Origin of the sequence: Kitasatospora sp. NBC_01302, assembly GCF_035976515.1 — a bacterium.
Classification (GTDB): domain Bacteria; phylum Actinomycetota; class Actinomycetes; order Streptomycetales; family Streptomycetaceae; genus Kitasatospora.
This window is the reverse complement of sequence record NZ_CP108404.1, coordinates 6,565,334-6,793,498: the sequence shown is the minus strand read 5'-3', so window position 1 is coordinate 6,793,498 and position 228,165 is coordinate 6,565,334. Positions and strand designations below refer to the sequence as shown.

The following is a 228,165-nucleotide window of genomic DNA, read 5'->3' as shown; positions in this document are numbered from 1 at the left end:
GTCCACCGTCTCGTCCGGCTGATTGCGGTAGAGCACGTCGTGGTAGGCCCGGAAGTAGCCCGAGTCCTGGGCGCAGGCCAGCGCGTTGGCGCCGTTCTTGGAACCCTTGCCATTGTCGTGCCGGTCGATGAACGAGACGATGTGGTAGTTGCCGAAGAGCTTGCCCTGGTCCTGCAACTGGTCGACGGTGGGCGCGAATTCACGCTCGAAGGCGCCGCAGGCCGGACACCTCGGGTCCTCGTAGACGGTCAGCGTGGAGGGCGCGTTGGCCGGGCCGTCGGGGATCACCAGGTTCTTGTTGCCGATCGCGCCGGCCGGCGCGGCCTTCGGGGTCGAGGAACTGGACCGGCCGCTCTGCACCGCCACGCCGATGCCCGCCCCCAGCACCAGGACGGCGAGCACCGAGCCGAGCACGATCAGCTTCTTCCTGCGGGCGTCCTTGACCTCCTGGGCGGCCCGCTCATCGCGCATCCGCTCGCGGGCCGTGCGCTTGCCTTCTCGGTTCTTCTCACTCATGTTCTTTTGCTTCCAGGGGTTTTGGAGCCAGTCGGGATGCCGGTCGGGGGCGCGGGACCATCGGACACGGGGCCATCGGGCGCGGGACCATCGGGCGCAGCGCCGTCAGAGGGCGAGCCAGGAGTCCACCGACACCCTGGAGCGCGGCCTGACGACCAGCCAGAGCGCCACCAGCAGAAAGCCGATGTCGCGCAGGATCTCCTGCAGGTACTGCGTCTGCGAGGCGGCCACCGCTCCGCCGCCGCCGAAGCAGCCGCAGTCGATGGCGATGCCGCGGGCCCAGGTGGAGGCGATGGCGGCGATGAAGGTCAGCAGCAGGATCACCGAGATCACCGCGGCGATCCGCACCCCGAGGCCGATCACCAGCAGCAGCGCCAACCCGATCTCCAGGAACGGCAGTCCGTAGCCGACCGGCTTGACCAGCCCCTCGGGCAGGATCCGGTAGGCGCGCACCGCCTGGGCCGCCACCGCCGGATCGGAGATCTTCGCCAGCCCCGCCCAGGCCCAGACCACGGCGAGCCCCAACCGGGCCACCGTGCTGATCCACGGGGCCGCCACCGCGAACCGCCGCCCCACGACCTGCTCGCTCCCGGCCATCCGGCCCACCCCCTCATCAGACGTCCGCCACGGGGGCACCGCGCCCGCCGGAGTTCCTGATGAACCGTAGGGGATTTCTGCCGCTTACTCCAATCTCGCCCCATTCACCCGAATGGGTGAGGATAGGTCATCTGTCCCTTTTGGCGATCCCGCCGGGGCTCTGCGGCGCGCCGCTGGTGCCGTTCTGCCGGGCCGCCAGCTCGGCGCCGCGCTTGGCCAGTGCGTGGCCCACCGCGTGCTCCCCGCCGAACGCCGCGGCCAGCACCAGGGCGGCGGCAACGGCCCTGAGCAGGACGCCACGGTGCAGGGCGACCACGGCGGCACCTCCCTCTCGTCGATCCCGGATGGTGGAGAAGTACACGAAGGGCAGCGACCCGAACCATTCCCCACGGAGCACCCGGTGCAACGGCCCGACAAACCCGATGACACGTCAGGCCGTGTCGATTCACCCGTACGGGCCGAGGAAAGCCGACGGCCCGCCACCCACTTGGGGTGACGGGCCGTCAGGCAGCAAGGTTCAGCGCTTGCGCACGCCCTCGGCGAGGTCGGCCGCCAGCGCGCGGACGGCCGCCAGCGCGCCCGCCTCGTCCCCGTCGGCGTCCAGGATCCGCTGCACGAAGGCCGAGCCGACGATCACGCCGTCGGCGAAGCCGGCCACCTGGGCGGCCTGCGCCGCCGTGGAGACCCCCAGGCCCACGCAGACCGGCAGGTCGGTCGCGGCCCGGGTGCGGGCGACCAGGTCCTCGGCCAACTCGCCGACCTGCGCCCGGGAGCCGGTCACGCCCATCACGGCGGCGGCGTAGACGAAGCCGCTGCCGGCCGCGGTGACCTCGGCCAGCCGCTGGTCCCGGCTGCTCGGCGCGACCACGAAGACCGTGTCCAGCCCGTGCTCACCCGCCGCCGCGCGCCACTCGGCGGACTCCTCCACCGGCAGGTCGGGCAGGATCACGCCCGCGCCGCCGGCCGCGGCCAGGTCGGCGGCGAACCGGGCGACGCCGTAGCGGTCCACCGGGTTCCAGTAGGTCATCACCAGCACCGCCGCCTCGGGGTGGGCACCGGCCACCTCCTGGACGGTGCGCAGCACGTCCTTGATCCGCACGCCACCGCGCAGCGCGATGTCGTCGGCGGTCTGGATGGTCGGGCCGTCCAGCACCGGGTCGGAGTGCGGCAGGCCGACCTCGACGATGTCGCAGCCGCCCTCGACCAGCGCGTTGACGGCCTTGATCCCGCCCTCGACGGTGGGGAAGCCGGCCGGCAGGTAGCCGATCAGCGCGGCCCGGTCCGCGGCCTTGGCAGCGGCCAGAACCGTGCTCAGCTTGGAGGCGCCCATGGTCACTTGCCCTCGCTGTCGTAGAGGCCGAAGTACTGCGCGGCGGTGTGCATGTCCTTGTCGCCGCGCCCGGAGAGGTTGACCAGGATGGTGGCGTCCGGGCCCAGCTCGCGGCCCAGCACCAGCGCGCCGGCCAGCGCGTGGGCGCTCTCGATGGCCGGGATGATGCCCTCGGTGCGCGACAGCAGGCGCAGCGCCTGCATCGCCTCGTCGTCGGTGACCGGGCGGTACTCGGCCCGTCCGGTGTCCTTCAGGAAGGCGTGCTCGGGGCCGATGCCGGGGTAGTCCAGGCCCGCCGAGATGGAGTGGCTCTCGATGGTCTGGCCGTCCTCGTCCTGCAGCACGTAGCTGCGCGCGCCGTGCAGCACGCCCGGCTCGCCCTTGGTGAGGGTGGCCGCGTGGCGCGGGGTCTCCACGCCCTCGCCGGCCGCCTCGCAGCCGATCAGGCGCACCCCGGCGTCCGGGATGAACTCGTGGAAGATGCCGATCGCGTTGGATCCGCCGCCCACGCAGGCGACCACGGCGTCCGGCAGCCGTCCGGTGCGCTCCAGCACCTGGGCGCGGGCCTCCACGCCGATCACCCGGTGGAAGTCGCGGACCATGGCCGGGAACGGGTGCGGGCCGGCCACCGTGCCGAACAGGTAGTGGGTGGAGTCGACGTTGGCGACCCAGTCGCGGAAGGCCTCGTTGATGGCGTCCTTCAGCGTGCGGCTGCCGGACTTGACCGCCACCACCTCGGCGCCGAGCATCCGCATCCGGGCCACGTTGAGCGCCTGGCGCTCGGTGTCGACCTCGCCCATGTAGATCGTGCAGTCGAAGCCGAAGAGCGCGCAGGCGGTGGCGGTGGCCACGCCGTGCTGCCCCGCACCGGTCTCGGCGATGATCCTGGTCTTGCCCATCCGGCGGGTGAGCAGGGCCTGGCCGAGGACATTGTTGATCTTGTGCGAGCCGGTGTGGTTGAGGTCCTCGCGCTTGAGCAGCACCCGGGCCCCGCCGGCCTCGGCGGAGAACCGGTGCACGTCGGTGAGCGGGCTCGGCCGCCCGGTGTAGTCCTTGAGCAGCAGGTCGAGTTCGGCGGCGAAGGCCGGGTCCTGCTTGGCCTTGGCGTACTCCTCGGCGACCTGCTCGACGGCGGCGACCAGCGCCTCCGGGATGAAGCGGCCACCATAGGCGCCGAAGTATCCCCGGGCGTCGGGGACCTGAGGGTCGGTCAGATTTTCGGGCATGCGGAATCCTGGGGTGATCGGCCCGCCCGGCGCGAGGCGCGACAGACGGACAGGCGGACGGAACGAACTTAGGCCCGTGCCGTCCGGCGCCATCGGCGCCCGGGCACCTGCCCGGGCTCGCAGCCGATCACGTAGCGCACCCGGCGCCCCAGCACACGGCGTGCGGGCGCGCGGCAGCCGCGCGGGCGGCAGCCCTTCTGGAGACGGGTGGCGATGGCCATCGGGTGCCGGTCAGCCCCGCCCGTGGCGCAGCGCCGGGTGGGCGCCGGCGGCGACCAGGTCGGCGACGGCCGCCTTCGGGTCCCGGCCGGTCACCAGCGACTCGCCGACCAGCACCGCGTCCGCACCCTCGTTCGCGTAGGCGATCAGGTCGTGCGGGCCGCGGACCCCGGACTCGGCCACCTTGACGATGTGGGCCGGGATCGCGTGCGCCACGTTGGCGAAGGTGTTGCGGTCCACCTCGAGCGTCTTGAGGTTGCGCGCGTTGACGCCGATGATCTTCGCGCCGGCGTCCACCGCGCGGGCGATCTCCTCCTCGTCGTGCACCTCGACCAGCGGGGTCAGCCCGATCGACTCGGCCCGCTCGATCAGCGAGACCAGCGCCGGCTGGTCGAGGGCCGCCACGATCAGCAGCGCGAGGTCGGCGCCGTGCGCGCGGGCCTCCCAGAGCTGGTAGGCGGTGACGATGAAGTCCTTGCGCAGCAGCGGGGTGTCCACCGCCGCCCGGACCGCGTCCAGGTCGGCCAGCGAGCCGCCGAAGCGGCGCTGCTCGGTGAGCACGCTGATCGCCGCCGCACCGCCGGCGGCGTAGTCGACGGCCAGCGCGGCCGGGTCGGCGATCGCGGCCAGCGCGCCCTTGGACGGGCTGGAGCGCTTGACCTCGCAGATCACCCGCACGCCTTCGCCGCGCAGGGCGGCCACGCCGTCCTTGGCGTCCGGCGCCTTGGCGGCCAGCTCCTTGAGCTCGTCCAGGGAGACCCGGGCCTGCCGCTCCGCGAGGTCCGCACGGACCCCGTCGATGATCTCGTCGAGCACGCTCACGCGGGCGCCCCCATCAGTGTCTAGCCGGATGTTCCAAGCGGTGACGCGGGTTCCGTTCGGCTCCGCACGCCCCCGCCGGCACTTCGATGGTATCGGCACCGGGGGGCGCAGAGCGCATCCGCCCGGCGCGCGTCTCGCGGAACGGACCGGTTTCCGGGCAGGTGGGGCCGGTGGTGCCGGTGACCGGACAGGCGCGGTCGGGGGCAGCCGGGGCGGGTGTGGAACCGGTCACGGTGCCGCGCTGCAGCGGCCGCTCAGACCAGCGGGGGCGCCAGCCCGGCGCCCCCGGGCAGGTTGCGCACGACCGTGAAGGCGAGCACCAGCACGCCCAGGCCGATCAGCCGGGAGCGGCTCAACTCGATCCGGGGCGGGCGTCCACCGGTCAGCGCGGCCCAGAACCAGCCCGCCCAGAGCACGCCGAGCACGCCGAAGAGCGCGACGGCGAGCAGGTTGTCGTGGCAGGCGGTGGTCAGGTCGCCGCGGCTGAGCGCGTGCACGCAGCGCAGGCCGCCGCAGCCCGGGCACCACCAGCCGGTGGCCTGGAGGAACGGGCAGGTCGGGTAGTGGCCCGGAGCGTTCGGGTCCACCGCCGAGACGTAGAGGGCGGGCAGCGCGACGGCGCCGAGGGCCGCGAGCGGACGGGCCAGGCGGCGCAGCGCACGCGGGCCGGCCGGAGTGCTGGGGGCGGTCACGGTGCTGATTCTCCCCCTGTTCGGGTGGCCGACGCGCCACGCCGCGCAGCGGGCCGCACGACCGGGCGCACGACCGGGCCCGCGCGCCCCACCGGGGCCCGGCACGGACCGGAACGCACGCGGACCGGGGCGCCGGGCTGCTGGAGCTCCGGCGCCCCGGTCCGGGGCACGCGTAGGAGGGTGCTGCGCGATCAGTGCGCGGCGGCCGTGGCGGTCGCGGCGACCTCGGCGACCTCCGGCTTGGCCGTGACACCGCGGCGCGCGTCGGCCAGCACCTTGGCGACCGCCAGGTCCGGGGTCTTGCCCATGCCGGCCATCGACATCGCCTTGCCGACGACACCGCCGATGAGGATCACGGCGATCCCGGCCCAGAAGATCGGCACCGACGCCATGATCATCGCGGCGCCGCTGACGCAGAAACCGACGAAGACGATGGCCGAACCGGTCCAGGCCGCGGGGGTGTGTCCGTGGGCTTGCGACGACATCTGGGTACTCCTTGGTTCTGCGGCTCTACCGGGACCGGCGGCCGGGTCGGCGTACGGGACGCCCCCAACCGGCAACGGCCGATTGTCACCCTCCATTGTTGCGGACGCCCCCACGAGCCCCAAAGCCGGGTCCGGGTGAGGACGGTCACGGTTGACCCGCGGCGGTGCGGGTAGCCCCGTGGTCAGCCGAGGGTGGGGTCCTCGCCGCGGTCCAGCGCCTTCCACAGGTCGGCGGGCGTGTGCGCACCACCGGTGGGGGCCTTCGCCTTGGCGACCGGGGCGTCGTAGCGGGTGCCCATGCTCGGCCAGGCCCTGCCGCGCAGCACGGTCAGCCCGCCCGCCGCGGCCAGCAGCAGGCCGCCGAGCAGCGCCACCCAGGGCCAGGCGGTGTGGCTGACCTGCTCGGCGGTGGTGCCCAGCAGCCCCAGCTTCTTGGCCGCCTCGGAGTCCACCGCGCCGCTGTCCACCGAGCCCATCCCCGCCGCGACGGCCGCGCCCAGGCCCGCCAGCGTCACCAGCGCGCCCACCACGTACCGCCCGACCCCGCGCACCGCGAAGATCGCCACCGCCGAGGCCAGCCCGACCAGCGCCAGCGCCCCCGGCAGCCCCGAGACGTCACTGCCGGTCGCACTCACCGCCAGCCCCTTGACCTGCCCCTCGCTCCAGGTCCGCCCGACCGCCACCAGCACCAGGACCGCCCCGGCCAGCGTGAGCAGCAGCATCAGCAGCAGGCTGCGCCGGTCGGCGGTACTGCGGGCGGGGGCGGCGGAAACAGCGGGAGCGGGCGACGGTGTGGCGGTCATCCGTCCACTATCCCCCGACTCCGCTCCCACCCCCGCACCGGGTCACCCTCAGTCGCGCATCACACCACCGGCGCCCGCAGCGTGTTCGCGGTGGCGACGGCGCGCAGGACGGCGGCGGCCTTGTTGTGGCACTCGGTGTCCTCGCTCACCGGGTCGGAGTCGGCGACCACGCCCGCGCCCGCCTGGACGTAGGCGACGTGGTCGCGCAGCACGGCGGTGCGGATCGCGATCGCGGTGTCGGCGTCGCCGGCGAAGTCGAGGTAGCCGACGCAGCCGCCGTACAGGCCGCGGCGGGTGGGTTCGAGCTCCTCGATGATCCGCATGGCGCGCGGCTTGGGGGCGCCGGAGAGGGTGCCGGCCGGGAAGCAGGCGGTGAGCACGTCGAAGGCGGTGCGGCCGTCGGCGACCTCGCCGGTGACGGTGGAGACGATGTGCATCACGTGGCTGTAGCGCTCCACCGACATGAAGTCGACCACCTCGACGCTGCCCGGGGTGCAGACCCGGCCCAGGTCGTTGCGGCCCAGGTCGACCAGCATCAGGTGCTCGGCGCGCTCCTTGGGGTCGGCGAGCAGCTCGGCGGCCAGCTCGGCGTCCTCCTGCGGGGTGGCGCCGCGGTGCCGGGTGCCGGCGATCGGATGCACCATCGCCTGACCCTGCGTCACCTTGACCAGTGCCTCGGGGCTGGAGCCGACCACGTCGAAGGCGCCCTCGGCGCCGCCGTCGGGGCCGGGGAAGCGGAACAGGTACATGTACGGGCTGGGGTTGGTGGTGCGCAGCACCCGGTAGACGTCGAGCGCGGAGGCCGGGCAGGGCGCCTCGAAGCGCTGGGAGGGGACCACCTGGAACGCCTCGCCGGCCCGGATCCGCTCCTTGATCTGCTCCACCACGGCCTGGTAGGGCGCCCCGCCGAAGGCCGACACGGCGTCGGCGGCGGTGGGGGTGACGGTGGCCAGGCCCGGCTCGACCGGCTTGCCCAGCTCGGCCTCCATCGCGTCCAGCCGGGCCACCGCGTCCGCGTAGGCCTCGTCGACCCCGCTGGCCAGGTCGTTGTGGTTGACCGCGTTGGCGATCAGCAGCACGCTGCCGTCCACGTGGTCGAGCACGGCGAGGTCGGTGGCGAGCAGCATGGTCAGCTCGGGCAGCTGGAGGTCGTCCGGGTTGAGGTCGGGCAGCTTCTCCAGGCGGCGCACGATGTCGTAGCCGAGGTAGCCGACCAGGCCGCCGGTGAGCGGCGGCAGGCCGTCGTCGACCGGCCGCGGGGTGTGCAGCGCGCTCAGCGCGACGCGCAGCACCTCCAGCGGGTCGCCGTCGCGCGGGATGCCGACCGGCGGGGTGCCCAGCCAGCGGGCCTGGCCGTCCGGGCCGACCGTCAAGGTGGCGGCGCTGCGCACGCCGACGAACGAGTAGCGCGACCAACTGCGGCCCTGCTCGGCCGACTCCAGCAGGAAGGTGCCGGGCCGCTCGGCCGCCAGCGAGCGGTAGAGGCCGATCGGCGTGAGGCCGTCCGCCAGGAGCCGGCGGGTGACCGGGATGACCCGGGTGTCGGCGGCGAGCTTGCGGAAGGCTTCGAGGTCCATGGGTCGGGCACCGATCTTTCTGGGGTGGGCGGACGGGAGCGCGGCGGGCCGCTCAGCCGGGCAGCAGGACGTCCTCGTCGAAGCAGGTCCTGGCCCCGGTGTGGCACGCGGCACCGACCTGGTCGACCTGGACCAGCAGGGTGTCCCCGTCGCAGTCCAGCGCCACCGACTTGACGTGCTGCAGGTGGCCCGAGGTGTCGCCCTTGACCCAGTACTCGTTGCGGCTGCGGCTCCAGTAGGTGCAGCGCCCGGTGGTCAGGGTGCGGTGCAGCGCCTCGTCGTCCATCCAGCCGAGCATCAGCACCTCACCGGTGTCGAACTGCTGCGCGACGGCGGGCAGCAGCCCGTCCTCGGTGCGCTTGAGGCGGGCGGCGATGGCCGGGTCGAGGTCGGTGCTGCCGGGGGTGGCGGGGACGGACGGCGTTACGGAGGACATGCGGACATTGTGGCAGGCCCGGGCCGGGCACGGGGACCTCCCGCGATCTTCGGCAAAGGCCCACCGGGGCGGGCCGCGCTGCGGGATTCTGGTGTCCATGACCCAGTCCGCACGCCGCACCGGACCGTTGCTCGCACTCGCCGTCGTGCTGCTGCTCACCGCGGGTGCGGTGACGGCGGCGCTGCTCTGGCCCGCATCCGGGCACCGGGCGGCCGAGCCGCCGCCCAGCCCCTCGCCGTCGGCCTCCCCGTCCCCCTCGCCCTCGCCCTCCCCCAGCCCGAGCAAGGCGCTGCCGTATCCGTGGTTCGCGGTCGGCAGCTGCCTGGACCACCCGCAGTTGAGTCCGGTGATCACCACCGTCCAGCCGCGCCCCTGCGACCAGCCGCACGACGCGGAGGCGATCGCCAACCCGAAGCTGCCGGACGGGCTGACCAAGGAGAGCCAGATCGCCATGGCGATGCTGACGGCCTGCCGGCCCTCGGTGGACAGCTGGCAGGCCAAGCAGGGCGGCGGCACCTTCTACAGCTTCCCGCTGGGCCTCTCGCTGGCCTACTACGACCAGGGCTTCCGCGACGTGACCTGCCTGCTGACGGTCTCCCAGCACGAGGGCGGCCCGAAGCTGACGGGCCCGCTCAAGAGCTGACCCGTCAGCAGCAGGGCGCGCCTCAGCGCACCGGGTGGCCCGCCTCGCGCAGCGCGCTCTTCACGTCCCCGATCCGCAGGTCGCCGAAGTGGAAGACGGAGGCGGCCAGCACGGCGTCCGCCCCGGCCTCGACCGCCGGGGCGAAGTCGGCGAGCTTGCCGGCGCCGCCGGAGGCGATCACCGGGACGCCCACCCGCTCGCGCACCGCGCGGATCATCGCCAGGTCGTAGCCGTCCTTGGTGCCGTCCGCGTCCATCGAGTTGAGCAGGATCTCGCCGGCGCCCAGCTCCGCGGCGCGCTCGGCCCATTCGACGGCGTCCAGGCCGGTGCCGCGGCGCCCGCCGTGGGTGGTCACCTCGTAGCCGCTGGCCGTCCCGGTGCCGCCCTGGACCTTGCGGGCATCCACCGAGAGCACCAGGACCTGGCGGCCGAACCGCTCGGCGATCTCCCGGATCAGCTCCGGGCGGGCGATCGCCGCGGTGTTGACGCCGACCTTGTCGGCCCCGGCCCGCAGCAGCTTGTCCACGTCGTCGACGGCCCGGATGCCGCCGCCGACGGTGAGCGGGATGAAGACCTGCTCGGCGGTGCGGCGCACCACGTCGTAGGTGGTCTCCCGGTCACCGGACGAGGCGGTGATGTCCAGGAAGGTCAACTCGTCGGCGCCCTGGGCGTCGTAGGCACGGGCCAGCTCGACCGGGTCGCCCGCGTCGCGCAGGTTCTGGAAGTTGACGCCCTTGACCACCCGGCCCGCATCCACGTCCAGGCAGGGGATCACTCGTACGGCCAGGGTCACGGGGTACTACCTTCCAGAGTCTTGCCCAACCCGGCGCGGTAGGCGTCGAGTTCGACCTCGACCATCATCCGGGAGTCGATCAGTCCGGCCACCACCAGCATGGTGGCGGCCGGCCGGACGGCGTCGAACAGCTGCTTGTGCGCCCGCCCCACCTCGTCGGCGTCACGGACATGGGTGAGGAACACCCGGGTGCGGACCACGTCGTCCGCCGTCAGACCGTAGGGGGCCAGCGCGCCGAGCGCGGCGCCGAAGGCGGTGAGCGCCTGGTTGTACGGATCGTCGTGCTCGATCCGGCCGTTCACCAGCGCGGTGCAGCCGGACACGTGCACGTGGTCGCCGGCCGCCACCGCACGCGAGAAGCCGAACTGCTCCTCCCAGGGCGAGAACCCCGACACCCGGCCGCGAACGATCTGACGATCTGTCACGAGACAGCCTCCAAGGCCTCTTCGAGGGTGAACTTCTGCTCGTAGAGGGCCTTGCCCACAATCGAACCCTCGACACCCTCGGGCACCAGGGTGGCGATCGCGCGCAGGTCGTCCAGCGAGGAGACGCCGCCGGAGGCGACCACCGGACGGTCGGTGCGGGCGCAGACGTCGCGCAGCAGCTGCAGGTTGGGGCCGGTCAGGGTGCCGTCCCGGTTGACGTCGGTGACCACGTAGCGGGCGCAGCCCTCGGCGTCGAGGCGGGCCAGCACCTCGTAGAGGTCGCCGCCGTCCTTGGTCCAGCCGCGCCCGCGCAGCGTGGTGCCGACCACGTCCAGGCCCACCGCGACCTTGTCGCCGTGCTCGGCGATCACCTTGGCCACCCACTCGGGGGCCTCCAGCGCGGCGGTGCCGAGGTTGACCCGGGTGCAGCCGGTGGCGAGCGCCGCGGCCAGCGACTCGTCGTCCCGGATTCCGCCGGACAGCTCGACCTTGATGTCCAGCCGCCCGGTCACCTCGCGCAGCAGTTCGCGGTTGCTGCCGGTGCCGAAGGCGGCGTCCAGGTCGACCAGGTGCAGCCACTCGGCGCCGGCCTGCTGCCAGGCCAGCGCGGCGGCCAGCGGCTCGCCGAAGGAGGTCTCGGTGCCGGAGGCGCCCTTGACCAGGCGCACGGCCTGGCCGTCGCGGACATCGACGGCGGGGAGGAGTTCGAGGCGGCTCATCGTGTGCAACTTTCCTGGCTTCAAAGGGGCTTCAGAGGGTGTTGACCCAGTTGGTGAGCAACTCGGCGCCGGCGTCGCCGGACTTCTCGGGATGGAACTGGGTGGCCCAGAGCGGACCGTTCTCGACCGCCGCGACGAACGGCTGACCGTGGGTGGTCCAGCTGACCAGCGGAGCGTTGATCTTCTCGTTGGTGATCGTAAGCTCCCAGCGCCGCACCCCGTAGGAGTGCACGAAGTAGAACCGGGTCTCGGGGTCCATCCCGGCGAAGAGCCGGCTCTGCTCGGGCCAGTCGACGGTGTTCCAGCCCATGTGCGGGACGACCGGCGCCTCCAGCGGCTCGACGGTGCCGGGCCACTCGTCGCAGCCCGCCGTCTCGACCCCGTGCTCGACCCCGCGCTCGAAGAGGATCTGCATCCCCACGCAGATGCCCAGCACCGGGCGGCCGCCGGCCAGCCGGCGGCCGATGATCTGCTCGCCGCGCACCGCCCGCAGCCCGCGCATGCAGGCCTCGTAGGCGCCCACGCCCGGCACCAGCAGACCGTCCGCGTCCAGCGCCTGCTGGAAGTCGGAGGTCACCGTGACGGTGGCGCCGGTGCGCTCCACGGCCCGCTGCGCGGACCGCAGGTTTCCCGATCCGTAGTCGAAGACCACGACGTTCTTGCCCATGGTGAATTCTTTCCGTGGTCCGGGACTAGAGGCGCATGACGCCGGCAGCCAGGCAGAACGCCGAGCTGATGGCGAGCAGGAAGACGACGCCCTTGGGCAGCTTCTGCTTCCAGAACGAGTACACGCCGCCGCCCAGGAAGAGGCCGACGACGATCAGGATCGTGGCCTTGTTCACAGCGCGCCCTTCGTCGAGGGGAGGATGCCGGCCGCGCGCGGATCGAACTCCGCGGCGTAGCGCAGGGCCCGGGCCAGCGCCTTGAACTGGCACTCCACGATGTGGTGGGCGTTGCGGCCGTAGGGGACGTGCACGTGCAGGGCTATCTGGGCCTGGGCCACGAAGGACTCCAGGATGTGCCGGGTCATGGTGGTGTCGTAGCTGCCGATCATCGGCGCCATGTTCTCCGGCTCGGTGTGCACCAGGTAGGGGCGGCCCGAGAGGTCCACGGTCACCTGGGCCAGCGACTCGTCCAGCGGGACGGTGCAGTTGCCGAACCGGTAGATGCCCACCTTGTCGCCCAGTGCCTGCTTGAAGGCGGCACCCAGCGCGAGGGCGGTGTCCTCGATGGTGTGGTGGGTGTCGATCTGCAGGTCGCCCTCGGTCTTCACGGTGAGGTCGAACAGGCCGTGCCGGCCCAGCTGGTCGAGCATGTGGTCGTAGAACCCGACGCCCGTGGAGATGTCGGTCTGGCCGGTGCCGTCGAGATCGATCTCGACCAGGACCGTGGTCTCCTTGGTGGTGCGCTCCACGCGCCCGATGCGGGACATGTCCGGTTACAGCTCCTTGATCGCGGTGGCCACGGCGGCCAGGAAGGCGTCGTTCTCGGCGGGAGTGCCGGCGGTGACGCGAAGCCGCCCCGGTACGCCGTTGTTGCGCACCAGCACGCCCTGGTCGAGCACCGCACGCCAGACGGCCTGCGGGTCCTCGAAGGTCCCGAACTGGATGAAGTTCGAGTCCGAGTCGGTCACTTCCAGGCCCATCGCGCGCAGCGCCTCGACCACCCGGTCGCGCTCGGCCTTGAGCTTCTCGACGTAGCCGAGCAGCGTGTCGGTGTGCTCCAGGCAGGCCAGCGCGGTCGCCTGGGTGACGGCGGACAGGTGGTAGGGCAGCCGGACCAGCTGGACGGCGTCCACCACCGCCCGGTCCGCGGCCAGGTACCCCAGCCGCAGGCCCGCCGCGCCGAAGGCCTTGGACATGGTCCGGGTGATCACCAGCAGCGGCCGGCCGTCGAGCAGCGGCAGCAGCGAGGCGCGGTGCGAGAACTCGACGTACGCCTCGTCCACGATCACCAGGGTCGGCTTGACCGCCTGCGCGGCCTCGTACAGCGCGAGCACCGTCTCGCGCCCGACGGCGGTGCCGGTCGGGTTGTTCGGCGAGCAGATGAAGAGCACGTCGGGGCGGTGCTCGGCCAGCGCCGTGACCGCGTTCTCGACGTCGATGGTGAAGTCGGCCCGGCGCGGGCCGGCGATCCAGCGGGTGCCGGTGCCGCGCGAGATCAGCTCGTGCATCTGGTAGGACGGCTCGAAGCCGAGCGCGCTGCGGCCCGGGCCGCCGAAGGTCTGCAGCAGCTGCTGGATGATCTCGTTGGAGCCGTTGGCCGCCCAGACCTGCTCCAGGCCGCGCTCGAACCCGGTGGTGCGGGTCAGGTAGCGGGCCAGCTCGGTGCGCAGCTCGACGGCGTCGCGGTCCGGGTAGCGGTTGAGGGTGCGGGCCGCCTCGGCCACCCGCTCGGCGATCCGGGCCACCAGCGGCTCGGGCAGCGGGTAGGGGTTCTCGTTGGTGTTCAGCTGGACCGGGACGTCCAGCTGCGGGGCGCCGTAGGGCGACTGTCCGCGCAGCTCGTCACGGACCGGCAGGTCGTCGATGTTCAAGAGTTCGGCACCGTCCAGTCGAACCGAGCGCGAATGGCGTCGCCGTGCCCGGGCAGGTCCTCGGCGTTGGCGAGGTTGACCACGTGCTCGGCGATCTCCGCCAGCGCCTCGCGGCTGTAGTCGATCACGTGGATGCCGCGCAGGAACGACTGTACGGACAGGCCCGAGGAGTGGCAGGCGCAGCCGCCGGTGGGCAGCACGTGGTTGGAGCCGGCCGCGTAGTCGCCCAGCGAGACCGGTGCGAAGCGGCCGACGAAGATCGCGCCGGCGTTGCGCACCCGGGCGGCCACCGCGGCGGCGTCCCGGGTCTGGATCTCCAGGTGCTCGGCGGCGTAGGCGTTGACCACGGCCAGGCCCTGCTCCAGGCCGTCCACCAGCACGATGCCGGACTGCCGGCCGCTCAGCGCCTCGGTGACCCGCTCGCGGTGCTTGGTCCTGGCCACCTGCTCCCCGAGCTCGGCCTCCACCGCGTCGGCGAGCACGGTCGAGTCGGTGACCAGCACGGAGGCGGCCATCGGGTCGTGCTCGGCCTGGCTGATCAGGTCGGCGGCCACCTCGGCGGGCACCGCGCTGTCGTCGGCCAGGACGGCGATCTCGGTCGGGCCGGCCTCGGCGTCGATCCCGATCCGGCCCTTGAGCAGGCGCTTGGCGGCGGCCACGTAGATGTTGCCCGGCCCCGTGACGAGGTTCACCGGCGGGCACTCGGCGGTGCCGTAGGCGAACATCGCGATCGCCTGGGCGCCGCCGACCGCGTACACCTCAGTGACGCCCAGCAGCGCGCAGGCCGCCAGGATCGCGGGGTGCACCTTGCCGCCGAAGTCCTTCTGCGGCGGGGAGGTGACCGCGATGCCCGGGACGCCGGCCTCCTGGGCGGGGACCACATTCATCACAACGGAGGACGGGTAGACGGCCAGGCCGCCCGGCACGTAGAGGCCGACCCGGTCCACCGGCACCCAGCGCTCGCTGACCGTGCCGCCGGGCACCACCTGGGTGGTGTGGTCGGTGCGGCGCTGCTCGTGGTGGACCAGGCGGGCCCGGCGGATCGACTCCTCCAGGGCCGCGCGCACCTTCGGGTCCAGCGTCTCCAGCGCGGCGGTGATCTCCGCCTCGGGCACCCGGGTGCGCGTCAGTCGGACCCCGTCGAAGCGCTCGGTGAGCTCGACCAGCGCCTCGACCCCGCGATGGCGTACGTCCTCGCAGATCGGCCGCACCTTCGCAAGGGCGGCCTCCACGTCGAACTCGGCACGGGGCAGCAGGTCGCGCGGGTCGCCGGTGGCGCCGCGCAGGTCGATTCGAGAGATCACAGGCCCAAGTGTAAGGAGTGGCCGGAATAGGTGGTCCCGCATTTCAGTCCGTGATACGAACACTGAGATCGGACAGGCCGAGGGGGGAGCTGGGCATGAGCGAGGTGCCGGCGGACTGGAATCCGGTGGAGCAGCGGCTGTGGGAGGACTTCCGGCGCGGTGCGGTGTGCGACCTGTCCGTACACGACCAGGCCGCCGACGACCCGGGTTCGCCCGTCGACTGGGGCCCGGAGCGAACAGTACGAGCCACCGTGCTCGCGCTGCTGCTGCTCAGCGGCCCCACCGCCGTCCCCGGCACGGTGCGCGGCCTCAAGCTCACCGGCGCGCTGATCACCGGGCGCCTGGACCTGGCGGGCGGGCGGCTCGAGGACTTCGTCGAGCTGCGCGGCTGCCGCTTCGACACCGGCGTGCTGCTCTCCGAGGCGCAGGGCGGCACGATCCGCTTCGACGGCTGCTGGCTGCCCCGGCTCGACGCCTCCCGGCTGGTCACCAGCGGGGACCTGGTGCTGGCGCGCTGCGCGGTGGCCTCCGGCGTGCGGCTGACCGACGCCCAGATCGGCACCGACCTGATCGTCAACCACCTGGTGGTCGGCGGCGACCAGTACGGGCACGCGTTCTCCGCCGACGGCCTGGCCGTCCACCAGGACTTCGAGGCCGACCGGCTGGTCACCTACGGCGACCTGAGCCTGCGCACCGCCCGGATCGGCGGTCGGCTCTCGCTGCGCGGCGCGCAGCTGTACGCCCGGCCCGGGCAGGGCAACTGCCTCAACGCGGCCCGGATCAGCGTGGGCAGCACCTGCTACCTGTCCGGCTGGCTGCCCGCCCAGGCGGGCAGGTCGCGGACGGACCTGTCCTGGCAGGCGCCGGCACCGGTGGGCTACAGCCTGCGCAGCCGGGACCCGGGGCCGTACTACCGCGACCCGCAGAGCAGCGACCCGGGCGCCGCCAGGGCCGCACTGGACGCACCGGACGCACCGGCGGCGCCACAGACGCCACAGACGCCACAGGCCAGTGGCGTACCGGGCCCGCCGGGCCTGCCGGCACCGCGTTCCGCGGCCGGTGAGCCCGGGAACGGGCCCGCCGGCGCGGCCCAGGCGCCCCTCGCGCTGGGCAGCGACCCGGGCAGCATGTACGGCCAGGGCTTCGGCCAGGTGGAGCCGGCGGGCAGCCGGAGCATGCCGTTCCGCGCCTTCGGCGGGGTGCGGCTGGACGACGCCCGGTTCGAGAGCGCCTGCCTGATCTCCAACGCCGAGTTCCACCTCGGCCACGGCCAGGAGCTGTCGCTGCGCCGGATCCAGACCCCCGAACTGCGCTTCACCTGCCCGGCCCCGCCCACCGGCACCGTCGCCCTCTCCCGCGCCCGGGTCGGCAACCTGGTCGACACCCCGCAGGCCTGGCCGCGCAACGGCAGGGTCCGGCTGACCGGCTTCGCCTACGAGTCGCTGCGCCCGCCGGAGGACTCCTCCTTCACCGTCGAGCAGCGCATCGCCTGGCTGGACCACGCGCTGGACACCTACCACCCCGAGCCCTACGAGCAGCTGGCCGCCGCGCTGCGGCGCGACGGCCTGGACGAGGACGCCCGCGAGGTGCAGTACGCCAAGCAGCGCCGCCGTCGCCAGGGCCTGCCGCTGCCGGGCCGGGCCTGGTGCTGGTTCCAGGACATCACCGTCGGCTACGGCTACCGCCCGGGCCGGGCCGCGCTGTGGCTGGTGGCCGCCTGGGCCCTGGGCACCTTCTGGTTCGCCGGCCACCAGCCCGCACCGGTCAAACTCGACGAGCACCCGCACTGGAACCCGGCGCTCTACTCGGCCAGCCTGGTGCTGCCGATCGTCAACCTGGGCCAGGACGGCTGGGCCCCGGCCGGGTTCGACCAGTGGCTGAGCGCGGCCCTGGTGCTGACCGGCTGGCTGCTGGCGAGCACGGCCGTCACCGGCGCGACCAGGGTCCTGCAACGGGGCTAGTGCCGCGTCAGGCAACCTTCGCCCCGTCGCGACGCCCGGCACGCACTCTCGCCGCACCGGCCGAAAGCCCAAGTACGTCCAGTACGAGGACTTCCGGCCGGCACGCCGACAGCACGCCCCGGACGCCGCTCCTTGACGGGCAAAAGTTGCCTGACGCGGCACTAGGACATGTCCCAGAGCCTTGGCCCGTCCCGCACTTGGCCGCCGGTCCCACTTTGGACCACAGTCCGCTGATTCACCAACTCCCGTCACGCAAGCGGCAGATGGACCGACCGCGGGATCGTCTCATGTGGTGTGGACCGGTGACCTGGGGCTGTCGGGCGGACCGGCCCGGCGGCCGGCCGCGTGTCGCATGATGGGTGCCATGGTTGATGTCCTGTCACATCGACTGGTTCCTGATCGGCTGTGGAAACTGGTCGAACCGCTGCTGCCCGCCTTCCTGCCGCGCCCCCAGGGCGGCGGCAGCGCCCCGCTGGACGACCGGACCGTCTTCACGGCCGTCGTCTACGTCCTGACCAGCGGCTGTTCCTGGCACCACCTGCCGCCCGAGTTCGGCGTCTCGCCCGCCACCGCGCACCGCCGGTTCCGCACCTGGGACCGGGCCGGGCTGTGGCAGCGACTGCACCAGGCCGCCGCCGAGCAGTGCGGCCCCCGCTCCGAGGGCCACTGGCTCACGATGATCGTGCGCGCCGCGCTGGCCCGGCAGGACCGCTGACCGACCCACGGCCGGCCGCGGGGCACCCCCTTGCCGTCCCCTTGCCCGCAACCCCCGCGCCCCGGCCGCGAAACCGCCCCGACCCTTTGCCGCCACCCCTCCGCGGGAATGCGGTCACGCTCGGAATCAAAGATTCCCCCTCCCCTCCCCCAGCTGTTCGGAAAAAATCCCCGTGCGATCGAACAGACACGCCGGTCACCCTTATCCGCCAGCCCTTTCAGTGGGCCTCCCGATCACCCGTCCGAGGTCACCACATGAGACAGGTGAACGAAAAATGAGAAATTCCTGAACGCTCCGAGCGCCCCTTGCCTCACTTGCGCGGACCGGCATAGTGTCCGTTGCGTTAAATCACCGAAAGGTGATTGGGGGACGTCCGCCCCGCGGACGCAGTGCCATGTTGCCGGTCGCACACCGGCGGGGAATCCGCCGACTGTGCCAAGTACCGCGTGGGCACGGGGGATTGAGCAGATCGACGATGCCGCCACGTCGATCGCCGGGCTGTGCGCAGGTCACGCACGTCAACCGGGGCCGCTCCAGAGGTTTGCCACGGTTTTACCAGGGCGCGCCGAAAGCGCTTTCGCAGCTTTGCGCCGCCCACTGTCACAGTTATTCCGATCATCGCCCGAATGCCCGATGAAGGTGTCGAGCGTTAAATCAACGGCTGTTGCAACCACCGCTACTCTCCTGCGGACAGGAGGAATCATGCCGAGAGTTGAATCGCCCTCGCAGCACAGCGAACCGCGGGGCGGCCCGGACGTTTCGGAGCCCGCCAGTCACTGGATTCTGCCGTCGGTCCCGTGGCTGGCCCAGTACTTCGAGCGGACCTGCGACCGGGTGCCGGACAATACCGCCGTCAGCTGCGGCGCCGTCCACCTCAGCTATGCCGAACTCGACCGTCGGGCCAATCAGCTGGCCCGGCTGCTGCGCGAGCGGGGAGCCGGGCCCGGCGCGAGCGTGGGAATTCTGCTGGAACGCTCCCCGGAGTCCTACGTCACCCTGCTCGCGGTCCTGAAGTCCGGTGCGTCCTACGTGCCGCTGGACCCCTCGTTCCCCGCCGACCGGGTCGGCTTCATCGCGCGCGACGCCGGGCTGTGCGACCTGGTGACCACCTCCTCGATGCGCCACCGGACCCCCGAGCTGCCCTGCCGGGTTCTCGAACTGGACGGGCTGGCAGACCAGTTGAGCATGCAGTCGGCCGACCGGCCGAACGTCGCGATCGACCCGTCGTCGGTCTGCTACGTCATCTACACCTCCGGAACCACCGGACGCCCCAAGGGCGTGGCCGTCTCGCACGCCAACATCGTCAACTTCCTGCAGTCCGTCGCCCCGATCTACCAGGTCCGCGAGGAGGACCGGGTCTACCAGGGGCTCTCGCTCGCCTTCGACTTCTCGGTCGAGGAGATCTGGCCCGCCTGGGTGGTGGGCGCCACCCTGGTGGCCGGGCCCACCGACGACCGGCGGGTGGGCGAGGGACTGGCCGCCTTCCTGGTCGAGCAGGCGATCACCGTGCTCTGCTGCGTGCCGACCCTGCTGACCACCATCGAGGCCGAGGTCTCCTCGCTGCGCAGCCTGCTGGTCAGCGGCGAGGCCTGCCCGCCCGACCTGGTCAGACGCTGGTCCAAGCCGGGCCGGCGGTTCCTGAACGTCTACGGGCCCACCGAGTCGACGGTCAGCGCCACCTGCGGCGAACTGTCGCCGCGCCGCCCGGTCACCATCGGCACCCCGCTGCCCAGCTACCGGGTCTACCTGCTCGACGAGAAGCTGCGCCCGGTGCCGGAGGGCGAGAGCGGGGAGATCTGCATCGGCGGCCCCGGCGTGGCGATCGGCTACCTCAACCGGCCCGAGCTCACCGCGGAGAAGTTCGTCACCAACCCGGTGGCGCACGACCGCGCGCAGAGCCCGCGGATCTACCGCACCGGCGACCTGGGCAGGCGCACCGCCACCGGCGAGATCGAGTTCCTGGGCCGGATCGACACCCAGGTCAAGATCCGCGGCTACCGGATCGAACTGGCCGAGATCGAGGAGGTGCTCCGCGAGGACCCCGCCGTCGAGAACGCGGTGGTCGTGCCGCGCGAACTCGACGGCGTGGTGCAGGACCTGGTCGGCTACCTCACCCTGGCCGGCGGCCCCGCGGCGGACGGCGAGGAGCTGCGCGAGCGGCTGCACACCACGCTGCGCGGCCGGCTGCCGGAGTACATGATCCCCTCCTTCGTCGAAGTCCTGGCCGCCTTCCCGCTGCTGGCGGCGGACAAGGTCGACCGGTCCGCACTGCCCGCACCCACCTCGCCGCCGCTGGCCAAACGTTCCCGCCCGCACGCGCCCGCCGAAACCGCGACCGAACGCCGGCTGGCCGCCGCCTGGCAGGAGGTGCTCGGCCTCACCCAACTCTCCGTGGAGGACGACTTCTTCCTCGACCTGGGCGGCCACTCGATGGCCGCGGCCCGGCTCATGTCGCGGCTGCGCAGGCTGCCGGAGCTGTCCCACCTGGCGATGGCGGACCTCTACGGCCACCCCACGGTGCGCGCGCTGGCCGGCTTCGTCGACCGGGCCGCCGCCGAGGCCACCGCCCCGCAGCCCGAGCGGCCCCAGGGCCCGCCACCGCGCCGCCACACGACACTCCGGACGGCCCTCTGCGGCAGTGCCCAGCTGGTGCTGCTGTATGCCTGGTTGATGGCCTTCGGGCTGCCCGCCCTGGTGCTGCTCTACCGGCTGCTGGCCGCCTGGCACGAGCCGCTCGCACGGGTGGCCCCCGGCAGCCCGCTGGACCACCTCGCGCACCTGGGGATCGGCGCGTTCATCCCGCTGGAGATCGGCTGGACACTGCTGGACCTGCTGCTGCTCCCGGTGCTGGGCTGCCGGCTGCTGCTGGCCGGCGTGCGGCCGGGCTGGTACCCGCTGTGGGGCGTGACCTACCTGCGGTTCTGGCTCTTCACCAAGGTGATGGCGACCTCGCCGGTCGCGCTGCTGGCCGGCTCACCGCTGCTGCCGCCGTTCCTGCGGCTGCTCGGCGCCCGGATCGGGCGCGGCTGCCACATCTCGACGCCCTTCGGCCTGCCCCGGTTCGTCGAACTCGGCGACCACGTGAGCGTGGGCTACGGCGCCCGGGTGCAGTCCTACACGGTCGAGGACGGCTGGCTGCGGCTGGCACCCGTCAGGCTCGGTGACGGCAGCTGCCTGGGGACCAACAGCGTGGTGCTGCCCGGCGCCGTGCTCGGCGCGGGCGCCTCGGTCGGCGAGCAGTCGCTGGTCTGGGCCGACCGCGCGGTGCCGGCCGGCGAGCACTGGGCGGGTGCGCCCGCCAGCGCGCAGGAGGCCGCCCCGCCGGTGCTCCAGGCGATGGCCGAGCAGCCCGACGAGCGGCCCTGGCCGCTGCCGGTGCTGGCCGGCTTCGCCGGCGGCGCGCTGCTGCTCATCCTGCTCCCGCTGCTCATCGCGGCCGCCGGATCGGCGCTGATCGGCTGGGTGGCCTGGCAGGACGGCTTCGGCTCGGCGCTGCTCTCCACCCTGGCGGCCGGACCGGTCTTCGTGCTGACCACCTGCACCCTGGTGGTGCTGATCAAGCGCGCGGTGCTGCCCCGGGTGCGGGCCGGCATCCACACCGAGCGCAGCGGCTTCGGGGTGCGCAAGTGGATCGGCGACGGCCTGCTGGCCACCAGCCTGACGCTGACCCACTCGCTCTACTCCACGCTCTACCTGGTGCCGTTCCTGCGCCTGCTCGGTGCCCGCACCGGCCGCCGCTCCGAGGTGGCGACGATCAGCTTCGTCGACCCGGACATGCTCATCATCGGCGAGGAGAGCTTCGTCGCGGACGTCAGCGTGGTGGCCCCCGCGGTCTTCCACCGCGGCCGGATCGCGCTGGCGCCCGCCGAGGTCGGCAGGCGCAGCTTCGTCGGCAACGGCGCGCTGCTGCCGGGCTCCTGCCGGATGGGCGACAACAGCCTGCTGGGCGTGCACTCGGTGGCACCGGCCAGGCCGGTCGGCCCGGAGACCACCTGGCTCGGCTCGCCGGCGATCTTCCTGCCGCGCCGCGAGGAGAGCCGGCGCTTCCCGTCCAAGTACACCTACGACCCCAGCCCCGGGCTGATCGCCGCCCGCCTGGCCATCGAGTACCTGCGCGTCACGCTCCCCTCGACCATCGCCGCGCTCGTCGCGCTCGGCGCCCTGTACGCGGGCATCGCGCTGGCCAGGACCGGCTCACCGCTGCTCCTGCTGCTGCTGGGACCGGCCCTGCTGCTGGGCGCCGGTCTGGCCGCGACCCTGCTGGTCGTGCTGCTCAAGTGGCTGGTCATCGGCCGCTACCGGCCCCGGGTGGAACCGCTGTGGGGCATCTGGGTGCGCCGCACCGAGCTGATCACCGGCCTGTTCGAGAACCTGGTGGTGCCCGCCCTGCTGAACCTCCTCACCGGCAGCCCGCTGGCGCCCTGGGTGCTGCGGCTGTTCGGCGCCCGGATCGGGCGCCGGGTCTGGCTCAACACGACCTACCTCACCGAGTTCGACCTGGTCGAGGTCGGCGACGACGCGGCCGTCGGCGAGGTGACCTCGCTGCAGACCCACCTGTTCGAGGACCGGGTCATGAAGATGTCCGACGTCCGGGTCGGGCGGGCCGCTTCGGTGGGCCCGCGGTGCGTGGTGCTGTACGACGCCGAGGTCGGCGCCGGCACCTGCCTGGACGCGCTCTCGCTGGTGATGAAGGGCGAGCAGCTGCCGCCCGGCACCCGCTGGCGCGGCATCCCCGCCCGCCGCTGCTGAACCACCCCACCCGCCCCCACACCTTCCTACCGGAGACCTCCATGACCTCGTTCCACCAGCTCGACGCCCGCACCGCCCCCCACGTGACCGGCGACCTGCCGGGCCCCCGCTCCGCCGAGTACCTGGCCCGCCAGCAGGGCTACGAGTCCAACGCCCGCAGCTACCCCAGGCGCCTGCCGATCGCCATCGCGCAGGCCGCCGGCAGCCTGGTCCAGGACGTGGACGGCAACGTCTTCATCGACTTCCTGGCCGGCGCCGGCGTGCTCTCGCTCGGCCACAACCACCCCGAACTGGTGGCCGCCGTCACCGCGCAGCTCGGCGTGCTCACCCACGGACTGGACTTCCCCACCCCCGTGCGGGAGGCCTTCGTCGAAGCCCAACTGTCCCTGCTGCCGGAACCGATGCGCGATCGCATGAAGATCCACTTCTGCGGGCCCACCGGCGCCAACGCCGTGGACGCCGCGCTCAAGCTGTGCAAGACCGCGACCGGCCGCGGCGACGTCATCACCTTCCAGGGCGGCTTCCACGGCAGCAGCCACGCGGCGATGGCGCTCACCGGGCTGGTCTCGCAGAAGCGGCCGATCGCCAACGGCGTGCCCGGCGTGCACTTCTTCCCGTACTCCTACTGCGCCCGCTGCCCCCTCGGCCTGACCCCCGACAGCTGCGCCACCAACTGCGTCACCTACCTGGAGCGGGCGCTGACCGACGGCAACGGCGGCGTGCCGCTGCCCGCCGCCGTGGTGATGGAGATGATCCAGGGCGAGGGCGGCATCATCCCCGCCACCACCGACTTCGTCCGCCGGGTCCGCACGCTCACCCGTGAACTCGGCATCCCGCTGGTGGTCGACGAGGTGCAGACCGGCTGCGGCCGCACCGGGACCTGGTTCGCCTTCGAGGAGTACGGCATCGAGCCGGACGTCATCATCGCCTCCAAGGCGCTCAGCGGCATCGGCGCCCCGGTCGCGCTCATCCTGTACGACGCCGCGCTCGACACCTGGGCGCCCGGCGCCCACACCGGGACCTTCCGCGGCAACCAACTGGCCTTCGCCGCCGGGGTGGCGGCCGCACGCATCGTCCAGCGGGACGACGTCCTGGGCAACGTCCTGCGGCGCGGCGAGCAGATCGCCGACCTGCTCAAGCCGCTGCTGGACGACCCCTGGGTGCTCGACGTGCGCGGGCGCGGGCTGATCCGGGGCATCGAGTTCGCCGACCCCGCCACCGGACGTCCCGCGGGCGCGCTCGCCGCCGCCGTCCAACGCGCCGCGCTGCAGCGGGGGTTGATCGTGGAGGTCGGCGGGCGCGAGGACGCCGTGGTGCGGCTGATGCCGCCGCTCAACGTCACGGCGGCCACCGTGGAGACCGCCTGTTCGATCCTGCTCGACGCGATCCGCACCGCAAAAGCCACTCAATCGGAGGTCTGAGCCATGAGTCTGATCGTGCAGAAGTACGGCGGCTCCTCCGTGCACAGCACGGAACGGATCAAGCGGGTCGCCGAACACGTCGTGGCCACCCGGCGACAGGGGCACGACGTGGTCGTGGTGGTCTCCGCCATGGGCGACACCACGGACGAACTCCTCGACCTGGCAAGAGCCTTGACGCCAGCGGCGGCCCCACGCGAGCTGGACGTGCTGCTGACCACGGGCGAGCGCATCTCCAACGCGCTGATGGCCATCGCCATCGAGTCCCTGGGCACCGAGGCGCGCTCCTTCTCGGGCGCGCAGGCCGGCATCCGCACCACCGGCGCGGCCGGGCGGGCGCGGATCGTCGAGGTGGTCCCGGACCGGGTCCGCAGCGCCCTGGACCGGGGCGCGGTCGCCGTGGTCGCCGGATTCCAGGGGATCAGCCGCGACACCGGGGACGTCACCACCCTGGGCCGCGGCGGCTCGGACACCACCGCGGTCGCGCTGGCCGCCGCGCTCAAGGCCGACCTCTGCGAGATCTACACCGACGTGGACGGCGTCTACAGCGCGGACCCGCGCCTGGTGCCCGACGCGCGACTGCTGGAGAACGTCGGCTACGAGGTGATGCACGAACTGGCCATGAGCGGCGCCAAGGTGCTCGCGCCGCGCAGCGTCGCGTACGCCGCCCGGCACCAGGTCCCGATCCGCGTCCGGTCCTCGTTCAGCACCAACCCCGGCACCATGGTGGCCGGTTCGGCGGACCTCCCGCCCGCCGAACACTCCAGCGTCACCGGCGTGGCGCACGACTCCTCGAAGGCGAGGATCACCCTCGCCGGGGTTCCGGACGCGCCCGAGCTCACCAGCCGGATCCTGCACCTGGTGGCCGACGTCGAGGCCGAACTCCACTTCGCCGTCCGGGGCCGGACCGACATCTCCCTCGTCCTGCCCGCGGCCGACGGACCACCCGCCCTGCGCGCGCTGCGGCAGGAGTGCGCGGACCTCGGCGTCGAGGAGCTGCACTACGACGAGCAGATCGGCAAGGTCTCCCTCGTCGGCAACGGCCTGCTCTCCCACCCCGGCGTGCTGGCCACCTGCTGCGAGACCCTCACCGAGGCCGGCGTGCACCTGGAGACCATCACCACCTCCGACATCCGCATCACCGCCCTCTGCCCCGCCCCCCAACTCCCCCACGCCGTCCGCGCCTGGCACACCGCCTTCGCCCTGGCCGCCCCCGAACTGGCCACCGTCCATGCGGGCAGCGGTCGCTGACTAATCGTCAGATAAGGACAGGATGGTGGCCCCGGCGCCCCAACGCCGGGGCCGCCATCCCCTGCCGGTTCAGCGACCACGCACCCCGCGCCGCCGCCGGTAGTAGTCCACCGTGACGACCGCGAGCAGCGGCCCCCACAGCAGGAGCGGTGCGTAGCAGGCGTCCATCAGGACGAGGGCCGGCCCGGTCGGCGCTCCCTTGGCCCCGCCGAAGCCACGGGCGTTGGGGATCGTCAGCAGGAGCAGGACGGCCGCGCCGAGCGAGGCCGGGACCACCGCGGCCAGCGGCGCGACCCGCCTGCCCCCGATCAGCGGGATCCAGCCCGGCACCACCTCGCCCCAGGGCCGGACCAGGCCGAGCGTCAGGAACGTCAGCCCTTCGACGCCCAGGCTCATCGCGACACACACCACGGTGAACCAACCGGGAACGCTCAACTCCCTGGTGTCGAAGCCCACCGGAATGCCGAGTCCCATCACGGTCCGCCACACCCCGGACGGTGCGGCGGTGAGGGCCGCGACCTGCGCGGCCCGCACCGCCCAACGAGCGGGCGGCGCACTCGCGCGGACGGCGACGGCTGACGGTGTCCCACAGATGACCATGGCTCCATGCTGTCCGGCCGGCCACCCGAGCGGATCCTCCGCAGGGGCCGACCCGGCTCCCCCTCCCGGGGGAAGACGCCCCGTCGCCCTCCGCCGGAGGGCCGAGCCCCGCACCGGCTACCCCGCGAACTCCACGTCCGGGTAAGCCGCCGAAGGCCCGTCGAGCAGGTGGTCGTCCGTGCCCCGCAGCCAGCGGTCGAAGAACGAGGCCAGGTACGCCCGCTGTTCGGCGACGGCGCGGGTGGGCGCGATGGTGCCGAGGGCCTTGGTGACGGTGTCCGGCGGGAGGTTCAGCTGCCGGACGATCTGCGGCAGCATCGACTCCTTGTCGGTCATGGTCGTCTCGGTGGAGCCGCTCAGGGTCAGGTCGCGGTGCCAGCCGGTGCTGTGGTCCCACAGCGCACCCCAGGACGGATCGGTGCGGATGTCGTCGCCCTGGCTGCCCAGCAGCAGCACCGGGCGGTCCACGCCGTCGGTGGCGGCCGTCGAGGGGTTGGCGGGGTCGTTGTCGTCCCCGACGTAGCCGAGCAGGCCGTCCAGGTCGGCCGCAACCTTGATCCGCGGGTCGTCGTGCATCGCCTGGATCGCCGTGAAGCCGCCGCCGGACTGGCCGAACATGCCGATCCGGTCCGGGTCGAGCGCGCCGGCCAGCCCCTGGGGCAGCTGCTGGTGGTCGGCGTCCGGGTTCCGTCCGGCGGCCAGCGCGTCCAGCTGGTCGAGCACGAAGCGGGTGTCGGCCACCCGCACCCCGACCACCTTCTTCAGCAGCGCGGTGATCTTCGCCGGGTCGTTCCCGACCTGGCCGGCCTGGTCCCGCAGGACGCTGGTGACCACCCGGTGGCCGGGGAACTCCACCGCTGGCGCCTCGTAGGTGTGGTCGATGGTGACCACGACGTAGCCGCGCGAGGCCAGGTCGTCGGCCAGGGTGCTGTTCAGCGAGCGGGGATCGCCGGCACCCGGCGAGTAGAGCACCACCGGGAGCGGGCCGCCGCGCCGGTCCACCGGCGCGCCCTGGTGGGCGTGGGTGAGGGTGGCCGACCAGTCGACCCGGTCGAGCGGCACGTCGTCGGCGTTCAGGTACTGGCCGGGGAAGGCCGCCGCCTCGCCCGCCGTCAGCTGCGGCGCGAGCGGGTAGCGGTCGGCGTCCCGGGCCGGGTAGCGGATGCTGACCATCAGCTCGCGATCGGGCTGCGTGGCGACCCACGGGTCGGGCCGCGAGGTGTCCACCAGGTGCAGCGAGACCGTGCCGACCTGGTGCGGGCCGCTGGGCGCGGGCAGTGCCACCCGGGCCTGCCGCGTCGGGCCGGCCGCCACCGCGGCCGGCCCGCCCGTCCCGGGCTGTGCCGAGGCGGCACCGGCCGTGCCGACCGCGCCCATGGTGGCCAGCAGCGCCGCCGCGAGCGCCAGCCCGCTGCGCGGCCGACGACGCCGGGGGGTGCCGGTGACGGCCTCGATCATGGCGGACATGGCGCAACTCCCTTGTCTGGTGGGCGACGGAGCCGTTCCGCCGCCGGCTCAAGACTTTCGCAGCCGCGCGTCCGGCAACAGCGTGGCACCACCCCGGGCGGGGGTGGTGCCAGCACGAGTGGCGACCGGCGCAGCGGCCCGGCAGCCTCCGAGCGTCGGGCTGACACCGCGGGCGGCTACGCTGTGCGCCGTGACAGAACGGCTGCCGATCTTCCCGCTGAATGCCGTGCTCTACCCCGGGCTGGTGCTCCCCCTGCACGTGTTCGAGGAGCGCTACCGCCGCCTGGTCGCCGATCTGCTCGCCGGGCCGGAGGACCAGCCGCGGCGGTTCGGCGTGCTGGCGATCAAGGACGGCCGCGAGGTCGCCCCGGTCACCGAGAGCGACGAACCGGCGGGTCCCCTGGACGGCCTCGGCACGGCCACCGGCGATCCGCTGGAGGCGCTGCACCACATCGGCTGCGTGGCCGACGTCGCCTCGATCACCCCGCAGCAGGACGGCCGCTACGAGCTGCTGATCACCGGCACCACCCGGTTCCGGCTGCGCGAGGTGGAGACCGGCGGCCCGTATCTGACGGGCCGGTGCGAGCTGATCGAGGAGGAGCAGGGCACCGGGGCCGGTGCGCTGGCCGGCGGTGTGGAGCGGGCGTTCCGGGCGTACCAGAAGCGGCTGGCCGGTGCCCGGCAGGCCAGTCTGACCGGCGACCAGGAGCTGCCCGACGACCCGCAGGTGCTCTCCTACCTGGTGGCGGCGGCCTCGGTGCTGGAGGTGCCGGTCAAGCAGCAGCTGCTGGCCTGCCCCGACACGGCGACCCGGCTGAGCACCGAGCTGGAGCTGCTGCGCCGGGAGACCGCGCTGCTGGCCTGGCTGCCCTCGGTACCGGCGGTGGAGCTGACCCGGCAGGCCTTCAGCCCGAACTGAGGCCCGAACTGAGGCCCGAACTGAGGCCCGGACCCCGAGGTCTCGAACCGAGATTCCAGGAGCGCCCATGGCGAAGGCGAAGAAGAGCAAGGGCGGCACCCCCGCCACCGTGACCCTGGAGGCCGCGGGCGTGCCGTTCGCCCTGCACGCCTACGAGCACGACCAGGGGGCCGCCTCCTACGGCGGCGAGGCGGCCCAGGCGCTGGGCGTCGACCCGCTGCGGGTGTTCAAGACGCTGGTGGCCGAGGTCGACGGCGCCCTGACGGTCGGCGTGGTGCCGGTGGCCGGGCAGCTGGACCTGAAGGCGCTGGCCACCGCCGTGGGCGGCAAGCGCGCCGCGATGGCCGACCCGGCGGCGGCCGAGCGCAGCAGCGGGTACGTGCGCGGCGGGATCTCGCCGCTGGGGCAGCGCAAGGCGCTGCCCACGGTGCTGGACGCGAGCGCGCTGGCCCACGACACGATCTACGTGTCCGCGGGCCGGCGCGGTCTGGAGGTGGAGCTGGCGCCCGCCGACCTACTGCGGCTGACGGGTGCTGTCAGCGCCGAGATCGGCCGGGGCTGACGGACTGCCCACGGTCTGGCCGGCCGGGGTCCCCGTACCCTGGCCGCCCACCGCCTGGGCGCCGACCACCGGCCCCGCCCCCGGCGAGGCCTCCGGCTTCTCCGCGGCACCGGCGTCCGCAGCCGACGGGTCCGCAGCGCCCGAAGCGTCCGACGCGTCCGACACCCCCTCGCCCTCGGCGGCCGTCGGCACCGGGAGCTCGTCCACCGGGCCGCCCGCCGAGGGCAGCACCGGACCGGCCCAGTACGGCGGCGGGTCCTGCTCGCGCTTGCCGAAGGTGGCGGTGAGCGCCAGCAGCGCGAGCAGCGCGGCGAACGGCCAGGCCAGCAGCGCCCCGTAGGCACTCAGCTGGAGCGCCTCGTTGAAGGTGTGCCCGTCGCCGACCTGCTTGGCGTGGGCGATCAGGTTCGTGGTGGGGCCCAGTGCCATGCCCAGCCGCCAGGCGATCAGCGAGCCCGCCAGGCCGCCGAGCCCCAGTGCCAGCGCAACCACGACGCCGCCGCCGCGCTGCCGGGTGCGCAGGAACGCGGCCCCCGCGGTGACCAGGCCGAAGGCCAGGCCGAGCAGCACGAAGGTGCCGTCGGCACCGGCCCGCTGCTCGCCCTCCGGGTCCACGTACAGCACGCTCTGGCCGTGCACCACGAGCGGCACCTCGGGCGCCAGCCAGTACCAGAGCGCCCCGAGCAGCACACCGAGCAGCAGACAGGCGCCGAGGATCGGAGCGCCGACCCTGAGCTCGTCCATCAGCCGGTTCCCGTGGGCGGAGCGGGTCAGTCCGGTCCACCGGCCCGACGGCTGCGCGGCCGTCGTCTCCGGCGTCTCGGAGACCGGCTGCGCGGCCTCGCGGTCCGACGCCGCGGGAGTGTCCTGGGCCGCGGCCGGCTCCGCGGCGGTCGGCGCCTGCCCCCGGGCGCCGTCACCGGTGTCCTTCGGCAACCCCCCAGCGCCCTTCGGCAGGCCGCCGGAAGCGTCGCCCTGGTCGGCCCCCTGCGGCAGATCCTCGGAGATACCCAGCGGGTTGCCGCCCTGAGGGGCACCCGGAGGCGTGTTCGGTACGGTCACGTCACCCATCGTTTCACGCCGAGTGCCCAGATCCGGCTAGCGGGTCGTGGCGCGGCGGTAGGACCATGTCGCGATTGCCAGCGAGAGCACGCCGACGCCCGCGCAGACCGCCAGGTCGCCCAGCACCAGCGCCCAGTCGGGCCGGCGCGCGAAGGTGGCGGCGAAGGCGTCCACCCCGTAGGTGGACGGGAGCAGGTCGCGCAGCGCCCGCACCGCCGTCGGCAGGTGCGAGGCGGGCAGCACGCCGAGCAGCAGCGCAGCGGACATGCCGAGCTGCCCGGCCATGGTGGCCAGCTCCTGCTTGGGGGCGAGCAGGCCGAGCGCCGCGCCGATGCCGGAGAGCGCGGCGCCGGCCAGCGGGACCACCACCAGCAGCACCCACAGGTGCGCCGGCGAGAGCCCGAAGAGCACCGCGCCGAAGCCCGCCGTGACCAGCGCCCCCGGCAGCGTGAAGGAGGCGTAGGCCGCCGCCGCGCCGAGCACCACGGAGGCTGCCGGGACGGGCAGCGTCGCGTAGTGGTCCAGGCCGCCGGTGGCGCGCAGCCGGCCGAAGTACTGGGCGAGCAGGTTGAGTGCCACGAAGGCGACCACCAGCACGCTGGAGCCCGCCACCACCGCGCGCGCCGAGGGGTTGTCACCGCTGTCGACCACCCCGCGCATCATCACCAGGATGCCGATGGACTGGAAGCTGGCGACGAACATCAGCGGGATCCGGGCCACCTTGGCGCGGGCCAGCTGGGCCCGGTAGACCGCCGCGAGCGCGGGCAGCAGCCGGGCGGCCGGAGCCAGCGGGGCGGCGGCACGGGTGGCGGCCGGCGCGGGGGTGGGGGTGAGTACGGTCACTTCGCCAGTCCTTGGTGGCGGCCACCGAGCCGGAGGTAGACGTCCTCCAGGCTCGGCGTGGCCAGGGTGAAGTCGTCCAGGGCGGCGAAGGCCGGCCCGGTGGTGACGGCGGCGACCAGCTCCCTGGCCTCCTCCGGTGTGGTCCGCACCGTCCAGCGCCGGCCGGTGCGCTCCGCGCGCTCGGCCAGCCGGGCGACCGCGGGCACCTCCACCGGCGGCTCGGTGCGCCAGACCAGGTCGAGCCGGACGTCCCCGTCGACCATCGCCTTGAGACCGCCGGGGGTGTCGCAGGCGATCACCCGGCCCTCGTCCAGCACGGCGACCCGGTCGAGCACCGTCTCGGCCTCGATGACGTTGTGGGTGACGAGCAGCACGGTGGTGCCGCGCTCGGAGCGGCGGCGGTCCACCGCCGACCAGACGGCGCGCCGGGCCACCGGGTCCATGCCGGTGGTGGGCTCGTCCAGGACCAGCAGCGGGCGCTCGCCGACCAGGGTGGCGGCGAAGCAGGCCAGCCGGCGCTGCCCGCCGGAGAGCTTGGCCAGCGGGCGCGCGGCCAGCGGGGTCAGGCCCAGCTCGTCGAGCACCTCGGCGCTCGCGGCGCGGGCCGCGGCGCGGCTCAGGCCGCGCAGCCGGCCGGTGGTCTCGGCGGCCAGCGCCACCGTCAGCTCGTCCAGCGCGGTGGATTCCTGGCCGAGGTAGCCGAGCAGCCGGGCCGCCCGCTCGGGGTGGCGGACCACGTCGTGGCCGAGGATCTCGACGCTGCCGGCGTCCGGCCGCAGCAGGCCGGTGAGCTGGCGCACCAAGGTGGACTTGCCGGCGCCGTTGGGGCCGAGCAGGCCGAAGATCTCGCCCTGGCGGATCTCCAGGTCGACCCCGTCGTTGGCCCGGATCTCGCCGTGGCGCTTGGTGAGGCCCCGGACGGAGCAGCAGGGCAATGGGGCGTCACTCACGAGCGAAGACTCTACGCGCCGACCATGAGGAAACCGGACCAGGGGCCCGTTCGGCACCACTGTCGGCCGCCGACTCCCCCGATCAGTCGTCCACCACGATCAGCTCGCCGCCCGGCACCCGGGCCGCCAGCTCCTTCCAGAAGCCGGCCCGGATCGCGTACCGGTCGTGCTCGTCGATCTGGTCGTCCTTGTGGGCGAGCAGGCCGAACCGGGCCGCGTAGCGCAGCAACTCGCCGTCGACCCGGTGCGGGATGCGCGGGTAGTCGCCCCAGATCGGGGTGAGCCGTTCGCGGTCGCCCAGGCGCTCGGTCCAGCGGCGGGCGAAGACCTGGCCGACCTCGTGCGGGTCGCCGCCGATCGCGGTGATGTCCTCCTCGCGGTCGGCCCAGCGCTGCTCGGCGGTGGTGAGCTGGGCCAGGGTGGGCAGCGCGTCGGCGGCGGTGGGGGCCTCGGTGGGCGGGCGGTCCACCCAGCCGCGGTCGGAGGACCAGCGCAGCACTGGGCCGTTGCTCGCGGTGGCGGGCGGCTGCTGGTGCTGGTGCGCCTGGGCGGTGCGGCCGGCCAGGTCCTTGGGGGTGGGGACGACCTTGAGCGCGGCGGGCGGCATCGCGGCGGGCGTGGCCGGCGCTTCGGAGGCCTCGGCGGCGGCGGGGCGGGCGGCCGGCGGGGCGGCCAGGATCTTGGCGATCTCCGGGCGCGGCCCGGCGGGCGGGAAGGCCACCGCGGGTTCGCGCAGCCGCACCGAGCGGGTGATCCACTCCCGGTCCAGCACCCGGCGCTCGTCGGCCTCGCCGACCAGGTCCTCGGACTGGTTGAAGTCGCCGTCGGCGGCCTGCAGCGCCCACAGGTGGACGGCCACGCCGTGTTCCTTGGCCGACATCATGCCGGGCAGCAGGTCCCCGTCGCCGGTGACCAGCACCACGTCCGCGCAGGCCCGGTTGCGGGCCAGCTCGGAGAGTTCGGCGTGCATCGCGGCGTCCACGCCCTTCTGCACCCAGCGGCCCTCGGCCCGGGTGAGCGCGCCGAGCCGCACGGTGACCCGGGGCAGCACCCGCAGCCGGCGGTGCTCGGGCATCGGGCGGCGCTCAGGGGCCGCGTCGAACCAGTAGATCCGCAGCAACGGCAGGCCGGTCTCCTCCTCGGCCCGGTCGCGCAGCGAGGCGATCAGCGCGGTGTGGTCGACCGTCACCCGGGAACGGGCGGGCTCCCCGGCCAGCAGACTGGCGGCGGCCCCCAGCAGGTATCCCGCATCCACCAGGACGACACAGCGGTCCATGAGGTACCCCTCTTCCTGTGCTCTGCCGCTGAGCACGGGCAGTTCGTGCAGTCTGCCCGAGCGAGGCTCACCTGGGCACCCTGCCGGACCGTTGCGGTCTCCATTACCCCCCGAAGGCGTCGTGAATCACCCGGCTGCGCGGGCTTCGCGGTAGGCCGGCCGAGGGACACGGACGGCGCGGCGACTCCGTTCGGCCCAGTTGACGGGGCCGCGGTGGAAAAGCCGCGGGGGCTCCTGACACCTGGTCAGGAGCCCCCGCGGTCCGGCTTCGCCCGGTCGGCCCAGTCCCGGTCGGCCCAGTCCTGGTCGGCCCAGTCCTGGTCGGCCCAGTCCTGGTCGACGCAGTCCCGGTCAGCCGGTCCCGGTCAGCCCAGTCCCGGTCAGCCGGTCCCGGTCAGCCGAGCTCGGCGGCGACCAGCTCGGCGATCTGCACGGCGTTGAGCGCCGCGCCCTTGCGCAGGTTGTCGTTGGACAGGAAGAGCGAGATGCCGTTCTCCGCCGTCTCGTCCCGGCGGATGCGGCCCACGTAGCTCGGGTCCTGACCGGCCGCCTGCAGCGGGGTGGGGATGTCGGTCAGCACCACGCCCGGTGCCCCGGCCAGCAGCTCGGTGACCCGCTCGGGGCTGATCGGACCCGCGAAGCGGGCGTTGACCTGGAGCGAGTGGCCGGTGAAGACCGGCACCCGCACGCAGGTGCCGGAGACCTTGAGCTCGGGGATGCCGAGGATCTTGCGGCTCTCGTGGCGCAGCTTCTGCTCCTCGTCGGTCTCGTTCAGACCGTCGTCCACGATCGAGCCGGCCAGCGGGATCACGTTGAACGCGATCGGACGCCGGTAGACCTGCGGCTCGGGGAAGTCGGCGTTCGACCCGCCGTGGGTGAGCGCCGCGGCACCGTCCACGACCTTGTGGGCCTGCTCCTGCAGCTCGGCGACACCGGCCAGGCCGCTGCCGGAGACGGCCTGGTAGGTGGCCACCACCAGCGCGGTCAGCCCGGCCTCCTGGTGCAGCGGGCGCAGCACCGGCATGGCAGCCATCGTGGTGCAGTTCGGGTTGGCGATGATGCCCTTGGGACGCTCGGCGATCGCCTGCGGGTTGACCTCGGCCACCACCAGCGGGACCTCGGGGTCGCGCCGCCAGGCGGAGGAGTTGTCGATCACCACGGCGCCGGCCGCGGCCACCTTGGGTGCCAGCTCCTTGGAGGTGCCACCGCCGGCGGAGAAGATCACGATGTCCAGGCCCGTGTAGTCGGCGGTGGCCGCGTCCTCGACGGTGACCTCGCCGCCCTGCCACGGCAGCGTCTTGCCGGCCGAGCGCGCCGAGGCGAACAGGCGCAGCTGCTCGACCGGGAACGAACGCTCCGCCAGGATCTCCCGGACCACGCCGCCGACCTGGCCGGTGGCGCCCACAATGCCGATCTTCATCCGTACTTCCTCCTCCGATGTGCTGCTCAGCTTCATCTTGCCTGCTCGCCGACATATCCCCGCACGGTATTCACCACGTGGACACCGTTCACCGGATGGACACCGGCAGCCGCTCCAGCAGTTCCACCGCGGCGGCCACCGACGCCGGGCTCGCGGGCAGCAGCGGCAGACGCACCGCCGCGCTCGGGATCCGCCCCTGGGCGTGCAGCACCCCCTTGACCACCACCGGGTTGGGCTCGGCGAAGAGCGCCGCCGAGAGCCCGGCCAGCCGGTGGCCCGATTCCCGTGCCCGCGCCGCGTCCCCGGCCGCCCACGCCTCGGTCAGCTCGACGAAGTGCCGGGTGGCCAGATGCGCCGAGGCGAGGATCCCGCCGCTCGCGCCGAGCGCCAGCATCGGCGACAGGAAGGTGTCGTCGCCGGGCAGCACCGCGAAGCCGGGCGGCGGGTCGGCCAGCAGCGCCACGGCCGGCGCGTCCAGCGCGCCGGTGGCGTACTTCACACCCACGATGCCGGGCAGCCGGGCGATCGCGCCGAGCGTCCGGGCGTCCAGCTGCTGGCCGGTGCGATAGGGGATGTGATAGACGATCAGCGGCACCGGGCTGTGCGCCGCGAGGTGCTCGAAGTGCGCCAGCACGCCCGCCGGGCCGGGGCGCACGAAGGCCGGCACGGTGGTCAGCGCGGCGACCACCTCGCGGCGGCCGCCCAGCTCGGCCAGGGCCGCCAGGCACTGCCGGGTCCCGCCACCGCCCGCGCCGACCACCAGCGGCACCCGGCGCCGGTCGGCGACGCGGGCGCAGACGTCCAGGACGGCGGCCCGCTCGGCCGGGTCCAGCGCGGCGGGCTCGCCGGTGGTGCCGAGCGCGACCAGCCCGGCCGCCCCCTCGTCCAGCACCTCGTGCGCCAGTGCCTCCAGCGCGTCCAGCGCGACCGTGTCGTCGTCGGTGAACGGGGTGATCAGCGGGACGAAGATCCCGCGCAGTTCGTGATCCATGCCTTGAGCCTGCGGCCCGGCCACTGTGCGGGTCCAGTTCGCTTTTCCACCGCAAACCGTAAGCTGTGCTGATGCTCGACGTCCGCCGCCTGCGGCTGCTGCGGGAACTGGCCCACCGCGGCACCATCGCCGCCGTCGCCGAGGCGCTGGCCTTCAGCCCCTCGGCCGTCTCCCAGCAGCTCACCGCACTGGAGCGGGAGGCCGGGGTGGCGCTGCTGGAGCGCACCGGGCGGCGGGTCGCGCTGACCCCCGCCGCGCACGGCCTGGTCCGGCACGCCGAGACGGTGCTGGCGGTGCTGGAGGCGGCCTCGGCCGAGCTGGCCGGGGCCCGCCGCGGTCCGGCCGGTCCGCTGCGGATCGGCACCTTCCCCTCCGCCGCCCGGGTGGTGATCCCGCCGGCCCTGGTGCTGCTCGCCGAGCGCTGGCCGGAGCTGGAGCCGATGGTCGCCGAGGTCGACCCGGCGGGCGTGGCCGACCTGCTGCGCGCCGGCGAGTTGGACGTCGCCCTGGTGCACGACTACGACTTCGTCCCCGCGCCCGCCGAACCCGGCATCGCGAGCGAGCCGCTCTTCGCCGAGGCGATGTACCTGGCCACCGCAGAACCTGGCGCCGGACCGGCCGACGGCACCCCGGACGACGGCACGCTGGCCGCCCACGCCGAGGGCTCGTGGATCCTCGCCACCCACGGCACCCTCTGCCACGCGATGGCGATCCGGGCCTGCCAGGCGGCCGGCTTCACGCCACGGATCCGGCACCGCGTCGACGACTTCGACACCGTGCTCGCCCTGGTCGCCGCCGGCCAGGGGGTGGCGCTGGTCCCGGAGCTGGGCCTGCTGGCCCCGCCGCCGGCCGTGCGGCTGCACCGGCTGCCGATGTCGCGGCGCACCACCGTCGCCTTCCGCCACGGCGCGGGCGGCCACCCGGCCGTCGCGGCCTTCGGGGCGGCGGTCCGTGCGACGCTCCCGGTAATTCTCCGTAACAGTTGATCCCCAAGCCTTCCTAAAGGAATGTCAGGCCCGCTAGACATCTGGGGGTAAGCCACCACGAGACGAGCGGGCAGATGACCAACGAACCCCCCGGCTACGGCTATCCGTCGGACCAGAACCCGTACGGCCAGCCGCCGCAGCCCGGCCAGCAGAACCCCTACGGCCAGCAGCCCCCGGCACAGCCCGGCTACGGCGTCCCGCAGGGCCCGTACGACCCGCAGCCACAGCAGCCCGGCTACGGCACCCCGCCCCCCGGCGACTACGGCCAGCAGCCCGGCTACGGCTACCCGCCCCCGCCGCCCGGCGGCTACCAGCAGCCGGGCCAGCTGCCGCCGTGGCTCGGCCCGACGAACCCCTACGGCCCGCCGCCGCCCGGCACCCGCACCCTGGCCGGCCCCGGCGACCGCTTCCTGGCGCGCCTGATCGACGTCGGCGTGCTGCTGATCCCGTTCCTGCTGGTGGAGGCCGTGCTCGGCTTCGGCAGCATCGTGTCCGACATCGTCGTCGCCCTGCTCGTCTTCGTCTACGAGGGCGCGATGATGCTCAGCCAGCAGCAGCAGAGCGTCGGCAAGAAGGTCATGAAGCTGCGGGTCGTCTCCGCGGCCCACGGCGGGCGCCCCAGCGACAACGAGCTCTGGGCCCGCTCCGCCGTCTACGGCCTGCCCCAGGCCGTCATCTGCATCGGCACGCTGTTCGCCCTGGTCAACGTGCTCTCGCTGCTCTGGGACAAGCCGCTGCAGCAGTGCTTCCACGACAAGGCCGGGAAGACCGTGGTGGTCAAGGAGGGCTGAGTCAAGGCGAGTTGAAACTCCTCGGCCGGGCCCGGTAGGGTCCGGCCGAGGTGCTTTGCGGCCCCGCGGGCGACCGGCACCACAGCGACACCGGTCACCGCGAGTGGCGTCGGGGACCAGGGTGGCGGCGCGTTAGGGTGGAAGGCCCCCAGCCGCAGACCTCACGCTTAGGAGCCGTCCCTCGTGGCCGACAGCTTCGTTCACCTGCATGTCCATACCGAGTACTCCATGCTCGACGGGGCGGCCAAGAACGGCAAGCTGGTAGCCGAGGCCGCGCGACAGGGCATGCCGGCCATCGCCATGAGCGACCACGGCAACATGTTCGGCGCCTACGAGTTCTTCCACAAGGCGACCCCGGACAGCGGCGTCAAGCCGATCATCGGCATCGAGGCCTACGTCGCCCCCGGCTCGCGCTTCGAGAAGAAGCCGGTCTTCTGGTCGCCCGGCGGCCAGCGCCCGGCCAGCTCGGACGGTGAGGGCGGCAAGGACGTCTCCGGCGGTGGCCGTTACACCCACATGACCATGTGGGCACAGAACGCCACCGGTCTGCGCAACCTCTTCAAGCTCTCCTCGCTCGCGTCGATGGAGGGCTACTACATGAAGCCCCGCATGGACCGCGAGCTGATCGCCGCCAACGCCACGGGCATCATCGCCACCACCGGCTGCCCCTCCGGCGAGATCCAGACCCGGCTGCGCCTGGGCCAGTACGACGAGGCGGTCAAGGCTGCCGACGCCTACCAGCAGATCTTCGGCAAGGAGAACTACTTCCTGGAGCTGATGGACCACGGCCTGTCCATCGAGCAGGACGTCCGGGCGGACCTGCTGCGCCTGGCCAAGCAGCTGAACATCCCGCTGCTGGCCACCAACGACTCGCACTACGTCACCGCCGACCAGGCCGACGCCCACGACAGCCTGCTCTGCGTCGGCGTGGGCAAGAACAAGGACGACCCGAACCGGTTCAAGTTCCAGGGCACCGGCTACTACGTCAAGACCGCCGAGGAGATGCGCGCGCTCTTCAGCGAGCTGCCCGAGGCCTGCGACAACACCCTGGCGATCGCCGAGCGGGTGGAGTCGTACGCGGAGGTCTTCAACTACGTCGACCGGATGCCGCAGTTCGACGTCCCCGAGGGCGAGACCCAGGCCTCCTACCTGCGCAAGAAGATCAGCGCCGGCCTGCAGCACCGCTACGGCGACAACCCGAGCCAGGAGGTGCTGGACCGGATCGAGCTGGAGATGGGCGTCATCACCCCGATGGGGTTCGACGCCTACTTCCTCGTGGTCGCCGACATCTGCCAGTACGGGCGCGACAACGGCATCCCGGTCGGCCCGGGCCGTGGCTCGGCGGCAGGCTCGATGGTCGCCTACCTCACCGGCATCACCCAGCTGGACCCGCTGGAGCACGACCTCCTCTTCGAGCGCTTCCTGAACCCCGAGCGCATCAACCCCCCGGACGTCGACATCGACTTCGACGACCGCCAGCGCGACCAGATGGTGCGCTACGTCACCGACAAGTACGGCGAGGCGTACACCGCCCAGGTGAACACCTTCGGCACCATCAAGGCCAAGGCCGCCGTCAAGGACGCCAACCGGATCCTCGGCTACCCCTTCGCGATGGGCGACCGGATCACCAAGGCGATGCCGCCGGACGTGATGGGCAAGGGCGTCCCGCTCGCCGACCTGTTCAACGAGAAGCACCCGCGCTACAACGAGGGCACCGAGATCCGCTCGCTGTACGCCAACGAGCCGGACGTCAAGAAGATCATCGACACCGGTCTCGGCATCGAGGGCCTGATCCGCGGCACCGGCGTGCACGCCGCCGCCGTCATCCTCTCCTCGACCCCGCTGCTCGAACTGATCCCGCTGCACAAGCGGGACAAGGACGGCGTGATCATCACCGGCTTCGACTACCCGTCGTGCGAAGCCATGGGTCTGATCAAGATGGACTTCCTGGGTCTGCGGAACCTGGGCATCATCGACCACTGCATCAAGATCGTGAAGTCCAACCGCGGCATCGACGTCGACATCGAGAAGATCCCGATCGACGACCCGACCACCTACGAGCTGCTGGCCCGCGGCGACACGCTGGGCGTCTTCCAGCTCGATGGCGGCCCGATGCGCGCACTGCTCAAGCTGATGAAGCCCACCGAGTTCGCCGACATCTCCGCCGTCTCGGCGCTGTACCGCCCCGGCCCGATGGGCATGAACTCGCACACCAACTACGCGCTGCGCAAGAACGGCCAGCAGGAGATCATCCCGATCCACCCGGAGCTGGAGGAGCCGCTCAAGGAGGTCCTCGGCCCCACCTACGGCCTGATCGTCTACCAGGAGCAGGTGCAGCGAGCCGCGCAGGTGCTGGCCGGCTACAGCCTCGGACAGGCCGACCTGCTCCGCCGCGCGATGGGCAAGAAGAAGAAGGAGGTCCTCGAGAAGGAGTTCGTCCCGTTCCACGCCGGCTGCAAGGAGCGCGGCTACTCCGACGAGGCCATCCAGGCGGTCTGGGACGTGCTGGTCCCGTTCGCCGGCTACGCGTTCAACAAATCGCACTCGGCCGCCTACGGCCTGGTCTCGTACCAGACCGCCTACCTCAAGGCGAACTACCCCGCCGAGTACATGGCCGCCCTGCTCACCTCGGTGGCCGACGACAAGGACAAGATGGCCGTCTACCTGGCCGAGTGCCGGTCGATGGGCATCAAGATCCTCTCCCCCGACGTCAACGAGTCCGTGGTCGACTTCACCGCCGTCGGCTCCGACGTCCGCTTCGGCCTCAAGGCCGTGCGCAACGTCGGCGTCCCGGTCATCGAGTCGATGATCAAGACCCGCAAGGAGAAGGGCAAGTTCTCCTCCTTCGCCGACTTCCTGGACAAGGTCGAACTGGTCGCCTGCAACAAGCGCACCGTCGACTCGCTGATCAAGTCCGGCGCCTTCGACTCGCTGAACCACACCCGCCAGTCGCTCTGCGCGGTGCACGAGCAGGCCATCGACGCCGTCACCGGGGTCAAGAAGCAGCAGGCGATCGGCCAGGACGACCTGTTCGGCGCCCTCGACACCGGTTCCGACACGCCCACCATCGGCCTGGACTTCGAGCTCACCGACCGCGAGTGGCCGCGCCGCCAGCTGCTCAGCCTGGAGCGCGAGATGCTCGGCCTCTACGTCTCCAGCCACCCGCTGGACGGCGCCGAGCACATCCTGGCCCGCAACCGCGACGTCTCGATCGCCGAACTGATGGGGTCGGGCCGCACCGAGGGCGAGGTCCGGCTCTCCGGGCTGATCACCGGGGTCGACCGGCGGATCAACAAGGCGGGCAACGCCTGGGCGATCATCACCCTGGCCGACCGCGACGGCTCGGTCGAGGTCCTCTTCTTCCCGGCCACCTACAACCTGATGGCCGACCAGATGATCGAGGACAACGTCATCTCGGTGCGCGGCCGGCTCAACGAACGCGACGGCGCGCTGAGCATCTTCGGCCAGGAGATCATCAGCCTGGACATCTCCGCGGCCGAGCACGGCGGCAAGCCGCCGGTGCAGATCACCGTGCCCTACCCGAAGGTGACGGCCACCATGGTGCGCGAGCTCAAGCTCACGCTCCAGGCGCACCCCGGCGACGTGCCGGTCCGGCTGCTCACCACCAGCCGCCAGCGCGACGTCCTCTACGAGCTCGGCTTCCTGGTCAACCCCGACACCGCCTTCGCCAGCGAGGTCAAGACGCTGCTCGGCCCGGCCGCCTGGAGCGCCTAGCCCTCGGAGCCCAGGGCTCCCGGTGCACGCTAGTCTCAGCGCGCACCGGGAGCCGTGGAGACGCCATGGCCCCGCCGTCCGGAGGGGACACCATGAGTTACGCGCCGCCCGTCGGAGGCTTTCCGACCCCGCAGCGGGCACCGGCCGGAGCCCGCCCGGCGGCACTGCCCGGGCTGGCGGTCCTGATGATCGTCGACGTCCTGCTCGAACTCGCGCTGCTGGGCTTCGACCTCATCAAGCAGGGCGCGGCCTACCTGCCGACCGCGCTCGGCATCAACTACGACCACTTCGTGCGGGACTCCGCGGTCAACTTCGCCGCCACCGACACGGCGTTCGTGGTCGCGCTGGTGGTGCTGATCGTCGGCGCCTTCTCCGGCGCCGGCTGGGTGCGCGGCGCCGGGGTCGCGGTGCTCGGGGTGAGCGCCTACGGCTCGGCGATGGTGGAGATCGCGCAGCTGACCGGGAACCAGTACCTCTCGCACGCCTTCGGCTCGCCGGTCTCCAACCTGCTGCTCAACCTGGACCTCATCCTCCAGGTGATGATCGCCTTGGCCTTCGTCCTCGCGGTGGCGGTCACCCGGCGACCGGCCGGGGCACAGCCGGCCGCGGCGGCGGCACCGGTCGGCTACCCCGCCGCCGGCGGCTACCCGGCCCCGTTCCCCTCGCAGGGCGCCCCCGGCTACGGCGCGCCCGTCGCGCCCCAGCCGGTCGCCGGCTACCAGACGCCGGTGGCCCCGCCCGCCCAGCCGCCCGCGTACGGCTACCCGTCCCAGCCGCCGCAGGCTCCGCCGACGGCCTGACCGCCCGTCAGTCCTGCTACTCGGCGAGCTCGTCCAGCTCGGTCAGGAAGTCGAGCGCGGCGGCCCAGGCGGTCTCGGCCGCCTCGGCGTCGTAGTCGGGCAGCTCGGCGTCGGTGAACAGGTGCCCCGCGCCCCGGTAGCGGTGCACCTCCACCTCGGCGCCGGCCCGGCGCATGCCCAGGTACCAGGTGTTCAGCCAGTCCTCGGTCTCGAACGGGTCGGGCTCGGCCACGTGCAACTGCACCGGGATCCCGGTGGCGGCGTCCTCGCGCAGGTCCGAGGTGCCGTGCAGGAGCAGCAGGCCGAGCGCGTGCTCGTCGGCCAGCGCCAGGTTCTGGGCCAGCCCGCCGCCGAGCGAGAACCCGGCGTAGACCAGCCTGGTCCCGGCGGCGCCGAGCAGCGGGGCGGCGGCGCCGACCGCCCGGCGCAGCAGCTCGTCGTTGCCGAGCTCCTCGCGGTAGGCCATGCCCTCCTCGACGGTGTCGAAGACCTTGCCGTCGTACAGGTCCGGCACGTGCACCTGGTGTCCGGCCGCGCGCAGCCGCTCGGCGGCGGCGTGCACGGCGGGGCGCAGCCCGTAGGCGGAGTGGAGGAGCAGGATCTGGGCCACGGGGGGACTCCGTACATCGTTCGAGGCGGTACCCGCCCATCCTCCCCTACGAGACGATGTCCTTGCGCGCGAACCCCCGGAAGGCCAGCGCCAGCAGCACGGCCGCGTAGGAGAGCGAGAGCGAGACGCCCTGGAGCATCCCGCCCCACTCCAGCTGCGGCTGCAGCGCGTCCGCCCAGGCGTACTGCCAGTGCGCGGGCAGCCACTCGCGCAGCCCGCCGAGCGCGGTGATCGCGTCCAGCACCCCGGTGATGATGCTCAGGAAGACGGCGCCGCCGACCGCGCCGAGCGGGGCGTCGGAGGCGGTGGAGAGGAAGAAGGCGAGCGCGCCCACCACCACCTCGCTCAGGATCACGAACCCCACCGCGATGGCCAGGCGGGGCAGCGCCTCGGCGGCGGGCAGGCTGCCGCCGGCGGGCAGCTTGAGGTCGCCCCAGCCGTAGGCGGCGGTGCCGACGCCGAGGCCGACCAGCGGCAGCAGCACGATGGCGGCGGCCGAGAAGAGCAGCCCGACGGTGAGCTTGCGGGCCAGCAGCCGGGCCCGGGGCACCGGCGCGGCCAGCAGGTAGCGCAGCGAGGACCAGCCGGCCTCGGCGGCCACCGTGTCCCCGCAGAACAGCGCGACCGGGATCACCAGCACGAAGCCGGTGCCCATGAAGAGCAGGGTGGCCGCGAAGTTCGGCCCGGAGGCGGTGGCCAGCGAGACGAAGGTGACCTGGTCGGGCCGGCTCGGGGTGCCGCCGATCTGGAAGGCGGCCAGCACCACGAACGGCAGCGCGAAGAGCACCGCCGCGATCACCAGGGTGCGGCGACGGCGCAGCTGGCGCAGCGCCTCCACCCGCAGCGGCAGGGTGCGCTGGGGGCGGTAGCCGGGCGCCCGGTCCGCCAGGGTGCTGCTCATGCCGGGCCTCCGATCATCGACAGGAACGCGTCCTCCAGGCGGCGGTGCGGACCGGCCCGCTCCACCGGGACGTCGAGGCGGACCAGCTCGGCGACCAGCTGGTGCGCCGTCAGTCCGTCCAGCCGCACCAGCAGCCCGTGCCCGGCGACCTCCGCCGAGCCCACGCCGGGCAGCCCGGCGGCCTTCTCGGCCGCCGCCGCCAGCTCGGCGGCGCCGTACGAGGCGGGGGTGCCGACCAGCAGCAGCTCGCCGCCGCCGATGATCTCCGCCACCGCGCCCGCGCTGACCAGCCGGCCGCGGTCCATCACCACCAGGTGGGTGCAGCTCTGCTCGACCTCGGCGAGCAGGTGGCTGGAGACGATCACGGTGCGTCCGGTGGCCGCGTAACGGATCATCACCTCGCGCATCTCGCGGATCTGCGGCGGGTCGAGCCCGTTGGTCGGCTCGTCCAGGATCAGCAGGTCCGGCAGGCCGAGCATGGCCTGGGCGATCGCCAGGCGCTGGCGCATGCCCTGCGAGTAGGTGCGCACCGCGCGCTCCAGCGCCTCGCCGAGGTCGGCGATCGCCAGCGCCTCGGCCAGGTGCGCGTCCTCGGCGGGGCGCCCGGTGGCCCGCCAGTACAGCTCCAGGTTGGCCCGTCCGCTCAGGTGCGGCAGGAACCCGGCGCCCTCCACGAAGGCACCGACCCGGGAGAGCACCGGGGCGCCGGCGCGCACGGCGTGGCCGAAGATCCTGATCTCGCCCTCGTCCGGGCGGATCAGGCCCATCAGCATCCGCAGCGTGGTGGTCTTGCCGGCGCCGTTGGGCCCGAGCAGGCCCAGCACCTGGCCCGGCTCGACGGTGAAGCCCAGCTCGCGCACGGCGTAGCGGTCGGCGGCACCCTTGTAGCGCTTGCTCAGCCCGGTGATCTGCAGCGGGACCTGGGCCAGCGCCGGGTCCGGCGGCGGCACCGCGCGGCGCCGGCGCACCGTCAGCAGCAGGCCGGCGGCCACCACCAGCGCGAGCAGCGGCAGCTGCCAGACCCGGGCCGGCAGCGGGGCGGCCTCGGTGTGCAGGGCGCTGTCGGTGGGGACGGTCAGCGGACTCACGGCCGCCACCTGGTAGGTGGCGGGGGCGTTCGGCGAGGCGTAGGCCAGGTCGGTGCTGGCGAGCACCAGGCGCATCCGGTGGCCGGCGGCGAAGGAGTGGTCGACGGCGGGCAGGTCGACGGTCACCGTCCGGCCGCCGGGCGCATCCGCGCCGGTGACCCGCAGCGGGGCGGCCAGCTGCTGCGGCAGGGTCTGGCTGCCGTCCGGGGCGACGTCGTAGAGCTTGGCGAAGAGCACCGCGTCCGGCTGGTCGGCCTGCACGGTGACCTTGACGGTGGGGCTGCCGGTCAGCTGGATCCCGTCGGCCAGCGGGGCGGAGTCGAAGGTGGCGGACTGCCCCGGGAAGTCGAGCGAGAGTCCGACGCCGAGTTGGGAGGCCTGGGCGAGCGCCCCGAGGCCCGGCACGGTGGAGATCGCCGGCGGCGCGCCGCCGGGCGGGTTGGCGATGGTCTGCTGACCGCCGGTCAGCTGCACGGCGGTGCTCGCGGTGCCGCCGAGGCCCGGGTAGCGGTCGGCATCGGCGCCGCGCAGCACGGCCTGGAAGCCGGTGGAGTCCACGCCCCCGGTCCGGGTCACCCGGAAGGTCGGCCCGGTGTCGCTGCCCTGGTGCTTCAGGTACTTGTCGAACCAGGCGATCACCCGGTCGTCCACCCGGTCGCTGGTCTCGGTGCCGCCGTCGTGGCCGCCGGCGAACCAGTCGACCGAGACCGGCGCGCCGTTGGCGGCGATCGCCTTGGCCATCGCGTCGCCCTGGTCCAGCGGGAAGAGCGAGTCCTGCTCGCCCTGGACCACCAGGGTGGGCACCTTGATCTGGGAGGCGAACGTCGACGGGCTCGACTTCTCCAGCAGGGCGACGGCCTGGGCGTCGGGCCGGCCCGCGCTGGCCACCCGGTTGTACATCGCGCACAGGTCGGCGGTGAAGCGCCCGCAGCCCACCGGGCCCGGGCTGCTGACCGCGGGCGCGGGCTTGCCGGTGGTGGACGCCGTCAGGTCGCCGGCCGAACCGTCGGTGAAGAAGATGCCGGCCCAGAGCTTCTTGAACACCCCGTCGGCCGCACTGCCGCCCTGGACGTTCTGCGGGAAGAGCGCGTCGGCCAGGTTCCACCAGGTGATCCGGGGAGCGATGGCCTTGATCCGGGGGTCGGCCGCCGCCGCCAGCAACGCGATCGCGCCGCCGTAGGAGGCACCGGTGATGCCGACGACCGGGTCGCCGGGCCTGTCCTTGAGCACCTCGGGCCGCTGGGTCAGCCAGTCCACCAGGTGCTTGACGTCCTGCACCTCGCCGTCCGGCGAGTCCAGGCCGATCTGCCCGGTGGAGTGTCCGAAGCCGCGCGAGGACCAGGTGAGCACCGCGTAGCCGGAGCGGGCCAGCTTGCGCGCCTCGCCCGCCTCGTCGGCCTTGCTGCCGCCGAAGCCGTGGGCGAGCAGCACCGCGGGGCGCGGGCTGCTGCCGGTGGTGAAGAAGGAGGTGTCGATGGAGACCTGCTGGGAGCTGCCCGGCGCCTCGGGCATCGAGAGGAAACGGTCCTCCTGGTGCACCGCGGCCGGGGCGCCCGCCACCGCGGTCGCCGTGCCCAGGCCGGCCAGCACCACCAGCGCCAGCCCCCCGGCCAGCAGCCGACGGCGGGTCGGCTTGCCACGTGCGCGCCAACGCCGCCAGGGGCCAGGGAGGTTCATGGATAGCGATCCTATCCGCGCCGTGTGAAGACCGGTTAAGAACCGGTCGAGCTGCGGCGGTTTGCCCGACTTGTCCGCGTATCGTGTGTGCCGTGCTGCAGCCCCTGCTCACCCTGCTCGCCACCGTCGCCGTCACCCTGGTGGCCGGCTGGCTGGTCGACCAGGCGCTGCAGCGGGTCAGCGCCCGGCACCCCGGGCACCCCCTCTGGTTCCTGCTGCGGCGCTGCCGGATCCCGCTGCAACTGGTGGTGGCCCCCGCCCTGCTGCTGGCCGCCCGCCCCGTCGCCCAGCTGGCCGACCAGGGGGTTCGCCACGCGCTGCTGCTCGTGCTGCTCGCCGCGCTGGGCTGGCTGACCACCCGGGTCATGGCGGCGGTGCTGGCCGCGGTGCAGATCCGCTACGAGTCGGCGGCCGGCGATCCGTCCCGGCTGCCGCGGGTGCGCACCCAGCTCAACATGCTGCGCCGGGCGGTCAGCGCGGTGATCGTGGCCGTCACCGCGGCCGTGATGCTGCTGACCTTCGCCGAGATGCGCACCATCGGCGCCAGCCTGCTCGCCTCGGCCGGCATCATCGGCGTGGTGGCGGGCATCGCGGCGCAGAACACCCTGGGCAACTTCTTCGCCGGCCTGCAGATCGCCTTCGGCGACACCGTCCGGATCGGCGACACCGTGGTGGTGGAGAGCCAGCAGGGCACGGTGGAGGAGATCACCCTCACCTACCTGGTGGTGCGGCTCTGGGACTACCGGCGGCTGATCCTGCCGGTCTCCTACTTCGTCAGCAAGCCATTCGAGAACTGGACCCGCAAGGACCCCGGCCTGCTCGCGGTGGTCCTGCTGCACCTGGACCACACCACCCCGGTCCCGGCGCTGCGCGAGCGACTGCGCGAGACGCTGGCCCGCTCGCCGCTGTGGGACGGCGCCGAGTGGGCGCTGCGGGTCGTCGACACCACCCCGAGCACCATCGTGGTGCGGGCCACCATGACTGCCCGCACCCCGGAGGACACCTTCCTGCTGCGCTGCGAGGTCCGCGAGGACCTGCTCGGCTTCCTGCGCGACGAACATCCGCGGGCACTGCCCCGGGTGCGCACCGACTGACCTCAGAGGTTCGTGAGCTTCTCGCCCTTGAGGTCCTGCAGGGTGTGGTCCACGCAGACTGCCAGGACGATCAGCAGCACGGCGTCCTGCTGGCTCAGCACGTCCACGGCGTAGGCGTCGCGGATGCTGAACCAGCGCCGGGAGATGTGCGCCAGTGTGGTGCCCTCGTGCCGGATGTCGAACTCCCGGTCCCAGACGTTGCCCACTATCTTCAACTGCCGCCCGTCCCGCAGCCGGACCTTGAAGCGGTCGCCGAACAGCTTGAGGAACCGCTTGCTGATCTTGGCCACCACCTCACCCTCGTGCTTGATCAGGATGGTGTGGTGCCAGGTCAGGGCCTTGCGCACGATGGTGGCCACCACCGCGCCCTGGGTGTCCACGAAGTGGAAGGTGCTGCGCAGCCGCAAGAGCTTCTTGTTGACCCGGTAGAGCTTCTCGCGGTGCTCGGTCTCGATCCAGGCCTCCTCGTGGAAGGCGAACATCCGGTCACGGATCAGGTAGCGCATGGGGTCCCCCCGCAGCTGAGTGGTGTGCCGCCCCAGAGCGTAGTGCGAGAAAGGTCAGAAGGCCTTGACCATCGTGCGGTGCGGTATCCCCGCGTCGTCGTAGACCGGCCCCTCGGCGGTGTAGCCCAGGCGCTGGTAGAAGCCGAGCGCCTGGACCTGGGCGTGCAGCTCGCACTCGGTGGCGCCCAGCTCGATCCCGGCCCGCTCGACCGCGCCGACCAGCGCCGCCCCCAGGCCGGTCCCGCGCGCCCGCGCACTGACCGCGAGGCGGCCGAGCAGCACCCGGCCCGCGACGCCGGTCAGCTCCATGGCCGGCTCGCCGCTGATCAGCCGCGCGGTGCCGACCGGCGCGCCGGTCGGGTCGAGCGCGAGCAGGTGGGTCGAGCCGGCGTCCAGCTCGTCGTACTCCAGCTCGGGCGCGATGCCCTGCTCGACCACGAAGACCTCGTGCCGCACGGCCTTGGCGAGCTCGAACTCCCGCTCACTGCCGACCACCCGGATGTCCACCGTCCCGTCCCCCACCGGCTCAGCTCTCATCGGCGATGATCTCCAGCGCCTTGCGCAGGTCCTCGGGGTACTCGCTCTCGAACTGCACCCACTCGCCGTCGGCCGGGTGCTCGAAGCCGAGCGCGACGGCGTGCAGCCACTGGCGGGTCAGCCCCAGGCGCTTGGCGAGCGAGGGGTCGGCGCCGTAGGTCAGGTCGCCCACGCACGGGTGGCGCAGCGCCGACATGTGCACCCGGATCTGGTGGGTGCGGCCGGTCTCCAGCTTGACCGTCAGCAGGGAGGCGGCCCGGTAGGCCTCGATCAGGTCGTAGTGGGTGATCGAGGGCTTGCCCTCGCGGGTCACCGCCCACTTCCAGTCCGAGCTGGGGTGGCGCCCGATCGGAGCGTCGACGGTGCCGCTGAGCGGATCGGGGTGGCCCTGGACCAGGGTGTGGTAGGTCTTCGAGGTGATCCGGTCGTGGAACTGGCGCTTGAGATCGGTGTAGGCGCGCTCCGACTTGGCGACCACCATCAGCCCCGAGGTGCCGACGTCCAGGCGGTGCACGACGCCCTGGCGCTCGGCGGCCCCCGAGGTGGAGATCCGGTAGCCGGCGGCGGCCAGGTGGCCGATCACGGTCGGGCCGGTCCAGCCCGGGCTCGGGTGCGCGGCGACCCCGACCGGCTTGTCGACCAGCACGATGTCCTGGTCGTCATGGACGATCCGCATGCCTTCGACGTGCTGGGCGACGACCTGCACCGGGGCGGCGGGCGCCGGGATCTCGACCTCCAGCCAGCTGCCGGCCATCACCCGGTCGGACTTGCCGGCCGTGGCACCGTCGATCCGGACCTTGCCCTCGGCGGCCAGCTCGGCGGCCTTGGTCCGCGAGAGGCCGAACATGCGGGCGAGGGCGGCGTCGAGACGCTCGCCCTCAAGGCCGTCGGGTACGGGAAGCGTGCGGATCTGCGCTGCGGTGCTCACCCGTACGAGTATGCCGCAACCGGCCGCCCGCTCCCGCTGCCCGCGGCGGCCCTCACCGCCGCGGGGTCACTCCCCCTTGGCGGTGTTGTGGTTCGAACCGTCCGGGTTGCTGCCGCGGAAGGAGAGCAGCACCACCAGGATCCCGCCGCAGACGATGGCGGAGTCGGCCAGGTTGAAGACCGCGAAGTGCTGCACCGAGATGAAGTCGACCACGTGGCCGCGCAGCACCCCCGGGGCGCGGAAGAGCCGGTCGGTCAGGTTGCCCAGCGCCCCGCCGAGCAGCAGGCCCAGCGCGATCGCCCAGGGCAGGCTGTACAGCCGGCGCGAGATCCGCCAGATCACCACGATCACGGCCGCGGCGATCAGCGTGAAGACCACCGTCATGGTCTGGCCCATCCCGAACGCGGCACCGGCGTTGCGGATCACCTGGAAGGTCACCACGTCACCGATCACCTGGATCGGATCGTGGCCCTCCAGCTTGGCCACCACCAGCAGCTTGCTGCTCAGGTCGATCAGGTAGGCCAGCAGCGCCACCGAGAAGAGCAGGACGAGCCGGCGGCGGCGCACCGCGGCGCGCGCCTCGGCCAGCGGGCTCGCACCGGCCGGGCCGTCCGGCGTGCCGGTCGACGCTTCGGCGGTGTCGGCCGGCTCGGTGGGCTCGTCCTGGGTCTGGGGGGAACCTGGGGTAGTGATGATCCGCTCCGCTACCGAGAAAAAGGGGCCGACGTTACGGGGTCGAGCGTACGCCACGCGGTGCGCGCGACGGCTCGACCCCGTCCCGGTCGACCCCGGCGACGGACCGTCAGCGCCGCTCCTGCTTCGCCTTGCAGGCCACGCAGAGGGTCGCCCGCGGGAAGGCCTGCAGCCGCGCCTTGCCCACCGCCTGGCCGCAGGACTCGCAGTCGCCGAAACCCACGCCCTCCAGCCGGGTCAGCGCGCGCTCGGTCTGGTCGAGCATGTCGCGGGCGTTGTTGGCCAGCGCGAGTTCGCTCTCCCGGTTGATGTTCTTGGTGCCGGCGTCCACCTGGTCGTCGCCCGCTCCGTCGTTGGAGTCGCGCATCAGGCCGGTGATCGCCGCCTCGGCGCTCTCGATCTCGTCGCGCAGCCGTGCCAGCTCCCCGTTCAGCTCGGCGTGCACCTCGGCGACCTCGGCCGCCGTCCACGGGTCCTCACCCGGGCGGACCGGCAGCTCGGCCGGGTCGACGGACTCGGCTCCGGCCGGCGCCGGGACCGTGGCCCGGGCTCCGCTGGCGACGGGGGTGTGGTTACGGCTGGTGGCCGCGCCGCGCCCGGTGGTGGTGCTGGTCTTCCGCCGTGTCGTGGTCACGGAACCCTCCCCTTGGTCGCCTGCCACGGCCTTCCGAGTCCGCCTGGTGGCGGTGCCCGCGCCCGTTGCCTTCTCAGCCATGGCTCGACCCCATCTACGAATGACTCCGGCCGACGGTTCCCGTCGGCCTCTGGTGCCGGAACGATAATCCTGATCGAATCCGGTCACAACGGGACATACCGATGCCGCGAATCGATCCCACTCGGGCAGCCGCCGGGCCCGAAGCCCGATGGACGCCGTGCCTGGGCATTGACAAAGTTGTGCCCAGATCGTCACCGGCTAACCGTTTCCCCGCGCGCTGGCGAAACTGCCTTGCCCTCGCCCTATAGACTGGGCCGGCAAGGCGCAGATGGGACGAGTACCGACGTACGCAGCCATGAGCGACCCGGGGACGGTGTGAGCCCGGGGGTGTGCGCGACGGGAAGATCACCCCGGAGCCGCCGGAAGAACGGCCCCACCCGTGGGGCCCACTAGACCCGGCCGCAAGCCCAAGGAGTGGGCCGTCGAGAGTGTCCGACGGCCAAGGAGGGTGGTACCGCGGGGCGCTTTTGGCCTCGTCCCTCCGTCGGAATGCCCGTCCACGCATCCGCCGGAGGCGCAGTGAGTACGTACAACCCCGTCCCCGCCCAGGTCGACCTGCCCGTCCTCGAGCACGGCATCCTGAGCTTCTGGCGCGACCAGAAGATCTTCCAGCGCAGCCTGGAGCAGTCCGAGGGCCGTCCCGAGTGGGTCTTCTACGAGGGCCCGCCGACCGCCAACGGCATGCCGGGCGCGCACCACATCGAGGCCCGCGTCTTCAAGGACGTCTTCCCGCGCTACCGGACCATGAAGGGCTACCACGTGGCCCGCAAGGCCGGCTGGGACTGCCACGGCCTGCCGGTGGAGCTGGCCGTCGAGAAGGAGCTGGGCTTCTCCGGCAAGCCGGACATCGAGCGGTACGGCATCGCCGAGTTCAACGCCAAGTGCCGCGAGTCGGTCACCCGGCACACCGACGAGTTCACCAAGCTCACCGAGCGGATGGGCTACTGGGTCGACCTCGACGAGGCCTACCGGACGATGGACCCCTCCTACGTCCAGTCGGTCTGGTGGTCGCTCAAGCAGATCTTCGACAAGGGCCGGCTGGTCCAGGACCACCGCGTCGCCCCCTGGTGCCCGCGCTGCGGCACCGGCCTGTCGGACCACGAGCTGGCCCAGGGCTACGAGACCGTGGTCGACCCCTCGGTCTTCGTCCGCTTCCCGCTGACCAGCGGCCCGCTGGCCGGCCGGGCCGCGCTGCTGGTGTGGACCACCACCCCGTGGACGCTGGTCTCCAACACCGCCGCCGCGGTGCACCCGGAGGTCACCTACGTGGTGGCCACCGACGGCACCGAGCAGCTGGTGGTGGCCGAGCCGCTGGTCGCCAAGGCGCTCGGCGAGGGCTGGGAGGTCACCGGGGAGTCGTTCACCGGCGCCGAGATGGAGCGCTGGGCCTACCGGCGCCCGTTCGACCTGGTCGAGATCCCGGACGCGCACTACGTCCTGAACGCCGACTACGTGACCACCGAGGACGGCACCGGCATCGTCCACCAGTCCCCCGCGTTCGGCGCGGACGACCTGGCGACCTGCCGCAAGTACGGCCTGCCGGTGGTCAACCCGGTGGAGACCGACGGCACCTTCGCCCCGGAGGTCCCGCTGGTCAGCGGCGTCTTCTTCAAGAAGGCGGACGAGGCGCTGGTCGCCGACCTCAAGGAGCGCGGCCTGCTCTTCCGCCACCTGCCCTACGAGCACAGCTACCCGCACTGCTGGCGCTGCCACACCGCGCTGCTCTACTACGCGCAGCCGTCCTGGTACATCCGGACCACCGCCGTCAAGGACGCGATGATCCGCGAGAACGAGGCCACCAACTGGTTCCCGGAGACGGTCAAGCACGGCCGCTTCGGCGACTGGCTGAACAACAACATCGACTGGGCGCTGTCGCGCAACCGCTACTGGGGCACCCCGCTGCCGATCTGGCGCTGCGAGGAGGGCCACCTGACCTGCGTCGGGTCGCTGGCGGAGCTCACCGAGCTGACCGGCACCGACCAGAGCGGGCTCGACCCGCACCGCCCGTTCATCGACGCGGTCACCTTCGCCTGCCGCGACTGCGGCGGAGCAGCCACCCGGGTGCCCGAGGTGATCGACGCCTGGTACGACTCGGGCTCGATGCCGTTCGCGCAGTACGGCTACCCCTACCAGAACAAGGAACTGTTCGAGAGCCGCTACCCGGCGCAGTTCATCTCCGAGGCGATCGACCAGACCCGCGGCTGGTTCTACACGCTGATGGCCGTCGGCACCCTGGTCTTCGACAAGTCGGCCTACGAGAACGTGGTGTGCCTGGGCCACATCCTGGCCGAGGACGGCCGCAAGATGTCCAAGCACCTGGGCAACATCCTGCAGCCGATCCCGCTGATGGACCAGCACGGCGCCGACGCGGTGCGCTGGTTCATGGCGGCCGGCGGTTCGCCCTGGTCGGCCCGCCGGGTCGGCCACGGCACCATCCAGGAGGTGGTGCGCAAGACGCTGCTCACCTACTGGAACACCGTCGCCTTCCAGGCCCTGTACGCGCGCACCGCGAACTGGGCGCCCAGCGCGAGCGACCCCGCCCCGGCGGACCGCCCGCAGCTGGACCGCTGGGTGCTCTCCGAGCTGAACACCCTGGTCCGCGAGACCGACGCGGCGCTGGAGGCCTACGACACCCAGCGGGCCGGCAAGCTGCTCTCCGGCTTCGTCGACGACCTGTCCAACTGGTACGTGCGCCGTGGCCGCCGCCGCTTCTGGCAGGGCGACGCCGCCGCGCTCGCCACCCTGCACGAGGCACTGGAGACGGTGACCCGGCTGATGGCGCCGCTCACCCCGTTCATCACCGAGCGGGTCTGGCAGGACCTGGTGGTCCCGGTCGCCCCCGAGGCCCCGGCCTCGGTGCACCTGAGCAGCTGGCCGGTGGCCGACGAGTCGCTGATCGACCCCGACCTGTCCCGGCACATGGCGCTGGTGCGCCGACTGGTCGAGCTGGGCCGCGCCACCCGCGCGGAGTCCGGTGTGAAGACCCGTCAGCCGCTGTCCCGCGCACTGATCGCGGCCCAGGGCTGGGAGGAGCTGCCCGCCGATCTGCGCGCGCAGATCGCCGAGGAGCTCAACGTCGCCACCCTGGAGTCGCTCGCGGCCGTCGGCGGTTCGCTGGTCGACACCACCGCGAAGGCGAACTTCCGCGCGCTGGGCAAGCGCTTCGGCAAGGGCGTCCAGGAGGTGGCCAAGGCGGTCGCCGCCGCCGACGCCGCCAGGCTCGCCGCCGAGCTGCGCGCTTCCGGCACCACCTCGGTGCTGCTGGACGGCGAGCCGATCAGCCTCTCGCCCGATGAGGTGATCATCACCGAGACCCCGCGCGAGGGCTGGGCCGTCGCCAACGAGTCCGGCGCCACCGTCGCCCTCGACCTGGCGATCAGCCCCGAGCTCAAGCGCCTGGGCATCGCCCGCGACGCCATCCGCCAGATCCAGGAGGCCCGCAAGAACTCCGGTCTGGACGTCGCCGACCGGATCGTGCTGCGCTGGCAGTCGGCCGACGCCGAGACGGTGGCGGCCGTCACCGAGCACGGCGCCCTGGTCGCCGAGGAGGTGCTGGCCACCGACTTCGCCGCCGGCGAGGCCGACTGGCAGTCGCCGGACTTCACCGACGAGGGCCTCGGCCTGACCTTCCAGCTGCGCAAGGCGTAGCGGGAGCGGATCGGGGGCTCACCCGCCCGGCGGGTGGGCCCCCGTACGCACGCGCGAAGGCGCCCGACCACTTCGGTGGTCGGGCGCCTTCGCACACCGGTCAGGAGGAAACGGCCGAGGCGCGTGCACCGGGCTCAGCGCAGGAGCCCGGGGCACGCGCCTCGGTACGAACCGACCTAGTTGTCGCCGTCCTCGTCGATCAGGAAGCCACGCATCGGAGCGGGGGCCTGCTGCATCGGCTGCATGGGCTGCGGCGGCTGCGGACGGACCGCGGCCATCGGCTGGGTCATGCCGGCCGGAGCCATCTGCGGGGCACCGTTGGCCGAGGGCTGACCACCGAACGACGGGGCACCGGAGCCGCCGCCGAAGGACTGGTTGCCACCGAACGACGGGTTGCCGCCGAAGGAGGGCTGGCCGCCACCGAAGGAGGGGGCGCCCGCGGAGGCCATCGACGACGCGGCCGGCGGCAGCGAAGCGGTGGCCGGGATCCGCGGCGGGGCGAGCGAGTCGTCGGCCTGCGACTCCAGCTGGCGCAGCTGGGTCTCCAGGTAGGACTTCAGGCGGGTGCGGTACTCGCGCTCGAAGGCACGCAGGTCCTCGACCTTGCGCTCCAGCGTGGCGCGCGCCGACTCCAGCGAGCCCATCGCGACGCGGTGCTTCTCCTGCGCGTCCCGCTCCAGCGCGTCGGCCTTGGCACGGGCGTCGCGCTCCAGACCCTCGGCGCGGCTGCGAGCCTCACCGACGATCTTGTTGGCCTCGGACCGGGCCTCGGAGATCGCCTGGTCGGCGGTCTGCTGGGCGAGCGCGAGCACGCGGGCCGCGCTGTCGCCGCCGGGGCCCTGCTGCTGCATCGGCGCGCCGAGCGGACCGCCGAGCTGCTGGCCGAGCGGGCCGCCCATCGGGGCGAGCTGCTGCTGGCCGCCCATGGTGCCCATCGGCTGCTGGCCCATCTGCTGCTGCATCTGGCCGCCCATCGGCTGCAGCATCTGACCGCCCATCGGCTGCACCAGCTGCTGCTGGCCGCCCATGGTGCCCATCGGCTGCTGGCCCATCTGCTGCTGGGGCTGCATCTGCTGCGGCTGCATCTGCTGCTGGCCGGGGACCTGCTGCTGCATCGGGGCGCCCTGGCCGGGCGGCAGCTGCGGGGCGCCGGACGGCAGACCCAGCGGCTGCTGGCCCATCTGCTGCTGCGGCGGCTGCTGCTGGCCGGGACCCTGCTGGCCGGGGACCGGCGGGCCGGATATGGCGGCGGGCACCGGACCGCCCTGACGCGGAGCGTCCTGCGGCTGCTCCTTGCGCATGTTCGCCTGGTTCTGCGCGGCGGCCCGGGTCGCCGCGGCCAACTTGGCCCGCAGGTCCTCGTTCTCGCGCAGCAGGCGGGTCAGCTCGGCCTCGACCTCGTCGAGGAAGGCATCGACCTCGTCCTCGTCGTAGCCTTCGCGCAGCCGGACGGTCGTGAACTGCTTGTTCCGAACGTCCTCGGGGGTCAACGGCATCTCTTCACCTCAACGTGATCGTCGGCACACTGGCATCCTGCCGCATCGCTCACCACGGCAGACGCTGCACGAGCGAGATCAGGACATACACAATGATCATCAGTACGAAGAAGGACAGGTCGAGCGCCACGCCCCCGAGACGCAACGGCGGAATGAACCGCCGAAGAAGCTTGAGTGGCGGATCCGTGACAGTGTACGTGGCCTCCAGGACCACCACCATGGCCTTGCCCGGACGCCACGAGCGGGCGAACTGGAAGACCCAGTCCATGACCAGGCGGAAGAGCAGAATCACCAGGAAGACGGTCAGTGCGTAGTAGAGCACCGCCCCCACGATCCCCATCGGGTATCCCTCTCCCAGTTCTTCCGACTCTGCCTGTTCACGAAACTGCTAGGTCACTCACTGTCCATCAGGTCCACACATGACGTCGTGGCCGGGTCAGCTCTGGTTGAAGAACCCACCCTCGGCGATTCGTGCCTTGTCCTCCGCCGTGACATCGACGTTAGCAGGAGACAGCAGGAACACCTTCTGCGTCACGCGCTCGATACTGCCGTGCAGACCGAAGACGAGTCCAGCGGCGAAGTCTACGAGGCGCTTCGCGTCGGTGTCGTCCATCTCGGTCAGATTCATGATCACCGGGGTGCCGCCACGGAACTGTTCCCCGATGGTACGGGCCTCGTTGTAGGTCCTCGGGTGCAGCGTGGTGATGCGGTACGGCTCCCGCTCGTTCACGACCTTGGGCATGATCACCGGCGCACTCTTCTCCAGATTCTGACGACGTTCGGGTGTGATGGACGACACGGGTGCCATCCGCGGCGGCTCCTGCCGGATCGGCACCGCGGCCGGCACCGGCTGGGGCGCGATCGAGGCGACTTGCGCCGGTGGGGCGGAGGCGGGCCGCGGGATGTCCTCGGTCCGCCCGGTCCGGATGGGCTCGGGGTCCGTGTCGTAGTCGTCGTCCGGGTCGTAACCCTGACCGTCGTACGTCTCGTCCTCCACGAGGCCGAGGTAGACCGCCATCTTGCGCATTGCGCCGGCCATGCTCCTGTCCTCCGCTCTGTGGTGGATCGGCTTCGTCACCGGCCAGGCCCGCGAAATCCGTCACCGTGAAGTACGGTGGGTTTCCCGGGCCCGCGGTCCGCTCACGATCTGTCAGGCCACGGCTACGGAGAGCCGATGATCTGTCAGGGTGTGTGCGTGGCCGCGGACATACGATCCACGATTGATTGGCATCCTCAGGACGAATCGGTGCTTTGTCCTGATTTGTCCTGCAGTCTGATCTACTACCCGGTGACGTTACCCGAGCCGTGACCGCGCACCGAGCACCGCCGTACCGACGCGTACATGTGTCGCTCCGGCCGCGATCGCCTGCTCAAGGTCACCGCTCATCCCTGCCGAGACCATCGTGGCAGCAGGATGGGCCGCGCGTACGGCGGTTGAGATTTCCGCCAACTTCGCGAACGCCGCGGCCGGGTCGCCGGCCAGAGTTCCCGTCAGCGGAGCGACCGTCATCACACCGTCAAGGCGCAGCCCGGGCGTGTCGGCGATGCGGTCCGCCAGGGCCAGCACGTCCTCGGCGGCGACCCCGGCCCGGCCCTCACCCGACTCGCCGGCGCCGGCCTTCTCCTTCTCCAGCGCCACCTGCACCAGGCAGCCCAGCGGGGGCCGTTCGGCCTTCGACACCGCGTCAGCCAGTGCCGTGACCAGCCGCTCCCGGTCGACCGAGTGAACATGGTGTGCGTAGCGCACCACCGAGCGCACCTTGTTCGTCTGCAACTGTCCGACGAAGTGCCAGGTCAGCGCGAGATCGGCACACTCGGCCGCCTTGGGGGCGGCGTCCTGGTCGCGGTTCTCGGCCACCTCGCGGACACCGAGCGAAGCCAGCAGCCGGGTGTCCGAAGCCGGGTAGGTCTTGGTGACCACGATCAGGGAGACCTCGGAGCGCGCTCGTCCGGCTGCCGCACAGGCGGCCTCGATCCGGCGCTCCACGGCCGCAAGACCGCTCCTGAGCTGCTCGAGGCGGTCGGGCGCCGGGAACTCGGCGGACTGCTGGTTCGTCATATTCACTGCCTATCACACGCGACGATGCCCACCCCAGCCGTCCGGCCGGGGTGGGCATCGAGCCCTGCACGAATTACTTCAGGAAGTCCGGAACGTCCAGCTCCTCGGCCGGGCTCTCCACATAGGGCGAGCGGACCGGCTGGACCTGCGGCGGCACCGGCGGGGCCACCGTGGTCTCGGTCTTCGAGGCGGCGGTCGAGCCGTTGGCGCCCTCGTCCGACGAACGGCCCGTCACCGAACCCAGCCCCCCGCTGCCGTACGGCCGGCCGGCCGCGCTCATCGGACGCTCGGTCGGGGCGGGCGGAGTCGCCTTCACCACCGGGTCGCGCACGATGGCCGGCGGCTGGCCGCCGTCGAACCCGGCCGCGATCACGGTGACCCGCACCTCGTCGCCGAGCGCGTCGTCGATCACGGCACCGAAGATGATGTTCGCCTCGGGGTGCGCCGCCTCGCTGACCAGCTGGGCCGACTCGTTGATCTCGAAGAGACCGAGGTCGGAGCCGCCGGAGATGGAGAGCAGCACACCGCGGGCACCGTCGATCGAGGCCTCGAGCAGCGGGGAGGAGATGGCCATCACGGCCGCCGCCTTGGCCCGGTCCTCGCCGCGCGCCGAGCCGATCCCCATCAGCGCCGAACCGGCGTCCGACATGACCGACTTGACGTCGGCGAAGTCGAGGTTGATCAGGCCCGGGGTGGTGATCAGGTCGGTGATGCCCTGCACGCCGGAGAGCAGCACCTGGTCGGCCGAGCGGAACGCGTCCAGCACGCTGACCTGGCGGTCGGAGATCGACAGCAGCCGGTCGTTGGGGATCACGATGAGGGTGTCGACCTCCTCGCGCAGCCCGGCGATGCCGTCCTCGGCCTGGTTGGCGCGACGCCGGCCCTCGAAGGTGAACGGCCGGGTGACCACGCCGATGGTCAGCGCGCCCAGCGAGCGGGCGATGTTGGCCACCACGGGCGCGCCGCCGGTGCCGGTGCCGCCGCCCTCGCCGGCCGTGACGAAGACCATGTCGGCCCCCTTGAGGACCTCCTCGATCTCCTCGCGGTGGTCCTCGGCGGCCTTGCGGCCGACCTCGGGGTTGGCGCCGGCGCCCAGACCCCGGGTGAGCTCGCGGCCCACGTCGAGCTTGACGTCGGCGTCGCTCATCAGGAGGGCCTGTGCATCGGTGTTGATCGCGATGAACTCGACGCCCTTGAGACCGACCTCGATCATCCGGTTGATGGCGTTGACACCGCCGCCGCCGATACCGACGACCTTGATGACTGCGAGGTAGTTCTGCGGTGCTGCCACGTCGAAGGCCTCTCGCCTCGGATGTCCGGGTCGGCTCCTGGGTCGTGACAGTTGCACGAACCACGATGCCGACGGATGTCGATGGGTGGGGGAGCCCGATTCCTGACTGATTGTCCGAAAATGCGGACCGCCGACCCGAACCCTAAACTTGACGTTGAGGGTTCATGCTGTGCCTGCGTCAGATCCTGAAGACGCATCAGATCCCCGACCGCAGATCAGCGCTCCGTCAGATCGCCACTGCGTCAGATCACCGTAGTGAACAGCCTGGTGACACAGGACACTAAGTGCCGGGCGGGCCCGTGTTCAACGAACACGCCGAGCTTCCCTTTTTTCTTTTGAGCCTATGTGATCATCACCCGGCAGTCAGCACCGGGGTCGATCACCCAGGGTCGGGGAATCACCGATGGATCGTCAATAGTGACGAATCGACCGGTCAAGATCCCGACAACCCCGAGGAGTACAGAACCTACCGGATTTCCGTTCAGCCCGAGATCGCCGGGGCGTCCGGGGCGCTGACGTCGTAGGTCGCGGCCTTCTGCTTCAGCAGGGCGAGCAGCACCGTCGCCTTGCGCTGCCCCCGGTCAGGGCTCCCCCACCGCACGGTGGCACCCCCGGGCAGTCGCAACTCGATGTCGTCATACGAACGAACCAGTAGTGCCGGGCTCTGCTTGGCCACGTCGGGCGGCAGCGCGGTGGCCACCCTGACCGCGCCCTGGACCAGCCGGCTGGCCGGAAAGACCGCGGCGGCGTCCTGGGCCGGCTGGCTGAGCTGGAGTTCGACCACCGGAACACCGGGCGGCGGCGTTGGTTCGGTGGCGAAACTCACCCCAGATGCATCCATCTGAGTGAACTTTCCATCAGAAGTCTTGACAGCCGCAACAGGTTGACGCTCGATCACCTTCACCCGCAGGGTGTGCGGCCAGCCCCGCCAGACCTCCGCCCTGGCGACCCGCGGGATCGCCTGGACCCGGCGCTGCACCGCGTCCAGGTCGACGCGGGCCAGCGGGCCGTGCTGGACCGGCCCTATGGCGGCCCGGACCTCGTCGACCGTCAGCTGGTCGTTGCGCAGCCCCTGGATCGCCACCGACTGGACGTCCAGCACCGAGGAGAAGAAGACCAGCCAGGCCAGCAGGCCCAGGACCGCAGCCCCGAGCCCACCGAGCACCAGGACCCCGCGCCGCGACAGCCGCAGCGCGGGGGGCTCGTCCTCCTCGTCCTCCGCGGCCAACTCCTCGTCGCTCGGCGCGGCGGTGAGCCGGTCAGCCACGACGCCGGCCACCCCGGGCCGCGTCGATCGCCTCGTACACCATCCCGACCAGCAGGTCGTCGGCGTCCCGGCGGCCGAACTCGGCGGCTGCCCGGCTCATGTCCCACAGCCGCTGCGGGTCGGTGAGCACCGGCAGGACATTGCTCAGCACCCAGTCCGGGGTCAGCTCGGCGTCGTCCACCAGCAGGCCGCCGCCAGCCTTGACCATCGGCTGGGCGTTCAACCGCTGCTCGCCGTTGCCGATCGGCAGCGGCACGAAGCAGGCCGGCAGGCCGACGGCGGCGAGCTCGGCCACCGTCATCGCGCCGGCCCGGCAGAGCATCAGGTCGGCGGCGGCATAGGCGAGGTCCATCCGGTCCAGGTACGGCACCGCGCGGTAGGGCGGCATGCCGGGGATGTCGTCGATCCGCGGCAGCTCGTTCTTCGGGCCCACCGCGTGCAGCACCTGGACGCCGTACTGCTGCAGGCGCGGCGCGATCGCCTGGATGGTCTCGTTCAGCCGGCGCGCGCCCTGCGAGCCGCCGGAGACCAGCAGGGTGGGCAGCCGCTGGTCGAGGCCGAAGTAGTGCCGGGCCTCGGGGCGCACCGCGTTGCGGTCCAGGGTCGCGATGGTGCGGCGCAGCGGGATGCCGATGTAGCGCGAGTCGCGCAGCTTGCTGTCCGGGGTGGAGACCGCGACGAAGTCGCTGTACCGGGCACCGATCTTGTTGGCCAGGCCCGGTCGGGCGTTGGCCTCGTGCACCACGATCGGCACCCCGGCCCGCTTGGCCGCCAGGTAGGCGGGCATCGCGACGTAGCCGCCGAAGCCGACCACGGCGTCCGCCTTGACCCGCTCGATGATCTCCTGGGCGGCCCGGACGGTGCCCCGCAGCCGGCCCGGCACGGTGATCAGCTCGGGGGTGGGCTTGCGCGGCAGCGGGACGGCCGGGATCAGCTCCAGCTGGTAGCCGCGCTCGGGCACCAGGCGGGTCTCCAGGCCGCGCTCGGTACCGAGCGCGGTGATGCCGATGCTCGGGTCGTGCCTGCGCAGCGCGTCCGCGAGCGCCATGGCCGGCTCGATGTGTCCTGCGGTACCCCCGCCGGCGAGTACGACATGCACCGAAAATCACCGCTCCCTGCGCGGCGGCCGGGCGGCCGGGCGCGCTGTGGTTCGTCGTGGCAGCACCCGGCGCAGACCTGTCCTGAACCGGGACTTCGAGCTCCGGGCGGCCAGTGCCGCCTTCGCCCCCGGGACGCTGCGTGCGAAGCAGAGCAGCATCCCCAGGGCGCACATGGCCGACAGCATGGCGGACCCGCCGTAGGAGAACAGCGGGAGGGGCACGCCCGCGATGGGCAGCAGTCCCAGCGCCGACCCCAGGTTGATCATGGCCTGGGCCATGATCCACGTGGTGGCGGCTCCCGCGGCGTACCTGACGAAGGGGTCCTTCGTGCCGATGGCCACTCGGATACCCGCATACCCTAGTGCCGCGAAGAGACCGATCACCGACAGCGTCCCCACGAGACCGAGTTCCTCACCGGTCGCGGCGAAGATGAAGTCGGTGTGCGCCTCCGGGAGCTGGCCCCACTTCTCGTAGCCGGCCCCGAGGCCGGTGCCGAAGGTACCGCCCAGTCCGAAGGCGTACAGGCCGTGCAGCGCCTGGAAACAGTCGTGGTCGACCGACGGCTTGGTGGTGCCGATGCAGGCCAGCCGGTCCAGCCGGTGCGGCACGGTGATGATCAGCGCGGTGCAGGCCACCACGGCGACCCCGAGGGTCGCGACGAAGAGCCGCAGCGGAGCGCCGACCATCCACAGCAGCGCGAAGACCATCGCCACCAGGATCATCGAGGTGCCCATGTCGCCGCCGAGCATGATCAGCATCAGCAGCACCAGGGCGCCCGGCACCAGCGGGACCAGCAGGTGCTTCCACTGGGTGAGGGTGCCGGCCTTCTGCTTGCGGGCCAGCAGGTCGGCCCCCCAGAGCAGCAGCGCGAGCTTGGCGAACTCCGAGGGCTGGACCTGGAAGAAGCCGAAATTGAGCCAGTTCCGGTTGCCGTTGACCTTCATCCCGATGCCGGGGATGGCCACCAGCACCATGGCGCCGATCGAGCCGAGCAGCACCGGGTAGGCCAGCACCCGGTGCACGGCGACCGGCACCTTGGCGGCGGCCACCAGCAGCACCGATCCGAGCACCACCGCGACCAGCTGCTTGCGGAAGTAGAAGAGCCCGGGCAGGCCCTGGTGGATGGCCGTGATGTTGGAGGACGAGAAGACCATCACCAGGCCGAGCACCAGCAGCAGCGAGGCCGCGCCGAGGATCAGGTAGTAGGGCGTCAGCGGACGGCCCAGGGTCCAGCGCAGCCGGTCGCGCAGCGCACGCAGGCGTCCGGTCAGACCCTCGGTCTTGAAGATCGTGCTGGTCGCCGAGATCAGCGACGGGCCGGGGCCGCCGCCGGGCGGGGAGGCGGCGGCACGCTCCGGCGCCGCGGCCCCGCCGCGCTCCGGCCGGGTGGCCGCCTTGCCCTGACCCGCCACGGCGCCTGCCCCTCTCCCGGTTCCCGTCGTCAGTCCGTCAGCCCCCGCACCGCCTCGGCGAACAGGTCGCCCCGCTCGCCGTAGTGGGTGAACATGTCCATCGAGGCGCAGGCCGGGGCGAGGAGCACGGTATCGCCCGATCGGGCGAGGCCCTGGGCGGTGCGGACCACCTCCGCCATCGCCACCGCGCCAGTCTGGCCTTCGGCCGCCTCGATCACTGGTACATCCGGGGCGTGTCGCGCCAGCGCCGCGCGGATCAGCGCGCGGTCCTCGCCGATCAGCACCGCGGCGCGCAGCCGGGTGGCCGCGCCCTTGACCAGCTCGTCGAAGGTCGCGCCCTTGGCCAGGCCGCCGGCGATCCACACGATCGGCTCATAGGCCGCCAGCGAGGCGGCGGCGGCATGGGTGTTGGTGGCCTTGGAGTCGTCGATCCAGCGCACCCCGCCGACCTCGGCGACGAAGGCGATCCGGTGCGCGTCCGGCCGGAAGGCCCGCAGCCCCTCGCGCACCGCCTTGGCCTCCACGCCGTAGGCGCGGGCCAGCGCGGCGGCGGCCAGGGCGTTGGCGATGTTGTGCGGGGCCGGCGGCTCGACGTCGTCGACCGAGCCGATCTCGGCCGCGTTCTTGGCCCGGTCCGGGACGAAGGCCCGGTCCACCAGCAGGCCGTCCACCACGCCGAACTGGGAGAGCCCGGGGGCGCCGAGGCCGAAGCCGATGGCCCGGCAGCCCTCCTCGACGTCGGCCTCGCGGACCAGTTCCTCGGTGGCGGGGTCGGCCAGGTTGTACACGCAGGCGACCTGGTTGCCCTGGTAGATCCGGCCCTTGTCGGCGCCGTAGGCCGCCATCGAGCCGTGCCAGTCCAGGTGGTCGGGGGCCAGGTTGAGCACGGCCGCCGAGTGCGGGCGCAGCGAGGGCGCCCAGTGCAGCTGGTAGCTGGACAGCTCGACGGCGAGCACGTCGTACGGCTGCTGCTCGCTCCCGGCGGCGGCGTCGAAGCCCGCGAGGACGGCGTCCAGCACCGAGACCCCGACGTTGCCGACGGCGGCGGTGCGCCGGCCGGCCGCGGTCAGGATCGAGGCCAGCATCTGGACCGTGGTGGTCTTGCCGTTGGTGCCGGTGACGGCCAGCCAGGGGGCCGGCTCGCCGGTGGCGGGCAGCGGCCTGCGCAGCCGCCAGGCCAGCTCGACATCGCCCCAGACCGGCACGCCGGCCGCCTCGGCGGCCGCGAACAGCGGGCTGCTCGGCGGCCAGCCGGGCGAGGTGACGATCAGTTCGGTGCCCTCGGGCAGCGTGTCGCCGTCGCCGAACCGCACCCCGATCCCGTCCAGTTCGGCGGCGCGGGCGCGCAGCGCGGGGCTGTCGCCGCCGTCCACCACGGTGACCTCGGCGCCCAGGTCGCGCAGCACCCGGGCCGCGCTGATGCCGGAGACGCCCAGGCCCGCCACCACGACCGGCAGCCCCGGCCAGTTCGGGGTCGTGCTCAACTGCTCACCCATCCCGCGTAGAAGATGCCGAGGCCCACCGCCACACAGAGGCCCTGGATGATCCAGAACCGGACCACGATCAGCACTTCGCTCCAGCCCTTGAGCTCGAAGTGGTGCTGTAGTGGTGCCATTTTGAAGACGCGCTTGCCGGTCAGCCGGAACGAGCCGACCTGGATGATCACCGACAGGGTGATGATCACGAAGAGGCCGCCGAGCAGCGGCAGCAGCAGCTCGGTGCGCGAGCAGATCGCCAGACCGGCCAGTGCGCCACCGAGGGCCAGCGAGCCGGTGTCGCCCATGAAGATCTTGGCCGGTGAGGTGTTCCACCACAGGAAGCCGAAGCAGGAGCCCATCAGCGCCGAGGCCACCACCGCCAGGTCCAGCGGGTCGCGGACCTCGAAGCAGTTGGCGGTCGCGGTCACGAACCGGTCGCAGGACTGGCCGTACTGCCAGACGCCGATGAAGACGTAGGCACCGAAGACCATCACGGAGGCGCCGGTGGCCAGGCCGTCCAGACCGTCCGTCAGGTTCACGCCGTTCGACATGCCGGCGATCATGAAGTACGCCCACATGACGAACAGCACGGGGCCGATCGACCAGCTGAAGTCCTGGATGAAGGAGAGGCTGGTGGAGGCCGGGGTCAGCCCGCGCGGGTCGTGGAACTGCAGCGACAGGATCGCGAAGGCCAGACCCACGAAGGACTGCCCGAGCAGCTTCGCCTTGGCCCGCAGGCCCAGCGAGCGCTGCTTGACCACCTTGATGTAGTCGTCCAGGAACCCGACCAGGCCCAGACCCGACATCAGGAACAGCACCAGCAGGCCCGAGGCCCGCGGCTGGTCACCGGTGATCACCTTGGTCAGCGCGTAGGCGATCAGGGTGGCCAGGATGAACGCGATGCCGCCCATGGTCGGCGTACCGCGCTTGCTGTGGTGGGCCTTGGGGCCGTCGTCGCGGATCATCTGGCCGTAACCGTGCCGGGCCAGCAGCCGGATCAGTGCCGGGGTGCCGAACAGCGACAGCACCAGGCCGATCAGTCCGGAGTAGAGAATCTGCTTCACTGAGCGGCACCGTCCGCCAACAGCGCCTGGGCGACCCGCTCCAGGCCGACCGACCGGCTGGCCTTCACCAGCACCACGTCCCCTGGCCGCAGCTGACCGCGCAGCAGCTCGACCGCCGCGTCCGCGTCGGACACCAGCACCGACTCCTCACCCCACGAACCTTCGTTCCTCGCGCCCAGTTCCATGCAGGCCGCCTCCCGTCCGCCCACCGCCACCAGCTTGGTGACGTCGAGTCGGACCGCGAGCCGCCCGATGGCGTCGTGCTCGTCGAGGCTCTCCTCGCCGAGCTCCCGCATCTCTCCGAGCACCGCCCAGGTGCGGCGGCGCTCCGGGCCGCGGCCCCCCATCGTGGCGAGCGTGCGCAGCGCGGCCCGCATCGACTCCGGGTTCGCGTTGTACGCGTCGTTCACGACGGTGACCCCATCGGCCCGGTCGACGACCTCCATGCGCCAGCGGGACAGCGCACCCGCCTCGCCCAGGGCGGCGGCGGTGTCGTCGACGGACAGTCCGAGCTCCATCGCCACCGCGGCGGCGGCGAGGGCGTTCGAGACGTGGTGCTCACCGTACAGGCGCAGTTGTACGGGTGCGGAACCGGCCAGGGTGCTCAGCGTGAACGATGGCCGACCGGTGGCGTCCAGGCGAACGTTCTGTGCCCGGACGTCGGCGCCCGGGGTCTCGCCGAAGGTGACCACCCTGGCCCGGGTGCGCGAGGCCATCGCGCGCACCAGCGGGTCGTCCGCGTTCAGCACCGCGACGCCGTCCTCGGCCAGCGCCTCGACCAGCTCGCCCTTGGCCTCGGCGATGCCCTCCTTGGAGCCGAACTCCCCCAGGTGGGCGCTGCCGACGTTGAGGACCAGGCCGATCGAGGGGCGGGCCAGCGAGCACAGGTAGGCGATGTCGCCCTTGTGCCGGGCCCCCATCTCCAGCACCAGGTGCCGGGTGTCGGTCTCGACCCGGGTCGCGGTCATCGGGAAGCCGAGCTCGTTGTTGAGCGAGCCCTCGGTGAAGACGGTCGGGCCGATCCTGGTCAGCAGTTGGGCGATCAGGTCCTTGGTGCTGGTCTTGCCGGCCGAGCCGGTCAGTGCCACCACCGTGGCGCCGGCCCGGTCGGTCACCGCCTGGGCGAGCCGGCCCATGGCCACCTGCACATCGGCGACGACCACCGCGGGCACGCCCAGCGCACGCTCGGCGAGCACCGCCACCGCGCCGGCCGCGACGGCCCGGTCGGCGTAGTCGTGTCCGTCCACCCGCTCGCCGCGGAAGGCGGCGAAGAGGCCGCCGGGCGCCGCCTTGCGGGAGTCGACCGCCAGCGGGCCGGTCACCAGCGCCTGCGGGTCGGCCCCGTCGACCAGTTCGCCGCCGGTCACGGCGGCCACCTCGGCCAGGGTCAGTGCGATCACGGCTGCTCCACTCCTCGGGACTGGGGGTGGCTGCGGACAATGGCCTCGCGCAGCACCTCCCGGTCGTCGAACGGGCGGACCTCGCCCTTGACGTACTGGCCGAGCTCATGGCCCTTGCCGGCCACCAGGACGGTGTCCCCGGCGTGCGCGCGGGCCACCGCGGCGGCGATCGCCGCCGCCCGGTCCGGCACCACGAGGACCTCGCCGCGCTCGGCCTCGGGGACCTCCAGCGCGCCGCCCAGCATGCTGGCCAGGATCGCCAGCGCGTCCTCGGAGCGCGGGTTGTCACTGGTCAGCACGGCGGTGTCGGCCAGCCGGGCGGCGCTGCTGCCCATCGGGGCGCGCTTGAAGGGGTCGCGGTCGCCGCCGCAGCCCACCACCACGTGCAGCCGGCCCTTGGTGACCTCGCGCAGCGAGGCCAGCACCGCGTTGAGCGCGTCCGGCTTGTGCGCGTAGTCGACCACGGCGACGAAGTCCTGCCCGGCGTCCACCCGCTCCAGGCGGCCCGGCACGCCCGGCACGGCGGCCACCCCGGCCACCGCGTCGGCCAGCGGCAGCCCGGCGGTGGCCAGCGCGGCGATCGCGGCCAGCGCGTTGGCGACGTTGAAGGGCCCGGGCAGCGGCACCGCGGCGTCGGCCGCCTGGCCGCCGGGGCCCAGCACCCGGAAGGTCGAGCCGGTCGGGCCCAGCTGCACGTCCACCGCGCGCCAGTCGGCCTCGGCGGCACCGGTGGCGGAGAAGGTGCTGACCGGGATGGCGGCCTCGGCGGCCAGCCGGCGGCCGTAGGCGTCGTCCAGGTTGACCACCCCGGCCCGGCTGCGGCCGGCCTCGAAGAGCCGTGCCTTGGCCCGGTAGTAGTCCTCCATGTCCGGGTGGAAGTCGAGGTGCTCGGGGGTCAGGTTGTTGAAGACGGCCACGTCGTAGCTGACGCCGTCGGCCCGGCCGAAGACCAGCGCGTGGCTGGAGACCTCCATCACCACCGCGTCGGCCCCGCGCTCGCGCATCACGGCGAGGATCGCGTGCAGGTCGGTGGCCTCGGGGGTGGTGCGCTCGCTCTTGATCCGCTCGGCTCCGACCCGCATCTCCACCGTGCCGATCACCCCGGGGGTGCGGGCGGCGCCCTTGAGGCCGCCCTCGATCAGGTACGAGGTGGTGGTCTTGCCGTTGGTGCCGGTGATACCGATGGTCAGCAGCGCCTGCGAGGGGTCGCCGTAGATCCGGGCGGCCAGCGTGCCCATGAACGCGCGCGGGCTGGCCACCACCAGGACCGGCACGGACAGCCCGCCCGTCAGGGCGCTCGCCGCCTGCTCGGCGCCCGCCGGGTCGGTGAGGACCGCGACGGCTCCGGCCTGCGCGGCCTGGGCAGCGAAGGCTGCACCGTGGTGGTTGGCCCCGGCGAAGGCCACGTAGAGGTCGCCCGGTCGCACCGCGCGCGAGTCGTGGGTGATGCCGGTGGCCGGCTCGCCCTCGACCGCCGCGACGCCCAGCAGTTCGGCGATCTCGGCGAGCGGGACGGGCACCGCCGCACTCGGGCGGGGTGGGCTCACACGGGTTTGGTCTGATTTCGGCACGGCGGGCAGGCTATCGGCCCCAGGGCTCCGGAAGCCAAGTGAGCCTCGGTCAGCCCCTTGGGCGGGACCGGTGGATGTGAGGTGGTTCACAGGTGTGGCCATGTTCTCAGGGCTTCCAGTCGACGGGCAGGTTGGGTGCCGCGCTGCCGCTCGGCGGCACCTGGAGGGTCTTGAGGGTGAACTCCATCACCTGCTTGAAGACCGGACCGCAGAGCTGGCCACCGAAGTGGCCGTTGACCGGGTTCTGGATCACGCAGGAGACCGTGACCCGGGGCGCGTCGGCGGGCGCGAAGCCGATGAAGGAGGCGGTGTAGCCGTTGTACTTGCCGGTCTTGGGGTCCACCCGGTTGGCGGTGCCGGTCTTGCCGGCCACCCGGTAGCCCGGGATCTGGGCGGCATTGCCGGTGCCCTGCTCGTCGGTGACCACCGACTCCAGCATCTCGCTCACGGTCTTGGCCGTCTCCGGCTTGACCACCCGGGTCTGCGCGGGCGCGGCGGCGGGGGTGTAGCGGCCGTCCGGGCCGGTCACCCCGGCCACCAGGCTGGGCGCCACCCGGACGCCGCCGTTGGCGATGGTGGAGAAGACCGAGGTGGCCTGCAGCGCGTTGACGGACAGGCCCTGGCCGAACGGGATGGTGTACTGCTGCGAACCCTTCCAGTCGGCCGGGTTGGCCAGGATGCCGCGGGTCTCGCCGGGGAAGCCGAGGCCGCTGGGCTGCCCGATGCCGAACTTCTGCAGGTAGGAGCCGAGGATCTGGTTCGACTGCTGCTGGTCCTTGCCCAGGTGCTCGGCGGCCTCGATGGTGCCGATGTTGGAGGACTTGGCGAGCACCCCGGCCAGGGTCAGGTACCAGGTGTCGTGGTCGACGTCGTCGTGGAAGACCCGGTCGGCGCGCTGCAGGGTGCCGGGGACGGTCACGTGGCTGTCCCAGTCGGCGCTGCCGGTGTCCAGCACGGCGGACATGGTCATCAGCTTCGCGGTGCTGCCCGGCTCGTAGGCGTCCTGCAGGGCCGGGTTGCCGAGCTGGTCGGCGCTGGCGGTGCTCAGGTCGTTGGGGTTGAAGCCGGGCGAGGTGGCCATGGCCAGGACCTGACCGCTCTTCACGTCCTGGACGATCACGTAGCCGCTCGAAGCGCCGGCCGCGCTCACCTGGTCGGTGATCGCCCGCTGGGCGGCCCACTGGATGTCCTGGTCGATGGTCAGGCGCACGTCGCTGCCCGGCACCGCGTCCTGCTGGGTGGTGCCGCTGCCGGTGGGGATCGGCTGGCCGCCGGAGACCGCCGAGGTGCGGTGCCCGGCCTTGCCGGCCAGCAGGTTCTGGTACTGCAGCTCCAGGCCGCCGGCCCCGGTGCCCTCGCTGTTGACGAAGCCGACCAGGTTGGAGGCCAGCCCGTTGGCCGGGTAGACCCGGCTGGAGGTCTCCTTGGAGAAGATCCCCTCCAACGGGTTGGCGCAGGCGTCGTCGATGCTGGTGCGGCCGCCCTGGCCGGCCGGCTTGCCGGCCTGCTGCTTCTGGGCCCGGCAGGTCTTGGTGTCGACCTTCTTGGTGAGCGCGGTCTGCAGGTCCATGATCTGGTTGCGGGTCTGCGGGCTCTGCTGCGGGGCCACCGTGATGCCCTTGGTCCTGGGCGTGCGCAGCTTGGCGATCACCTTGTCCCGGGGCATGTTCAGGATCGGCGCCAGCAGGTCCGCGGCCTGCTCGGGGCCGTCGGGGATGTGCAGTGCCTCGGGGGTGAACATGGTCGGGTCCGCGGTGATGTCGTAGGCGTCCACCGTGGTGGCCAGCGCCACGCCGTCTGCGGTCGTTATCGAGCCGCGGGTCGCGGGGAGCGTGACCTCGACGTAGCGGTAGGTGCTGGCGTCGGCGGCCAGCGCGCTGGAGTCGACCAGCTGGATCTGCACCAGGCGCCCGGCGAAGATCGAGAAGACCACGGCCAGCGCGATGGTGACCACCCGCAGCCGGCGCCGGGGGTCGGCCAGCGTGAGCCGGCGCACCTGCGGGCGGGCGGCGGGCCGACGGGCGGGGGCCGGGCGCTTGGCGGGCGCCGGTCGCCGGGCGGGCGGGCGGGCGGCGGTCCGGGCCGCGCCCGACGGCTTGGCGGCGGCCTTCGGCGGCTGCTCGCCCGGCCGGCGCGGCCGTTCGCCCGTGCGGCGCTGCTGGGGGGCGGCGGGCCGCTCACGGCGCTCGCCTGGGTTGCTGGGGCGGCGTGGGGTGCTCATCGGGGGCTTCCGCTCGGGCTCGGACTGGGAGTTGCGCTGGCGCCGGGGCTCTGGCTCGGCTGCGGGCCGACCGGGTCGACCCGCAGCGATCCCTCGGCAGTGGCCGCCGGATCGGCTGCCCCGCCCGCCGCGGCCGAACCGGCGGGGGCCGGGGCGGCGGCCGGCGCGGGCGCCGAGGGCCCGGCGGCCGGCCACAGGTCGGCGCCGGAGCGCTTGACCGGCGGGCTGTCCTTGGCGGGCCCGGGGCTGCCGAGCACCTTGCCGTCGTCCTGCAGGAAGGCCGGGTCCCCACCGGGCACCATGCCGAGCTGGCGGGCACTGCGCTCCAGCGCGTCGGGGGCCGCGGCGTGGTCGATCTGCTGCTGCAGGCTCTGCTGCTGGTCGGTCAGGGTGTTGGTCTGCTTCTGCAGCTTGGTCAGCTCGAACGAGCCCTCGTTGAGCGCCGTGTTCAGCATCAGCAGTCCGAGCAGCCCGGAGGCCAGCAGCAGCACCATCAGCACCGCGAACGGCATCCGCCCGCGCCCGCCGCGCGGCAGGCGCCCGGGGCGCACGGTGATCCTGGCGCGTCCCGGCTGCCCGGGCAGCAGCCTGCCCCGCTGGTCGCTGCCGGCCGCCTGCACCCTGTTCTCCCGGTTCACCTTCACACCCTCGCCCGTCCTCGCCCCCCGTACGGCCTTGGGTCCGGTCAGGACCTAGCCCCGGGTCTTCGTACTCCGGATCCTCTCCGCCACCCGCAGCCGCACGGGCGCGGCGCGCCGGTTCTCCTCGATCTCCGCCTCGGTGGCCAGTTCGGCACCGCGGGTGATCAGCTTGAGCCAGGGCTGGTGCTCCTCGGGGATGAACGGCAGCCCGGGTGGTGCGGTGCTGGTGGCGCCGGCCGCGAAGTACTGCTTGACCAGCCGGTCCTCCAGGGACTGATAGGACATCACGGCGATCCGCCCGCCGAGCGCCAGCACCCCGAGCGCGTTCGGGATGGCCCGGTCGAGCACCTCCAGCTCGCCGTTGACCTCGATCCGCAGCGCCTGGAAGGTCCGCTTGGCCGGGTTGCCGCCGGTGCGCCGGGTCGCCGCCGGGATCGCGTTGCGTACCAACTCCACCAGACGCGCGCTGTTGCTGAACGGTTCCTTCTCGCGCTCCCGCACGATCACCGAGGCGATCTTGCCGGCGAACCGCTCCTCGCCGTAGACCTTGAGGATCCGGGCCAGCTGGCCGTGGGTGTAGGTGTTGAGCACCTCGGCCGCGCTCAGCCCGCGGCTCTGGTCCATCCGCATGTCCAGCGGGGCGTCCTGGGCGTAGGCGAAGCCGCGCTCGGCCTCGTCCAGCTGCATCGAGGAGACGCCGAGGTCGAAGAGCTGGCCCTGGACCTCGCCGATGCCGAGGTCGGCCAGCACCTCGGGGATCTCGTCGTAGACGGCGTGCACCAGGGTGGCCCGCTCGCCGAACGGCGCCAGCCGCTCGCCGGACAGTCGCAGCGCCACCGGGTCGCGGTCCACCGCGACCAGGCGGACCTCGGGGAACTGACGCAGCAGCGCCTCGCTGTGCCCGCCCAGACCCAGGGTGGCGTCCACCACCACGGCACCGGGGGCGCTGATCGCCGGGGCCAGCGCGTCCATGCAGCGTTGCAGCATGACCGGGACGTGCTTGGGTTCCGGTGTGCCAGTGGCCATGCGCGGGGGCGCCTTTCCTCGGTGCGGGTGCCGCCCGTCAGCCGCCTGCGGGCGCCGGGAGCCGTGATCCGCCCCATTCTCGCCCACAACACCGGCGCTCCCGGACGCCGCCCGGGGTCCCCGCCCGCTCGCTGGGGGGAAGGCGCTACCGCCCGGCGCCGGGGAAGGTGCGTCAGGTGGCACGGAGCGGGAGGAGGCCGCGGGCCGCGTACGGACCGTCAGACTACCGTCCGCGCCCCTGGCGTCGACTTGCGCCACGCGCACCCCTATGCGCTCCATCACACCGGCCGACGGATCGGACACCGGGCCCACCACGCCCACTCAATTCCTACTAACGTCACACCTATGACAGTGACCCCAGACGGTATCTCGCCCGCCGGCCCCACTGCCTCGGCCGTCGAGACGATCATCGATCGCTTCGTCACCGCCAACCGCGCCTACGCCGAAGGCTTCGAGGACGGCGGCATGGACGCCCGCCCGGTGCAGAAGGTCACCGTGGTGGCCTGCATGGACGCGCGTCTCGACCTGTTCGCCGCGCTCGGTCTCGAACTCGGCGACGCCCATGTGATCCGCAACGCCGGCGGCGTGGTGACCGACGACACCATCCGCTCGCTGACCATCAGCCAGCGTGCGCTCGGCACCCGGTCGGTCGCGCTGATCCACCACACCGGCTGCGGCCTGCTCGGCCTGACCGAGGACTTCCGCCACGAGCTGGAGCTGGAGGTGGGACAGCGCCCCCAGTGGGCGGTGGAGTCCTTCGTCGACCTGGACGGCGACGTGCGCCAGTCCATGCAGCGGGTGCGCACCTCACCGTTCCTGCCGTACACGGACGATGTGCGCGGCTTCGTCTTCGACGTGCACACCGGCCTGCTGCGCGAGGTGCACTGACCCCGGCTCCGACCCGCCCGCGTCCGCCCCGTCGCCCCATCGGGTGACTTCTGGCCGCCGCTCAGGGAAGAATGCGGCTGCGGACCGGCATCTCGACCACCGGAGACGGTCCGCCCGCGAGCCCAACCCCGAGCTTCGATCGGACCCTGATCCGAACCGGGCCCTGGCCGCGTCTGACCGGGTGGGGCCGGTTCCGGTTCAACGGACCGGTGTGAGCAGGGGCGAGGAGCGAACGGGTGACGACCTACAACGAGCAGGCCGGTCTCGACAGGCACGGGGACATCCCGCGGTCTGCGGCGGCGGTCCCGATGGGACCGGTGGGCCTGCCCGAGTTGAGCGCGGTCATCGAGCGGGTCCGGTCCTCGGTCGAGAGCGTGATCGAGGGCAAGCCGGAGGCGGTGCGCCTGGCACTGACCGTGATGCTGGCCGAGGGGCACCTGCTGCTGGAGGACGTGCCGGGCGTCGGCAAGACCATGCTGGCCAAGGCGCTGGCCCGGTCGGTGGACTGCACGGTGCGCCGCATCCAGTTCACCCCCGACCTGCTGCCCTCGGACGTCACCGGCACCAACGTCTTCGACCAGCAGCGGATGGACTTCGAGTTCCGGCCCGGCGCGATCTTCGCGCAGATCGTGGTCGGCGACGAGATCAACCGGGCCTCGCCCAAGACCCAGTCGGCGCTGCTGGAGTCGATGGCCGAGCGGCAGGTCACCATCGACGGCACCACCTACGAGCTGCCGCTGCCGTTCATGGTGGTGGCCACCCAGAACCCGGTGGAGATGGAGGGCACCTACCCGCTGCCCGAGGCCCAGCGGGACCGCTTCATGGCCCGGATCTCGATCGGCTACCCGAGCCCCGAGGCCGAGCTGGCGATGCTGGACTCGCACGGCGCCAGCTCCCCGCTGGAGGACCTGCAGCCGGTCGCGCACGCGGACGACATCCTCAAGCTGATCGACGTGGTGCGCACCGTGCACGTGGCCGAGAGCATCCGCCGCTACGCGGTCGACCTGGTCACCGCCACCCGCCAGTCGCCCGAGCTGCGCCTGGGCGCCTCCCCGCGGGCCACCCTGCACCTGATCCGGGCCGCCCGCGCGGCGGCGGCGCTGGCCGGACGCGAGTACGTGCTCCCCGACGACCTGCAGGCGCTGGCCGTGCCGATCCTGGCGCACCGCCTGCTGCCCACCGCCGAGGCGCAGCTGAGCCGGCGCAGCGCCGAGCAGATCGTCGCCGAGCTGGTCACCCGGGTGCCGATCCCGCACCCGCAGGGTCCGGGCGCCGGCGGCCTGGGTCGGCGGTCCTGAGGTGGCGCCAGCCGGTGAACCGTCCGGCTTCCGTGCCGGGATGCGCGGCCTGACCACCCGCGGCCGCTCCTTCCTCGCCGCCGGTGTGACCGCGGTGGTCTGCTCCTACCTGCTGGGCCAGAACGCGCTGCTGCGGGTCGGCATGCTGCTGGCCGCGCTGCCGCTGGCCGCCGTGCTGCTGATGCTGCGCACCCGCTACCGGGTGGCCAGCGGGCGCCGGCTCACCCCGCACCGGGCAACCGCCGGCCAGGAGGCGCGGGTGCACCTGCGGGTGGACAACATCTCGCGCACCCCCACCGGCCTGCTGATGCTGGAGGACAGGGTCCCCTACGTGCTCGGCCCGCGCCCGCGCTTCGTGCTCGACCGGGTCGAGCCGCGCGGCTTCCGCGAGGTCTCCTACCGGGTCCGCTCCGACCTGCGCGGCCGCTACCCGCTCGGCCCGCTCCAGCTGCGGCTGAGCGACCCGTTCGGGATGGTCGAGCTGACCCGGGCGTTCACCGCCTCGGACACCCTCACCGTGGTTCCCCAGGTGCAGGCGCTGCCGCCGGTGCGGCTGTCCGGCGAGTGGGCCGGCTACGGCGACAGCGTGTCCCGCGCGGTGGCGCTGGCCGGCGACGACGACACCGTGCCGCGCGAGTACCGGCACGGCGACGACCTGCGCCGGGTGCACTGGAAGTCCACCGCCAAGTACGGCGAGCTCATGGTGCGCCGGGAGGAGCAGCCGCTGCGCGCCCGCGCCACCGTGCTGCTCGACACCCGCGAGAGCGGGCACCGGGGCAGCGGCCCCGCCTCGTCCTTCGAATGGGCGGTCAGCTGCGCGGCCTCGGTCGGCAACCACCTGATGGAACGCGGCTACCAGACCCGGCTGCTGACCGACAGCGGCATCCAGGTCCCCGGGACCAGCGCCGGGGGCAGCGGCTCGGTGAGCGAGTCGGTCGGGCTGCTGCTCGACTCGCTGGCCGTACTGGAGCACTCCCAGGGCAGCGGGCTGGCCCGCGCCGAGGAGGTGCTGCGGCTGGGCGGCGAGGGGCTGGTGGTGGCGATCCTCGGCACGCTGGAGGACGGACAGGTGGCCGAGCTCGGCCGACTGCGGCGCCGCGCGGGGGCGGCGATCGCCTTCGTGCTGGACACCGCGACCTGGGCCGGCCTGCGCCAGCTCTTCCCGGACAGCGCGTCCGAGGAGTACGACCGGCAGCTGCGGCTGCTGCGCGAGGCCGGCTGGACCGTGCTGCCCGTCCGGGCCGGGGACTCGGTGCCCGAGCTGTGGCGACTGGCGGACCGGCACCAGGCCCAGGCCGGCAGCGGCCGGGGCGCGAAGGGGGTGGGCGCGTGACCACGCGCGCAAGACTGACCTTGTACGCGGCGCTGGCCACCGCGCTGGCGATGCTGGGCCTGACCCCGCTGCTGCGCCCGGCCGGCTGGGTGCAGCCCGCCGTCCTGCTGATCCTGGCGGTCGCCCTGATCGGCGCCGGGCTGCGCCGGCTGGCGGCGCCGCGCCCGTTGATCGTGCTGGCCCAGCTGGTCGTGGTCTGCTACCTGCTGCTGCTCGGCTCGGTGCACCCGAGCTTCACCGCCGGGGTGCTGCCCGGTCCGGGCACCGTGGCGGCCTTCAACGACCTGCTCACCTCCGCCGGCAACGACATCAGCGCCTACGCCATCCCGGCCCCGGCCAGCACGGGCCTGCGGTTCCTGCTGGTCGCCTCGGTGGCCCTGGTGGCGGTCGCGGTGGACGCGCTGGCGGTCACCTACCGCAAGGCGGCGCCGGCCGGCCTGCCGCTGCTGGCCCTCTACTCGGTGGGCACCGGCCTGGCCGGTTCCCAGGACGGCGCCACCTGGCTCTGGTTCCTGGCGGCCGGTGGCGGCTACCTGATGCTGCTCTTCGCCGAGGGCCGCGACCGGCTCTCCCGCTGGGGCCGGGTCTTCCGCGGCTCCGGCTCCCCGGAGAGCCGCGACGGGCTGCCCACCGGTGGCCACCGGATCGGGCTGATAGCGCTGGTCTGCGCGCTGGTGCTGCCGGTGCTGGCGCCCAACTGGGACCTCAGCCTGGTCAACGGCGGCTTCGGCGACAACGGCTCCGGCTCGGGCAACGGCAGCATCAACGCGCTCAACCCGGTGGTCTCGCTGACCGACGGGCTGCGCCGCCCGGACAACCAGGAGCTGATCGAGTACCACGGCGACGACCCGGCGCTGGCCACCACCTACCTGCGGATCACCGCGCTGGACGAGTTCAACGGCGTCGAGTGGAAGCCGGGCAACCAGCCGGCCGAGGTGGTCCCCAGCACCGTGCCGCGGCCCGACGGGCTCTCCAGCGACGTCACGGCCCCCCCGATGGAGACCCAGATCCAGGTGTCCAGCAGCCTGAGCACCGACTGGCTGCCGGCGCCCTACCCGATCAGCCGGGTCGACGCGCCGGGCAACTGGCGCTACGAGCCGGAGGTCGGCGCGGTGATCGGCGACCGGGGCCAGAAGGCCACCGGCCTGAACTACTCGGTGACCTCGCTGACCGTCATGCCGACCGCCGACCAGCTGCGCGCGGCACCGCCGGCGCCCAGCTCGATCACCAGTCGCTACACCCAGCTGCCCAGCAACCTGCCGCCGGTGGTCAAGCAACTGGCCCAGCAGGTCACCAACGGCAGGAGCTCGGACTACGACAAGGCGGTGGCGCTGCAGGACTGGTTCACCACCAGCGGCGGCTTCGTCTACAGCTCCTCGGTGGACCCGGGCACCGGGCCGAACGCGATCGCCACCTTCCTGCAGGACCGCAAGGGCTTCTGCGTGCACTTCGCGGCCACCATGGCCGCGATGGCCCGCACGCTGGGCATCCCGGCCCGGGTGGCGGTGGGCTTCGCGCCCGGCGCCGACCAGGGCAACGGGAACTACGTGGTGGGCAGCAAGGACTACCACGCCTGGCCCGAGCTCTACTTCTCCGGCGCCGGGTGGATGCGCTTCGAGCCGACCCCGAGCCGCGGGGTGGCGCCGGACTACAGCGGGCCGCAGGTCGCGCCGAGCCAGAGCGTCCCCACCGCGCAGCCCTCCGCCCGGGCCGACGCCCCGGCGCAGTCGGCGCCCTCGGCCGACTCCAGCTGTGCGGGGCCGACCCGCAAGCAGGGCGGTTGCGGCCAGCAGGAACCGCAGCAGCTGCCGACGGCGGCGGCGCCCGCCGCAAGCGGACCGTCCGGGCAGGTGCTGGCGCTGATCGGCGCCGTTGCGGCCGTGCTGCTCCTGCTGCTGTCGCCCATGCTCTGGCGGACCAGGCTGCGCCGGCGCCGGTTGGGCGGCGGCCGGCGCGGGCCCGGCGGCCCCGGCGGGCAGCTCACCGACGAGCAGGTGCTGGCGGCCTGGGCGGAGCTGATCGACACCGCCTGGGACCTGGGCATCCCGCCCGACCAGGCGCACAGCCCGCGGCACACCGGGGAGCGGATCAGCCAGGCGGCCGAGCTGGACGAGCCGGGCCGGGCCGCGGTGGGCCGGGTGGCGCTGGCCACCGAGCAGGTGCTGTACGCCCGGGCGGCCGGCCCGCAGCCCTCGCTGGGGTCCGACGTGCGCGCGGTGCACCAGCGCCTGCGGAACTCGGCCGGGCGGGGGAAGCGGCTGCGTGCGCTGCTGCTGCCGCCCTCGGCGGTACGGCTCGTCTGGCGGCTGGCGGACCGGCTGCTGTCGGCGCGGCTGCGCGGGCAGGCCGCCGGGCGGCGCCTGACCGGCGTGCTCGGACGTCCGTTGCGCCGGCTGCGGCGCTCCGGGCAGGACTAGGGCCAGAGCCGGTCCAGGGCCTGGGGCCCCGGACCGGCGGGGCACGACAGCAGGTGGGCGGGTGATCCTCTCGGATCACCCGCCCACCTGCTGCGTTCGGTTGACTTCGCGCGCCCGGTTCGTACCGCCCGGCTTGCCCCGGCCGACCTGCCTAGAGACCGTCGTGCTCGTCCCGGCGGCGCTGCCAGCGCTGTTCCATCCGGTCCATCACGCCGGCCTTGCGCCGGACCGGCGGGGCCGCCCGCAGACCGGGGCCCGGCCCGACCACGGGGTTCTTGCGCCAGCCCGCCACCGCGACCAGCGCGCAGCCGAGCATCACCAGGAAGCCGATCACGCTCAGCCAGATGAGCTGCGGCTGGATGATCATGCCTCCCATCAGGAGGGCCACTCCGACCACAAACCCCGCCGCGGCCAGGTACACCCGCCGGCGGGTGTGTGTGCGCAGCCCGGTTCCCTCAAGCGCCGTCGCGAACTTGGGATCTTCGGCGTACAGCGCTCGCTCCATCTGATCGAGCAGTCGCTGCTCGTGCTCCGAGAGCGGCACGGAGTCCTCCTACTCGTCGGTCGCGGGGCGACCGGTCCGCCACCTGGCCTTGTTGTGGTCCATATGCCCCATGCGTCAGGCCGTCATGCGTTCTGGCTTTACCCAGATCATACGGTCCGTCGACGGGTTACGGGGTGGGCGGCGGCCGGTCGTGTCCGCCACATCCGCCCCTCCCCACCACCAGGGAAACGCGCGTGGTGGCCGTCGAGTGCCCGCCCAGGTGAACCGGGGCCCCGGCGGGCTCAGCCGAGGTGGGCGAGCAGGTGCAGCTGGGTGGCGACGGCGTGGAAGGCGGGCTGCTGGGCAGCGGCCTCCTCCAGCTTGAGCAGTGCCTCCATGGCACCCGGCTCGGTGTCCACCAGGACGCCGGGCACCAGGTCGGCGAAGACCCGCACGCCGTGCACCGAGGCCACCTGCAGGCCGCTGTCGGCGGCCAGCTCGTGCAGCTCCGCGGCGGTGAAGCGGCGCGGCATCGGGTCACCGGCGCCCCAGCGGCCGTCGGGGGCGTCCAGCACGGTGCGGGCCTCGTCGAAGTGGCCGGCCAGCGCGCGGGCCAGCACGGCGCCGTTGCGGTTGGCGGCCAGCAGGCTGACCAGGCCGCCCTTGTGCAGGGTGGCGGTCAGGTGGCCGAGCGCCTCGGCGGGGTCGTCGACCACCTCGAGGACACCGTGGCAGAGCACCGCGTCCACCGAGGCGGGGGCGATCACCTCGGGCAGCGTCTGGGTGTCGCCCTGCACCGCGCGGACCAGGTCGGTCACCCCGGCCTCGGCCGCCCGGCGTTCGAGGGCGAAGAGCGCGTCGGGGCTGGGGTCCACCACCGTGACGCGGTGGCCGAGGCGCGCCACCGGCACGGCGAAGTTGCCCGTCCCGCCACCGGTGTCCAGCACGTCCAGCACCGGCTGGTCCAGCTCGCTGGCGCGGCGCTCCAGCGCCGCCCTGACCACCTCCCAGACCACGGCGGTGCGCAGGGCGCTGCGAGGACGCGTCGGGTACAAGGGTCGTCTCCTTCAGGAGGCCGGCGGCTCAGTCGCTCTCGATCCTATTGCCTCCCAGCTGCAGGACTCGCTCGACCAAGCGGACGAAGAGGGCGGCGTTGCGGATCAGGTCGTCGGCGTCGCGGGCCGAGGCCGCGCCGGGCACCCCGGCCTCCGCGGCCGAGCGCTTGGCGGCCCCGGCGGCGAAGTAGAGCGCCCACTCGGCGAGCTCGGGGGCCACCTCGGGCAGCACCTCCCAGGCACTGCGTATGGCCTTGCGCCGGCGCGGGTTCTTCTCGGGGCGGCCCCGCACCGCGAGCACCGCGGCGGTGGTGCGCAGCGCGGCCAGGTGCGCGGTGGCGTAGCGCTCCAGGGGGTCCTGGGCGGCGGCGGCCCGGAGCAGGGTGCGGTGGGCCTGGGCGAGCAGGTCGCGGGCGGCGGGCGGGGCACCGGCCTTGAGCAGCACCGGGTGCACGTCGACGGAGCGCAGCGGGAGCTGGCCCCCGGCCTGCGGCCGGGACGTGCCCCCATGGAGGTCGGCGACGGTCATGGTCTCTCCCCCGGTCCAGAGCGGGCGGTGCGGGCCGGTCGACCCGTCCACCGCCATGCTCGCGCCCGGCACTGACAATCCGGCCCGGCGCCCGACCGGCGCCGGTGGACCGGGCGCCGCTCGCTCCTGCTCGACCTGCTGGGCTTCGGCCTCAGCGACCGGCCCACCGACTTCTCGTACACGCTGGAGGCCCATGCCGACGCCGTCGCGGGCGCCCTGCGCGCGGCCGGGGTCGGCGGCGCGGAGCTGATCGGGCACAGCATGGGCGGAGCGGTGGCGATCGTGCTGGCGCACCGGCACCCCGAGCTGGTCGCGGCGCCGGTGCTGGTGGACGCCAACCTGGATCCGGTCCCGCCCCGGGCCGGGCACGGCGGCAGCCGCGGGATCGCCGCCCACTCGGAGGCGGAGTTCCTGGCGGGCGGCTGGCGCGAGGTGCGCGAGGCGGTCGGTCCGCACTGGTGGTCCACCATGCGGCTGGCCGGGCGCACCGCGCTGGACCGCAGCGCCGTGCAGCTGGCCCGGGGCACCAGCCCGACCATGCGCAAGCTGCTGCTGGAGCTGCCGATCCCGCGCGCCTTCATCCACCCCGCCGCGGACGGCACCGCGCACCTGCCGGGCCCGGGGGTGCGCCACTTCGCGATCCCCGACGCGGGGCACAACGTGATGCTGGACAACCCCGACGCCTTCGCCCGTGCCGTGACCGAGGCACCGGCACCAGCACCAGCACCAGCACCGGCGGATTAAGATCACGCGTCATGGCACGGATCGTCATCATCGGAGCGGGCATCAGCGGACTGGCAGCGGCGGCCCGGCTGGCCACCGTCGGGCACCGGGTGACGGTCTGCGAGGCGGCCGGGACCTACGGCGGGATGCTCGGGCACCACCAGTGCGACGGCTTCGCCTTCGACACCGGACCGACCCTGCTGACGCTGCCCGCCGTCTATCGCGACCTGGCCCTGAAGACCGGCCGGGAGCCGCTGGAGCAGCTGGTCGAGCTGGCCCCGGTGGACCCCGAGAGCCGGCACCTGTTCGCCGACGGCACCACGCTGACCCTGCCCAACGCCTCCCGCGGCGGCGTCGCGCAGGCGCTGGACGCGGCGCTCGGCACGGGGGCCGGCGAGCGCTGGGGCGCGGTGATGAACCGCGGCCGGGCCGTCTGGGAGGCCACCCGCCGCCCGCTGCTGGAGGAGCCGCTGCCCGCCGACCCCGGCGCGCTCGGCACCGACCCCTACCCCGCCGCCCCGCGCCGCGGCCTGGCCCGGCTGCGGCCCGGCGCCCCGGCGCCGACCCTGGACCAGATCGCCACCCGCGAGCTGGACGGGCACCCCGCGCTGACCGCGCTGCTCACCGAGTACGCGCTGCGGTTCGGCTTCGACCCGCGCACCGTGCCGGCCGGCGCCACCGTGATCCCCTACATGGAGCAGACCTTCGGCGTCTGGTCGGTGCGGGGCGGACTGCGGGCGCTGGCCGAGGCGGTGTACCGGCGGTGCGAGCAGCGCGGGGTGGAGTTCCGCTTCGACACCCGTATCGAGCAGGACCCGCCGGAGGCCGACCTGGTGCTGCGCCCGGCGCCCGCCGAGGCCACGCTGCCGGGGCGGGTCAGCGTGCTGCTCGCGCTGCGCGGCGCCCGCCCGCCCGGCACCGCGCAGCGCACCGTGGTGCACGCCGCCGACCGCGACGCGGAACTCACGGCGCTGTTCGCGAAGGTGCCGGGCCTGTGCGACCGTCCGACCGTGCAGGTGCTGCGTCCTGACGACCCGTCGACCCGCCCGGACGAGGAGCACGAGGCGGTCACCCTGACCGTGACCGTCCCCTCGCAGGCGCGGCTGGACTGGACCGCCCCGGGCGTCGCCGACCGCTTCGCCGACCAGGTGCTCGCCCACGTGGACGCGGCCGGGCCGGGCCTGGGCGAGCGGGTGCTCTGGCGGGTGGTGCGGACCCCGGCGGACACCGAGCGGGAAACCCTGGCCCCGGGCGGCGCCGTACCGCGCCCGGCCCTGGCCGGCGCCGGCAGAGCCTTCCTGCAGCCCGCCAACACCACCGGGCGGGCCGGGCACTACCTGCTCGGCGGGGCCGCGCACCCGGGTGGCGGGCTGGCGCGGGCCGGCATGTCGGCCTGCGTGGTGGCGGGGCTGATCGGGCCGGCCTGAGCGCGCTCCCGGGCCGGGGCGCCGGGCGGTGCTACTGCCAGGCCTCGGGCTGCGGCTGCTGGTAGTACTCGTACGACTGCTGCTGCGGGATGTGCTGCTGCGGCACGACGTAGTCCGGCTGGTACTGGCTCGGGTCGTAGGGCTGCTGCTGCCACTGCGGCTCGTACGGCACGTAGGGCTGCTGCTCCTGGTAGTACCCCGGGTACTCCTGCTGCTGGTAGCCGTACTGCGGGTCGAACTGCTGCTGCTCGGCGTACCCGTACCCGGGCTGCTGCTGACCGGGCGTCATCAGCTGCTCCTGCATCACCGGCCGGCCGTCCATCGACGGGCCGTTCATCGACTGGGCGCCCGCGAACTGGCCGCCGTCGAACTGCCCCCCTGCGAACTGGCCTTCCGCGAACTGACCGCCGGTGTACTGGCCATCCGGGAACTGACCGGCCGTGAACGAGCCGTCCGTCGACTCGTAGGCGGTCTCGTACACGCCGTAGTCGCCGTCCTCGGCCGCCGGCGGCACCGCCGGCTCCGGCAGCACCTGCTGCCCGGACTCCTCGATCGGCCCGACCTCGCCGACCTTCTCCGCCGCCACCGCCGCGGCCGCCACCGCCGCCGCGCCCCCGGTGGCCGCGCTGAGCAGCGGCACCTTGGCGAGCGGTCCGGGCAGTGAGCCGTCGGCCCCCCGCAGCGACCAGCCCTTGGCGTAGCCGCGCTTGACGGAGAGGGTCACCATCGCCTGTCCCCCGGCGAACGCCAGCGCCCCCACCGAGATCACCGGCACCGAGTGGATCGCCATCCCGGCCGCCACCAGCAGGAATCCGCCGAGCGCGAGACCCCGCCAGTGCAGCGGCGCGCGGTTCTGCAGCAGCAGCTCGGCCAGCAGCCAGAGCGCGACCACGGCGAGCGCCGCGTACAACGCCAGCATCCCGATGCCCATCAGCGTCCTCCAGCACAGCCCGGCGCGCGGCCGCGCGCGTGCGGCGACTGTACCTGTTCGACCGCCGCCGCCCCACATCCCCCGATGCCGCGGCCGTCAGCCCCGGTGCAGGCCGAGGTTCTGGTAGATCTGCAGGGTGGCCGTCGAGCCGTTGAGGGTGATGAAGTGCAGGCCCGGCGCACCCTCGGCGAGCAGTCGCTCGGACATCGCGGTGGCGTGCTCGATGCCCACCTCGCGCAGCGCCGCCGGGTCGTCGGCCACCGCGCGCAGCCGGGCGTCCAGCTCCGCCGGGAAGGCCGAGCCGCTCAGTTGCGGGAACCGCTCCAGCTGCTTGACGTTGGTCACCGGCATGATCTCCGGGATGATCGGCGCCTCGCAGCCGGCCGCCACGACCTTGTCGCGCAGCCGCAGGTAGTCCTCCACCTCGAAGAACATCTGGGTGATCGCGTAGTCGGCACCGGCCCGCATCTTGGCCACGAAGTGCCGGATGTCCTGGTCCCAGTCGCTGGAGCGCGGGTGCATCTGCGGGAAGGCGGCCACGCCCACGCAGAAGTCGCCGATCGACTTGATCAGTTCGACCAACTGGTAGGCGTAGCTGACGCCCTGCGGGTGGCGCACCCACTCGGCGCTCGGGTCGCCGGGCGGGTCGCCGCGCACCGCGAGGACGTTGCGCACGCCCTGGTCGGCGTACTGGCCGATGATGTTGCGCAGTTCGGCCACCGAGTGGTCGACGGCGGTCAGGTGGGCGACCGGCGTCAGCGTCGTCTCGGTGGCGATCCGGCCGACCATGTTGACGGTGCGTCCCCGCGAGGAGCCCCCGGCGCCGTACGTCATGCAGACGAAGTTCGGGTTGAGTCCCTCCAGGCGACGGATCGCGGCCCAGAGCTTGTGCTCGGCCGCCTCGCTGCGCGGCGGCATGAACTCGAATGAGTACGAACGCTTCCCAGCCGCCAGGAGTTCGCGGACCGTGAGCGCGCGGTCGGTTCTGGTGGACGGAGTGCCGAGTGCCATGCTCGCAGAGTAGCCGTCGCAGTGGCGGCGCGGACAAACAATGCCCAACTACTGAGACAATCTGTCCGCCCGCTGGGGCGGGTGCCCGGCTCCGGTGGCTGCTGGCCGGTGGTGCGCCGTGCCGGTCCGGCCGCCCGGCTAGTCTGATCTCCACCCACGTGACTCCGGAGTGCCTCGTGACCTCGCCCAGCCCCACACCCGCGCGACCGCTCGACCAGGCGGGTGCCCGCACCCAGGTGGACGCCGCGCTCACCCGGTTCATGGCCGAGCAGCACGCGCTGCTGAGCTCGATCTCCCCGGACCTGGTGGCAGCGGCCGACGCGCTGCGGGACTTCCTGCTGGACGGCGGCAAGCGGCTGCGCCCCGCCTTCTGCTACTGGGGCTGGCGCGGCGCCGGCGGCGAGGACGGCACCGACCCGGCGGGCGCGGGCAGCACCGGGATCGCCAACGCCGCCGCCGCGCTGGAGCTGCTGCAGGCCAGCGCCCTGGTGCACGACGACCTGATGGACCGCAGCGACACCCGGCGCGGCCTGCCCTCGATGCACCGCCGCTTCGAGGCGCTGCACCGCGAGCAGGGCTGGCGCGGCGACCGCGAGCAGTACGGGGCGGCGGCGGCGCTGCTGCTCGGCGACCTGCTGCTGATCTGGTGCGACCAGCTCTTCGTGCGCTGCGGGCTGGACGCGGCGGCGGTGCTGGCCGCCAAGCCGGTCTTCGACCTGATGCGCACCGAGGTGATGGCCGGTCAGTACCTGGACGTGCTGGAGCCGGTGGCCGGCGACTCGACCGACGACCTGGCGCTGACCCGGGCCACCACGGTGCTCCACTTCAAGTCGGCCAAGTACACCATCGAGCGCCCGCTCCAGGTGGGTGCCCGGCTGGCCGGGGCGAGCGAGGAACTGGTCGCCGCGTACGGGGACTTCGGGCTGCCACTGGGTGAGGCCTTCCAGCTGCGCGACGACCTGCTCGGCGTCTTCGGCGACCCCGCCGTCACCGGCAAGCCGGCCGGTGACGACCTGCGCGAGGGCAAGCGCACCCTGCTGGTCGCGCTCGCGCTGCGCGCGCTGCCGCGGGCCGAGGCGGCCCGGCTGGACGGGCGGCTGGGCGCGGCGGACCTGACGGCCGCCGAGATCGCCGAGCTGAGCGCACTGGTCGCCGCCAGCGGTGCGCCCGCGCAGGTGGAGCAGCGGATCGAGGCGCTGATGGAGCGCTCGCTGGCCGCGCTGGCCGCCGCGCCGCTGAAGGACGAAGCGGCCCGGGAGACGCTGCTCGCGCTCGCCCGGGCCGCCACGGTCCGTCGTTACTGACCGGCGCTGCCGGCTGTCGCTACCGGCCCGCCGAGCGGACCCGGCGGGCCAGCTCGGCCGCCGCGGCGCCCGGGTCGTCGGCGGCGGTGATCGCGCGGACCACCACCACCCGGCGGGCGCCCGCCGCGAGCACCTGGTCCAGGTTGCCCAGGTCGATCCCGCCGATCGCGAACCACGGCCGGTCGGTGGTCGCCCGGGCCGCGTACTCCACGAGGCCGAGGCCCGGTGCGTGGCGGCCCGGCTTGGTCGGGGTCGGCCAGACCGGTCCGGTGCAGAAGTAGTCCACCCCCGGCTCGGCGACCGCCCGGTCCACCTCGGCCTCGGCGTGGCAGGAGCGGCCGATCAGCACGTCCGGGCCGAGGATCGCCCGGGCCGCGGGCACCGGCAGGTCGTCCTGCCCCAGGTGCAGCACGTGCGGCCCGGCGGCGTGCGCCACGTCCGCCCGGTCGTTCACCGCGAAGAGCTTGCCGTGCCGCTCGGCCGCCGCGGCGAAGACCTCCAGCAGCTCCAGCTCCTGCCGGGCCTCCAGGCCCTTGTCCCGCAGCTGGACGATGTCCACGCCGTTCGCCAGCACGGTGTCCAGGAACTGCGCCAGGTCGCCCTGCTCGCGGCGGGCGTCGGTGCACAGGTAGAGCCGGGCGTCGGCCAGCCGCGCCCGCGCCGGGGTACCGGGCGTCACAGCGACATCGCCTGGGCGCGCCGCTTCACCTCGGTACCGCGGTTCTCCTGCAGCGCCTGGATCGGGCTGCCCGGCAGCGAGGGGTCCTCGGTGAAGAGCCACTCCAGGATCTCCTCGTCGGTGAACCGGCCGTCCCGCAGCACGGTCAGCGTCCCGGCCAGGTGCTTGACCAGGCCGTCGTCCGTGATGAAGGCCGCGGGGACCTGCAGCGACCGGTTGGGACCGCGGCGGACCGCGATCAGCTTGTGATCCTTGACCATCTGACGGACCTCGGTGACCAGCACCCCCCAGCGCTCGGAGATGTCGGGCAGGTACATCCAGTCGTTGACCAGGGATTCGATCTTGGCTTCCATGTCGCTCACGGCACCAGCCTGCCACCTTTGCCGGGCCCCGCGCACCCACCCGCCCGTCAGGGGGGCGTCAGCGGACGGCCGACTTGAGCGGCAGCGCGGGGTCGGCGGCCAGCGCCGGGTCCAGCACCGCACCCTGGTCGATCAGCCGCCGGGCCTGGGCCAGGTCGCGCGGGCGGTCCACGGCGAGCACCGCCACCGGCCGCTCCTCGCGCAGCCACAGCACGCTCCACTGCGCGTCCTCGGGTGAGCCACGCCACAGCAGCCGGTCGCCGGCGCAGTGCCGCCCGACGTACTGCACCATCCGCCCGAACTGCTCGGACCAGAAGTACGGCACCGGGTCGTAGGCGACCTCACCGCCCAGCAGCGCCGCCGCCACCGCCCGGCCCGAGTGCAGCGCGTGGTCCCAGTGCTGGACCCAGACCCGCTCGCCGTAGCGGGCCGAGGGGTAGCTGACGCAGTCGCCCGCCGCCCAGACCCCGGGCAGCGTGGTGCGCAGCGCCGCGTCCGCCAGCACGGCGCCCCCGGCGTCCAGCTCGACGCCGGAGCCGGCCAGCCAGCCGGTGTCCGGGCGGGCGCCGATCCCGACCACCACCTCGTCGGCCGGTACCAGTTCACCGGTGGTCAGGTGCACGGCGCCCGGCTCGATCCGGTCCACCCGGGCGCCCAGCCGCAGCTCGACACCGGCCTGCGCGTACCACTGCCGCATCGGCGCGGTCAGCTCGGCGGGCAGCGCGCCCGGCAGCGGGGCGTCGGCGGCCTCCAGCACGGTCACCCGGCAGTCGAGCCGGCGGGCCGCGGTGGCGGTCTCGGCGCCGATCCAGCCCGCGCCGACCAGGACCAGGTGTGCGCCCGGGCGCAGGACTGCACGCAGTGCGAGGGAATCGTCGATGGTCCGCAGCACCCGGGCCGAGGCGGCCCCGGGCAACCGGATCGGGGCGGCTCCGGTGGCCAGCACCAGGCGGTCCCAGGGCAGCTCGCCGGCGTCGGTGCCCAGGCTCCCCGGGGCCACCGAGGTGGCCCGGCGACCGGTCAGCAGCTGAACGCCGAGCGCCTCCCAGTCCAGGTCGAGGGCCGTCCGATCGGCCTTCGCGAGCAGGACGTCCTTGGAGAGCGGCGGCCGGTCGTAGGGGTTGTGCGGCTCCGCGCCGACCAGACTCAGCGACCCGTGCCAACCCCCCTCCCGCAGCGCCACCGCACACTGTGCGGCCGCCACCCCCGCGCCGACCACGACCACCCGATCCGTGCTCTTCAGCTCTGCCATCTGGCGAACTCTACTGAGCGCGTCCGCCGTCCACCCGGCGATCGGCGCCTTCAGTCCCCAAGGCGCCCGGCGTTATGGTGGGGGCATCCTCACGGGAGCCCGGTGCACCGGGCTGAGAGGCGGGCTGCGGCGGCCTGCGACCGTCCGAACCTGATCCGGGTCATTCCGGCGAAGGGAGAACCGGTTCTCTTGGCACGCGATCTTTCGACAGACTCCCGAACCGACACCGACGTGCTGGTGATCGGCGGCGGGATCATCGGTCTGGCGGTCGCCTGGCGCACCGCGCAGCGCGGCCTGCGGGTGGCGCTGGTCGACCCGGCCCCCGGCGGCGGCGCGGCGCAGGTGGCGGCCGGCATGCTGGCCCCGGTCACCGAGCTGCAGTACGGCGAGGAACCGCTGCTGCGGCTGGGCATGGCCTCCAACAGCCGGTACGCCGACTTCGCCGCCGAGTTGACGGCGGCCACCGGGCAGGACACCGGCTACCGCGCCACCGGAACGCTGGCCGTCGCGCTGGACGCGGACGACAAGGCCGAGCTGAGCGAGTTGCACGCCTTCCACCACCGGCTGGGCCTTGCGTCGAGCTGGCTGACCGGTCGCGAGGCCCGCCGGCTCGAACCGATGCTGGCCCCCGGCGTGCGGGCCGGCCTGCACGTGACCGGCGACCACCAGGTGGACGGGCGGCGGCTGGCCGCGGCCCTGGTGACGGCCTGCGAGCGGGCGGGGGTACGGCTGCACCGGGCGGAGGCGGGCGAGCTGCTGGTCGAGGCCGACCGTGCACGCGGGGTGCGGCTGGGCGGCGGCGGCGAACTGCGGGCCGACCAGCTGGTGCTGGCGGCCGGCCCGCGCAGCCACCAGCTGCCCGGCCTGCCGCCGGGGGTGCTGCCCGCGATCCGTCCGGTCAAGGGCCAGATCCTGCGGCTGCGGATCCCCGGGGCCTACGCCCCCTTCCTGTCGCGCAACGTGCGCGCGGTGGTGCGCGGCGGCCACCTCTACCTGGTGCCGCGGGCGAACGGCGAGCTGGTGATCGGGGCCACCACCGAGGAGCAGGGCTACGACACCACGGTCACCGCCGGCGGCGTCTACGAGCTGCTGCGCGACGCGCACGAGCTGGTCCCCGGCATCACCGAGCTGCCGCTGGTGGAGAGCAGCGCGGGCCTGCGCCCCGGCTCCCCGGACAACGCCCCGCTGCTCGGCCCCACCGCGCTGCCCGGCCTGCTGGCCGCCACCGGCCACTACCGCAACGGCGTGCTGCTCACCCCGGTCACCGGCGACCTGCTCGCCGAGTGCCTGGCCACCGGGACCGTGCCGGAGCTCGCCGTCCCCTTCTCCCCCGCCCGCTTCGCCGCTGTTCCGACCCTTGCCGGGAGTGCCCGATGAACCAGATCCCCCTCACCGTCAACGGCGAGCCGCGCGAGGTGGCCGGCTCCGCCACGCTGGCCGAGCTGGTGGCCCAGCTCTCCAAGGCGCCCTCGGGCGTGGCCGCGGCCCTCAACGAGACCGTGGTGCCGCGCGGCAGCTGGCCCGAGACCCGGCTCGCGGCGGGCGACCGGGTGGAGATCCTCACCGCGGTGCAGGGGGGCTGAGCGGCGATGGCTGACGACCTTCTGACGATCGGCGACACCACCTTCGCCTCCCGGCTGATCATGGGCACCGGCGGCGCACCGAGCCTGGAGGTGCTGGAGCAGGCGCTGCGGGTCTCCGGGACCGAGCTGACCACGGTGGCGATGCGCCGGGTCAAGGCGGACACCCAGGGCTCGGTACTGGAGGTGCTGGCGCGCAACGGCATCCGGGTGCTGCCCAACACGGCCGGCTGCTTCACCGCCGGCGAGGCGGTGCTGACCGCCCGGCTGGCCCGCGAGGCGCTGGGCACCGACTGGGTGAAGCTGGAGGTGATCGCCGACGAGCGGACCCTGCTGCCCGACCCGATCGAACTGCTGGACGCCGCCGAGACCTTGGTGGACGACGGTTTCACCGTGCTCCCCTACACCAACGACGACCCGGTGCTCGCCCGCAAGCTGGAGGACGTGGGCTGCGCGGCGATCATGCCGCTGGGCTCTCCGATCGGCTCCGGCCTCGGGATCCGCAACCCGCACAACTTCCAGCTGATCGTGGAGAGCGCGGGGGTGCCGGTGATCCTGGACGCCGGTGCGGGCACCGCCTCGGACGTGGCACTGGCCATGGAACTGGGCTGCTCGGCGGTGATGCTGGCCTCCGCCGTGACCCGGGCGCAGGACCCGGTGCTGATGGCGGACGCCATGCGCCGGGCCACCGAGGCCGGGCGCCTGGCCCACCGGGCGGGCCGGATCCCGCGCCGCTTCCACGCCGAGGCCTCCTCCGCGATGGCCGGCCGCGCCGATCTGGCACCGCACCCGGACCACCGCGAGCGGCCCGCCTTCTGACCTGCCGTCACCGGTACTGATGACGAACCAGGACACCAGGGTCACCCAACCGTGTTCTGACCGCCCCTAGACTCCTGGGGTGGACACGACGTTGAACGACCCCCTGGTAGGAGTCCTGCTGGACAACCGGTACCGGGTCGAGGAGCGGATCGCGGTGGGTGGCATGGCCACCGTCTACCGGGGCACCGACACCCGGCTCGACCGGGTGCTCGCGCTCAAGGTGATGCATCAGGCGCTGGCCGGCGACACCGGGTTCACCGACCGCTTCATCCGCGAGGCCAAGGCGGTCGCCCGGCTCTCGCACCCGAACGTGGTCAACGTCTTCGACCAGGGCGCCGACGGCAACGCGGTCTTCCTGGCCATGGAGTACGTGCCGGGGCGCACCCTGCGCGACGTGCTGCGCGACCGCGGCGCGCTCTCGGTGCGGGCCGCGCTCGACGTGCTGGAACCGGTGCTGGCCGCGCTCGGTGCCGCGCACCGGGCGGGGCTGGTGCACCGGGACGTCAAGCCGGAGAACGTGCTGATCACGGACGGCGGCCTGGTGAAGGTCGCGGACTTCGGTCTGGTGCGGCTGCTCTCCGGGGCGGACGCCGCGGTGACCAACACCACCACCCCCGGCGTGATCATGGGCACGGTCTCCTACCTGGCCCCCGAGCAGATCCAGCCGCAGGCCGCCACCGACCAGCGGGTGGACGTCTACGCGGCCGGGATCATGCTCTACGAGCTGCTGACCGGCAGCCGGCCCTACCTCGGCGACAACCCGATGCAGGTGATCTACCGTCACCTGCACGAGGACGTGCCGCCGCCCTCGCAGACCGTGCCCGGCCTGGCGCCCGGGCTGGACGCGATCGTGGCCGCCGCCACCGCGCGCGACCCGCAGGCCAGGCCGTGGGACGCGGTCGAGCTGCTGGGCGCGGTGCAGCGGGTGCGCCGGGCTCTGACCCCGGCCCAGCTGGACGCCGAACCGCCCGCCGCCACCCGGCCCGCGCCGCGCTTCGCCCCCGGCGAGGCGACCTCGGTGCTCAGCGGCATGACCCCCGTCACCGGCCCCGAGCACACCAGCGTGATGGCGGTCCCGCCGCCCGAGCTCTTCGTCCAGCCCCGCCCGTACGACGAGCCGCCCCCGCCGCGGCGCGCCAAGCGCACCCGATCGCGGCGCACCAAGCGCTCGCTGGTCTGGGGCTCGGTGCTCGGCGCGGTGCTGCTGGTGGTCGCGGCGATCAGCTACTTCCTGTCCGGCGCCGTCTACGCGACGGTGCCCAGTGTGCTCGGCCAGACCCAGGCGCAGGCCACCAGCACCCTGGACGGCTCGGGCCTGCGGGCCAGCTTCAGCCAGGCGTTCAGCGAGACGGTGCCGGCCGGCCAGGTGATCGGCAGTGATCCCGGGGTGGGCGGGCGGGCCCGCAAGAGCGACGCGGTGAAGGTCACCCTGTCCAAGGGGCCGGAGCGGATCGCGGTGCCCGACGTCACCGGCAAGCCGCTGGACCAGGCGCAGCAGCAGCTGACCGCCGCCCGGCTGACGCCCGGCACCACCACGCAGGACTACAGCCCGACCGTGCCGCAGGGCTCGGTGATCTCCACCTCCCCGGCCGCCGGGCAGCAGCTGGCGGTCAACGCGCCGGTGGCGCTGGTGGTCAGCCAGGGCGCGGCGCCGGTCGCGGTGCCCGACACCACCGGGCAGCCGGTGGCCGCCGCGCAGAGCACCCTGACCGGGGCGGGCTTCAAGGTGGCGCTGGCCACCGACCAGACCTGGTCGGACACCGTGCCCAGCGGGTCGGTGGCCGCCCAGGACGTCACCGGCACGGCCTCGCCGGGCAGCACGGTGACGCTGACGCTGTCCAAGGGCCCGCAGCCGGTGCCCGTGCCGTCGGTCACCGGGATGAGCCAGTCGGACGCCACCAAGGCGCTGACCGGTGCCGGGTTCAAGGTGAAGAGCACCGGGCTGAACTTCTTCGGGCTGAGCAGCGTCTCGGGGCAGAGCCCGTCGGCCGGCACCATGCTGCCCAAGGGCTCGACGGTGACGATCAACTTCTAGCGCCCGCCCGGGCCCGGGACGGCCCTGCCGCTGCTGCCGCGGCTCAGCGCAGCGGGCCGTCCCCGGGCTCCTCCTGGTAGGAGTAGCGCTGCTCGCGCCACGGGTCGGCGCGGTTGTGGTAGCCGCGCTCCTCCCAGAAGCCGCGGCGGTCGGCCCGCATGTACTCCACCGCGCGCACCCACTTGGGGCCCTTCCAGGCGTAGAGCCCGGGGACGATCAGGCGCACCGGGAAGCCGTGCTCGACGGTCAGCGGCTCGCCGTCGTGGTGGGTGGCGAAGAGGGTGCCCGGGTCGGCGAACCGCTCCAGCGGGAGGTTGGCGCTGTAGCCGTACTCGGCCCAGACCATCACATGGGTGACGTCCGGGGCCGGCGGTGCGAGGTCGAGGACGGTGGCGGCGGCCACCCCGCTCCACTCGCTGCCGAGCATGGAGAACCTGGTCACGCAGTGGAAGTCGGCGCGCACCGTGCTGCGCGGCAGGCGGTGGAAGCCCTCGTGGTCCCACCGGCTCTTCTCGGCCGAGGCGGTCGCCCCGAACACCTGGAAGTCCCAGCTCGACGGCTTGAACCGGGGCACCGGGCCGTAGTGCAGGACGGGCCAGCCGCGCTGCACGCGCTGACCGGGGGGAAGCCGGGGGTCGACCTGCGGCGATCGTTCGTGTGGAGAACGTTCGCTCGGAGACCGTTCCTGTTCCGGCTGACCCATGGCTCCATGGTGACAGACGGCGGACGCCCGAGAACGCGCGCCCCTCGGCGCAGCCGCACGCCCCTGCGAACAGGTCATTAGCGGGCAAATCGGAAAATCCGCCACAGACCCGAGTGAGTGTGAACTTACTGGAAATATCACCCACAGTGCTGCCAGGATGCGTCCACCCGGTTCCCGCAGCGCAACGCAGGAAGGCACCGCCATGAAGGGCGACCCCGAGGTCATCGAGTTCCTCAACGAGCAGCTCACCGCTGAGCTGACCGCCATCAACCAGTACTTCCTGCACGCCAAGATGCAGGAGAACTTCGGCTGGACGAAGCTCGCGAAGTACACCCGCCACGAGTCCTTCGACGAGATGAAGCACGCCGAGATCCTGACCGACCGGATCCTCTTCCTGGACGGCCTGCCCAACTACCAGCGGCTCTTCCACGTGCGGATCGGCCAGACGGTGAAGGAGATGTTCGAGGCGGACCGGCAGGTGGAGGTCGAGGCGATCGACCGGCTGCGCCGGGGCATCGTGGTGATGCGGGCCAAGAACGACGTCACCTCGGCCAACATCTTCGAGGACATCCTGGCCGACGAGGAACACCACATCGACTACCTGGACACCCAGCTCGAACTGGTGGAGAAGCTCGGCGAGGCGCTCTACATCGCGCAGCTGATCGAGCAGCCGGAGAGCTGACCCGGCAGCCCTCAGGCGGTGCGGCGAAGGGCGAGCGGCCGATCGAGCGGTCGGCCCAGCACCGTGTCCAGGGGCTGGTTGGCGGGCAGGTCGGCCTCGGGATCGGCCAGACCGAGCTTGGCGGCCAACCGGGCCGTCGGGCACGGACGGCCGCCGTGCTCACCGAGCATCGCCTGGATCCGGCGCACGCAGGAGCCGCAGTCCGTCCCGGCCTTGCAGCCCTGGGCTATCTGGCGCGGGGAGTTGGCACCGCCGTCGATGGCCTTCTTGACCTGGTCCTCGGTGACCGCATGGCACATGCACACGTACATCGCGGTCACTCCCGGGGTCGGTGGCCTGTGAGCCAAGGTCTGCGGCGCTCGAGGGCCGCGGCTTTTCAGCTAAGCCTTACCTTACCTGCCCCGTCGGGCACGCAGAAGGCCCTGCTCCTCCAAGAGGGGCAGGGCCTTCGTCACATTCCCGGGTCACCGGCGCCGGCGCCGGCGGCGGTCACTGCCCGCGGTACATCTCCGCGACCAGGAACGCCAGGTCCAGCGACTGGCTGCGGTTCAGCCGCGGGTCGCAGGCCGTCTCGTAGCGCTGGTGCAGGTCGTCCACCAGCACCTCGTCACCGCCGCCGACGCACTCGGTCACGTCGTCGCCGGTCAGCTCCACGTGGATGCCGCCCGGGTGGGTGCCGAGCCCGCGGTGCACCTCGAAGAAGCCCTTGACCTCGTCGAGCACGTCGTCGAAGCGGCGGGTCTTGTGCCCGGTCTCGGCCTCGAAGGTGTTGCCGTGCATCGGGTCGCAGATCCACACCGGCTGCGCGCCGGAGGCGGTGACCTTCTCCACCAGGGTGGGCAGGTGGTCGCGGATCTTGCCCGCGCCCATCCGGGTGATGAAGGTGAGCCGGCCCGGCTCGCGCTCCGGGTCGAGCCGCTCGATCAGCGTCAGCGCCTCGTCGACCGAGGTGGTCGGGCCGAGCTTGACGCCGATCGGGTTGCGGATCCTGGAGGCGAACTCGATGTGCGCCCCGTCCAGCTGGCGGGTGCGCTCGCCGATCCAGACCATGTGGCCCGAGACGTCGTACAGCTCGCCGGTACGCGAGTCGACCCGGGTCAGCGCCGTCTCGTAGTCGAGCACCAGCGCCTCGTGCGAGGAGAAGAACTCGACGGTCTTGAACTCCTCCGGCGCGACCCCGCAGGCCTGCATGAAGTTCAGCGCGTTGTCGATCTCCTTGGCCAGGCGCTCGTAGCGCTGGCCGGCCGGCGAGTTGCGCACGAAGTCCTGGTTCCAGGCATGCACCTGGCGCAGGTCGGCGTAGCCACCGGTGGTGAAGGCGCGCACCAGGTTGAGGGTGGCGGCCGAGGCGTTGTACATCCGCTTCAGGCGCTCGGGGTCCGGGCGGCGGGACTCGGGGGTGAACTCGAAGCCGTTCACCGAGTCGCCGCGGTAGACCGGCAGGGTCACGCCGTCGCGGGTCTCGGTCGGCTTGGAGCGCGGCTTGGAGTACTGGCCGGCGATCCGGCCCACCTTGACCACCGGGACGGAGGCGGCGTACGTCAGCACCGCCGCCATCTGCAGCAGGGTCTTCAGCTTGTTGCGGATGTGGTCCGCCGAGACGCCGTCGAAGGCCTCGGCGCAGTCGCCGCCCTGGAGCAGGAACGCCTCACCACGCGCGACGGCACCGAGCCGGGCGCGCAGCTGGTCGCACTCGCCTGCGAAGACGAGCGGCGGATACGAGGCGAGGTCCGCGAGAGCGGTGCGCAGCGCCTGCGGGTCCGGCCAGTCAGGCTGCTGCGCCGCGGGCAGGGATTGCCAAGAGTGGTGATTTGTCACGGTCACGGTGTCAAGGCTACGGGGTGTGACAACCGATTTGTGCCCGCCTTCCAGTGGATGAGACGCCCGGCGGACATTTCCCGGGAGTCCGGCTCACCCTCCGGGGAGTCCGGCTCACCCCGTCGGCCGATCCGCTACTGTCATCACCATGCACGCGCCACACACCTTTTCCTGGTGGTGGGCCAACCCCCGGGTCGGCCCACAGCTCGCGCGTCCCTGAGACGACACGACGGCCGCCCCACTCGGGGCGGCCGTCGTCGTATTCCCGGACGGCCTTCCCGGCAGAGCGGACCAGCCCCGCCCCTCCCTCCGGAAAGAAGCCGACCGTGATCCGTGCCACCACCGCCGCGCTGCTCGACCGTCTGGCCGCCCCGGACGCCCCCGCCTTCGCCCTGCTGCACCGCCGCACCCCGCGACTGGCCCCCGACACCGTCGAGCTGCTGCTCGGCGAGGTCGGCTCGTACGACACGCTCGCCCAGCTGCCGCTGCCCACCGGCGCCCCCGCCGACGGCCGGCCGCGGCACGACCTGCTCGCACTGGTCCCCTACCAGCAGATCCGCGAGCGCGGTTTCGAGGCGCACCAGGACGGCACCCCGCTGCAGGCGCTGCGGGTGGCCGAGCAGTACCAGCTGCCGCTCGGCCAGGTGCTGGCCGAGCTGCCGCAGCTGCCCGTGCGGCTCACCGGGGGCGGCTTCGACATCGACGACGAGCAGTACGCCGAGATCGTCCGGCAGGTGATCCGGGAGGAGATCGGCAGCGGCGAGGGCGCCAACTTCGTCATCCGCCGCGACTTCCACGGCACCCTGCCCGACTTCTCCACCGAGCTCGCGCTCAGCCTCTTCCACCGCCTGCTCGACCAGGAGCGCGGCGCCTACTGGACCTACCTGGTCCACACCGGGGACCGGGTGCTGGTCGGCGCCTCGCCCGAGGTCCACGTGCGGCAGAGCGGCGGCACCGTGGTGATGAACCCGATCTCCGGCACCTACCGCTACCCCGCCGAGGGGCCGAGCCTGCCCTCGCTGCTGGCCTTCCTGCACGACCCCAAGGAGCTGGAGGAGCTCACCATGGTGGTCGACGAGGAGCTCAAGATGATGTGCACGGTCGGCGACCTGGGCGGCCAGGTGCTCGGCCCGCGGCTCAAGGAGATGGCCCACCTCGCGCACACCGAGTACGAGCTGCGCGGGCGCACCTCGCTGGACGTGCGCGAGGTGCTCAGGGAGACGATGTTCGCGGCCACCGTCACCGGCAGCCCCGTGCAGAACGCCACCCGGGTGATCCGCCGCTACGAGCGCACCGGGCGCGGCTACTACGCCGGCGCGCTCGCCCTGATCGGGCGCTCGGCCAGTGGCGGGCAGCAGCTGGACTCGCCGATCTGCATCCGCACCGCCGACATCGACCCGGCCACCGGCCGCCTGGTGGTCCGGGTCGGCGCCACCCTGGTGCGCCACTCCGACCCCGCCTCGGAGGTGGCCGAGACCCACGCCAAGGCGGCCGGCGTGCTGGCCGCGATCGGTGCCCGCCCGGCGGCAGCCCGCCCGGCCGGGCGCGACTGGCCCCGGCTGGGCGAGAACCACCGGGTGCAGGCCGCGCTGAACGGCCGCCGCGCCGACCTGGCGCCGTTCTGGCTGCGGATGCAGCAGCAGGTGACGCCCGACCAGCCCGAGCCGACCCTGGTGGTGGACGGCGAGGACACCTTCACCGCGATGCTGGCCCACCTGCTGCGCGCGATCGGCCACCAGGTCTCGGTGCTGCGCTACGACACCCCCGGTCTGGCCGGGCTCGTCGCCGCGCACCGCGGACCGCTGGTGCTCGGTCCCGGGCCGGGCGACCCGGCCGACCCCGCCGACCCGAAGATGGCCGTGCTGCGTCCGATCGCCGCCGAGGCGCTGGCCGACGCCCGGAGCGGGCAGCGCACGGCGCCGCTGCTCGCGGTCTGCCTCAGCCACCAGCTGCTCAGCGCCGAGCTCGGCCTGCCGCTGCACCGCAAGGCCACCGTCTACCAGGGCGCGCAGGAGACCATCGACCTGTTCGGCAGCCCGCAGACGGTCGGCTTCTACAACACCTTCGTCGCGCGCTGCTCCCCGGCGGACGCGCAGCGCCTCGCGCAGGCGGGCGTCGAGGTGGCCCGCGACCCGCTCACCGGCGACGTCCACGCGCTGCGCGGCCCCGGCTTCGCGAGCCTGCAGTTCCACCCGGAGTCGGTGCTGACCATGGACGGCGTGACCGTGGTGGCGCAGCTGCTGCGCACGGCGGTGCCGGTGGTCGGCTGACGGCTGACGGCCGTGGACGGTCGGCGGGGCGCGGCCCCGGCGGCCGTCGTCGGCCGGTCGCCGTGCCGCCGTGCCTGCCGCCGGGTCGGGGTGACGCACGCCACAATGGCCGCATGCGCATCGGAATCCTCGGCACCGGCACCGTCGGGCAGACCCTCGCCGACAAGCTGCTCTCCCTCGGCCACGAGATCACCCTCGGCTCCCGGAGCCCGTCCAACCCCGCGGGCCTCGCCTGGGCGCAGGCGGTGGGGCCGCACGGGCACAGCGGGACCTTCGCCGAGGCCGCCGGGTTCGGCGAACTGGTGGTCAACGCGACTCCCGGCACGGTCTCGCTCGACGTGCTGGCAGCCGCCGGGGCGCAGGCGCTGGCCGGCAAGATCGTGGTGGACGTCTGCAACCCGCTGGTCTTCGCCGCCGACGGCACGGTCACCCTCGACCCGGTGAACAGCGACAGCATGGGCGAGCGGATCCAGCGGGCCTGCCCGGACTCCCGGGTGGTCAAGGCCCTCAACACGCTCGCCGCACCGGTGATGGTCAACCCGGGGCGGGTGCCGGGCCGGCACAACCTCTTCGTCGCGGGCGACGACGCCGGCGCCAAGCAGGAGGTCACCGCGCTGCTGGAGTCCTTCGGCTGGCCGGCGGCCGACATCGTCGACCTGGGCGGGATCCAGGCGGCGCGCGGGATGGAGATGCTGATGCCGTTCTGGCTGAACCTGATGCGCCACTACGGGCACACCGACTTCAACTACCGTCTCCAGGTGGCCGACTGACCGACGCGCTCAGCCGAGCTCCTCGTCCAGGCCCTGCTCGATCGCGTAGCGGACCAGCTCGACCCGGTTGTGCAGCTGGAGCTTGCCGAGGGTGTTCTGCACGTGGTTCTGCACGGTGCGGTGCGAGAGCGTGAGCCGCTCGGCGATCTGACGGTACGACAGCCCCTTGGCCACCATCCGCAGCACCTCGGTCTCCCGGGCCGTCAGGTGCGGTACCGGCGCCCGCCCCGCGCTCGCCGCGGCGGGCGGCTCGGCGGCCAGCCGCCGGAACTCGCCGAGCACCAGGCCGGCCAGCCCCGGGGTGAAGACCGCCTCACCGGCCGCCGTGCCGCGGACCGCGGCCAGCAGTTCCTCGCGACCCGCCGACTTCACCAGGTAGCCGGTCGCGCCGGACTTCACCGCCTCCAGCACATCGGCCTGCTCACCGCTGGCGGAGAGCACCAGCACCCGCACCGCCGGGTCGCGCGCCAGCACCTGGCGGCAGACCTCGACCCCGGGCAGCAGCGGCAGGTGGAGGTCCAGCAGCAGCACCTGCGGACGGGCGGCGGCGGCCCGGCGTACCGCCTGCGCGCCGTCCCCGGCGGTGGCGACCACCTCGAAACCCGCGTCGGCCAGGTCCCTGGCCACCGCCTCACGCCACATCGGATGGTCGTCGACCACCATCACCCGCAGCCGCTGCTCCATCAGCCCTCCCTCGGAACCCGCAACTCGACCTCGACGCCCGCCCCGGGCTCCGAACTGAACTCCGCCGTGCCACCGAGGTCGCGCAGCCGGCCCTCGATGGACTGGGCCACCCCGAGCCGCCCGTCGAGCCTGGCCCGGGCCAGCCGCCCGGCCGGGAACCCGGGGCCGTCGTCGCGGATCGACACGGTCACCACGGCCGGCTCGTCCTCCAGCAGGATCCAGGCCCGGGCCCGGTCCCCCGCGTGCCGGTGGACGTTGTCCACGGCGGCGCCCACCGCAGCCGCCAGCTGCTCGGCCCGCGGCCCGGGCAGCAGCACCGCGGTGCCGGGGACGGCCAGGGTGACCCGGTCGCTCTCGTACCGGGCGAGCAGCGCCCGCAGGTCCTGTTCGGCCCTCGCCCCTGCGGCCCCGGACGGCGGCCGCGCGGCGGCCGAAGCCCCCGTCATCAGGGCCCGCAGCGCCCGCTCCTGCTCCCCCGCCAGCCGGCCGAGCTCCACCGGGTCGAGGACACGGCCGGCATCCGCCGTCGCCGCCTCGCCCGCCTGACGCTGCACCAGGGCGAGCACCTGGAGCACCCCGTCGTGGATGTCGCGGGAGAGCCGCTCCCGCTCCCGGTTCGCCGCCTCCACCCGCAGCGCCTCGCCGAGGGTGGCCTCGCTCGCCCTGGCCAGCTCGATCACGTAGCCGATCGCGCAGCCGGTCAGCAGCAACAGCACGCAGTCGTGCACGTTTCCCAGGGTCAGGCCGCCGTGCCCGAGGACGTTCGCACCGCCGACCACCAGTCCCGCCACCGCCGCGAGCCGCCAGCCGCCCTTGGCGGCGAAGCCGAGCACCGTGCCGGCCGCCCAGATGGTCGGCACCGTGACCGCGCCGGCCGCGATCCGCGCCGGGGTGTCGATCGCCCCGCTCAGCACCACCCCGCTGACGGAGACCACCAGGTCGACGCCGAGCATCGGCCAGGGGCAGCGGGCCGGGTTGCCGAAGGCACGCGAGGTGGCCAGCGTCCAGAGCACCAGGGCGCCCAGGTAGATCCAGCCGGCCACCGGGTGCCGGTAGTGCAGGTAGGCGAGGTCGTAGCGGACCAGCGCGTAGACCATGGCGAGCACCCGGTACCAGCTGATCGCACGCCAGAGCGGCAGCTCCACGGACATGCCGCCGGCCGCCACCGCCCCGCTCGGGCCGTGCTGCGAAACCGCCATCGCTCCCCCTGGCGAACGCGGACCTAGGGACCGCCGGGCAGACCCTGGGAGCCGCCCGGCTCAGGAGTCGCCCGGCTCCTTCTCGCCCGACTCCTGCCGGGCGGCCTCACGCTCGGCCGCCTCGGCTGCCTCGGCCTTCTCGGCCGCCTGCTTCTCCTTCTCCGCCGCCCGCTCCGCGCGCTGCTCGGCCCGGCGCTCGGCGTCCGCGCGCTTCTTCTCCTCGGCGATCTGCCGCTTGGCGGCGGTCGCGTAGATGTCCACGTACTCCTGGCCGGAGAGCCGCATGATCTCGTACATCACCTCGTCGGTGACCGAGCGCAGGATGAAGCGGTCGTTCTCCATACCCTGGTAGCGGGAGAAGTCCAGCGGGCGGCCGATCCGGATGCCGGGGCGGATGCCGAAGCTGGGGATCACCTGGCCGGGCGGCTGCACCTTCTCGGTGTCGATCATCGCCACCGGGATGACCGGCGCGCCGGTCTGCAGCGCGACCCGGGCCAGGCCGCCGACCTTGCCCCGGTAGAGCTTGCCGTCGGGCGAGCGGGTGCCCTCGGGGTAGACGCCGAACAGCTCGCCGCGGTCGATCACCGCGATCGCGCTGCGGATCGCCGCCTCACCGGCCCCGCGCACCCCGGAGCGGTCCACCGGGAGCTGGCCGACGCCCTTGAAGAAGGCGGCCGTCAGCTTTCCCTTGAGGCCCGGGGTGTTGAAGTACTCCGCCTTGGCGATGAAGGTCACCCGACGCTTCATCAAGGCAGGCAGGAAGAAGGAGTCCGAGAACGAGAGGTGGTTGCTCGCGATGATCGCCGGGCCCTCGTCTGGGATGTTCTCCGCACCTTCCATCCACGGCCGGAAGAAGATCCGCAGCATCGGTGCGACGATCATCTTCATCAGTCGGTAGAACAACCCGGACCTCCTGTATTGCAGACCGGTCGATCCTAATGCCCCAAAGGGGTCCCCGACGCACGGCAGGGGTGACGGCGGGCGGCGGAGAGGGTCTGTACGCCCCGCCGACCCCGTGCAACGATGGCGGCGCCGTTGCCTCGTCTGCCCCGTCGAAGTCGAAGGAGTCCACGGATGCCGCCGCTGCCCGGTGCCGAGCCCTACCACCACCGCGGTGGCCCGATCGGTGTGCTGCTCTGCCACGGGTTCACGGGCTCCCCGCAGTCGCTGCGCCCCTGGGCGGAGTACCTGGCCGAGGCCGGCCTGACCGTCTCGCTCCCGCTGCTGCCCGGCCACGGCACCCGGTGGCAGGACCTCGCGGTGACCCGCTGGGAGGACTGGTACGCCGAGCTGAACCGGGCCTTCGAGCAGCTCGCCGAGGAGTGCGAGCGGGTCTTCGTCTTCGGCCTCTCGATGGGCGGCGGCCTGAGCCTGCACCTGGCCGCCGAGCACCAGGAGAAGGTCGCCGGACTGGTCCTGGTCAACCCTTCGGTGCGCGCGGACAACCCGGCCACCCCGCTGCTGCCGGTGCTGCGCCACCTGGTGCCGAGCCGGCCGGGGATCACCGGCGACATCGCGCTGCCGGGCGCCGTCGAGATCGGCTACGACCGCTTCCCGCTGCACGCCGCCTGGTCGCTGAGCCGGCTGTGGCACACCGTCCAGCAGGAGCTGGTGCGGGTCGGTCAACCCGTGCTGCTGCTGCGCAGCCCGCGGGACCACGTGGTCTCCCCGGCGAACTCCGCTCTGGTGCTGGCCCGGATATCCTCGGTCGATGTGACGGAGCGGCTGTGCGAACGCAGCTTCCACGTCGCGACCCTGGACTACGACGCCGAACTGATCTTCGAGGAGTCCCTCGGGTTCGTCCGCCGTCTGGCCGGGGTCCCGCAGGCCACCGACGCCACCGACCAGCGGGGCTGAGGGCCACCAGGACTGAAGGGCCGGCAGTGCACGAGCACGAGAACAACACGGCGGGCGACGACGAGGACCGCCCCCAGGAGAGCGAGCAGCGCCCCGCGCCCACCCCCACCCCCAGCAGCCAGGCCGAGCACGACGCGATCTTCGCCCAGCTGGTGGCGCAGTTCGACGACCCGGTGGACCTCACCCGGCCCGACTGGCCCGAGATCGAGAACCTGCGCGCCCGCAACGACCTGGCCACCCGCGGCGACACCGGCCTCGGCGCGCCCCAGCCCCGCCCCCGCGCTGCCGAACCCGCGCCGCTCGACCCCGCCCGGCTCGGCCCGCGCGACTGGGACGCCGCCGAGGACCCGGACGAGGGCCACTTCGTGCCGCCGGAGCCGCCGCCGCTGCCCACCGGCGACACCACCGCCAAGTTCGCCTGGATCGCGGTGCTCGGCGGCCCCGCGCTGCTGCTCTTCGACGCCCTGGTCTGGCGCGAGGTGGCCGGCTGGCCCGCCTGGGTGGGGCTGACGGCCTTCCTGGGCGGCTTCACCACGCTGATCGTCCGGATGAAGGACCGCGATCCGGACGAGCCGCACGACCCGCACGGCGGTGCGGTCGTCTGACCCGCGCGCAGGGCGCCCCCGGGACCGATGTCCCGGGGGCGCCTTCGGTGTTGACGCTGGATCAGAAACCGGTGGTCACCGTGACGCCGGCGAAGGCGCTGGTGCCGTAGAGGCTGATGTAGTTCCAACCGGCCTTCGGGGAGGCGATGGTGAGGGTGTGGGCGGTCCCCGGTCCGGTGGTGTGGGCGGTGGCGTCGGCCTGGGTGGCCCAGGTGCCGTCGTCGAAGTAGAGGTTGGCGTCGCCGGTGCCGCCGCTCGCGGTGATGGTGAGCTGCTGGGTGCCGGCCGGGACGTCGACGTAGAGGTAGCTGTAGTCGCCGGCGGCCGCGGTGAGGTTGCTCCGGCCGCAGTTCCGGCCGAGTTCACGGGGGTCGGGGGCGGCGCAGTCCGTCGACGCGGCCACCGTGACGGTCGCGGTGGTGGCGGCCGAGGCGCCCTGGCTGTCCAGCACGGTCAGGTGCACGGTGTAGGTGCCCGGCGCGGCGTAGGTCTTCGTCGGGTTGGCGTCGGTGGAGCCGGTGCCGTCGCCGAAGTCCCAGGTGCGGGCGGTGATGGTGGCGCCGGGTGCGGTGGAGGTGTCGGTGAAGGCCGCCGTGAGGCCGTCGGTGGTGCTGGTGAGGGCGGCGGTCGGCGGCTGCGGGATGTTGTCGCTGCAGGCTCCCGCGGCGCAGGCGGCCAGCCAACTGGACCAGTCGGCGTCGTAGCTGGTGCCGATGCCGGTGAGGAGGTTCAGCGCGCCCTGGTAGTCGCCGGACCGGTAGAAGCCGAGCAGGCTGTCGACGTCGGCGCGGTGGCGCTCCAGCATGTAGCGCACCGAGAGGTAGCCCCACGGGTAGATCCGGTCCTGACCGCTGTCGTAGGTGTTGGCGAAGATCGTGCTCAGCGGGTAGGCGGCGGTGGCCGCGTCGGTGACCGCGTCGGTGTCGGCCAGGCCGCGGTAGGTGTAGGAGTCGTACTCGGCCAGGCCCTCGATCCACCAGATGGTGTCGGGCGTCGAGGTGGCCGCGGTGAAGTCCCCGGCGGTGTCGAAGCGGCCGTCCAGGTAGTGGGTGAACTCGTGGTTGAGGTTCCAGATCTGGAAGGCCGGCCGCAGCCAGTCGGCCTCGTAGGCGACGAACCGGGGCACGTTGGCGGGGTTGGTGGGGTCGCCCTCCATGTACATCCCGCCGTTGTCGGTGCTCATGCCGAAGATCTCGCCGGCATAGGTCTGGTAGTCGGCGGTGGAGTGGAAGACGTCCAGCGTGAGCGTGGTGTTGAGGTCGCCGGGCAGCGGGCCCGGGTCCTTGACCAGGTTGTGGAAGAACGCGGTCTCACCGATCAGGCTGTTGCAGGTGGCGCTCAGCTCGTCGTCGGTCAGCGCCTGGGCCTCGATCTTGATGTACGGGCTGCAGGTGTACTGGATCGTCAGCACCGCGGCCTTGAGCCGGTCGGCCAGGTCGCAGGTGTTGTAGTCGGCGCAGTTGCCCTGGTCGTACTGGTCGGCCTGGGTGGCGACGCCGACCCACAGCGGGGCCGTGGCACCGGTCATCGCCGAGTCGGCGAGCAGGCCCTCGACCAGCGGGCGCACCGTCGGCAGCAGCGTGGCGTCCTGCAGGAAGCGGGCCAGCTCGGTGCCCGCGTTGGCGGCCAGGAAGCTCTGCGGGCCGCCGAGCAGCGCGAGGTTGCCGGTCGCGAAGGTGTCGAGGGTGGTGAGGATGCTCGGGTCGGCCTCGGTCGCGGCGACGAAGTCGGCGTTCTGGTGGCCGCGGAAGAGCACGGTATAGACGTTGTTGACGGCGTTCACCATGTTGTACGAGCTGTTGTACGCGGTGGTGTAGCCGGCCAGCAGGCGCTTCTCGACCGGCAGGTAGCGGGCGTTCTGGCCGGCGCTGTCGATCAGCGTGACGGCCTCCGCGAGCACCGCCCCGTTGGCGTCCGTGACGTCCTGGCTGTGCGGGGCGGCGTAGAAGGCGTCCAGCGCGGCCTGGATCGCGCTCTGCAGCGTGCTGCCGTAACTGCCCACGTCGGCGGCGTCGTTCCACTGCACGTAGTAGCCGGCCCGCAGGTAGAGCACCAGCTCCAGCAGGTGGCTGCTGTCGTCGCCCGGGTAGCTCGGCGCGGCGGCGGCCAGCGCGTTCGCGACGGTGGTCATCTGCGACTCCTGGAAGGCCTGGTGGGCCTGGGAGCCGGTGAGGTTGAAGAAGGTGTTGACGCAGTCGGAGCCGGCCGACTCCACGGCCTGGACCAGCGCGTCACCGGTGTCGGCGCTGATCGCGGCCGGGTCGCAGGCCGTTGCCGCCCTGGCCATCGGGCGCGTGGGCTTGTCGTAGTCCTGGTGCAGTGCGGAGTCGTCGGCGGGCAGCGGCGGGCGGTCCTTGGCGCTGACCCGCTGCGAGTCGTCGGGCCGGGCGGCGCCGGTGGCCGGCTGCGGGGCGAGGCCGGGGCGGGTGGCGGGACCGGCAGGCCCGGGGGTCGCGGGCCCGGGCGCCGGGGCCTTGGCGGCCGGAGCCTTGGCGAGGGGCGCGGCGTAGGCCTGGCCCTGGGTGCCGGCCAACCCGAGGCCGAGGGTCAGCGCCAGGGCGGATATCAGGAGTCGGGGCAGCTTCGTCCCGAGGAGTGGAGGTCTCACGTGAGGTTCTCCCGGTGTGGGGGGCCGCGCGCGGGGGCGCGGCGTACGGCGGGGACCGTGGCAGGCGCGGAGCATGACGATGCGTCAGCCCTGCTCGATGGGCGCCGGTGTCGTGGGGTGGGACAGGCGCCCGGGCAGGTTGGGGCCGCTTGAGCATGCACACGGCTAGACGTGTGACATGTACCATTGCATACATCACATGCTTCGTGAAGACATCCGGAGAACCTCCTGAGAACAGCCCTCGGCGCCCCGCCGGACCGGCGGGGCGCCGAGGTCGGCAGACGGTCAGGAGCCGTCAGGGCGCGGCGGGCACCCGCAGCACCGCCACCACCGGCAGGTGGTCGGTGGCCGCCAGCAGCTCGGCGACCGGCAGTGGCGGCACCCCGCAGGAGAGCACCTCGATCCCGGGCGAGGCGAAGACGGCGTCCAGCCGCTGCAGCGGGTCCCCGGGGCGCGAGGTGTACTCCCCGCCCCACGGACTGGTCGCCCAGCCGTCCTGGTACGCCTCGGCCAGCTTGCGCCAACCCGCGTCCTCGGGATGCTCGTTGAAGTCCCCGGCGATCACCGAGTACGGGCTGATCGACCCCTGCTCGTGCAGCAGCTCGAACTGCTGCACCCGCTCGGGGCCGATGAAGCTCAGGTGGCAGCTGGTCAGCGCGAACGGCACCGCGCGCCCGATCCGCAGCACCGCGCTCGCGAAGCCGCGCGCGTGCATCCCGCGGTGCTTGGGCAGCAGCCGGTCGTGCCGGCCGAGCACCTCGACCCTCAACCCTCCCAGCAGCAGCGGTCCGGCCGCCGTGCGCCCGCCGCCGGCCAGCACCACCGTCCCGGTGTTCCTGGCCAGCCAGGCCACCTGGCCCTCGGGGCGCCAGTAGCGCGGTGACTCCTGCACGCAGACCAGGTCGGGCTCGCAGGAGCGGATCACCCGGGCCAGCGCCCGGCGGTCGTCCCGCTGCGAGCGGATGTTGTAGCTCAGCACACGGACGAGTTCGGCTCCGTCCGGCTGGGGACCGGAGCGCGGCAGGTCGAGGGTCACCCCCGACACGCTACCGGCTCCGCCGGGGCGGAGCCGGTCGGACCTGACGACCACTCAGGGGTCGGGCCTGCCGCTGGAGCTACGCGGTGCGGGCCAGGTCGCCCGCGCCCACGATGCCCGCCGAGGAGCCCATCGAGGCCAGCACGACCTCGGCCCGCGGCCGGTGCACCCCGCCCGTCAGGTACTTCTCGAAGTCCTTGGCCACCGGGTCGAGCAGCAGCCGCCCGGAGTCCGAGACGCCGCCGCCGAGCACGAAGACGCCCGGGTCGAAGAGCGCGGCCAGGTCGGCCATCCCGCGGCCCAGCCAGTCGGCCAGCTCGGCGTAGCACTCCAGTGCCAGCGGGTCGCCGTACTCGGCGGCCTCGGTGATGTGGATGCCGCGGATGGTCTCCGCCACTCCGTCGTTGAGCTCCAGCATCCGCCGCCCGCGCACCGGGTCGGCCGCCGCCCGCTCCCGGCCGTAGCGGCGCAGCGCCCGCCCCGAGCCGTACTGCTCCCAGCAGCCCTTGCCGCCGCAGCCACAGAGCAGGCCGTCCGGCACCATGTTCAGGTGCCCGATCTCGCCGGCCACGCCGAACCGGCCGCGGTGCAGCCGCCCGTCCAGCACGATGCCGCCGCCGATGCCGGTGCCCACGGTGATCAGCACCATGTCGGTGTGCTCGGCCGCGGCACCGAAGCGGAACTCGGCCCAGGCCGCGCAGTTGGCGTCGTTCTCCACCACCGTGTCGAGGCCGGTGAGCTCCTCGATCCGGCCGCGCAGCGGCTCGTTCTCCCAGGCGATGTTGGGCGCGAAGATCACCGTGGAGCGGTCGCGGTCGACGAAGCCGGGGGCGCCCACGCCCACCGCGCTGACCTCGGTGTACTGCTCCTTGAGCTCGCGCACGGCCTGGGCGATGGCATCGACCGCCCACTGCGGGTCGGCCGGGGTGGGAACCCGGGTCCGGGCCAGGATCTCGCCGTTCTCGTCGACCACGCCGGCCGCGATCTTGGTGCCGCCGACATCGACGCCGATGGTCAGAGCCATGTGTCCCTCAGTCATTCGCTCGTGCCCGATGGGCGGAACGGTACCCGCCCGGCCGTGCTCCCGTACACACCTGGCCATACATTATCCGAAGACAAGGTTGCGAAAGCCCCGCCGCAAGGCTTCAAAAGTCGTACGATTCAAGCCCCTGCGTAGCCCCGGGATTCCCCTCGGTGATGAACACGGCGAGCGCTATTCGTCCAGGTCGATCCGCTCGGAGTCGGACGGCTCGGGGGCCGACCAGCGCCGCTCGTGCCCGGCCACGGCGGCCCGGTAGGCGGCCAGCAACTCGGCGCCGGCGGCGGCCAGGTGCTCGAAGACCTCGGGGTTCTCCGCCTTCACCCGCCCGTAGACGCGCTCCGCCTGCTCCCCCACGGTGGCGGCGAGCTTGCGCACCTCGTCGATCAGCGGACTGCCCTCGTCCTGGGGGTTCTCGTTGTCGACAGGATCTGAATTGTTCATGACGTGCGCCTTCCGGTGCCGGTGCCGCGGACGCACCAGGGAGCGCGCCCGCTCGGTCCCTTCAGACGCTACCGGTTACCGGCCACCGGTCGGCCAGAGGTCCGGGTCGGGCGCGAAGCGCAACGTCAACTCACCGCCGCGCAGCGCCGCCCCGGCCACCGTGCAGCGGCGCAGGGCGCCCGGCAGCGGCAGGATCCGCCGGTAGGAGCCGAGCCCGACCACCAGCTCGTCGCCGCGGCGCATCAGCTCCAGGTCGGCGCGCTCGGCGCCGGGCGCGGCCAGCCGCCAGAGCAGCACGCCGTCCTCCGCCAACCGGTCCTCGGCGGTCCACGGCCAGCGGGTGCTCGGCTCGGGGCCCGTCCCGGCGCCGTACAGCTGGTCGGCCACCGCCGGCAGGTCGGCGGCCAGCTGGTCGGCGACCAGCAGCGGCACGTCCAGGCCGATCGCGGCCAGCCGCTCCCGCTCGCGCCGGGCCTGACCGGCCAGCCACGGATCGGCGGACTCCAGCGCGGCGGCGGGCAGCGCGCGGTGCGCGGCCACGGCGTCCAGCCGGTGACCGAAGAGCGCCAGCCCGGCGGCGGCCCGGCGCAGCGCGGGCACCGAGCAGGAGCCGGCGTCCACCGCCAGGCGCACCGAGGTGCGGCTCGACTCGATCACCGCACGGGTGGCGGTCAGCTCGCCGCCCACCCAGGCCCGCGCGGAGTACAGCCAGTCGGCGGGCATCGGCACCCCGGCCACCGCGGCCAGCAGCGGGCGCAGCGCCCGGGCGGCCTGGCGCTGCTCGGGCAGCAGGCGGCTCAGGTAGCGGTCCAGCTGCTCGGGCAGCGCGAGCGCCATGGTCAGCTCGGCGGGCGGCGGGGCGGCGGCCACCACCAGGTCGTAGCTGTCGGCCGGCACCCGCAGCGCGCGCAGCAGGGCGAGCTGGCGGGTGCCCGGCAGCGCGGTCAGCTCGTCGGGCTCCAGCGGCTCGACGCCGAGCAGGTCGAAGCCGGTGCGCAGTTTGCCGTCCAGGGCGCCGAGCGCCCGGCGGAACGCCTGCTGCTCCTCGATCCGCACGGCCCACAGGTGGTGGTCGATCTCCGCCGGCTGGTCACCGAGGCGCGCTCCGAGCACCTCGTCGACCGCGCGGTGCGGATCGTCGGCGGCCAGCAGCAGGGTGCGCAGGCCGCGGCCCGCGGCGTGCAGCGCGGTGGCGGCGGCCACCGCGGGCACGGCGGCGGCGTCACCGGTGACCAGCACCGTGCGGGTCATCGCGGGGTCAGCTCGCGCCGGTGGCGGGGGCGGACCCGCCCTCGGGCCGGCTCTCCACCCGCTTCTTCAGGCCGGCCAGCGCCCGGTCGATGATCACCTTCTCGGCCTTGCGCTTGATCATGCCCAGCATCGGGATCTTGACGTCCACCGCGAGCTGGTAGGTGACCTCGGTGCCGCCGGGGGCCGGCGCGAGCGAGTAGGAGCCGTCCAGCGAGCGCAGCATCTGGCTCTTCACCAGGGTCCAGGAGACCTCGCGCTCCGCGTCCCAGGTGTAGGCGAGCACGTGCTCGTCACGGATCGCACCGGCGTCGAGCAGCAACCGGACCTGGGTCGCACGGCCCTCCTCGGTGCGGCCGAGCACCTCGATCTCCTTGACCTCACCGGTCCACAGCGGGTACGCCTCGAAATCGGCGATCACCGCCATCACCTCGGCCGCCGTCGCCTCGACGACGATGCTCGACCTGGTGTGTTCCGCCATCGGTGGGCCTCCGCGTTGTCCCGTGCCACTGGTCAGGTGCCACCGAAGGCTATCGCGGCCGTCGCCACCCCCGAGCCCGTGGGGCACCGGCGAGCGGCCCGTGGAGGGCTACCGGCGGGTCACCTGTGCGCTGCCGTAAGGTGCGAAGCACAACGATCAGTGCCTCCCCAAGGGGTGTGACACTTCGAACACCGCGGCTGACCCCCCTACCCGAATCTGGCTACCGGGCAGTAACGTCCTGCCGTCCCGCAGCGTCGCAGACGAGGAGCAGTAGTGCTCGACTTCAGCCTTCCGGCCCGATACCAGGTCCCGAGCGGTGGCAACCTCTCCGACCTGGTCCACCAGAACGCCGCGGACCACGCACAGGTCGCGGTGCTCAGCCGGAAGCTGGACGGCCGCTGGCAGGACGTCACCGCCGCCGCCTTCCTCGCCGAGGTGCACCGGACGGCCAAAGGGCTGATCGCCTCCGGCGTGCAGCCGGGCGACCGGGTCGGCGTGATGTCGCGCACCCGCTACGAGTGGACCCTGCTCGACTTCGCGATCTGGAGCGCCGGCGCGATCACCGTGCCGGTCTACGAGACCTCCTCCGCCGAGCAGGTGCAGTGGATCCTCGGCGACTCTGGCGCGGTCGTGGTGGTCACCGAGACCGACAGCCACGCCGCCGTGGTCGAGTCGGTCCGCGACCGGTTGCCCGAGCTGCGGCACACCTGGCAGATCGAGCGCGGCGGGATCGAGGAGCTGAACACGGCGGGCGCCGACGTGCCGGACGCCACCGTGGCCGAGCGCCGCTCGATCCCCGGCCCCGACACGATCGCCACCATCGTCTACACCTCGGGCACCACCGGCCGCCCCAAGGGCTGTCAGCTCACCCACGGCAACTTCATGGCCGAGCTGGGCAACGTGGTCGCCCGGATGCCGGACCTGTTCCGCACCGGTGAGAGCTCGGTGCTGCTCTTCCTGCCGCTGGCCCACGTGCTGGGCCGGATCGCCGAGATCGCCGCCGCGATCGCGCCGATCAAGCTGGGCCACGTCTCGGACATCAAGGACGTCACCGCCGAGCTCGCCTCCTTCCGCCCGACCCTGATCCTGGGCGTGCCGCGGGTCTTCGAGAAGGTCTACAACACCGCGCGGGCCAAGGCCCAGGCGGACGGCAAGGGCAAGATCTTCGACCAGGCCGCCGACGTGGCCATCGCCTACAGCCGCGCGCAGGAGCTGGGCGGCCCCGGCCTGCTGCTGCGGCTCAAGCACGCGGTCTTCGACAAGCTGGTCTACAGCAAGCTGCGCGCCGCCCTCGGCGGCCGGGCCACCCACGCGATCTCCGGCGGCGCGCCGCTGGGCGAGCGTCTGGGCCACTTCTACCGGGGCATCGGCTTCACCGTGCTGGAGGGCTACGGGCTGACCGAGACCTGCGCGGCCACCGCCTTCAACCCGCACGACAAGCCGAAGATCGGCACGGTCGGCCAGCCGCTGCCCGGCTCCGCGGTGCGGATCGCCGAGGACGGCGAGGTGCTGCTGAAGGGCCCGCAGATCTTCACCGGCTACTGGAACAACCCGGTGGCCACCGAGGAGGCGCTGCGGGACGGCTGGTTCGCCACCGGTGACCTCGGGTCGCTGGACGAGGACGGCTACCTGACCATCACCGGCCGCAAGAAGGAGATCATCGTCACGGCCGGCGGCAAGAACGTCGCCCCCGCCGTGATCGAGGACCGCATCCGGGCGCACCCGCTGATCGGCGAGGTGATGGTGGTCGGCGACCGCAAGCCGTTCATCGGCTGCCTGGTCACCATCGACCAGGAGTTCCTGCCGCGGTGGCTGGAGCTGAACGGCCGTCAGCCCGCGAGCGTGGCCGAGCTGCTCCAGGACCCGGCCCTGCTGGCCGCCGTCCAGGAGGCGGTGGACGAGGGCAACAAGGCGGTCTCGCACGCCGAGGCCGTGAAGAAGTTCCGGGTCCTGGACACCGAGTTCTCCGAGGCCAACGGCTACCTGACGCCCTCGCTCAAGCTCAAGCGCAACGTGGTGCTGAAGGACTACGCGGGCGAGATCGAGGCGCTCTACCAGCGCTAGGCCCGGCCCCCGGCCTAGAGCCAGGCCCTGGGCCTGGCTCTAGGCCTGACTTTGGCCCTGGCCCGCCAGCAGATCGCCCAGGCGCTGGGCCAGCAGGTCCCAGCGCCAGGCCTCCTCCACCCAGCGCCGCCCCGCCCGGCCCAGCCGCCGGCGCAGCGCCGGGTCGGCGAGCAGCCGCACGATCCGCTCGGCGACCTGCTCCAGCGAGCCGCCGGGGACCACGTAGCCCGTCTCGCCCTCCAGCACGGCGTCCGGGGCACCGCCGGAGTCGCCCGCCACCACCGGCAGCCCGGTGGCGGAAGCCTCCAGGTAGACGATCCCGAGCCCCTCCACGTCCAGTCCCCCGCGCCTGGTGCGGCACGGCATCGCGAAGACGTCGCCCGCACCGTAGTGGGCCGGCAGCTCGGCCCACGGCACCTCGCCGGTGAACCGGACCGAGGCGGCCACCCCGGTCGCCTCGGCCAGCTTGCGCAGGTCCGCCAGGTAGGGGCCGCCGCCGACGATCAGCAGCACGGTGTCCGGCTCGGCGGCCAGGATCAGCGGCAGCGCGCGGATCAGCGTGTCCTGCCCCTTGCGCGGCACCAGCCGGGAGACGCAGACCACCACCGGACGGTCCGTCAGCCCGAGCCGGGCCCGCACCTCGGCGCCGCCCGAGTCCGGGTGGAAGGTCTGCTCGTCCACCCCCGGCGGCAGCTGCGCCATCCGCGCGGCCGGCCCCGGACCCACCGCCCGGGCGATCCGCGAGCGGGTGTACTCGCCGAGGTAGGTGAGCGTGTCGGTGCCCTCGCCGATCCGCCGCAGCAGCTGGCGCGAGCCCGGGAGTTGGGCCCAGGCGGCCTCGTGGCCGTGCGTCATGCCGAGCAGCCGGGCCGCCCCGGCGCGGCGCAGCGCGGGCGCCATCAGGCCCAGCGGCGCAGCCGCCCCGAACCAGACCGTGTCGCAGCCCTCGGCCCGCAGCAGCTCGGCCGCCCGCCGGGTGACCCGGGGGGTCGGCAGCAGCATGGTGCTGCGGTCGCGGATCACCGGGAACGGCTGCTCGGCGTCGAAGCGCGCGACCTCCCGGCCGTCGCGCCACGATGAGGCGTACACCACAATGCTGCCCGCCGGCCGGCGCACCGCCATGTTGTGGACAAAGGCCTGAATTCCGCCTGGACGCGGGGGAAAGTCGTTGGTGACGACAAGGGTCTTCGGCATACTGTCCACGGCTCGCTCGGTCGGGGGGTGCTCGGTTCACCGCTCGGTGATCCGTACCATAGGTCACCATGCCGACTCGGCGGGAACGAACGGAGCGGGGGCGGGCGGACCGTCGGGAACGGAAGGCCGGGCCGGAACCGTTTCCCTCCTGAGTCTGTCCTAGTCGAAGCCGGCCCCGCCCGGTACGCACCGGCGCGCGTGGACAGGCGCCGGCTCGGGCGCGGGCAGCCGCGCGCGACGAACGCGGTCGCGCGCAGAGAACGAGGGAGCACAGTGGAGTTGGCCCAGGACGGCCCGGCGGACGAGGTCGCCAGCGGCGGCAGCGGTGGTCTCGCGCTCGCCGCACCCCCCGCACCGGGCGCCACTGCCGTCACCCCGGCCGCCCCCGCGCGTGGCGCGCTGTGGGGCATCGGCGCCACCTGGCTGGCCACCAGGGTCCTGCTGATCCTGATCGTCACCGGCGTCATCCGGTTCGGCCTGGACGTGACCACCGACGTCTCGGTGATCTACCACGCCTGGTACGGGGTGTTGCAGACCGGCACCTTCCCGATGGACGACGTGACCTGGCAGTACCCGCCGGGCGCGGCGCTGGTGATCCTGGCCCCCGGGCTCTTCCCCTGGTCGTACCTGATCTCCTTCTTCGTGCTGTGCGGGATCTTCGACACCGTGGCGATCGGCATGCTGGTGCGCTACGGGCTGCGCCGCGGGCGCAGCCTGGCCGGTGCCTGGGTCTGGGTGGCCGGGGTGCCGCTGCTGGGCCCGACCGTCTACTGCCGCTACGACATCCTGGTCACCGCGCTGGCGGTGGCCGGCCTGCTGGTGATCCTGCGACGCCCGGTGCTGGGCGGCATCCTGCTGGGCATCGGCGGGCTGATGAAGCTCTGGCCGCTGCTCGGACTGGCCGGCACCCCGCGCGGCCGGCGCACCCGGCGCTCCTGGACCTCGGCGGTCGCGGCGATGAGCACGCTGGCGTTCCTGCTGGCCGCGGGGATGAACGGGGCCTTCGAGTTCCTCACCTTCCAGGCCGACCGCGGCATCGAGGTGGAGTCGCTGGCGGCACTGCCGCTGCACTTCGCCAAGCTGTTCGGCGACTGGCAGGGCAAGACGATGATGCACTACGGCTCGGTGGAGTTCATCGGCACCGGCGTCGACGTGATCTCCAAGATCGCGCTCGGCGGCACCCTGGCCGGCTTCGCCTGGCTGCTCTACTGGCGGCTGCGGGCCCGGCGCTGGCAGCCGTCCACCACCTACGACGCTGCGCTCGCGGCCCTGCTGATCTTCACCGTTTCCAGCCGGGTGATCAGCCCGCAGTACATGGTGTGGCTGGTCGGCCTGGCGGCGGTCTGCCTGACCGTGCGGGGCAGCAGCCAGCGCCCGGTGGCCGTGATGATCCTGATCACGACGGTGCTGACCACCCTGGAGTTCCCGCTGAACTTCGGGCAGGTCGTCACCAGCTCCGGCATCGGCGTCACCATCATCAGCGCCCGCAACCTGCTGCTGCTGGCCGCCACGATCGTCTCCTGCCGCCGGCTGTGGCGCTCCACCCAGGCCCCGCAGGCCGCGGCGGCGCCCGCCGCGGCACCTCCCGCGCCCGCGGCCGAGCCGGAGCGCGGCTACCCGGTGCGCCCGGGGATCGCCTACGAGCAGAGCCTGCTGGACGACGTCCAGCGCGGCTGACCAGCACCGCCCGCGCGAGCGGCGGGGTCAGTTGTCCGGGCCGACCTGGCGCAACACCTCGGCGATCCACCGCTTGGTGAACTCGGCCAGCCCGTAGCCGAGGTGCTCGCCGAACACGCTGTCCAGCTGCTGCTCGCGCCCTGCCCCCGGCCCGGCCGCGCCGACCGCCCGGTAGACGTCGACCAGGGTCTGCGGGCCGTGCTCGGTGGCGATCAGGTTGCAGGCCAGCCAGGAGAGCTCGTAGGCCTGCGCGATTCCGGCGGAGCCGGCCGAGAAGTCGGCGTCGGCGGGCAGCGCGGTGGGCAGCTTGCCGGCCGCCACGTCCTCGGTGAGCTCGGGGGCGATCTGCCGGGCGGTGCGGCCGGTGTTGAGGTAGCCGGTGTAGTCGGCCACGCCCTCGGAGAGCCAGAGCGGGGTCCAGGGGTGGGTGTCGGCCCGGGTCGCCACGTGGGTGCTCTCGTGGGTGAGCACGGCCTGCCGGCCGAAGGCGCTCAGTTGGCGGAACCCGTCGGGGTTGACCAGCACCCGGTCCGCGGGCGTGTGCAGCGGAGCGCCGGCCGCCGCGACGGTGACCGCGGCCATGTCCGAGTAGGTACGCGGATCGGCACCCAGCAGCTGGGTGAACTGGGCTTCCGTGGTGGGCAGTTGCAGCACCAGTCGGCCCGCCCAGGCATCTCCCCAGACCGCGCTGACGGCGGCCACGGCCTGGTCGGCCAGCGTGGCCAGCAGGGTCAGCTCCTCCGGCGCCGCGGGCCCCAGCACCACGCAGTGGGCGCCCCGCACCGGCGTCGGATCGCCCAGGTCCCAGGGCGCGACGGCGCTGCCGGGCGCCGGCGTCTCGCCGCTCACCGCGCCGTCGGCCAGCGCGATCCGGCGCTGGAGCACCACCGGGTCGTCGTCGAAGCCGGTCAGCCGGTAGGAGAGTTCGGCACTGACCGTCTCCGCGTCCCAGGAAGTGGGCCGGTAGTCCAGCTGGGCCAGCCGCAGTGGCGCCAGCTCGCCGGTGCGCAGCGCCTGGGCGTGCGCGGCGAGCAGCGGCGCCAGCCGTCCGGCCGGCAGGACCGCGGGCGTCCCGGCCCGGGCGGGCGCGGGTCTGGGCACCGAGAGCTGCACCAGCGCGCCGCCCACCAGCAGCAGCGCGGCACGGCGCGACACCCCGCCGCCCGCGAGGGGCCGGGCGGGGCGGGGCTCGGCGGCGGACTCCGGGGCGGTCAGGGCCGCACCACCGCCGCGACCGGCATCGCGGCCACGCTCTCGTAACGCACCCGGGCGCCGGGGTAGGGCGCGTGGATCACCGTGCCGCCACCGGCGTACATGCCGACGTGGTGCATGTCGTGGAAGAAGATCACCAGGTCTCCCGGTCGCGCCTCGGACAGGCTCACCCGCTGCCCCCCGAACGCCTGCGCCTGCGAGGTGCGCGGCAGGGTCACTCCGGCCTGCCGCCAGCTCCAGTACATCAGACCCGAGCAGTCGAACGCACCGGGCCCGGTGGATCCGTACACGTAGGGCGAGCCGAGCTTGCTCAGTGCCGCCGCCAGCGCCGCCGCCGCCCGGTCCGAGGAGGGCGGCTGGGCGCCCAGGTCGACCCGTTCCGCGGCGCGGGCCGCCCGCTCGTGCGCCTCCCGGTCGTCCTGCGCCTGCAACTGCGCCCGCTCGGTGGCGGTGAGGCTGCTCAGCAGCGCCTGCGCACTCTTCAGCCGCTGCTGCACCTGCTGCTTGGCCTCGGCCAGCGAGGTGCGCACGGTCTCCAGCTCGGCCAGCTTGCCGGTCGCCTCCGCCCGGCGCTGGTCCAGCCGGCGCTGCTGCTCCTGCACCTCGTGCAGGGTGGCGGCGCGCTGCTCGCCCACCTGGGCCAGGGTGCGGGCCTTGGCCAGGTAGCCGGCCGGGTCGCTGGAGAGCATCAGCTGCACGGTGGGGTCCATGCCGCCGGCGCGGTACTCGGCACCCGCGACGGTGGCCAGGTCCAGGCGCATCCGGTTCAGGGTGTCCTGCCCCCGGGCCACCTCCTGCTGCAGGGTGCCGGCCTCGGCCTGCAGCCGCTTGGCGGCCTCCTCCGCGGCGTTGGACTTCTCCGAGGCCTGCTCGGCCTCCGCGTAGAGCTGGTCGACCTGCGCCTTGACGTCCTTCTTGTCCGGTCCACCTGGAGCACCGTGCGCACTGGCCGTCATCGCCAGCACCGTGGTCGCGGCAGCGGTGACCGCCACCACCCGGGCGAATCGCCGCGCGGTGCCCGACGGGGGTGTACTCGCCATCGCTGACGACTCCTATCGCCGAGTGAGCCCGAAGAAGCCGCCGACGAACCGAGGGCTTCGCCGGAGCTGAGGTCCGAGCGCAGACGTTAGCGAGTCCGGGCGAGCGAGTCCAAACCCCTACCGATACGAATATTTGATCCCAATTCGGACAGCGGAACGGCCGTCCGACGCCGAAGGCCCGGTCTCCAGGAGGAGACCGGGCCTTCGGGGACGACGGTGCGTCAGGGGCGGATGATCGCCGCGATCGGCATCACCGTGGCCGACTCGTAGCGGACCACGGCGCCGGTGTGCGGGGCGTGGATCATCTGGCCGCCACCGACGTACATGCCCACGTGGTGCATGTCGCTGTAGAAGACCAGCAGGTCGCCGGGCTGGGCGTTGGCGATGTTGGTGCCCTCGTTGGTACCGGCCGAGGCCTGGTCCTGCGAGGTGCGCGGCAGCGAGACGCCGGCCTGCGCGTAGGCCCACTGCATCAGGCCCGAGCAGTCGAAGGAGCTCGGCCCGGCGGCACCGTAGACGTACGGCGAACCCAGCTTGCTGACGGCGGCGGCGATCGCGGCCTGCGCGGCCGAGCTGCCGGCACTCGGCGTGCTGGGGGCGGCCGTGGTGGAGCCGGTGCTCCCCAGGTCGGTGCGGGAGGAGCCGCGCGAGGCGGTCTGCGCGTCGGTCTGGGCCTTGGCGGCGGCGGCGGCCTTGGCATGCGCGGCGGCCTGGTCGGCCGCCGCCTTGGCGTCGGCGGCAGCCTTGGCCTCGGCCGCGGCCATCGCCTGGCGCTGCTGCTCGGTCAGCGTGTTGAGCAGGTCCTGAGCCTGCTTCAGCTTGGCCTGGACGGCGTCCTTGGCGGTCTTCAGCTGCTGCGTGGTGGCATCCAGCTCGGCGAGCTTGCCCTGCGCCTCGGACTTGTCCTGGTCGAGCTTGCGCTGCTGCTCCTGGAGCTGCTTCAGCGTCTCGCTCTCGGTGCTGCTCATCTGGTTGAGCGAGCTGGCCTGGCTCAGGAAACCGTCCGGCTTGCTGGAGAGCATCAGCTGCACGGTCGGCGAGATGCCGTTGCTGGCGTACTGGTCGGCGGCCACCGAGGCCAGCCCGGACTGCAGGTTGGTCACCTGGTCCTGCTGCCGCGCCACCTCGTCCTGCAGGTCACTGACCTGCTTCTGCAGGGTCTGCTGCTTGGCCTGCGCGCCGTCGTACTGCTGGGAGGCCTGCTCCGCCTGGTTGTTGAGGTCGTCGACCTGGGACTTGACCTGGTCGAGCGAGGGCGCCGGGTCGGCGTGCGCCGCCCCCTGCGCGGAGAGCGCCACGGCGGTCGCGGCGGCAGCGGTCAGGATCGACGCGCGAGTACGGCCGACGGGCTTGGGACGACGATGGGACGCCACGAATCCTTCTTCCTCCGACCGCCTACCGGGTGAGCTGACGGGTTCGGGCTGGAAGAGATGCCCTACGACGCCTCACCGGCCTGACGGCCGACCTGGCGCCGATTCACCCCGAGGAACGTGGTTCCCCGGCTCCGGTCCGCAGCTCCCCGGTGAGGGGGTCCCCGTCGGGCAGTCAACTGCCCGTGCTGCTTTCCAGACTCGGCGGTAACCCCCGCTGCCACCCGGGTCGGGTGATCACCATCGCGGTGGTCTGATGAGCGACCCTAGTAACAACTCTGTGATCCGTTCAAATCCTTGTCAGAAAAAACGCCTAACTTTGACTCTGGGTGCTATGGAGATCACCCGCGCGTGATCATGCCGGATACGAACAGGTGGCCCCCGTCACACCGCACGGGTGACGGGGGCTCAGCGGCGGTCGGCGCGCGCCGGGGCGACGGCGGGTCAGACCCGGCGGATGATGAAGGACTCGCCCATCGTGGTCGGGTCGGCGATCCGCACCACGTCACCGGTGTGCGGCGCGTGCACCATCTTGCCGTTGCCGATGTACATGCCCACGTGGTGCCGGTCGCCGCCGAAGATGATCAGGTCGCCCGGCTGCGCCTGGGACAGGCTCGGCACCGCGGTGCCCACCGTGGCCTGCTCCTGCGAGGTGCGCGGCAGCGAGACGCCGGCCTGCGCGTAGGCCCACTGCATCAGGCCCGAGCAGTCGAAGGTGGTGGAGCCGGTGGCGCCCCAGACGTAGGAGTCACCGAGCCGGCTGAGCGCCGCCTGCACCGCCTGGCCGGCGTAGCCGCCGGCCGCCGGGAGGTCGAGCGAGCCGAGGTCGGTGCGGGCGCTGCTGCGCGAGGCGCGGTCGGCGGCCTGCAGCGTGGCGCGGTCCGAGGCGCTCAGCGAGTTGAGCAGCTTCTGCGCCGCGGCCAGCTTGCTCTGCACGTCCGCCTTGGCCTGGTTCAGCTGCTGGGTGGCGCTGTCCAGCTGGGCCAGCGTGTCGGCGGCTTCCTTCTTCTCCTGGTCCAGCTTGCGCTGCTCGCCCTGGAGCGACTTGAGCGCGTCCGCCTCGGTGCTGGTCGCCACCTGCATGCTGGACGCCTGGTCCAGGTAGTTCTGCGGGTTGGAGTTGAGCATCAGCTGGACGGTGGGGTCGATCCCGCCGGTGCGGTACTGCTCCCCCGCCACCGTCGCGAGCCCGGACTGCAGCTGGGTCAGCTGGTCCTGGGTGCGGGCCACCTCGTCCTGCAGCTGGGAGGCCTGCTGGCGCAGCTGGTCGCCGCGCTCCTTGGCGCCGTCGTACTTCTCGGCGGCCGCTTCCTGCTGGTTGTTCAGGTCGTCGATCTGCGCCTTGACGTCCTGGATGGACGGCTTGGGGTCTGCCCAGGCCCCGGTCTGCGAGGAGATCGCGACCGCGGTCGCCGCAGCGGCGGTGAGCACGGTGATCCGCGCGCGGCTCGACTGCTTGGGACGGCGATGGGACGCCAAGGGACCGCTCCTTCTTCTGCCGGCCTCACCCGATCGGATGAGTGACCGGAAAAATAGGTTTGACGCCAGACCCTAGTGAACATCACTTCCCCGCGCCACTCCCCTGCCGTCACGAACTACCCCTACGGGCAAGGATCTCACGCAACATTCACAGAACCGGTCTTGACCGGCTGAGGGGTGGTCAGCCGCGGGAGAGCCGGTTCAGCAGCAGCACCGACGCCACCGGGCGGGCACCGGCCTTGCGCACACCGTCCGCGACCTCACGGTCCGTCGAGACCACCACCACCGGCCGGCCCTGCGGCTCGGCCCGCACCAGCTGACGGATCAGCTCGTCCGCCGTCTGCCCGGTCCGGCTGAACCGCACCCGGACTCCGCGCGGCGGCGCCATGATCACCGGCACGTCCAGGTCCTGCCCGTCGAAGACGCAGGTCACCTCGGCCTGGGTGCGCTGGGCGAGCATCGCCAGGCCGCCCAGCAGGCGCAGCCGCTGCTTCTCCAGCGGCAGCGTCGGGTAGCCGGTCTTGGTCACGTTGTAGCCGTCCACCACCAGGTGGACCTGCGGGATGGCCAGCAACTGGTCCAGCAGCGCCGGGTCGTCCTCGGCCAGCCCGCGCCGGGCCACGTCGTGCGGCGAGGCCGAGCCCGGCACCACCGCGTCCACCAGGTCCGCCGGGTGCAGCGTGGTGATCGGCAGCGCCAGCTCGCGCTGCAGGCCCTGGGCCGATTGCAGCACCGTGTCGAGCAGCAGCCGCAGCCGCATGTCCTCCACGCTGCGCCCCTCGCGGGCCGAGCGGCGGCTGGCCTCCAGCGCGCTCTCCAGCTCGGCCACCCGGTGCCGCAGGCGCCGGCTCTCGCTCTCGGCCACCCCGCGCTCGGTGCCGGCCGCGGCCGCAGCGGCGGCCAGCTCGGCCTGCAGCTTGCGGGCCTCGGCCTGCGCCCGGCGGGTGTCGCTCTCCAGGCTGCGCACCTTCTTGCGCAGCGACTCCGCCTCCTTGCGGATGCCCTCGGAGTCCGCGCGCTGGCGCTCCAGATCGGCCCGGGCCGCGGCACGGGTGGCGGCCAGCTCCTCCTGGAGCTTCTCCACCAGGCGGGCCGCCTCCGCCGCCGCGTCCTGCGCGCCGGCCCGCTCGGCCTCCTCGCCGGCCTCGGCGACCAGCCTGGTCCAGCCGCTGGTGCGCAGCAGGTAGGCCGCAGCCGCCACGTCCAGCGGCTCGGCGGCGCCCGGCACCTGGCCGGTCTCCAGTGCCCTGACCAGGTCGGGCTGCCCCAGCCGCAGCCGGTCCGCTATCCGCAGCCGGAAGACCGGCTCGGCCTCCAGCGCGGCGGCCAGCGCGGTGCCGGCGTACTTGGCCCGCCGGGCGGGGGTGAACTTCGCGTACGGGCGCAGGGTCGGCGGCAGGTCGGCGGACGGCAGCCCGCCGAGCGCGTCCGCGGCCAGCCCGATCACCCGCCGGCGCACGCCCTCGGGCAGCGGGCGGTCCAGCTGCTCGGCCGCCGCGGGCTCGGCGCCGAGGTCGGCCGTCGGCTCCGCCGGTTCGCCGCCAGCGGGCACGGGCCCCTGCGACTCGGCGGCCTGGCTGGCTGCGTCCATCGCGTCCTCGGCTCCGATCCTGTCTGTGCGGCTGCCCCGGCCCTGTGCCGGCACACCCTGACTCACCGCCCGGTGACTCACCGCTCCATGCAATTGTCGCGTGCGCGGCGGTGATTTTTCAGCAGCCCCTGGTCGGGGCGGGCTCAGCCCGCGCTCTCGGCGCCCGGGCGGGCCACCAGCTCGACCTGGTCGACCGCGTTGCACCAGCGGCAGCGGATCGACTCCAGGCTCTCGCTGAGCACCTCGCGCTCCTCCACGCTCGCCTCGCCGGCCAGGTCCAGGTGCAGGTACTCGACCACCCGGGAGGACCGGGTGACGTCGAACCGGGTCAGGTTGCCACAGAGCGTGCAGCGCCAGCGGGTCTCGGCGGTGGGCGCGGGGACGGGCATGAGCTGGGTCCTCTCGGCTGCGGCCTGCTCCGGGCCAATGCCCGGCCGGGCCTCAAGCCTAGGGCCTGACCCCGTGGCGGTGGCCACCGGATACCCCTTCCGACCAGCACCGCCATCCCTCGAACACCCGCGCGGGCCGTCACCCGCTCGCCGTACAGCGCGGGTGTCGCCGACCGCCCGGCGCGGAATGCATCGCCGCATGCCGCTCCCCCGGCCCGCCTGGGCCCAGCCCCCCGACGGCGGTCCGGTCCCGGTCGTCACCTGCCTGCTCATCGCGCTGAACTGCCTGGTCTTCCTGGCCGGCCCCAGCGGCATCAACCCGCACTACGGCACCGGCGCCGCCGTGCGGGCCTGCGCGGCGCAGCACTACCAGCAGCGCTGGGGCGCGATCCCCGTCGAGCTGCTGAGCAACCGTCCGCTGACCCAGGGCCGGCTGGCCACGCTGACCGCGCCGGTGAGCGGCTGCCCGCTGCTGACCACCCCGCACAAGATCCCGGCGCTCTCCGCGCTCAGCTCGCTCTTCGTGCACGGCGGATGGCTGCACCTGCTGGGCAACATGCTCTTCCTCTATGTCTTCGGCGCCGACGTCGAGGAACGGCTGGGCCGAGTCCGCTTCCTCCTCTTCTACCTGACGGTCGGCGCGCTGGCCGCCTACGGCTACGCGGCCGCCTGCGGGCACGGCACCGAGTCGCTGCGCCCGCTGGTCGGTGCCTCGGGCGCGATCGCCGGGGTGCTCGGCGGCTACCTGCGCCTGTACCCGCGGGCCCGGGTGACCGCGCTGGTCCCGCTGCTCTTCTTCCTGCCGCTGCGCTTCCCGGCCTGGCTGGTGCTCGGCCTCTGGTTCGCCGTCCAGTGGTGGTCGGTGCACCAGGCCGGGCCCGGGGTCGCCTATCTGGCCCATGTGATCGGCTTCAGCGCGGGGTTCCTGGCCTTGTGGGTGCTGGGCAGGCGCGCCGGATACCCTGGCCCCACGCTCCCCCAGCCTTCCCCCGGGGGGACCCCCAGCCCAGGAGCCTCGCCGTGATCACCGCCATCGTGCTCATCAAGACCAGCGTCGACCGGATCCCCGAGATCGCCGAGGCGATCGCCGCGATCGACGGGGTCAGCGAGGTCTACTCGGTGACCGGCGGCTACGACCTGGTCGCGATGGTGCGGGTGCGCCGGCACGACGACCTGGCCGAGGTGATCCCCGGACGCCTCAACAAGGTGCCCGGGGTCGCGCACACCGAGACCCAGATCGCCTTCCGCACCTACTCGCAGCACGACCTGGAGGCCGCCTTCGCGCTCGGCCTGGACGGCTGACGGCACCTCTCAGCGCCGGGTGTCGGCGACGCAGCGGCCGCCCTCGTTGCGGTAGTTCCAGCGGGCGCCGTCGCTGACCAGCTCGCGCACGGCGGCCAGGAAGCGGTCGATGTGCTCCTCGGGCGTGCCGGCCCCGAAGCTGACCCGGATCGCGTTCAGGCTGCGCTCGCCGGGCAGCGAGGGCTCGGGCGCCCCGCACTCGGACGGGGCGGCCTGCTCACTGCCCAGCAGGGTGCGCACCAGGGGGTGGGCGCAGAAGAGCCCGTCGCGCACCCCGATGCCGTACTCGGCCGACAGCGCCGCCGAGAAGTGCGAGCTGTTCCAGCCCTGCACGACGAAGGAGAGCACGCCGACCCGCGCCGCCGCGGGGCCGAACAGGCTGAGCACCCGGACCTCGGGGATCTCGGCCAGGCCGGCCGTCAGCCGGTCGATCAGGTACTGCTCGCGCTCCTGCAGCGCCTCGAAACCGGCCTCGGTCAGCGCCCGGCAGGCCGCGGCGATGGCGTAGGCACCGATCACGTTGGGCGAACCGGCCTCGTGCCGGGCCGGGCCCTGGTGCCACTCGACGGCCACCGAGCCGTCCACCTCACGGGCCACCGTGCGGCTCGCGCCGCCGCCCGCCAGGTACGGCTCGGCCGCGTCCAGCCAGTCGCTGCGCCCGGCCAGCACACCCGCGCCGAACGGGGCGTAGAGCTTGTGGCCGGAGAAGGCGACCCAGTCGACGTCCAGCTCGCGCACCGAGACCCGGTGGTGCGGGGCCAGCTGCGCGGCGTCCAGCACCACGCGGGCGCCGTGCCGGTGCGCCACCCGGGTCAGCTCGGCCACCGGCCACAGCTCGCCGGTGACGTTGGAGGCACCGGTGACGCAGAACAGGCGGGGCTCGGCGGGGCTGCCGGCGGCCAGCGCCTCGGCCAGCGCGGCGACGGCCTGCTCGGGCGAGCTCGGGGCGCGCAGGTAGCTGACCGCCAGGCCGGCCTGGCGCCAGGGCAGCAGCGAGGCGTGGTGCTCGGTCTCGAAGGCGAAGACCCGGGTGCCGGCCGGCAGGGCGCCCGCCAGCAGGTTGAGCGAGTCGGTGGTGGCCCGGGTGAAGACCACCTGGTCGTCCTCGCGCAGGTCCAGGAAGTCCGCGACGGTGCGCCGGCTCTGCTCGAACAGGTCGGTGGAGAGCTGCGAGAGGTAGCCGGCGCCGCGGTGCACGCTGCCGTAGTACGGGGCGTAGGCGGCCACCTCGTCCCAGACCCGCTGCAGCGCGGGCGAGCTGGCGGCGTAGTCGAGCGCGGCGTAGCCCACCTTCTCGCCGGAGACCAGCGGGACCTGGACGTCGGCGCCGAGCACGGCGAGGGGGGCGCAGAGATCGAGGGAAGACGGCATGAGGATGCACTCCTTCGGAGTCAGGACCCCGGGAGTGCGAATATGCCGGTGGTCCGCGCTTGCCACACGGACCTGTCGCCGTCTGGCCTGGTCTTCACCCAGGGCACCCCGCCACGGACGGAGGGTTGCCGGACAGCAAGCTGGGGCTTGTCGCGCTGTCACTCATGACCTGGCGAAGACTTTAGATCAGCTCCCGAAGTGCGGTCAAACACCGTCCCGGCATCCGGACACACATGAGACCCGCAGGCCAGCGGCCCGCGGGTCTCGTGGAACTGACGCCGGGTCAGTGCGCGGTGGCCTCCGCCCAGCGCTTGAGGGTGTCCTGCGCGGCGCCCGAGTCGATGGCCGCGGTGGTGCGCCGCATCGCCGCGGCCAGCTGCTCGACCAGCGGCGCGTCGGTCAGCTCCAGGGCGACCAGCGCGGCTGCCGAATTGAGCACCACGGCGTCGCGCACCGGCCCCTGCTCCCCGGCCAGCACCCGGCGCGCCACCGCGGCGTTGTACTCGGCGTCCGCCCCGCGCAGCGCCTCGATGCCGACCAGCTCGATGCCCAGCTTGCGCGGGTCGAGGACGGTCTCGGTGACCCGGCCCCCGCGCACCACCCAGACCCGCGAGGTGGCGCAGACCGTCAGCTCGTCCAGCCCGTCGTCACCCCGGAACACCAGTGCGGAGGAGCCGCGCTCGGCGAGCACCCCGGCGATCAGGCCGGCCAGCCGGGTGTCGAAGCAGCCGACCGCGTGCGCGGTGACGCGGGCCGGGTTGGTCAGCGGACCCAGGATGTTGAAGGCGGTGGCCACCCCGAGGTCGCGGCGGGCCGGGGCGGCGTGCCGCATCGCCGGGTGGAAGGTGGCCGCGAAGCAGAAGGTGAGGCCGACCTCCTCGGCCACCTCGGCGACCCGCCGGGCGCTCAGGTCCAACCGGATCCCGAGCCGCTCCAGCACGTCGGAGGAGCCGCTGGCGGACGAGGCCGCCCGGTTCCCGTGCTTGACCACCTTGGCGCCGGCCGCCGCCGCGACGATGGCCGACATGGTGGAGATGTTGACGGTCTTGGCCCGGTCGCCGCCGGTGCCGACGATGTCCACCGCGGGGCCGGGGATGTGCAGCGGCTCGGCGTGCGCGTACATCGCCTCGACCAGGCCGCAGACCTCGGCCACCGTCTCGCCCTTGGCCCGCAGCGCCACCACAAAGCCGGCCACCTGGGCCGGGCTGGCCTCGCCGCTCATGATCCGGTCCATCGCCCAGGCGGCGTCCGCCTGGGTCAGGTCCTGGCCGGTCAGCAGCGCGTTCAGCAGGTCCGGCCAGGTGCGGACCACCTGCGCGGGGTCCTGACCGCCGTTCGCAGGGTTCACATTCACCATGGCCGACTCCAGCTCGCATCCGGTGCTCGTTACGGGGATGCAGCCAGCCTATCGACCGGCGAAGGGCCGCCGCGGCACCCGCGACGGCCCTTCTCTGCTCGTGAGACACCGGCCGGCGGCCGGCGGCGCCGGCCGTCCAGGAGGCGGAACGCTCAGCGCGCCAGGCTGCGCGCGCCCAGACGGGCGCGGAGCAGGGTGGCCACCGTCTCGGCCAGTGCCACCGGGTCGACCGGCTGCGAGATCGCCGCGTCCGCCCGGCTCCAGGCCGCCAGCCAGGTGTCCTGCGGGCGGCCGATCAGCACCAGCACCGGCGGGCAGCCGTAGATCTCGTCCTTCACCTGGCGGGCCAGCCCCAGTCCGCCGGCCGGCACTGCCTCGCCGTCGAAGAGGCAGAGGTCCACGCCGCCCTTCTCCAGCGCGCGCAGCACGGCGGGGACCGTGGCGCACTCCAGGTACGTAACCTCCGGCAGGTCGGCGGCCGGCCGCCGGCCGAGCGCCGAGGTGACCTGCGCGCGGGTGTTGCGGTCATCGCTGTAGACGAGAACGGTGAGCGTCTCGTCACTCGTGTGCGTCGCCATCGACCTGCTCCCATGTGATCCAGACCACGTCCAGTCACCACCGGATGCTACTCCCGATCACCCCCCGCGGGGCGCGACTGGCGCGATCTCTTCCGGATCCGGCCCGCCGGCGCCGCCCGCCGGGCCGGTCGGGCCGGCCCGGGCGGGCGGCCCGCCGGGCGGGTGGCAAGCTGTCACCCGCCCGGGCGAGACCGCGTCACCCTCGGCGGTACAGTCCACCCGGACGGCCCACAGCGGTACGCCACCGGTGCCCCGCTGGCCGTCAGGACACGCGTGGCACCCGGGTGGTCCGGCCCAACGCGCCGTCAGAAAATCACCATCCGCACGACGAAACCCCTCGTCAACCGGCGCGCACCGGATACGCACGGCCACCGGCGCAGCCATCCGGGCATACCGCACGCACCGGACACTCCGAGGGAGACCCCCCGGCGTGAAGACGGAATAAGGGACCGACATAATGTCGGTCGTGGCGACAGCAACAGCAACAGAAACCGGGCACGCTCATGGATCGGTCAACCGACCGAACATGACCAGTGTCGGAACCATCGTCTGGCTGAGTTCCGAGCTGATGTTCTTCGCGGCCCTCTTCGCGATGTACTTCACGGCTCGCTCCGTGAAGGGACCAGACTTCTGGGCCGAGAAGGCGCATGCCCTCAACGTCCCCTTCTCCTCCGTGAACACCACGATCCTGGTGCTCTCCTCGCTCACCTGCCAGCTCGGCGTGTTCGCTGCCGAGCGCGGTGACGTCAAGAAGCTCCGCACGTGGTTCTCGATCACCTTCATGATGGGGGCGATCTTCATCGGGGGTCAGATCTACGAGTACACCAACCTGGTGAAGAAGGACGGCATCTCGCTCTCCTCCGACCCGTACGGTTCGGTGTTCTACCTGACCACCGGCTTCCACGGGCTCCACGTGACGGGCGGTCTGATCGCCTTCCTGCTGGTGCTGGGGCGGACCTACGCTGCCAAGCGGTTCACGCATGAGCAGGCCACCGCGGCGATCGTCGTGTCGTACTACTGGCACTTCGTCGACGTGGTCTGGATCGGCCTCTTCGCGACCATCTACCTGATCAAGTAACCGATCAGGTCGCTGGCCGCCGGCCGGACCCCGTGCCCTCACCGGCTCCGGGTCCTTTGCCCGTGCCCGCCTTTGCCGATGCCTACCGGCACCGGGCCCCTCCACCAGTCGACCAGATCCTGACACCGGGGTTATCTCGTGAAAAAGCTCTCCGCACGACGGCGCCACCCACTGGCGGCGCTGGTCGTCCTACTCTTCGCCCTCGCGGCCATCGGGGGGCTGTACGCCGAGTTCGCGCCCGCCGAGAACGCGCAGGCCGACAGCTCCGCGCAGTCGCTCGCGATCGATGAGGGCAAGCGGCTCTTCGCCGTGGGCTGCTCCTCGTGCCACGGCCTCAACGGCGAGGGCAGCAGCACCGGCCCCAGCCTGGTGGGCGTGGGCTCCGCCGCCGTCGACTTCCAGGTCGGCACCGGCCGCATGCCCGCCCAGCAGCCGGGTGCGCAGATCCCGAAGAAGAAGAACATCTACAGCCAGAGCGACATCGACGCGATGGCCGCCTTCGTCGCCTCGCTGGGCCCCGGCCCGGTGACGCCGACCAAGGACCAGTACACCTCCACCGAGACGGACGCGATCTCCAAGGGTGGCGAGCTGTTCCGGACGAACTGCTCGCAGTGCCACAACTTCGCCGGTGCCGGCGGTGCCCTGACGCAGGGTAAGTTCGCGCCCTCGCTGGAGAACGTCGACCCGAAGCACATCTACGAGGCCATGCAGACCGGCCCGCAGAACATGCCCTCCTTCCCCGACACCACCATGCCGGAGAAGCAGAAGCAGGAGATCGTGGCCTTCGTCCGCTACCAGGCGAACGAGGCGCCCAACCCCGGTGGTCTCTCGCTCGGCAGCCTCGGTCCGGTGACCGAGGGTCTGTTCGGCTGGATCTTCGGTCTCGGTGTCCTGATCGCGATCGCGATCTGGGTCGCCGCTCACACCACCAAGGCCAAGAAGTCATGAGCCACGACATGTCAGACGACAAGCTGCCGCAGGCGCACGCCGCCGGCGAAGGGCACGGCGAAGCCGCCGTTGCCGACAACCCGTTCGCGGACCCGGGGCTGCCGCCCCACGAGCCGCGGCGGACCGACATCGACGAGCGGGCCGCCAAGCGGGCCGAGCGCCAGGTGTCGCTGCTCTTCATCGTCTCGATGCTGGCGACCGTCGGTTTCATCGCCAGCTACGTCAGCATCGACGCCGACCGGATCGTCTACATCTTCCCGCTGGGCCACATCAGCGCGCTGAACTTCGCGCTCGGTATGACCCTGGGTGTGGCGCTGTTCTGCATCGGCGCGGGCGCGGTCCACTGGGCCCGCACCCTGATGTCGGACGTCGAGCTGCCGGCCGAGCGCCACGCGATCGAGGCCGACGACGAGACCCGCGCGGACGTCATCGAGCAGTTCAAGACCGGCGCCGCCGAGTCCGGCTTCGGCCGCCGCAAGATGATCCGCAACACCCTGATCGGGTCCATGGCCCTGGTGCCGCTCTCCGGCGTGATGCTGCTGCGCGACCTCGGCCCGCTGCCCGAGAAGAAGCTCGACGTCACGGGTTGGAACGAGGCCACGCCGAACGCTCCGATCCGGCTGGTCAACATGAACACCAACGAGCCGATGAAGGCCGAGGACATCGCGGTCGGCTCGCTGACGTTCGCCAAGCCCGGCCCGTCCGCGCTGCGTCCGGCCGGTCTGCAGGAGTCCGACGAGGACTTCCAGGAGGCCATCGCCAAGGACGCGCTGATGCTGATCCGCATCCAGCCGAACGACATCAAGGACGCCGACTCGGCCGCCCTGGGCTTCGAGGGTGTGCTGGCGTACTCCAAGATCTGCACCCACGTCGGTTGCCCGATCTCGCTGTACGAGCAGCAGACCCACCACGCGCTCTGCCCCTGCCACCAGTCGACCTTCGACCTGTCGGACGGCGCGCGCGTTATCTTCGGCCCGGCCGGGCACCCCCTGCCGCAGCTGAAGATCGTCACCGATGCCTCCGGCTACCTGGTAGCCCCCGGCGGCTTCGAGCACCCCGTCGGTCCGAGCTTCTGGGAGCGCAGCGAATGAGTTCCGCGTCGACTAGCGCGAAGCAGGCCGCACCGGCCAGCACGCGCGACAAGCCCGCCAACAAGGCGGAGGCCGCAGCCGACTGGGTGGACGGCCGGCTGGGGATCTACTCCCTGGCCAAGGCCAACCTGCGGAAGATCTTCCCGGACCACTGGTCCTTCATGCTCGGTGAGATCTGCCTCTACAGCTTCATCATCATCATCCTGACGGGCGTCTACCTGACGCTCTTCTTCAAGCCCAGCATGGGCGAGGTCATCTACAACGGCTCGTACTCGCCGTTGGACGGCATCCGGGTCTCGGAGGCCTACGCCTCCACGCTGAACATCAGCTTCGAGGTCCGCGGCGGTCTGCTGATCCGGCAGATCCACCACTGGGCCGCGATCGTGTTCGTCGCCGCGATGTTCGTGCACATGATGCGCGTCTTCTTCACCGGCGCGTTCCGCAAGCCCCGCGAGATCAACTGGCTGTTCGGCTTCCTGCTGCTCTTCCTGGGCTTCTTCGACGGCTTCCTCGGGTACTCGCTCCCCGACGACCTGCTCTCCGGCACCGGTATCCGGTTCATGGAGGGCGCCATCCTGGCCGTCCCGCTGGTCGGTACCTACATCTCGTTCTTCCTGTTCGGCGGGGAGTTCCCGGGGACCGACATCGTGCCGCGGTTCTTCACGATCCACGTGCTGCTGATCCCGGGCATCATGCTCGGCCTGCTGGTGGCGCACCTGATCCTGGTCTTCTACCACAAGCACACCCAGTGGGCGGGCCCGGGCAAGACCGAGAAGAACGTGGTCGGCATGCCGCTCATGCCGGTCTACATGGCCAAGGCCGGCGGTTTCTTCTTCCTCGTCTTCGGCATCATCGCGGCGATGTCCGCGATCGCCTCGGTCAACCCGGTCTGGGCCTACGGCCCGTACCGTCCGGACCAGGTCTCCACCGACGCCCAGCCCGACTGGTACATGGGCTTCGCCGAGGGTCTGATCCGTGTCATGCCGGGCTGGGAGATCCGGGCCTGGGGCCACACCCTGAACCTGGGTGTCTTCATCCCGCTGATGCTCTTCCCGCTGGTGCTGGCCGCCATCGCCGTCTACCCCTTCATCGAGGGCTGGATCACCGGCGACAAGCGCGAGCACCACATCCTGGACCGCCCGCGCAACGCCCCGGTGCGTACCGCGCTGGGTGCCGCCTGGATCAGCCTCTACCTGGTGCTGCTCTCCGGCGGTGGCAACGACCTGATCGCCACGCACTTCCACCTGTCGCTGAACGACATCACGTACTTCGTGCGGATCGGTTCGTTCGTCGTCCCGGTGGTGGTCTTCTTCGTGACCAAGCGCTGGTGCCTGGGCCTGCAGCGCCGGGACAAGGAGAAGGTGCTGCACGGTCGCGAGACCGGCGTCATCAAGCGGCTGCCGCACGGTGAGTTCATCGAGGTGCACGCCCAGCTCCCGCAGGGCACGCTCCACACGCTCACCTCGCACGAGCAGTACGAGCCGGTCGAGCTGCCGGCCGAGGTCGACGAGAACGGTGTCGCCCGCAAGGTCGGCCTGGCGACCAAGACCCGCGCCAAGCTCTCCGAGGGCTACTTCGGCGAGGGCAACCAGATCCCCAAGCCGACTCCCGAGGAGCACAAGGAGATCACCAGCGGCCACGGCCACCACTGATCCCCTGCTCTGACAACGCGTCAGCCACCTGAGGGCCCCGACCGGCGCTGCCGGTCGGGGCCCTTGGCGTGGGGGCGGCACAATGGGTGACGCACCATCAGCCCAGGAGAACCGAGGAGACCCGCCCCGTGCAGGTGAGCATCGACCACGCCGTCGCCACACCGCCCTACGAGCAGCTGCGCGCGCAGATCGCCGAGCAGGCCAGGACCGGTGTGCTGGCGGCCGGGCTGCGGCTGCCCACCGTGCGCGCGCTGGCCGAGCAGCTGGGGCTGGCCGCCAACACGGTGGCGCGCGCGTACCGGGAGCTGGAGGCGGACGGCGTGGTGGAGACGCACGGCCGCCGCGGCACCCTGGTGGCCGCCACCGGGGACACCGCGCACCGGCTGGCCGCCGACGCCGCCACCGAGTACGCCGCCCGGGCCCACCGCCTGGGCGTCACGCGGGACGAGGCCCAGGCGGCCGTGTACGGCGCGCTGGACCTCGTCTACGGGGCATCGTCGTCCGGGTCGTCCTGACCCGCCCAGGGGGACGCCGGCGGCTCAGACCTGGGGGCGCAGGGTGGCCGCCGCCTTCGGCACCGGGGGCGTGGCCACGGTGTTCAGCGGCCGGCCCATCGCACTGCCCTTGAGCCAGTCGTCCCAGCTCAGGTTCCAGTCGCCGAAGCCGTTGCCGAACGGCTCCATGTCGTGGCCCCTGCTGTTGACCACCTCGACGATGTCGCCCACCCGGACCTGGTTGTAGAACCACCTGGCGTTGTCGGTACTCATGCCGGTGCAGCCGTGGCTGACGTTCTCCACGCCCTGCGAGGCCACCGACCAGGGCGCCGCGTGCACGTACTCCCCGCTCCAGGTCACCCGGGTGGCCCACTCGACCTTGAGGTCGTAGGCCTCGCTGCTGCCCTTGGCGATGCCGATGGTCTCGCTGCTCATCTGCACCTCCCGCTCCTGGCCGAGCACCACCTTGATGCCGTTGCGGGTGTCGAAGCCCGGCTTGCCGGTGGTCACCGGGATGGTGTTGACCACCTCGCCGTTGCGCTTGAAGGTGAGCTCGTCGCTGGCCGCGTCGACCACCGCCTCCACCCGGTCGCCGGTGCTGAACGAGACGCTGGCGGTGGGGCCGCCGTACAGCCCGCCGTCGATCTGCCGGCCGTCGGCGTCGTAGGTCAGCTTGACCTTGGTGTTGGCCGGCCAGTAGTCCTTCGGCCGGAAGTGCAGGTTCTTGCCGTCGACCCAGTACCAGCCGCCGGTCACCGCCGGTTCGGAGACCACGGTGAGCGCGCTCTCCACCTGCCGCCGGGCGGCCGGGTCCTTGACCTCCTCGGAGAGCTTCACCGTGAGCGGCTCGCCGACGCCGTAGACCTGCCGGCCGAGGTCGGGGCCCAGGGTCGCGTTGAGCAGCCGGTCGGCGGGCTTGGTGGTGAAGTCCTGGGTGGTCTCGCCCCGGCCGCCCTCCGCGTCCACGGCGGCGATCCGTGCCGTGTAGTGGGTGGCGGGCGCCAGCGGGGTGGCGCTGTGCCAGGTGCGCCCGTCGGGGTCCAGGCTCCCGGCCAGCACGCGCCCGTCCGGGCCGCTGAGCGTGACGTCGGTGACCCGGTCGCCGCTGTCCGCGCTGACCGTGAACGGCTTGCCGGGTTCGGCACCCGCCCCGGCCGAGCTGTGCACCAGGTGGGCGGCGTCGACCACCCGCGGCGGGCCGCCGCTGCTCGCCGAGCCGCCGGCCGAACAGGCCGTGAGCGGGCCGAGCACCAGGGGGGTGACGGCCAACAACCAGAGGGCTGCCCGGCCAGCGAACCTGACCTTCGGGCTCTGCCCCCCTACCGCGCATCTGCGGGCCACCGGAGCCTCCTGGGGTTCGGATGATGCATCAGATGGTAGGAACATCACCGCATCTGAACGGCCCGCCCGCACCCCACTGAGCCCGGGCGGGTGACGGCAGCACCCGCCCGGACCAACAGAAGAGGCGCCCGGTCGCCCCGGGCGCGAAACGAAACGGCGGGCCCCCTCCGAGGAGGGAGCCCGCCGTGTGCGTGCCGAGACCTGGAACCTACTGGTTCTGGTTCTCGCCGCGGTAGAACTCGAAGACCCAGCCGAACAGGCCGATCATGATCATCGGAGCGGCCCAGAACATCAGCCACCAGCCGAAGATGACACCGCAGAACGCGAGCGCGCCACCGATGGCCAGCGACAGCGGCTGCCAGCTGTGCGGGGCGAAGAAGCCCATCTCACCGGCGTCGTCCGAGACCTCGGCCTCGGGGTTGTCACCGGCGCCCAGGTCCACCCGGCGGGCGGTGAAGCCCAGGTAGAAGGCGATGAAGGCGCACAGGCCGAAGGCCAGGAAGAGCGCGGTGGTACCGGCCGCCTCCGTGCCGTGGGAGCTGTGCGTGGTCCACACGCCGTAGACCACTGCCATGATCAGAATGAAGGCGGCGAAGCCCGCGAAGATCTTGCCCTGCTCCTTCATCAGGCGTCGCCCTCCTTCTTGCCCTTGCTCAGCTGCGGGTTGTCGTACTCGGCCGGGACGACGCCCTCCAGGTGCTTGGCCAGGTGGCCGTGCAGCTCCAGGTAGTCGAGCGCGGCGATGTCCGGGTGGTGCAGGTCGAACGCCGGGGATTCGGAGCGGATCCGCGGCAGGGTGAGGAAGTTGTGCCGCGGCGGCGGGCACGAGGTGGCCCACTCCAGCGAGCGGCCGTAACCCCACGGGTCGTCGACCTCGACCTTCTCGCCGTACTTGGCGGTCTTCCAGACGTTGTAGAGGAACGGCAGGATCGACATGCCCAGCAGGAAGGAGCCGATGGACGAGACCACGTTCAGCGTGGTGAAGCCGTCCGACGCCAGGTAGGTGGCGTAGCGACGCGGCATGCCCTCGGCACCCAGCCAGTGCTGCACCAGGAAGGTGGTGTGGAAGCCGATGAACAGCGTCCAGAAGGTGATCTTGCCGAGGCGCTCGTCCAGCATCTTGCCGGTCATCTTCGGCCACCAGAAGTGGAAGCCGGCGAACATCGCGAAGACGACGGTGCCGAAGACCACGTAGTGGAAGTGGGCGACGACGAAGTACGAGTCCGAGACGTGGAAGTCGATCGGCGGGGAGGCGAGCAGCACACCGGTCAGACCGCCGAAGAGGAAGGTGACCAGGAAGCCGACCGTCCAGAGCATCGGGGTCTCGAAGCTCAGCGAGCCCTTCCACATGGTGCCGACCCAGTTGAAGAACTTCACACCGGTGGGGACCGCGATCAGGAAGGTCATGAAGGAGAAGAACGGCAGCAGGACCTGCCCGGTGACGTACATGTGGTGGGCCCACACCGTCACGGAGAGACCGGCGATGCCGATGGTGGCCGCGATCAGACCCGAGTAGCCGAACATCGGCTTGCGGGAGAAGACCGGGATGATCTCCGAGATGATGCCGAAGAACGGCAGCGCGATGATGTACACCTCTGGGTGGCCGAAGAACCAGAAGAGGTGTTGCCAGAGCAGTGCTCCACCGTTGTTCGGGTCGAAGATATGTGCCCCGAATTTACGGTCGACTTCCAGCGCGAAGAGCGCGGCGGCGAGCACCGGGAAGGCCAGCAGCACCAGCACCGAGGTGAGCAGGACGTTCCACACGAAGATGGACATCCGGAACATCGTCATGCCAGGGGCGCGCATGCAGATGACGGTGGTGATGAAGTTGACCGCGCCGAGGATGGTGCCGAAGCCGGAGAAGGCCAGACCCATGATCCACATGTCGGCGCCGACACCCGGCGAGCGGACCGCGTCCGACAGCGGCGAGTAGGCGAACCAACCGAAGTCGGCCGCGCCCTGCGGGGTGAGGAAGCCGCCGACCGCGATGGTCGAGCCGAACAGGTACAGCCAGTAGGCGAACATGTTCAGTCGCGGGAAGGCGACGTCCGGTGCGCCGATCTGCAGCGGCATGATCCAGTTGGTGAAACCGGCGAACAGCGGCGTCGCGAACATCAGCAGCATGATCGTGCCGTGCATCGTGAACGCCTGGTTGAACTGCTCGTTCGACAGGATCTTGCCGTCCGGCTGCGCCAGCTGGGCGCGCATGACGAGCGCCAGGATGCCACCGATCAGGAAGAACGCGAACGAGGTACCGAGGTACAGCGTCCCGATCGTCTTGTGGTCGGTGGTGGTCAGCCACTTGATGATGGTGGCGCCCGGCTTGCGGGTGCGCGGGGCCGCGCCGGCCCTGGCGGTGCCCCCAGGTGCCCCGCCGGCCGCGGCGGGTTCGTTGAGGATCGTCACTTCGTTTCACTTCCCATGCTCGTGATGCCCGAAGGCACCGCGCCGGCCTGGCCGCTGGCCCGCAGCTGCTGCAGGTGCTTCACGTAGTCGTCATGGCTGACGACCTTCACCTTGAAGAGCATCCGGGAGTGGTCCACACCGCAGAGTTCCGCACACTTGCCGTCGTACTCGCCGATGACGGTGGGCGTGACCTCGAACTTGTTCACCACGCCCGGCACGACGTCCATCTTCATCATGAAGTTGACGGGCCAGAAGTCGTGGATCACGTCACGGGAGGTCAACCGGAACTGGACCGACTCGTCGACCGGCAGCCACAGCGTCGGGATCTGGCTGGGGGTGCCCACGTCGTACGCGGCGGTCTGGCTGGTCGGGTCCGGGGTCTCGGTGTTCTCGTAGTTGAACGCCCAGCTCCACTGGAAGCCCACCACGTTGACGTAGTGCTGCGGCTTGGCGGAGACCTGGGTCAGCTTCGCCTCGTCGCGCGCGACGAAGTAGAAGAGGACCGAGACGATAACGATGGGGACCGCGGTGTAGAGCGCCTCGATGGGCACGTTGTACCGGGTCTGCGGAGGGATCTCGATGCCGGTGCGGCTGCGGCGGTGGAAGATCACACTCCAGATGATCAGACCCCACATCAGTACGCCGACCACCAGCGCCGCGATCCAGGACCCCTGCCACATCTGAAGGACGAGGTGTCCAGTCGTGGTCACAGGGCTGGGGAGGCCAAGCCTGGGCAGGTCATTGGCCGAGCAGCCGGTAGCGGTCGCGATGACGAGGCCCAGTGCCAGCGCCTGAGGCAGCTTCCGCCGCATCGTGCGCCGCGGCGAGCGGTCGGAGCCGTTGGGACTCACGTAGCGCCTTCCCGAAGTCTCGCCCGCGATCGCGCCGCCCCCGGGAGTACTGTGAGCCTCCCCGGCGACCCGTCCACGGGCACGGTTTGAATGCTTATGCGGGCCAAACCCTACTCCAGCCTTATGCGGACCTGACGAGCAGGTCCCGGTAACGCGCCGCCCCGCTACCCGATCAGCCCCGGCAGGCGTGGATTCGCAGGTCATGGTGGACTTTCGGGCTCCGTACACCCGATCGGGGGACGGCCATACGACGACCGGGTGACGGTCCGTCGGGCGCGGACGAAGCGGACAAAATGCCGCCCCGCGGGGTGATCGGCTGACGGGGCGTGAGGCCCCGGTACGGTGTCGGGCATGCCGTCGACCGAGCCCCTGTATTTCGATGTGGCCTCCACCGCCCCGCTGCACCCCGTGGCCCGGCAGGCGCTGACCGCCGCGCTGGACGAGGGCTGGGGCGATCCGGCCCGGCTCTACCGCTCGGGCCGGCAGGCCCGGCTGCTGCTGGACGCGGCCCGGGAGACGGTGGCCGAGCTGATCGGCGCCCGCCCCGACGAGGTCTCCTTCACCGGCAGCGGGACCCAGGCGGTGCAGCTGGGCATGCTCGGCGCGCTGCGCGGGCGGCGCCGGACAGGCCGTCACCTGGTGCACTCGGCCGTGGAGCACTCCAGCGTGCTGCACACCGCCGAGGGCCACGCGGCCGAGGGCGGCGAGGTCTCGGTGGTCCCGGTGGACCGCGGCGGGCGGGTGGCCGCCGATCGCTTCGCCGCCGCGGTGCGGCCGGACACCGCGCTGGCGGTGCTGCAGTCGGCCAACCACGAGGTCGGCACGGTGCAGCCGGTGGCCGAGGTGGCCGAACTGCTGCGCGCCTCGCCCGGCGAGGTGCCGCTGCTGGTGGACGCCGCGCAGAGCATCGGGCGGCTCCCGGCGCCCGCGGGCTGGTCGCTGCTGACGGCCAGCGCGCACAAGTGGGGCGGCCCGGCCGGGGTCGGGGTGCTCGCGGTGCGCAAGGGCGTCAGGTTCCGCTCCGCACTGCCCGCCGACGAGCGGGAGAGCGGACGGGTGCCGGGCTACGTCAACGTGCCGGCCATCGTGGCGGCCGCCGCCGCGCTGCGCGCGGTGCGGGCCGAGGCCGCGGCCGAGAACGACCGGCTGCACGCGCTGGTGGAGCGGATCAGGACCCGGGTGCCGCAGCTGGTGCCGGAGGTCGAGGTGGTCGGCGATCCGGTGCGCCGGCTGCCGCACCTGGTCACCTTCTCCTGCCTCTACGTGGACGGCGAGGTGCTGCTGACCGAGCTGGACCGGGCGGGCATCGCGGTCTCCTCGGGTTCCTCCTGCACCTCCAGCACCTTGACCCCCAGTCACGTGCTGGCCGCGATGGGCGTGCTGACCGAGGGCAACGTGCGACTCTCGCTGCCGACCGGGACGACCGGGGCCCAGGTGGACCGCTTCCTCGCGGTGCTGCCCGAGGTGGTCGCCGCCGTACGGGCGCCGCTGGGGCTGGACCTGGCGGTGCCGGCCGCCGATGCGCCCGCGGAGCTGGTCGTCGACGCACTGGGCAAGCGCTGCCCGCTGCCGGTGATCGAGCTGGCCAAGCGGATCGGCGAGGTGCCGCCCGGCGGCCTGGTGGTGGTGCTGGCCGACGACGAGGCCGCCCGGCTCGACATCCCGGCCTGGTGCGACATGCGCGAACAGACGTACGAAGGCGAAGCCCCGGCCAGCGCCTACGGGGCGGACCGGGGCTTCGCCTACCGGGTGCGGCGGGTCGGCTGACCCGCCGCCGGCCCGGCGGCCGGTGGAGCTCAGGCGAGCTTGGCGCGCACCTCGGCCGCGGCGGCCTCGCCGTAGGCGGCGGCGAAGCGCTCCAGGAAGTGGCCGGTGCGCAGCTCGTACTCCTGGGTGCCGACGGTCTCGATCACCAGGGTGGCCAGCGCGCAGCCGATCTGGGCGGCCCGCTCCAGGCCCAGGTCCCAGGACAGGCCCGCCAGGAAGCCGGCCCGGAAGCCGTCACCGACGCCGGTCGGGTCGGCCTTCTTCAGCTCGGGGACGCACCCGACGGTCAGCGACGGCTCGCCCTTGCGGTCGATCCGCACGCCCTTGCTGCCCAGCGTGGTGACCCGGATGCCGACCCGGTCCAGCACCTCGGCGGCCGACCAGCCGGTCTTCGACTCGATCAGCCCGGCCTCGTACTCGTTGGTGAACAGGTAGGCGGCGCCGTCCACGATCTCGCGGATGTCGTCGCCGTCCAGCCGGGCCAGCTGCTGCGAGGGGTCGGCGGCGAAGGCGTAGCCGCGGGTGCGGCACTCCTGGGTGTGGCGGATCATCGCCTGCGGGTCGTCCGCGCCGATCAGCACCAGGTCCAGGCCGCCGACCCGGTCGGCCACCGGCTTCAGCTCGATGTTGCGCGCCTCGGCCATCGCGCCGGTGTAGAACGAGGCGATCTGGTTGTGGTCCTCGTCCGTGGTGCACATGAAGCGGGCGGTGTGCCGCGTCTGCGAGATGTGCACCGACTCGGTGTCCACGTTGTGCCGCTCCAGCCAGGCCCGGTACTCCTCGAAGTCCGCGCCGGCCGCGCCCACCAGCACCGGGCGCAGCCCGAGCAGGCCCATGCCGAAGGTGATGTTCGGGGCGACCCCGCCGCGACGGATGTCCAGGGTGTCGACCAGGAAGGAGAGCGATACCGCGTGCAGACGGTCGGCGACCAGCTGGTCCGTGATACGACCCGGAAAGGTCATCAGATGGTCGGTGGCGATCGAACCGGCGACGGCGATGCGCACGACTGGGCTCCTCGGTTGGGGGCGGCAGGTGAACCCCCTTACGGTACCCGGCAGCACCACGGTCAAAGGTCGTAACGGCCGCGCTCCCGTCCGGGGGACTACCTGTGGGTAGGTATGGCCCGATTCGCGGCGGCGGCCTAGGGTCGCGAACGTGAGGCTCGTCATACGCCTCCCGCCCGCGCGCGACCGGGCCCAGGCCGCGTGTCCAAGCGCCCCCGTGGATCGGAAGTCACCGATGCTTGCCAGCCACTCCCCCGTCCAGGCCCGCCGAGTACGACAGGGCGAGGCCGATGGCCTCCTGGGCGAGGCGGACACCGACACCCTCGACGAGCTGGTGGACTCCTCGCGCCGGCTCGGCGCCTTCTGGCCGTTGCTGGCCGGGGGCGAGGAGCCCGGCGGCGCACCGGGCGGACCGATCACGGTGCCCGCCCGCACCCGCGCGCTGGTCGCGGGGATGGCCGAGTACGGGGTCTAGGACAGGCCCCAGCCGCCCCCTCCTCTCCTCCTGACCCGTCCGCGTCAGCCCAGCGGAACCGGATCCCGCCGTGCCACGTCACATCCGCGCAGCCAACGCTGCCGTAGGGATCCGCAGACCTCTGGAGGACGTCGCACCATGGACGAGAACACCACCGCCGAGCAGCTCCACCACCGCGCGGCGCCCCGCTCGAACGGGCCGCTCGGGCGCCGGCGGCGGAGTCTGGCAGCCGCCGCCCTGCTGCTCTCGCTCGCCGCGACGGTCAGTGCCTGCAACAGCGACGGGAGCGCCAAGAACACCGCTGCCGCGAGCAGCACCGGCGCGTCGGCGACCGGGTCGCCCAGCGGTTCCGCCAGTGGCTCCGCCAGCCCGACGCCCTCCGCCGGCGGCTCGGCCGGCGCTGGTACGACCACGGCGCCCGGTTCGGCCCAGCCCAGCGCCCCGGCCGGCAACCCGACGCCCAGCGCGCCCATCAAGTCGGCCCCGGGCACCCCGGCCCCCGCCCAGCCGACCACGCCGGGCGGCGGCGCCCCGTCGCCCGTCACCCCGCTGCCGGTGGACCCGCAGGCGCAGCTGAAGCCGTCCAGCTACCTGGCCAAGGGCAACCAGCTGACGATCTTCTTCTTCGGCGGCGTCTGCGACAAGTACGGCCTGAAGGCGGACGAGAGCAAGGCGGGCCAGGTCACCGTGCAGGTGGTGATCACCCAGAAGCCGCCGGCCGGGCAGAACTGCCCGGACCTGGTCAAGCAGCAGGGCGTGACCACGGACCTCGCCCAGCCGCTGCAGGGCCGCACGGTGCTCTCCTCCACCGGGGCGGACGTGCCGCTGGAGTCGGCGCCCAACGGCGGCCCGGTCAGCGCGAGCAACTGACCGCGGGGGCGTACCGGCCCCGAACACGACGGCGGCGGCCGAACACGACGGCGGCGGCCCCGGAAGGACTCCGGGGCCGCCGCCGTCGTCAGGAACTAGCTGAACGAGTCGCCGCAGGCGCAGGAGCCGGTGGCGTTCGGGTTGTCGATGGTGAAGCCCTGCTTCTCGATCGTGTCCACGAAGTCCACCGTGGCACCGCCGAGGTAGGGGGCGCTCATCCGGTCGGTGACGACCTTGACGCCGTTGAAGTCCTTGACGACGTCGCCGTCGAGCGAGCGCTCGTCGAAGAAGAGCTGGTACCGCAGGCCGGAGCAGCCACCGGGCTGCACGGCGACGCGGAGCGCGAGGTCGTCGCGGCCTTCCTGATCCAGCAGGCCCTTCACCTTGGCCGCAGCGGCATCGGTAAGGAGCAGACCACTCTCGACGGTGGTCTCGTCCTGGACGGTCATCTGCTTACTCCCGGTCTATGACGACATACTGCCGCCAGTGCCAACCAGCGGCCGCCCGGATTGATTCCGGGCAGTGGGTCCGATCCGCGGACGGTGGTCCGCGCTCCGTCCATCCATGCTCGCACACCGCGCCCGGGGCGGTCACCGAGCGCTCGGCCGGGCGGAGCCCCGACGGTGCTGGTCGGATGCCCGCAAGCAGCCGCGGACAGCCACGGCGAACCGGGAAGATGGACGGATGATCCTGCGTCAGATCCGCGACAGCCGCGCGGACGCCGAGACCGTCCGACTGATCGCGGCCGAGGCCTTCGGCGCGCTGGGTGGCGCCGAGGGCACCGGGGCCGGGCCGGCGCCGACCCCGGCCCAGATCGCCCGGCACCAGGCGCGCACCAGGCACCTGGCCGGCACCGACCCGCAGGGCTGCTGGCTGGCCGAGCAGGACGGGCGGGCGATCGGCTTCGCGCTCTCGATGCGCCGCGAGGGCATGTGGATCCTCGCGCTGACCGCGGTGCTGCCCGAGTTCCAGGGCAAGGGGGTGGGCCGGCTGCTGCTGGAGCGGGCCGCCGAGCACGGCCGGGCCTGCCTGCGCGGCATGACCACCGTCTCCGCCGACCCGGCGGCCGCCCGCCGCTACCGCAAGGCCGGCTTCAGCCTGCACCCGACCATGCGGCTGACCGGCCCGGTCGACCGGGCCGGCCTGCTGGACCCCGGCAGCATCCCGGTGCACCCGGGCAACGCGACCCACCTGGAGCTGGTGGACTCGATCGACCGCCGGCTGCGCGGCACCGCCCACGGCCCGGACCACCGGCTGATGCTCGCGCACTACGACGAACTGCTGGTGGCCGACACCGTGTTCGGCAGCGGCTACTGCTACCGGCTGGGCGGCAGCGTCGAGCTGCTGGCGGCCACCTCGAAACGGCTGGCGGTGCGGCTGCTGCGCGAGGCGCTGGCCCGGGTGCCCGAGGACACCGGGGCCACGGTGGGGTTCCTCACCGCCGAGCAGGAGTGGGCGGTGGACGTCGGCCTGGAGCTGGGGCTGAGCCTGACGAACAGCGGCTGCCTCGCGCTGCGCGGGATGCGGCCGCCGGTGCCCTACCTGCCCAGCGGGGCCTTCCTGTGAGCGTCAGACCATCGTGTCCAGGATCTCCTGGACCATCTCCATCGTGGTGCCCGGGTGCAGGAAGGCGAACCGGGCGACCGTCTCGCCGTCCCAGCCGGTCGGGGTGACGAAGCCGATCTGGTCGGCGAGCAGCCGCTGCGACCAGGCGTAGTAGTCCTGCTCGGTCCAGCCGGTGCGGCGGAAGCAGACGGCGGACAGCTGCGGGTCGTGCAGCAGCTCCAGGTGCTCGGTGCGGCGAATCGTTTCCGCAGTCTCCCGGGCCAGCGTGAGGCCGGCCTCGATCGCGTCGGTGTAGGCCTGGGTGCCGTGCACCGCGAGCGAGAACCAGAGCGGCAGGCCACGGGCCCGGCGGGTCAGGTGGTAGGCGTAGTCGGTGGGGTTCCACTCGTCGCCCTCGTGGTGCAGCACGTCCAGGTAGCCCGCGTCCTGGGTGTGCACGGCCTTGGCCAGGCGCGGCTCGCGGTAGATCAGCGCGGCGCAGTCGAAGGGCGCGAAGAGCCACTTGTGCGGGTCGACCACGAAGGAGTCGGCGTGCTCGATGCCGTTGTAGCGCTCGCGCACCGAGGGGGCGAAGAGGCCCGCGCCGCCGTAGGCGCCGTCCACGTGGAACCACAGGCCGCGCTCGCGGGTCACCTCGGACAGGCCCTGCAGGTCGTCGATGATGCCCTCGTTGGTGGTGCCGGCGGTGCCGACCACCGCGATCACCGTCTCCGGGTTCGGGTCGGCCGCCAGGGCGGCGCGCAGCGCCTCGCCGGTGAAGCGGCGGTCCACGGTGGGGACCTTGAAGGCCTCGACGCCGATGATGTTGAAGGTGTTCTTGACCGAGGAGTGCACCTGGTCGGCCACCGCGACCCGCAGCCGGGCCTCCGGTCCGACGCCCAGCCTGCGGCGGGCCGCGTCGCGGGCCACCACCAGTGCGGAGAGGTTGCCCGCCGAGCCGCCCGAGACGAAGGTGCCGCCGGCCGTCTGCGGCAGCCCGGCCCGGTCGGCTATCAGGCGCAGCACCTGGTTCTCGGCCGCGATCGCGCCGGCCGCCTCCAGCCAGGAGATGCCCTGCAGCGAGGCGCAGGAGACCACCATGTCGAAGAGCAGCGCGGCCTTGGTCGGCGCGCACGGGATGAAGGAGAGGTAGCGCGGGCTGTCGGCGGAGATCACCGCGCGGGACAGCTCGTGGTCGTAGAGCTTGAGCACGTCGGCGGGGGCGTTGCCGCGCTCGTTCAGCAGGCCGGCCAGGTGGGCCCGCAGCTGCTCGCCGTCCCCGGGGTGGTCCAGCGGCACCGGGTCGTACTGCAGGCGCTCGCGCATGTAGCCGAAGACCAGGTCGACCAGGTCGTTGTCGGGCTGGTGCATGCGGTGCGGGACGGCTGCGGACACGGGGGGCTCCTCGGGCTCTGACTGCTCTGATCTTCGGCTCAGATCTGAAGATCAGCCTAGGCAGCGGAGCGGAGCGCCCGCGCGTCCGAATGCGCCGGTTCAGGCAGCTTTCGAGCGTGTTCGACCCGGGTCGCGCAGGATTCCTGCGCGGGCACCGGCGAGGGCTCCGGCTAGCCGATCAGCTGCGACAGCACCACCGAGCTGCGGCTGCGCTGCACGCCGGGCTCACGCCGGATCCGTTCGATGACGGCCTCCAGGTGCCGGGTGTCGGCGGCACGCAGATGGACGAGCGCGTCCGGGTCGCCGGTGACCGTCCAGGCGGCGACCACCTCGGCGAACTGGCGCAGGCTGGCCAGGATCTCCTCGGGAGCGGTGCGCTCGCGGCAGTAGATCTCCACGAAGGCCTCGGTCTGCCAGCCGAGCACCTCGGGGTCGAGCACCACGGTGAAGCCGCGCACCACGCCGCGCGAGCGCAGCCGGTCGATCCGGCGGCGCACGGCGGTGGCGGAGAGGTTGGCGAGCAGGCCGATCTCGGCGTACGAGGCCCGCCCGTCCCGGCCCAGGTGGGCCAGGAGCAGGCGATCGGTCTCGTCGAGCACGACGCCCCCGGACGCTCTGAATCGGTCGCTCTGCTCGCTCATGCGGTGCGGGGTCTCCAGGCTCGGGGCTGACAGGTGGGGGTGCCGTCAGGTGGGGCTACCGAACCATTCTCCCGGTCGCCGGTGATCAGTCCACCGGCGAGCCCGGTCAGGAAACCAGCAGCACGATCTTGCCCCGGGTCCGCCCCTCGGCGATCAGGAGCTGTGCGGAGGCGGCCTGGGCCAGCGGGAAGGTCGAGGCGACGGTGACGGTCAGCCGGCCGCTCTCGGCCAGCTCGCCCAGGGCCGCGAGGTCCGCGGCGTCCGGGCGCACGAAGACCAGCCGGCCGCCGACGGCCATCACCTCGGGGTCGACGATCGAGACGATCCTGGCCGGGTCCTTGACCAGCGCACGGGAGGACTCCAGCGCCTCCGCGCCGCCGACCAGGGCGAAGGCCGCGTCCACGCCGTCGGGCGCCAGCGCGCGCACCCGCTCCACCAGGCCCTCGCCGTAGCTCACCGGCTCGGCGCCCAGCGAGCGCAGGTAGTCGTGGTTGTGCGCGCTCGCGGTGCCGATCACCCGGGCGCCGCGGGCCACCGCGATCTGGGTGGCCAGGCCGCCGACCCCGCCGGCCGCCGCGTGGATCAGCAGCGTGTCGCCGGCGCCGACCGCCAGCGCGTGGACCAGGCCCTGGTAGGCGGTCAGCCCGGCCAGTGGGAGCCCGGCGGCCTGCGCCCAGCCGAGCGCGGCGGGCTTGCGCGCCAGGGTCCGCACCGGGGCCGCGACCAGCTCGGCGTAGGTGCCGTGCTGGATGGCGTCCTTGCGCACGTAGCCCATCACCTCGTCGCCGACCCGGTACTCGGTGACCGCGGCACCCACCCGCTCGACCACGCCGGCCACGTCCCAGCCCAGGATCAGCGGGAAGTGCGCGTCCATCACGGGCTCCAGGCGGCCCTCGCGGACCTGCCAGTCGACCGGGTTCACCCCTGCCGCCCTGACCCGGACCAGGACCGTGTCGGGAGCCACCTTGGGATCGGGCAGCTCGACGTACTCGACGACCTCGGGGCCGCCGTACCTGTTGATCGCGATTGCCTTCATGCCCCTAGGAAACACGCTCGTCCGCCGGATCGGCAGCTCCGCGCCGACGTTGCGTCAGGTCCACACGCAGGGCCGAAAGGAGTCGGACATCGCGTCGAGTCGTTCGTGTCACATTGACATGATGGCCATCGTCAGACTGACGCGAACGGGTTATCATAGATAACGTCAGATAGACGAGAAGGCTGGGAGTGTCCGGCCGCATCAGGAGGGCACCCGCCCGTGACCACCACCGTTGACACCACGTTCACCGAGCCGACCGCCACGCCGCTCGCCCTGCTGCTGCTCGGCCGCCAGGCCGACCCGAACAGCGAGCGCGGCGTGGAGTGCCCCGGCGACCTCCCGCCCGCCTCCGACCCGGACCTGGTGGAGCGCGCCCGCGCCGCCAAGGCCGAGCTCGGCGACCGGGTGTTCATCCTGGGGCACCACTACCAGCGCGACGAGGTCATCGAGTTCGCCGACGTCACCGGTGACTCCTTCAAGCTCGCCCGGGACGCCGCCGGCCGTCCGGAGGCCGAGTACATCGTCTTCTGCGGCGTGCACTTCATGGCCGAGTCCGCGGACATCCTCACCGGCGACGCCCAGCGGGTCATCCTGCCCGACCTCGCGGCCGGCTGCTCGATGGCCGACATGGCCACCGCCGAGCAGGTCGCCGAGTGCTGGGACGTGCTGACCGAGGCCGGCATAGCCGACGTCACCGTCCCGGTCTCGTACATGAACTCCTCCGCCGACATCAAGGCCTTCACCGGCCGGCACGGCGGCACCATCTGCACCTCCTCCAACGCCAAGCGCGCACTGGAGTGGGCCTTCGAGCAGGGCCAGAAGGTGCTCTTCCTGCCGGACCAGCACCTGGGGCGCAACACCGCGGTGCGGGACATGGGCTTCTCGCTGGACGACTGCGTGCTCTACAACCCGCACAAGCCGAACGGCGGGCTGACCGCCGAGCAGCTGCGGGACGCCAAGATGATCCTGTGGCGCGGCCACTGCTCGGTGCACGGCCGGTTCACGGTGGACTCGGTCGCGGAGGTCCGCGAGCGGATCCCGGGCGTGAACGTGCTGGTGCACCCCGAGTGCCGCCACGAGGTGGTCGCGGCAGCCGACGAGGTGGGCTCGACCGAGTACATCATCAAGGCCCTGGAGGCCGCCGAGCCCGGCTCCAAGTGGGCGATCGGCACCGAGCTCAACCTGGTCCGCCGCCTCGCCAAGGCGCACCCGGACAAGGAGATCGTCTTCCTGGACCGCTCGGTCTGCTTCTGCTCCACGATGAACCGGATCGACCTGCCGCACCTGGTCTGGGCGCTGGAGTCGCTGGTCGAGGGGCGGGTGCCGAACGTGATCACCGTCGACCCGGAGACCGAGAAGTACGCCAAGGCCGCGCTGGACCGGATGCTGGCCCTGCCGTAACGGCACCGGCCGAGGCAGCGCGAACGGCTGAGGGGCGGCGCCCACCTGTGGTGGGTGCCGCCCCTCAGCCGTTCGTCCCTACTCCGGCAGACCCGGAATCAGTCCGTCGCCCTCGGTCCGCAGCAGCTCGCGGACCTGATCGAGCGACGCGCCCTCGTCCGGCAGGATCAGCTCGGACGGCTCCAGCGAGTCGTCCGGCAGCGGGGAACCGACCTCGCGGACCGCGCTGAGCAGGCTGCCCAGGCTGGCCCGGAAAGCCTTCTCGTCCCCCGATTCCAGAGCGGTGAGCAGCTCGTCGTCGAGCTGGTTCAGCCGGTTCAGGTGCTCGTCCGCCACCTGGAACTGGCCCTCACCCATGATCCTCATGATCATGCTGGCGTCTCTCCCTGCTGTCGAAGCGGCCGACGTTACTTGTGGTAGTTGATGCTCGGCGGCGGGGTGTCCTGCTGTGCCTGGCCACCACCGTGCTGCTGAGCGCCACCACCGTTGCCCTGCTCGATCGCGGCCGGGCCCGACGAGGGCCCACCGCCGAGCTCGGCCTTCATCCGGGCCAGCTCCAGCTCGACGTCGCTGCCGCCGGCCACCCGCTCCAGCTCGGCCTCGATGTCGTCCTTGCGGCCCAGGCCGCTGGAGTCGTCCAGCGCGCCCGAGGCGAGCAGCTCGTCGATCGCACCGGCACGGGCCTGCATCTGCGCGGTCTTGTCCTCGGCCCGCTGGATCGCGAGGCCCACGTCGCCCATCTCCTCCGAGATCCCGGAGAAGGACTCCGCGATCCGGGTCTGCGCCTGGGCGGCGGTGTAGGTGGCCTTGATGGTCTCCTTCTTGGTGCGGAAGGCGTCCACCTTGGCCTGCAGCCGCTGGGAGGCGAGCGTGAGCTTCTCCTCCTCGGCCTGGAGCTGCTGGTACTGCACCTCCAGGTCGTTGATCTGCGACTGCATCGCGGACTTGCGGGTGAGCGCCTCGCGCGCGAGGTCCTCACGGCCCAGGGAGAGCGCCTTGCGGCCCTGGTCCTCGTACTTCGCGGACTGCTGCTGGAGCTGCGTCAGCTGCAGCTCCAGGCGCTTGCGCGAGGTGGCGACGTCCGCCACGCCCCTGCGCACCTTCTGCAGCAGTTCAAGCTGCTTCTGGTACGAGTAGTCGAGCGTCTCGCGCGGATCTTCTGCACGGTCCAGGGCCTTGTTGGCCTTGGACTTGAAGATCAGCCCCATACGCTTCATGATTCCGTCGCTCATGGGCCTCGGGTGCCCCCTTCTCCGGCCTGCGGTTTCTATCTCGTACCGAAATCTACTGCGAGTGTATGTGCAGCGGGGTCACCACCGCAGTACACCTACCTGCAACAAGAGTGCTACGGCCGCGGCCCCGCTGCCTCCTACCCCAGGTGGATCTCCCGGCCCGCTCCCTGACAGGGCCCCGGGGCGATGCCTCGGGGGATGGGGGTGTTCGGGAGGCCAGCACGTACGCTTGTCGTGTGTTCCGACGCCGTTCAGACGAATCCCCCTCCTCCGCCACCGTGCTGGCCGAGCAGGACGACGCGCCCGCAGGCCGCGACCCGCAGGCCCCCAAGGGCCGCCCGACGCCCAAGCGCAGCGAGGCCGAGGCCAACCGGCGCACCCGGGTGACGGTCCCCAAGGACCGCAAGGAGGCCGCCAAGCAGTCGCGCGAGCGCATGCGCTCAGAGCGCGAGAAGCAGCGCCTCGCGCTGCTCAACGGTGACGAGCGCGCGCTGCCGGCCCGCGACAAGGGCCCGGTGCGCCGCTTCACCCGCGACTACATGGACTCGCGCTGGTCGCTGGCCGAGTTCTTCCTGCCGTTCGCCGTGGTGATCCTGGTGCTCAGCGTGCTGCGCGTGCCGGCGCTGCAGCTGCTCTCCACGCTGCTCTTCGCCCTCTTCCTGGTGCTGGTCATCGTCGACTTCCTGCGCCTGGGCCTCGGGCTGCGCAAGTCGCTGGCCAACCGGTTCCCGGAGGAGAGCCACCGCGGCGCGGTCGGCTACGGCCTGATGCGCAACCTGCAGATGCGTCGACTGCGGCTGCCCAAGCCGCAGGTGAAGCGGGGCGAGCACCCCTGACCGCCGAGCCGCTGCCGTACGACTGGGCCCCCGCCGCGCAGAACGCGTCGGGATCCGGTCTGTACGCGCTGCCCGGCCAGCTGGGGGGCCAGCACGACCGGGACCCGCAGCAGGCGGGGTACGGCTACGGCACCCCCCATCCCGGCGGCCACCCCGGCGGCCCCGCCCCCTCCTACGGCAACCCGCACGGGCTGCCGGCCCGCAGCGGCTCCTTCGCCGGCGGGGCGGGGGCCTGGCTGGAGCGCCAGGGCGGCCTGCACAACCTGGTCCGCCAGGAGATGGTGGCCCGCCAGCTGGCCGAGCAGCTCGCCGCGCACTTCGGCGAGCGCGCCCAGCTGACCCCGCTGCGGGTGCTGGACGTCGGCTGCGGCCAGGGCACCCAGGCGGTGCGGCTGGCCCGGGCCGGCCATCTGGTCACCGGGCTGGACGCGGATCCGGTCACGCTCGGCGCCGCCCAGGCGATGCTGGCCGCCGAGCCGCCGGAGGTCCGCGAGCGGGTCCGGCTGCTGAGCGGCGACGGCCACCACTGCGGGCGCTGGTTCGGGCCCGGCAGCTTCGACGTGGTGCTCTGCCACGGCGTGTTGATGTACCTGCCCGACCCGGACCCGCTGATCGCCTCGCTGGCCCGGATGATCGCGCCCGGCGGCCTGCTCTCGCTGCTGGCCCGCAACCGGGACGCGCTGGCCATGCGGGCCGGACTGACCGGCGACTGGCGCGCGGCGCTGCAGGCCTTCGACTCCGACCACTACACCAACCGGCTGGGCCTGACCGCCCGGGCCGACCGGCTGTGCGACCTGGTCACCACGCTGCGCGAGGTCGCGGTGCCGCTGCGGCACTGGTACGGCGTGCGGATCTTCACCGACGCCATGCCGGACCACGCCGCACCGGTCGACGGGCGCCAGCTCGGCCAGCTGCTGGAGGCCGAGGACCGGGCCGGGCGCGAGGACCCGTACCGGCAGGTCGCCGCGATGCTCCACCTGGTCGGGACCAAGTAGCCGCACGCGGCCGGTCCGGGCGCTACGGCTGTCAGGCCTCGCGCAGGCTCATCGGGTAGATCTCCTGGTCGTCCTCCAGCAGGACCACCCGCTCGACGCCGTCCGCCAGCAGCCGCTTCCACTCCTCGCCGATCCACGACTCGGCGTCGCCCTGGCTGGAGAACTCCTCGGCCTCGCCGGCCGGCGTGACGACCGCGCCGTCCGTCGCCTCGTACCGCCACGTCCACACCATGCCCGGCTCCCTCACTTCCGCTGCCCGCCGGCGCTGGCCGGCCGGTGCTCGATCCGCATGTCCGCGCAGGCTACCGCGCAGGGGTCAGGCTGCCCGCCGCACCGCCGCTCAACCCCGTGCAGCAGGATGGGCCGCATGACTCGCACCCTGATCCTCGGCGGCGCCCGGTCCGGCAAGTCCACCCGGGCCGAGGCGCTGCTGCTCGACCAGCCCGACGTGCTGTACCTGGCCACCGGCGGCCACCGGGAGGACGACGCCGACTGGGCGCGGCGGATCGCCCTGCACCGCGAGCGGCGTCCGGCGGGCTGGCGCACCGCCGAGACCGTCGACCTGGTGCCGGTGCTGGCCGACGGCACCGACCCGGCACCGGTGCTGATCGACTGCCTGGGGCTCTGGCTGACCACCGTGATGGACCAGGCGGACGCCTGGGACGACGCGGCCTGGGAGCAGGGCGCCGCCCGCGCGGTGGAGCAGCGGTGCGCCGAGCTGGCCGAGGCGGTGCGGCACACCGGGCGCCGGGTGGTGGCGGTGAGCAACGAGGTGGGGCTGGGCGTGGTGCCGGCCACCGCGGCCGGGCGGCGCTTCCGCGACACCCTGGGCCGGCTGAACATGGCGGTGGCCGAGGCCGCGGACCAGGTGCTGCTGGTGGTGGCCGGGCAGGCCATGACGATCAAGGGGGGCGGCCGGCCCGCCACCGGCTGACCCCTGGGTGAGAAGCCCGCCGCACCCCGGACAGCCCGACCCCCGGTTGGTATGGTTCCGCACGATGGACACCACTGTGGATCTCGATTCCTTCGCCTCGCTCGTGGAGCGCCCCGACGACGTCGCCCGGCGCGCCGCCGAGGATCGCTGGCTGGCGCTGGACAAGCCGCGCGCCGGTCTGGGTCAGCTGGAGGAGCTGGGCAGCTGGCTCGCCTCCGTCCAGGGGGGCACCCGGGCACGCGCGCTCAGCGCGCCCAAGGTGCTGCTCTTCGCCGCCGATCACGGCATCGCCTCGCTCGGGCTCTCCAAACTGCCGGCCGACGGCGGCACCGTGCGGCGGGTGCGCGCGGCCCTGGACGGCAGCGCGCCGGTGGCCCGGCTGGCCCGCCGCTACGGTGCCGGGCTGCGGGTGATCGACCTGGCGGTGGACGCGGACGCCGAGGAGTTCGGCTTCGAGGTCAGCCGCTACCGGGTGCGCCGTGGTTCGGGGCGGATCGACACCGAGGACGCGCTGAGCGCCGACGAGGCCGCCCAGGCGTTCCGGATCGGCATGGCGATCGCCGACGAGGAGGCCGACCTCGGCACCGACCTGGTGCTGCTCGGCGACCTCGGGGTCGGCTCGACCACGGTGGCGGCCGTGCTGATCGGCGCGCTCTGCGGCACCGACGCCGCCGCGGTCTGCGGCCGCGGCTCGGGCATCGACGACCGGACCTGGATGGTCAAGTGCGCCGCGATCCGCGACTCGCTGCGGCGCGCCCGCCCCGTGCTCGGCGACCAGCTGGGGCTGCTCGCGGCCACCGGTGGCGCCGACTTCGCGGCGATGACCGGCTTCCTGCTGCAGGCCGCCGTGCGGCGGCTGCCGGTGGTGCTGGACGGCGTGGTCTCGGCCGCCTGCGCGCTGATCGCCCAGCGGATCTCCTTCCGCGCCCCGGAGTGGTGGCGGGCCGCGCTGCTGACCGGTGAGCCCGCACTGGCCAAGGCCTACGACCGGCTCACCCTGACCCCGCTGCACGACCATCAGGTCACCATGGGCGAGGGCGTCGGCGCCCTGCTGGCCCTGCCGCTGCTGCAGGCCGCCTCCGACACGCTCGCCGAGGAGTCCTTCGTGCCCGCCCCGGCGGCGCCCGCGGAGCCCGCCAGGCTGCCCACCGCCGCCGAGCTGCTGGGCCGGCTCTGAGCGCCGCTGAAGCTCGCGAACTCCGCCTGCCCGGACTGCGGTTCGCCTTCGGGACGCTCTCCGTGCTGCGGGTGCGGGTGGCGCGCTGGGACCGGGAGGCGGGCGGCCGGGCGATGATCGCCGCGCCGCTGGTCGGGCTGGTGCTGGGCGCGGCGGCCGGCGGACTGGGGGCGCTGGTCTGCTGGCGCGGCGGGCCGCTGCTCGGCGCGGTGGCGTCCGTCGCCGCCCTGGCCGCGCTGACCCGCGGGCTGCACCTGGACGGGCTGGCGGACGTGGCCGACGGGCTGGGCAGCGGCAAGCCAGCCGAGGACGCGCTGCGGATCATGAAGCAGTCCGACATCGGCCCGTTCGGCGTGCTCAGCCTGGTGCTGCTGATGCTCGCTCAGATCGCGGCGCTGAGCAGTCAGTTCGCACACTCCGAAGGGCGCGGTGCGCTCGCCGTGCTGACCGCCGCGGTGGCCGGGCGGTGCGCGCTCGGCTGGGGCTGCCTGCGTTCGGTGCCCGCCGCTCGGCCCGGTGGCCTGGGGGCGATGGTGGCCGCCACCGTGCCACTGCCGGCGGCGCTGACCGCCACTCTGCTCAGCGCCGCGGGGCTGGCCCTGCTGGGCGCCCACCCGCGCTACGCCCTCGCCCTGACGCTCGGTCAACTGGCCGCCGCCGCACTGCTGCAGCGCTGCCTGCGCCGGTTCGGCGGGATCACCGGCGACGTGCTCGGCGCGCTGGTGGAGACGGCGGCACTGGCCGCACTGCTGGTGCTCGCCCTCGGCCCGTGAGCCCGAGGTGAACCCCGCGGCGGCTGCGGCCGTACTCAACCCCGGTGAACCCGTGCGGAATCTGCCCCGAAATCCGTCCCGAATCCTTACGGACGCCCGGGCGCGGCGGTATCCCACCATGCGGACTACCATGCGGTGAGCACTGTAGCCCTGCGCCGTCACGGCGGAGCATGCTGGGGCTGTTGCCATACCGCATAAATCCGGCCGTGGACCGCGAAAGAACAGGACGCAAATACGTGACTGCATTGTCTGTGAGCACCTCCTCCGCCGCCGCGCTGCGCGCGGATGCCGTGGTCGTCGGCGTGGCGAAGGGCCCCAAGGGCCTGGTCGTGGCCCCCGGCGCCGAGGCACTGGTCGAGGCCTTCGACGGCAAGCTGGCCGACGTTCTGACCACCCTGGGCGCCACCGGCGCCGAGGGTGAGACGGTGAAGCTGGCCGCTCCGGCCGGTCTGAAGGCCGGCTTCGTGCTGGCCGTCGGCCTGGGCGAGGCTGCCGATGCCGGCTACACCGAGGAGGCGCTGCGCCGGGCCGCCGGCGTTGCCGCGCGCACCCTGGCCGGCGCGAAGAAGGCCGGCCTGGCGCTGCCGGCCGAGTCGGCCGAGCAGGTCGAGGCCGTGGCCCTGGGCGGTCTGCTGGGCGCCTACGACTTCACCGCCTACCGCACCAACGGCGGCGGCAAGGAGCCGGTCGGCGAGCTGATCGTGCTGACCACCCGCAAGGGCAGCAAGGACGCCAAGGCCGGCCTGGAGCGCGCCACCGTGCTCGGCGAGGAGATGAACCGGGCCCGCGACCTGATCAACACCCCGCCGAACGACCTGCACCCCAAGGCCTTCGCCGCCATCGCGCAGGCGGCCGGCAAGGAGCACGGCATCAAGGTCGAGGTGCTCGACGAGAAGGCGCTGGCCAAGGGCGGCTTCGGCGGCATCCTGGGCGTCGGCATCGGCTCGGCCAACCCGCCCCGCCTGGTCAAGCTGGCCTACACCCACCCGAAGGCCAAGGCCACGCTGGCCTTCATCGGCAAGGGCATCACCTACGACTCGGGCGGCATCTCGCTCAAGCCGGCCGGCCACAACGAGACCATGAAGTGCGACATGTCCGGCGCCGCCGCCGTGTTCGCCGCCGTGGTAGCCGCCAAGCGCCTGGGCCTGGCCGTCAACGTCACCGGCTGGCTGGCGCTGGCCGAGAACATGCCCTCGGGCTCGGCCACCCGCCCCGGCGACGTGCTGCGGATGTACGGCGGCAAGACCGTCGAGGTGCTCAACACCGACGCCGAGGGCCGCCTGGTGCTGGCCGACGCGATCGTGCGGGCCGGCGAGGAGACCCCGGACGCGATCGTCGACGTGGCCACCCTGACCGGCGCGATGGTGATGGCGCTGGGCACCCGCACCTTCGGTGTGATGGCCAACTCGGACGACTTCCGCGACCGGCTGCACGCCGTCGCCGGGCGCGCGGGCGAGCAGTCCTGGCCGATGCCGCTGCCGGCCGAGCTGCGCAAGGGCATGGACTCGCCGGTGGCCGACCTGGCCAACATGGGCGAGCGGATGGGTGGCGGTCTGACGGCCGGCATCTTCCTGCAGGAGTTCGTGGCCGACGGCATCGACTGGGGCCACCTGGACATCGCCGGCCCGGCCTTCCACGAGGCCGCGCCGTACGGCTACACCCCCAAGGGCGGCACCGGCAGCGCCGTGCGCACCCTGGTGCAGCTCGCGCAGGAGACCGCGCAGGGCTGAGCCTTCCGCTGAGCGAGGGGGCCCGGTGTCACTGGACGCCGGGCCCCCTCGGCCTTTCCGGCCCGTCCGGACAGCGGCCCGACCGGGCTAGTTGTCGATGTATCGATTTTTCCGCCGGTTACCGATCAGTAGCAGTCAGGGGCCGTCCACCTGCGGATTCGACCGCTGTTCGCCTCCGGCGAAACTTTGTTCCACAGGGTGGAATCCCGGCCCGGACGGATCGGCACGACCGCCCAGCCGGGCCGCGTCAAGGCCGCGTTGACCTGCGTCGACAGGGTCGACGACGGGTCTTCGCAGCCCTGCGGAGGCGGTCGCACACCCCCCGCAGGGTGGACCCCGACACCAGCGGCCGTGAACAAGTGCGAAGATGTATTTCCGGCACGACTGGGCGCCCCACAAGGGCTTCCCGCACACCGGACCAGCACCGGCCCGGACGGATCCACACCCCATGGCATGGAGGACGTGACGTGGCGAACGACGCCAGCACCGTTTTCGACGTAGTCATTCTCGGAGGCGGAAGCGGCGGTTACGCCGCGGCGCTCCGCGCCGCTCAGCTGGGTCTGAGCGTGGCCCTGATCGAGAAGGGCGAGCTGGGCGGTACCTGCCTGCACCGGGGCTGCATCCCCACCAAGGCGCTGCTGCACGCCGCCGAGATCGCGGACGAGACGAAGGAAGCCGCCGAGTTCGGCGTGCTGGCAACCTTCCAGGGCATCGACATCAACGGCGTCCACAAGTACAAGGACGACGTGATCGCCGGCCTGTACAAGGGCCTGCAGGGCCTGGTCGCCTCCCGCAAGGTGCACTTCATCCAGGGCGAGGGCCGGCTCTCCTCGCCGACCTCGGTGGATGTCAACGGCCAGCGGGTCGAGGGCCGCCACATCGTCCTCGCCACCGGCTCCGTGCCGAAGTCGCTGCCGGGCCTGGCCATCGACGGCGACCGGGTCATCTCCTCCGACCACGCCCTCAAGCTCGACCGGATCCCGAAGTCGGCCGTCATCCTCGGCGGCGGCGTGATCGGTGTCGAGTTCGCCTCCGTCTGGAAGTCCTTCGGCGTCGACGTCACCATCGTCGAGGCCCTGCCGCACCTGGTTCCGCTGGAGGACGAGAACTCCTCCAAGCTGCTGGAGCGCGCCTTCCGCAAGCGCGGCATCAAGTTCGAGCTCAAGGCCCGCTTCTCGGGCGTGGAGTACACCGAGACCGGTGTGCGCGTCTCCACCGAGAACGGCAAGCAGATCGACGCCGACCTGCTGCTCGTCGCCATCGGCCGCGGCCCCGTCTCGGCGGGCCTCGGCTACGAGGAGGCCGGGGTCGCGATGGACCGCGGCTACGTCCTGGTCGACGAGTACATGCGCACCAACGTGCCCACCATCTCGGCCGTCGGCGACCTGGCCCCGACCCTGCAGCTGGCGCACGTCGGCTTCGCCGAGGGCATCCTGGTGGCCGAGCGGCTGGCCGGCCTCAAGGCCGTGCCGATCGACTACGACGGCGTGCCGCGGGTCACCTACTCCAACCCCGAGGTCGCCTCGGTCGGCATCTCCGAGGCCAAGGCCGTGGAGCTGTACGGCAAGGACAAGGTCGTCACGCTCAAGTACAACCTGGCCGGCAACGGCAAGAGCAAGATCCTCAAGACCGCCGGCGAGATCAAGCTCGTCCAGGTCAAGGACGGCGCCGTGGTGGGTGTCCACATGGTCGGCGCCCGCATGGGTGAGCAGGTGGGCGAGGCCCAGCTCATCTACAACTGGGAGGCGCTGCCCGCCGAGGTCGCGCAGCTCATCCACGCCCACCCGACCCAGTCCGAGGCGCTGGGCGAGGCCCACCTGGCCCTGGCCGGCAAGCCGCTGCACGCGCACGACTGATCGCGCCAGCCCGTCCTTACATTCCCTGAACTTCCTGAACGCAAGACTTGATAGGAGTCGCTGAAACCATGGCGGTCTCAGTAACGCTGCCCGCGCTGGGCGAGAGCGTGTCCGAAGGTACTGTCACCCGCTGGCTGAAGGCCGAGGGCGAGCGAGTGGAGGCCGACGAGCCGCTGCTCGAGGTGTCGACCGACAAGGTCGACACCGAGATCCCCGCGCCGGCCTCCGGCATCCTCGCGTCGATCAAGGTCGCCGAGGACGAGACGGTCGAGGTGGGCGCCGAGCTGGCGATCATCGACGACGGCTCGGGCGCCCCGGTCGCGGCTGCCGCCCCGGCCGCCGAGGCCCCGGCCGCCGAGGCCCCGGCCGCTCCGGCCCCGGTCGCCGCCCCCGCTGCCCCGGCCCCCGCGCCGGCTGCTCCGGCCCCGGTCACCGCTCCGGCCGCCCCCGCCGGCGACGCCACCCCGGTGCTGCTCCCCGCCCTGGGCGAGTCGGTCACCGAGGGCACCGTCACCCGCTGGCTCAAGGCCGAGGGTGACACCGTCGAGGTCGACGAGCCGCTGCTCGAGGTCTCGACCGACAAGGTCGACACCGAGATCCCCTCGCCGGTCGCCGGCGTCGTGGTGAAGATCCTGGTCGGCGAGGACGAGACCGCCGAGGTCGGCGCCCAGCTCGCGCTGATCGGCGCGGCGGGCGCGGTCGCGGCTGCTCCGGCCGCCCCTGCCGCTCCGGCCCCGGCTGCCGCCCCTGCCGCCCCGGCCCCCGCGCCGGCTGCTCCGGCCCCGGCTCCGGTCGCTGCCCCGGCCCCGGCCGCTCCGGCCCCGGTCGCCGCCGCCCCGGCCGCTCCGGCCCCGGCTGCCGCCCCCGCTGCCCCGGCCCCCGCGCCGGCTGCTCCGGCCCCGGTCGCCGCTCCGGCCGCCCCCGCCGCCGACGCCGGTGACGCCTACGTCACCCCGCTGGTCCGCAAGCTCGCCGCCGAGCACGGCGTCGCGCTCTCCACCGTCGCCGGCACCGGCGTCGGCGGTCGGATCCGCAAGCAGGACGTGGTCGCCGCCGCCGAGGCCGCTGCTGCCGCCGCCGCTGCGCCGGCCCCGGTCGCGGCTGCCGCCGCGCCGAAGGCCGCTGCCGCCGCGCCGTCGCCGCTGCGCGGACAGACGGTCAAGATGACCCGGATGCGCAAGGTCATCGGCGACAACATGCTGAAGGCCCTGCACGAGCAGGCCCAGCTGACCAGCGTGGTCGAGGTGGACGTCACCAAGGTCATGAAGCTGCGCGGCAAGGCCAAGGACGCCTTCCTCGCCCGCGAGGGCGTGAAGCTGTCCCCGATGCCGTTCTTCGTCAAGGCCGCCGCCCAGGCCCTGAAGAGCCACCCCTCGATCAACGCCCGGATCAACGAGGCCGAGGGCACCATCACCTACTTCGACATCGAGAACATCGGTATCGCGGTGGACTCCGAGAAGGGCCTGATGACCCCGGTCATCAAGGGTGCGGGCGACCTCAACCTGGCCGGTATCTCCAAGAAGACCGCCGAGCTGGCCAGCAAGGTGCGCGGCAACAAGATCACCCCGGACGAGCTGTCCGGCGCCACCTTCACCATCAGCAACACCGGCTCGCGCGGTGCGCTGTTCGACACCGTCATCGTGCCGCCGAACCAGGTCGCCATCCTGGGCATCGGCGCGACGGTCAAGCGCCCCGTGGTCATCGAGACCGAGGAGGGCACCGTCATCGCCGTCCGCGACATGACCTACCTGTCGCTCTCCTACGACCACCGCCTGGTGGACGGCGCCGACGCCGCCCGCTACCTGGTGGCCGTCAAGGAGATCCTGGAGTCCGGCGAGTTCGAGGTCGAGCTCGGCCTGTAGCCCCGGCTTGCCGTCAGCGGTGAACGTCGGCCGGCCCGCCCCGCTCGGGGCGGGCCGGCCGACGGCGTTTCCGAGCACACCACGGCACGGCCCGCCACCCCCCGTTCACCCGAACCGGGGGCGTGGCGCGAGTGGCGCGGGCGCGGATGGTGTGCGTTTGCCACGTAGAACAGGGATGCTGGAGCGGTGATGTACGAGACGGACTTCTGGCAGATCATCGACGAGTGCCGCGACGCCGCCGACGGTGATCCGGACGACCAGGCCGACCTGCTGGTGGAGCGGCTCGCGCAGCTGACGCCGGACGAGGTGATCGACTTCGCGCGACTGTTCGAGGCGCGGTTCCAGCGCGCGTACACCCGGGAGCTGTGGGGTGCCGCCTACCTGATGCTGGGCGGCGCGTCGGAGGACGCCTTCGACTACTTCCGCTGCTGGCTGATCGCGCAGGGCCGGGAGGTGTTCGAAGGGGCGCTCTACCACCCGGACGACCTGGCGGAGCTGGTGCCCGACTTCGACGAGGAGGAGGACGGCGACGCCGAGGAGTTCGGCTACGCCGCCGACGAGGCGCACGAGCAGCTGACCGGGCTGCCGCTGCCGGACCTGGGCAACAACCAGCCCCGGCTGCCCGAGGGGCCGCGGTTCGACTTCGCCGACGGTGCGGAGATGGCGAAACGATTCCCCAAGTTGTGGGAGATCTACGGGGATTGAGGCGCACCTGAGCGCCCGGACGCCGGCCGGCGGCCGGGCGCTCAGGTGGCGTTCGGGGCGGTGGCCGCCGGCTGGATGCCGGTGGCGATCTGGTCCAGCACGGCGGGGCCCGGGGCCTGCGGGTCGTCGTCCACCGAGCCCACCATGGTGGTGAAGCCGCCGCCGGGGGCCGGCAGGGCGATCAGCAGCAGGTAGCCGGGGCCGGCCTGGGCGGGCACCACGTGCCAGCGGACCGCGAAGCCGCTCTGCCCGGCCACCGTGACCGGTCCGCTGGCCAGCTCCTCGTGCGAGTCGAGCTGGCCGAAGAGCTGCGGCGCGTAGTCGGACATGGTCTGGCGGGCCACCGTCTGCGCGTCCGGGCCGCTCGCCGTCCTGCTGTCGATCTCGAAGTTGCCGCGCACGCAGCCGCCCGGGGTGGCGCACTGGTAGGGGCCGGTGACCAGCAGGAGGGTGGTGGCGGCGTCGTGCTGGGCCACGGACCAGCCCTGGGGCAGCGGGACGCTCCAGTTGTGCGCGGCGTCCGGCACCGGTCCGGCGCCGGGCGAGGCCGGGGACGCGTCCGGCGGGACACTGCCCGGCGAGGCCGTGCCGGGGGCGGGGATGCCGGGCGGGAGGGCGCCGGCCCCGGCCGACGGCGGCCCGGCGGGCGTGGTGACGGGGCCGGTGGGGCGCACGGGTGCGCCGTTGCCGGACGGGCCGGTGGCGCTCGGCAGCGGGCCGTGGCCGGCGACGGGCGGCAGCGCCGCGGCGACGGGCCTGCTGCGACTGCTGTGCAGGAACACGATCGAGACCCCGACCGTGAGCACCACCACGATCAGCGCCCCCGCCAGCGCTCCGACGATCAGGCCGGTGCGCCTGCGGGCGGGCGGCGGTGCCGGGTAGTCGGGCGACCGGTAGCCGAAGGGCGGCGGCACCGCCGCGGGGCCCGGCAGCAGCGGCGCGGGGGCCTGCGGCTGGGCCGGGGCCTGGGCCGGGGTCGCAACCGGCGCGGGGTAGCCGTAGCCGATGCCCTCGGCCGGCTCGGGTATGGCCGGATGGCCGTAGGCCGGGGAGGCGTCGGAGAGCGAGCTGGGCGGCTCGGCGGGACCGGCGACCACCGGCCGGGCGGACGGCTGGGGGGCCGGTGCGGGGGCGAGCGGCGGGGCCGGCGGGACGGCTCCGGGCGGTAGGACGGCTCCAAGCGGCGGGACGGCCGACGGCGGCGCGGCCCCGTCCCGGCTCCCGTGCGGGGCCGTGGCGAACGGCGCACCCGACGGCGGCAGCGGCCGGGTGCGGGCGGTCCACGCCGTACCGTCCCAGAAGCGCTCGCGGGCGCCGTGTGCGCCTGCGGCGGGCTCCGGGTCGGGGTACCAGCCGGGAGGGGTGAAGTTGCTCACCGCCGTACCGTATCGGGCCCGGTGAACCCACGTCAGCGGTGCCCCGACCAGCGGCGCGCAGGCGGGTCGCGGTCCGCCCGGCCGCCGGGTCCTGCCAGGATGGCGGCATGCGCATCGCTGTCACCGGTTCCTCGGGCCTGATCGGCTCCGCCCTCGTCCGCTCGCTGCTGGCCGACGGCCACCAGGTGGTACGGCTGGTGCGCCACCGCCAGGCGCTGGGCCCGCGGCCCGACGGCTCGGTGGCGATCGGCTGGAACCCGGCCCGCGGCGAGCTGGACCGGGCCGGCCTGGAGGGCACCGGGGCGGTGGTGCACCTGGCGGGCGCCGGGGTGGCCGAGCGCCGCTGGACCCCCGCCTACAAACAGGAGATCCACGACAGCCGGGTGCTCGGCACCCGCACGCTGGCCACCGTGCTGCCGACCCTGGACACCCCGCCCGCCGTGCTGGTCAGCGGCTCGGCCGTCGGGTACTACGGGCAGACCGGGGCCCGGCCGATCGACGAGACGGCACCGGCCGGGGACGACTTCCTGGCCCGGGTCTGCATGGACTGGGAGGGCGCGGCGCAGCCCGCCGCCGACGCCGGGATCCGGGTGGTCCACCCGCGCACCGGGCTGGTGCTCAGCGCGGCCGGCGGTGCCGGCGGGCGGCTGTTCCCGCTCTTCAAACTGGGGCTCGGCGGCCGGCTGGGCTCCGGGCAGCAGTACTGGAGCTTCATCTCGCTGGCCGACCAGGTCGCCGCGCTGCGGTTCCTGATCGACCACCCGGAGCTGACCGGTCCGGTCAACCTGACCGCGCCGGAGCCGGTGACCAACGCCGAGCTCACCGCCTCGCTGGGCCGGGTGCTGCGGCGCCCGACGCCTTTCCCGGTACCGGAGTTCGCGTTGCAGCTGGCGCTGGGCGAGATGGCGGTGGAGGTGGTGGGCAGCCACCGGGTGCTGCCGGCCAAGCTGCTGGCGGCGGGGTTCGCCTTCGCCCACCCGGAGGTCGACCAGGCGGTGCGCGCCGCGCTCTGAGCCGGGTCCGTCCGCTGCCGGCGCAGCGCGCAGAGGGGCGCACGCTACGGCGCACGGCGCCCGCGCATGCCCCCAGGCGTGCTACCGGCGCAGGGCGGAGCCCATCGATCCGGGCCAATGCCCTTGCCTGATCAAGCTTCTGACGGGGCATCACCCCGGGGAACCGTCCCGGCACCCCGCAGCCGTCCGCCGGCCGGAGCTCCGGGACCAGGGAGGGAGCTCGCTCGTGACGCCACAGGACATCACCCGCCGCAACCGCGACGACGACCCCGATGTGATCGTCGTCGGTGCGGGTCTGGCCGGCCTGGCCGCCGCCCGGTCGCTGACCTCCGCCGGACTGGACGTCCAGGTGCTGGAGGCGACCGAGCGGATCGGCGGCCGGATGGCCGGCCACCACCTGGACGGCTACCGGCTGGACCACGGTGGTCAACTGCTCAACACCGGCTTCCCCGAGCTGGTGCGCCGACTCGACCTGGACGGGTTGGAACTGCGCCCGCTGGCCCCCGGCGTGCTGGTGCACAGCGGTGGACGCCGCTACCGGGTCGGCGACCCGCACCTGCCGACCGCCCGCCAGGCCACCAGCCGCTCACCACTGGGCAGCCCGCTGGAGAAGGCCCGGCTGGGGTCGGCGCTCAGCCGGCTGGCCGCCGCCCCGGCCCAGCGGCTGCTGGCCCGCCCCGAGACCAGTACCGCCCGCGCGCTGGCGGAGCGCGGACTGCCGCCCAAGATGGTGGACGGCTTCCTGCGCCCGCTGCTCACCGCGCTACTCAGCGACCCGGCGCTCGGCACCAGCAGCCGGGTCGCCGACCTGGTGCTGCGCGGCTACGCCCGCGGTCACCTCGCGCTGCCCGCCGCCGGCACCGCGGCCGTCCCCGAGCAGCTGGCCGCCGGCCTGCCGGCGGGCACGGTGCGGCTGGGCGTGCGGGTGGCGGCGGTCGGCGCGGACGGGGTGTGGACCGAGGAGCACGGACGCCTCGGCGCGCGCGCCGTGGTGCTGGCCACCGACGCCCGGTCGGCGGCCGAGCTGCTGCCGGGCCTGCGGTTACCCGACTTCCACCCGGTGACGACCTACTACCACACCGCCGCCGGGACGCCGCTGGAGGAGGCGGTGCTGCTGCTGGACGGCGACCGCACACACGGACCCGCACCGGTCTCGCACTCGCTGGTGCTCAGCCAGGTGCACGCGTCCTACGCCCCGGCGGGCCGCACGCTGGTGGCCACCACCGTGCTCGGCCGCCGCGCCTTCGGCACCGGCGGGCCCGCCGCCCTGGAACCGGCGGTGCGCGCGCGGCTGACCGAGCTCTACGGGGTGTCGACGCGCGAGTGGGAGTTCCTGAGCGTGCGCCACCTGCCGGACGCGGTACCGGCGATGCCGCCACCGCACAACCTGCGCCGCCCGGTGCGGGTGCTGGCCGGGCTCTACGTCTGCGGCGACCACCGGGACACCAGCAGCGCCCAGGGTGCGCTGGTGTCAGGGCGGCGGGCCGCCGAGGCGGTGCTGCGCGACCTGGACGTGTCCCGGTCGACCGAGGTCAGCCAGGCACGGGCGGCCTGAGCGTTCGGACCGGCCGACGGGAGCCCGGGCAGCACGATCGACCTGCTCGTCCACGCCGAGGGCTTCACCGCCGCCACACCGGTTAAGGGGGCGGCGGTGAAGCCGGCGCAGCGGCAGCTCAGCGCGGTCGGTGGCCGATGGGCGCTCAGATCACCCCCGCCTGCCGGGCCGACTCCTCAAAGGCGCGGGCCGCCGGGCTGCCGCGGTAGGGGGCCAGCCGGCGGTGGAAGTCGCGCAGGTACTCCACCGTGCGGGCCGAGCGCATCTCCCCAGCCGCGCGCAGCGCCTCGGTGGCCAGCGCGCAGGACTCGTCCAGGTCGCCCATGCCGAGCCGGGCGGCGGCCAGCACGATCCGGCAGAAGACCCGGCTGCGCGCGTAGGCGGCGCCGCGCAGCCGCAGCGACTTCTCCGCGTGCTGGGCGGCCGGGCGCCACTGCTGGAGGTCCCGGTAGCAGTGGGCGAACTCGTCGGCGAGCTGGGCCTCGTCGAAGTAGCGGGCCCAGCTGGGCAGGTCGTCGCCGCTGCGGGCGAGCGCGAGGGCCCGCTCGGAGCGGACCAGCGCCGTGGTGCACGAGCGGGCGTCGCCCAGGACGCCGTGCCCGCGCGCCTCGGCGGCGTGCATCAGCGCCTGGATGGTGGCCGGGGCCGCGGTGCCGACGCCCTGCTGCGCCACCCTGGCCAGCTGGACCGCCTCCCGGCCGTGGCCGAGGTGCACCGCCTGCTGGCTCATGGTGATCAGCACATGGCCGCCGAGCACCCGGTCGCCGGCCGCCTGGGAGAGCCGCAGCGCCTGGACGAAGTAGCGCTGCGCCAGGCCGTGCGCGGCGATGTCGAAGGACGTCCAGCCGGCCAGCCTGGTGAGGTCGGCGACGGCGGCGAACAGCGCCCGGCCGATCTGCTCGCCGTAGCGGCCCCGCAGCATCGGCTCGGCCTCGCTCTCCAGGTAGCGCACCAGCGCCTGGCGGGCGTGGCCGCCGCCGTAGGCGTTGTCCAGCGCGCGGAACAGGTCGCCGACCGCCCGGACGGCGGCGATGTCGCCGCGCCCGACCCGCAGACCCGCGCGGGCCACCCGCGCGCTCGCCTCGGCCGGGCCGGCCTGGGCCGGCAGGGTCGCCGTCCTGGTGCCGGAGACCAGCGGTCGCCGTGCCTGCGAGGGCACCCGCCCCGCCGGGGTGACCCGGGGCGCGGCGGGCCCGGCCCCGCGGGGCGGCGGGTCGGCGTGGTCCACGGCCGGGTCGAGCCGGGCCAGCGGGCCGTCCGGTCCGGCGACGTAGATGCCCGCCGAACCGTCCCGGGCCACCTGCTCGTCGCTGCGGCCGATCAGCCAGTCCCGGCTGGGCACCACCAGGCCGGCCGGGGTGAAGGCGATCCGGCGCAGCTCGGACTGCGGCCCGGTGTCCTTGCGCCACATGCTGGCGACGATGTCCACGGCCTCCTGCGGGGTCTCGGCGAACTCCAGGCCCGCGTAGACCGGGGCGCAGGCGTCCAGGCCGATGTCCTGGGCGGACAGCCGCCGGCCGAGCCGCCGGGTGAAGACCTCCGCGATCAGGGCGGGGGTGGCGCCCCTGGGCTGCTGACCGCGCAGCCAGCGGGTGACCGAGGTCTTGTCGTAGCGCAGGTCGAGCCCGTGCTCCAGGCCCAGCTGGTCGACCCGGCGGGCCAGGCCCGCGTGCGAGAAGCCGGCCTCCTCGATCAGCGCGGCGAGCAGCGGGTTCTGCGCGCGGGCGGACTCGGCGCGGGCCGGGGTCTCGCCCGGTGGGCTGTGGTGGAGCTCGGCCGGCCCCAGCGGATGGTCGTCGGGGCGGTGCTGGAGGTCGTCGTCGTCCAGGCCGGGCCGACCCTCCAGGGGGCGCGGCTCGTGCAGTGCGTCCTCGCCGTCCAGATCGTCCAGCCGGTGCTGGCCGTCCGGACCGTGCTGGTCGTCCAGCCGGTGCTGGTCGTCCAGATCGTGCTGGTCGTCCAGATCGTGCTGGTCGTGCTGCTGGCTGTGCTGGTCGTCCGGCCGGTGCGCGCGGCGGTCGGCGAGCGGCGAGCCGTCCTGGCGTTGCGAGGGCAGGGCGGGCGCGCCGGAACGGTCCGGCTCGCCACGCCGTTCGTGCGGGGCCAGCGGGTCGAGCGGATCGTAGGCCGGGCTGTCGGTTGCAGGCCGTTGGGACATGTCAGTCAACACCTCTCGGACGCCGCGGTCCGGCCCCCCGGTGCCGTGCGCGACGCCCCTGTCGGGAATCGGCGTGAATGTAGCGAGCATTCGGGCGCTATGGGTGGATCTGGGCGGGCAATCCTCCGAACGGGTGAAGAGCACGCGTCCGTTCTGAGGAAGGTGCGGCGCTCGGGGTTTGGGCCGCGCGCGCCCCGAGCGCGCCCTCCCACCATGGCTTTCACCGCTACTCGTGTGCCGATGACTGTGGCGGCGGAGCACACGTCACGGCCTTCCCGACCGGCGCCGTGATCTGACAGCATGTCGGGCACCATGGACGACCCCGGCGCCCCACCCGCCGGCGACACCGCCGGCGACCCGTCCGTCAACACCGCCGCCCCGGCGCTGCGACGGCTGCTCGACCTGCTCGCCGCCGGGGCCGCCGCCGAGGACTTCCCCGAGGTGCTCGCCGAGGCCCGCCGTCTGGGCGCCTCCCCCGCCGTGCTCGCCGAGCTGGAGGAGGGCACCCGGCAGGCGCTGCGGGTGCACCGGACGCTGCGTCAGCATCGGCGCCGTGAGGTCGAGTTGACGGCGCTCTTCGACACCGCCACCGACCTGGCCGCCTCCCGCGACCTGGACGCGGTGCTGCGCGCGATCGTGCGCCGGGCCCGGCAGCTGCTGGGCACCGACACCGCCTACCTGACGCTGCCCGACCCGGCGGCCGGGGACACCTACATGCGGGTCACCGACGGCTCGGTCTCGCCACTCTTCCAAGGGTTGCGGCTGGGCCTCGGGGACGGCCTGGGCGGCCTGGTCGCGCAGCGGGCCCGGCCGTACGCGACCGGCGACTACCGCACCGACGAGCGGTTCCGGCACACCGGCCGGATCGACGCCGGGGTGCTGGAGGAGGGTCTGGTGGCGATCCTCGGGGTGCCGCTGCTGGTGGGCGCCGACCCTTCCGAGACAGGCCCCAGGGTGATCGGGGTGCTGTTCGCCGCCGACCGCGCGCCGCGCGTCTTCGCGCCCGACCAGGTGGCCCTGCTCTGCTCGCTGGCCGCGCACGCCGCGGTCGCCCTGGACACCGCGGGCGTGCTGGCCGACACCCGCACGGCGCTGGCCGAACTGAACGCCGCCAACGCCGGGTTGAACACCGCCAACACCGTCATCCAGGCGCACGCGACCGCCGTCCAGCGCGCCGAGCAGGCCCACGACCGGCTCACCGACCTGGTGCTGCGCGGCGCCGACCTGGCGGAGCTGGCCGCCGAGATGGCCACCCTGCTGGGCGGCGAGGTCGCGGTCCACGACGCCGAGGGGCACCCGCTGTCGGGCCGTCAGACCGCGCCGCGCCGACTGGCCGAGGCCGTGGAGCGCTCGCGCACCGAGGGGCGGGCGGTGCGGCACGACGGCGGATGGGTGCACGCGGTGCTGGCCGGGCAGGAGCCGCTGGGCAGCCTGGTGCTGCGCGGGCCGGACGCGCTGGACGACCCGGACCGGCGGCTGTTCGAACGGGCCGGCGTGGTGACCGCGCTGCTCCTGCTGCTGCGCCGCTCGGTCGCCGAGGGCGAGAACCGGGTCCGCGGCGAACTGCTCACCGACCTGCTGACCTCCCCCGACCGCGACCAGGCCGGGCTGCTGGCCCGCGGGCGCCGCCTCGGGGTGGACCTCGCCCGCGGCCACCTGCTGCTGGTCGCCGAGGCCGAGCCGGACGGGCGGGCCCGGCTCGCCGGCGCCGCCGCGCAGTACCTGTTCGGGCTGCGCGGCCGGGGCGGCGCCCGCGGGGTGAGCGCCGAGCACGACGAGGCGGTGGTGCTGCTGCTCCCGCAGGACGCCGCCGGCCCGCCCGAACAGGCCGCCCGGGAGGCCGCCGAGCGGCTGGCCAGGCTGACCGGCGGACCCGTGACGGTGGGCGCCGGACGCCCCGCCACCGGGCCGCCGGCCCTCGCGGCCGCCTGCGCCGAGGGCCGGCGCTGCGTGCGCGCGCTGCGGGTGCTGGGCCGGGCCGGACAGGGGGCCTCGGTCGAGTCGCTGGGCTTCCTCGGCGTGCTGCTCGGCGACGGGCACCAGGTGAGCGGCTTCGTCACCCGCACGCTCGGACCGCTGCTGGCCTACGACGCGCGCCGGGGCACCGAGCTGGTGCACACGCTGCGGGCCTACTTCGCCTGCGGCGGCAGCCTGACCCGGGCCAAGGACGAGCTGCACGTGCACGTGAACACCGTCGTCCAGCGCCTGGACCGGGTGGGACAGCTGCTCGGGGCCGACTGGCAGGAGCCGGAGCGGGCGCTGGAGCTGCAGCTGGCGCTGCGCCTGCAGCTGCTGGCCTGAGCCCGCCCGCAGGGCCGTCCGGGTGCCCCGCGACCCCTCTCGGACATCAGATCGAGCGGGCGTACAGTGGCGAGGTTGGGTCGCGGTCGGTCGCGAACGCCTGGGCAAGGAGCAGCGGTGAGCGAGAACGTGCGGTTCGTCCGGATGCGCATCGGCGAGGGCGCGGTGCCGTACCAGGAGGCGTGGGAGGAGCAGCAGCGGCTGCACGCGCTGCGGCTGGCCGACGAGATCCCCGACACCGTGCTGCTGCTCGAACACCCGCCGGTCTTCACCGCCGGCAAGCGCACCAAGCCCGAGGACCTGCCGCTGGACGACACCCCGGTGGTGCAGGTCAACCGGGGCGGCGAGGGCACCTGGCACGGCCCCGGGCAGCTGGTCGGCTACCCCATCGTCAAGCTGCCGGAGCCGATGGACGTGGTCGCCTACGTCCGCCGGCTGGAGGAGGCGCTGATCCGGGCCTGTGGCGACCTCGGCGTCACCAGCAGCAGGGTGGAGGGCCGCAGCGGGGTCTGGGTGCTGGGCCAGGAGCTGCCCGACGCCGCCGTCGACCCGGCCAAGGTGATCGACATCGGCAAGCTGACCCTGCGCCTGGGCCTGCCGCTGGGCATCGACCCGCGCCTGGCCGGCCCCGAGTACGCGCCCTCCAACGCCGGACAGCGCGGGGACGACCGCAAGCTCGCCGCGATCGGGGTCCGGGTGGCGCGCGGCGTGACGATGCACGGGTTCGCGCTCAACTGCAACCCGGACATGACCTGGTTCGACCGGATCATCCCGTGCGGCATCCGGGACGCAGGCGTCGGCTCGCTCTCCACCGAGCTGGGCCGCGACGTGACCGTCGCCGAGGTGGCGCCGGTGGTGGAGCGGCGGCTGGCCGAGGTCTTCGCCGCGCTGCCCGAGCCCGCGCTGGCCCGCTGAGGCCCTGCCCGAGCCCGCGCTGGCCCGCTGAGACCCTGTCCGAGCACCGGGGCGCTCGGGAATCTCCCGGTGCCGAGCGCTGTTGCCCTGCGAATGCGGGGCACACGCCCAGCACAGGCCGCACAAGCAGAGGCGTACCCTGGGGTACCCCGTCCCACTTCGTTCATAGGAGCCGCACGTGTCCGCTGTCGCGCCCGACGGCAGGAAGCTTCTCCGCCTGGAGGTCCGCAACAGCGAGACCCCCATCGAGCGGAAGCCCGAGTGGATCAAGACCCGGGCGAAGATGGGCCCGGAGTACAACGCCCTCCAGTCGCTGGTGAAGAAGGAGGGGCTGCACACGGTCTGCCAGGAGGCCGGCTGCCCCAACATCTTCGAGTGCTGGGAGGACCGTGAGGCGACCTTCCTGATCGGCGGGGACCAGTGCACCCGGCGCTGCGACTTCTGCCAGATCGACACCGGCAAGCCCGCCGAGTTCGACCGTGACGAGCCGCGCCGGGTGGCCGAGTCGATCGTCACCATGGACCTCAACTACGCCACCATCACCGGCGTCGCCCGCGACGACCTGGCCGACGGCGGCGCCTGGCTGTACGCCGAGACGGTTCGCCAGGTGCACGCGATGACCGCCGAGCGGGCCGCCGGTCGCACCGGCGTCGAGCTGCTGATCCCGGACTTCAACGCGGTGCCCGAGCAGCTGGCCGAGGTCTTCTCCTCGCGTCCCGAGGTACTGGCGCACAACGTCGAGACGGTGCCGCGGATCTTCAAGCGGATCCGCCCGGCGTTCCGCTACGAGCGCTCGCTGGACGTCATCACGCAGGCGCGGGCCGCGGGCCTGGTGACCAAGTCCAACCTGATCCTGGGCATGGGCGAGACCCGCGAGGAGGTCAGCCAGGCGCTGGCCGACCTGGTCGGGGCGGGCTGCGAGCTGATCACCATCACCCAGTACCTGCGCCCCTCGGTGCGCCACCACCCCGTGGAGCGCTGGGTCAAGCCGCAGGAGTTCGTGGAGCTGCAGGAGGAGGCCGAGGAGCTCGGCTTCGCCGGCGTGATGTCCGGGCCGCTGGTGCGCTCCTCCTACCGCGCCGGCCGGCTGTACCGCCAGGCGCTGGAGCACCGCGCGCGCACGACGGTCTGACGCGCGCCTGACGCGTGGTGGGGCCCGGAGCACGCTCCGGGCCCCACCGGCGTATCCGGCCGACGGCTGGCTGCTGGCGGCTGGCGGCTGGCGGCTGGCGGCTGGCGGCTGGGGATGCTCGCGAGGGGACGCCCGCGAGGTGACCCGGGGCTGGCGACGGGTGGCGGCCCGTAACGATTTCCTGCTCGGTTGGACCGAATCGGTACCGGGCTTCGATATCCGATGTCCGCGCCACGTACCATGACCATCATGGCGAGGGAAACATCCGAGACTCCTGGGCGACTCAAGCAGATCCGCCAGGCGTACATCATGACCAAGAAGGTCGACACCAAGATCGGCCTGATCATCGGAGGCGTCGGCCTCCTCACCTTCGGCGTGTTCCTCGCCATCGGTTTCCTGATCGGTCACCCCATCTACCTGGGGATCCTGGGCTTCATCGTGGCTTTCCTGGCCTCGGCCATCGTGTTCGGCCGACGGGCCGAGCGGGCGGCCTTCGGTCAGATGGAGGGCCAGCCGGGCGCTGCGGCGGCCGTGCTGAACAACATCCGGCGTGGCTGGAACGCCAACCCGACCCCGGTGGCCGTCACCCGCAACCAGGACGCGGTCTACCGCGCGGTCGGCCGGCCCGGCATCGCGCTGATCGGCGAGGGCAACCCGAACCGGGTGCGCCCGCTGCTCGCCGCCGAGAAGCGGAAGATGGCCCGCGTGGTGGCCGACGTGCCGGTGCACGACATCATGGTCGGCGACGGCCCGGGCGAGGTGCCGCTGAAGAAGCTGCAGGTCCACCTGATGCGCCTGCCCCGCTCGATCACCCCCGCCCAGGTCACCGAGACCAACGACCGGCTGCGTGCGCTGGGCGACATGCTGTCGAAGGCGCCGATCCCCAAGGGCCCGATGCCCAAGGGTGCCCGGATGCCCAAGGGCGGCCAGGCTCGCTGAGCCCCACCCACCCCCTCGCCCGCCCCGGCCCACCCGGCCGACCGGGCACACCCACGCAAAAGGCCCCGCCTCGGCGGGGCCTTTCCTTTTGCTCCTGCTGCTTGCTGTTACTGCTGCTGTTGTTGTTGCTGCTCCTTGTCCGACTCCGGTGTCAGATCCGGACCTCGACCGTCCCGACCGCCTTGTCGTGCAGGCCGCGCTGGTCACGGTCCCAGACCGCCGCCGGCACCACCAGGCAGAGCAGCAGGGTGCGCAGCAGCATCTGCGGGATGCTCGCCCGTCCGCCGTCCAGCCGCACCACCCGCAGACCGAACAGCCGCTTGCCGATGCTGGTCCCGGTGGTGGAGAGCAGCAGCGCGCTCATCGCGAAGAAGAGCGGCAGGCTCAGCAGGTTGGCCTTGGCCGGGTCGCCGTGGGCGAGCGTGCCGTAGGCGATCAGGCTGGCGATCCAGCCGTCCACGCAGAGTGCGCCGATCCGCCGCAGCGGGCCCGCCATCGAGCCGGGACCCGAGCGCGGGCGGCCCAGCCGCTCACCGCGGTAGCCGAAGTCGGCGCCCATCCGCTCGGCGGCGGCCTTCGGGCCGTCCAACCACGATCCCAGTGCTTCTCTACTGTCCACGAACCCACAGTAGCCGGGCTTACCGGGCGGATCGGCGCCGACTCCCCCTGCGAGTGAATCCGCGTGGCGGGCCCCTTTCAAGTGGTCCAGACCACTTGCAGCGAACGGCGCTGCCGGGGGCCCCTTTTGCCCCCACCCGAGTGACTTTGCCGCCCGTTCGGGCCCGCTGGTTAACATGGGTGAAACGATTGGGTCACCGCAAGGAAACGGCCTGTTCCTATGGTGAGCCGCACCACGGCCGGTTGGGACGACTGGTCCGTGCAGGTCTGGTCCCGGTCAGCGCGGCCGGGCAGAGGAGGACAGTCATGTTCCAGAATGCCGATGAGGTCAAGTCCTACATCGCCGAGAACGACATCAAGTTCGTCGATGTGCGATTCTGCGACCTGCCAGGCGTGATGCAGCACTTCGCCGTCCCCGCGGCCACCTTCGACCCCGCCGAGACGCTGATGTTCGACGGCTCCTCGATCCGCGGCTTCCAGGCGATCCACGAGTCGGACATGGCCCTGGTGCCCGACCTGGCCACGGCACGGCTCGACCCGTTCCGCAAGGACAAGCACCTCAACATCAACTTCTTCATCCAGGACCCGATCACCGGCGAGGCGTACAGCCGCGACCCGCGCAACGTGGCCAAGAAGGCCGAGGCCTACCTCGCCTCCTCCGGCATCGCCGACACCGCCTTCTTCGGCCCCGAGGCCGAGTTCTACGTCTTCGACGAGGCCCGCTTCGAGACCAGCGCGAACGCCTCGTACTACCACATCGACTCCGAGGCCGGCGCGTGGAACAGCGGCCGGATCGAGGAGGGCGGCAACCGCGGCTACAAGGTCAAGTACAAGGGCGGCTACTTCCCGACCCCGCCCGTCGACCACTTCGCCGACCTGCGCGCCGAGATGTCCCTGGAGCTCGCCAACTCCGGCCTGCAGGTGGAGCGTCAGCACCACGAGGTGGGCACCGCGGGCCAGGCCGAGATCAACTACAAGTTCAACACCCTGCTGCACGCGGCCGACGACCTGATGCTGTTCAAGTACATCATCAAGAACGTGGCCTGGCGGAACGGCAAGACGGCCACCTTCATGCCCAAGCCGATCTTCGGCGACAACGGCTCCGGCATGCACGTGCACCAGTCGCTCTGGGTCGACGGCTCGCCGCTCTTCTACGACGAGCAGGGCTACGCGGGCCTGTCCGACATCGCCCGCTACTACATCGGCGGCCTGCTGAAGCACGCGCCCTCGCTGCTGGCCTTCACCAACCCCTCGGTGAACTCCTACCACCGCCTGGTCCCCGGCTTCGAGGCCCCGGTCAACCTGGTCTACTCGCAGCGCAACCGCTCCGCCGCGATCCGCATCCCGATCACCGGCTCCAACGCCAAGGCCAAGCGCATCGAGTTCCGCGCGCCCGACCCGTCGTCCAACCCCTACCTCGCCTTCTCGGCCATGCTGATGGCGGGCCTGGACGGCATCAAGAACAAGATCGAGCCCCTCCAGCCGGTCGACAAGGACCTCTACGAGCTCGCCCCCGACGAGCACGCCGGCGTCCCGCAGGTCCCCTCCTCCCTCCCCGCCGTCCTGGAGGCCCTCGAGGAGGACCACGAGTACCTCCTCGCGGGCGGCGTCTTCACGCCCGACCTGATCGAGACCTGGATCGACTACAAGCGCACCAACGAGATCGCCCCGATCGCCCTGCGGCCGCACCCGCACGAGTTCGAGCTGTACTTCGACCTGTAGGACCCCCTCTGACCTGCGGAAATGCTGTTGATCTCTCATCATTTCCGCAGGTCAGGCAAGGCGCTGACCTGCGGAAACGCCCGGAGAGGAGTCGGCGGCAGCACCTCTGGGGATCGCGATGTGAAATGAGTGTGAAATGAGCACGGGCAGATCGACCTCGTGTCGATCCCTCGTTGCCCTTGCCAGCGCTGGGCAGTACGCCATCTCGCTACTTTCGGTAGTCATCGTTCGGAGCCACCGACTCGACATGTTCGATCTTTACCCAGCACTGCCGCTCCCTCGGGCGTGCGGCGGGACCCCTCTGCCGACCGAGCGCCGCAGTGCGGTGGTCGGCTGGCCCGCGGCCCCTCAGGCCGGCGGGTTGCTGCCTAGATACTGGACAACCGAGTCCTCCTCGGCGAGTTGGATCTGGACGGTGGCCTCGCCCTCCTCGTCGAACTGACGCAAGGCTTGCGGCAGGTTGAGGAAGCGCTCCACGTGGATCTCCTCGACCATCGGTCCCAGGTCGATCCGGTGGCCGCCGAAGTCGTAGGCGATGCATTCATAGACAGTCGCCATGCGCAGCGGTCCGGCCACGGCCGAGAAGCGGTCGAGGGCTTCGCGTCTGACGACCACGAGGGATGCCGTGCCGCCGTGGGACCTGGTCCGGCCACCGTTGAGGAGCGCGAGCGCGTCCTCAACGTCACGAGCGTCGCGCAGGGTGAAGCCATCGGGGACCGGGAAGAAGTGCCCGGTGAGGCTCTGGAGGCGTGCGAGGTTGTCGAAGGCGTCGGCCCACCGCCGCGCCTCTTCGGGCGGCATCAGGCAGACCGAGTCCGGAATCGGTTCACTGAGTTCGGGTCTGTCCCGGTCTCCCATGGCCAGTTCCATCGAGCGGCCGGGAAGCATCTGCGCCATCAGCCGCAGCGTGGGTACGTAGGCGGACGGCATGGCTAGGTCGGGTGGGATGAAGGTCATCCGGAACTGCATGCGCTCGGCGAGGGCGTCCAGCCTCAGCCTGGTCTCGAACAAGCCGGTCGAGTCGGTCCCGTAGAGGCACCCTCCGCTGGTGCCTGTGGACCGCTGGATGAACCTGACCTGCAGGGAGGCGACCGGAAGGCCACTCTCCGCCCGCACGATGACCGAGGCGACGGCCGGAGGATCGAGAGGGACGCGTGGCGCGGAGATGTGGAGTTCACCCGGTGCCCCGGGACCGCTGATGCCGAGTGCGGTCGGCGCGTTCACCGTGACGTCCCGCAGGTGTTCGCTGGGGAGGTGGACGTCGTCGCCCCCGAACCGGATGACCCGCTCGAAGCGGCGTCGGAGGCGGGCGTGCTCGGCGTTGCCCTCCTTGAAGAAGACCTGGCTGCTGAAGCTGATCAGTTCTTCCGTCGGGATGTGCTGGGTCTTGGGGACGATTTCAACGACCGGTGTCCCGTCCGGGGCGGTGGTGGCGCGCAGGCTGTAGTGGGGGGAGATCTCCTGTGCGCGGGTGGCCAGCGCGGCGTAGCGCGTTGCGAAGTCCGGCACTCCGCGCATCAGGGCGTCGCGTTCGGCCCGGGACTCGGCGATGTGTTGGAGGATCTCGTCGCCGGTGCTGTGCAAGCTGTAACGCACCAGGTCGGGGAAAGCGGCGATCTGGGCGTTCAGCCAGCTGAGCCCCCGCCAGTGCCGGACGAAGGGGAACTCGCTGCGGAGGCCGTCGAACCACTGCTGTTCGGACGGGTTTGCGTCGATCGGTACCAGGAGGTCCCAGTGGTCGGGTTGGTGGCGGGCGGTAGAGACTAGGGAGTCGACGACCTGCCTGCGCCGGCCCTTCGTCATACGGCCGGCGAACGACTTGGCCTCGTAGTTGATGAGTTCGGAGTGTTCCGTGTACTCGAAGAGATCGCGGCCTCCGTCACCTCCGGCCCCGTCGACCGGGAACGCCTGCGGACGTAGCCGGAGGACCAGCATGGCGATGAGGGCTTCGGAGACCTTGGGCTGCGAGGCCAGCTTGCCCCACGGGACTTCGACCATCAGCTCACGATAGCGGCCGGTGCCGACAGCCGTGCCTCTGCTCCAGAGCTGTGCCACCGCCCTAACGTGGGCCGCTGTCGCCGGGGTCCACTGCGATCGCGGCTACGGCGCGGTGCGGCCGAGGCCGGTGATGGTGGTGGAGGCGGGTCCGGTCCAACCGCTCTCGATCGCAGTTGCGATGGCCCGAAGGCGCTTCGCCGCCGATCGCGCGTCACCGATCCGGTAGGTCGCATAGCGCGGATCCTGCACGTCCTCAACGCTCCGCACGATGTCCAGGTCGAGGCGGTCAAACAGCCTGAACGTGTCGAGCAGTTCGTCAATGTTCGGCGCCAAAGCCGACCCGCGCTCGATGAGCGAGACATCGCGTGCCGAAACGGCCTCCTCCGTCTCCGACTCGGTCTTGAGTCGGGAGATGACGAGGGACAGAATATCGAGCTCGCGCTGCCGCGTGTCGATGAGCCCGGCGAGTCTGGAGAGCCCGTCCGACGCCTCGAACAGCATCCCGACATCCGCCGGCCGCAAGCCGAGAGCCTCGGCGGAGCTGACGACCTGGCCCAACTCGTCGGCGGTGATGAGCGCCCACTGCTTCCGCTTGGCCATGTTCTTGATCGTGTCACCACTGAAGGCGGGGCCGATGATAGCGACGTACTCCGCGGAGCGCTTCTCCTTGTGCGTGTCGATTGCCACGTCGCTCACGTTGTTGTGCGTGACCCGACCAGATGACGTCGACTTTCCGTCCACGATCGCGGTCCGCAACGACCCGTTGCTGTCGTACCACTGCACGAGGATATCGGTGTCACCGGAACCGCTGATGCGCTGGGCGCGGAAGCCCATGTGCCTGAACGCGCTCTCGATGTACACCTCGAACGCCGCACCGGGTGCCGCGCCGTCGGCGCCCGGGTCGACCGAGCTGCGCGTCAGTGACTCCACGATGAGCGAGAGCTTGTCCGGTTCGCCCGGCGCGCCCGACGTGCTTTGCGCCAGGCCCGGCGCCAGCTCCGCGGCGGCCTCCGGCAAGTGCGGTTCGGCGAGCGGGAGTGTCTCGATGAGACTCAGCCCAGTCGCCGTGGCCTGGACCGACGACCAGGACGTCTCGATGAGCAGGCCCGATTCGACCATGAAGGCCGTGAGCCACCGCACCTTGTCCTTGTTCAAGCCGTACGTGATGCCTTCCCGATACACGTCGTTCCTCGGAACATTGACCTTCGCCGCACGGATCAGCTCGCCGACGAACTTCATGTTCGCGTGAAGGATCCGGATGAAGTCGATGTCCGATCCCGAACGCAGCCACGCCTTGGCAGCCGGCGTTGCCGTGAACACCCCGCGGCGGACCTCCAAAAGCAGCCCGGCGGCCCGCATGAACGGCAGCATGCTGTCGACGCTGCTGCGCTTCAGGCCAAACCTGTCCGCGATGAAGCCCAGCAGTGCGGCCTTCTCCATCTGGTCCTCTGCGGCCGCGATGCACGTCCGCAGGTTCTCGATCTTGTTAGGGTCCTCCTTCGGGCTCGGAACCCAGATGTTGTAGGTGTTCCTGGCCTCCTGGGCTCCATCGGTCGCGGCCAGGTGCGCAAGGAGTGCGGCAATCTCCCCTGGGGCTTCGGGAATGTCGACCGCTTCACCCGAGTCGTGCAAGGCCAGGGCCGAAGGCGTCACGACTTCCCAGGTAGCGAAGAGCGACCGCCCTTCAGCGGTCGCGCTCTGCTTCCGCTCTCCCAGCCATTCGGTCAACCCCAGGACTTCGAGCCAGGTCATCCGGACGCGCGTGTTGCTGACGCTCGTCCACTCGAGGTTGTACGACTCGATCAACTCGGCATTGGCCTCTTCGACCGTCAGCGGCTCACGCACAAGGAGCCCGAGCACCTCGGCGAACAGCCGGATCCGCTGGGCCAGCAACGAGGCGAGACGTAAGGGCGACTCGTCCGCGAGCAGTTCGGAGCCCTCGGGGGTCAGCTGAAGAACTCCTTTTCGACTCTGGACCAACCCCATCGGGCGCAGCGCGTACGAGTACTGCCGCCAGGACCTTGACGACGCCACACTCGACAGCTGCGGCCGCGCGTCGAGATCCGTGGCCTCACCATCGCCGATCCGACGAACGAGCTCAAGGGTGAGCGGGAACATCTCGTCCTTCCCGCACTGGAGGTTCGGTACGGATGACGCCTGCTGCATCCACTTGCTCCGCTGCGCCCCGAGAGCCGGCGCGATCGGGTCGGTGGTCGGTTGGCTGGTCGCGCTGAAGAGGTCCGGGGTCATTCTGGTGCAGCCGTTCCGTTCATACCACTGTTGGGTGATTCGGCAGAGGCTCCTGCCATGCGCGCACGTTACTGCCGACCGCTGGCAGGTGAGACCCGACTCACAGTCGGGAAACCGAAACTGATTAATCAACAGCTGAATCGGATCGAATCACATCCTGTCGCCACTGCTGCAGGGCAACCGCGAAGTGAACCCTGCGCGCAACTGCTGGACCCTCCCATGCGGCGACGGAACACGGTGGCCGCTCCGCCAGCATGCCGGACGACCACGGCTGTGCCTTCCTGCGGCTCCGCCCGGTCGAACCGGACCTCCGACAGCCCCTCCGCACAGCCGGCCCGGTGTTACGGGCCAGAACGACGCCGCCGGGCGAACATCGCCCGCCGGTAGCGCCGTATCAGCAGCGCGGGCACCGTCATCACCAGCCATAGCTCGAGCGCAATGTTCAGCACCAAGTTGGCCAGCCAGTACAAAGGCCGTCAGGTACTCCGTAGGAGAATGCGGTGATCGCACCTCAGAGAAACGGCCCCACGACGGCACGCGGCGCCCCAATTCGCTGGAGGCCCTAGCCGAGCAGCCCGGGCCCGATCATGACCATCACAGTCGCATACCCGGCCTCTGGCGGGCCCGTTGGTCGGCGTTCGCCTGCGAGTAGACGTTGTGGCCAGCGCTTGTCTACGCAATCACCGAGACTCTGAACGCTCCTAGACAAGCATTCGATGTCAACTCCTGACGGAAAAAGGAATCGGATGTAGCTCCAGAGCGATAGCGCGCGCCGTTGCCCTTCCAGTATGTGCGACTCCCGCTTGAGCGCCTGGAGCTCGATTACACGAGATCGAAGCTGAGTCGCGCGGCGGTCGAGATCCTCCCGTGTGGCGTGGGCAGCGTCAACAGCGGGCTTGTTGAGTTCCACCAGGTTCGCCCGCTCACGACCAATTCGAACCGTCACACCGTCCCTGGCAGCGCATGCTGCGGTCTCAGCGTCACGTTGTCGACCGTCCAACGCACGAAAACGTGGAGCAAATGAATCCTCCACCTCCCGGACCATCTGCTCCGGGAGACCAATGGGACACTGACGGATCAGCTCAGACATCCTTCGTTCCCGCCACTTCCGAAGTTCCGCAGCACGCTGAGCCCCCACCCCAGGAACTCTGACAGATTTACCGTCTGAACGAACCAGCAGGGCCCTTTTTTCGCCTTCGATAGCTCCGGTGAAGTCTGCGGCGGTTCGAATCCCGGCTTCAACAAGAGCACGAAACACCTTATCGCCACCTATGGCCAAGTAGGAACGACTGATTTCGAACTGTTGAAGTTGAATTTCGACCCAACTGCGCTGGAATGGTTCGGCAGCCTTGTCAATCGCCGCCTGACGTGCACCAGAAAGCTGTACTTGCTCTGCCTTCACCAATGCCATCGTCTCACGCATCTCACTCTCGATCCGGGCATACTCCTTCTGCAGGTGCTGCGTAAGCACCCGTTGATCGTCAGTGAAAAGCGTGATGCGCCGCGACTCCTCTTCCTCGCATCGTTCACGCTCTGTCGCGAGCTGCGCATGGTCGGCTCCTGGATCTCCTATGCGCGACAGAAGTTGGCTCACGATATGTGAGTCGCGCAGCATCTCGCGTACTTCCACCCTTGAACGCCAGCCCAATACCGCCGCACCGGCGGAGAGCCCACCCACTCCCAATTCAGCGATGGAGACCAGGCCGACATCCCATGTGCCTGTCATTCCAAGGATCGAGACCAACAGTGCAAAGGAAACCGCCGACGCAGCCAACGCCACATCTCCGGCTCGACGCCTCCGAAATGTGCGACCGCTTCGTACCGGCGCTCGAACATGCCCTGCCATCACAGAAAGATGACTTTGCAGCCACGCCGGTCGCCCGCTCCGCGACGGGCCATCACCATCATCCGAGATGCCCCCGCCAGCACTATCCACCTTGCCGGGCACAACCCCTTGATCCAAGCCTGGCAACTCAGCCAGCGGCCTATCGACCATGGAAATTACGGCCTCCGCCAACTCCCGGATCCGCGAATCTGGATGTTGAAGGAGAGTCAGAAACCTTGCTGAACTCCCGGGGGCGTCGAAGTCCGCCCGTTCCAGCAGCAAGTGTTCTGAGTCAGGTTCATGAAGTTGCACCCACAACGACGGGTCTGCCGCCACGGCCGATAGTGAAAGATAAATCACCCAGGCCGAGAAGTTGTCAATGCCGGGGCCAAAATCCTCTACCCCCCTCAACGGGGACTGGTAGTTCCGATGACCCGACTCCGCCCCCGGCATGCCTGACAACGCCGGCACGTACAGCCCGTCGTAGTCAACAAGACGCAAAGTACCGTCCGGCGCAACAAGAATGTTGCCGTGCTGAAGATCGCCATGCGCAACTCCAGCTGTAGCCAGTTCTCTCATCAGGTCCTTGAATCGCCCAATCGCAGCCCTGATCGACTTCCTGTCCTGGTAGTTGGCCTCCAGCCACTGGAGGAGCGTCTCTCCCTCGACCCACTCCATCTTGAGTGCGGGATACCAGAATTCGTCGACTTTCACTCCCTGTGGAAGGTATTCGAACTCCATCTTCCACTGCTGCGAGAGCTCGTCCATGGAGAAAGAGGAAAGATAGTCGCTGATCTCCTGATAGCGCATCTCCTGGTCCAGTGCATGCCGCGTGAAACACTTGACCGCGAACCGCCTGCCGTCAGGACACATCAGTGAGAATACGACCGACGCGCCACCCGATCTGGACTTGGGCTGATTCCAACGGCCGATCTCCGCAGTTGATTCCTTCAGGTCAGGATTTGCAAAGCAAAGTCTCGGATGCTGCACAGCCAGTACGTATTCGGCACCACTCGGGTATCTCTGCAGAGGAGGATTCCCTCGGGACGAGATGGGAAGCGACACCAGCCAATCACCCCATGAAATCGATGTGCACGAAAGTAACATCATCATTTCGAAGCCGTCCAGCACTCCGCTGCCGATTTACCCACTCTTCGAATCCGGGCTCGTCGTCGGTCCGGGCAAAGACTCGGAGGTTGTGAACTAGACTTTCGAACCTGCGCGCTGACATCGCATCGGCGCAGTCGATGAAGTAAGCAGCCAATGCGTCTGTCATCAGCATGAGCTCATCGCCCCCCTCCGAGTACCCGCGGGTGAATACAGTTCGTGCACATAGCTCTGCCCAGTTGCGATCTCTACTGCCCAGCAGGCATGGAGAGTTCCCGAATGCAGCCGCCGACTTCATCGGAAAACGTCTTATCAACCGGCCATTCCGAACCTGAAAGAGACAGGAGTCTCCCAGCGCTGCGGTTAGCCAGCGCCGTCTCTGCCGACCCACCACAGTGGCTCCCGGCCACATGTTGCCCGGAACATCAACGTACAAAGCCAGAGCCGTCGCGAATGCGCCGGCGGCGAGTTTCGGATGCTCAAACCACTTCACTGGACGTCCCGCTGCCATCCGCTTTCTGAGATAGGCCGCGTGCCACTCCTCCCACTCATCACCGAGTCGCGCCAATACTCTGCTGAAGGCAATCCCAGGGCCCTCAAGCGCTTCCGGTTCCTGAGCAAACCCGACCGCCATCGTCCGCGCCAAGTGGTGGGCCCACTCTCGCGCAAGGGTGCTCTCCGACGCCCCGTCAGACACCACCACTGCAACCGGCTCGGTCCTCAGGTCCGATGCAGCGCCCTCAGGAACGACGTAGCATGCGTCCTCGCACTCCGACCTGCCATTTCCCTGCTTTGGGATGATAAGCCGGGTGACGGCAATTCCCACCCCTGTCACCGAAAGTTGGTCACCCGAGTACCGATGTCCAGGAACTGGACCACCGAGCTGATGTCACCGTTATAAACGAATCCACGTGCAGCTTCACTAGCGGCATATCCGAGTGACTTTGCATATTCTCGCATATGGTCAGGCAACACGCTCGACATGGAGAAGATTAGGCGCGCAAATCCGTCCGGCAACTGGCTCTCGACGTCAGGGAATTCCACCGGATCCTGCTGCCCCATCGACACATGTAGATTAAAAAGCAGCGCAGGTCCGTCTGCAGTGACATGAGTGCCGATAGCGTGTCCGGCCTCCACCGGGTCGCCATCGGTAGATGCCCCATCGGTAAGATTGAGAACAATCGGGGGAAATCCACCCGGATGCGCTGACACCCACCCTGCCACAAGGGTCTCGGCATACCTCAGCGCCTGATTCATCGGCGTTCCCCCCGATGCCACCGGCTCGACCCAGACCGGCTTACCTTGAGCCGCTTCTACGAATCCGTCCGCGCCGTCTCCCATCAATACGGTCTGCTGGGACATGTAGGACGGATTGTCCGCGACTACCGAGATCGGAATCAGATCTCGCCCATGGAGCTCTCCCCCAAAAGCCGATCCGACCGTTTCACCGTACCCGACAACAGCAACGTGGAAGTAGTCGCGAACGGCATCTTCCTTGCCGCACTTGACGACCAATTCAAACAGCAGCCGATTGATTGCATCAGCCACTGCGATGGCCTTGCTCTGCGGTACCCCCGTGTCAACCTCCTCCTTCATGGAACCAGACTGGTCCACTAGAAAGACAAGGCACCCGGGATTGCTGCGGCTGATCTCCGCCTCGTAGGCCATCCGCGTAGACTCCTGGATCACTCAAGAGGGGCCATCACGTTGGCTGTTGGGTCCATGACCCTACGCCCGCCCCCTGACAGTAGCCACAAGTGTACTGACCGACACAGAGGGGAGAGTCTATGTCGAGCGTGGACGAGGGAGGCCAGAAGCAGCTAGCTGCCGGGTTGCGCAGGCGGAGGCGCGAGGCGGAAGCAAAGTTGACGCTCCGTCAGCGACTCAATCGAAGCTATGTCATCTGCTCGGCAACCGTGACGTGCGCCCTGCTGATCGGTTCGATTGTGTCGGCGGTCGCACCAGTCGAGGGCACGGTACAGAAGATCGATGCCGTGTGTCTGGTACTGATCATCGCATTCGGCGCAGCCGGCTTGTTGATCAGAAGGTGGGACCGTCGGAACGCGGTACCACGCCTGGTGGACGCGGCGACTCAACTGGAGGTAGTCCAGAACGACCTACGCTGGGTCGAGTCGGGCCTCAGCAACCCTGTGTCGATCAACCAGAACCTCTACCGTGCAGACATCGCCGGGATCATCGAAGGTTTCCAGAGCGGCAGCGACAAGTACCGGCGGCGACACAACCGTCTTCAGTCGATCATCATCATCGCCTCTCTTGGCACTACAACGGTCGCTGCGCTTCAGGACGCGGTCCCGGGGCATCAGTGGCTGACCGTCGGGCTCAGCCTTCTGGTCGGTGGTTCAACAGGCTTCATGGGCTACTACAAGTTCCGCGAGCGGAGCTTCTACATGCAACAGTCGGCCGACCAGGTCGAGGCCGAGCACAATGCGATGATCCTAAGCGTCGGAGACTACGCAGGCCTCAGCCAGCCGGAAGCACTGGCGCGACTCGTCGAGCGGGTCGAACAGATTCGAAACGAGCAGCGCCGACGGCAGCAACAGCTAGACCAGCCCGCGGGCGGCCAAGCCCTCGAACCCGGCGAGTAGATCCAGGACAGACCTGGTCACAGACTCAGCAAAGACAGGCACAGCGTGCGGTAGGCGCAGCTTTCTCGCCATCGTCATCGGCGTGAGCGACCCCGACCACCCTGCCTGGAGACGGTCACAGCGATCGGCAGCACTGCGTAGCACCACAGAGCCAGAAGTCGAGCCGACCTCCTCGTCGCCGCTCGGAACTTCTCAGCGGATCTCGTCGCTTGAGGCAGCGGCATGTGCACTGATTGTGAAATGATCTTCTGTGTGCCCGCCGTATCTGCAGGTCAAGGGCATGTTCGATCAGAACTTCGACCTGTAAGAGACAGAACATCGCCGAGCCCCCGAGACTCTCCACGGAGAGCATCGGGGGCTCGGCGTGTTCCCATGCGGATGCCGAGACGAACCCGCGCAGGTCCTGATGACCCGGCACCAGCGGACGCCCCACTGCAGTCACGGGTGAGTAACACAATCCAAGATCGTTCCCTCGCCGCCCTTCGCCAGGAAGATCATTCGTACAGACAACGGTGAGACGAACAGGAGCAGTGCAGTGGCGGATCCGTGGGTGGCGCTGGACTTCGAAACCGCCAATGAGAACCGGGGCAGTGTCTGCGCAGTCGGCATGGTGACCGTTCAGGACGACCAGGTCGTCGACCGCTGGGAGACCTTCATCCGGCCGCCCAGGTCGATCAGCGGCTTCTCGTTGTTCAACACCAGCATCCACGGCATCACAGCCGGCGACGTCGAGAACGCCCCGACATGGCAGGAGACACTCCCCGAGATCGTGAGCCGCACGGCCGGGCGGGTGGTCGTCGCCCACAACGCGGCCTTCGACCTGGGCGCGCTCCGAGATGCCTGCGATGCCGATGGACTCGCCTGGCCGGAGCTGCGATACGCCTGTTCTCTCGTCACGGCGCGGCGCGCATGGCCGGAGCGGCTGTCCTACAAGCTGGGCTACCTGGTTGAAGACCTCGAGCTCGACCTGAACACGGACCAGCACCACACCGCACTGTGGGATGCCGAGATGTCCGCCCGCGTCATGCTCGCCGCGATGGACCGGCACGACGCCGCCTCGCTCCACGACCTGCTCGATGCTCTGCATGTCGGCTACGGACAGGTCCTCGCCGACGGTCGGTGGACGGGCTCGGCCTTCAAGAGTCCGTATGTGAGCGGATCGAAAACAAGGACGCCACTGCCGGAGACGAACCCGGACGCAGACCCCGCTGGCGCGCTGTACGGCTTGACCGTCTTCCTGACCGGAACGCTGTCGAGCATGACCCGCATCGAGGCGCAGCAGAGGATCGCGCAGGCAGGCGGCTTCCCGGGCGACAAGGGCCTGAGCAGGCGGACGAACATACTCGTCGTCGGCGAGCTGCGGTCGACAGAGATGCTCGACGGCCGACCGAACAGCAGCAAGGTCAAGGCGGCCGCGAAGTACCGTGCGGCCGGGCAGGAGATCGAAATGCTCGACGAGGCGGAGTTCCTGGCCCGGTTGGCGAGCTGAGTCCCCGCCACAAGCTGATGCTCGACGGCGGTGCGGACAGCAACGCACTGGGCGGCCGGGCGGCCGGTCAGCGCCCCACCGGGCTCAGGGCCAGCAGGGCCAGGTCGTCGGTGGCCGGGCCGCCGTGGGCCTGGACGTCGGCGCCGACGAAGAGGACGAGCTGTTCGGGGGTGACGCAACTGCGGGTGGCGAAGCGGGTGGCGAGGCGTTTGGTGAGGGGGTAGAAGGTGCCGGCCTCGTCGCGGGCCTCGGTGACGCCGTCGGTGTGCAGCAGCAGGGTCTGGCCGACCGCGAGCGGGACCGAGGTGGGCGGGGTGGGGTGCTGGGTGCGCAGGTGGCCCAGGCCCAGCGGGAGGTCCTGGCGGCAGTGCACGGTCTGCACGGTGCCGCCGGTCAGCAGCACCGGGTCCAGGTGGCCGCGGTTGATCAGCTGCACCGAGTCGGCGCCGGGACGGTGCTCCAGCAGGACGGCGGTGACGAAGAGCTCCTCGTCCTCGCGCTCCACGGCGACGCGGCGGACCTGGCGGTCCAGCAGGGCGGCGAGTTCGGCCAGTTCGGCGGTCTCGTGCGCGGTGGCGCGGAAGGCGCCGAGCAGGTCGGCCACGGTGCTTACGGCCTCCAGGCCCTTGCCCCGCACGTCGCCGAGCAGGACCCGGGTGCCGAAGGGCGTGTCGCACAGCTCGTACAGGTCCCCGCCGATCGCCACCTCGGCCTGCGCGGCCCGGTAGTGGCCGGCCGTGCGCAGCGAGCCGACCTGCTCGGGCACCGGGTGCAGCACGGTGCGCTGCAGCGCCTCGCTGACGGTGCGGGCCCGGACCAGGTGGCGGGCCTGCCGGATGCGCTGGTGGGCGAGCATCACCCCGGCCAGCGCGGCCAGCAGGGTGGAGAGGTAGACCCAGAGGTGGTGGTGCTCGTAGAGGTGGCCGGCCCGGGCCGCGAGTGCCAGCTGGAGGACCAGCGCGCCGATGCCGGAGGCGGCGGTGGCCAGGGCGCCGAAGCCGAAGGCGACCAGCACGGGCAGCCCGGTGAGCAGGAAGCCCGCCGCCGTGGCCTGGGGAAAGGCGACCTCGATGATCAGGTCGATGAGGATCAGCAGGGTGGGCAGCCAGCGCACCCAGTGCGGGGCCAGGTCCGCCTCGTGGTCCGCGGCGGCGGGGCCTGCGAAGCTCGCGCGCAGCCGGGCGCCGAGGGTGCCGCGTGCCGCGGCGGCCTCGGAGCGGGCGCCCTTGGCGGGCGTCCCGGGCCGCACGGGGACGGCGGCCTTCGGCGGCACAGCGGCGGCCTTCGCCGGCACAGCGGCGGCCTTCGGCGGCACGGCGGACCTCGCGGGCACGGCAGACCTCCTCGGCCGCTGGGGAACAGGGGTGAGCCTCCATGGTCGCCCACCCACCGCTTCGGCACCGGAGGCCCTTCGGCCCGCCGCCTCGGGACCAAAGTCCCGGTTTCTGCGGGCGTCAGCCCCGCAGCGCGACCGGCAGTTCCTGGTAGCCGCGCAGCACCAGGCGCGAGCGGCGCACCGGTTCCCCCGCCAGGGTCAGCCGGGGAAAACGGTTCAGCAGGGCGGGCAGTGCGCAGGTCGCCTCCAGCCGGGCCAGCTGGGCTCCCAGGCAGTAGTGCGGTCCGCCGCCGAAGGAGAGCGCCTGGCTGTCCTGGCGGGTCGGGTCGAACAGGTCGGGTCGGTCGTAGCGGGCCGGGTCCCGGTTGGCCGCGCCGATCAGCAGGAAGACCCCGCTGCCGGGCGGTACTGGCACCCCCGCCACGCTCAGCCCCTCGGCCAGCGGCAGCCGCGTGGTGAGCTGCACCGGGGAGTCGTGGCGCAGCACCTCCTCGACGTAGCCGGCCGAGCTGATCCGGCCGCTGCGCAGTCCGTCCGCCGCCCAGCGGTGCTCGAAGGCCAGCGCCAGTCCGTTGCCGAGCAGGTTGGTGGTGGTCTCGAAGCCGGCCACCAGCAGCACGATCAGGTTGGCCAGCAGCTCCCGGTCGTCGAGCCGCCCGTCGGCGCCGTCGGCGACCCGGACCAGCGCGCTGACCAGGTCGGGGCGCGGATCGGCGCGCCGTTGTGCGGCCAACTCGCCGAAGTAGTCGGCCAGTTCGTCGGCAGCGGTATCCGCTGCGGCGAGTTCCCCGTCGCTCACCAGCGGCTCCAGGATCGCCGCGAGGGCACCGGCCAGGCCGCGGAAGCGGTAACGGTCCCGCTCGGGCACGCCGAGCAGCTCGCAGATCACCCCGACCGGCAGCCGGAAGGCGAAGGTCTCCATGAAGTCGACCGGGCTGCCGTCCGCGCCGAGTTCGGCGAGTTCGGTCAGCAGCCGGTCGACGGCGGCCCGCACCGCCGGCGCGAGCGCGGCCACCCGGCGGGCGGTGAAGACCGAGGCGATCAGCGACCGCATCCGGGCGTGGTCGGGCGCATTGCTCTCCAGGACCGAACGGCTGAGCAGCAGCCTGGAGGAGTGCTCGTGGAAGAGCGGATCGAAGTCGTGGCGGGCCCGGGCGTCGGTCACCCCGAAGGCGGAGTCGCGCAGCAGCTGGTGCACCGTGCGGTATCCGGTGGCGAGCAGCATGTCGTCCCAGACGCGGCAGACCGGGCCGAGCCGGTGCGCGCGGGCGTAGAGCGGGTAGGGGTCGGCGGAGCCCGCCGGGGTCAGCAGAGCGTCGATGATCTCCGTGCCGTCCATGACGTCCATACCCGGTATCAACCGAGCGGCGGGGCGGCCGAGTTCCCGCGGCGGCATACCCTGGGCGGATGGAGATCTGGATCAACCCCCGCTGCAGCAAGTGCCGCAGCGCGCTCACCGCGCTGGACGCGGCCGAGCTGAACTACACCGTGCGGCACTACCTGGAGGACCCGCCCTCGGTGGCCGAGCTGACGGCGGTGCTCGGGCGGCTGGGCCTGGAGCCGTGGGACATCACGCGCCTGGACGAGGCGGTGGCCAAGGAGCTGGGCATGCGCCAGTGGGAGCGCACGGCCGCGCAGCGGCAGCGCTGGCTGGAGGCGCTGGCGGAGCACCCGATTCTGGTGCAGCGCCCGATCATCACCGCCGACGACGGACACGCCGTCGTCGCCCGCACCCCGCAGGCGCTCCGGTCGGTGCTGCCCGAGCAGTCCTGAGGCGCGTCGGCCGGCTCCGCGGCGCGGTGCCGGATGCGCGTTCGGCCGGATGCGCGGCCGCACGCCCGGCCGGATGCGCGAGACTGGGCGAGTGGCAGACCAGACGACCTTCATCGCCTTCCTGCGCGCCGTCAACGTGGGCGGTCGCACCGTCACGATGGAGCGGCTGCGCACGCTCTTCGGCGAGCTCGGCCTGACCGGCGTACGGACGTACATCCAGAGCGGCAACGTCTTCTTCACGGCGGACGCCGGGGTGGACCGCGCCGCGCTGACCGGCCGGATCGAGGCGCACCTGAGCCAGGCGCTCGGCTACCAGGTGCCCGTCATGCTGCGCACGGTGGACGAGCTGGCGGCCACGCTGGCCCTGGACCCGTTCCACGAGGTGGAGATCACGCCGGAGGTCCGGCTCTGCGTGGTCTTCCTCTCCGAACCGCTCCCCGCCGGCCTCGCCCTGCCGCTGCGCTCCCCCAAGGGCGACCTGGAGGTGATCGCGGCAACGCCCGGCGAGGCCTTCGTGGTCGCCCGGCACCTGCCCGGACGCTCGGCGGCCAACCCGGCGACGGTCTTCGGCAAGGGCTACCAGGGTCACGGCACCAGCCGCTTCTTCCACACCGCGGTCAAGATCCTCGCTGCGGCGCGCAAGGGCTGAGCGGGGCGAGGGCGCTCCGACGCGGCCGGCGCGAACCGCGGTCGGCCCGGCCCCGGCCCCGGACAGCAGCGCGCGGGTCCGCCGCTCGGGCGACGGGCCCGCGGGGACCGGTCGGCGGCTCAGCCGGCGGCCAGGCGCGCCACGGTGGCGGAGCTCAGGGCGAGCGTGTCGGCGGACAGCGGTGCCAGTGCGGCGCGGACGGCGTCCTGGTCGCCCTGCTTGGCGACGGCGACCAGCGCGGCGGCGTCCTTCTGCAGGGCGGCGAGCCGGTCCTCGGCGGCGGCCGTCGGCAGCGGCGCGGCCAGGCGCTGGATCGGCCCGCCCGGGAGCACCCCGGCCGGTACCGAGGGCGCGGACGGCTCGGCGGCTCCGGAGGGCGCGGCGGCTCCGGACGGCTGCGCCGCGTCGCCGGCCGTCGCGGGCAGCACCGACTTGAGCTTCTCCGCCGCCATCCCCAGCTGTCCCAACCTGCCCTGCAGCGCGGGCTCCTCGGTCGCGGTGCCGGAGCCCGGGGCGCTCACGGTGACCAGCTGGTTCACCGCCTGGAGCACGCCGCCGAGCGCACCCATCGCCGCCATGGTCCCGGCCGCGTCGGGCGCCACCGCCGGACTGATCATCGGATGCCGGCGGTCGGCGGCCAGCGGGCTCGCGCTGCTGACCGCGATGCCGGTGGTGGTGGCGATGGCGCCGGCCAGCGCCGTGCTGAGCAGGACCGTGGTCCACTTGCTGTCCATGGGGTCGGGCTTCCTTCCAAGGAGTCGGGGCCTGAGCGGCCTTCCTCCACCTTGGGCACCCACAGTGACGGGCCGCCATCGCGGATAGTCCGAAAGTGGCCCAACTACTGCGCCGCACCGGCCAGATAGGGGCCTGACCAGCAGCTGAGCAGCGGCACCCCGATGGGCCGGCCGACACCGAAAGTCACCACCGGAGCCGGGCCCCTCACTCCCCGATCGGCGAGGTCCCCCACAGCTCCGCCGCGCATCGCGCGTAGACCGCTTGCCAGTGCGGCCAGTGGCGGGCCGTCAGGTCGTCGCACTCGGCCAGCAGCGCCTCGATCTGCTCCGGCGCGACCCCCTCCAGCAGCCAGGCCAGGGCGTCCGGCGTGCCCGGACCGTCGGCCATCCGCAGCAGGTCGAGCAGCTCGCCCAGGGTGCCGGCCCGGGACTGCGGCGGGAGCAGCTTGGCCATCTCCGGCAGCACCTGCTCCTCCTCGATCCGCAGATGGGTCTCCAGCCGCGCGGCCAGCTCCTCAACCGCGTAGGCCACCGGCCAGGCACTGGCCGGGTCCCGGGTGGCCACCCGCATCAGCGTGGTGGTGCGGGTGAAGGAGTGGTCCAGGTTGTGGTGGTCGTCCTCCAGCCAGTTGACCAGCAGCCGCAGCTCCGGGGCGAAGCGGCGCAGCAGCGGCCAGAGCCGGGCGTCCTCCTGCTCGTGGTGGCAGGTGAGCATCGCGGTCATGAAGTCCCAGTGCCGCTGCAGGGCCGCCGCGCCCGCCTCGTCATCGGGCTGCAGCAGGCGCAGCGCGGTGGGCAGCCGGGCGAGATCGCGACGCAGCGCCGCGTGGACCAGGCGCAGGCCGGCGAAACGGACGGGGCGCACGGCCGGCACCACCTCGTGGGAGCCGCGCGGGGCGGGGACGACAAGCAGATGCGGCTGCATGGCACTCTCTTCAGGACTGTCATGGCGGGGGTTCCGGGGCCGGGCGGCGCCGCTTCCCGGAGCGGGCGTGAGCGGGAGGCGCGACGTTGCGGTTCCAGCGTGCTGACAGTCGATCAGAGGCGAATCAACACCGGGTTGCTGCGCAGCTCAGAGGGGGTGCAAGGAGAAAACGGGCGGCGCCGACCGTTCGTCGGCGCCGCCCGTTCCGCTCGCCCGCCGCAGCGGGGTTCACACCGCAGCGGGGATCACGCCGCGGTGGGCCCCTGGAGGTTCTGGGTGAGCCACTGCAGGGTGTCGGGGATCATCTTCTTGAAGTGCGAGGTGAGGTGCTTGCCGCCCGGCTGCTCGTAGTAGTCGATCTTGGTGGGCGGGGCCGCCTTCGCCACCCACGCCTTGACCAGCTTGACCTCGTCCGGCGTGGCACCGCCGGCCGTGGCCAGCATCCGCACGTCCGCCTTGCTCTGGGCGACCAGCACGTCGGGGCTGTTGGCCAGCCGCTCGGCCTCGTGGCCCTTCCAGAACGAGGAGTCCGGGTTCCAGTAGCCGTCGATCGGCACCGCGGCCTTGTAGGTGTCCGGGTGCTGCAGCGCCATCTTGGCGCTGCAGAACGCGCCGGTGGAGGCGCCCATCAGGCCCCAGCCGTCCCGGCTCTTGAGGGTGCGGAAGTTGGCACGCACGAAGTCGGGAACGTCCTGGGACATCCAGGTGCCCATCTTCGGCTGGCCGGGAATGTCGCTGCAGTCCAGGGTCTGCTTCTCGTCGGAGACCAGGTTCTGCACCGGCATCACCATGATGAACGGGTGTGCCTTGCCCTGCTTGACCAGCTGCTCGTCCGCCACCTGGATCGGCAGCTGGTCGTCGGTCCAGGTGTTGTAGCCGTTGCTCTGGCCGCCCGCGTAGAGGGTGAGCACCGGGAAGCCGTAGTTCGCGTACTTGGGGTCGTTGTACTCCGGCGGGAGCCAGACCCACACCTTGCCGGTCACCCCGGACTTCTTGCCGGCCAGCGTGGTCATCATGATCGGCCCGGCCGCGGTGTCCCGCGCCTTGCTCAGCTGGGTCACCGGACCGGTGGGCATCGCCACCGTGGCCGATTCGCCGCTCGGCGACGCCGGGGCGGACGGCGAGCCGCTCGGCGACGCGGCGCCCGACGGGCCGCCGGAGGCACCGGCGGCACCGGCGGCACCGGGCGAGGCCGGGACGGGGGCGGCGACCGGTGCGGCCTTGGCCGCCGGCTTGCCGCCGCCGGACCCGCACGCGGCGAGCGCGCCCGCCAGGACCAGGGCGACGGCGGAGGACAGGACGACACGTGGACGGGCGAGCGGCGGCTGCAAGGTCGGACTTTCCGGGTGGTGGGTGGCGCCCGGACGGATGGGCCCGGGCGGCGGCGACCTGGGCGGAGGTCGGCGGGGTGCTGTCGATCCTACGACGCGCACCCCGGCGAACGTGGTTGCGACCGGGCGGCCCGGCAGCCGGTGACCGGGGCCGTTCCGGCAAAGATCCGCCGATCGGCGGGGGTCGATCGGCCGGTCGGCGGACGCCCGGACGGCGACCGGGAGCCGCCGATCTGACGGGCGTCACTCGCCCGTCGGAACCCGACGCAGCAGCAGCCGGTCGGTCCGCCCGGTGACCGCGCAGCGGTACAGCTCGGCGTACTTGGGTGAGGGTGTACCCGGTGCGACGGGCGTGGTCACAGCAGCCCCAGGGAGGTGAATGGTTCGGTGATGACCCGCTCCAGCACCGGCACCGCGGAGGACCGCACCAGGGTCCGGGCTCCGAAGACGGCGGGCACGATGTCGGCGGCCACCTCGGCGCCGCGGTGGCTGCGCTCGGCCACCTCGGCCCGCAGGTCGTCCAGGTACTCCTCGGCCACCAGGATCCCGCCGGCCAGCACCACCCGGCTCGGATTGAGCAGGTCGACCAGGGTGGCGATGGCCCGTCCGGCCCGCCGGGCCCGGCGGCGGAGCAGCTCCTGCGCGCGCACGTCCCCGCTGCCGGAGCCGGCCGGGCGGGCGGCGGCCACCAGGCGCTCCAGGTCGAGCGAGCCGCCGGCCGCGCCGTGCCCGGTGGGACCGAGCAGGCCGGCCGAGCGCGCCTCGGCGACGAGCGCGAGGTCGCCGGCCGCCGCGCTCAGGCAGCCGGTGCCGCAGCGCGGGCAGCGCACGCCCGGCTCGTCGGTGGCGAGCAGGTGCTCGATGCCGCCGGCCGCCGCGCCGGGGCCGCGGTGCACGGTGCGGTCCACCACGATCGCGGCGCCGAGCACGTTGCCGATGAAGACCAGCGCGAAGTCGTCCACCTCGCGGCCGGCGCCGAACCACAACTCGGCGCGGGCGATGGCGCGCACCGTCTGCTCCAGCACCAGCGGCCCGGGCAGCCTGCCGGTCAGCTCGTCGAGCAGCGCCACCTCGTGCCAGCCGAGCGGCCCGTGCTCGACCACCTGGCCGCGCGCGCCGTCCACCCAGCCGCCAATGCTCACCCCGGTGCCGACCAGGCGGCGCCCGGCCAGCCGCTCGTCCAGGAAGGCCCGCACGCCTTCGGCGGCCCGCGCGGCGATCCGGCGCGGTGTCGGCTCGCCCTCGTCGCCGTGCGCGAGCTCGCGTTCGACCAGTACCCGGCCGTCCAGGCCGACCAGGCCGAAGGTGGTGCGCAGCAGGCCGATGTGCACGCCGAGCGCCACGGTGCGCTCGGGGTCGACCCGCAGCGGCACCCGGGGGCGGCCCTGAGTGGGCTCCACCGGGGCGAGTTCGCCGAGCAGCCCGGCCTCGATCAGGGTGCTGGTGAGCTTGGTGACGCTGGGCGCGGACAGCCCGGTGTGCCGGGCGATCTCGGCCCGGGAGACCGGGCCGTAGGCGAGGACGGCGCGCAGCACGGCGGAGGCGTTGCCCTGCCGCATGTACTCGGCGCGCTGTCCCGGGGTGATCAGGCCCTGGGGCTGCTCGCTGCGGGTGGTCCCCCTGCGGATCGTCACGGTGATCGCCTCCTCCCCGGCACCCTATCGCCCGGCCACCCTTAGTTATTTTCCGAAACTTAGTGATCACCGGCGCTCCTGACAAGACCGCCGCCACCTGCGGCGCGCTCTTCGGTGCGCTCCTACCAATGACAGCGCCGCAACCGGTCGGCGATCATCGGCTCACCACCAGCCCAGGGAGTCCCGCATGCCGCAGCAGATCGCCGTCGTCACCGGGGCCGGCACCGGCGTGGGCCGGGCCGTCGCGCTCGAACTCGCCGCCGCCGGCTGGCAGCTGGCACTCGCCGGACGGCGGGCCGAGCCGCTGCACGAGACCGCCGCGCTGGCCGGGGCGCCCGCCGCCGTGATCCCGACCGACGTCACCGACCCGGCCGCGGTCACCGCGCTCTTCGCCGAGGCGGCCGAGCGCTTCGGCCGGCTCGACCTGCTCTTCAACAACGCCGGCAGCTTCGGCGCGGCCGTCCCCGTCGAGGACCTCGCCGTCGAGGACTGGCGCGCGGTGATCGACCTCAACCTGACCGGCGCCTTCCTCTGCGCCCAGGCCGCCTTCCGGCAGTTCAAGGAGCAGCGGCCGCAGGGCGGGCGGATCATCAACAACGGCTCGATCTCCGCCCACGTACCGCGCCCGCACAGCATCGCCTACACCGCGAGCAAGCACGCGGTCACCGGGCTGACCAAGTCGCTGTCGCTGGACGGCCGGCCGTACCGGATCGCCTGCGGGCAGATCGACATCGGCAACGCCGCCACCGACATGACCGCCGCGATGGGCCTCGGGGTCCGCCAGGCCGACGGCCGGATCGCGCCCGAGCCCACCATGGACGTGGCGGACGTGGCCCGCACGGTACGGCAGATGGCCGAGCTGCCACTGGAGGCCAACATCCAGTTCGCCACCGTGCTGGCCACGAACATGCCCTACATCGGGCGCGGTTGAGCCGGTCCGCCGGGAGGGACCGGGACCGGGCTCAGAGCGCGTCCGGGCCGCGTTCGCCGGTGCGCACCCGGATCAGGGTGTCCACCGGGACCATCCAGACCTTGCCGTCGCCGATCTTCCCGGTCCGGGCGGCGGCGACCAGGGCCGCGATGACCGGCTCGGCGTCGTCGTCGGCCACCACCACCTCGAGCCGCACCTTGGGGACCAGGTCGACCCGGTACTCCGCACCCCGGTACACCTCGGTGTGCCCGCGCTGCCGGCCGTAGCCGCTGACCTCGGTGACGGTCAGGCCGTGCACCCCGAGGTCCTGCAGTGCGGTCTTGACGTCGTCCAGCTTGTAGGGCTTGAGGACGGCGGTGATCAGCTTCATACCGCGTGATGGTAGCGATCGGTGTGCCGACGACACGTCAACCTCGCCTGCGACCAGCACTTTCACTCAGCACTTGACACACTTTGACTGCTTGTCAGGAGCCGGCCTGCCGCCGGCCGGTCACCGGGGCGGCGGCCGGCAGCCCCAGCACGGTCAACGCCGTCCGATAGGCCGCCATCGCGAGTCCCGTCTGCTCACGCTCGGCCCAGGAGTCGCCGAGCCGGCGCCACAGCAGGGCCACCGAACGGTGCTCACCGGCCCTGGCCAACAGCATTCCGCAGCGCAGCAGCTCGGCCTCGCCGAGAGCCGCTTCGCCGCCCGCCAGATGGGCCCGCCCGAAGGCCAGGGCGAGCGCCGCACGCTCGTGCGCCAGGTCCTCACCGGTCGCCTCCACCAGCAGTACGCCGCGCTCGGCCCACTCCAATGCCGCCTCTGGATCGCCGAGTTGGACCAGCACCTCGGCCAACAGTGCGACGCAGAAGACCACTTCACCGACCCCGGCGCTGTCCCGCAGGATCTCGTAGGCAGCAGGCAGCAGTTGGGCCGCCCTGGCCGGCTCGCCCCGGGCCACCAGCACCAGGGCCAGGTCGCACCGGAGCAGGCCCTGGTGCCGGGCATTGTCCGTCTCCGCCATCAACACCAGTGCCCGCTCGGCGAGTTCCAGCGCCTCGTGGTAGCGGCCGAGCTCCCGGGCGATCAGCGAGGCGTTCCACTCCAGCGCACCGCGGGTCTCCCGGGAGCCGGTCGATCCGGCCAACGGCAGCAGCCGTTCGGCCAGCAGCCTGGCCGAGACCAGGTCGCCGCGCTGGACGTAGCAGCTCGTGAGGGTCGAGCCGAGCTGCAGGTGCTCGTCCAGGAGCGCGGGCCGGCGCAGCCGCAGCTCGCGCAGCGCCCGCTCGCCGACGTCCACGCTCATCGCCTGGTCCCCGACGTCCCGGTAGCAGCGGCACAGCGCCATCGAGAGCAGGGCCCAGTCCGCGCTGCCGACCTCGGTCCCCGGCTCCGCCAGCAGGTCGCGGTAGGCGCCGATCGCCGCCTCCAGGCGGCCCAGCTTCTCCAGCGCCCAGGCCCGCCCGCGCCGGGCACGCCGGGCAGTGGCCGGGTCGGGCGGCGGGTCGGCGGCCAGCACCCGGACGAAGACGGCCAGCGCCTCGGCGTCGCCACCGTTGCGCAGCGCCAGCTCGGCGAAGGCGGTGTCCAGCCGCAGCGTCACGGGCCCGTCCTCCTGTCGTGTTGCCCCCACCGACCACCGACCGTCGACCACCGCTGGCGGATCGCCGACCAGTGCAACTGCCTTCACCGGGTGGTGACTTGAACCCAGGCTACGCGCCCGCTTCAGGGCCCCGCGGGCCGCAGCACCAGCGGCAGCGGAGCCGCGCCCGACAGGCCGGCCGCCGCGAGGCCCTGACGGTAGGCGTTCATCGCCGCCTCCGGCCGGCCGTGACCGAGCCACTGATCGCCCAGCGCCCGCCAGGCCTCCGCGCGCTCGCGCCCGGCGACCACCCCGGCCGTGGCCGTCTCCAGCAGCCGGGCCACGGTCGTCAGGGCCGCGCCCGCCTCCCGCGCGCGGCCCTGCAGCCGGCGGGCCTCTGCCCGGCGACCACCCCGGCCGTGGCCGTCTCCAGCAGCCGGGCCACGGTCGTCAGGGCCGCGCCCGCCTCCCGCGCGCGGCCCTGCAGCCGGCGGGCCTCGCCCAAATGCAGCCAGGCCCGGACGCCGATCATGCCCTGGTCGGTGCCGGCCAGCTCCAGCGCGCGGCGGGCCTGCGCGGCCCCCGCCGCGTACTCGCCCAGCAGCAGCTCCGCCCGGGCCAGGCTCAGCGCGCAGCCGGCCCGGTCCGTCCCGCACCCGCGGCGGGCCAGCTCCCGCTCGGCCGATGCGAGGTACTCCTTGGCCAGCACCGGCTCGGGCGCGGGGCCCTCCAGCAGCAGCGCCCCGTAGCCGGCCCGCAGCAGACCCAGCTGACGGGCCAGCTCCTCCGCCGCGGGCAGCACGAGCGCGCGCTCGGCCAGGGTGAGCGCGAGCCCGGTGTCCCCGCGCTGCTGGGCGCGACGGCTGGCGTGCCGGAAGACGGCGGCACGGGCGGGCGGAGCACCGGTGCGCCCGCTGTGCGGCAGCAGCCGGTCGGCCAGCGCCCTGGCCTCCGCCAGGCGACCACTGCGGTGGTGCGCCTCCAGCAGCACCACGCCCAGGGCCAGGTGGTCCTCGGTGTCGGCGGCGAACACCTGGTCCAGCCGGGCCAGTGCGCCGCGGCCCAGCTCCCCGGCGCTGGCCGGCTCGCCCACCCGCAGGTGGCAGCGGCACAGCGCCACCGCCAGCCGCAGCCAGGCGGCCGATCCCGCGCCGAGCGCCGGATCGCGGTACAGCTCGTGCAGGACGGCCAGCGCCTCGCCCGGGCGGTCCAGCTCCTCCAGCGCGTGGGCGCGGGCGAGCCCGGCCCGGCGCCGGGTGTCCTGGTCGATCGGCGGCGGCTCGGCCAGCACCGCCTCGCAGGCCGCCAGCCCCGAGCCGTACTCCCCGCCGTGCAGCGCGAGCTCCCCGAGGGTGACCCGCAGCAGCAGATCCCGCTGGCGTTCCAGCTCGTGGTCGCGCTCCTGCCCGGTGCGCAGGTACTCCACGGTGCAGCCGAGCCCGCCGGCCAGCCTGCGCAGGATCGCCGGCGTCACGGCGCGCTTGCCGGACTCCAGCAGCGACAGATAGCTGACCGACAACCCCTCGCCGGCCAGGTCGCTCTGCTTCAGACCGCGCTCGCGGCGCAGGTCCCGCAGTCGTCGGCCGATCTCCGCTGTCGCGTCCTGCCCGGATTCCATGCCCGCCCTTGCCTCTACTGTCCGGCGCTGACCAAGCACCGATGGTGACTTGACTCCCTTGTTTACAGGATTGACAACGCCGCTCCAAGAGCCCGGACGCAATGCGCGACAGCCCTTGCCACGCCTGGAAGCCGAAGCCGCGCGAATCCCGCCTCGCACCTGGAGTTGCGAACGCGTAACAATGGAACCCATGTGTGTCCCTCCGACGCGCCCCGATCGCGCGTACCGTGCCGCCTCCCCCACCCCGGTCGGGGGCAGCCGCCTCGCACTGTGGGAGGACAAGCGGTGATGAATCCACGACCAGAGGATGATCGGACGGGTACGGAACGTCTGGCAGACTTCTCGTCCATGGGGGAACCGACCGACACCCGGACGCAGGACGGCGACGAAGCCGCCCAGCTCCGTCACGACAGCTCCGTCCGAGCCACCGGCCGTCCGGCCGACGAGGCCGCGGACGGAGCCGGCGGCAGCACCGCCCTGCGCACCGAAAGGTCGCTGCGCAGTCGGATCACCGCGCAACGCCGCATCCCCGCCCGGCCCCGGCTCTGGTTCGAGCTCGCGCTGATCGGCCTCAGCTACTGGCTGTACTCGCTGGTCCGCAACGCGTTCCCGACCCAGGCGGCGGTGGCACAGCAGCACGCCGACTGGGTCTGGCACGCCGAGCAGTTCCTCGGCATCGCCGTCGAGCGCTCGATCAACCACGGCGTCAACTCGGTCACCTGGCTGATCGTCGGGATGAACTACTACTACGCCACCCTGCACTTCGTGATCACCATCGGCGTGCTGGTCTGGCTCTACCGCAGCCATCCCGGCCGCTACGCGGCCGCGCGCACGGTGCTCTTCATCACCACCGGCGTCGCGCTGCTCGGCTTCTACTTCTTCCCCCTGGCACCGCCGCGGCTGGCCGGTTTCGGCTTCATCGACACCGTCACGGTCCACCACACCTGGGGCTCGCTGGCCTCGGGGGCGGCGGCCAGCGCCACCAACCAGTTCGCCGCGATGCCCTCGATGCACATCGGCTGGTCGGTGTGGTGCGGGCTGACGATCTTCTTCCTGGCCGAACGCACCTGGGTGCGGGCGCTGGGGCTGGTCTACCCGCTGCTCACCCTGACGGTGATCATCTCCACCGCCAACCACTACTGGATGGACGCGGGCGGCGGCCTGCTCTGCCTGGGCATCGGCTTCGTCGGCACCCGGCTGGTGTACCACCGCTGGGCCTACCAGTTCCCGCAGATCCCGGCCTCCTGGCAGAAGGCGGCGGTACCCGAACAGCGGCCCACCCCGGTGGCCGCAGGACGCCGCTAGCACCGGCCCGGCGCGTGCAGCGCCGCTCAGCCGCTCGTTCAGCCGTCCGCACCGCCGCTCGGCCGTGCACCCGGCCGCCCGCTCAGCCGTAGAAGAGGCGCTCCACCACCGTCCGGGCGCGCCGGGTGGCCCGCCGGTAGTCGTCCATCAACTCCCCGCTGTGCCCCGCCCCGTACCCCAGGTAGCGGGCCACCTGGGCCAGCTCGCGCGGCTCGTTCGGGAAGCTGTCCCCCGGGCGCCCGCGCACCAGCATCACCGCGCCGCGCACCCGCGAGGCCAGCACCCAGGCGGTGTCCAGCACCTCGGCGTCCTCGCCCGCCAGCAGGCCCGCCCGGGCGGCTGCGAGCAGCGCCTGGCGGGTCCTGGTGGTGCGCAGCCCGGGCAGCTCGTGGCCGTGCCGCAGCTGCAGGAGCTGCACGGTCCACTCGACGTCCGCGAGGCCGCCGCGGCCGATCTTGGTGTGGGTGGTCGGGTCGGCCCCGCGCGGCAGCCGCTCGCTCTCGATCCGCGCCTTGATCCGCCGGATCTCCAGCAGGTCCCGCTCGGGCACCCCGCCGAGCGGGTAGCGCAGCGGGTCGATCAGCTCCCGGAACCGCTCCCCCAGCTCCGCGTCCCCCGCCACCGGCTCGGCCCGCAGCAGCGCCTGGCTCTCCCAGACGTGCGACCAGCGCGCGTAGTACGCCGCGTACGAGCCGAGCGTGCGGGTCAGCGGCCCCTGTCGGCCCTCGGGACGCAGATCGGCGTCGACCAGCAGCGGCGGCTCGGTGGAGGGCGCGGCCAGCAGGGTGCGCAGCTCGTTGCAGACGGTGCGGGCGGCGGCGGTGGCGTCGTGCCGGGTGTCGGGCAGCGCCTCGTGCACGAAGAGCACGTCGGCGTCCGAGCCGTAGCCGAGCTCACGGCCGCCGAACCGGCCCATCGCGATCACCGCGAGCCGGGCCGGGAAAGCCTCGCCGTGTGCCTGTTCCCAGCCCGCCGTGCAGGCGGCCAGCGCCCCGGCGAGGGTGGCCGCGTTGAGGTCGGTGAGCGCGGTGGCGGCGGCGTCCAGGGCCTCGCCCGGATCCTCGCCGAAGCGCCCGAGCAGGTCGGCGGCCGAGGTGCGGAACAACTCGCGGCGGCGCACCGAACGGGCCGCGGCCACGCCCGCCGCAGCGCTCGGCGCCCGGCCGACCGCCGCCCGCACCTCCTGCTCCAGCGCGGCCCGCCCGCGCGGCACCAGCCCCTGCGGATCGCCCAGCATGGCCACCGCCTCGGGCGCGCGCAGCAGCAGGTCCGGGGCCAGCCGACCGGCCGACAGGATCCGGGCCAGCTGCTCGGCCGCCGCGCTCTCGTCCCGCAGCAGGCGCAGGTACCAGGGCGTGCGGCCGAGCGCGTCGGAGACCTGGCGGAAACCCAGCAACCCCGCGTCCGGGTCGGCGGAGTCGGCGAACCAGGCCAGCAGCACCGGCAGCAGGGTGCGCTGGATGGCGGCCTTCCGGCTCACCCCGCTGGCCAGCGCCGTCAGGTGGCGCCGGGCGGCCGGCGGATCGGCAAAGCCGAGCGCCTTGAGCCGCTCCTCGGCCGCCTCCTGGCTCATCGCCGGGGTGCCCGGGGTGAGCGCCTCGCCGGCCGACAGGTCGGCCACGGCCGCCAGCAGCGGACGGTAGAAGAGCTTCTCGTGCAGCCGGCGCACCTCCAGGGCGTGCCGCTTCCACTCGCGCTCCAGCGCCGCCACCGGATCGGCGCGGGTGTCGCCGTTGATCATCGGCGCCATCGAGCGGGCCAGCCGGCGCAGGTCGGCCGGGTCCTTGGGCATCAGGTGGGTGCGCCGCAGCCGGTGCAGCTGGATCCGGTGCTCCAGCTCGCGCAGGAAGCGGTAGGCGGCGTCCAGCGAGGCGGCGTCCGCCCGCCCGACGTAGCCGCCGGCCGACAGTGCGGCCAGCGCCTCCAGCGTGTTGCCGCTGTGCAGGCCCGCGTCGGTGCGGCCGTGCACCAGCTGGAGCAGCTGGACCGAGAACTCCACGTCGCGCAGCCCGCCGGGGCCGAGCTTGAGCTGGCGGTCCAGCTCGGTGGCCGGGATCGCCTCGATCACCCGGCGGCGCATCTGCTGCACGTCCGCGACGAAGTTCTCCCGCTCGGCCGCCTGCCAGACCAGCGGTGCCAGCGCCGCCACGTACGCCTCGCCCAGCTCGGTGTCACCGGCCACCGGGCGGGCCTTCAGCAGCGCCTGGAACTCCCAGGTCTTGGCCCACCGCTGGTAGTAGGCGAGGTGGCTGGCCAGGGTGCGCACCAGCGGCCCGTTGCGGCCCTCGGGACGCAGGTTGGCGTCCACCGGCCAGATGGTGCCCTCCCGGGTGGTGTCCGAGCAGAGCCGCATCATGGCGGCCGCCAACCGGTTGGCGGCGCTCAGCGCGAGGTGCTCGCCGACCCCCTCACGGGCCTCGGCGACGAAGATGACGTCCACGTCGGAGACGTAGTTGAGCTCGCGGCCACCGCACTTGCCCATGCCGATCACGGCCAGCCGGCAGGCGTCGGCGGCGGCCGGTTCCTGCTCGGCGGCGATCATCAGCGCGGTGCGCAGGGTGGCGCCGGCCAGGTCGGCCAGCTCGGCGGCGGTCTGCGCCAGATCGGTGGTGGCGGTCAGATCGCGCGCGGCGATGGTCAGCAGGCAGCGGCGGTAGGCGGCGCGCAGCGCGTCGGCCGGCTCGCCCTCGGCGGCCCGTACCCGCTGCTCCAGCTCGCGCCGGAACTCGCCGGTGCCCGGGTGCATGTCGCGCTGTTCGAAGGTGACCAGGGCGTGCCAGTCCTGCGGGTGGGTGGCCAGGTGGTCGCCGAGCGCGGCCGAGGCGCCGAGCACCCCGAGCAGCCGGTCGCGCAGCGGCTTGGAGGCGGTCAGGGTGTCTCGCAGGGCGTGCCGTTGGCTCTCGCCGAGCGCTTCGAGCAGCCGGGCCAGGCCCAGCAGGGCGAGGTCGGGGTCGGCGGTGGCGCCGAGCCCGTCGAGCAGGATCGGGTCATCGGCCAGCCCGTGCAGGGCGGGGGCGGACAGCCGGCGCACGGCCGCCTCGGGGTCGGTGAACCCCCGGCGGACCAGCCGGTTCTCGGGCCTGCTGACGCGGCTCCCAGCGGAGGTCATCGCACTCCTCGTCGCTCATATGATCAGCATTTAGCCTAGGCGCTTTTCCCAGTCATTCCCCGCCGTGGCCCCCCGACGCACAACCGCCGTGGGCCCGGCCCGGTCCACCCGGACGGCCCAAGGCGCGCTGCGCGCCACGCCGACGACGGTGGAGGGTGGACAGCGCACGGGCCGCTCGGGCCCGCCGCCGCACCCGAGGGGTGTCCATGCGCCTGATCAGCCTGCCGCTCGGCCTGATGACGGCCATCGCGCTGACCGTCTCGACCGCCACCGTCGCCGGCGCCGCTCCCGGCGCCGGCACCTCAGCACCGTTCGCGGCGGCCACCGTCGCCTTCACCGACGACTTCCACACCCTGGACGTGGGCCCGGGCCACACCTGGGGCTGGCAGACCGGCGCCTACCAGGACTGCGTGGACAACCAGCACGACTTCAAGCTCGACCACCTCAGCGAGTCGGCGCTGAGCGCCGCCGGCGGCCACCTGACCATCACGGCCTCCCCGCGTCCCGACGGCAACTGGGACACCGGCCTGCTGACCACCGGCGACTCCTGCGACACCGGCGGCGACGGCACCGAGATCCGCACCGGCGACCTGATCATGGCCCACGTCCGGCTGCCCGACGCCGACTCCGGCGCCTGGCCCGCGCTGTGGAGCTGGCGGGACGGGCAGAACGAGGTCGACGTCTTCGAGTGGCAGGCCGACCACCCCGGCACGCTGGAGTTCGTCAACCAGGTCCACAGCGGCACCGGCCGCTACACCAACGCCGCGGTGTCCGCCGACGGCTGGCTCTACGTCGGCGCCCGGCTGGGCGCCGACAACACCACCTGGTACGTCGGCCCCAGCCTGGACCACCTCGCCGTCGCCTACGCCGACCACAGCGGGGTCGGCCCGGACTTCGCGGCCTACCCGGTGCTCAGCCTCTCCGTCAACAACGGCGTCTACCACCCGGCCCCGACCACCTCGAAGCCGATCTCCTTCAGCGTCGACTCGCTGACCGTCTACCGCCCGGCACCACCCGGCCTGCCCGACTCCTGAGGCCTGTGCGACGCCTGACCGTCCGTCAGCCGCCTCGCCGCGGTGGCCGTCAGGCCTGCACGGATGCCTGCGCGGAGCGCAGCTCGGCGTTGCGCCGGGTCTTGACCCAGCCGTTGCGGCCCTTGACGAACCGTCCCGCCGCCCGCCAGGTGCACAGGCAGTAGAGCCAGATGTAGCAGGAGTAGGCCACGCCCCAGCCGAGACAGCGCCACAGGCCCGCCGCCCGCTCGCACTTGAGCCAGTAGAGCGGGCCCCAGATGGTGAACTGGATGACGCTCAGCACCAGGTAGGCCAGCAGCAGGCCGTAGCCGCCACCGCTCGACAGGAACGCGCCGAGCGCCTCCGGATGGCGTACGAAACGCACCGCCAGCAACACCGCCAGGGCCGGGAAGACCACGCTGCCGAACAGCTGCAGCCAGGGCTGCAGGAGGCAGTAGGTGATCTCCAGGACGCCCATCGTGGTCAGCTTCCGGGAGTCCCAGATCCGCGGCAGGTAGCGCATGCACTGCATGGCGCCCTGGCTCCAGCGGGCCCGCTGGGCGAGCAGTTGCCGGACGTTCCACAGCCCTTCCTGGTCCACCCAGGTGTCCCGGGTGAACGCGGTGCGCCAGCCCGCCAGGGTCAGCTGGAGGCCGAGCTCGTAGTCCTCCAGCAGCGAGCCGCCCCACGGCCCGCCGCCCTCGCCGGTCGTGGTGGCCTCCTGGAGTGCGATCCCCTGCAGCGCGGAGAGCCGGGTGAACTGGCCGTTGCCGCCCATCGCCACCGTGCGGGTCATCCGCCGGCTGAGCTGCACGGCCGGGATCGCGGTGCGGAACTCCAGGTCCTGCATCCGGACCAGGGTGCGGGCCAGCAGGTTGCGCACCAGGTAGGGGTGGGGCAGCGGCCGGCGCTCGTCCCGGTTGGCCATCCGCACCTCGATCTGCACCGCCGCGATCCCGGGGTCGCCGAAGAGGTGGTCGGCGGAGATGATGCCCAGGCAGCCCGGGCCCGGGGTGCCGTCCGCGTCGAACACCCCGACGATCACCCGCTCGGGCGCGACGTCCTCGGGCAGCCACGCGCACAACGCGCGGTAGGCGGCGTTCAGCGCCGCCCCCTTGCCGGTCCTCGCCTGCGGCAGGACGCGCTGGACCAGGTGCACGTACGGATCGGTGGCCGCGGCCTCGCTGATCACCCGCGCCGTCCCGTCGACCGAGGCGTCGTCGATCACCCACACGTGCAAGGCCGGGTGCAGCCCGCGCAGCCGGGCCAGCGTCTGGCCGATGACGGCCTCCTCGTCCCGGCAGGGCACCAGCACGTGCCAGTCCAGTGCCGCCGCGTCGCCCGGCGGCCGCGGCCTGCTGCGCAGCAGCGGCGTCACCAGGACGGCCACGTAGGCGACGAAGACCGCGCCCAGCAGCAGGGAGACCGCCATGGCGAAGCTGAGCACCGTGCCGGCGGAGTGGTTCACGGGGTACCGCCTCTCGATCCGCTGGGCCGCAGGGGTCCGGTCGGCCGCAGCCGCGGGGGCCGGAGCACGCCGTCACGTGCTCCGGCCCCACGGGCCAACTCGCCGACCGGGTGACCGGCCTCAGGCATTCCCGCCGCGCTGGCGCGCGGCCCGCGTCAGCAGGGCACCGCCGAGCACCATGAGCACGGCCAGCACGGTCAGCAGCAGGGTGTGGCTACCGGTGGCGGCGAGTTCGCAGGTACCGGCGGCCGCGGCGGCGCCACCTACACAGGGCTTGTACACGGACGTCCTCCAGGGAGTCGTTGGGTCGTACGGGGTTCGCCGGCGGCCGTCGCGGCCACCGCGTCTGGGGGAACCGGCAACCCGGGCGAACCGCTCGTCCGCCCGGCCGACACGGCCCGGCCACGCGCGTCGGCCAGCGCCAGGGTCAGCGCGGTGATCCGCTCGCCGGCCCGCCCGTCGCCGTACGGGGACGGCAGCGCGGCCAGCCTCGCGGCCAGCGAGGCGTCGGCGATCAGCCGACGCGCCAGCTCGCCGATCGCCGGCCCCGGGCGGAGCAGGGTGGCGAAGCCGGCCTCGACCGCCTCCGGGCGCTCCGTGCTGTTGCGCACCACGATCAGCGGCTTCTTCAGCACCGTGCACTCCTCCTGCACGCCGCCGGAGTCGGAGACCAGCAGTCGGGCCCGGCTCGCCAGGCCCAGGAAGGACGGGTGGTCGATGGGCTCGATCGCCCGCAGCGCCGCGAGCCGCTCGGCCAGGCCGTGCCGGGCGATGCACCCCCGGGTGCGCGGGTGCATCGGGAACAGCACCGGCAGTCCCAGCCCGCCGAGTTCGGTCAGGATCCGCTCCAGCCGGGCCGGGTCGTCGGTGTTCTCCGGCCGGTGGACGGTCGCCAGCACGTACTGGTCCGCCCGCACCCCGTGGCGCCGCAGCAGCGCGGCGCACTCGGCCGGCCCCGGCATCGACTCGGCGACCGCCTCGACGATGGTGTTGCCGGTGAGGTGGATGCGGCTCTCCGGCACCCCCTCCGCCCGCAGATTGGCTGCCGCCACCGTGGTCGGCGCACAGTGGGCGTCGGCCAGCACCCCGACCACCTGACGGTTGATCTCCTCGGGCATCTCCCGGTCGCGCGACCGCAGTCCGGCCTCCACGTGGACCACCGGCACCCCGTGGTAGTGCGCCGCCTGCGCCCCCGCCGAGGTGGTGTTGGTGTCGCCCTGCACCACCACGGCCGCCGGCGGCTCGGCGGTGAAGAGGTCCGACAGCGCCGAGATCATGTCGCCGATCTGACGCCCGCGCACCGCGCCGCCGATGTCGGTGAGCCGGACGTCGGGCGGCGCCAGTCGCATCGCCCGGAAGACCCCGCCGGCCATCGCCTCGTCATAGTGCTGCCCGGTGTAGACCACCCGGGCCCGGTCACCGAGACCGCGGATCACCCCGGCCAGTTTGAGGATCTCGGGCCGGGTCCCGAGCACCACCGCGACCGCCTCCGAGAGCGGACTGGACACCACCGACCGACCTCCTGGGCTCACGTGGTGCCATCCGCACCGCCCAGGAGGATTAACCGAATATCGGCCTGCCCTGCCCACCAGCCCCGAGATCCACCCTGATGGCCCGCCCCATCACCCCACCGGCGCACGAACGGACCCGCCCCAGCCGGCCAACCCTGCCAGCGGGACGGGCCCGTACGTCGCCCGCTTGCTGCGGGGCCTTCAGCGCACCTGGAGGTCAGCGGACCCGGTAGATCTGACCGGTTTGCGCGCCTGGGAGGCGCCCTGGCGGACCAGCTCCAACCGGCTCAGCGCCTTCCCCTGGCGCCGCCGTCTACCTCGCCCACCCAGCCCACCCCGTCCGTCCCCGGACGGGAGACCTCCTCGCGGTGGTCCGGGAAGTGGTGAGCGGCCAGCCGGGGCCGGTTCACCCGCCCCGGCTGACGCTCTGACCTGCGCCTACAGCACCTGCAGGTTCTTCCGCAGCTCGAAGGGGGTGACCTCGGAGCGGTACTCCTCCCACTCCTGGCGCTTGTTGCGCAGGAAGAAGTCGAAGACGTGCTCGCCCAGTGTCTCGGCGACCAGTTCGCTGCGCTGCATCAGGTCGATCGCCTCGCCGAGGTTCTGGGGCATGGGCTGGATGCCCATGGCGCGGCGTTCGGCGTCGGACAGGGCCCAGACGTCGTCGTCGGCGCCGGGCGGGAGTTCGTAGCCCTCCTCGATGCCCTTGAGGCCGGCGGCCAGGGTGACGGCGTAGGCGAGGTAGGGGTTGCAGCCGGTGTCCAGGGAGCGGACCTCGACGCGGGTGGACCCCTGCTTGCCGGGCTTGTACATCGGGACCCGGATCAGCGCCGAGCGGTTGTTGTGGCCCCAGCAGATGTACGAGGGGGCCTCGCCGCCGGCGCCCGCGGTGCGCTGGGAGCCGCCCCAGATCCGCTTGTAGGAGTTGACCCACTGGTTGGTCACGGCGGCGGTCTCGGCGGCGTGCCGCAGCAGGCCGGCGATGAAGGACCGGCCCACCTTGGAGAGCTGGAACTCGGCGCCGGACTCGTGGAAGGCGTTGCGGTCGCCCTCGAAGAGGGAGAGGTGGGTGTGCATGCCCGAGCCCGGGTGCTGGGAGAAGGGCTTGGGCATGAAGCTGGCGTGCACGCCCTGCTCCAGTGCCACCTCCTTCATCACCAGGCGGAAGGTCATGATGTTGTCGGCGGTGGAGAGCGCGTCGGCGTACCGCAGGTCGATCTCCTGCTGGCCGGGGGCGCCCTCGTGGTGCGAGAACTCCACCGAGATGCCCATCGACTCCAGCATCGTGATGGCCTGTCGGCGGAAGTCGTGGCCGACCCCGCGCGGGGTGTGGTCGAAGTAGCCCGACTGGTCGGCCGGCTCGGGCGCGGTGCCGTCCCCCGGGAGGTTCTTGAGCAGGAAGAACTCGATCTCGGGGTGGGTGTAGAAGGTGAAGCCCTGGGCGGAGGCCCGCTCCAGGGTGCGCTTCAGCACGAACCGCGGGTCGGCATAGGAGGGCGAGCCGTCGGGCATCAGGATGTCGCAGAACATCCGCGCGGTGCCGGGGACCTCCGAGCGCCAGGGCAGTATCTGGAAGGTGGTCGGGTCCGGCTTGGCGATCATGTCCGACTCGTAGACCCGGGCGAAGCCCTCGATCGCCGACCCGTCGAACCCGATCCCCTCGTCGAAGGCCTGCTCCAGCTCCGCCGGGGCCACGGCCACCGACTTGAGGAAGCCGAGCACATCGGTGAACCACAGCCGGACGAACCGGATGTCACGCTCTTCGAGCGTACGAAGCACGAACTCCTGCTGCTTGCCCATGGGGACAGTCTCACCTCTGCTCTTTACGTTCGTGTTACGCAAAGACCCCACCCACGAGCACCCCTCGGTGGGACATGCGAACGACTACTGCCCATCATTCCGGATTCCGGCGCCACTGGAGCACCGGGTGGCAGGAACAGCTCGGGAACGGGGTCCGAACGACTCGAACTGATGACGGCCCCCACCCCCCCATAGCGTCAGAACGACGATTACACTGGCCCCATGCCGAATCTCCGCCTCGCACTGGCCCAGTTCGACCCCTCCGTCGGGGACATCGCGCACAACAGCGACGAGGTGGTGCGCTGGAGCAAGCGCGCGGCCGAGCGCGGGGCGCGGTTGGTCGCCTTCCCCGAGATGGCCCTGACCGGGTACCCGGTCGAGGACCTGGCACTGCGGGCCTCCTTCGTCGAGGCCTCCCGGTCCGCCCTGGTGGAGCTGGCCGAACGGCTGGCCGCCGAGGGGCTGGGCGACCTGCCGGTGGCGCTGGGCTACCTGGGGCGGGCGCAGACGACCTCCTCGCCGCAGAACTGCGCGGCGGTGCTGCACGGCGGCAAGGTGGTGACCAGGTTCGCCAAGCACTTCCTGCCGAACTACGGCGTCTTCGACGAGTACCGCTACTTCGAGCCGGGCGACCAGCTGCCGGTGCTGCGGCTGGACGGCGTGGACGTGGCGCTGGCGATCTGCGAGGACATCTGGCAGGAGGGCGGCCGGGTGGCCGCCGCGGGCCAGGCCGGGGCGGGGCTGCTGCTGGTGCTCAACGGCTCGCCGTACGAGCGCAACAAGGACGACGTGCGGCTCGAACTGGTCCAGCGCCGGGCCGCCGAGGCGGGCTGCACGCTGGCCTACCTGAACATGGTCGGCGGCCAGGACGAGCTGGTCTTCGACGGCGACTCGCTGGTGGTGGACGCGGCCGGCCGGGTGCTGGCGCGGGCACCGCAGTTCGAGGAGAGCCTGCTGGTGGTGGACCTGGAGCTGCCCGGGGCCAGCGTCACCGCGGCGGACGGCGAGCGGTTCAGCGACGGGCTGCGGCTGGTCCGCACCGACCTGGGCGGCCAGGTGCAGCCGCGGCCGGCGCAGCCGGAGGGCGAGATCGTCCCCGGACTCACCGACGAGGCGGAGATCTACGCCGCGCTGGTCACCGGCACCCGGGCGTACGTGCGCAAGAACGGCTTCAAGTCGGTGCTGATCGGCCTCTCCGGCGGGATCGACTCGGCACTGGTGGCGGCGATCGCGGTGGACGCGATCGGCGCCGAGAACGTGCACTGCGTGTCGATGCCGAGCCAGTACTCCTCGCAGCACTCCAGGGACGACGCGGCCGAACTGGCCCGGCGCACGGGGCTGCACTTCAGGACCGTCTCGATCGCGCCGATGTTCGACGCCTACATGGGCTCGCTCGGGCTCACCGGACTGGCCGAGGAGAACCTGCAGTCCCGGCTGCGCGGCACGCTGCTGATGGCGATCTCCAACCAGGAGGGCCACATCGTGCTGGCCCCGGGCAACAAGAGCGAGCTGGCGGTCGGCTACTCCACGCTCTACGGCGACTCGGTGGGCGCCTTCGGCCCGATCAAGGACGTCTACAAGACGCTGATCTTCCAGCTGGCCCGGTGGCGCAACCAGGCGGCGGTGGAGCGCGGCGAGGTGCCGCCGATCCCGGAGAACACCATCAGCAAGCCGCCGAGCGCCGAGCTGCGCCCGGACCAGGTGGACAGCGACTCGCTGCCCGACTACGACCTGCTGGACTCGATCCTGGACGCCTACGTCGAGGGCGACCAGGGGCGCGACGCGATCGTGGCGCTCGGCTTCGAGGCGGCCGTGGTGGACCGGGTGGTGCGGCTGGTGGACACCGCCGAGTACAAGCGGCGGCAGTACCCGCCGGGCACCAAGATCTCGCCCAAGGGCTTCGGGCGGGACCGCCGGCTGCCGATCACCAACGGCTGGCGCCGGGGCTGAGGACGGCGGGTGGGCCGCCGGTGCGCAGACCGGCGGCCCACCCGGGGCGTCAGCGGTTGCAGCGGGCGGCCCGGGGCGTCAGCGGTTGTAGCGGTAGTCAGCCGCGATCGCCCGGTGGTCGCTGCCGTCGGCCGGCAGCACCCAGGAGTCGGTGGGCTTCATCCCGCGGCTCATGATCTGGTCGATCCGCGCCATCGGGAACTGCGCGGGCCAGCTGAAGCCGAAGCCGGAGCCGGCCGAGCCCTGGGCCGAGCGCAGCTGCGAGGTGACCGGGGCCAGGCTGCGGTCGTTCATGGTGCCGTTCAGGTCGCCCAGCAGCAGCACCTTGCCCAGCGGCTCGGCCTGGATCGCGTCACCCAGTGCCTGTGCGCTGACGTCGCGCTGCCCGGCCGTGAAGCCGGCGTCGAACTTGACCCGCACCGAGGGCAGGTGGGCGACGTAGACGGCGAGCGGGCCCTTGGGGGTGGCCAGCTGGGTGCGGAAGGCCCGGGTCCAGCCGATCTTGATGTCGACCACCCGGGTGCCGCTGATCGGGTACTTCGACCAGAGGCCGACCGTGCCCTCCACCGTGTGGTACGGGTACTCGGCCGCGAGCCCGCTGGTGTAGGTGGGCAGCGAAGCGCCGGTCAGCTCCTCCAGCGCGACGATCTGCGCGCCGGAGGCGTTGACCAGCCGCACGGTACCGGCCGGGTCGCGGTTGTCGGCGTCGACGTTGTGGGTGAGCACGGTGAAGCTCGAACCGTCGGCGGCGCCCGTGCCACTGCTCTTGTCGCTGAGCTGCCCGCCGAAGAGCATCGTCCACAGCACGGTCGGCAGCAGCAGCGCGATCAGCGCGACGGCCGAGCGGCGCAGCAGTGCGGCCACCAGCAGGAGCGGCACGGCCAGGCCCAGCCAGGGCAGGAAGGTCTCCAGCAGGCTGCCGAGGTTGCCGACCGAGTTGGGCAGCTCCCGGTGGAAGCCGAGCAGCACCCCGACCAGCACGGCCAGCGCCGCGATCAGCCAGCCCCGGCGCCAGGTGGTGCTGCCGCGGCGGTCGCGGCCCCACTGGAGCACCCACGGGCGCCGCCGCCCGGTGCCGGAGCCCGTCGAGCCCGACCCGGCGGGCTCGGTGCCCGCGGCGGGCTCGGTGCCGGCAGCCTCGAGGACGGGTGCGGCCTCCGAGGCGGGTGCGGCCTCGGGGACGGGTGCGGCCTCGGCGCCCGCAGCCATCGGCGCGGCGCCGTCGGCGCCAGCCCATGCCTCGCCGGCCTGCGTCATGCGGTGACCCCCTGCTGGTCTGGGTGCGTGTCCAAGCTGTCGACGGACGTATCCCGAAATATGGGATCTTCGGCTCAGCCTATGCCGTGACAGACGCACCGCAGCACATCGAGGGTTCCGCCGATCGGGCAGCTCAGGCGGCGCCGACCCGCTGAGCCGGGCCACGCAGCCCCTCCAGCAGGGAGTCCACGATGGTGGCGGCGAGCTCGGGGTCGTCCAGCGGCGAGTCGTCCCAGACCACCGCGCGCAGCAGCATCGGGCCGATCAGCATCTCGCCGAGCAGTTCGCTGTCCAGGTCGGCGCGGAACTCTCCGGCGGCCACGCCGCGCTCCACCACCCGGCGGATCTTCTCCCGGCGCTCCAGGACCACCTGGGCGTAGTAGGTCTCCTTGAGCGCGGGCATCGAGTGCATCTGGTCCAGCACCATCCGCAGCACCCAGCGGGAACGCTTGGCCAGGCCGCGCCGCCGCATGAAGTCCAGGATCACCACCAGGTCGTCCCGGGCGCTGGTGCCCGGCAGGGCCGGCTCCGGCTCCTCCAGCCGGACCAGCACGTCGACGAGCAGCGCCTCCTTGTTGGCCCAGCGGCGGTAGATGGTCGCCTTGCCCACCCCGGCGGCCTGGGCGATGCCCTCGATGGTGAGGTCCGCCAGGCTGCCGCCCTCGGTCATCAGCCGCTCCACGGCCGCGTGGATCGCCTGCTCGGCGGCCTCGGAGCGGGGCCGCCCCCGCCGCGGCGGCACGCACGGCGGCGGCGCGGCGGGGGCGGTGAGGGTGGCCTGACGGTCCGTGTCCATGGGGCCATTGTCCATCGTGATGCTCAGGCCTTGGTCGATTCGGCGGCCGGTACGGCACGCAGCGTCGGCGCATCGGCGGGGGCGGCACCGGAGCCCGGGGCCGCGACCTTGCCGGGCAGGAAGAACCAGGCCAGCAGCGCGCCGACCAGGGTGACCACGGCGGACAGGCCCGCCACCACGTGCATCGCGTGGATGAAGGAGTCGAAGGCGGGCTGGACCAGCACGCTGCCCCGGGGCCCCATGCTCCCGGCCACGCCCAGGGTGGCCTCCACCGACTCGCCCGCCTTGTCGCGCAGGGCCGGCGGCAGCAGGGTCAGCTTGTCCGCGATGCCGTCGCGGTAGCTGGTGGAGAGCACGGCACCGAGCACCGCGACGCCGAGCGAGCCGCCCACCTGGCGGAAAGTGTTGTTGAGCGCCGAGCCGGCACCGGCCTTCTCCCGCGGGAGCGAGCCCATGATCGCCACGGTCACCGGCGGCATGACGTGCGCCATGCCGGCGCCCATGACGAAACCGATCACCTCCAGCACCCAGATCGGGGTGGACTGGCCAAGCAGCAGGTAGCCGAGGAAGGCGATCGCGATCAGGGCCATGCCGCCGGCGCAGGTGGCGCGCACGCCGAGCTTGTCGACCACCAGGCGCGCCCTCGGCGCGAAGATCAGCTGGGCGCACGCCAGCGGCAGCATCAGCGCACCGGAGGCCAGCGCACTGTAGCCGCGCACGCTCTGGGTGTAGAAGACGCCGAAGAAGGAGACGCCCATCAGCGCGAAGAAGACCAGGCCGATCACCGTCACCGAGGTGGAGAAGGCCTTGTTGCGGAACCAGGTGACGTCCAGCGCCGGGTGGCTGACCCGCCGCTCGTAGACCACGAACGCGACCAGGGCGAGCACCCCGACCAGCACCGGCACCCAGGCGGCCGCGGCGGTGAAGTCGGCCAGCTCGCCGCCCTTGATGATGCCGTAGATCAGCGCCACCAGGCCGATGATCGACAGCAGCACGCCGACCGGGTCGAGCTTGCCGGGGTTGGGGTCGCGGGAGTCGGGGACCAGCAGGAACATCGCGACCAGCGCCACCGCGACGATCGGGACGTTGACCAGGAAGACCGAGCCCCACCAGAAGTGCTCGATCAGCAGACCGCCGGTGATCGGGCCGATCGCGATCGCCAGACCCACCGCGCCGGCCCAGATGCCGATGGCCTTGGGCTGCTCGTGCCGCTCGAAGACGTTCATGATGATCGCCAGCGTGGCGGGCATCACGAAGGCCCCGCCCAGGCCCATCACCGCACGGAAGCTGATCAGCTCGCCCGGGCTGGAGGCCAGCGCCGAGAGCAGCGAGCCGACGCCGAAGATCAGCATGCCGACCAGCAGGGCCTTCTTGCGCCCGAACCGGTCGCCGAGCAGGCCGGAGGTGAAGAGCAGCCCGGCGAAGACCAGGGTGTAGGAGTTGATCGCCCACTCGAGGTCGCTCTGGGAGGCGCCCAGACCCACCGGCGCCGGGGTCGCGATGGTCTTCATCGCGACGTTGAGGATCGAGTTGTCGAGGACGACCACGAGCAGCGCCAGGATCAGCGTGCCGAGGATCGCCCACCGACGGCGGTGGATGGCTTCCGGCACGCGTGGCGCGACGCCGGCTACTGCGGTGGTCATACGTCTGTCCCGTTCCGTACGGAGGTGTGCGGCGTGCTGGCGAGGTGCCGGCCGGAGCCGCCGAGCGGTAAGCGGAGACTCATCGAGACGGCAGCGTCTCGTAATCCCCCCGGCCCGACTGTACCGCCTTTTGCGATACGAGACGTACTCGTTTCGCAAATCCCTGCTGCCGGGAACCGGCGGGCCCGCCGCGCCGCCGCTGGGCCCCCGGCTCTTTGCGCCGCGCCCGGGCCGTGCAAGCATGGAGGAGATCCGGGGACGCCGTACGGCGCCACGAGACCACAACCCTTCAGGAGCCTGTTCGATGAACGCTTCTCAGCTTTCGCCTGCCCAGACGCCGACCGGCCCGGACCAGACCGGCCAGTCGCACTCCGGCCAGACGCAGCACTCCCTCTACGGCGGGGTCACCAACCGCCGGGTCACCGTCCGGGACCTGGCCGCCGCCAAGCAGCGCGGAGAGCGGTGGGCGATGCTCACCGCCTACGACGCCCTGACGGCCGGCGTCTTCGACGAGGCCGGGATCCCGGTGCTGCTGGTCGGCGACTCCGCCGGCAACTGCCACCTCGGCTACCAGACCACCGTCCCGGTCACCATGGACGAGATGGTGATGCTCAGTGCCGCCGTGGTGCGCGGCACCGAGCGCGCGCTGATCGTCGGCGACATGCCGTTCGGCTCCTACCAGGAGTCCCCCGCGCAGGGCCTGCGCAACGCCGCGCGGCTGATGAAGGAGGCCGGCGTCGGGGCGGTCAAGCTCGAAGGCGGCGAGCGCAGCGCGCACACCATCGAGCTGCTGGTCGACGCCGGCGTGCCGGTGATGGCCCACATCGGCCTGACCCCGCAGTCGGTGCACGCCCTGGGCGGCTACCCCGTACAGGGCCGGGGCGAGGAGGCGGCCCACAAGCTGCAGCGCGACGCCAAGGCCGTCCAGGAGGCCGGTGCCTTCGCGGTGGTGCTGGAGGCGGTACCGGCCGAACTGGCCGCGCACGTCACCGAGTCGCTGGCGGTGCCGACCGTCGGCATCGGTGCCGGGTCCGGCTGCGACGCCCAGGTGCTGGTGTGGACCGACATGGCCGGCATGACGGCGGGGCGGGTGCCGAAGTTCGTCAAGCAGTACGCCAACCTGCGCAGCGTGCTGGGCGATGCCGCCCGCGAGTTCGCCGCCGACGTGCTCGGTGGCAGCTTCCCGGCGCCGGAGCACACCTTCAAGTAGCGGTTTCCGTGCCCCGTCGGCCCGCTGTCGGCGTCCTGACAGCGGGCCGACAGCGGTGACAGCGGGCCGACGGCGGCGGCGGACAGTCTTGAGCCATGACACCGACCGCCACCGCCCCGAACGACCGGGGGCACCTCACCTCTCTCCCCCGCGACAGCCGGCCGAACGCCGTGGAAGCCCGCGGGATCGTCAAGCGCTTCGGCGGCCCGTCGGGGACCACCGCGCTGGACGGCGTCGACCTGACGGTCCGCCAGGGCACCGTCCTCGGCGTGCTCGGCCCCAACGGCGCCGGCAAGACCACGCTGATCCGGGTGCTGTCCACGCTCATCAAGCCGGACGCCGGCACCGCCACGGTCTGCGGGTTCGACGTGCTGCGCCAGCCCAAGCAGCTGCGCCGGACCATCGGCCTCACCGGACAGTACGCCTCGGTGGACGAGCTGCTCTCCGGCTACGAGAACCTCTACCTGATCGGCCGGCTGCTCGACCTCTCGCGCAAGGACGCCAAGGCCCGCGCGAGCGAGCTGCTGGAGCGCTTCTCGCTCACCGAGGCGGCCCGCCGCGAGGCCAAGACCTACTCCGGCGGGATGCGCCGCCGGCTCGACCTGGCCGCCAGCATGATCGGCCGCCCCCGGGTGCTTTACCTGGACGAGCCCACCACCGGACTGGACCCGCGCACCCGCAACGAGGTCTGGGCCGAGGTCCGGCGGATGGTGGCGGACGGCAGCACCGTGCTGCTCACCACCCAGTACATGGAGGAGGCCGAGCAACTGGCCACCGACCTGACCGTGATCGACCGCGGCCGGGTGATCGCCAACGGCTCGGTGGCCGGGCTCAAGGAGCAGGTCGGCGGAAAGACCCTGCGGATCCACCCCGCCCGCCCCGGTGAACTCCCCGAGATGGCCCGGAGCCTGGCCGAGGCCGGCGTCGCCGGTGCCCTCGGCCACCCGCAGCACGAGGTCCTCACCGTGCCGATCAACGACGAGGCACAGCTGACCACCGTGATCGGCGTGCTCGGCAGCCGCGGCTTCGGCATCGCGGCCATCGACACCGAGGTGCCCAGCCTGGACGAGGTCTTCCTCGCCATCACCGGTAAGCCGTCCGCCGCACACATCGAGGGGCCCCAGTCATGACCACCGCGACCATCGCACCGCCGCGCCCCGCCGAGCGGCTGGCCGCCGACGGCCGGACCACCCTGCGCGACCACCTGCGCCACATCGGCGCGCTGACCCGCCGCAACCTGATGCGGGTCAAGGCCGACCCCGAGTCGATGTTCGACGTGCTCCTGATGCCGATCGTCTTCACGCTGCTCTTCGTCTACGTCTTCGGCGGCGCGATCTTCCCTTCCCAGCAGTCCTACAAGCAGTACCTGATCCCCGGACTGCTGGGCAGCACCGGTCTCAACCTGGCCATGGCGGTGGGCACCGGCCTCAACAGCGACCTGGCGACCGGGGTGATGGACCGGTTCCGTAGCCTGCCGATCGCCCGCTCCTCGGTGCTGGTCGGCAAGATGCTGGCCGAGGCGCTGCGCGGACTGCTCTCCTTCATCATCCTGATCGGCTTCGCCCTGCTCCTCGGCCTGCACCTGCCGACCGGCGGGTTGGGCGTGCTGGAGTCGATCGGGCTCTCGATGGTCTTCGCGATGTCGCTGGTCTGGGTCTCGATGCTGCTGGGTCTGACCGCGCGCAGCCCGCAGGCCGTCCAGGGGCTCGGCATGCTGGTGATGATGCCGCTGCAGTTCGGCAGCTCGATCTTCGCGCCTACCGGCACCATGCCCGGCTGGCTGCGCGCCTTCACCCACTACAACCCGCTGTCCAACCTGGCCGATGCCAACCGCAGTCTGATCAACGGCGGTCCGTTGACCCACTCGGTGACCATGGTGCTGCTCTGGTCGGTGGGGGTGACCGCGATCACCGCGCCGCTGGCGGTGTCCCGGTTCCGCAAGCGGGTCTGACGCGCCCGCCGACGGGCCGTCAGGCCTCCTGCGCCAACGCGTCCATCAGGGCCGTGATCGCCTCCCAGGAGAGCGCACGGCCCTGTTCGGCGCACCGGTCGAACTCCGCGGCGCCCAACAACGCGGTCAGGTCCCGCTGCTGGCGCTCGCGCTCGGTCCGGTCCACGAAGGATCCCCGGACGTTGCGCCAGCCGCGGTGCACCCCGAACAGCACGGCGGCCCGCGCGGCGGTGTCCCGGTCACCGTCCCGCCCGGCCTGCGCCAGGAGGACCCCGATCACGGCCGGCAACACCTGCAGCATGCTGTGCTGCGCGAAGAGGAAGGCCTCCGAGCGCGTGCGGCGCAGCGTGCTCAGCCCCGCCCGCAACAGCCGCGCCCCCTCATCCACCTCACCGCACCGGGCCGACAACGCGGCGTCGAAGCAGTCCAGCACGCCGCCCATCAGGCCCAGCTGCGCGATGCCGGCCGAGCCCTGCCGCAGCTCGCGCAGCTCGGCCAGGGCGGCGTGCTCGTCCCCCCGCTGCATGGCCAGCGCACCGAGCAGCAGACGGCCGAAGAACAGCGCGCCGCGCTCCTCCTGGCCGCCGTGCGCGCCGGCCGCCACGCCGGTGCGGATCATCCGCTCGCCCTCGGCCTCGTCCAGTTCCAGCAGCGCCTCGCCGAGCCGGATCTGGAGCATCGGCACCTCCTGGGGACCGCCGGTCTCCTCGGCCAGCACGATCGCGCGCCGGTAGGCGTCGATCGCACCGGCCGTGTCGCCGTAGTGGCCGGCCGTCTCGGCCTGGACCCCCAGGGTCTCGGACAGCCCCCAGCCGTCGCCGAGCCGGGTGTAGATCGCGATCGCCTCCTCGCCGTCCAGCCGGGCCTGCTCCAGCCCGCCGACCAGGTCGTTGGTGAACCTGGCGCGCACCTGCAGGACCCAGGCCAGCTCGCTCTGCCGGCCGAACCGGCGGCAGCCCGCGACCACCCCCTCCAGCAGCCGCGGCATGCTCTCGAACCGCTCCGTCAGCAGGCTGGCGAAGATCCGCAGCAGCGGCGGGTGGGTGAAGGACTGCGGCAGGTCCGGGTGGTAGAGCCGGTTGATCTGCCGCACCCGCTCGAGCACATCGATCTCGTCGGCCAACTCCTCCTCGAACCTGAAGCGGGCGACCGTCTGGAAGACCCCGGCCTGCCGGCGGGCCTCGGCCAGCACCGGCTCCGGCCACGGCAGCGGGTGCTCCAGCGGCCCCTGCTCGAGCGGTTCGGGTAGCGCGGCGTCGGCGGTGAACGGGTCGGGCCCCAGCAGGCAGACCTGGTTCAGCCAGTCCGCGGCCTCGGCCTGGAAGTCGCGCAGCATCCAGAACCACGACATGGCGAGCACCAGGCTCAGCGCCTGCTGCTCGGCCCCGGTGTCCACCGCGTGGCGCAGCGCGGCCCGGACGTTGTCCTGCTCCCGCTCCAGCACGAGGAGCGCCCGCGCCTGCCGGCGACCGTGCAGGTCGAAGTAGGCGGTGCGGGCCAGTTCGCGGAAGGCGGCCAGGTGGCGCTCGGTCGCCGCGCCGGCGCCGGTCTCGGCCAGCCGCTCGGCGGCGTACTCGTGGATCGTCTCCAGCATCCGGTAGCGCGGTGGTGCCTGCGGGTCGAGACCGGCCACCAGCAGCGACTTGTCGACCAACGAGAGCAGCAGCTCGGCCACCTGCTCGGAACGCACCGACTCGCCGTCGGCGCAGACCCGTTCGGCGCTCTCGAGGGACGCGCCGCCGGCGAAGACCGACAGTCGGCTCAGCACCGCACGCTCCCGCTCGTCCAGCAGCTCCCAGCTCCAGTCCACCACCGCGCGCAGCGTCTGCTGGCGCGGCAGCAGGACCCGGCTGCCGCCGGTGAGCAGGGCGAAGCGGCTGTCCAGGCGGTCGGCGAGCTGGCGCGGCGTCAGGCCGCGCAGCCGGGCCGCGGCCAGCTCGATGGCCAGCGGCAGCCCGTCCAGGCGGCGGCAGATCTCGGCGCAGGCCACCGGGTCCTCGTTCACCGTGAAGCCGGCCCGGGCGGCCGCGCCGCGCTCGCCGAGCAGCCGCAGCGCGACCGGGTCGGGCAGCGGCTCCACCGGCAGCACCATCTCGCCGGGCACCCCGAGGGGCTCACGACTGGTCGCCACGATGCTCAGCCGCGGGCACTCAGCGAGCAGTTGGTCGGCGAGTTCGGCGGCGGCCTGGATCACGTGCTCGCAGTTGTCGAGCAGCAGCAGCATCCGGGCCGGGCCGCAGTGCTCGACGATCCGGCGCACCGGGTCGTCCGGGCGGCCCTCGGTGAGGTTCTGGTGCAGCACGGTGGCCCGCAGGCCCAGTGCGGAGAGCACCGCGCCGGGGACGGCGGACGGGCTCTCCAGCGGCGCGAGTTCGGCCTGCCAGACCCCGTCCGGCCAGTGCGCGCCCGCCTGGGCGAGGCGGCCCGCCTCCAGCGAGAGCCGGGTCTTGCCGGAGCCGCCGGGGCCGGTGAGGGTGATCAGCCGGGCCGAGCCGATCAGGGCGGCCAGCGCGTCCAGGTCCTGCTCACGGCCGACGAAGCTGGTCAGCCCGGGGCGCAGGTTCCCGGCGGCGGGGACGCCCGCACCGGGGGCGGGGGCGGGTGGCTCGGGCAGGTCGGCGGGGGCCGGGACGGGCGGCGGGCCCGGTATCCGGGGCGGCGGAGCGGCGGGCGCCTGCTGGAGCAGCTCCTGGTGGACGGCCCGCAGCTCCGCCCCCGGGTCGGCCCCCAGCTCCTCGGCCAGCGCGCGGCGCAGCCGCTCGTAGCGCTCCAGCCCCTCGGCGGTGCGCCCGAGGCGGTGCAGCGCGCGGATCCACAGCACGTGCAGCGGCTCGTCCAGCGGGTGGTCGGTGCAGAGCCCGGCCAGCTCGGCAGCCACCTCCGCGGCGTGTCCGAGCGCGAGGTCCGCGCTGATCCTGTCCCGGCGTGCCTCGGCCCGCTGGGCCTCCAGGCGCACCGCGCTGCCCGCCCGGTCCGGCAGGTCGGCCAGCACCGGGCCGCGCCACAGCGCCAGCGCGGCGCGCAGCTGCTCGGCCGCGGTCCCGGCGTCGCCGGCGGCCAGCGCACGCCGGCCTAGCGCGGCCAGCTCCTGGAACCGGCCCAGGTCGCTGTCGACCGCGGTCAGCCAGTAGCCGCTGGGCCCCGAACCCACCTCGGCGCGCCCGATGGTGCGGCGCAGCCGGCCCACCAGGGTCTGCAGCGCGGCGCCCGCGTCCTGCGGGAGCTCACCGTCCCAGACCTCGGCGACCAGGACGTCGGCCGGTACTGGGCGCCCCTGGCGCAGCACCAGCGCGGCCAGCAGCGCGCGCAACCGCGCACCGCCGAGCGCAACCGGGGTGCCGTCGTCGTGGTGGGCGGTCGTGGTGCCGAGGATGCCATAGTGCACGGGGACCATTCTGCGGCCTGTCGGGCGGCTGCCCCGCCGGATTTCCGGGCTCGCGGCGCCACCCGGGCGGTGGCGGCGGAACGGGCCCGGGCGCCGAGGCGTTCACCTGGTGGCGCTTGTCCATCGCGCGGGCCGACCGGCATGATCGATGGGACCGGGCCGACCAGCCCGCCGATCCGCCCCACCAGCCATTCGCCGAACGGCCTGGCGATCCAACGACGGAGACCCGCTTTCATGAGTTTTGCCGACACACGCCGCTCGAACAGCGAGGAGCGCCGGATCAGCCCGGTGTTCTGGGTGCTGCTGGGCATCCTGGGCACCTCGGGCTGGGCGGTCTGGACCGGCTTCGGCTCGGCGGGCTTCGGCGTCTTCCTCTTCGTGGTCGCCGGCTGGATGGTCTCGCTCTGCCTGCACGAGTACGCGCACGCCAGGACGGCGCTGCACGGCGGGGACATCACGGTCGGCGCCAAGGGCTACCTGACGCTCAACCCGTTCAAGTACGCGAACGCGCTGATGAGCTTCGTGCTGCCGGTGGTCTTCGTGGTGCTGGGCGGGATCGGTCTGCCCGGCGGCGCGGTCTACATCGAGCGGCACCGGATCCACGGGCGGCTCAAGCACAGCCTGGTCTCGGCGGCCGGCCCGCTGGTCAACCTGGCCTGCGCGGTGCTGCTGCTGGCCCCGGTGGGCGCCGGCTGGCTCGACAACCTGCCCGGCACCACGCAGGTCGGCCCGTACGAGGTGAGCGTCTTCCCGGCCGCGATGGCCTTCCTGGGCCTGCTCCAGGTGAGCGCCGCGCTGCTCAACCTGCTGCCGGTGCCGGGCCTGGACGGCTACGGGATCATCGAGCCCTGGCTCTCGCTGAAGACCCGGCGCGCGGTCGAGCCGTTCGCGCCCTACGGGCTGATGGCGGTCTTCATCGTGCTCTGGCAGTCCCAGGTGAACGTCTGGTTCTTCAACCTGGTCTACAACATCATGAGCCTGTTCGGCGTGAAGGGCGGCTACGCGGACCTCGGGCAGTACCTGTTCCGGTTCTGGTCCCACTAGGACAGGCGCTGGCTGCCGGGGAGTCCCGCCTGCGGCTCGCACCGCGGGCGGGTCAGGCCCGCTACTGGCCGGCCCGCTGGGCCAGCTTCTCCTTGCGCAGCAGGTACCAGGCGATGTTGCTGGCCACGCCCGCCAGCAGGACCCAGATCACCCCGAGCCAGTTGCCCTCCAGGAACGAGACCACCGCGGCGGCCAGCGCGAGGACGATGACGATCAGGGCGTACAGGGCGTTGCGGGGCATGGCGGTGGGCTCCAGCGGTCGGCGGTTGTCGCGCCCATTCTCCCGGAAGGCCCGGACCCGCCCCAAGCCGGGTGGGTCCGGGCCTTGCGTGTCGTCACACGAAGTCGGCCGTCAGCCGTCTCAGACGTCGGTGATCCGCAGCCCGGCGTGCGCCTTGTAACGGCGGTTGACCGAGATCAGGTTGGCCACCAGCGACTCCACCTGGTGGGCGTTGCGCAGCCGGCCCGCGAAGATGCCGCGCATGCCCGGGATCCGCTCGGCCAGCGCCTGCACCACGTCGGTGGCGGCGCGCTCGTCGCCCAGGACCAGGACGTCGGTGTCGATGCTGTCGATGGACGGGTCCTGGAGCAGCACCGCGGACAGGTGGTGGAAGGCGGCGGTGACCCGCGAGTCGGGCAGCAGCGCGGCAGCCTGCTGGGCGGCGCTGCCCTCCTCCGGGGTGAGCGCGTAGGCGCCCTGCTTGTCGAAGCCCAGCGGGTTGACGCAGTCCACCACGATCTTGCCGGCCAGGTCGCCGGCCAGGTTCGCCAGCAGCTCGCCGTGCCCCTCCCAGGGCACCGCGACGATCACGATGTCGCTCTCCCGGGCGGTCCGGGCGTTGTCCGCGCCGCGCACCCCGAGGCCGATCTCGGCCGCTGCCAGCTCGGCCCGCTCGGCGCTGCGCGAGCCGATGACCACCTGCTGGCCGGCCTTGGCCAGCCGGTAGGCCAGGCCGCGGCCCTGGTCACCGGTGCCGCCGAGGACGCCGACCACCAGCTCACTGATCTCGGGGCGCTCACGGGCGGGGGTCGGGGCCGGGGCGGGGCCGTTGGCTGAGGCGGGACCGTTCGCTGAATCGAGGGAAGTCATACCGAGGATCCTGCCAAAGCCGCGGGCCCAGCTCCATCCTGTCGCCATGGACGTGACGAGAGTGAGCGCGCTGCGCGAGGTGCTGTCCGGCTCCCCGCTGCTGGACGCGACCAGGGATTTCGCCGGCTCGCTGCGCACCGCGGTGACCAGGCGCAGCGCGCGCGGCCTGCTGCTGGTCGGCAGCACCGGCTACGAGCCGTGGCACCTGGCGGCGCACCTGGGCGAGGAGGCCGCCTGGTCCCAGGTCCCGCAACTGGCACCGACGCTGATCCGCCACCAGGTGCCGCCCGGCGCCGCCGTCCCCGCCCAGCTGCGGCACGACCTGCGGCGCCTCGCCGCGGCCGGGCGCGGCGAGACGGTGCTGGTGGTCAGCCCCGAGGCGGCCGGCGTGGGGCTGCTGGAGCGGGTGCGGGACGCGCGCCGGGGCGGGGCGACGGTGCTCGCGCTGGAGGCCGGTGACCTGGAGCTGGCCGGTCTCGCGCACGAGCGGCTGACGGTGGACAGTCCCGCGGAGCCGGGCTTCGACCTGGTGCAGCACCTGGTCAGCGCGGCTGCCGGGGAGCGGCCCCGCTCACGCCTCGGGGCGCTGGCCGGACTCTCCAGGCTGGCGCGGCAGTTCACCACGGAGCCGGTCAACCGCTGGTGAGCGGGCGCCGGCCGGCGCGCTGAGCGGCCCCGCGCAGGCCGTTAAATGCGTTGCGGCGATCCGGGGAACGCCGGAGCATGGCAGCTCGTGAGTGACGAGAACCCAGCGCGGCCGAGCCTGCTGAGCCGACTGCGCCCGGACCTGACGCCATGGCGCTCCTCACGGGACTTCCGGCTGCTCTGGGGCTCGGGCTGCGTCTCCAGCTTCGGCAGCTTCCTCACCTACGTCGCCGTTCCGCTGCAGATCAAGCAGCTGACCGACTCCTACCTCGCGGTCGGCGCCATCGGCGTGGTCGAGCTGCTGCCGCTGATCGTCTTCGGCCTGTGGGGCGGTGCACTCGCCGACGCGCTGGACCGGCGCAAGCTGGTGCTCGGCGCGGAGGCCGGGCTCGGCCTGCTGAGCGGCCTGCTGCTGCTCAACGCGCTGCTGCCGCACCCGATGCTCTGGCCGATCTACCTGGTCGCCGCGCTGGTCGCGGCGCTGGACGGACTGCAGCGCCCGGCCCTGGACACCCTGGTGCCGCGGATCGTGGCGCACGAGCAGCTGACCTCGGCCTTCGCACTGATCTCGCTTTACCGCAGCGCCAGCACCGTGCTGGGCCCGGCCCTGGCCGGTTTCATCGTCGCCTACAGCGGCCCCGGCACCGCGTACGCGCTGGACGTGCTCAGCTTCGCGGCCTCGCTGCTGCTGCTCGTGCGGATGCGCGCGGTACCGCCGCCCACCGGCGCGGTGAAGCCCTCGGTGGCCGCGGTCATGGCCGGCGTCCGGTACGCCTGGAGCCGTCCCGAGCTGCTCGGCACGTACGTGGTGGACATCGCCGCGATGCTCTTCGCCTTCCCCAACGCGATCTTCCCCTTCCTCGCCGACGACCTGCACGCGCACTGGGCGCTGGGCCTGATGTACGGCGCCTCGGCGGTCGGCTCGCTGATCGTCTCGGCCACCAGCGGCTGGGCCGGCTCGGTGCACCGGCACGGCCGGATGGTGGTGCTGGCCGCGCTCGCCTGGGGCGTGGCGATGACGGGGGCCGGGCTGACCGGCTCCGTCTGGCTGGTGCTGCTCTGCCTGGCCGCGGCCGGCGGCGCGGACATGGTCAGCGGGATGGGCCGCTCCACCCTGTGGAACCAGTCCATCCCCGACGAGCTGCGCGGGCGGCTGGCCGGGGTGGAGCTGCTGAGCTACTCGGTCGGCCCGCAGCTGGGGCAGGTCCGGGCCGGCGGCACGGCCTCGCTGGTCGGGGTGCGCGGCTCGGTCTGGATGGGCGGGCTGGCCTGCGTGCTGAGCGTGGGCGCGCTGGCGGCGGTACTGCCGAAGCTGCTCGCCTACGACGCGCGGACCGACCCGCACGTGGCGGCGGTCCGCGCGGCGCGCGAGCGGACGGTGGACCCGGCCGGGACGGTCGCCGCCGGCTAGGGCCGGTCCGGCCGGGCGGCGACCTGCGCGGCCGTCAGTCCTCGTCGTCCTTGGGGCGGTCGTGCCAGCGCGGGTCGTTCTCCCACTCCGTGTTGCGCTCGCGCGCCGTCTCCATCGCGTGGGCGGCCTCGTCCGGGGAGGCGTACGGGCCCAACCGGTCCTTCGCCGGGCACTCCGGGCCCTCCTCGACCTTCTGGTGCTTGATGCAGTAGAACCACTCGCCCGGCTTGCCGACCGTGCCTCGCTTGAACAGCGCCATCATCGCTCCTCCTGGTCAACGCCCGGGCCGTGGGCGCCCGGGCCTGCCCTCCGGTATACCCGGTTCGGGCCCGGGGCCCCGCGGACCGGGCGATAGACTCGCGGCCATGGCTCACCTCGTTCCCGGTACCCAGTCCCCCACCCGCAAGGTCCCGGCGCACATCGCCCGCCCCGAGTATGTCGGCAAGCCCTATCCGACGCCGTACACCGGGCCCGAGGTGCAGGACGCGGAGACCGTCGAGAAGATGCGGATCGCCGGCCGGATCGCCGCGCAGGCGATGGCGGCCGCCGCCGAGCTGATCGCGCCCGGGGTGACGACCGATCAGCTGGACGCGGTCGCCCACGCGTACATGTGCGACCACGGCGCCTACCCGTCCGACCTCGGCTACCGCGGCTTCCCGAAGTCGATCTGCACCTCGATCAACGAGGTGATCTGCCACGGCATCCCGGACTCGACGGTGCTGCAGGACGGCGACATCGTCAACATCGACGCCACCGCGTACATCCACGGGGTGCACGGCGACCTGAACGCCACCTACCTGTGCGGCGAGGTCGACGAGGAGTCGCGGCTGCTGGTCGAGCGGACCCGTGAGTCACTCGACCGGGCGATCAAGGCGGTCAAGCCGGGGCGCCAGATCAACGTGATCGGCCGGGTGATCGAGTCCTACGCCAAGCGCTTCGACTACGGCGTGGTGCGCGACTTCACCGGTCACGGCATCAACACCTCGTTCCACTCCGGCCTGATCATCCCGCACTACGACAGCGACCGGGCGACCCAGGTGATCAAGCCCGGGATGACCTTCACCATCGAGCCGATGCTCACCCTGGGCACCTACGACTACGAGATCTGGCCGGACGGCTGGACGGTGGTCACCAAGGACCGCAAGCGCACCGCCCAGTTCGAGCACACCCTGCTGGTCACCGCCGACGGCGCGGAGATCCTCACCCTGCCGTAGCGGTGACACCGCTCGGCGCCCCGGGGCCTGGCCCCGGGGCGCCTGGGTCGGTGAGTCAGCCGATCAGCCACTGCTCCTCGGCGACCGCGCCGACCTCGGTGCAGGCGTCGGTGAGCACGTCGAGCACCCGCAGCGGGTCCGGCAGCGGCTGCTCGGGCCCGCGCAGCCAGCGGACCTGCGAGCCGTCGGAGAGTGCGGCCGGCGGCAGCAGGGTGTAGGAGCCCCGGCAGTGCCAGCGCAGACCGGGGTGCTCGGACACGGTGTCCGGGTGGGTGTCCAGCTCGCTCGACCACCACTCGTCCTCGTCCTCGGGGGTGCCCCGGGTGGCCGTGAAGAAGAGGTAGCGCTCCTCGCCGACCGCCGCCACCGGCCCCTCCACGCCCAGCGCGGCGAGCCGCTCCAGCGCCAGGCGCCCGGCTTCGGCGGGGACGTCCAGCACGTCGTGGGCGCGGCCGGTGGCGGTGATGAAGTTGGTCTGCGGATCGCGGGAGAGCCAGCGGGAGAGCTGCTCGGGATCGGTGGTGGCCTGCGACTGCCAGGCGAAGGAGACCGGGTGCTGGGCCGGAGCCGGACAGCCGACCCGGTCGCACGAGCAGCGGTGGCCTGCCGGGTGCGCGGCCGGCGCCAGCGGGAAGCCGGCGTGGACAGCACCGAGCAGCAGATCGAGCCGGGCCGCCGGGGAGGTCGCGCTGCCCGCGGCCGACCGCTCGCGCTGGTGATCGCGCCGTGGCCACCAGGCCGTCCACCTGCTGCTGGCTTCCATCGGGCCCCTCTCGCACGGCTGCGACTGGTGTGCCACAGCGTTCGACGCTCCTACGGACGCAACGCCCGACGCCGCTCGTGACTTCCCGGGATCACCGGAGGCCGTCTGGGCGGCGATCGCCGGCCACGCCGACGCGCACCGTTCGCGGCCCGTTGCGGGCCGGCTGGCCCAGGCCGGGCCCGAGGGCGTACAGAGCAGGATAAGGGAGTTCGGAGGCGTCCCCGACCCGGGGGTGTTTGGGTCCGCAGCCCGGATGATGCGAAGCTGGCCGGATGAGGAGCGCGGATACGGAATTCATCGGCGGGCCGCTGGACGGCCGGGTACTGCCGATCTACCTGAGCCCGTTCAACGCCGTACCCAAGGTGTACAAGGTGCCGGTGCCCGCGCACGACGAGGAGCCGGCCCGGACGCTGGTCTACCTGCGGGCCAAGCGGTACAGCGCCAAGGGGCGCCCGCGCTGGGTCTACGAGTACGCACCGGAGCAGTCCGGGCAGCCGGAGCAGCCGGACGGCGCCGACCACCCCGACCTGCCGGACCGGCCGGAGTAGCCCCCGAGCCGGTCCGGACCGGCGCTCACCCCTCCTCGGCGAGGATCAGGTAGAGCTTCTTGCGGGCCTCGACCAGGACCGCGAGCCCCTTGGCCCGCTGCTCCTCGGTGCCGGTCGCCATCACCTGGCGAATCGCGTGCTCCACCGAGGAGAGCGCCTGGCCGACCTCCTGCACCGCCTCCCAGTCGACGCCGCGCCCGGCCTCCTGCCAGGGCTCCGGCGCCCCGGCCTCGGCCGCCGCGCGACCGGCCTCGGTCAGCGTGAACAGCCGCTTGCCGCCGGACTCCTGAGCCTCGATCAGCCCCTCCTCCTCCAGTAGCTGGAGGGTCGGGTAGACCGAACCCGGGCTGGGCCGCCAGGCCCCGGAGGTGCGCTCACCGATCTCGGTGATCATCTCGTAGCCGTGCATCGGCCGCTCGGTCAGCAGCGCCAGCAGCGAGGCGCGCACATCGCCGCGCCGGGCCCGCCCGCCGTGCCGCCCACCACGCCCGCGGCCGCCGTGGCCACCGCGGAACGGACCGCCGAAGGGCCCGCCGCCGAACGGACCGCCGAAGGGCCCACCGGGCCCGACCGGCGGGCCGTAGGCACCGCGCTGCTCGGCGTACTCACCGGGGATGCGGTCGAACGGGCGACCGCCGTCTCGGCGGCCCCGGCCGCCATGTGTCCTCTGTATGCGCATGATGCGCACCACCTTCCATGGATCGACCCCGGAGCGGTCACGAAGAGTCATGCCGCTCACGATGAGTCGCGATCGGATCGCGAGCCACTCTCGTACGATCTCGATGCTTCGACGATATATCGCTAACTATCGCTCGTCAACCATGCCCGAGCGCCCCCGCGGCCGGCAGGCGTCAGCGCGGCGGCCCGTACCGCTGGATCCGGCCACCACCCGGGGGCCGATGGTGATCACAGGGGAGACGTGTGCATTCCGGGTGCAGCGGGGGACCTGCGCTGCGCTGATGGCTGCTGCCCGCCCTCGCGGCGCCGGCGGCGTACAGCGCTGCCGTGCCGGACTCTCGGCAGCGATCGGATCGGCCGGGACTCGCCGTCCCGAAAAGCCCGGCCGCATCCGCGCCGCCCGCTACGGTGACCGGCATGGCCGGTGAAAAGGATCTCCAGAAGCTGCTCGCGGAACTGCGCCCGGAGTTGAACCCGGGCCGCTTCGTCTACTGCACCTTCCCCGGGCGGGTGCCGGCCGGGCTGCAGCCGGTCGTGACGGTGGCCGAGCCGGAGGGCGTGACGGTCGTGGTGGCGCAGCAGGAGGCCGAGGAGCTGGGCCTGGCGTACGACTACGTGGCGGCCTGGATCACGCTGCGCGTGCATTCCGCGCTGGAGGCGGTCGGCCTCACGGCGGCGGTCGCCGGGCGGCTGACCGAGGAGGGGATCAGCTGCAACGTGGTGGCCGGCTTCCACCACGACCACCTCTTCGTGGCCGCCGACGACGCCGACCGCGCGCTGCGCGCACTGGAGCGGCTCACCGCCGGGGCCCGCGCCCAGTACGCGTAGGGCCCGGACTACTGGCGTTGCAGCACGACCACCTGGTCGCGGCTGAAGACCACCTTGTAGGTCGAGCCCGGGTGCAGGGCCGCGCCGTACCCGGGCAGGTCGGTCGGGCCGCCCGCCCAGCCGGCCAGGTCGATGCAGAGGTAGTCGGGGGCCGGCTGCTTGGCGCCGCCGAGCCAGTAGGCGTCGTCGCGCGCCGCCAGCCGGGCCAGCGGTGCCATCGAGGCCTCGACCCGCACGTTCGGCGGGATCTGCGCGATCGCCGCGCGCAGCGCCGCCGCGTGCTCCCCGCCGCTCCAGGCGCCCGGGTCGGCGAGGCCGCCGAGCCCGACCGGCAGGCTCACCGTGCAGGCCACCGCGATCCCGAGGCTGGCGGGCACCATGCCCTCGGCGAACCCCTTGAGCACCGAGTGCTCGGCCCGGCGGATCCGGGCGACGGCGTCCACCAGGGCCAGGAAGAGGATCGGCATCAGGGTCGCGTTGTAGTGCCAGTCCGGGCCCCAGAACATCGGGTTGGCGGAGCCGAACCGCCAGGCCAGGGTGGGCAGCGCGAGCACCAGCAGCGGCGAGCGCAGTGCCAGGAAGCCGACGATGCCCAGCAGCCAGCCGACCGTCTTCCACACCGTCAGCCGGGTGAACGGGCCGCTCAGCACCTGCCACAGGTGCGGGTGCTCGCCGCCCGGCAGTTTGGACCAGTAGTCGAACTGGTGGTGCGGGTTGAAGTGCGGGATCAGCAGCAGGATGGTCAGCGCGGTGAAGACCACGCCGAAGACGAGCAGCACGGTGCCGGTGTACCAACGGCGCGCGCGCAGCACCAGCACCACGCCGACCGCCGCGGCCGTCAGCCCGAGGTCCTCCTTGACCAGCACCAGCGGCATCGCCCACCAGGCGGCCCGCTCCCAGTTGCCGAGCAGGATCTGACGGCACACCAGCGCGAGCAGCGGAACGGCGAAGGCGATCTCGTGGAACTCCGCGTCGATCGCGCGCTGCAGGCCCCAGGAGAGGCCGTACGCGGTGCCGATCAGCAGCCCGCGGCTGGTCGAGCCGCCGAGCACCCGGGCGGCGGTGTCCGAGACCACCCCCACCGACCAGGCGAACAGCGCCGCCTGCGCGAGCAGCAGGGTGGCGGCCGAGGGGACCAGCCAGAAGGCGGGCGCGAGCAGCGCCAGGATCGGCGACCAGTGGTCGCCCAGGGCGTTGAACCCCTGCCCCTTTATCGAGACCACCGGAGCGTGCAGGTGCGCGTAGCCCTTGACCACTTCGGTGAAGATGCCGAGGTCCCAGGAGGGCGAGCCGAAGCGCTCGTAGCGCACCAGCGCGAGCAGGCCGTAGCCGATCAGGAAGGCCAGCGCGAGCAGCAGGTGCGGCCGGCTGCCGCCCAGCTTGGCCAGGCCGCCGGCGCGCGCGGCACGCGCCACCCGCACCGCCCGGCCCCAGCTGGGGACGCGCTGGATCGGGATCGCGCTCTCGCGTGTCTCGGCCATGCCGGTGCCTTCCGATTGAATGTACGAAAGAGGCACGCTATCGCGAGCCGGATCGAACGGCACGGTCACGCCAGGAAACAGCCCGCACGTCCACCCCTTGGGGCACGCCCTAGGTGTACTGACCACGGAGGTTGGTGACAGAGCTCACGGCGTGGTGATCTTGAAATGAGTGAGGGCCTTCTGGCTCGGTGTGGATTGCGACATCTACCCGGCACCCAGAAAGGCCCTCATGCCAC

General features: G+C 72.6%; 204 protein-coding genes and 3 riboswitches (2 of these 207 only partly in view). Of the genes, 78 read left to right on the top strand and 126 right to left on the bottom strand.

What is annotated here, in order from left to right; all coding sequences use genetic code 11:
- The 12 genes from OG294_RS29850 to hisI form a co-directional block, all read right to left on the bottom strand.
- Positions 1–516, bottom strand: the 5' portion of a protein-coding gene (locus OG294_RS29850; protein ID WP_327069650.1) for a DsbA family protein. Its footprint begins 357 nt before the window's first position; only the first 516 of its 873 coding nucleotides appear in the window; the start codon lies at positions 514–516; its stop codon lies beyond the left edge, outside the window.
- 105 nt (positions 517–621) lie between these two features.
- Positions 622–1,113, bottom strand: a complete 492-nt coding sequence (locus tag OG294_RS29845; RefSeq protein WP_327069649.1) for a MauE/DoxX family redox-associated membrane protein — start codon at positions 1,111–1,113, stop codon at positions 622–624.
- Between the two features lie 127 nt (positions 1,114–1,240).
- Positions 1,241–1,429, bottom strand: coding sequence for a hypothetical protein (locus OG294_RS29840; RefSeq protein WP_327069648.1), 189 nt, complete (start codon positions 1,427–1,429; stop codon positions 1,241–1,243).
- A gap of 201 nt (positions 1,430–1,630) precedes the next feature.
- The gene (gene trpA / locus OG294_RS29835) at positions 1,631–2,443 is read right to left on the bottom strand and encodes a tryptophan synthase subunit alpha (RefSeq protein WP_327069647.1); all 813 of its coding nucleotides are present in this window, start codon (positions 2,441–2,443) and stop codon (positions 1,631–1,633) included.
- 2 nt (positions 2,444–2,445) lie between these two features.
- Positions 2,446–3,669 (bottom strand): tryptophan synthase subunit beta, encoded by a 1,224-nt coding sequence (trpB, locus tag OG294_RS29830; RefSeq protein WP_327069646.1) that lies wholly within the window; start codon positions 3,667–3,669, stop codon positions 2,446–2,448.
- Positions 3,670–3,737: 68 nt separating this feature from the next.
- On the bottom strand, positions 3,738–3,890 hold the full coding sequence (gene trpM, locus OG294_RS41200) for a tryptophan biosynthesis modulator TrpM (protein WP_442789244.1): 153 nt from the start codon (positions 3,888–3,890) through the stop codon (positions 3,738–3,740).
- 10 nt (positions 3,891–3,900) lie between these two features.
- Positions 3,901–4,710: an indole-3-glycerol phosphate synthase TrpC gene (gene trpC, locus OG294_RS29825; protein WP_327069645.1), complete on the bottom strand. Its 810-nt coding sequence runs from the start codon at positions 4,708–4,710 to the stop codon at positions 3,901–3,903.
- A gap of 254 nt (positions 4,711–4,964) precedes the next feature.
- A complete protein-coding gene (locus OG294_RS29820; protein ID WP_327069644.1) occupies positions 4,965–5,402 on the bottom strand; it encodes a DUF2752 domain-containing protein in 438 nt (145 codons plus the stop codon).
- A gap of 191 nt (positions 5,403–5,593) precedes the next feature.
- Positions 5,594–5,887: an HGxxPAAW family protein gene (locus OG294_RS29815; protein WP_327069643.1), complete on the bottom strand. Its 294-nt coding sequence runs from the start codon at positions 5,885–5,887 to the stop codon at positions 5,594–5,596.
- Positions 5,888–6,069: 182 nt separating this feature from the next.
- Complete coding sequence (locus OG294_RS29810; RefSeq protein WP_327069642.1) at positions 6,070–6,690, bottom strand: TIGR02234 family membrane protein; 621 nt, start codon at positions 6,688–6,690, stop codon at positions 6,070–6,072.
- A 59-nt stretch (positions 6,691–6,749) separates the two neighbouring features.
- A complete protein-coding gene (locus OG294_RS29805) occupies positions 6,750–8,267 on the bottom strand; it encodes an anthranilate synthase component I (protein ID WP_327069641.1) in 1,518 nt (505 codons plus the stop codon).
- 52 nt (positions 8,268–8,319) lie between these two features.
- The gene (gene hisI / locus OG294_RS29800; RefSeq protein ID WP_327069640.1) at positions 8,320–8,703 is read right to left on the bottom strand and encodes a phosphoribosyl-AMP cyclohydrolase; all 384 of its coding nucleotides are present in this window, start codon (positions 8,701–8,703) and stop codon (positions 8,320–8,322) included.
- Between the two features lie 97 nt (positions 8,704–8,800).
- Between hisI and OG294_RS29795 the strand changes: the two genes are divergently transcribed.
- Entirely contained in the window at positions 8,801–9,346 is a 546-nt protein-coding gene (locus tag OG294_RS29795) for a hypothetical protein (RefSeq protein ID WP_327069639.1), read from the top strand.
- Positions 9,347–9,368: 22 nt separating this feature from the next.
- Here OG294_RS29795 and hisF read toward each other — a convergent pair whose 3' ends face one another.
- The 8 genes from hisF to hisD are packed head-to-tail and all read right to left on the bottom strand — an operon-like array spanning position 9,369 to position 15,123.
- Entirely contained in the window at positions 9,369–10,139 is a 771-nt protein-coding gene (hisF, locus tag OG294_RS29790; protein ID WP_327069638.1) for an imidazole glycerol phosphate synthase subunit HisF, read from the bottom strand.
- Complete coding sequence (locus OG294_RS29785; protein WP_327069637.1) at positions 10,136–10,564, bottom strand: Rid family hydrolase; 429 nt, start codon at positions 10,562–10,564, stop codon at positions 10,136–10,138. The genes hisF and OG294_RS29785 overlap by 4 nt, the downstream gene beginning before the upstream one ends.
- Positions 10,561–11,283: a bifunctional 1-(5-phosphoribosyl)-5-((5-phosphoribosylamino)methylideneamino)imidazole-4-carboxamide isomerase/phosphoribosylanthranilate isomerase PriA gene (gene priA / locus OG294_RS29780; protein ID WP_327069636.1), complete on the bottom strand. Its 723-nt coding sequence runs from the start codon at positions 11,281–11,283 to the stop codon at positions 10,561–10,563. Before priA ends, OG294_RS29785 begins: the two co-directional genes overlap by 4 nt.
- Positions 11,284–11,314: 31 nt before the next feature.
- The gene (gene hisH / locus OG294_RS29775; protein WP_327069635.1) at positions 11,315–11,950 is read right to left on the bottom strand and encodes an imidazole glycerol phosphate synthase subunit HisH; all 636 of its coding nucleotides are present in this window, start codon (positions 11,948–11,950) and stop codon (positions 11,315–11,317) included.
- A gap of 25 nt (positions 11,951–11,975) precedes the next feature.
- On the bottom strand, positions 11,976–12,125 hold the full coding sequence (locus tag OG294_RS29770; protein ID WP_327069634.1) for a hypothetical protein: 150 nt from the start codon (positions 12,123–12,125) through the stop codon (positions 11,976–11,978).
- Positions 12,122–12,715 (bottom strand): imidazoleglycerol-phosphate dehydratase HisB, encoded by a 594-nt coding sequence (hisB, locus tag OG294_RS29765; protein WP_327069633.1) that lies wholly within the window; start codon positions 12,713–12,715, stop codon positions 12,122–12,124. Before hisB ends, OG294_RS29770 begins: the two co-directional genes overlap by 4 nt.
- Before the next feature lie 6 nt (positions 12,716–12,721).
- Positions 12,722–13,819, bottom strand: coding sequence for a histidinol-phosphate transaminase (locus OG294_RS29760; RefSeq protein WP_327069632.1), 1,098 nt, complete (start codon positions 13,817–13,819; stop codon positions 12,722–12,724).
- The gene (hisD, locus tag OG294_RS29755; RefSeq protein ID WP_327069631.1) at positions 13,816–15,123 is read right to left on the bottom strand and encodes a histidinol dehydrogenase; all 1,308 of its coding nucleotides are present in this window, start codon (positions 15,121–15,123) and stop codon (positions 13,816–13,818) included. Before hisD ends, OG294_RS29760 begins: the two co-directional genes overlap by 4 nt.
- A 95-nt stretch (positions 15,124–15,218) precedes the next feature.
- On the opposite strand from hisD, the gene OG294_RS29750 reads away from it, so the two are divergent.
- The 5 genes from OG294_RS29750 (at position 15,219) to OG294_RS29730 (ending at position 25,217) form a co-directional block, all read left to right on the top strand.
- The gene (locus tag OG294_RS29750) at positions 15,219–17,084 is read left to right on the top strand and encodes an oxidoreductase (protein ID WP_327069630.1); all 1,866 of its coding nucleotides are present in this window, start codon (positions 15,219–15,221) and stop codon (positions 17,082–17,084) included.
- Between the two features lie 364 nt (positions 17,085–17,448).
- Positions 17,449–17,799, top strand: coding sequence for a transposase (locus tag OG294_RS29745; protein WP_327069629.1), 351 nt, complete (start codon positions 17,449–17,451; stop codon positions 17,797–17,799).
- A gap of 702 nt (positions 17,800–18,501) precedes the next feature.
- Positions 18,502–22,548: a Pls/PosA family non-ribosomal peptide synthetase gene (locus OG294_RS29740; protein ID WP_327069628.1), complete on the top strand. Its 4,047-nt coding sequence runs from the start codon at positions 18,502–18,504 to the stop codon at positions 22,546–22,548.
- Positions 22,549–22,589: 41 nt separating this feature from the next.
- Positions 22,590–23,969, top strand: a complete 1,380-nt coding sequence (locus tag OG294_RS29735; RefSeq protein WP_327069627.1) for a diaminobutyrate--2-oxoglutarate transaminase family protein — start codon at positions 22,590–22,592, stop codon at positions 23,967–23,969.
- A gap of 3 nt (positions 23,970–23,972) precedes the next feature.
- Entirely contained in the window at positions 23,973–25,217 is a 1,245-nt protein-coding gene (locus OG294_RS29730) for an aspartate kinase (RefSeq protein ID WP_327069626.1), read from the top strand.
- A gap of 69 nt (positions 25,218–25,286) precedes the next feature.
- Here OG294_RS29730 and OG294_RS29725 read toward each other — a convergent pair whose 3' ends face one another.
- Both OG294_RS29725 and OG294_RS29720 read right to left on the bottom strand, forming a co-directional pair.
- The gene (locus OG294_RS29725; protein WP_327069625.1) at positions 25,287–25,817 is read right to left on the bottom strand and encodes a hypothetical protein; all 531 of its coding nucleotides are present in this window, start codon (positions 25,815–25,817) and stop codon (positions 25,287–25,289) included.
- Positions 25,818–25,934: 117 nt separating this feature from the next.
- The gene (locus OG294_RS29720) at positions 25,935–27,284 is read right to left on the bottom strand and encodes an alpha/beta hydrolase family protein (RefSeq protein ID WP_327069624.1); all 1,350 of its coding nucleotides are present in this window, start codon (positions 27,282–27,284) and stop codon (positions 25,935–25,937) included.
- Between the two features lie 190 nt (positions 27,285–27,474).
- Here OG294_RS29720 and OG294_RS29715 point away from each other — a divergent pair, with 190 nt between their 5' ends.
- Complete coding sequence (locus OG294_RS29715) at positions 27,475–28,203, top strand: LON peptidase substrate-binding domain-containing protein (RefSeq protein WP_327069623.1); 729 nt, start codon at positions 27,475–27,477, stop codon at positions 28,201–28,203.
- A 67-nt stretch (positions 28,204–28,270) separates the two neighbouring features.
- Positions 28,271–28,765, top strand: coding sequence for a Cys-tRNA(Pro) deacylase (gene ybaK, locus OG294_RS29710; protein ID WP_327069622.1), 495 nt, complete (start codon positions 28,271–28,273; stop codon positions 28,763–28,765).
- Here ybaK and OG294_RS29705 read toward each other — a convergent pair.
- The 6 genes from OG294_RS29705 to OG294_RS29680 all read right to left on the bottom strand — a co-directional run bounded on the left by OG294_RS29705 (position 28,718) and on the right by OG294_RS29680 (position 35,307).
- Positions 28,718–29,827 (bottom strand): hypothetical protein, encoded by a 1,110-nt coding sequence (locus tag OG294_RS29705; protein WP_327069621.1) that lies wholly within the window; start codon positions 29,825–29,827, stop codon positions 28,718–28,720. The genes ybaK and OG294_RS29705 overlap by 48 nt on opposite strands.
- 36 nt (positions 29,828–29,863) lie before the next feature.
- Entirely contained in the window at positions 29,864–30,670 is an 807-nt protein-coding gene (locus OG294_RS29700) for an ABC transporter permease (RefSeq protein WP_442789243.1), read from the bottom strand.
- Positions 30,667–31,620, bottom strand: a complete 954-nt coding sequence (locus tag OG294_RS29695) for an ABC transporter ATP-binding protein (protein ID WP_327069620.1) — start codon at positions 31,618–31,620, stop codon at positions 30,667–30,669. The genes OG294_RS29700 and OG294_RS29695 overlap by 4 nt, the downstream gene beginning before the upstream one ends.
- 82 nt (positions 31,621–31,702) lie before the next feature.
- Complete coding sequence (locus OG294_RS29690) at positions 31,703–32,896, bottom strand: NYN domain-containing protein (protein WP_327069619.1); 1,194 nt, start codon at positions 32,894–32,896, stop codon at positions 31,703–31,705.
- Between the two features lie 394 nt (positions 32,897–33,290).
- A complete protein-coding gene (locus OG294_RS29685; RefSeq protein ID WP_327069618.1) occupies positions 33,291–34,316 on the bottom strand; it encodes an aspartate-semialdehyde dehydrogenase in 1,026 nt (341 codons plus the stop codon).
- Positions 34,317–34,404: 88 nt separating this feature from the next.
- Positions 34,405–35,307, bottom strand: a complete 903-nt coding sequence (locus tag OG294_RS29680) for a dihydrodipicolinate synthase family protein (RefSeq protein ID WP_327069617.1) — start codon at positions 35,305–35,307, stop codon at positions 34,405–34,407.
- 71 nt (positions 35,308–35,378) lie between these two features.
- On the opposite strand from OG294_RS29680, the gene OG294_RS29675 reads away from it, so the two are divergent.
- The 4 genes from OG294_RS29675 (at position 35,379) to OG294_RS29660 (ending at position 41,619) form a co-directional block, all read left to right on the top strand.
- Positions 35,379–36,293 carry a LysR family transcriptional regulator gene (locus tag OG294_RS29675; protein ID WP_327069616.1) on the top strand — a complete coding sequence of 305 codons (915 nt, stop codon included), beginning with the start codon at positions 35,379–35,381 and terminating at the stop codon, positions 36,291–36,293.
- A 74-nt stretch (positions 36,294–36,367) separates the two neighbouring features.
- Complete coding sequence (locus OG294_RS29670; RefSeq protein ID WP_327069615.1) at positions 36,368–37,084, top strand: RDD family protein; 717 nt, start codon at positions 36,368–36,370, stop codon at positions 37,082–37,084.
- 183 nt (positions 37,085–37,267) lie between these two features.
- Positions 37,268–40,819, top strand: a complete 3,552-nt coding sequence (gene dnaE / locus OG294_RS29665; RefSeq protein WP_327069614.1) for a DNA polymerase III subunit alpha — start codon at positions 37,268–37,270, stop codon at positions 40,817–40,819.
- A 92-nt stretch (positions 40,820–40,911) separates the two neighbouring features.
- Entirely contained in the window at positions 40,912–41,619 is a 708-nt protein-coding gene (locus OG294_RS29660) for a hypothetical protein (RefSeq protein ID WP_327069613.1), read from the top strand.
- A gap of 16 nt (positions 41,620–41,635) precedes the next feature.
- Here the strand turns inward: OG294_RS29660 and OG294_RS29655 are convergent, their stop codons facing one another.
- Genes OG294_RS29655 through OG294_RS29645 form a run of 3 tightly spaced genes read right to left on the bottom strand, consistent with a single transcriptional unit; the run spans position 41,636 to position 45,895 of the window.
- Positions 41,636–42,229 carry a dienelactone hydrolase family protein gene (locus OG294_RS29655; RefSeq protein ID WP_327069612.1) on the bottom strand — a complete coding sequence of 198 codons (594 nt, stop codon included), beginning with the start codon at positions 42,227–42,229 and terminating at the stop codon, positions 41,636–41,638.
- A 46-nt stretch (positions 42,230–42,275) separates the two neighbouring features.
- A complete protein-coding gene (locus tag OG294_RS29650; protein WP_327069611.1) occupies positions 42,276–43,130 on the bottom strand; it encodes an ABC transporter permease in 855 nt (284 codons plus the stop codon).
- Positions 43,127–45,895 carry an alpha/beta fold hydrolase gene (locus tag OG294_RS29645; RefSeq protein ID WP_327069610.1) on the bottom strand — a complete coding sequence of 923 codons (2,769 nt, stop codon included), beginning with the start codon at positions 45,893–45,895 and terminating at the stop codon, positions 43,127–43,129. Before OG294_RS29645 ends, OG294_RS29650 begins: the two co-directional genes overlap by 4 nt.
- A gap of 92 nt (positions 45,896–45,987) precedes the next feature.
- Here OG294_RS29645 and OG294_RS29640 point away from each other — a divergent pair, with 92 nt between their 5' ends.
- A complete protein-coding gene (locus tag OG294_RS29640; protein WP_327069609.1) occupies positions 45,988–46,989 on the top strand; it encodes a mechanosensitive ion channel family protein in 1,002 nt (333 codons plus the stop codon).
- Positions 46,990–46,991: 2 nt separating this feature from the next.
- Here the strand turns inward: OG294_RS29640 and OG294_RS29635 are convergent, their stop codons facing one another.
- From OG294_RS29635 to OG294_RS29615, 5 genes are all read right to left on the bottom strand, one after another.
- Positions 46,992–47,495 (bottom strand): LURP-one-related/scramblase family protein, encoded by a 504-nt coding sequence (locus OG294_RS29635; RefSeq protein ID WP_327069608.1) that lies wholly within the window; start codon positions 47,493–47,495, stop codon positions 46,992–46,994.
- Between the two features lie 54 nt (positions 47,496–47,549).
- Positions 47,550–48,032 carry a GNAT family N-acetyltransferase gene (locus tag OG294_RS29630; RefSeq protein WP_327069607.1) on the bottom strand — a complete coding sequence of 161 codons (483 nt, stop codon included), beginning with the start codon at positions 48,030–48,032 and terminating at the stop codon, positions 47,550–47,552.
- Positions 48,022–48,960 carry an RluA family pseudouridine synthase gene (locus OG294_RS29625; protein WP_327069606.1) on the bottom strand — a complete coding sequence of 313 codons (939 nt, stop codon included), beginning with the start codon at positions 48,958–48,960 and terminating at the stop codon, positions 48,022–48,024. The genes OG294_RS29630 and OG294_RS29625 overlap by 11 nt, the downstream gene beginning before the upstream one ends.
- A gap of 66 nt (positions 48,961–49,026) precedes the next feature.
- Positions 49,027–49,710, bottom strand: coding sequence for a signal peptidase II (gene lspA, locus OG294_RS29620; protein ID WP_327069605.1), 684 nt, complete (start codon positions 49,708–49,710; stop codon positions 49,027–49,029).
- 52 nt (positions 49,711–49,762) lie between these two features.
- Complete coding sequence (locus OG294_RS29615; protein ID WP_327069604.1) at positions 49,763–50,287, bottom strand: TraR/DksA family transcriptional regulator; 525 nt, start codon at positions 50,285–50,287, stop codon at positions 49,763–49,765.
- 600 nt (positions 50,288–50,887) lie between these two features.
- Here OG294_RS29615 and ileS point away from each other — a divergent pair.
- Positions 50,888–54,016 carry an isoleucine--tRNA ligase gene (ileS, locus tag OG294_RS29610; RefSeq protein WP_327069603.1) on the top strand — a complete coding sequence of 1,043 codons (3,129 nt, stop codon included), beginning with the start codon at positions 50,888–50,890 and terminating at the stop codon, positions 54,014–54,016.
- A 176-nt stretch (positions 54,017–54,192) separates the two neighbouring features.
- On the opposite strand, the gene OG294_RS29605 is transcribed toward ileS, so the two are convergent.
- The 15 genes from OG294_RS29605 to rsmH form a co-directional block, all read right to left on the bottom strand.
- Entirely contained in the window at positions 54,193–55,512 is a 1,320-nt protein-coding gene (locus OG294_RS29605) for a DivIVA domain-containing protein (protein ID WP_327069602.1), read from the bottom strand.
- 49 nt (positions 55,513–55,561) lie between these two features.
- Entirely contained in the window at positions 55,562–55,852 is a 291-nt protein-coding gene (locus tag OG294_RS29600; protein WP_110665401.1) for a YggT family protein, read from the bottom strand.
- Between the two features lie 96 nt (positions 55,853–55,948).
- Positions 55,949–56,551, bottom strand: a complete 603-nt coding sequence (locus OG294_RS29595) for a cell division protein SepF (RefSeq protein ID WP_327069601.1) — start codon at positions 56,549–56,551, stop codon at positions 55,949–55,951.
- A 255-nt stretch (positions 56,552–56,806) separates the two neighbouring features.
- Positions 56,807–57,571 carry a YggS family pyridoxal phosphate-dependent enzyme gene (locus tag OG294_RS29590; protein WP_327069600.1) on the bottom strand — a complete coding sequence of 255 codons (765 nt, stop codon included), beginning with the start codon at positions 57,569–57,571 and terminating at the stop codon, positions 56,807–56,809.
- A gap of 73 nt (positions 57,572–57,644) precedes the next feature.
- Positions 57,645–58,862 carry a cell division protein FtsZ gene (gene ftsZ / locus OG294_RS29585; RefSeq protein ID WP_327069599.1) on the bottom strand — a complete coding sequence of 406 codons (1,218 nt, stop codon included), beginning with the start codon at positions 58,860–58,862 and terminating at the stop codon, positions 57,645–57,647.
- A gap of 481 nt (positions 58,863–59,343) precedes the next feature.
- Complete coding sequence (locus tag OG294_RS29580) at positions 59,344–60,129, bottom strand: cell division protein FtsQ/DivIB (protein WP_327069598.1); 786 nt, start codon at positions 60,127–60,129, stop codon at positions 59,344–59,346.
- Positions 60,122–61,228 (bottom strand): undecaprenyldiphospho-muramoylpentapeptide beta-N-acetylglucosaminyltransferase, encoded by a 1,107-nt coding sequence (gene murG, locus OG294_RS29575; protein WP_184934951.1) that lies wholly within the window; start codon positions 61,226–61,228, stop codon positions 60,122–60,124. The genes OG294_RS29580 and murG overlap by 8 nt, the downstream gene beginning before the upstream one ends.
- A gap of 6 nt (positions 61,229–61,234) precedes the next feature.
- On the bottom strand, positions 61,235–62,641 hold the full coding sequence (gene ftsW / locus OG294_RS29570; protein ID WP_442789242.1) for a putative lipid II flippase FtsW: 1,407 nt from the start codon (positions 62,639–62,641) through the stop codon (positions 61,235–61,237).
- A gap of 29 nt (positions 62,642–62,670) precedes the next feature.
- A complete protein-coding gene (gene murD / locus OG294_RS29565; RefSeq protein ID WP_327069597.1) occupies positions 62,671–64,137 on the bottom strand; it encodes a UDP-N-acetylmuramoyl-L-alanine--D-glutamate ligase in 1,467 nt (488 codons plus the stop codon).
- Positions 64,122–65,183: a phospho-N-acetylmuramoyl-pentapeptide-transferase gene (gene mraY, locus OG294_RS29560; RefSeq protein WP_327069596.1), complete on the bottom strand. Its 1,062-nt coding sequence runs from the start codon at positions 65,181–65,183 to the stop codon at positions 64,122–64,124. The genes murD and mraY overlap by 16 nt, the downstream gene beginning before the upstream one ends.
- Positions 65,180–66,583 (bottom strand): UDP-N-acetylmuramoyl-tripeptide--D-alanyl-D-alanine ligase, encoded by a 1,404-nt coding sequence (locus OG294_RS29555; RefSeq protein ID WP_327069595.1) that lies wholly within the window; start codon positions 66,581–66,583, stop codon positions 65,180–65,182. Before OG294_RS29555 ends, mraY begins: the two co-directional genes overlap by 4 nt.
- On the bottom strand, positions 66,580–68,256 hold the full coding sequence (locus OG294_RS29550; RefSeq protein WP_442789241.1) for a UDP-N-acetylmuramoyl-L-alanyl-D-glutamate--2,6-diaminopimelate ligase: 1,677 nt from the start codon (positions 68,254–68,256) through the stop codon (positions 66,580–66,582). The genes OG294_RS29555 and OG294_RS29550 overlap by 4 nt, the downstream gene beginning before the upstream one ends.
- A 4-nt stretch (positions 68,257–68,260) precedes the next feature.
- Positions 68,261–70,375 carry a peptidoglycan D,D-transpeptidase FtsI family protein gene (locus OG294_RS29545; RefSeq protein ID WP_327069593.1) on the bottom strand — a complete coding sequence of 705 codons (2,115 nt, stop codon included), beginning with the start codon at positions 70,373–70,375 and terminating at the stop codon, positions 68,261–68,263.
- Positions 70,372–71,013, bottom strand: coding sequence for a cell division protein FtsL (locus OG294_RS29540; protein WP_327069592.1), 642 nt, complete (start codon positions 71,011–71,013; stop codon positions 70,372–70,374). The genes OG294_RS29545 and OG294_RS29540 overlap by 4 nt, the downstream gene beginning before the upstream one ends.
- Positions 71,014–71,067: 54 nt before the next feature.
- Entirely contained in the window at positions 71,068–72,042 is a 975-nt protein-coding gene (rsmH, locus tag OG294_RS29535) for a 16S rRNA (cytosine(1402)-N(4))-methyltransferase RsmH (protein ID WP_327069591.1), read from the bottom strand.
- 345 nt (positions 72,043–72,387) lie between these two features.
- On the opposite strand from rsmH, the gene OG294_RS29530 reads away from it, so the two are divergent.
- From OG294_RS29530 to OG294_RS29515, 4 genes are all read left to right on the top strand, one after another.
- Complete coding sequence (locus OG294_RS29530) at positions 72,388–72,930, top strand: beta-class carbonic anhydrase (protein WP_327069590.1); 543 nt, start codon at positions 72,388–72,390, stop codon at positions 72,928–72,930.
- Positions 72,931–73,238: 308 nt separating this feature from the next.
- Positions 73,239–74,228: an AAA family ATPase gene (locus OG294_RS29525; RefSeq protein ID WP_327071712.1), complete on the top strand. Its 990-nt coding sequence runs from the start codon at positions 73,239–73,241 to the stop codon at positions 74,226–74,228.
- 40 nt (positions 74,229–74,268) lie between these two features.
- Entirely contained in the window at positions 74,269–75,561 is a 1,293-nt protein-coding gene (locus tag OG294_RS29520; protein ID WP_327069589.1) for a DUF58 domain-containing protein, read from the top strand.
- Entirely contained in the window at positions 75,558–77,978 is a 2,421-nt protein-coding gene (locus OG294_RS29515; RefSeq protein ID WP_327069588.1) for a transglutaminase family protein, read from the top strand. Before OG294_RS29520 ends, OG294_RS29515 begins: the two co-directional genes overlap by 4 nt.
- A gap of 151 nt (positions 77,979–78,129) precedes the next feature.
- Here OG294_RS29515 and OG294_RS29510 read toward each other — a convergent pair whose 3' ends face one another.
- The 3 genes from OG294_RS29510 to OG294_RS29500 all read right to left on the bottom strand — a co-directional run bounded on the left by OG294_RS29510 (position 78,130) and on the right by OG294_RS29500 (position 80,103).
- Positions 78,130–78,522: a DUF3040 domain-containing protein gene (locus OG294_RS29510; protein ID WP_327069587.1), complete on the bottom strand. Its 393-nt coding sequence runs from the start codon at positions 78,520–78,522 to the stop codon at positions 78,130–78,132.
- Positions 78,523–78,764: 242 nt separating this feature from the next.
- Positions 78,765–79,517 (bottom strand): methyltransferase domain-containing protein, encoded by a 753-nt coding sequence (locus tag OG294_RS29505; protein ID WP_327069586.1) that lies wholly within the window; start codon positions 79,515–79,517, stop codon positions 78,765–78,767.
- A gap of 28 nt (positions 79,518–79,545) precedes the next feature.
- Complete coding sequence (locus OG294_RS29500; RefSeq protein ID WP_442789369.1) at positions 79,546–80,103, bottom strand: SAV_6107 family HEPN domain-containing protein; 558 nt, start codon at positions 80,101–80,103, stop codon at positions 79,546–79,548.
- Between the two features lie 69 nt (positions 80,104–80,172).
- Here OG294_RS29500 and OG294_RS29495 point away from each other — a divergent pair, with 69 nt between their 5' ends.
- The gene (locus OG294_RS29495; protein ID WP_442789368.1) at positions 80,173–80,790 is read left to right on the top strand and encodes an alpha/beta fold hydrolase; all 618 of its coding nucleotides are present in this window, start codon (positions 80,173–80,175) and stop codon (positions 80,788–80,790) included.
- 11 nt (positions 80,791–80,801) lie between these two features.
- Positions 80,802–82,196 (top strand): phytoene desaturase family protein, encoded by a 1,395-nt coding sequence (locus OG294_RS29490; protein ID WP_327069585.1) that lies wholly within the window; start codon positions 80,802–80,804, stop codon positions 82,194–82,196.
- A 31-nt stretch (positions 82,197–82,227) separates the two neighbouring features.
- Here the strand turns inward: OG294_RS29490 and OG294_RS29485 are convergent, their stop codons facing one another.
- The gene (locus tag OG294_RS29485; RefSeq protein WP_327069584.1) at positions 82,228–83,127 is read right to left on the bottom strand and encodes a hypothetical protein; all 900 of its coding nucleotides are present in this window, start codon (positions 83,125–83,127) and stop codon (positions 82,228–82,230) included.
- A gap of 96 nt (positions 83,128–83,223) precedes the next feature.
- Positions 83,224–84,138 carry a methylenetetrahydrofolate reductase [NAD(P)H] gene (gene metF, locus OG294_RS29480; protein ID WP_327069583.1) on the bottom strand — a complete coding sequence of 305 codons (915 nt, stop codon included), beginning with the start codon at positions 84,136–84,138 and terminating at the stop codon, positions 83,224–83,226.
- A 176-nt stretch (positions 84,139–84,314) separates the two neighbouring features.
- Between metF and OG294_RS29475 the strand changes: the two genes are divergently transcribed.
- Positions 84,315–85,442, top strand: a complete 1,128-nt coding sequence (locus tag OG294_RS29475) for a polyprenyl synthetase family protein (RefSeq protein ID WP_327069582.1) — start codon at positions 84,315–84,317, stop codon at positions 85,440–85,442.
- A 19-nt stretch (positions 85,443–85,461) separates the two neighbouring features.
- Here OG294_RS29475 and thiE read toward each other — a convergent pair whose 3' ends face one another.
- From thiE to OG294_RS29460, 3 genes are all read right to left on the bottom strand, one after another.
- Positions 85,462–86,121 carry a thiamine phosphate synthase gene (thiE, locus tag OG294_RS29470; protein ID WP_327069581.1) on the bottom strand — a complete coding sequence of 220 codons (660 nt, stop codon included), beginning with the start codon at positions 86,119–86,121 and terminating at the stop codon, positions 85,462–85,464.
- Positions 86,118–86,474: an Rv2175c family DNA-binding protein gene (locus OG294_RS29465; RefSeq protein ID WP_442789367.1), complete on the bottom strand. Its 357-nt coding sequence runs from the start codon at positions 86,472–86,474 to the stop codon at positions 86,118–86,120. The genes thiE and OG294_RS29465 overlap by 4 nt, the downstream gene beginning before the upstream one ends.
- A 67-nt stretch (positions 86,475–86,541) precedes the next feature.
- Positions 86,542–87,735, bottom strand: coding sequence for an NAD(P)/FAD-dependent oxidoreductase (locus OG294_RS29460; RefSeq protein ID WP_327069579.1), 1,194 nt, complete (start codon positions 87,733–87,735; stop codon positions 86,542–86,544).
- 81 nt (positions 87,736–87,816) lie between these two features.
- A riboswitch (TPP riboswitch) is annotated at positions 87,817–87,929 on the top strand.
- On the opposite strand from OG294_RS29460, the gene thiO reads away from it, so the two are divergent.
- The 4 genes from thiO (at position 87,925) to pknB (ending at position 92,169) form a co-directional block, all read left to right on the top strand.
- Positions 87,925–89,112 (top strand): glycine oxidase ThiO, encoded by a 1,188-nt coding sequence (gene thiO, locus OG294_RS29455; RefSeq protein WP_327069578.1) that lies wholly within the window; start codon positions 87,925–87,927, stop codon positions 89,110–89,112. Its footprint overlaps the riboswitch before it by 5 nt.
- Positions 89,109–89,318: a sulfur carrier protein ThiS gene (gene thiS, locus OG294_RS29450; protein WP_327069577.1), complete on the top strand. Its 210-nt coding sequence runs from the start codon at positions 89,109–89,111 to the stop codon at positions 89,316–89,318. Before thiO ends, thiS begins: the two co-directional genes overlap by 4 nt.
- Before the next feature lie 6 nt (positions 89,319–89,324).
- A complete protein-coding gene (locus OG294_RS29445; RefSeq protein ID WP_327069576.1) occupies positions 89,325–90,134 on the top strand; it encodes a thiazole synthase in 810 nt (269 codons plus the stop codon).
- Positions 90,135–90,213: 79 nt separating this feature from the next.
- Positions 90,214–92,169, top strand: coding sequence for a Stk1 family PASTA domain-containing Ser/Thr kinase (gene pknB / locus OG294_RS29440; RefSeq protein WP_327069575.1), 1,956 nt, complete (start codon positions 90,214–90,216; stop codon positions 92,167–92,169).
- A 43-nt stretch (positions 92,170–92,212) separates the two neighbouring features.
- Here pknB and OG294_RS29435 read toward each other — a convergent pair whose 3' ends face one another.
- Entirely contained in the window at positions 92,213–92,872 is a 660-nt protein-coding gene (locus OG294_RS29435; RefSeq protein ID WP_327069574.1) for a sulfite oxidase-like oxidoreductase, read from the bottom strand.
- A 202-nt stretch (positions 92,873–93,074) separates the two neighbouring features.
- Between OG294_RS29435 and bfr the strand changes: the two genes are divergently transcribed.
- Positions 93,075–93,554 (top strand): bacterioferritin, encoded by a 480-nt coding sequence (gene bfr / locus OG294_RS29430; protein ID WP_327069573.1) that lies wholly within the window; start codon positions 93,075–93,077, stop codon positions 93,552–93,554.
- A gap of 11 nt (positions 93,555–93,565) precedes the next feature.
- Here the strand turns inward: bfr and OG294_RS29425 are convergent, their stop codons facing one another.
- On the bottom strand, positions 93,566–93,865 hold the full coding sequence (locus tag OG294_RS29425) for a (2Fe-2S)-binding protein (protein WP_327069572.1): 300 nt from the start codon (positions 93,863–93,865) through the stop codon (positions 93,566–93,568).
- 178 nt (positions 93,866–94,043) lie between these two features.
- Positions 94,044–95,378, bottom strand: coding sequence for a class II 3-deoxy-7-phosphoheptulonate synthase (locus OG294_RS29420; RefSeq protein WP_327069571.1), 1,335 nt, complete (start codon positions 95,376–95,378; stop codon positions 94,044–94,046).
- 323 nt (positions 95,379–95,701) lie between these two features.
- Here OG294_RS29420 and OG294_RS29415 point away from each other — a divergent pair, with 323 nt between their 5' ends.
- Both OG294_RS29415 and OG294_RS29410 read left to right on the top strand, forming a co-directional pair.
- Positions 95,702–97,642, top strand: coding sequence for an anthranilate synthase family protein (locus OG294_RS29415; RefSeq protein ID WP_327071710.1), 1,941 nt, complete (start codon positions 95,702–95,704; stop codon positions 97,640–97,642).
- Positions 97,643–97,755: 113 nt separating this feature from the next.
- On the top strand, positions 97,756–98,412 hold the full coding sequence (locus tag OG294_RS29410; protein ID WP_327069570.1) for an NADPH-dependent F420 reductase: 657 nt from the start codon (positions 97,756–97,758) through the stop codon (positions 98,410–98,412).
- 9 nt (positions 98,413–98,421) lie between these two features.
- Here the strand turns inward: OG294_RS29410 and OG294_RS29405 are convergent, their stop codons facing one another.
- Genes OG294_RS29405 through OG294_RS29395 form a run of 3 tightly spaced genes read right to left on the bottom strand, consistent with a single transcriptional unit; the run spans position 98,422 to position 101,183 of the window.
- Positions 98,422–99,096, bottom strand: coding sequence for a response regulator transcription factor (locus OG294_RS29405; protein ID WP_327069569.1), 675 nt, complete (start codon positions 99,094–99,096; stop codon positions 98,422–98,424).
- A complete protein-coding gene (macS, locus tag OG294_RS29400) occupies positions 99,096–100,295 on the bottom strand; it encodes a MacS family sensor histidine kinase (protein ID WP_327069568.1) in 1,200 nt (399 codons plus the stop codon). Before macS ends, OG294_RS29405 begins: the two co-directional genes overlap by 1 nt.
- 60 nt (positions 100,296–100,355) lie before the next feature.
- A complete protein-coding gene (locus tag OG294_RS29395; RefSeq protein WP_327071709.1) occupies positions 100,356–101,183 on the bottom strand; it encodes a lysophospholipid acyltransferase family protein in 828 nt (275 codons plus the stop codon).
- A gap of 186 nt (positions 101,184–101,369) precedes the next feature.
- Between OG294_RS29395 and OG294_RS29390 the strand changes: the two genes are divergently transcribed.
- Both OG294_RS29390 and OG294_RS29385 read left to right on the top strand, forming a co-directional pair.
- The gene (locus OG294_RS29390; protein WP_327069567.1) at positions 101,370–102,152 is read left to right on the top strand and encodes an alpha/beta hydrolase; all 783 of its coding nucleotides are present in this window, start codon (positions 101,370–101,372) and stop codon (positions 102,150–102,152) included.
- Between the two features lie 26 nt (positions 102,153–102,178).
- A complete protein-coding gene (locus tag OG294_RS29385; RefSeq protein ID WP_327069566.1) occupies positions 102,179–102,757 on the top strand; it encodes a hypothetical protein in 579 nt (192 codons plus the stop codon).
- A 61-nt stretch (positions 102,758–102,818) separates the two neighbouring features.
- Here the strand turns inward: OG294_RS29385 and OG294_RS29380 are convergent, their stop codons facing one another.
- From OG294_RS29380 to OG294_RS29355, 6 genes are all read right to left on the bottom strand, one after another.
- Complete coding sequence (locus OG294_RS29380) at positions 102,819–105,365, bottom strand: collagenase (protein ID WP_327069565.1); 2,547 nt, start codon at positions 105,363–105,365, stop codon at positions 102,819–102,821.
- Between the two features lie 295 nt (positions 105,366–105,660).
- Positions 105,661–106,401, bottom strand: a complete 741-nt coding sequence (locus OG294_RS29375) for an endonuclease/exonuclease/phosphatase family protein (protein ID WP_327069564.1) — start codon at positions 106,399–106,401, stop codon at positions 105,661–105,663.
- A gap of 79 nt (positions 106,402–106,480) precedes the next feature.
- Positions 106,481–107,425: an ROK family glucokinase gene (locus tag OG294_RS29370; protein WP_327069563.1), complete on the bottom strand. Its 945-nt coding sequence runs from the start codon at positions 107,423–107,425 to the stop codon at positions 106,481–106,483.
- Positions 107,426–107,614: 189 nt separating this feature from the next.
- Positions 107,615–107,884: a DUF5304 family protein gene (locus OG294_RS29365; protein WP_327069562.1), complete on the bottom strand. Its 270-nt coding sequence runs from the start codon at positions 107,882–107,884 to the stop codon at positions 107,615–107,617.
- Between the two features lie 75 nt (positions 107,885–107,959).
- On the bottom strand, positions 107,960–109,135 hold the full coding sequence (locus tag OG294_RS29360; protein WP_327069561.1) for an ArsA family ATPase: 1,176 nt from the start codon (positions 109,133–109,135) through the stop codon (positions 107,960–107,962).
- 7 nt (positions 109,136–109,142) lie between these two features.
- Positions 109,143–109,613 carry an SRPBCC family protein gene (locus OG294_RS29355; protein ID WP_327069560.1) on the bottom strand — a complete coding sequence of 157 codons (471 nt, stop codon included), beginning with the start codon at positions 109,611–109,613 and terminating at the stop codon, positions 109,143–109,145.
- 273 nt (positions 109,614–109,886) lie between these two features.
- On the opposite strand from OG294_RS29355, the gene OG294_RS29350 reads away from it, so the two are divergent.
- Positions 109,887–111,677 carry an AMP-dependent synthetase/ligase gene (locus OG294_RS29350; RefSeq protein WP_327069559.1) on the top strand — a complete coding sequence of 597 codons (1,791 nt, stop codon included), beginning with the start codon at positions 109,887–109,889 and terminating at the stop codon, positions 111,675–111,677.
- Between the two features lie 39 nt (positions 111,678–111,716).
- Here OG294_RS29350 and OG294_RS29345 read toward each other — a convergent pair whose 3' ends face one another.
- Positions 111,717–112,871 (bottom strand): glycosyltransferase family 4 protein, encoded by a 1,155-nt coding sequence (locus tag OG294_RS29345; protein ID WP_327069558.1) that lies wholly within the window; start codon positions 112,869–112,871, stop codon positions 111,717–111,719.
- 273 nt (positions 112,872–113,144) lie between these two features.
- On the opposite strand from OG294_RS29345, the gene OG294_RS29340 reads away from it, so the two are divergent.
- Positions 113,145–114,548, top strand: a complete 1,404-nt coding sequence (locus tag OG294_RS29340; protein WP_327069557.1) for a glycosyltransferase 87 family protein — start codon at positions 113,145–113,147, stop codon at positions 114,546–114,548.
- A 27-nt stretch (positions 114,549–114,575) separates the two neighbouring features.
- Here OG294_RS29340 and OG294_RS29335 read toward each other — a convergent pair whose 3' ends face one another.
- The 6 genes from OG294_RS29335 to OG294_RS29310 form a co-directional block, all read right to left on the bottom strand.
- Complete coding sequence (locus OG294_RS29335) at positions 114,576–115,703, bottom strand: hypothetical protein (protein WP_327069556.1); 1,128 nt, start codon at positions 115,701–115,703, stop codon at positions 114,576–114,578.
- 56 nt (positions 115,704–115,759) lie between these two features.
- Positions 115,760–116,800: a C40 family peptidase gene (locus OG294_RS29330; RefSeq protein ID WP_327069555.1), complete on the bottom strand. Its 1,041-nt coding sequence runs from the start codon at positions 116,798–116,800 to the stop codon at positions 115,760–115,762.
- Between the two features lie 221 nt (positions 116,801–117,021).
- Positions 117,022–118,173, bottom strand: coding sequence for a C40 family peptidase (locus OG294_RS29325; protein ID WP_327069554.1), 1,152 nt, complete (start codon positions 118,171–118,173; stop codon positions 117,022–117,024).
- A 3-nt stretch (positions 118,174–118,176) separates the two neighbouring features.
- Positions 118,177–118,327, bottom strand: a riboswitch (cyclic di-AMP (ydaO/yuaA leader).
- Between the two features lie 287 nt (positions 118,328–118,614).
- Positions 118,615–119,649, bottom strand: coding sequence for a C40 family peptidase (locus OG294_RS29320; RefSeq protein WP_327069553.1), 1,035 nt, complete (start codon positions 119,647–119,649; stop codon positions 118,615–118,617).
- A 181-nt stretch (positions 119,650–119,830) separates the two neighbouring features.
- Positions 119,831–121,240 carry an NYN domain-containing protein gene (locus OG294_RS29315; RefSeq protein ID WP_327069552.1) on the bottom strand — a complete coding sequence of 470 codons (1,410 nt, stop codon included), beginning with the start codon at positions 121,238–121,240 and terminating at the stop codon, positions 119,831–119,833.
- Positions 121,241–121,383: 143 nt separating this feature from the next.
- Positions 121,384–121,629, bottom strand: a complete 246-nt coding sequence (locus tag OG294_RS29310; protein ID WP_327069551.1) for a hypothetical protein — start codon at positions 121,627–121,629, stop codon at positions 121,384–121,386.
- 199 nt (positions 121,630–121,828) lie between these two features.
- Between OG294_RS29310 and OG294_RS29305 the strand changes: the two genes are divergently transcribed.
- Both OG294_RS29305 and OG294_RS29300 read left to right on the top strand, forming a co-directional pair.
- Positions 121,829–122,653, top strand: a complete 825-nt coding sequence (locus tag OG294_RS29305; RefSeq protein WP_327069550.1) for a rhomboid family intramembrane serine protease — start codon at positions 121,829–121,831, stop codon at positions 122,651–122,653.
- The gene (locus OG294_RS29300; protein ID WP_327069549.1) at positions 122,650–122,931 is read left to right on the top strand and encodes an Lrp/AsnC family transcriptional regulator; all 282 of its coding nucleotides are present in this window, start codon (positions 122,650–122,652) and stop codon (positions 122,929–122,931) included. Before OG294_RS29305 ends, OG294_RS29300 begins: the two co-directional genes overlap by 4 nt.
- A gap of 9 nt (positions 122,932–122,940) precedes the next feature.
- Here the strand turns inward: OG294_RS29300 and OG294_RS29295 are convergent, their stop codons facing one another.
- The 3 genes from OG294_RS29295 to OG294_RS29285 form a co-directional block, all read right to left on the bottom strand.
- A complete protein-coding gene (locus OG294_RS29295; protein WP_327069548.1) occupies positions 122,941–124,302 on the bottom strand; it encodes an aminotransferase class V-fold PLP-dependent enzyme in 1,362 nt (453 codons plus the stop codon).
- Between the two features lie 50 nt (positions 124,303–124,352).
- Positions 124,353–124,472, bottom strand: a riboswitch (SAM riboswitch).
- Positions 124,473–124,585: 113 nt separating this feature from the next.
- A complete protein-coding gene (gene trpD / locus OG294_RS29290) occupies positions 124,586–125,659 on the bottom strand; it encodes an anthranilate phosphoribosyltransferase (RefSeq protein WP_327069547.1) in 1,074 nt (357 codons plus the stop codon).
- Between the two features lie 152 nt (positions 125,660–125,811).
- The gene (locus OG294_RS29285) at positions 125,812–126,237 is read right to left on the bottom strand and encodes a hypothetical protein (protein ID WP_327069546.1); all 426 of its coding nucleotides are present in this window, start codon (positions 126,235–126,237) and stop codon (positions 125,812–125,814) included.
- A 457-nt stretch (positions 126,238–126,694) separates the two neighbouring features.
- Between OG294_RS29285 and ctaE the strand changes: the two genes are divergently transcribed.
- From ctaE to OG294_RS29260, 5 genes are all read left to right on the top strand, one after another.
- On the top strand, positions 126,695–127,315 hold the full coding sequence (ctaE, locus tag OG294_RS29280; RefSeq protein ID WP_327069545.1) for an aa3-type cytochrome oxidase subunit III: 621 nt from the start codon (positions 126,695–126,697) through the stop codon (positions 127,313–127,315).
- Positions 127,316–127,453: 138 nt separating this feature from the next.
- The gene (gene qcrC / locus OG294_RS29275) at positions 127,454–128,263 is read left to right on the top strand and encodes a cytochrome bc1 complex diheme cytochrome c subunit (protein WP_327069544.1); all 810 of its coding nucleotides are present in this window, start codon (positions 127,454–127,456) and stop codon (positions 128,261–128,263) included.
- Positions 128,260–129,354 (top strand): cytochrome bc1 complex Rieske iron-sulfur subunit, encoded by a 1,095-nt coding sequence (gene qcrA, locus OG294_RS29270; protein WP_442789240.1) that lies wholly within the window; start codon positions 128,260–128,262, stop codon positions 129,352–129,354. Before qcrC ends, qcrA begins: the two co-directional genes overlap by 4 nt.
- The gene (qcrB, locus tag OG294_RS29265; protein WP_327069542.1) at positions 129,351–131,006 is read left to right on the top strand and encodes a cytochrome bc1 complex cytochrome b subunit; all 1,656 of its coding nucleotides are present in this window, start codon (positions 129,351–129,353) and stop codon (positions 131,004–131,006) included. Before qcrA ends, qcrB begins: the two co-directional genes overlap by 4 nt.
- A 128-nt stretch (positions 131,007–131,134) precedes the next feature.
- On the top strand, positions 131,135–131,521 hold the full coding sequence (locus tag OG294_RS29260) for a GntR family transcriptional regulator (RefSeq protein ID WP_327069541.1): 387 nt from the start codon (positions 131,135–131,137) through the stop codon (positions 131,519–131,521).
- A 24-nt stretch (positions 131,522–131,545) separates the two neighbouring features.
- Here the strand turns inward: OG294_RS29260 and OG294_RS29255 are convergent, their stop codons facing one another.
- The 4 genes from OG294_RS29255 to ctaC all read right to left on the bottom strand — a co-directional run bounded on the left by OG294_RS29255 (position 131,546) and on the right by ctaC (position 136,098).
- Entirely contained in the window at positions 131,546–132,769 is a 1,224-nt protein-coding gene (locus tag OG294_RS29255; protein ID WP_327069540.1) for a L,D-transpeptidase, read from the bottom strand.
- A 280-nt stretch (positions 132,770–133,049) separates the two neighbouring features.
- Positions 133,050–133,466 (bottom strand): cytochrome c oxidase subunit 4, encoded by a 417-nt coding sequence (locus OG294_RS29250; protein WP_327069539.1) that lies wholly within the window; start codon positions 133,464–133,466, stop codon positions 133,050–133,052.
- Entirely contained in the window at positions 133,466–135,247 is a 1,782-nt protein-coding gene (gene ctaD, locus OG294_RS29245) for an aa3-type cytochrome oxidase subunit I (RefSeq protein ID WP_327069538.1), read from the bottom strand. Before ctaD ends, OG294_RS29250 begins: the two co-directional genes overlap by 1 nt.
- Positions 135,244–136,098, bottom strand: coding sequence for an aa3-type cytochrome oxidase subunit II (gene ctaC, locus OG294_RS29240; protein ID WP_327069537.1), 855 nt, complete (start codon positions 136,096–136,098; stop codon positions 135,244–135,246). The genes ctaD and ctaC overlap by 4 nt, the downstream gene beginning before the upstream one ends.
- Positions 136,099–136,449: 351 nt before the next feature.
- Between ctaC and OG294_RS29235 the strand changes: the two genes are divergently transcribed.
- A complete protein-coding gene (locus OG294_RS29235) occupies positions 136,450–137,865 on the top strand; it encodes a cysteine desulfurase/sulfurtransferase TusA family protein (RefSeq protein WP_327069536.1) in 1,416 nt (471 codons plus the stop codon).
- A 29-nt stretch (positions 137,866–137,894) separates the two neighbouring features.
- On the opposite strand, the gene OG294_RS29230 is transcribed toward OG294_RS29235, so the two are convergent.
- Positions 137,895–138,869 (bottom strand): carbohydrate kinase family protein, encoded by a 975-nt coding sequence (locus OG294_RS29230; RefSeq protein ID WP_327069535.1) that lies wholly within the window; start codon positions 138,867–138,869, stop codon positions 137,895–137,897.
- 235 nt (positions 138,870–139,104) lie between these two features.
- Between OG294_RS29230 and OG294_RS29225 the strand changes: the two genes are divergently transcribed.
- Positions 139,105–139,344 carry a hypothetical protein gene (locus OG294_RS29225; RefSeq protein WP_327069534.1) on the top strand — a complete coding sequence of 80 codons (240 nt, stop codon included), beginning with the start codon at positions 139,105–139,107 and terminating at the stop codon, positions 139,342–139,344.
- A 138-nt stretch (positions 139,345–139,482) separates the two neighbouring features.
- Positions 139,483–140,214, top strand: a complete 732-nt coding sequence (locus OG294_RS29220; protein WP_327069533.1) for a hypothetical protein — start codon at positions 139,483–139,485, stop codon at positions 140,212–140,214.
- A gap of 95 nt (positions 140,215–140,309) precedes the next feature.
- On the opposite strand, the gene erpA is transcribed toward OG294_RS29220, so the two are convergent.
- Positions 140,310–140,663 (bottom strand): iron-sulfur cluster insertion protein ErpA, encoded by a 354-nt coding sequence (erpA, locus tag OG294_RS29215; protein ID WP_035850108.1) that lies wholly within the window; start codon positions 140,661–140,663, stop codon positions 140,310–140,312.
- 235 nt (positions 140,664–140,898) lie between these two features.
- Between erpA and OG294_RS29210 the strand changes: the two genes are divergently transcribed.
- Complete coding sequence (locus OG294_RS29210) at positions 140,899–141,780, top strand: GNAT family N-acetyltransferase (protein WP_327069532.1); 882 nt, start codon at positions 140,899–140,901, stop codon at positions 141,778–141,780.
- 3 nt (positions 141,781–141,783) lie between these two features.
- Here the strand turns inward: OG294_RS29210 and OG294_RS29205 are convergent, their stop codons facing one another.
- From OG294_RS29205 to OG294_RS29195, 3 genes are all read right to left on the bottom strand, one after another.
- Positions 141,784–143,154 (bottom strand): pyridoxal phosphate-dependent decarboxylase family protein, encoded by a 1,371-nt coding sequence (locus OG294_RS29205; RefSeq protein WP_327069531.1) that lies wholly within the window; start codon positions 143,152–143,154, stop codon positions 141,784–141,786.
- Positions 143,155–143,324: 170 nt separating this feature from the next.
- Positions 143,325–143,795, bottom strand: coding sequence for an Lrp/AsnC family transcriptional regulator (locus OG294_RS29200; RefSeq protein WP_391442861.1), 471 nt, complete (start codon positions 143,793–143,795; stop codon positions 143,325–143,327).
- Between the two features lie 106 nt (positions 143,796–143,901).
- Positions 143,902–144,831, bottom strand: coding sequence for an NADP-dependent oxidoreductase (locus OG294_RS29195; protein WP_327069530.1), 930 nt, complete (start codon positions 144,829–144,831; stop codon positions 143,902–143,904).
- Positions 144,832–145,050: 219 nt separating this feature from the next.
- Here OG294_RS29195 and nadA point away from each other — a divergent pair, with 219 nt between their 5' ends.
- Positions 145,051–146,232 carry a quinolinate synthase NadA gene (nadA, locus tag OG294_RS29190; RefSeq protein WP_327069529.1) on the top strand — a complete coding sequence of 394 codons (1,182 nt, stop codon included), beginning with the start codon at positions 145,051–145,053 and terminating at the stop codon, positions 146,230–146,232.
- Positions 146,233–146,310: 78 nt separating this feature from the next.
- Here nadA and pspAA read toward each other — a convergent pair whose 3' ends face one another.
- Positions 146,311–146,604 carry a PspA-associated protein PspAA gene (pspAA, locus tag OG294_RS29185; protein ID WP_327069528.1) on the bottom strand — a complete coding sequence of 98 codons (294 nt, stop codon included), beginning with the start codon at positions 146,602–146,604 and terminating at the stop codon, positions 146,311–146,313.
- Positions 146,605–146,639: 35 nt separating this feature from the next.
- The gene (locus OG294_RS29180; protein ID WP_327069527.1) at positions 146,640–147,449 is read right to left on the bottom strand and encodes a PspA/IM30 family protein; all 810 of its coding nucleotides are present in this window, start codon (positions 147,447–147,449) and stop codon (positions 146,640–146,642) included.
- 251 nt (positions 147,450–147,700) lie between these two features.
- Between OG294_RS29180 and OG294_RS29175 the strand changes: the two genes are divergently transcribed.
- Positions 147,701–148,300: a DUF3043 domain-containing protein gene (locus OG294_RS29175; protein ID WP_327069526.1), complete on the top strand. Its 600-nt coding sequence runs from the start codon at positions 147,701–147,703 to the stop codon at positions 148,298–148,300.
- 278 nt (positions 148,301–148,578) lie between these two features.
- Positions 148,579–149,295 (top strand): class I SAM-dependent methyltransferase, encoded by a 717-nt coding sequence (locus tag OG294_RS29170; protein ID WP_327069525.1) that lies wholly within the window; start codon positions 148,579–148,581, stop codon positions 149,293–149,295.
- A gap of 31 nt (positions 149,296–149,326) precedes the next feature.
- Here the strand turns inward: OG294_RS29170 and OG294_RS29165 are convergent, their stop codons facing one another.
- Positions 149,327–149,527, bottom strand: coding sequence for a hypothetical protein (locus OG294_RS29165; protein WP_327069524.1), 201 nt, complete (start codon positions 149,525–149,527; stop codon positions 149,327–149,329).
- Between the two features lie 135 nt (positions 149,528–149,662).
- On the opposite strand from OG294_RS29165, the gene cobU reads away from it, so the two are divergent.
- The 7 genes from cobU (at position 149,663) to OG294_RS29130 (ending at position 158,332) form a co-directional block, all read left to right on the top strand.
- Positions 149,663–150,229 (top strand): bifunctional adenosylcobinamide kinase/adenosylcobinamide-phosphate guanylyltransferase, encoded by a 567-nt coding sequence (gene cobU / locus OG294_RS29160; RefSeq protein ID WP_442789239.1) that lies wholly within the window; start codon positions 149,663–149,665, stop codon positions 150,227–150,229.
- Positions 150,230–150,293: 64 nt separating this feature from the next.
- Positions 150,294–151,406, top strand: coding sequence for a nicotinate-nucleotide--dimethylbenzimidazole phosphoribosyltransferase (locus OG294_RS29155; protein ID WP_327069523.1), 1,113 nt, complete (start codon positions 150,294–150,296; stop codon positions 151,404–151,406).
- Positions 151,403–152,179 (top strand): adenosylcobinamide-GDP ribazoletransferase, encoded by a 777-nt coding sequence (locus tag OG294_RS29150; protein WP_442789366.1) that lies wholly within the window; start codon positions 151,403–151,405, stop codon positions 152,177–152,179. Before OG294_RS29155 ends, OG294_RS29150 begins: the two co-directional genes overlap by 4 nt.
- Positions 152,180–152,415: 236 nt before the next feature.
- Positions 152,416–153,909: a leucyl aminopeptidase gene (locus tag OG294_RS29145; protein ID WP_327069522.1), complete on the top strand. Its 1,494-nt coding sequence runs from the start codon at positions 152,416–152,418 to the stop codon at positions 153,907–153,909.
- A gap of 467 nt (positions 153,910–154,376) precedes the next feature.
- Positions 154,377–155,765 carry a dihydrolipoyl dehydrogenase gene (gene lpdA, locus OG294_RS29140; protein ID WP_327069521.1) on the top strand — a complete coding sequence of 463 codons (1,389 nt, stop codon included), beginning with the start codon at positions 154,377–154,379 and terminating at the stop codon, positions 155,763–155,765.
- Between the two features lie 68 nt (positions 155,766–155,833).
- Positions 155,834–157,627 (top strand): 2-oxoglutarate dehydrogenase, E2 component, dihydrolipoamide succinyltransferase, encoded by a 1,794-nt coding sequence (gene sucB, locus OG294_RS29135; protein ID WP_327069520.1) that lies wholly within the window; start codon positions 155,834–155,836, stop codon positions 157,625–157,627.
- A gap of 189 nt (positions 157,628–157,816) precedes the next feature.
- Entirely contained in the window at positions 157,817–158,332 is a 516-nt protein-coding gene (locus OG294_RS29130; protein WP_327069519.1) for a DUF4240 domain-containing protein, read from the top strand.
- A gap of 41 nt (positions 158,333–158,373) precedes the next feature.
- Here OG294_RS29130 and OG294_RS29125 read toward each other — a convergent pair whose 3' ends face one another.
- Positions 158,374–159,708, bottom strand: a complete 1,335-nt coding sequence (locus OG294_RS29125) for a DUF2510 domain-containing protein (protein WP_327069518.1) — start codon at positions 159,706–159,708, stop codon at positions 158,374–158,376.
- A 107-nt stretch (positions 159,709–159,815) separates the two neighbouring features.
- Here OG294_RS29125 and OG294_RS29120 point away from each other — a divergent pair, with 107 nt between their 5' ends.
- Together OG294_RS29120 and OG294_RS29115 are read left to right on the top strand one after the other, a co-directional pair.
- Entirely contained in the window at positions 159,816–160,721 is a 906-nt protein-coding gene (locus OG294_RS29120) for a TIGR01777 family oxidoreductase (protein ID WP_327069517.1), read from the top strand.
- A gap of 226 nt (positions 160,722–160,947) precedes the next feature.
- The gene (locus OG294_RS29115) at positions 160,948–162,276 is read left to right on the top strand and encodes an NAD(P)/FAD-dependent oxidoreductase (RefSeq protein ID WP_327069516.1); all 1,329 of its coding nucleotides are present in this window, start codon (positions 160,948–160,950) and stop codon (positions 162,274–162,276) included.
- Positions 162,277–162,421: 145 nt separating this feature from the next.
- Here the strand turns inward: OG294_RS29115 and OG294_RS29110 are convergent, their stop codons facing one another.
- Positions 162,422–164,062 (bottom strand): regulator, encoded by a 1,641-nt coding sequence (locus OG294_RS29110; protein WP_442789365.1) that lies wholly within the window; start codon positions 164,060–164,062, stop codon positions 162,422–162,424.
- A 684-nt stretch (positions 164,063–164,746) separates the two neighbouring features.
- Between OG294_RS29110 and OG294_RS29105 the strand changes: the two genes are divergently transcribed.
- The 4 genes from OG294_RS29105 to OG294_RS29090 all read left to right on the top strand — a co-directional run bounded on the left by OG294_RS29105 (position 164,747) and on the right by OG294_RS29090 (position 169,721).
- Positions 164,747–166,735: a helix-turn-helix domain-containing protein gene (locus tag OG294_RS29105; RefSeq protein ID WP_327069515.1), complete on the top strand. Its 1,989-nt coding sequence runs from the start codon at positions 164,747–164,749 to the stop codon at positions 166,733–166,735.
- A 144-nt stretch (positions 166,736–166,879) separates the two neighbouring features.
- Positions 166,880–167,650: a lipoyl(octanoyl) transferase LipB gene (gene lipB, locus OG294_RS29100; protein WP_327071705.1), complete on the top strand. Its 771-nt coding sequence runs from the start codon at positions 166,880–166,882 to the stop codon at positions 167,648–167,650.
- 178 nt (positions 167,651–167,828) lie between these two features.
- Positions 167,829–168,782 (top strand): lipoyl synthase, encoded by a 954-nt coding sequence (gene lipA / locus OG294_RS29095; protein WP_327069514.1) that lies wholly within the window; start codon positions 167,829–167,831, stop codon positions 168,780–168,782.
- A gap of 249 nt (positions 168,783–169,031) precedes the next feature.
- Entirely contained in the window at positions 169,032–169,721 is a 690-nt protein-coding gene (locus OG294_RS29090; protein ID WP_327069513.1) for a DUF4191 domain-containing protein, read from the top strand.
- Between the two features lie 151 nt (positions 169,722–169,872).
- On the opposite strand, the gene OG294_RS29085 is transcribed toward OG294_RS29090, so the two are convergent.
- The gene (locus OG294_RS29085; RefSeq protein WP_327069512.1) at positions 169,873–170,340 is read right to left on the bottom strand and encodes an RDD family protein; all 468 of its coding nucleotides are present in this window, start codon (positions 170,338–170,340) and stop codon (positions 169,873–169,875) included.
- Positions 170,341–170,645: 305 nt separating this feature from the next.
- On the opposite strand from OG294_RS29085, the gene glnA (OG294_RS29080) reads away from it, so the two are divergent.
- Positions 170,646–172,061 carry a type I glutamate--ammonia ligase gene (gene glnA / locus OG294_RS29080; RefSeq protein ID WP_327069511.1) on the top strand — a complete coding sequence of 472 codons (1,416 nt, stop codon included), beginning with the start codon at positions 170,646–170,648 and terminating at the stop codon, positions 172,059–172,061.
- A 348-nt stretch (positions 172,062–172,409) separates the two neighbouring features.
- On the opposite strand, the gene OG294_RS29075 is transcribed toward glnA (OG294_RS29080), so the two are convergent.
- From OG294_RS29075 to OG294_RS29055, 5 genes are all read right to left on the bottom strand, one after another.
- On the bottom strand, positions 172,410–174,116 hold the full coding sequence (locus OG294_RS29075; RefSeq protein WP_327069510.1) for a hypothetical protein: 1,707 nt from the start codon (positions 174,114–174,116) through the stop codon (positions 172,410–172,412).
- 45 nt (positions 174,117–174,161) lie between these two features.
- Positions 174,162–176,309, bottom strand: coding sequence for a restriction endonuclease (locus tag OG294_RS29070; protein WP_327069509.1), 2,148 nt, complete (start codon positions 176,307–176,309; stop codon positions 174,162–174,164).
- A 562-nt stretch (positions 176,310–176,871) separates the two neighbouring features.
- Positions 176,872–178,944 carry an AarF/UbiB family protein gene (locus OG294_RS29065; protein WP_327069508.1) on the bottom strand — a complete coding sequence of 691 codons (2,073 nt, stop codon included), beginning with the start codon at positions 178,942–178,944 and terminating at the stop codon, positions 176,872–176,874.
- Between the two features lie 262 nt (positions 178,945–179,206).
- Positions 179,207–180,067, bottom strand: a complete 861-nt coding sequence (locus OG294_RS29060) for a hypothetical protein (RefSeq protein ID WP_327069507.1) — start codon at positions 180,065–180,067, stop codon at positions 179,207–179,209.
- 5 nt (positions 180,068–180,072) lie between these two features.
- Positions 180,073–180,909, bottom strand: coding sequence for a vWA domain-containing protein (locus OG294_RS29055; protein ID WP_327069506.1), 837 nt, complete (start codon positions 180,907–180,909; stop codon positions 180,073–180,075).
- Positions 180,910–181,028: 119 nt separating this feature from the next.
- Between OG294_RS29055 and OG294_RS29050 the strand changes: the two genes are divergently transcribed.
- Positions 181,029–181,847: an SLATT domain-containing protein gene (locus tag OG294_RS29050; protein WP_327069505.1), complete on the top strand. Its 819-nt coding sequence runs from the start codon at positions 181,029–181,031 to the stop codon at positions 181,845–181,847.
- Positions 181,848–182,382: 535 nt separating this feature from the next.
- On the top strand, positions 182,383–183,336 hold the full coding sequence (locus tag OG294_RS29045; protein WP_327069504.1) for an exonuclease domain-containing protein: 954 nt from the start codon (positions 182,383–182,385) through the stop codon (positions 183,334–183,336).
- 67 nt (positions 183,337–183,403) lie between these two features.
- Here OG294_RS29045 and OG294_RS29040 read toward each other — a convergent pair whose 3' ends face one another.
- Positions 183,404–184,669, bottom strand: a complete 1,266-nt coding sequence (locus OG294_RS29040) for a PP2C family protein-serine/threonine phosphatase (protein WP_327069503.1) — start codon at positions 184,667–184,669, stop codon at positions 183,404–183,406.
- A 121-nt stretch (positions 184,670–184,790) separates the two neighbouring features.
- A complete protein-coding gene (locus OG294_RS29035; protein ID WP_327069502.1) occupies positions 184,791–186,020 on the bottom strand; it encodes a cytochrome P450 in 1,230 nt (409 codons plus the stop codon).
- A 59-nt stretch (positions 186,021–186,079) separates the two neighbouring features.
- On the opposite strand from OG294_RS29035, the gene OG294_RS29030 reads away from it, so the two are divergent.
- Positions 186,080–186,445: an ArsC/Spx/MgsR family protein gene (locus tag OG294_RS29030; protein ID WP_327069501.1), complete on the top strand. Its 366-nt coding sequence runs from the start codon at positions 186,080–186,082 to the stop codon at positions 186,443–186,445.
- 91 nt (positions 186,446–186,536) lie between these two features.
- Positions 186,537–187,094, top strand: coding sequence for a DUF1697 domain-containing protein (locus OG294_RS29025; RefSeq protein WP_327069500.1), 558 nt, complete (start codon positions 186,537–186,539; stop codon positions 187,092–187,094).
- Positions 187,095–187,213: 119 nt separating this feature from the next.
- Here OG294_RS29025 and OG294_RS29020 read toward each other — a convergent pair whose 3' ends face one another.
- The 4 genes from OG294_RS29020 to OG294_RS29005 all read right to left on the bottom strand — a co-directional run bounded on the left by OG294_RS29020 (position 187,214) and on the right by OG294_RS29005 (position 191,718).
- The gene (locus tag OG294_RS29020) at positions 187,214–187,828 is read right to left on the bottom strand and encodes a hypothetical protein (RefSeq protein WP_327069499.1); all 615 of its coding nucleotides are present in this window, start codon (positions 187,826–187,828) and stop codon (positions 187,214–187,216) included.
- 205 nt (positions 187,829–188,033) lie between these two features.
- Entirely contained in the window at positions 188,034–188,753 is a 720-nt protein-coding gene (locus OG294_RS29015; RefSeq protein ID WP_327069498.1) for a hemerythrin domain-containing protein, read from the bottom strand.
- Positions 188,754–188,998: 245 nt separating this feature from the next.
- Positions 188,999–190,084, bottom strand: coding sequence for an alpha/beta hydrolase (locus tag OG294_RS29010; RefSeq protein ID WP_327069497.1), 1,086 nt, complete (start codon positions 190,082–190,084; stop codon positions 188,999–189,001).
- Between the two features lie 356 nt (positions 190,085–190,440).
- Positions 190,441–191,718, bottom strand: a complete 1,278-nt coding sequence (locus OG294_RS29005; RefSeq protein WP_327069496.1) for an ROK family transcriptional regulator — start codon at positions 191,716–191,718, stop codon at positions 190,441–190,443.
- Between the two features lie 187 nt (positions 191,719–191,905).
- Here OG294_RS29005 and OG294_RS29000 point away from each other — a divergent pair, with 187 nt between their 5' ends.
- Positions 191,906–192,649 carry an SDR family oxidoreductase gene (locus OG294_RS29000; RefSeq protein ID WP_327069495.1) on the top strand — a complete coding sequence of 248 codons (744 nt, stop codon included), beginning with the start codon at positions 191,906–191,908 and terminating at the stop codon, positions 192,647–192,649.
- 31 nt (positions 192,650–192,680) lie between these two features.
- Here the strand turns inward: OG294_RS29000 and OG294_RS28995 are convergent, their stop codons facing one another.
- The 4 genes from OG294_RS28995 to OG294_RS28980 form a co-directional block, all read right to left on the bottom strand.
- Positions 192,681–193,019 (bottom strand): P-II family nitrogen regulator, encoded by a 339-nt coding sequence (locus OG294_RS28995; RefSeq protein ID WP_327069494.1) that lies wholly within the window; start codon positions 193,017–193,019, stop codon positions 192,681–192,683.
- A 94-nt stretch (positions 193,020–193,113) separates the two neighbouring features.
- On the bottom strand, positions 193,114–194,232 hold the full coding sequence (locus OG294_RS28990) for a CDC27 family protein (RefSeq protein ID WP_327069493.1): 1,119 nt from the start codon (positions 194,230–194,232) through the stop codon (positions 193,114–193,116).
- Positions 194,233–194,354: 122 nt separating this feature from the next.
- Positions 194,355–194,555 (bottom strand): hypothetical protein, encoded by a 201-nt coding sequence (locus tag OG294_RS28985; RefSeq protein ID WP_327069492.1) that lies wholly within the window; start codon positions 194,553–194,555, stop codon positions 194,355–194,357.
- A gap of 5 nt (positions 194,556–194,560) precedes the next feature.
- The gene (locus tag OG294_RS28980) at positions 194,561–195,829 is read right to left on the bottom strand and encodes a helix-turn-helix transcriptional regulator (protein WP_327069491.1); all 1,269 of its coding nucleotides are present in this window, start codon (positions 195,827–195,829) and stop codon (positions 194,561–194,563) included.
- A gap of 348 nt (positions 195,830–196,177) precedes the next feature.
- On the opposite strand from OG294_RS28980, the gene OG294_RS28975 reads away from it, so the two are divergent.
- Complete coding sequence (locus OG294_RS28975) at positions 196,178–197,134, top strand: phosphatase PAP2 family protein (RefSeq protein WP_327069490.1); 957 nt, start codon at positions 196,178–196,180, stop codon at positions 197,132–197,134.
- Positions 197,135–197,216: 82 nt separating this feature from the next.
- On the opposite strand, the gene OG294_RS28970 is transcribed toward OG294_RS28975, so the two are convergent.
- Complete coding sequence (locus OG294_RS28970; protein ID WP_327069489.1) at positions 197,217–200,243, bottom strand: bifunctional [glutamine synthetase] adenylyltransferase/[glutamine synthetase]-adenylyl-L-tyrosine phosphorylase; 3,027 nt, start codon at positions 200,241–200,243, stop codon at positions 197,217–197,219.
- A 206-nt stretch (positions 200,244–200,449) separates the two neighbouring features.
- Here OG294_RS28970 and OG294_RS28965 point away from each other — a divergent pair, with 206 nt between their 5' ends.
- A complete protein-coding gene (locus OG294_RS28965; protein ID WP_327069488.1) occupies positions 200,450–201,277 on the top strand; it encodes a beta-glucanase in 828 nt (275 codons plus the stop codon).
- A 49-nt stretch (positions 201,278–201,326) separates the two neighbouring features.
- Here OG294_RS28965 and OG294_RS28960 read toward each other — a convergent pair whose 3' ends face one another.
- The 4 genes from OG294_RS28960 to glnA (OG294_RS28945) all read right to left on the bottom strand — a co-directional run bounded on the left by OG294_RS28960 (position 201,327) and on the right by glnA (OG294_RS28945) (position 206,035).
- Positions 201,327–202,724 (bottom strand): glycosyltransferase family 2 protein, encoded by a 1,398-nt coding sequence (locus OG294_RS28960; protein ID WP_327069487.1) that lies wholly within the window; start codon positions 202,722–202,724, stop codon positions 201,327–201,329.
- A gap of 120 nt (positions 202,725–202,844) precedes the next feature.
- A complete protein-coding gene (locus OG294_RS28955) occupies positions 202,845–203,006 on the bottom strand; it encodes an LPXTG cell wall anchor domain-containing protein (protein ID WP_327069486.1) in 162 nt (53 codons plus the stop codon).
- Positions 202,988–204,232 carry a non-hydrolyzing UDP-N-acetylglucosamine 2-epimerase gene (gene wecB / locus OG294_RS28950; RefSeq protein WP_327069485.1) on the bottom strand — a complete coding sequence of 415 codons (1,245 nt, stop codon included), beginning with the start codon at positions 204,230–204,232 and terminating at the stop codon, positions 202,988–202,990. The genes OG294_RS28955 and wecB overlap by 19 nt, the downstream gene beginning before the upstream one ends.
- A 441-nt stretch (positions 204,233–204,673) precedes the next feature.
- Positions 204,674–206,035, bottom strand: coding sequence for a type I glutamate--ammonia ligase (gene glnA / locus OG294_RS28945; protein WP_327069484.1), 1,362 nt, complete (start codon positions 206,033–206,035; stop codon positions 204,674–204,676).
- Between the two features lie 222 nt (positions 206,036–206,257).
- Here glnA (OG294_RS28945) and OG294_RS28940 point away from each other — a divergent pair, with 222 nt between their 5' ends.
- Entirely contained in the window at positions 206,258–207,985 is a 1,728-nt protein-coding gene (locus OG294_RS28940; RefSeq protein WP_327069483.1) for an NAD+ synthase, read from the top strand.
- Positions 207,986–208,063: 78 nt separating this feature from the next.
- Here the strand turns inward: OG294_RS28940 and OG294_RS28935 are convergent, their stop codons facing one another.
- From OG294_RS28935 to OG294_RS28925, 3 genes are all read right to left on the bottom strand, one after another.
- The gene (locus OG294_RS28935) at positions 208,064–209,242 is read right to left on the bottom strand and encodes an endonuclease/exonuclease/phosphatase family protein (protein ID WP_327069482.1); all 1,179 of its coding nucleotides are present in this window, start codon (positions 209,240–209,242) and stop codon (positions 208,064–208,066) included.
- 133 nt (positions 209,243–209,375) lie between these two features.
- Positions 209,376–210,038 (bottom strand): TetR/AcrR family transcriptional regulator, encoded by a 663-nt coding sequence (locus OG294_RS28930; RefSeq protein ID WP_327069481.1) that lies wholly within the window; start codon positions 210,036–210,038, stop codon positions 209,376–209,378.
- Positions 210,039–210,061: 23 nt separating this feature from the next.
- Positions 210,062–211,681, bottom strand: coding sequence for a DHA2 family efflux MFS transporter permease subunit (locus OG294_RS28925; protein WP_327069480.1), 1,620 nt, complete (start codon positions 211,679–211,681; stop codon positions 210,062–210,064).
- Positions 211,682–211,985: 304 nt separating this feature from the next.
- Between OG294_RS28925 and panB the strand changes: the two genes are divergently transcribed.
- The 3 genes from panB to OG294_RS28910 all read left to right on the top strand — a co-directional run bounded on the left by panB (position 211,986) and on the right by OG294_RS28910 (position 214,842).
- On the top strand, positions 211,986–212,891 hold the full coding sequence (panB, locus tag OG294_RS28920; protein WP_327069479.1) for a 3-methyl-2-oxobutanoate hydroxymethyltransferase: 906 nt from the start codon (positions 211,986–211,988) through the stop codon (positions 212,889–212,891).
- A 170-nt stretch (positions 212,892–213,061) separates the two neighbouring features.
- A complete protein-coding gene (locus OG294_RS28915) occupies positions 213,062–214,021 on the top strand; it encodes an ATP-binding cassette domain-containing protein (protein ID WP_327071704.1) in 960 nt (319 codons plus the stop codon).
- Positions 214,018–214,842 (top strand): ABC transporter permease, encoded by an 825-nt coding sequence (locus OG294_RS28910; RefSeq protein ID WP_327069478.1) that lies wholly within the window; start codon positions 214,018–214,020, stop codon positions 214,840–214,842. The genes OG294_RS28915 and OG294_RS28910 overlap by 4 nt, the downstream gene beginning before the upstream one ends.
- Before the next feature lie 19 nt (positions 214,843–214,861).
- On the opposite strand, the gene OG294_RS28905 is transcribed toward OG294_RS28910, so the two are convergent.
- A complete protein-coding gene (locus OG294_RS28905) occupies positions 214,862–218,236 on the bottom strand; it encodes an AfsR/SARP family transcriptional regulator (protein WP_327069477.1) in 3,375 nt (1,124 codons plus the stop codon).
- Between the two features lie 225 nt (positions 218,237–218,461).
- Between OG294_RS28905 and OG294_RS28900 the strand changes: the two genes are divergently transcribed.
- Positions 218,462–219,271, top strand: a complete 810-nt coding sequence (locus tag OG294_RS28900) for a site-2 protease family protein (protein ID WP_327069476.1) — start codon at positions 218,462–218,464, stop codon at positions 219,269–219,271.
- Between the two features lie 61 nt (positions 219,272–219,332).
- Here the strand turns inward: OG294_RS28900 and OG294_RS28895 are convergent, their stop codons facing one another.
- Both OG294_RS28895 and npdG read right to left on the bottom strand, forming a co-directional pair.
- Positions 219,333–219,512 (bottom strand): hypothetical protein, encoded by a 180-nt coding sequence (locus OG294_RS28895; RefSeq protein ID WP_327069475.1) that lies wholly within the window; start codon positions 219,510–219,512, stop codon positions 219,333–219,335.
- A gap of 120 nt (positions 219,513–219,632) precedes the next feature.
- Entirely contained in the window at positions 219,633–220,361 is a 729-nt protein-coding gene (gene npdG / locus OG294_RS28890) for an NADPH-dependent F420 reductase (protein WP_327069474.1), read from the bottom strand.
- Between the two features lie 46 nt (positions 220,362–220,407).
- On the opposite strand from npdG, the gene OG294_RS28885 reads away from it, so the two are divergent.
- Entirely contained in the window at positions 220,408–221,007 is a 600-nt protein-coding gene (locus OG294_RS28885; RefSeq protein WP_327069473.1) for a hypothetical protein, read from the top strand.
- 87 nt (positions 221,008–221,094) lie between these two features.
- On the top strand, positions 221,095–222,417 hold the full coding sequence (locus tag OG294_RS28880) for an MFS transporter (protein ID WP_327069472.1): 1,323 nt from the start codon (positions 221,095–221,097) through the stop codon (positions 222,415–222,417).
- Between the two features lie 34 nt (positions 222,418–222,451).
- Here OG294_RS28880 and OG294_RS28875 read toward each other — a convergent pair whose 3' ends face one another.
- A complete protein-coding gene (locus tag OG294_RS28875; protein ID WP_327069471.1) occupies positions 222,452–222,676 on the bottom strand; it encodes a hypothetical protein in 225 nt (74 codons plus the stop codon).
- Between the two features lie 106 nt (positions 222,677–222,782).
- On the opposite strand from OG294_RS28875, the gene map reads away from it, so the two are divergent.
- The gene (gene map, locus OG294_RS28870; RefSeq protein ID WP_327069470.1) at positions 222,783–223,631 is read left to right on the top strand and encodes a type I methionyl aminopeptidase; all 849 of its coding nucleotides are present in this window, start codon (positions 222,783–222,785) and stop codon (positions 223,629–223,631) included.
- A 55-nt stretch (positions 223,632–223,686) separates the two neighbouring features.
- On the opposite strand, the gene OG294_RS28865 is transcribed toward map, so the two are convergent.
- A complete protein-coding gene (locus OG294_RS28865; protein WP_327069469.1) occupies positions 223,687–224,394 on the bottom strand; it encodes a bifunctional DNA primase/polymerase in 708 nt (235 codons plus the stop codon).
- Positions 224,395–224,666: 272 nt separating this feature from the next.
- Between OG294_RS28865 and OG294_RS28860 the strand changes: the two genes are divergently transcribed.
- Positions 224,667–224,942, top strand: coding sequence for a hypothetical protein (locus OG294_RS28860; RefSeq protein ID WP_327069468.1), 276 nt, complete (start codon positions 224,667–224,669; stop codon positions 224,940–224,942).
- Positions 224,943–224,967: 25 nt separating this feature from the next.
- On the opposite strand, the gene OG294_RS28855 is transcribed toward OG294_RS28860, so the two are convergent.
- A complete protein-coding gene (locus OG294_RS28855) occupies positions 224,968–225,621 on the bottom strand; it encodes a PadR family transcriptional regulator (RefSeq protein ID WP_327069467.1) in 654 nt (217 codons plus the stop codon).
- A 416-nt stretch (positions 225,622–226,037) separates the two neighbouring features.
- On the opposite strand from OG294_RS28855, the gene OG294_RS28850 reads away from it, so the two are divergent.
- Entirely contained in the window at positions 226,038–226,448 is a 411-nt protein-coding gene (locus OG294_RS28850) for an ACT domain-containing protein (RefSeq protein WP_327069466.1), read from the top strand.
- 8 nt (positions 226,449–226,456) lie between these two features.
- On the opposite strand, the gene OG294_RS28845 is transcribed toward OG294_RS28850, so the two are convergent.
- Complete coding sequence (locus tag OG294_RS28845) at positions 226,457–227,929, bottom strand: DUF2079 domain-containing protein (RefSeq protein WP_327069465.1); 1,473 nt, start codon at positions 227,927–227,929, stop codon at positions 226,457–226,459.
- A 229-nt stretch (positions 227,930–228,158) separates the two neighbouring features.
- Here OG294_RS28845 and OG294_RS28840 point away from each other — a divergent pair, with 229 nt between their 5' ends.
- Positions 228,159–228,165 carry the 5' portion of an IS481 family transposase gene (locus OG294_RS28840; protein WP_327069464.1) on the top strand. The gene runs 947 nt beyond the window's last position, so 7 of the gene's 954 nt are visible here — the first part of the coding sequence; the start codon lies at positions 228,159–228,161; the stop codon falls past the right edge of the window.

Bases quoted from the DNA above. Each gene is read 5' to 3' on its own strand.
- OG294_RS29845 (WP_327069649.1), bottom strand. From the start codon at position 1,113: ATGGCCGGGAGCGAGCAGGTCGTGGGGCGGCGGTTCGCGGTGGCGGCC.
- trpA (WP_327069647.1), bottom strand. From the start codon at position 2,443: ATGGGCGCCTCCAAGCTGAGCACGGTTCTGGCCGCTGCCAAGGCCGCG.
- trpB (WP_327069646.1), bottom strand. From the start codon at position 3,669: ATGCCCGAAAATCTGACCGACCCTCAGGTCCCCGACGCCCGGGGATAC.
- trpM (WP_442789244.1), bottom strand. From the start codon at position 3,890: ATGGCCATCGCCACCCGTCTCCAGAAGGGCTGCCGCCCGCGCGGCTGC.
- OG294_RS29815 (WP_327069643.1), bottom strand. From the start codon at position 5,887: ATGTCGTCGCAAGCCCACGGACACACCCCCGCGGCCTGGACCGGTTCG.
- OG294_RS29810 (WP_327069642.1), bottom strand. From the start codon at position 6,690: ATGACCGCCACACCGTCGCCCGCTCCCGCTGTTTCCGCCGCCCCCGCC.
- OG294_RS29805 (WP_327069641.1), bottom strand. From the start codon at position 8,267: ATGGACCTCGAAGCCTTCCGCAAGCTCGCCGCCGACACCCGGGTCATC.
- hisI (WP_327069640.1), bottom strand. From the start codon at position 8,703: ATGTCCTCCGTAACGCCGTCCGTCCCCGCCACCCCCGGCAGCACCGAC.
- OG294_RS29795 (WP_327069639.1), top strand. From the start codon at position 8,801: ATGACCCAGTCCGCACGCCGCACCGGACCGTTGCTCGCACTCGCCGTC.
- priA (WP_327069636.1), bottom strand. From the start codon at position 11,283: ATGAGCCGCCTCGAACTCCTCCCCGCCGTCGATGTCCGCGACGGCCAG.
- hisH (WP_327069635.1), bottom strand. From the start codon at position 11,950: ATGGGCAAGAACGTCGTGGTCTTCGACTACGGATCGGGAAACCTGCGG.
- hisB (WP_327069633.1), bottom strand. From the start codon at position 12,715: ATGTCCCGCATCGGGCGCGTGGAGCGCACCACCAAGGAGACCACGGTC.
- OG294_RS29750 (WP_327069630.1), top strand. From the start codon at position 15,219: ATGAGCGAGGTGCCGGCGGACTGGAATCCGGTGGAGCAGCGGCTGTGG.
- OG294_RS29745 (WP_327069629.1), top strand. From the start codon at position 17,449: ATGGTTGATGTCCTGTCACATCGACTGGTTCCTGATCGGCTGTGGAAA.
- OG294_RS29740 (WP_327069628.1), top strand. From the start codon at position 18,502: ATGCCGAGAGTTGAATCGCCCTCGCAGCACAGCGAACCGCGGGGCGGC.
- OG294_RS29735 (WP_327069627.1), top strand. From the start codon at position 22,590: ATGACCTCGTTCCACCAGCTCGACGCCCGCACCGCCCCCCACGTGACC.
- OG294_RS29730 (WP_327069626.1), top strand. From the start codon at position 23,973: ATGAGTCTGATCGTGCAGAAGTACGGCGGCTCCTCCGTGCACAGCACG.
- OG294_RS29725 (WP_327069625.1), bottom strand. From the start codon at position 25,817: ATGGTCATCTGTGGGACACCGTCAGCCGTCGCCGTCCGCGCGAGTGCG.
- OG294_RS29720 (WP_327069624.1), bottom strand. From the start codon at position 27,284: ATGTCCGCCATGATCGAGGCCGTCACCGGCACCCCCCGGCGTCGTCGG.
- ybaK (WP_327069622.1), top strand. From the start codon at position 28,271: ATGGCGAAGGCGAAGAAGAGCAAGGGCGGCACCCCCGCCACCGTGACC.
- OG294_RS29690 (WP_327069619.1), bottom strand. From the start codon at position 32,896: ATGGACCGCTGTGTCGTCCTGGTGGATGCGGGATACCTGCTGGGGGCC.
- OG294_RS29685 (WP_327069618.1), bottom strand. From the start codon at position 34,316: ATGAAGATCGGCATTGTGGGCGCCACCGGCCAGGTCGGCGGCGTGGTC.
- OG294_RS29680 (WP_327069617.1), bottom strand. From the start codon at position 35,307: ATGGATCACGAACTGCGCGGGATCTTCGTCCCGCTGATCACCCCGTTC.
- OG294_RS29675 (WP_327069616.1), top strand. From the start codon at position 35,379: ATGCTCGACGTCCGCCGCCTGCGGCTGCTGCGGGAACTGGCCCACCGC.
- OG294_RS29670 (WP_327069615.1), top strand. From the start codon at position 36,368: ATGACCAACGAACCCCCCGGCTACGGCTATCCGTCGGACCAGAACCCG.
- OG294_RS29660 (WP_327069613.1), top strand. From the start codon at position 40,912: ATGAGTTACGCGCCGCCCGTCGGAGGCTTTCCGACCCCGCAGCGGGCA.
- OG294_RS29650 (WP_327069611.1), bottom strand. From the start codon at position 43,130: ATGAGCAGCACCCTGGCGGACCGGGCGCCCGGCTACCGCCCCCAGCGC.
- OG294_RS29645 (WP_327069610.1), bottom strand. From the start codon at position 45,895: ATGAACCTCCCTGGCCCCTGGCGGCGTTGGCGCGCACGTGGCAAGCCG.
- OG294_RS29635 (WP_327069608.1), bottom strand. From the start codon at position 47,495: ATGCGCTACCTGATCCGTGACCGGATGTTCGCCTTCCACGAGGAGGCC.
- OG294_RS29630 (WP_327069607.1), bottom strand. From the start codon at position 48,032: ATGAGAGCTGAGCCGGTGGGGGACGGGACGGTGGACATCCGGGTGGTC.
- OG294_RS29605 (WP_327069602.1), bottom strand. From the start codon at position 55,512: ATGCCGTTGACCCCCGAGGACGTTCGGAACAAGCAGTTCACGACCGTC.
- OG294_RS29600 (WP_110665401.1), bottom strand. From the start codon at position 55,852: ATGGGGATCGTGGGGGCGGTGCTCTACTACGCACTGACCGTCTTCCTG.
- OG294_RS29595 (WP_327069601.1), bottom strand. From the start codon at position 56,551: ATGGCCGGCGCAATGCGCAAGATGGCGGTCTACCTCGGCCTCGTGGAG.
- OG294_RS29590 (WP_327069600.1), bottom strand. From the start codon at position 57,571: ATGACGAACCAGCAGTCCGCCGAGTTCCCGGCGCCCGACCGCCTCGAG.
- murD (WP_327069597.1), bottom strand. From the start codon at position 64,137: ATGGGTGAGCAGTTGAGCACGACCCCGAACTGGCCGGGGCTGCCGGTC.
- OG294_RS29550 (WP_442789241.1), bottom strand. From the start codon at position 68,256: ATGGCCACACCTGTGAACCACCTCACATCCACCGGTCCCGCCCAAGGG.
- OG294_RS29545 (WP_327069593.1), bottom strand. From the start codon at position 70,375: ATGAGCACCCCACGCCGCCCCAGCAACCCAGGCGAGCGCCGTGAGCGG.
- rsmH (WP_327069591.1), bottom strand. From the start codon at position 72,042: ATGGCCACTGGCACACCGGAACCCAAGCACGTCCCGGTCATGCTGCAA.
- OG294_RS29530 (WP_327069590.1), top strand. From the start codon at position 72,388: ATGACAGTGACCCCAGACGGTATCTCGCCCGCCGGCCCCACTGCCTCG.
- OG294_RS29525 (WP_327071712.1), top strand. From the start codon at position 73,239: ATGGGACCGGTGGGCCTGCCCGAGTTGAGCGCGGTCATCGAGCGGGTC.
- OG294_RS29520 (WP_327069589.1), top strand. From the start codon at position 74,269: ATGCGCGGCCTGACCACCCGCGGCCGCTCCTTCCTCGCCGCCGGTGTG.
- OG294_RS29500 (WP_442789369.1), bottom strand. From the start codon at position 80,103: ATGGCGGTGGACGGGTCGACCGGCCCGCACCGCCCGCTCTGGACCGGG.
- OG294_RS29490 (WP_327069585.1), top strand. From the start codon at position 80,802: ATGGCACGGATCGTCATCATCGGAGCGGGCATCAGCGGACTGGCAGCG.
- OG294_RS29485 (WP_327069584.1), bottom strand. From the start codon at position 83,127: ATGGGCATCGGGATGCTGGCGTTGTACGCGGCGCTCGCCGTGGTCGCG.
- metF (WP_327069583.1), bottom strand. From the start codon at position 84,138: ATGGCACTCGGCACTCCGTCCACCAGAACCGACCGCGCGCTCACGGTC.
- OG294_RS29465 (WP_442789367.1), bottom strand. From the start codon at position 86,474: ATGGAAGCCAAGATCGAATCCCTGGTCAACGACTGGATGTACCTGCCC.
- OG294_RS29460 (WP_327069579.1), bottom strand. From the start codon at position 87,735: ATGGCAGAGCTGAAGAGCACGGATCGGGTGGTCGTGGTCGGCGCGGGG.
- thiS (WP_327069577.1), top strand. From the start codon at position 89,109: ATGAACCAGATCCCCCTCACCGTCAACGGCGAGCCGCGCGAGGTGGCC.
- OG294_RS29445 (WP_327069576.1), top strand. From the start codon at position 89,325: ATGGCTGACGACCTTCTGACGATCGGCGACACCACCTTCGCCTCCCGG.
- OG294_RS29435 (WP_327069574.1), bottom strand. From the start codon at position 92,872: ATGGGTCAGCCGGAACAGGAACGGTCTCCGAGCGAACGTTCTCCACAC.
- bfr (WP_327069573.1), top strand. From the start codon at position 93,075: ATGAAGGGCGACCCCGAGGTCATCGAGTTCCTCAACGAGCAGCTCACC.
- OG294_RS29425 (WP_327069572.1), bottom strand. From the start codon at position 93,865: ATGTACGTGTGCATGTGCCATGCGGTCACCGAGGACCAGGTCAAGAAG.
- OG294_RS29410 (WP_327069570.1), top strand. From the start codon at position 97,756: ATGCGCATCGGAATCCTCGGCACCGGCACCGTCGGGCAGACCCTCGCC.
- OG294_RS29405 (WP_327069569.1), bottom strand. From the start codon at position 99,096: ATGGAGCAGCGGCTGCGGGTGATGGTGGTCGACGACCATCCGATGTGG.
- macS (WP_327069568.1), bottom strand. From the start codon at position 100,295: ATGGCGGTTTCGCAGCACGGCCCGAGCGGGGCGGTGGCGGCCGGCGGC.
- OG294_RS29395 (WP_327071709.1), bottom strand. From the start codon at position 101,183: ATGAAGATGATCGTCGCACCGATGCTGCGGATCTTCTTCCGGCCGTGG.
- OG294_RS29390 (WP_327069567.1), top strand. From the start codon at position 101,370: ATGCCGCCGCTGCCCGGTGCCGAGCCCTACCACCACCGCGGTGGCCCG.
- OG294_RS29370 (WP_327069563.1), bottom strand. From the start codon at position 107,425: ATGGCTCTGACCATCGGCGTCGATGTCGGCGGCACCAAGATCGCGGCC.
- OG294_RS29365 (WP_327069562.1), bottom strand. From the start codon at position 107,884: ATGAACAATTCAGATCCTGTCGACAACGAGAACCCCCAGGACGAGGGC.
- OG294_RS29360 (WP_327069561.1), bottom strand. From the start codon at position 109,135: ATGACCCGCACGGTGCTGGTCACCGGTGACGCCGCCGCCGTGCCCGCG.
- OG294_RS29355 (WP_327069560.1), bottom strand. From the start codon at position 109,613: ATGGCGGAACACACCAGGTCGAGCATCGTCGTCGAGGCGACGGCGGCC.
- OG294_RS29345 (WP_327069558.1), bottom strand. From the start codon at position 112,871: ATGCCGAAGACCCTTGTCGTCACCAACGACTTTCCCCCGCGTCCAGGC.
- OG294_RS29330 (WP_327069555.1), bottom strand. From the start codon at position 116,800: ATGGCGAGTACACCCCCGTCGGGCACCGCGCGGCGATTCGCCCGGGTG.
- OG294_RS29315 (WP_327069552.1), bottom strand. From the start codon at position 121,240: ATGGACGCAGCCAGCCAGGCCGCCGAGTCGCAGGGGCCCGTGCCCGCT.
- OG294_RS29310 (WP_327069551.1), bottom strand. From the start codon at position 121,629: ATGCCCGTCCCCGCGCCCACCGCCGAGACCCGCTGGCGCTGCACGCTC.
- OG294_RS29305 (WP_327069550.1), top strand. From the start codon at position 121,829: ATGCCGCTCCCCCGGCCCGCCTGGGCCCAGCCCCCCGACGGCGGTCCG.
- OG294_RS29295 (WP_327069548.1), bottom strand. From the start codon at position 124,302: ATGCCGTCTTCCCTCGATCTCTGCGCCCCCCTCGCCGTGCTCGGCGCC.
- trpD (WP_327069547.1), bottom strand. From the start codon at position 125,659: ATGGTGAATGTGAACCCTGCGAACGGCGGTCAGGACCCCGCGCAGGTG.
- OG294_RS29285 (WP_327069546.1), bottom strand. From the start codon at position 126,237: ATGGCGACGCACACGAGTGACGAGACGCTCACCGTTCTCGTCTACAGC.
- ctaE (WP_327069545.1), top strand. From the start codon at position 126,695: ATGTCGGTCGTGGCGACAGCAACAGCAACAGAAACCGGGCACGCTCAT.
- qcrA (WP_442789240.1), top strand. From the start codon at position 128,260: ATGAGCCACGACATGTCAGACGACAAGCTGCCGCAGGCGCACGCCGCC.
- qcrB (WP_327069542.1), top strand. From the start codon at position 129,351: ATGAGTTCCGCGTCGACTAGCGCGAAGCAGGCCGCACCGGCCAGCACG.
- OG294_RS29250 (WP_327069539.1), bottom strand. From the start codon at position 133,466: ATGAAGGAGCAGGGCAAGATCTTCGCGGGCTTCGCCGCCTTCATTCTG.
- OG294_RS29235 (WP_327069536.1), top strand. From the start codon at position 136,450: ATGCCGTCGACCGAGCCCCTGTATTTCGATGTGGCCTCCACCGCCCCG.
- OG294_RS29225 (WP_327069534.1), top strand. From the start codon at position 139,105: ATGCTTGCCAGCCACTCCCCCGTCCAGGCCCGCCGAGTACGACAGGGC.
- OG294_RS29220 (WP_327069533.1), top strand. From the start codon at position 139,483: ATGGACGAGAACACCACCGCCGAGCAGCTCCACCACCGCGCGGCGCCC.
- erpA (WP_035850108.1), bottom strand. From the start codon at position 140,663: ATGACCGTCCAGGACGAGACCACCGTCGAGAGTGGTCTGCTCCTTACC.
- OG294_RS29210 (WP_327069532.1), top strand. From the start codon at position 140,899: ATGATCCTGCGTCAGATCCGCGACAGCCGCGCGGACGCCGAGACCGTC.
- OG294_RS29200 (WP_391442861.1), bottom strand. From the start codon at position 143,795: ATGAGCGAGCAGAGCGACCGATTCAGAGCGTCCGGGGGCGTCGTGCTC.
- OG294_RS29195 (WP_327069530.1), bottom strand. From the start codon at position 144,831: ATGAAGGCAATCGCGATCAACAGGTACGGCGGCCCCGAGGTCGTCGAG.
- pspAA (WP_327069528.1), bottom strand. From the start codon at position 146,604: ATGATCATGAGGATCATGGGTGAGGGCCAGTTCCAGGTGGCGGACGAG.
- OG294_RS29180 (WP_327069527.1), bottom strand. From the start codon at position 147,449: ATGAAGCGTATGGGGCTGATCTTCAAGTCCAAGGCCAACAAGGCCCTG.
- OG294_RS29170 (WP_327069525.1), top strand. From the start codon at position 148,579: ATGGTGGCCCGCCAGCTGGCCGAGCAGCTCGCCGCGCACTTCGGCGAG.
- OG294_RS29165 (WP_327069524.1), bottom strand. From the start codon at position 149,527: ATGGTGTGGACGTGGCGGTACGAGGCGACGGACGGCGCGGTCGTCACG.
- cobU (WP_442789239.1), top strand. From the start codon at position 149,663: ATGACTCGCACCCTGATCCTCGGCGGCGCCCGGTCCGGCAAGTCCACC.
- OG294_RS29155 (WP_327069523.1), top strand. From the start codon at position 150,294: ATGGACACCACTGTGGATCTCGATTCCTTCGCCTCGCTCGTGGAGCGC.
- sucB (WP_327069520.1), top strand. From the start codon at position 155,834: ATGGCGGTCTCAGTAACGCTGCCCGCGCTGGGCGAGAGCGTGTCCGAA.
- OG294_RS29130 (WP_327069519.1), top strand. From the start codon at position 157,817: ATGTACGAGACGGACTTCTGGCAGATCATCGACGAGTGCCGCGACGCC.
- OG294_RS29120 (WP_327069517.1), top strand. From the start codon at position 159,816: ATGCGCATCGCTGTCACCGGTTCCTCGGGCCTGATCGGCTCCGCCCTC.
- OG294_RS29105 (WP_327069515.1), top strand. From the start codon at position 164,747: ATGGACGACCCCGGCGCCCCACCCGCCGGCGACACCGCCGGCGACCCG.
- lipB (WP_327071705.1), top strand. From the start codon at position 166,880: ATGCGCATCGGCGAGGGCGCGGTGCCGTACCAGGAGGCGTGGGAGGAG.
- OG294_RS29090 (WP_327069513.1), top strand. From the start codon at position 169,032: ATGGCGAGGGAAACATCCGAGACTCCTGGGCGACTCAAGCAGATCCGC.
- glnA (WP_327069511.1), top strand. From the start codon at position 170,646: ATGTTCCAGAATGCCGATGAGGTCAAGTCCTACATCGCCGAGAACGAC.
- OG294_RS29070 (WP_327069509.1), bottom strand. From the start codon at position 176,309: ATGACCCCGGACCTCTTCAGCGCGACCAGCCAACCGACCACCGACCCG.
- OG294_RS29065 (WP_327069508.1), bottom strand. From the start codon at position 178,944: ATGCGCTATCAGGAGATCAGCGACTATCTTTCCTCTTTCTCCATGGAC.
- OG294_RS29055 (WP_327069506.1), bottom strand. From the start codon at position 180,909: ATGGCCTACGAGGCGGAGATCAGCCGCAGCAATCCCGGGTGCCTTGTC.
- OG294_RS29050 (WP_327069505.1), top strand. From the start codon at position 181,029: ATGTCGAGCGTGGACGAGGGAGGCCAGAAGCAGCTAGCTGCCGGGTTG.
- OG294_RS29035 (WP_327069502.1), bottom strand. From the start codon at position 186,020: ATGGACGTCATGGACGGCACGGAGATCATCGACGCTCTGCTGACCCCG.
- OG294_RS29030 (WP_327069501.1), top strand. From the start codon at position 186,080: ATGGAGATCTGGATCAACCCCCGCTGCAGCAAGTGCCGCAGCGCGCTC.
- OG294_RS29020 (WP_327069499.1), bottom strand. From the start codon at position 187,828: ATGGACAGCAAGTGGACCACGGTCCTGCTCAGCACGGCGCTGGCCGGC.
- OG294_RS29015 (WP_327069498.1), bottom strand. From the start codon at position 188,753: ATGCAGCCGCATCTGCTTGTCGTCCCCGCCCCGCGCGGCTCCCACGAG.
- OG294_RS29000 (WP_327069495.1), top strand. From the start codon at position 191,906: ATGCCGCAGCAGATCGCCGTCGTCACCGGGGCCGGCACCGGCGTGGGC.
- OG294_RS28995 (WP_327069494.1), bottom strand. From the start codon at position 193,019: ATGAAGCTGATCACCGCCGTCCTCAAGCCCTACAAGCTGGACGACGTC.
- OG294_RS28980 (WP_327069491.1), bottom strand. From the start codon at position 195,829: ATGGAATCCGGGCAGGACGCGACAGCGGAGATCGGCCGACGACTGCGG.
- OG294_RS28975 (WP_327069490.1), top strand. From the start codon at position 196,178: ATGGGGGAACCGACCGACACCCGGACGCAGGACGGCGACGAAGCCGCC.
- OG294_RS28970 (WP_327069489.1), bottom strand. From the start codon at position 200,243: ATGACCTCCGCTGGGAGCCGCGTCAGCAGGCCCGAGAACCGGCTGGTC.
- OG294_RS28965 (WP_327069488.1), top strand. From the start codon at position 200,450: ATGCGCCTGATCAGCCTGCCGCTCGGCCTGATGACGGCCATCGCGCTG.
- glnA (WP_327069484.1), bottom strand. From the start codon at position 206,035: ATGGGCAAGCAGCAGGAGTTCGTGCTTCGTACGCTCGAAGAGCGTGAC.
- OG294_RS28940 (WP_327069483.1), top strand. From the start codon at position 206,258: ATGCCGAATCTCCGCCTCGCACTGGCCCAGTTCGACCCCTCCGTCGGG.
- OG294_RS28935 (WP_327069482.1), bottom strand. From the start codon at position 209,242: ATGACGCAGGCCGGCGAGGCATGGGCTGGCGCCGACGGCGCCGCGCCG.
- OG294_RS28930 (WP_327069481.1), bottom strand. From the start codon at position 210,038: ATGGACACGGACCGTCAGGCCACCCTCACCGCCCCCGCCGCGCCGCCG.
- OG294_RS28925 (WP_327069480.1), bottom strand. From the start codon at position 211,681: ATGACCACCGCAGTAGCCGGCGTCGCGCCACGCGTGCCGGAAGCCATC.
- panB (WP_327069479.1), top strand. From the start codon at position 211,986: ATGAACGCTTCTCAGCTTTCGCCTGCCCAGACGCCGACCGGCCCGGAC.
- OG294_RS28910 (WP_327069478.1), top strand. From the start codon at position 214,018: ATGACCACCGCGACCATCGCACCGCCGCGCCCCGCCGAGCGGCTGGCC.
- OG294_RS28905 (WP_327069477.1), bottom strand. From the start codon at position 218,236: ATGGTCCCCGTGCACTATGGCATCCTCGGCACCACGACCGCCCACCAC.
- OG294_RS28900 (WP_327069476.1), top strand. From the start codon at position 218,462: ATGAGTTTTGCCGACACACGCCGCTCGAACAGCGAGGAGCGCCGGATC.
- OG294_RS28895 (WP_327069475.1), bottom strand. From the start codon at position 219,512: ATGCCCCGCAACGCCCTGTACGCCCTGATCGTCATCGTCCTCGCGCTG.
- npdG (WP_327069474.1), bottom strand. From the start codon at position 220,361: ATGACTTCCCTCGATTCAGCGAACGGTCCCGCCTCAGCCAACGGCCCC.
- OG294_RS28885 (WP_327069473.1), top strand. From the start codon at position 220,408: ATGGACGTGACGAGAGTGAGCGCGCTGCGCGAGGTGCTGTCCGGCTCC.
- OG294_RS28875 (WP_327069471.1), bottom strand. From the start codon at position 222,676: ATGGCGCTGTTCAAGCGAGGCACGGTCGGCAAGCCGGGCGAGTGGTTC.
- map (WP_327069470.1), top strand. From the start codon at position 222,783: ATGGCTCACCTCGTTCCCGGTACCCAGTCCCCCACCCGCAAGGTCCCG.
- OG294_RS28865 (WP_327069469.1), bottom strand. From the start codon at position 224,394: ATGGAAGCCAGCAGCAGGTGGACGGCCTGGTGGCCACGGCGCGATCAC.
- OG294_RS28860 (WP_327069468.1), top strand. From the start codon at position 224,667: ATGAGGAGCGCGGATACGGAATTCATCGGCGGGCCGCTGGACGGCCGG.
- OG294_RS28855 (WP_327069467.1), bottom strand. From the start codon at position 225,621: ATGCGCATACAGAGGACACATGGCGGCCGGGGCCGCCGAGACGGCGGT.
- OG294_RS28850 (WP_327069466.1), top strand. From the start codon at position 226,038: ATGGCCGGTGAAAAGGATCTCCAGAAGCTGCTCGCGGAACTGCGCCCG.
- OG294_RS28845 (WP_327069465.1), bottom strand. From the start codon at position 227,929: ATGGCCGAGACACGCGAGAGCGCGATCCCGATCCAGCGCGTCCCCAGC.